This is a genomic window from Vreelandella azerica (genome assembly GCF_013112225.1).
In the GTDB taxonomy this organism is placed as follows: domain Bacteria; phylum Pseudomonadota; class Gammaproteobacteria; order Pseudomonadales; family Halomonadaceae; genus Vreelandella; species Vreelandella azerica.
Window position 1 is genome coordinate 1 of record NZ_JABFHI010000006.1, and the last position, 161748, is coordinate 161748.

136 protein-coding genes and 38 pseudogenes are annotated in these 161748 nt (G+C 56.0%); 103 read left to right on the plus strand and 71 right to left on the minus strand.

Annotation, left to right across the window (positions count from 1 at the left end; all coding sequences use genetic code 11):
- Positions 1 to 128 (minus strand): annotated as a pseudogene (locus HLB35_RS13400) (DNA polymerase III subunit beta); the annotation flags it as partial.
- Between the two features lie 23 nt (positions 129 to 151).
- A pseudogene (gene dnaA, locus HLB35_RS13405) lies at positions 152 to 1616 on the minus strand (chromosomal replication initiator protein DnaA).
- Between the two features lie 541 nt (positions 1617 to 2157).
- Between dnaA and rpmH the strand changes: the two are divergent.
- From rpmH to mnmE, 4 genes are all read left to right on the plus strand, one after another.
- Positions 2158 to 2292, plus strand: coding sequence for a 50S ribosomal protein L34 (rpmH, locus tag HLB35_RS13410; protein WP_171702973.1), 135 nt, complete (start codon positions 2158 to 2160; stop codon positions 2290 to 2292).
- Positions 2293 to 2305: 13 nt separating this feature from the next.
- The gene (rnpA, locus tag HLB35_RS13415; RefSeq protein ID WP_171702974.1) at positions 2306 to 2713 is read left to right on the plus strand and encodes a ribonuclease P protein component; all 408 of its coding nucleotides are present in this window, start codon (positions 2306 to 2308) and stop codon (positions 2711 to 2713) included.
- Between the two features lie 117 nt (positions 2714 to 2830).
- Positions 2831 to 4540, plus strand: coding sequence for a membrane protein insertase YidC (gene yidC / locus HLB35_RS13420; protein ID WP_171702975.1), 1710 nt, complete (start codon positions 2831 to 2833; stop codon positions 4538 to 4540).
- 96 nt (positions 4541 to 4636) lie between these two features.
- Complete coding sequence (mnmE, locus tag HLB35_RS13425) at positions 4637 to 6007, plus strand: tRNA uridine-5-carboxymethylaminomethyl(34) synthesis GTPase MnmE (RefSeq protein WP_171702976.1); 1371 nt, start codon at positions 4637 to 4639, stop codon at positions 6005 to 6007.
- A gap of 3 nt (positions 6008 to 6010) precedes the next feature.
- Here the strand turns inward: mnmE and HLB35_RS13430 are convergent, their stop codons facing one another.
- The 8 genes and pseudogenes from HLB35_RS13430 to HLB35_RS13465 form a co-directional block, all read right to left on the minus strand.
- Positions 6011 to 6856: a 23S rRNA (adenine(2030)-N(6))-methyltransferase RlmJ gene (locus HLB35_RS13430; RefSeq protein WP_171702977.1), complete on the minus strand. Its 846-nt coding sequence runs from the start codon at positions 6854 to 6856 to the stop codon at positions 6011 to 6013.
- Between the two features lie 129 nt (positions 6857 to 6985).
- Entirely contained in the window at positions 6986 to 7669 is a 684-nt protein-coding gene (locus HLB35_RS13435; RefSeq protein WP_171702978.1) for a YiaD family glycine zipper/OmpA-like lipoprotein, read from the minus strand.
- 43 nt (positions 7670 to 7712) lie between these two features.
- A complete protein-coding gene (gene hemW, locus HLB35_RS13440; RefSeq protein WP_171702979.1) occupies positions 7713 to 8891 on the minus strand; it encodes a radical SAM family heme chaperone HemW in 1179 nt (392 codons plus the stop codon).
- Positions 8884 to 9495 carry an RdgB/HAM1 family non-canonical purine NTP pyrophosphatase gene (gene rdgB / locus HLB35_RS13445; protein ID WP_171702980.1) on the minus strand — a complete coding sequence of 204 codons (612 nt, stop codon included), beginning with the start codon at positions 9493 to 9495 and terminating at the stop codon, positions 8884 to 8886. Before rdgB ends, hemW begins: the two co-directional genes overlap by 8 nt.
- Positions 9496 to 9579: 84 nt before the next feature.
- Entirely contained in the window at positions 9580 to 10860 is a 1281-nt protein-coding gene (gene hemL, locus HLB35_RS13450; RefSeq protein WP_171702981.1) for a glutamate-1-semialdehyde 2,1-aminomutase, read from the minus strand.
- A 116-nt stretch (positions 10861 to 10976) separates the two neighbouring features.
- The gene (thiD, locus tag HLB35_RS13455; RefSeq protein WP_171702982.1) at positions 10977 to 11789 is read right to left on the minus strand and encodes a bifunctional hydroxymethylpyrimidine kinase/phosphomethylpyrimidine kinase; all 813 of its coding nucleotides are present in this window, start codon (positions 11787 to 11789) and stop codon (positions 10977 to 10979) included.
- Positions 11789 to 12219 (minus strand): annotated as a pseudogene (gene hemJ / locus HLB35_RS13460) (protoporphyrinogen oxidase HemJ). Before hemJ ends, thiD (HLB35_RS13455) begins: the two are co-directional and overlap by 1 nt.
- A 38-nt stretch (positions 12220 to 12257) precedes the next feature.
- Positions 12258 to 14102 carry a chloride channel protein gene (locus HLB35_RS13465; RefSeq protein WP_171702983.1) on the minus strand — a complete coding sequence of 615 codons (1845 nt, stop codon included), beginning with the start codon at positions 14100 to 14102 and terminating at the stop codon, positions 12258 to 12260.
- A gap of 177 nt (positions 14103 to 14279) precedes the next feature.
- Between HLB35_RS13465 and argC the strand changes: the two are divergent.
- From argC to mgtE, 20 genes and pseudogenes are all read left to right on the plus strand, one after another.
- Positions 14280 to 15313: pseudogene (gene argC, locus HLB35_RS13470) on the plus strand (N-acetyl-gamma-glutamyl-phosphate reductase).
- 101 nt (positions 15314 to 15414) lie between these two features.
- Positions 15415 to 15768 carry an iron-sulfur cluster insertion protein ErpA gene (gene erpA / locus HLB35_RS13475; RefSeq protein WP_171702984.1) on the plus strand — a complete coding sequence of 118 codons (354 nt, stop codon included), beginning with the start codon at positions 15415 to 15417 and terminating at the stop codon, positions 15766 to 15768.
- 231 nt (positions 15769 to 15999) lie between these two features.
- The gene (locus tag HLB35_RS13480; RefSeq protein ID WP_422822464.1) at positions 16000 to 16776 is read left to right on the plus strand and encodes a transporter substrate-binding domain-containing protein; all 777 of its coding nucleotides are present in this window, start codon (positions 16000 to 16002) and stop codon (positions 16774 to 16776) included.
- Positions 16777 to 16929: 153 nt separating this feature from the next.
- Complete coding sequence (locus HLB35_RS13485; RefSeq protein WP_171702986.1) at positions 16930 to 17601, plus strand: amino acid ABC transporter permease; 672 nt, start codon at positions 16930 to 16932, stop codon at positions 17599 to 17601.
- A 10-nt stretch (positions 17602 to 17611) separates the two neighbouring features.
- Positions 17612 to 18370 carry an amino acid ABC transporter ATP-binding protein gene (locus tag HLB35_RS13490; protein WP_216601555.1) on the plus strand — a complete coding sequence of 253 codons (759 nt, stop codon included), beginning with the start codon at positions 17612 to 17614 and terminating at the stop codon, positions 18368 to 18370.
- A gap of 584 nt (positions 18371 to 18954) precedes the next feature.
- Positions 18955 to 20857, plus strand: a pseudogene (mnmG, locus tag HLB35_RS13495) (tRNA uridine-5-carboxymethylaminomethyl(34) synthesis enzyme MnmG).
- Positions 20854 to 21519 (plus strand): annotated as a pseudogene (gene rsmG / locus HLB35_RS13500) (16S rRNA (guanine(527)-N(7))-methyltransferase RsmG). Before mnmG ends, rsmG begins: the two co-directional pseudogenes overlap by 4 nt.
- Positions 21516 to 22283: a ParA family protein gene (locus tag HLB35_RS13505; protein ID WP_171702987.1), complete on the plus strand. Its 768-nt coding sequence runs from the start codon at positions 21516 to 21518 to the stop codon at positions 22281 to 22283. The pseudogene rsmG and the gene HLB35_RS13505 overlap by 4 nt, the downstream one beginning before the upstream one ends.
- A gap of 66 nt (positions 22284 to 22349) precedes the next feature.
- A complete protein-coding gene (locus HLB35_RS13510; RefSeq protein WP_171702988.1) occupies positions 22350 to 23288 on the plus strand; it encodes a ParB/RepB/Spo0J family partition protein in 939 nt (312 codons plus the stop codon).
- A gap of 91 nt (positions 23289 to 23379) precedes the next feature.
- On the plus strand, positions 23380 to 23832 hold the full coding sequence (locus tag HLB35_RS13515; RefSeq protein WP_235937223.1) for an ATP synthase subunit I: 453 nt from the start codon (positions 23380 to 23382) through the stop codon (positions 23830 to 23832).
- Between the two features lie 74 nt (positions 23833 to 23906).
- Entirely contained in the window at positions 23907 to 24734 is an 828-nt protein-coding gene (atpB, locus tag HLB35_RS13520) for a F0F1 ATP synthase subunit A (protein ID WP_171702989.1), read from the plus strand.
- Between the two features lie 67 nt (positions 24735 to 24801).
- Entirely contained in the window at positions 24802 to 25029 is a 228-nt protein-coding gene (gene atpE / locus HLB35_RS13525; RefSeq protein ID WP_089701275.1) for a F0F1 ATP synthase subunit C, read from the plus strand.
- Positions 25030 to 25107: 78 nt separating this feature from the next.
- Entirely contained in the window at positions 25108 to 25578 is a 471-nt protein-coding gene (locus tag HLB35_RS13530; protein ID WP_171702990.1) for a F0F1 ATP synthase subunit B, read from the plus strand.
- Positions 25579 to 25589: 11 nt separating this feature from the next.
- A complete protein-coding gene (locus HLB35_RS13535; RefSeq protein ID WP_171702991.1) occupies positions 25590 to 26126 on the plus strand; it encodes a F0F1 ATP synthase subunit delta in 537 nt (178 codons plus the stop codon).
- A gap of 16 nt (positions 26127 to 26142) precedes the next feature.
- A complete protein-coding gene (gene atpA / locus HLB35_RS13540; protein WP_171702992.1) occupies positions 26143 to 27687 on the plus strand; it encodes a F0F1 ATP synthase subunit alpha in 1545 nt (514 codons plus the stop codon).
- Positions 27688 to 27704: 17 nt separating this feature from the next.
- Positions 27705 to 28640 (plus strand): F0F1 ATP synthase subunit gamma, encoded by a 936-nt coding sequence (gene atpG / locus HLB35_RS13545; protein ID WP_171703080.1) that lies wholly within the window; start codon positions 27705 to 27707, stop codon positions 28638 to 28640.
- Between the two features lie 72 nt (positions 28641 to 28712).
- Positions 28713 to 28862, plus strand: a pseudogene (locus tag HLB35_RS18985) (F0F1 ATP synthase subunit beta); the annotation flags it as partial.
- A 162-nt stretch (positions 28863 to 29024) separates the two neighbouring features.
- Positions 29025 to 30091, plus strand: a pseudogene (gene atpD, locus HLB35_RS13550) (F0F1 ATP synthase subunit beta).
- 24 nt (positions 30092 to 30115) lie between these two features.
- Positions 30116 to 30544 (plus strand): F0F1 ATP synthase subunit epsilon, encoded by a 429-nt coding sequence (locus tag HLB35_RS13555; RefSeq protein ID WP_171702993.1) that lies wholly within the window; start codon positions 30116 to 30118, stop codon positions 30542 to 30544.
- A 109-nt stretch (positions 30545 to 30653) separates the two neighbouring features.
- Positions 30654 to 32042, plus strand: a pseudogene (gene mgtE, locus HLB35_RS13560) (magnesium transporter).
- Here the strand turns inward: mgtE and HLB35_RS13565 are convergent.
- A complete protein-coding gene (locus HLB35_RS13565) occupies positions 32039 to 33241 on the minus strand; it encodes a cation diffusion facilitator family transporter (protein ID WP_171703081.1) in 1203 nt (400 codons plus the stop codon). The pseudogene mgtE and the gene HLB35_RS13565 overlap by 4 nt on opposite strands.
- Positions 33242 to 33498: 257 nt before the next feature.
- Here HLB35_RS13565 and HLB35_RS13570 point away from each other — a divergent pair, with 257 nt between their 5' ends.
- The 4 genes and pseudogenes from HLB35_RS13570 (at position 33499) to HLB35_RS13585 (ending at position 37845) form a co-directional block, all read left to right on the plus strand.
- Positions 33499 to 34299 carry an undecaprenyl-diphosphate phosphatase gene (locus tag HLB35_RS13570; RefSeq protein WP_171702994.1) on the plus strand — a complete coding sequence of 267 codons (801 nt, stop codon included), beginning with the start codon at positions 33499 to 33501 and terminating at the stop codon, positions 34297 to 34299.
- 124 nt (positions 34300 to 34423) lie between these two features.
- A complete protein-coding gene (locus HLB35_RS13575; RefSeq protein WP_171703082.1) occupies positions 34424 to 35476 on the plus strand; it encodes an FAD:protein FMN transferase in 1053 nt (350 codons plus the stop codon).
- Position 35477: 1 nt separating this feature from the next.
- Positions 35478 to 36843 (plus strand): annotated as a pseudogene (glmU, locus tag HLB35_RS13580) (bifunctional UDP-N-acetylglucosamine diphosphorylase/glucosamine-1-phosphate N-acetyltransferase GlmU).
- Positions 36844 to 37041: 198 nt separating this feature from the next.
- Positions 37042 to 37845, plus strand: coding sequence for a c-type cytochrome (locus tag HLB35_RS13585; RefSeq protein WP_171702995.1), 804 nt, complete (start codon positions 37042 to 37044; stop codon positions 37843 to 37845).
- 83 nt (positions 37846 to 37928) lie between these two features.
- Here the strand turns inward: HLB35_RS13585 and rep are convergent, their stop codons facing one another.
- The gene (gene rep / locus HLB35_RS13590; RefSeq protein ID WP_171702996.1) at positions 37929 to 39986 is read right to left on the minus strand and encodes a DNA helicase Rep; all 2058 of its coding nucleotides are present in this window, start codon (positions 39984 to 39986) and stop codon (positions 37929 to 37931) included.
- A gap of 52 nt (positions 39987 to 40038) precedes the next feature.
- Between rep and HLB35_RS13595 the strand changes: the two genes are divergently transcribed.
- Entirely contained in the window at positions 40039 to 40512 is a 474-nt protein-coding gene (locus HLB35_RS13595; protein ID WP_171702997.1) for a tRNA (cytidine(34)-2'-O)-methyltransferase, read from the plus strand.
- Positions 40513 to 40516: 4 nt separating this feature from the next.
- Here the strand turns inward: HLB35_RS13595 and pyrE are convergent, their stop codons facing one another.
- The gene (pyrE, locus tag HLB35_RS13600) at positions 40517 to 41179 is read right to left on the minus strand and encodes an orotate phosphoribosyltransferase (RefSeq protein WP_171702998.1); all 663 of its coding nucleotides are present in this window, start codon (positions 41177 to 41179) and stop codon (positions 40517 to 40519) included.
- Between the two features lie 85 nt (positions 41180 to 41264).
- On the opposite strand from pyrE, the gene HLB35_RS13605 reads away from it, so the two are divergent.
- The gene (locus HLB35_RS13605) at positions 41265 to 42032 is read left to right on the plus strand and encodes an exodeoxyribonuclease III (protein ID WP_171702999.1); all 768 of its coding nucleotides are present in this window, start codon (positions 41265 to 41267) and stop codon (positions 42030 to 42032) included.
- Positions 42033 to 42161: 129 nt separating this feature from the next.
- On the opposite strand, the pseudogene rph reads toward HLB35_RS13605, so the two are convergent.
- Positions 42162 to 42898 (minus strand): annotated as a pseudogene (gene rph / locus HLB35_RS13610) (ribonuclease PH).
- A gap of 126 nt (positions 42899 to 43024) precedes the next feature.
- On the opposite strand from rph, the gene HLB35_RS13615 reads away from it, so the two are divergent.
- From HLB35_RS13615 to HLB35_RS13625, 3 genes are all read left to right on the plus strand, one after another.
- On the plus strand, positions 43025 to 43900 hold the full coding sequence (locus HLB35_RS13615; protein ID WP_171703000.1) for a YicC/YloC family endoribonuclease: 876 nt from the start codon (positions 43025 to 43027) through the stop codon (positions 43898 to 43900).
- 174 nt (positions 43901 to 44074) lie between these two features.
- On the plus strand, positions 44075 to 45520 hold the full coding sequence (locus tag HLB35_RS13620; RefSeq protein ID WP_171703001.1) for a mannose-1-phosphate guanylyltransferase/mannose-6-phosphate isomerase: 1446 nt from the start codon (positions 44075 to 44077) through the stop codon (positions 45518 to 45520).
- Positions 45521 to 45706: 186 nt separating this feature from the next.
- Positions 45707 to 45862 carry a hypothetical protein gene (locus tag HLB35_RS13625; protein WP_235937224.1) on the plus strand — a complete coding sequence of 52 codons (156 nt, stop codon included), beginning with the start codon at positions 45707 to 45709 and terminating at the stop codon, positions 45860 to 45862.
- Between the two features lie 2 nt (positions 45863 to 45864).
- On the opposite strand, the gene HLB35_RS13630 is transcribed toward HLB35_RS13625, so the two are convergent.
- Positions 45865 to 46449 (minus strand): DNA-3-methyladenine glycosylase family protein, encoded by a 585-nt coding sequence (locus tag HLB35_RS13630; RefSeq protein ID WP_171703083.1) that lies wholly within the window; start codon positions 46447 to 46449, stop codon positions 45865 to 45867.
- 178 nt (positions 46450 to 46627) lie between these two features.
- On the opposite strand from HLB35_RS13630, the gene gmk reads away from it, so the two are divergent.
- The 4 genes from gmk (at position 46628) to HLB35_RS13650 (ending at position 50206) form a co-directional block, all read left to right on the plus strand.
- Positions 46628 to 47260 (plus strand): guanylate kinase, encoded by a 633-nt coding sequence (gmk, locus tag HLB35_RS13635; protein WP_171703002.1) that lies wholly within the window; start codon positions 46628 to 46630, stop codon positions 47258 to 47260.
- Positions 47261 to 47370: 110 nt separating this feature from the next.
- Positions 47371 to 47628, plus strand: a complete 258-nt coding sequence (gene rpoZ / locus HLB35_RS13640) for a DNA-directed RNA polymerase subunit omega (RefSeq protein ID WP_171703003.1) — start codon at positions 47371 to 47373, stop codon at positions 47626 to 47628.
- Between the two features lie 21 nt (positions 47629 to 47649).
- The gene (locus tag HLB35_RS13645) at positions 47650 to 49776 is read left to right on the plus strand and encodes a RelA/SpoT family protein (protein WP_171703004.1); all 2127 of its coding nucleotides are present in this window, start codon (positions 47650 to 47652) and stop codon (positions 49774 to 49776) included.
- A gap of 40 nt (positions 49777 to 49816) precedes the next feature.
- On the plus strand, positions 49817 to 50206 hold the full coding sequence (locus tag HLB35_RS13650; protein WP_171703005.1) for a RidA family protein: 390 nt from the start codon (positions 49817 to 49819) through the stop codon (positions 50204 to 50206).
- 9 nt (positions 50207 to 50215) lie between these two features.
- Here HLB35_RS13650 and HLB35_RS13655 read toward each other — a convergent pair whose 3' ends face one another.
- On the minus strand, positions 50216 to 51103 hold the full coding sequence (locus HLB35_RS13655) for an SDR family oxidoreductase (protein ID WP_171703006.1): 888 nt from the start codon (positions 51101 to 51103) through the stop codon (positions 50216 to 50218).
- 161 nt (positions 51104 to 51264) lie between these two features.
- On the opposite strand from HLB35_RS13655, the gene HLB35_RS13660 reads away from it, so the two are divergent.
- Both HLB35_RS13660 and recG read left to right on the plus strand, forming a co-directional pair.
- Positions 51265 to 52194 carry a hydrogen peroxide-inducible genes activator gene (locus HLB35_RS13660; RefSeq protein ID WP_171703007.1) on the plus strand — a complete coding sequence of 310 codons (930 nt, stop codon included), beginning with the start codon at positions 51265 to 51267 and terminating at the stop codon, positions 52192 to 52194.
- Positions 52191 to 54267, plus strand: a pseudogene (gene recG / locus HLB35_RS13665) (ATP-dependent DNA helicase RecG). The gene HLB35_RS13660 and the pseudogene recG overlap by 4 nt, the downstream one beginning before the upstream one ends.
- A gap of 6 nt (positions 54268 to 54273) precedes the next feature.
- Here the strand turns inward: recG and yccS are convergent.
- From yccS to HLB35_RS13685, 4 genes and pseudogenes are all read right to left on the minus strand, one after another.
- Positions 54274 to 56462, minus strand: a pseudogene (gene yccS / locus HLB35_RS13670) (YccS family putative transporter).
- 197 nt (positions 56463 to 56659) lie between these two features.
- Positions 56660 to 57016: a hypothetical protein gene (locus HLB35_RS13675; protein ID WP_171703008.1), complete on the minus strand. Its 357-nt coding sequence runs from the start codon at positions 57014 to 57016 to the stop codon at positions 56660 to 56662.
- Complete coding sequence (locus HLB35_RS13680; protein WP_100820458.1) at positions 57016 to 57288, minus strand: HU family DNA-binding protein; 273 nt, start codon at positions 57286 to 57288, stop codon at positions 57016 to 57018. Before HLB35_RS13680 ends, HLB35_RS13675 begins: the two co-directional genes overlap by 1 nt.
- 118 nt (positions 57289 to 57406) lie before the next feature.
- Entirely contained in the window at positions 57407 to 58627 is a 1221-nt protein-coding gene (locus HLB35_RS13685) for an FAD-dependent oxidoreductase (RefSeq protein ID WP_171703009.1), read from the minus strand.
- Positions 58628 to 58812: 185 nt separating this feature from the next.
- Here HLB35_RS13685 and HLB35_RS13690 point away from each other — a divergent pair, with 185 nt between their 5' ends.
- From HLB35_RS13690 to phoR, 4 genes and pseudogenes are all read left to right on the plus strand, one after another.
- Positions 58813 to 59358, plus strand: a complete 546-nt coding sequence (locus tag HLB35_RS13690) for a chorismate--pyruvate lyase family protein (protein WP_171703084.1) — start codon at positions 58813 to 58815, stop codon at positions 59356 to 59358.
- 71 nt (positions 59359 to 59429) lie between these two features.
- A pseudogene (gene ubiA, locus HLB35_RS13695) lies at positions 59430 to 60318 on the plus strand (4-hydroxybenzoate octaprenyltransferase).
- 93 nt (positions 60319 to 60411) lie between these two features.
- Positions 60412 to 61098: a phosphate regulon transcriptional regulator PhoB gene (phoB, locus tag HLB35_RS13700; protein ID WP_171703011.1), complete on the plus strand. Its 687-nt coding sequence runs from the start codon at positions 60412 to 60414 to the stop codon at positions 61096 to 61098.
- 2 nt (positions 61099 to 61100) lie between these two features.
- Positions 61101 to 62395, plus strand: a pseudogene (gene phoR / locus HLB35_RS13705) (phosphate regulon sensor histidine kinase PhoR).
- Between the two features lie 32 nt (positions 62396 to 62427).
- Here phoR and cysZ read toward each other — a convergent pair.
- The 6 genes and pseudogenes from cysZ to HLB35_RS13735 all read right to left on the minus strand — a co-directional run bounded on the left by cysZ (position 62428) and on the right by HLB35_RS13735 (position 68435).
- A complete protein-coding gene (gene cysZ / locus HLB35_RS13710; RefSeq protein ID WP_171703012.1) occupies positions 62428 to 63153 on the minus strand; it encodes a sulfate transporter CysZ in 726 nt (241 codons plus the stop codon).
- A gap of 147 nt (positions 63154 to 63300) precedes the next feature.
- Positions 63301 to 64029 (minus strand): phosphate signaling complex protein PhoU, encoded by a 729-nt coding sequence (phoU, locus tag HLB35_RS13715; protein ID WP_171703013.1) that lies wholly within the window; start codon positions 64027 to 64029, stop codon positions 63301 to 63303.
- A gap of 77 nt (positions 64030 to 64106) precedes the next feature.
- A pseudogene (gene pstB, locus HLB35_RS13720) lies at positions 64107 to 64873 on the minus strand (phosphate ABC transporter ATP-binding protein PstB).
- Positions 64874 to 64896: 23 nt separating this feature from the next.
- A pseudogene (gene pstA / locus HLB35_RS13725) lies at positions 64897 to 66268 on the minus strand (phosphate ABC transporter permease PstA).
- Positions 66265 to 67419, minus strand: a complete 1155-nt coding sequence (locus HLB35_RS13730; protein WP_171703014.1) for an ABC transporter permease subunit — start codon at positions 67417 to 67419, stop codon at positions 66265 to 66267. Before HLB35_RS13730 ends, pstA begins: the two are co-directional and overlap by 4 nt.
- Before the next feature lie 128 nt (positions 67420 to 67547).
- Entirely contained in the window at positions 67548 to 68435 is an 888-nt protein-coding gene (locus tag HLB35_RS13735; RefSeq protein ID WP_328731983.1) for a PstS family phosphate ABC transporter substrate-binding protein, read from the minus strand.
- A gap of 219 nt (positions 68436 to 68654) precedes the next feature.
- Between HLB35_RS13735 and HLB35_RS13740 the strand changes: the two genes are divergently transcribed.
- Positions 68655 to 69086, plus strand: a complete 432-nt coding sequence (locus HLB35_RS13740; RefSeq protein WP_171703015.1) for an acyl-CoA thioesterase — start codon at positions 68655 to 68657, stop codon at positions 69084 to 69086.
- A gap of 73 nt (positions 69087 to 69159) precedes the next feature.
- Here the strand turns inward: HLB35_RS13740 and HLB35_RS13745 are convergent, their stop codons facing one another.
- The 3 genes from HLB35_RS13745 to HLB35_RS13755 all read right to left on the minus strand — a co-directional run bounded on the left by HLB35_RS13745 (position 69160) and on the right by HLB35_RS13755 (position 71674).
- Positions 69160 to 70248 (minus strand): TRAP transporter substrate-binding protein, encoded by a 1089-nt coding sequence (locus HLB35_RS13745; RefSeq protein ID WP_171703016.1) that lies wholly within the window; start codon positions 70246 to 70248, stop codon positions 69160 to 69162.
- Between the two features lie 239 nt (positions 70249 to 70487).
- The gene (locus HLB35_RS13750; RefSeq protein WP_171703017.1) at positions 70488 to 70961 is read right to left on the minus strand and encodes a hypothetical protein; all 474 of its coding nucleotides are present in this window, start codon (positions 70959 to 70961) and stop codon (positions 70488 to 70490) included.
- The gene (locus HLB35_RS13755; RefSeq protein WP_171703018.1) at positions 70961 to 71674 is read right to left on the minus strand and encodes a TerD family protein; all 714 of its coding nucleotides are present in this window, start codon (positions 71672 to 71674) and stop codon (positions 70961 to 70963) included. The genes HLB35_RS13750 and HLB35_RS13755 overlap by 1 nt, the downstream gene beginning before the upstream one ends.
- 132 nt (positions 71675 to 71806) lie before the next feature.
- Here HLB35_RS13755 and HLB35_RS13760 point away from each other — a divergent pair, with 132 nt between their 5' ends.
- The 11 genes and pseudogenes from HLB35_RS13760 to HLB35_RS13805 all read left to right on the plus strand — a co-directional run bounded on the left by HLB35_RS13760 (position 71807) and on the right by HLB35_RS13805 (position 80115).
- The gene (locus HLB35_RS13760) at positions 71807 to 72436 is read left to right on the plus strand and encodes a DUF1523 family protein (RefSeq protein WP_171703019.1); all 630 of its coding nucleotides are present in this window, start codon (positions 71807 to 71809) and stop codon (positions 72434 to 72436) included.
- The gene (locus HLB35_RS13765) at positions 72433 to 73635 is read left to right on the plus strand and encodes a phosphoribosyltransferase domain-containing protein (protein WP_171703020.1); all 1203 of its coding nucleotides are present in this window, start codon (positions 72433 to 72435) and stop codon (positions 73633 to 73635) included. Before HLB35_RS13760 ends, HLB35_RS13765 begins: the two co-directional genes overlap by 4 nt.
- Positions 73632 to 74402 (plus strand): HAD hydrolase family protein, encoded by a 771-nt coding sequence (locus tag HLB35_RS13770; protein WP_171703021.1) that lies wholly within the window; start codon positions 73632 to 73634, stop codon positions 74400 to 74402. Before HLB35_RS13765 ends, HLB35_RS13770 begins: the two co-directional genes overlap by 4 nt.
- A gap of 2 nt (positions 74403 to 74404) precedes the next feature.
- Positions 74405 to 75505, plus strand: coding sequence for a cysteine protease StiP domain-containing protein (locus HLB35_RS13775; RefSeq protein ID WP_171703022.1), 1101 nt, complete (start codon positions 74405 to 74407; stop codon positions 75503 to 75505).
- Position 75506: 1 nt separating this feature from the next.
- Positions 75507 to 76490, plus strand: a complete 984-nt coding sequence (locus HLB35_RS13780) for an HpcH/HpaI aldolase/citrate lyase family protein (RefSeq protein ID WP_171703023.1) — start codon at positions 75507 to 75509, stop codon at positions 76488 to 76490.
- Positions 76491 to 76672: 182 nt separating this feature from the next.
- Positions 76673 to 76729: pseudogene (locus tag HLB35_RS18565) on the plus strand (hypothetical protein); the annotation flags it as partial.
- A gap of 29 nt (positions 76730 to 76758) precedes the next feature.
- Positions 76759 to 77196 carry a TerD family protein gene (locus HLB35_RS16610; RefSeq protein ID WP_328731991.1) on the plus strand — a complete coding sequence of 146 codons (438 nt, stop codon included), beginning with the start codon at positions 76759 to 76761 and terminating at the stop codon, positions 77194 to 77196.
- A gap of 119 nt (positions 77197 to 77315) precedes the next feature.
- A complete protein-coding gene (locus HLB35_RS13790) occupies positions 77316 to 77768 on the plus strand; it encodes a tellurite resistance TerB family protein (RefSeq protein WP_216601559.1) in 453 nt (150 codons plus the stop codon).
- A gap of 58 nt (positions 77769 to 77826) precedes the next feature.
- Positions 77827 to 78804, plus strand: a complete 978-nt coding sequence (locus tag HLB35_RS13795) for a calcium/sodium antiporter (protein ID WP_171703024.1) — start codon at positions 77827 to 77829, stop codon at positions 78802 to 78804.
- Positions 78805 to 78880: 76 nt separating this feature from the next.
- Positions 78881 to 79462, plus strand: a complete 582-nt coding sequence (locus HLB35_RS13800) for a TerD family protein (RefSeq protein WP_171703025.1) — start codon at positions 78881 to 78883, stop codon at positions 79460 to 79462.
- A 77-nt stretch (positions 79463 to 79539) separates the two neighbouring features.
- Positions 79540 to 80115 carry a TerD family protein gene (locus tag HLB35_RS13805; protein ID WP_171703026.1) on the plus strand — a complete coding sequence of 192 codons (576 nt, stop codon included), beginning with the start codon at positions 79540 to 79542 and terminating at the stop codon, positions 80113 to 80115.
- Between the two features lie 82 nt (positions 80116 to 80197).
- On the opposite strand, the gene uvrD is transcribed toward HLB35_RS13805, so the two are convergent.
- Together uvrD and hexR are read right to left on the minus strand one after the other, a co-directional pair.
- Positions 80198 to 82396, minus strand: coding sequence for a DNA helicase II (uvrD, locus tag HLB35_RS13810; protein WP_171703027.1), 2199 nt, complete (start codon positions 82394 to 82396; stop codon positions 80198 to 80200).
- A gap of 48 nt (positions 82397 to 82444) precedes the next feature.
- Positions 82445 to 83297: pseudogene (hexR, locus tag HLB35_RS13815) on the minus strand (transcriptional regulator HexR).
- A 325-nt stretch (positions 83298 to 83622) separates the two neighbouring features.
- Here hexR and HLB35_RS13820 point away from each other — a divergent pair.
- Positions 83623 to 83823, plus strand: a complete 201-nt coding sequence (locus tag HLB35_RS13820) for a PA3496 family putative envelope integrity protein (RefSeq protein WP_171703028.1) — start codon at positions 83623 to 83625, stop codon at positions 83821 to 83823.
- A 117-nt stretch (positions 83824 to 83940) separates the two neighbouring features.
- Here HLB35_RS13820 and HLB35_RS13825 read toward each other — a convergent pair.
- Positions 83941 to 85285: pseudogene (locus tag HLB35_RS13825) on the minus strand (sodium-dependent transporter).
- 216 nt (positions 85286 to 85501) lie between these two features.
- Positions 85502 to 86355: pseudogene (locus HLB35_RS13830) on the minus strand (DUF72 domain-containing protein).
- A 53-nt stretch (positions 86356 to 86408) separates the two neighbouring features.
- Between HLB35_RS13830 and HLB35_RS13835 the strand changes: the two are divergent.
- Together HLB35_RS13835 and HLB35_RS13840 are read left to right on the plus strand one after the other, a co-directional pair.
- Positions 86409 to 86801 (plus strand): fluoride efflux transporter FluC, encoded by a 393-nt coding sequence (locus HLB35_RS13835; RefSeq protein WP_235937232.1) that lies wholly within the window; start codon positions 86409 to 86411, stop codon positions 86799 to 86801.
- A pseudogene (locus tag HLB35_RS13840) lies at positions 86798 to 87112 on the plus strand (fluoride efflux transporter FluC); the annotation flags it as partial. The gene HLB35_RS13835 and the pseudogene HLB35_RS13840, both read left to right, overlap by 4 nt.
- A 104-nt stretch (positions 87113 to 87216) precedes the next feature.
- Here the strand turns inward: HLB35_RS13840 and HLB35_RS13845 are convergent.
- From HLB35_RS13845 to hemC, 5 genes and pseudogenes are all read right to left on the minus strand, one after another.
- Entirely contained in the window at positions 87217 to 88494 is a 1278-nt protein-coding gene (locus HLB35_RS13845; protein ID WP_171703030.1) for a heme biosynthesis HemY N-terminal domain-containing protein, read from the minus strand.
- Positions 88491 to 89288: a uroporphyrinogen-III C-methyltransferase gene (locus tag HLB35_RS13850; RefSeq protein ID WP_235937233.1), complete on the minus strand. Its 798-nt coding sequence runs from the start codon at positions 89286 to 89288 to the stop codon at positions 88491 to 88493. The genes HLB35_RS13845 and HLB35_RS13850 overlap by 4 nt, the downstream gene beginning before the upstream one ends.
- 62 nt (positions 89289 to 89350) lie before the next feature.
- Positions 89351 to 89863, minus strand: a complete 513-nt coding sequence (locus tag HLB35_RS17495; RefSeq protein ID WP_235937225.1) for a hypothetical protein — start codon at positions 89861 to 89863, stop codon at positions 89351 to 89353.
- Between the two features lie 16 nt (positions 89864 to 89879).
- A complete protein-coding gene (locus tag HLB35_RS13855; RefSeq protein WP_171703031.1) occupies positions 89880 to 90659 on the minus strand; it encodes a uroporphyrinogen-III synthase in 780 nt (259 codons plus the stop codon).
- Positions 90656 to 91596 (minus strand): annotated as a pseudogene (gene hemC, locus HLB35_RS13860) (hydroxymethylbilane synthase). Before hemC ends, HLB35_RS13855 begins: the two are co-directional and overlap by 4 nt.
- A gap of 169 nt (positions 91597 to 91765) precedes the next feature.
- Here hemC and argH point away from each other — a divergent pair.
- From argH to HLB35_RS13895, 7 genes and pseudogenes are all read left to right on the plus strand, one after another.
- Positions 91766 to 93169, plus strand: coding sequence for an argininosuccinate lyase (gene argH / locus HLB35_RS13865; protein ID WP_171703032.1), 1404 nt, complete (start codon positions 91766 to 91768; stop codon positions 93167 to 93169).
- Positions 93170 to 93194: 25 nt separating this feature from the next.
- Positions 93195 to 93317 (plus strand): LPS translocon maturation chaperone LptM, encoded by a 123-nt coding sequence (gene lptM, locus HLB35_RS13870; RefSeq protein WP_171703088.1) that lies wholly within the window; start codon positions 93195 to 93197, stop codon positions 93315 to 93317.
- Complete coding sequence (lysA, locus tag HLB35_RS13875) at positions 93317 to 94594, plus strand: diaminopimelate decarboxylase (protein ID WP_171703033.1); 1278 nt, start codon at positions 93317 to 93319, stop codon at positions 94592 to 94594. Before lptM ends, lysA begins: the two co-directional genes overlap by 1 nt.
- Positions 94594 to 95427 (plus strand): diaminopimelate epimerase, encoded by an 834-nt coding sequence (gene dapF, locus HLB35_RS13880; RefSeq protein ID WP_171703034.1) that lies wholly within the window; start codon positions 94594 to 94596, stop codon positions 95425 to 95427. The genes lysA and dapF overlap by 1 nt, the downstream gene beginning before the upstream one ends.
- Before the next feature lie 50 nt (positions 95428 to 95477).
- Positions 95478 to 96190: pseudogene (locus HLB35_RS13885) on the plus strand (DUF484 family protein).
- 23 nt (positions 96191 to 96213) lie between these two features.
- The gene (locus HLB35_RS13890; RefSeq protein WP_422822462.1) at positions 96214 to 97131 is read left to right on the plus strand and encodes a tyrosine recombinase XerC; all 918 of its coding nucleotides are present in this window, start codon (positions 96214 to 96216) and stop codon (positions 97129 to 97131) included.
- Entirely contained in the window at positions 97128 to 97865 is a 738-nt protein-coding gene (locus tag HLB35_RS13895) for an HAD family hydrolase (RefSeq protein ID WP_171703090.1), read from the plus strand. The genes HLB35_RS13890 and HLB35_RS13895 overlap by 4 nt, the downstream gene beginning before the upstream one ends.
- A gap of 9 nt (positions 97866 to 97874) precedes the next feature.
- On the opposite strand, the pseudogene yihA reads toward HLB35_RS13895, so the two are convergent.
- Positions 97875 to 98512: pseudogene (gene yihA / locus HLB35_RS13900) on the minus strand (ribosome biogenesis GTP-binding protein YihA/YsxC).
- Positions 98513 to 98819: 307 nt separating this feature from the next.
- Between yihA and HLB35_RS13905 the strand changes: the two are divergent.
- The 10 genes and pseudogenes from HLB35_RS13905 to dtd all read left to right on the plus strand — a co-directional run bounded on the left by HLB35_RS13905 (position 98820) and on the right by dtd (position 106675).
- The gene (locus tag HLB35_RS13905) at positions 98820 to 99449 is read left to right on the plus strand and encodes a c-type cytochrome (RefSeq protein ID WP_171703036.1); all 630 of its coding nucleotides are present in this window, start codon (positions 98820 to 98822) and stop codon (positions 99447 to 99449) included.
- Positions 99450 to 99592: 143 nt separating this feature from the next.
- Positions 99593 to 100223 (plus strand): annotated as a pseudogene (locus HLB35_RS13910) (thiol:disulfide interchange protein DsbA/DsbL).
- A gap of 53 nt (positions 100224 to 100276) precedes the next feature.
- Entirely contained in the window at positions 100277 to 101095 is an 819-nt protein-coding gene (locus HLB35_RS13915) for an endonuclease/exonuclease/phosphatase family protein (RefSeq protein WP_171703037.1), read from the plus strand.
- A 128-nt stretch (positions 101096 to 101223) separates the two neighbouring features.
- Positions 101224 to 101784, plus strand: coding sequence for a TRAP transporter small permease subunit (locus HLB35_RS13920; protein ID WP_171703038.1), 561 nt, complete (start codon positions 101224 to 101226; stop codon positions 101782 to 101784).
- Positions 101784 to 103188 (plus strand): annotated as a pseudogene (locus HLB35_RS13925) (TRAP transporter large permease). Before HLB35_RS13920 ends, HLB35_RS13925 begins: the two are co-directional and overlap by 1 nt.
- Before the next feature lie 242 nt (positions 103189 to 103430).
- On the plus strand, positions 103431 to 104540 hold the full coding sequence (locus HLB35_RS13930) for a TRAP transporter substrate-binding protein (protein WP_171703039.1): 1110 nt from the start codon (positions 103431 to 103433) through the stop codon (positions 104538 to 104540).
- Positions 104541 to 104688: 148 nt separating this feature from the next.
- Entirely contained in the window at positions 104689 to 105528 is an 840-nt protein-coding gene (gene thiD / locus HLB35_RS13935) for a bifunctional hydroxymethylpyrimidine kinase/phosphomethylpyrimidine kinase (RefSeq protein WP_171703040.1), read from the plus strand.
- A 168-nt stretch (positions 105529 to 105696) separates the two neighbouring features.
- Entirely contained in the window at positions 105697 to 105867 is a 171-nt protein-coding gene (locus HLB35_RS17500; protein WP_235937227.1) for a hypothetical protein, read from the plus strand.
- A 5-nt stretch (positions 105868 to 105872) separates the two neighbouring features.
- Complete coding sequence (locus HLB35_RS17505) at positions 105873 to 106205, plus strand: chalcone isomerase family protein (RefSeq protein ID WP_328732007.1); 333 nt, start codon at positions 105873 to 105875, stop codon at positions 106203 to 106205.
- Positions 106206 to 106237: 32 nt separating this feature from the next.
- Positions 106238 to 106675 carry a D-aminoacyl-tRNA deacylase gene (dtd, locus tag HLB35_RS13945; protein ID WP_171703041.1) on the plus strand — a complete coding sequence of 146 codons (438 nt, stop codon included), beginning with the start codon at positions 106238 to 106240 and terminating at the stop codon, positions 106673 to 106675.
- Positions 106676 to 106683: 8 nt separating this feature from the next.
- Here the strand turns inward: dtd and HLB35_RS13950 are convergent, their stop codons facing one another.
- Complete coding sequence (locus HLB35_RS13950; protein WP_171703042.1) at positions 106684 to 108642, minus strand: ABC-F family ATP-binding cassette domain-containing protein; 1959 nt, start codon at positions 108640 to 108642, stop codon at positions 106684 to 106686.
- A gap of 29 nt (positions 108643 to 108671) precedes the next feature.
- Between HLB35_RS13950 and HLB35_RS13955 the strand changes: the two genes are divergently transcribed.
- The 8 genes and pseudogenes from HLB35_RS13955 (at position 108672) to HLB35_RS13985 (ending at position 114992) form a co-directional block, all read left to right on the plus strand.
- Positions 108672 to 109076: a TIGR02444 family protein gene (locus HLB35_RS13955; protein WP_235937228.1), complete on the plus strand. Its 405-nt coding sequence runs from the start codon at positions 108672 to 108674 to the stop codon at positions 109074 to 109076.
- Positions 109077 to 109454: 378 nt separating this feature from the next.
- The gene (locus HLB35_RS13960; RefSeq protein ID WP_171703043.1) at positions 109455 to 110486 is read left to right on the plus strand and encodes a TRAP transporter substrate-binding protein; all 1032 of its coding nucleotides are present in this window, start codon (positions 109455 to 109457) and stop codon (positions 110484 to 110486) included.
- Between the two features lie 115 nt (positions 110487 to 110601).
- Entirely contained in the window at positions 110602 to 111180 is a 579-nt protein-coding gene (locus HLB35_RS13965) for a TRAP transporter small permease (protein WP_171703044.1), read from the plus strand.
- 51 nt (positions 111181 to 111231) lie between these two features.
- Positions 111232 to 112513: pseudogene (locus HLB35_RS13970) on the plus strand (TRAP transporter large permease).
- A gap of 30 nt (positions 112514 to 112543) precedes the next feature.
- Positions 112544 to 112987 carry a universal stress protein gene (locus tag HLB35_RS13975; protein ID WP_171703045.1) on the plus strand — a complete coding sequence of 148 codons (444 nt, stop codon included), beginning with the start codon at positions 112544 to 112546 and terminating at the stop codon, positions 112985 to 112987.
- Between the two features lie 234 nt (positions 112988 to 113221).
- Positions 113222 to 113898, plus strand: a pseudogene (locus tag HLB35_RS13980) (FKBP-type peptidyl-prolyl cis-trans isomerase).
- A 6-nt stretch (positions 113899 to 113904) separates the two neighbouring features.
- The gene (locus tag HLB35_RS18570) at positions 113905 to 114234 is read left to right on the plus strand and encodes an alpha/beta hydrolase-fold protein (protein ID WP_328732013.1); all 330 of its coding nucleotides are present in this window, start codon (positions 113905 to 113907) and stop codon (positions 114232 to 114234) included.
- Entirely contained in the window at positions 114192 to 114992 is an 801-nt protein-coding gene (locus tag HLB35_RS13985; RefSeq protein WP_328732015.1) for a PHB depolymerase family esterase, read from the plus strand. Before HLB35_RS18570 ends, HLB35_RS13985 begins: the two co-directional genes overlap by 43 nt.
- A 1-nt stretch (position 114993) precedes the next feature.
- Here HLB35_RS13985 and HLB35_RS13990 read toward each other — a convergent pair whose 3' ends face one another.
- Both HLB35_RS13990 and HLB35_RS13995 read right to left on the minus strand, forming a co-directional pair.
- Positions 114994 to 115614 carry an SCO family protein gene (locus HLB35_RS13990; RefSeq protein ID WP_171703046.1) on the minus strand — a complete coding sequence of 207 codons (621 nt, stop codon included), beginning with the start codon at positions 115612 to 115614 and terminating at the stop codon, positions 114994 to 114996.
- A gap of 4 nt (positions 115615 to 115618) precedes the next feature.
- Positions 115619 to 116122 carry a hypothetical protein gene (locus tag HLB35_RS13995; protein WP_171703047.1) on the minus strand — a complete coding sequence of 168 codons (504 nt, stop codon included), beginning with the start codon at positions 116120 to 116122 and terminating at the stop codon, positions 115619 to 115621.
- Between the two features lie 157 nt (positions 116123 to 116279).
- On the opposite strand from HLB35_RS13995, the pseudogene HLB35_RS14000 reads away from it, so the two are divergent.
- Positions 116280 to 117202: pseudogene (locus HLB35_RS14000) on the plus strand (AEC family transporter).
- 298 nt (positions 117203 to 117500) lie between these two features.
- Here HLB35_RS14000 and trmB read toward each other — a convergent pair.
- The 3 genes from trmB to thiS form a co-directional block, all read right to left on the minus strand.
- Positions 117501 to 118253, minus strand: a complete 753-nt coding sequence (gene trmB, locus HLB35_RS14005) for a tRNA (guanosine(46)-N7)-methyltransferase TrmB (protein ID WP_171703048.1) — start codon at positions 118251 to 118253, stop codon at positions 117501 to 117503.
- Between the two features lie 22 nt (positions 118254 to 118275).
- Complete coding sequence (locus HLB35_RS14010; RefSeq protein ID WP_171703049.1) at positions 118276 to 119046, minus strand: thiazole synthase; 771 nt, start codon at positions 119044 to 119046, stop codon at positions 118276 to 118278.
- 62 nt (positions 119047 to 119108) lie between these two features.
- Entirely contained in the window at positions 119109 to 119318 is a 210-nt protein-coding gene (gene thiS / locus HLB35_RS14015; protein ID WP_422822463.1) for a sulfur carrier protein ThiS, read from the minus strand.
- A gap of 139 nt (positions 119319 to 119457) precedes the next feature.
- Between thiS and HLB35_RS14020 the strand changes: the two genes are divergently transcribed.
- Positions 119458 to 119835, plus strand: a complete 378-nt coding sequence (locus tag HLB35_RS14020; protein WP_171703050.1) for a DUF423 domain-containing protein — start codon at positions 119458 to 119460, stop codon at positions 119833 to 119835.
- On the opposite strand, the gene HLB35_RS17930 is transcribed toward HLB35_RS14020, so the two are convergent.
- The 5 genes and pseudogenes from HLB35_RS17930 to HLB35_RS14035 form a co-directional block, all read right to left on the minus strand.
- Positions 119822 to 119950, minus strand: coding sequence for a hypothetical protein (locus HLB35_RS17930; RefSeq protein WP_268895927.1), 129 nt, complete (start codon positions 119948 to 119950; stop codon positions 119822 to 119824). The two genes, HLB35_RS14020 and HLB35_RS17930, sit on opposite strands and share 14 nt — an antisense overlap.
- Positions 119941 to 120444, minus strand: a complete 504-nt coding sequence (locus HLB35_RS16615) for a serine hydrolase domain-containing protein (protein ID WP_235937229.1) — start codon at positions 120442 to 120444, stop codon at positions 119941 to 119943. The genes HLB35_RS17930 and HLB35_RS16615 overlap by 10 nt, the downstream gene beginning before the upstream one ends.
- Positions 120445 to 120464: 20 nt before the next feature.
- Positions 120465 to 120818 carry a hypothetical protein gene (locus HLB35_RS16620; protein ID WP_216601564.1) on the minus strand — a complete coding sequence of 118 codons (354 nt, stop codon included), beginning with the start codon at positions 120816 to 120818 and terminating at the stop codon, positions 120465 to 120467.
- A 31-nt stretch (positions 120819 to 120849) separates the two neighbouring features.
- Entirely contained in the window at positions 120850 to 121284 is a 435-nt protein-coding gene (locus HLB35_RS14030; protein WP_171703051.1) for a PaaI family thioesterase, read from the minus strand.
- A 151-nt stretch (positions 121285 to 121435) separates the two neighbouring features.
- Positions 121436 to 123609: pseudogene (locus HLB35_RS14035) on the minus strand (malate synthase G).
- Between the two features lie 215 nt (positions 123610 to 123824).
- Between HLB35_RS14035 and HLB35_RS14040 the strand changes: the two are divergent.
- Both HLB35_RS14040 and HLB35_RS14045 read left to right on the plus strand, forming a co-directional pair.
- A complete protein-coding gene (locus HLB35_RS14040; RefSeq protein ID WP_171703052.1) occupies positions 123825 to 124799 on the plus strand; it encodes an alpha/beta hydrolase in 975 nt (324 codons plus the stop codon).
- A gap of 99 nt (positions 124800 to 124898) precedes the next feature.
- Positions 124899 to 125468, plus strand: coding sequence for an NADPH-dependent FMN reductase (locus HLB35_RS14045; protein ID WP_235937230.1), 570 nt, complete (start codon positions 124899 to 124901; stop codon positions 125466 to 125468).
- An 89-nt stretch (positions 125469 to 125557) separates the two neighbouring features.
- On the opposite strand, the gene HLB35_RS14050 is transcribed toward HLB35_RS14045, so the two are convergent.
- From HLB35_RS14050 to HLB35_RS14060, 3 genes and pseudogenes are all read right to left on the minus strand, one after another.
- A complete protein-coding gene (locus HLB35_RS14050; protein WP_171703054.1) occupies positions 125558 to 125818 on the minus strand; it encodes a HigA family addiction module antitoxin in 261 nt (86 codons plus the stop codon).
- A 14-nt stretch (positions 125819 to 125832) separates the two neighbouring features.
- Positions 125833 to 126096, minus strand: a complete 264-nt coding sequence (locus HLB35_RS14055; RefSeq protein ID WP_171703055.1) for a type II toxin-antitoxin system RelE/ParE family toxin — start codon at positions 126094 to 126096, stop codon at positions 125833 to 125835.
- 67 nt (positions 126097 to 126163) lie between these two features.
- A pseudogene (locus HLB35_RS14060) lies at positions 126164 to 127036 on the minus strand (YifB family Mg chelatase-like AAA ATPase); the annotation flags it as partial.
- A gap of 64 nt (positions 127037 to 127100) precedes the next feature.
- Here HLB35_RS14060 and HLB35_RS14065 point away from each other — a divergent pair.
- On the plus strand, positions 127101 to 128651 hold the full coding sequence (locus tag HLB35_RS14065) for a recombinase family protein (RefSeq protein ID WP_171703056.1): 1551 nt from the start codon (positions 127101 to 127103) through the stop codon (positions 128649 to 128651).
- 1087 nt (positions 128652 to 129738) lie between these two features.
- Here HLB35_RS14065 and HLB35_RS14070 read toward each other — a convergent pair.
- Positions 129739 to 130308, minus strand: a complete 570-nt coding sequence (locus tag HLB35_RS14070) for a recombinase family protein (RefSeq protein ID WP_171703057.1) — start codon at positions 130306 to 130308, stop codon at positions 129739 to 129741.
- Between the two features lie 223 nt (positions 130309 to 130531).
- On the opposite strand from HLB35_RS14070, the gene HLB35_RS14075 reads away from it, so the two are divergent.
- Complete coding sequence (locus HLB35_RS14075; protein ID WP_171703058.1) at positions 130532 to 130777, plus strand: hypothetical protein; 246 nt, start codon at positions 130532 to 130534, stop codon at positions 130775 to 130777.
- Positions 130778 to 130835: 58 nt separating this feature from the next.
- Here HLB35_RS14075 and HLB35_RS14080 read toward each other — a convergent pair.
- Both HLB35_RS14080 and HLB35_RS14085 read right to left on the minus strand, forming a co-directional pair.
- Positions 130836 to 131491, minus strand: a pseudogene (locus tag HLB35_RS14080) (magnesium chelatase domain-containing protein); the annotation flags it as partial.
- 38 nt (positions 131492 to 131529) lie between these two features.
- Entirely contained in the window at positions 131530 to 131892 is a 363-nt protein-coding gene (locus HLB35_RS14085; protein ID WP_171703059.1) for an accessory factor UbiK family protein, read from the minus strand.
- 342 nt (positions 131893 to 132234) lie between these two features.
- Here HLB35_RS14085 and HLB35_RS14090 point away from each other — a divergent pair, with 342 nt between their 5' ends.
- From HLB35_RS14090 to glnK, 3 genes are all read left to right on the plus strand, one after another.
- Complete coding sequence (locus HLB35_RS14090) at positions 132235 to 132573, plus strand: P-II family nitrogen regulator (protein ID WP_171703060.1); 339 nt, start codon at positions 132235 to 132237, stop codon at positions 132571 to 132573.
- Between the two features lie 43 nt (positions 132574 to 132616).
- Positions 132617 to 133867, plus strand: coding sequence for an ammonium transporter (locus HLB35_RS14095; RefSeq protein WP_171703061.1), 1251 nt, complete (start codon positions 132617 to 132619; stop codon positions 133865 to 133867).
- Positions 133868 to 134093: 226 nt separating this feature from the next.
- Complete coding sequence (glnK, locus tag HLB35_RS14100) at positions 134094 to 134432, plus strand: P-II family nitrogen regulator (RefSeq protein ID WP_009098335.1); 339 nt, start codon at positions 134094 to 134096, stop codon at positions 134430 to 134432.
- Between the two features lie 161 nt (positions 134433 to 134593).
- On the opposite strand, the gene HLB35_RS14105 is transcribed toward glnK, so the two are convergent.
- A complete protein-coding gene (locus tag HLB35_RS14105) occupies positions 134594 to 135370 on the minus strand; it encodes a ferredoxin--NADP reductase (protein WP_171703062.1) in 777 nt (258 codons plus the stop codon).
- A 157-nt stretch (positions 135371 to 135527) separates the two neighbouring features.
- On the opposite strand from HLB35_RS14105, the gene HLB35_RS14110 reads away from it, so the two are divergent.
- Positions 135528 to 136454 (plus strand): LysR family transcriptional regulator, encoded by a 927-nt coding sequence (locus tag HLB35_RS14110; RefSeq protein WP_171703092.1) that lies wholly within the window; start codon positions 135528 to 135530, stop codon positions 136452 to 136454.
- A gap of 20 nt (positions 136455 to 136474) precedes the next feature.
- Here the strand turns inward: HLB35_RS14110 and HLB35_RS14115 are convergent, their stop codons facing one another.
- Positions 136475 to 136906, minus strand: a complete 432-nt coding sequence (locus tag HLB35_RS14115) for a host attachment protein (RefSeq protein WP_171703063.1) — start codon at positions 136904 to 136906, stop codon at positions 136475 to 136477.
- A gap of 131 nt (positions 136907 to 137037) precedes the next feature.
- Between HLB35_RS14115 and HLB35_RS14120 the strand changes: the two genes are divergently transcribed.
- A complete protein-coding gene (locus HLB35_RS14120) occupies positions 137038 to 137643 on the plus strand; it encodes a histidine phosphatase family protein (protein WP_328732081.1) in 606 nt (201 codons plus the stop codon).
- On the opposite strand, the gene HLB35_RS14125 is transcribed toward HLB35_RS14120, so the two are convergent.
- From HLB35_RS14125 to hemE, 6 genes are all read right to left on the minus strand, one after another.
- A complete protein-coding gene (locus HLB35_RS14125; protein ID WP_171703094.1) occupies positions 137640 to 138368 on the minus strand; it encodes an amino acid ABC transporter ATP-binding protein in 729 nt (242 codons plus the stop codon). The two genes, HLB35_RS14120 and HLB35_RS14125, sit on opposite strands and share 4 nt — an antisense overlap.
- Positions 138369 to 138476: 108 nt before the next feature.
- Complete coding sequence (locus tag HLB35_RS14130) at positions 138477 to 139577, minus strand: amino acid ABC transporter permease (protein WP_171703064.1); 1101 nt, start codon at positions 139575 to 139577, stop codon at positions 138477 to 138479.
- A gap of 19 nt (positions 139578 to 139596) precedes the next feature.
- Positions 139597 to 140787, minus strand: coding sequence for an amino acid ABC transporter permease (locus HLB35_RS14135; RefSeq protein ID WP_171703065.1), 1191 nt, complete (start codon positions 140785 to 140787; stop codon positions 139597 to 139599).
- Positions 140788 to 140860: 73 nt separating this feature from the next.
- A complete protein-coding gene (locus HLB35_RS14140; RefSeq protein ID WP_171703066.1) occupies positions 140861 to 141886 on the minus strand; it encodes an amino acid ABC transporter substrate-binding protein in 1026 nt (341 codons plus the stop codon).
- A gap of 233 nt (positions 141887 to 142119) precedes the next feature.
- Complete coding sequence (speE, locus tag HLB35_RS14145; protein WP_171703067.1) at positions 142120 to 142995, minus strand: polyamine aminopropyltransferase; 876 nt, start codon at positions 142993 to 142995, stop codon at positions 142120 to 142122.
- Positions 142992 to 144074 carry a uroporphyrinogen decarboxylase gene (gene hemE, locus HLB35_RS14150; protein WP_171703068.1) on the minus strand — a complete coding sequence of 361 codons (1083 nt, stop codon included), beginning with the start codon at positions 144072 to 144074 and terminating at the stop codon, positions 142992 to 142994. The genes speE and hemE overlap by 4 nt, the downstream gene beginning before the upstream one ends.
- Positions 144075 to 144268: 194 nt before the next feature.
- On the opposite strand from hemE, the pseudogene ribA reads away from it, so the two are divergent.
- A pseudogene (ribA, locus tag HLB35_RS14155) lies at positions 144269 to 144903 on the plus strand (GTP cyclohydrolase II).
- A 49-nt stretch (positions 144904 to 144952) separates the two neighbouring features.
- Here the strand turns inward: ribA and djlA are convergent.
- The 4 genes and pseudogenes from djlA to HLB35_RS17510 form a co-directional block, all read right to left on the minus strand.
- Positions 144953 to 145714 carry a co-chaperone DjlA gene (gene djlA, locus HLB35_RS14160; protein ID WP_171703069.1) on the minus strand — a complete coding sequence of 254 codons (762 nt, stop codon included), beginning with the start codon at positions 145712 to 145714 and terminating at the stop codon, positions 144953 to 144955.
- Between the two features lie 38 nt (positions 145715 to 145752).
- Positions 145753 to 147669 (minus strand): 1-deoxy-D-xylulose-5-phosphate synthase, encoded by a 1917-nt coding sequence (gene dxs / locus HLB35_RS14165; protein WP_171703070.1) that lies wholly within the window; start codon positions 147667 to 147669, stop codon positions 145753 to 145755.
- A gap of 84 nt (positions 147670 to 147753) precedes the next feature.
- Positions 147754 to 148614, minus strand: a complete 861-nt coding sequence (locus HLB35_RS14170) for a farnesyl diphosphate synthase (RefSeq protein ID WP_328732101.1) — start codon at positions 148612 to 148614, stop codon at positions 147754 to 147756.
- Between the two features lie 144 nt (positions 148615 to 148758).
- Positions 148759 to 148953, minus strand: a pseudogene (locus tag HLB35_RS17510) (exodeoxyribonuclease VII small subunit); the annotation flags it as partial.
- Positions 148954 to 149262: 309 nt separating this feature from the next.
- On the opposite strand from HLB35_RS17510, the gene serA reads away from it, so the two are divergent.
- From serA to ybiO, 6 genes and pseudogenes are all read left to right on the plus strand, one after another.
- The gene (gene serA, locus HLB35_RS14175) at positions 149263 to 150507 is read left to right on the plus strand and encodes a phosphoglycerate dehydrogenase (RefSeq protein ID WP_171703071.1); all 1245 of its coding nucleotides are present in this window, start codon (positions 149263 to 149265) and stop codon (positions 150505 to 150507) included.
- A gap of 183 nt (positions 150508 to 150690) precedes the next feature.
- Positions 150691 to 151664: pseudogene (trhO, locus tag HLB35_RS14180) on the plus strand (oxygen-dependent tRNA uridine(34) hydroxylase TrhO).
- Positions 151665 to 151811: 147 nt separating this feature from the next.
- Positions 151812 to 152623, plus strand: a pseudogene (locus HLB35_RS14185) (enoyl-CoA hydratase).
- Between the two features lie 157 nt (positions 152624 to 152780).
- Positions 152781 to 153608, plus strand: coding sequence for an IclR family transcriptional regulator domain-containing protein (locus HLB35_RS14190; protein ID WP_171703072.1), 828 nt, complete (start codon positions 152781 to 152783; stop codon positions 153606 to 153608).
- Between the two features lie 42 nt (positions 153609 to 153650).
- Positions 153651 to 154079, plus strand: coding sequence for a YqaA family protein (locus HLB35_RS14195; RefSeq protein ID WP_171703073.1), 429 nt, complete (start codon positions 153651 to 153653; stop codon positions 154077 to 154079).
- A 96-nt stretch (positions 154080 to 154175) separates the two neighbouring features.
- Positions 154176 to 156494: a mechanosensitive channel protein gene (ybiO, locus tag HLB35_RS14200; RefSeq protein ID WP_171703074.1), complete on the plus strand. Its 2319-nt coding sequence runs from the start codon at positions 154176 to 154178 to the stop codon at positions 156492 to 156494.
- A gap of 73 nt (positions 156495 to 156567) precedes the next feature.
- Here the strand turns inward: ybiO and HLB35_RS14205 are convergent, their stop codons facing one another.
- Positions 156568 to 157326, minus strand: coding sequence for an SDR family oxidoreductase (locus HLB35_RS14205; RefSeq protein ID WP_171703075.1), 759 nt, complete (start codon positions 157324 to 157326; stop codon positions 156568 to 156570).
- Between the two features lie 150 nt (positions 157327 to 157476).
- On the opposite strand from HLB35_RS14205, the gene folK reads away from it, so the two are divergent.
- Complete coding sequence (folK, locus tag HLB35_RS14210; protein ID WP_171703076.1) at positions 157477 to 157908, plus strand: 2-amino-4-hydroxy-6-hydroxymethyldihydropteridine diphosphokinase; 432 nt, start codon at positions 157477 to 157479, stop codon at positions 157906 to 157908.
- A gap of 53 nt (positions 157909 to 157961) precedes the next feature.
- On the opposite strand, the pseudogene HLB35_RS14215 reads toward folK, so the two are convergent.
- A pseudogene (locus tag HLB35_RS14215) lies at positions 157962 to 159519 on the minus strand (BCCT family transporter).
- Positions 159520 to 159769: 250 nt separating this feature from the next.
- Between HLB35_RS14215 and HLB35_RS14220 the strand changes: the two are divergent.
- The gene (locus HLB35_RS14220; RefSeq protein WP_171703077.1) at positions 159770 to 160732 is read left to right on the plus strand and encodes a ribonuclease Z; all 963 of its coding nucleotides are present in this window, start codon (positions 159770 to 159772) and stop codon (positions 160730 to 160732) included.
- A 10-nt stretch (positions 160733 to 160742) separates the two neighbouring features.
- Here HLB35_RS14220 and HLB35_RS14225 read toward each other — a convergent pair.
- The coding region (locus HLB35_RS14225; protein ID WP_171703078.1) for a TRAP transporter large permease at positions 160743 to 161748 on the minus strand (1006 nt) is incomplete at its 5' end.

The following is a 161748-nucleotide window of genomic DNA, read 5'->3' on the forward strand; positions in this document are numbered from 1 at the left end:
GCGACCTGGTCGCCTTCAATTTCAATCAGTACATTCGAGAGCACAGGTAGCGTTTGCCGACGTTCGACCACGCCGGCTACCAGTGTCAGTGGACGCAGCAACGCCTCTCGGGAAATGGAAAATTTCATCAACGCTCCAGATTAGTCGGTAATTAGCTGGTCAGCAGACGCAACAGATTCTTGTAGTCCTCACGAATATCCGCATTTTCTTCCTGCAGGGCTTTTACCTTGCGGCAGGCGTGCAACACAGTGGTGTGGTCACGTCCACCAAAGGCGTCGCCAATCTCTGGCAAGCTGTGATTGGTAAGCTCTTTGGCAAGTGCCATTGCCACCTGACGCGGCCTTGCAACAGAACGTGAACGCCTTTTGGAAAGCAGATCAGCGACCTTGATCTTGTAATATTCTGCCACTGTACGCTGAATATTATCCACACCCACCTGCTTATCCTGCAGGGCCAAGAGGTCTTTCAGCGACTCACGAATGAAATCCTGAGTGATGGGTTTGCCCATGAAGTGGGAGTCGGCAATCACTTTTTCAGGGCGCCTTCCAACTCGCGGACGTTGGAGCGAATTTTCTGGGCAATAAAGAACGCCGCATCATGGGGAAGATCCACTTTGGATTGATCGGCTTTCTTCATCAGAATAGCCACGCGGGTTTCAAGTTCAGGTGGTTCAATCGCCACCGTCAGCCCCCAACCAAAACGTGATTTCAAACGCTCTTCAACGCCACTGATCTCTTTCGGATAGCGGTCAGAGGTAAGGATCATCTGCTGCCCACCTTCTAGCAGGGCATTAAACGTATGGAAAAACTCTTCCTGAGAACGCTCCTTACCAGCAAAGAATTGAATATCATCAATCAACAGGGCATCAACACTACGGTAAAAACGCTTGAAATCATTGATGGCATTCAATTGCAGGGCTTTTACCATATCCGCTACAAAACGCTCTGAGTGCAAATACACCACGCGCGCATTTTCCCGTCGCTCTGCCAGCGCATTGCCCACCGCATGCATCAAGTGGGTCTTACCCAACCCCACACCACCATATAAAAACAACGGGTTATAAGCCCCACCGGGGTTTTCTGATACCTGACGTGATGCAGCCCGCGCCAATTGGTTGGATTTACCTTCAACGAAGGTTTCAAAAGTGAAGTTAGGATTAAGTCCGCTGGTGTGTTTCAGACTGCCTTCGACCTGCACCTGACGCTCACCGGAGCGTTTAGACGCAGATTCCTCACGCAGTTGATCAATTTCACGATCATCGTTCATATGAGTGCGTGAAGGTGTACTGACAGCCGGTGACGGCGACCTGTTGGCTGAGGCTGAAACGGGGTTCCCAGCTGACGTGGCTGCGGTGCAGGAGCAGCCACGCGGCGGCTACCGACTGTCAGGCTTACCTTGGGAGGCTTTGCCGGTGAGAGCTCTCTGACCAACTCACTGATTCGTTTGGCATATTTATCATTTACCCAATCACGTACAAAACGGTTAGGCGCTAAAAGACACAGCTCATTGGACTCGCCTTCTTCGGCCTGAAGAGGACGTATCCAAGTATTGAACTGCTGCGAATTCAGCTCGTCCTGCAGATAATCGAGGCATTGCTGCCAAAGCGCGAGAGACACTCAACTCACCATCGGTTGAAAACGGCCGGATATTGTAGCGCCCCAGAACCAAGTTATCCACACAAGTATCATCTCCGACACTTCTGTGGATAACCTTCTTACTGCTATGGCTTGAGCCCTTTGGATGAGCTGGGGAAAAAACCTGAAATAATGCTAAACCTTCATTTATCCACGCTTTCGTCACAGCTAAACTACCGCTTAAGCACTGCTTATCCACAGTTTTTTTATCATTTCAAATATCTGAATATAATAACTTATATGGTGTTATCCACAATTTCTATCCCCACTATTAATAACAATATTTAAAAAGATATAGATAATGGTAGATAAGGCCTGGCAATAACCCTGAGTGGCATTGAACGACCCATCACTGGACTGCCCAATGCGACATCACTGGGTTCTTCAGACAAAAAAATTGCACCTGGCGAGCTAAAGCTCTACAATTTCCGGTCTTGAATTAGCAGTACCCGAGATGGTTATTGACTAAATCGGGTTCCTGAAATCGACGTTCCGTCCTAAAACCACGTGGGAATAACGAGTTATGAAACGCACCTTTCAACCTAGCGTTCTTAAGCGCAAGCGTACGCATGGCTTCCGCGCACGCATGGCAACCAAAAGTGGCCGCGCCATTATCACGCGCCGTCGTGCCAAAGGCCGTAAGCGTCTGAGCGCCTGAATCCGGATTGCGTGTGCTCCGTCAAGGCTATCCCCGGTGTTTACGTTTGCTTAATGCTGGGGATTTCAGTCACGTTTTCGAACAAGCTGACCTGAAAGTCCACGGTAAAGGTATGATGGCACTTGCACGTTGGAACATGCTCGGTCATCCACGAATCGGGCTAGTGGTCAGTAAAAAAAATGTGAAACTTGCCGTACAGCGCAATCGTTTCAAACGTCTCGTTAGAGAATCCGTACGATTACGCCAACATCAGTTACCAATGCTTGACATTGTTGTTCTGGCTAGGCGCGGTGTACATGATCTTGACAACGATACGTTACATCGTCAGCTACATGGCATGTGGAAACGGCTGCAGCGTGAAGCGAGACAGCATGAGTGCACAAAATTGGCATCACCAGCAAGCACTCAGCATGACGCTTGACGATTATATAGCGCCGCTCGACCTCGGCCTGCCGTTTGGCAGGCTTTTGTGTGTCATAGGTCGAGTAAAAAATCACTGCACCATTAGCAGGTTCACCACCCAGCGGGCAGACCCCTCATGGACGTAAAACGACTTATCCTCGTGATTCCATTAGCCGTACTGGCTTATTTACTGGTTGTGCAATGGAATCAGGACTACGGTCAACCGATTGACAGTCCGTCCTCCAGTGACGTTGTGCAGCGAAGTGCCAATGATACGACTTCTGCTGACACACAGGACGGCGACGGCGGTTTGGCTGTACCTTCGAGTACTTCTCAGAATGCGGACATCGATGAAGGGATGTCCGCAGATGAGAGCACAACCGATAGCCGAGACTTCATAGCGGTGACCACCGATGTGCTTGATGTGCGCATCGACCCGCACGGTGGTGATATCCTCTATGCAGCCTTGCCTCAACATAAGCTGCGCCTGGATTCCGAGCGCAACTATGTACTGCTCTCAGATAACGAAACACGCAGCTATGTGGCACGCTCCGGCCTGCAGCTCAATGATCAGGCCAACCGGATCGTTTTCACCCCAGAAAGCACCGAATACCTGCTGGGTGATGACGACGATCAGGTCATCGTGAATCTGCAAGCTGACATTGACGGCATTGAAGTCACCAAACGTTTAACCTTCGAACGCGGTAACTACGCGGTTGACGTTGACTACTATGTCGCCAACAACACCGAGTCTCCGGTCAGTGCACGCTTTATTGGCCAGCTGGCTCGCGATAACAGTGAAGACCCCTCCAGTGGCGTAGCGATGGGTATGAACTCCTATCTGGGGGCCGCTTTCTCAACACCGGAAACACGTTACGAGAAAGTGGATTTCAGTGATATCCAGGAAAACAAGTTTTCCAATCAGGAAGCCGAAGGCGGCTGGGTAGCCATTATCCAGCATTATTTCGTTTCCGCCTGGGCACCGCCCCAGGATCAGCAGAATCTTTATTACGCCACCACAGATTCCCGTGGCCGCAATGTCGCAGCTTTTGCTGGCCCTACCCTGCAGGTCGCTCCTGAAAACGAAGCTAACCTGAGTGCCACTCTTTATATGGGCCCTAAGATTCAGGACTATATGGAGCAGGTAGCGCCTAACCTGAAGCTGACGGTGGATTATGGCTGGCTATGGTTTATTGCCAACCCTCTTTTCGTGGTGCTGGACACCATCCATGACATCGTTGGTAACTGGGGCTGGTCCATTGTTCTACTGACGGTACTCGTCAAGCTGGTGCTGTTCCCGCTCTCCGCCAAGGCTTATAAGTCAATGGCCCGGATGCGTAAGCTCGGCCCGGAAATGCAGCGGCTTAAAGAGATGTATGGCGATGATCGCCAGAAAATGTCTCAGGAAATGATGAAGTTCTATCAGAAAGAGAAGATCAACCCGCTTGGTGGCTGTCTTCCCATTCTGATTCAGATGCCGGTGTTCATCGCGCTTTACTGGATGTTGCTGGAGTCGGTGGAACTGCGTCACGCGCCCTTCATGTTCTGGATCCAGGATCTCTCGGTGAAAGATCCCTTCTTCATCCTGCCGATCCTGATGGGGGCGTCAATGTTTGTTCAGCAGATGCTCAACCCGACACCGCCAGACCCGATGCAGGCCAAGATAATGAAGATGCTGCCTATCATCTTCACCTTCTTCTTCCTGTGGTTCCCGGCAGGTCTGGTCATCTACTGGGTCGTCAACAACATCATTTCAGTTGCGCAGCAGTATTATATTACGCGCAAGGTCGAGAATGACCCAACCATGGCAAGGGCAAGAAAACCCGCTAAGCCTTGTTTCTTATGAATAGGGTCAACACCCTCCAGACCCCCGCCCTGTGCGGGGGTCTGGCGTTTATAGCAGGATAAATTCACAATACGCCTATCAACCAACGAGGGCGCCATGCCAGCACCACTTTATACTCCCGATACCATTGCCGCCCTGGCCACCCCACCCGGACGCGGTGGCGTCGGTATCATCCGTCTTTCCGGCCCGCATAGCGCCGCTATCGCCGTAAAAATACTCGGCTATTCACCCACTCCCAGGCAGGCCCACTACGGCCCCTTTCACGGCGAGGCAGGCATTATCGATCAAGGTATTGCCTTGTATTTTGCTGGGCCGAATTCCTTCACCGGTGAAGACGTACTGGAGTTACAGGGTCACGGCGGCCCCGTCATCATGGACATGTTACTGGAGCGCTGCCTGCAGCTGGGCGCCAGGCTGGCCCGTCCCGGCGAATTCTCAGAGCGTGCCTTCTTTAACGACAAGCTGGATCTGGCTCAGGCAGAAGCCATCGCCGATCTGATTGACGCCACTTCACGGCATGCTGCCGAAAATGCCGTGCGTTCGCTACAGGGTGAGTTTTCCAACCTCGTCCATGCCTTGGTTCAGCGCCTGATTGAACTGCGTGTTTACGTTGAGGCGGCTATCGACTTTCCTGAAGAAGAAATAGATTTTCTCGCCGATGGCCATGTTGCCCGTCATCTGCAAGGGGTGATGAGCGAACTGGAAAAAGTACGTGCAGCCGCTGGCCAGGGCGCCTTGATGCGGGAAGGCATGAATGTGGTGATTGCCGGGCGTCCCAATGCGGGCAAATCAAGCCTGCTCAATGCCCTGACCGAGCAGGACACCGCCATCGTGACCGATATTGCCGGTACCACCCGGGACGTATTACGGGAACATATCCACCTTGATGGTATGCCCTTGCATATTATTGATACCGCAGGCCTCCGCGACACGCCGGATGCAGTGGAAAAGATTGGTGTGGCCCGTGCCTGGGCAGAAATAGAGAAAGCCGATCGCGTGCTGCTGCTGGTCGATGCCTCAACCACCCAGGCAACTGACCCCTTCGATATCTGGCCAGAGTTTGTTGAGCGCCTACCGGATCGCTCGCGCTTGACCTTGATACGCAACAAGATCGATACCAGCCAGGAAACCCCTGGAATTGACTTATCCACAACCCATCCGACGCTACGCCTTTCGGCAAAAACCGGCATAGGTGTGGATAACTTGAAACAGCACCTGAAAGACATCATGGGCTACGCAGCGACAACGGAAGGCCGCTTTTCAGCCCGCCGCCGCCATCTGGATGCCCTTGATCGCGCCCGTGATGCTCTACAGGCAGGCAACTCCCAGCTTCAGGGCTACGGCGCAGGAGAACTCCTTGCTGAAGACCTGCGCGACGCCCAGCAGGCGCTTGGGGAAATTACCGGTGATTTCAGCGCAGATGATCTGCTGGGGGAAATTTTCGGCAGCTTCTGTATCGGGAAATAATAGTCACTCCCCTACCAGCCAGTCGCTGTGATACTGGCTTTGCTCACCTAACAGCGGCGTGATGTCTGCCATGGCACTGGCAAGACGCTCATCCAGCCCCCAGGGCGGGTTCACTATCAACATGCCGCTACCGTACATACCATGTTGATCCACCCCTTGAGCACGCTGCTTAAGCTCGCTACGCCATATCTTGCGTACACCGCTGGCCTTCAAGCTATTCAGCAGGATTTGGTGAGCACCGGAAGGAAGCAACGGGTACCAGATAAGCAGGACACCATGGCGCACTTTTGCCAGGGTCTGAACTACTGTTTCAGCCACTTCCTGGTACTCCTGTTTGCGCTCATAGCTGGGGTCGATCAGCACACATAATCTGGGCGTGGCGACCGGCACACGCTTGCTCAGACCGGCTAACCCATCGGCAAAAATTCGCCGGGCCTGCTCAGGAAGTGTCTGTGTGTTCAGGTGCTCATGCTCACTGGGATGAAATTCAAACAGGGTAAGTGCATCCTGCTCGCGTAACGCCTGGGATAACCACCAGGGAGAGCCAGGGTAGTGGCTTAGCTCAGCCGCATGAGGCTGGGCGCTTTCCAGCTTGTCAAGCCAGGCACCTAACAGGGAGTCTTTAAGCCCTTGGCGAGCTTGCCAAAGTGGCCAGATGCCTTGACGGTACTCTTGCAGGCGTTGAGTCTCTTGCCGGTCAAGCGGATATAGGCCTCTTCCCGCATGAGTGTCTATATATGTAATAGCTGAATTTTTACGTAATAAATAATCCACCACGGCAAACAGGGTCAGGTGCTTATGCACATCGGCAAAGTTGCCGGCGTGGTAAGCATGTTGGTAGGAAAGCATGACATATCCTTTAGTAAAATAGTGGTGGATGCAGCGTATACGGCATCAGCTGGGTTATCTCAATAAAAAAACCCGCTAAACCTGATGGATAGCGGGTTGAAGCCTTAAAAAAATAATCTTGAAGAAAGATCAGGGCTGTTGGTAGTTACGTGCACCTTCTGTCGGTGTCAGTGTGATTTCAACTCGGCGATTCTGGGCGCGGCCCTGTTCGTTATCATTGCTGGCCACTGGCTGGGTTTCCCCGTAACCGCGGATATTCAATCGGCTACCTGATACACCATTCTGGTTCAGGTAATTACTGACCGACTGCGCTCGGCGTTCAGAAAGGCGCTGATTATAGCCCGCGTCTCCAGTGCTATCAGTATGCCCCGCCACATTGACACGGGTATCCGTATAGTTACGCAGTACGTTGGATACTTCATTAAGAGAAGAACGCGCCTGTGGGGTCAGGTCGCTTGAATCAAAACCAAAGGTCACGCTGCTGGGCATATTGAGCACAATGTCATCACCGCGACGGTCAATCTCAATCCGTGAGCCTTGCAGGTTCTGGCGCAGCTGCTGTTCCTGACGATCCATATAAGCACCAATGCCTGCCCCAGCCGCAGCGCCAACGGCAGCACCAATCAAGGCACGGTCGCGGCGGCTAGTGCTGCCATCTCCGGAAAGCGCGCCGGCTGCCGCGCCAATCACCGCACCTATTCCTGTACCGGTCGCGGTAGTGGAGCGCTGGGTATTGCCGCCGTAAGGGTCGGTCGCACAACCGGCAACAAGAACGACGGCCGCTAGAGGTGTCAGTAATCGATAGAGTCGCATTCAATACTCCTGATATTCATGAGTCTACCCGATTAGGGGCAAATTATGCGTCACTGATCTCCGCCAGCAACTCATTCAAGAATAGTAGACCTTGAGGCGATGCTCTAAGCCTTTCCGACGTTTCCTCTAAAAGTCCTTTTTTGGTGGCACTTTCCAGGGGCTGTGTTAGCGCATCAAGAGGTTGCCCTGTGTGTGCCTGCCACGTCGCCATGGGGACTCCCTCGCTAAGGCGCAGGGCATTCATAGCAAATTCCAGTGGAAGCTCCTGGCGTGCTATTTCACGCTTACCAGCAAGAAAACCGCGCATATCTCCCCTACGTTGCAGATAGGCATCTGGCTGACGGGTCTTCCAGCGTCGCTCGATTGTCCATTGGCCATCATGGGCAATATGGCTGAACTTGCCATGGGCTCCCGCCCCTATGCCCATATAATCGCCGAATTGCCAGTAATTCAGGTTATGGCGGCTTGCCTTGTCAGGCCTTGAATAGGCCGATATTTCATAACGCTTGAGCCCTGCTTTTTCCAAGGCATCATGGCCAGCATCCTGAATATCCCAGAGAATTTCTTCGTGGGGCAGTACAGGCGGCGCAGAGTGAAAAGCTGTATTAGGTTCCAGGGTAAGCTGGTACCAGGAAAGATGTTCGGGCGCCAAAGCTAACGCCTGGTTGATATCTGCCATGGCACTGTCAGCTGTCTGCCCGGGCAGCCCATGCATCAGGTCAAGATTGATATTATCAAACCCGGCTGCCCGTGCCTGAGCAACAGCCTTGATGGCCTCGTCTCCGCTATGGATACGCCCAAGGGCAGCCAACTGCTCGGGCTGAAAACTCTGTACGCCCAGCGAAAGCCGATTGATACCTGCTTTACGGTAACCGTAGAAGCGACTTTGCTCGGTCGTTCCAGGGTTGGCCTCCAGAGTGATTTCAATATCGGCGGCAAACGCCAGCTGACTTGCTATTGCTGTTAACAACTTTTGGTAAAAATCAGGCGATAGCAGGCTTGGCGTGCCACCACCAATAAAAATTGCTGCCAACGGGCGCCCGGCAGCGAGCGGCAGATCCTGCCTGAAATCTTCCAACAGCGCTTCCAGATAGGCCGCTTCTGGCAGCTCATCAAGGTGAGGCTCATGAGAATTGAAATCACAGTAGGGGCACTTACGCACACACCAAGGGGTGTGGATATAGAGCGACAGTGGCGGAAGCTCACGTGCTTGTTCAGCCATGCGCCACCTGCAATGTCTCTACCAACGCCTGCAAGGCACGCCCACGATGGCTCAAGCGGTTTTTGCTTTCCGTCGACAGTTCGGCGGCTGACATTCCCTGGTCAGGCAGCCAGAAAAGTGGATCATAGCCAAACCCACCTTCTCCACGTGGAACCGTCAGTATCTCGCCTTCCCAGCTGCGTTGAACAATGATCGGAACAGGGTCTTCAGGGTGACGCAAGTAAACCAACACGCACCAGTAACGCCCGCTACGCTGCCCTTCTTCACAGCGACTTAACGCTTCAAGCAGCTTGGCATTGTTACGTGCGTCGCTTTTTGGTTCACCGCCATAGCGGGCGGAATAAATACCTGGAGCGCCGTCAAGCGCATCAACTTCCAGCCCGGAATCATCTGCCAGAGCTGGCAAACCGCTGGCCTGACTGGCAGCACGCGCCTTGATCAAGGCATTTTCTACAAAGGTCAGGCCGGTTTCCGGCACATCGTCCACGCCAAAATCCGCCTGAGGGCGCACATTCATCCCCAGAGGAGACAATAGCTGATTGAATTCTCGAAGCTTACCAGCGTTGCCGCTAGCAAGTACCAGCGTTGATGCAGGTGCTGTCATGGCGATTCTCCGTAAAAAACTGAAAAAGCCGCTCTTTGGAACGGCTTGATACGAGTCAGTTTTATGAGTGTATTTCGGCCAGCATCACATGGTAGCAAAAGCTTTCTCGGCGGCGTCCAGAGTCAGCTGGATATCTTCTGCCGTGTGGGCGCTGGACATGAAACTGGCCTCATAGGCGGAAGGCGCCAGATAAACACCGTGATCGAGCATGGCAGTGAAGAAGCTTCTGAAGGCTTCTGGATTACAGGCGGTTGCCTGGGCGAAGTTGTCCACCCTGGATTGTGAGGTAAAGAAGATCCCGAACATGCCACCGGATGATTGGGTGATCATCGGCACGCCCGCCGCGTCTGCCCGTTCCTTAAGGCCATGGCAGAGCGTATCAACGCGCTGGGTCAAGGCATCATGGAAGCCAGGTACCTGAAGCTTATTGAGCAAGGTCACCCCAGCGGCCATGGCCAGCGGGTTTCCAGAAAGTGTGCCTGCGTGGTAGATGGGCCCAAGCGGTGAAATGTTTTCCATGATTTCCCGCTTGCCGCCAAAAGCCCCTACCGGCATGCCGCCACCGACGATCTTGCCCAGGCACGTCAGATCCGGAGTGACGCCATAGCGTGCCTGAGCGCCACCCAGCGCAATACGGAAACCGGTCATGACTTCATCAAAAATCAGCACGCTGCCGTGCTCATTGCAAACCCGGCGCAGGGTTTCAAGGAAACCTGGCTGAGGTGGAATGCAGTTCATGTTGCCGGACACCGGCTCGACGATAATGCAGGCAATGCGGTCGCCGATTTCTTCAAAACAGGCTTCCACGCCATCCGGGTCATTGTAGGAAAGCGTGACGGTATGCTCCGCCAGTGCGGCGGGAACGCCAGGGGAACTCGGCTCACCGTGGGTGAGCGCTCCGGAACCGGCCTTGACCAGCAGTGAATCGGAGTGGCCGTGGTAATTGCCTTCGAACTTGACGATCTTGTCACGCCCGGTATAACCGCGTGCCAGGCGAATCGCCGACATGGTGGCTTCGGTGCCGGAGCTGGTCATGCGCACCATTTCCATGCTGGGAATGATCTCGCAGATCAGGTCAGCCATGGTGGTTTCCGCTTCGGTAGGGGTACCAAAAGACAGACCGCTATCCAGGCGCGAGCGCACCGCGGCCAGCACATCCGGGTCTGCATGGCCGGTAATCATCGGGCCCCAGGAGCCGATATAGTCAACGTAGCGGTTACCTTCGACATCAAACAGATAGGCGCCCTGGGCACGCTCCATGAAGACCGGCGGGCGGTGCATGCCCTTGAACGCTCTTACCGGTGAGTTAACACCGCCGGGAATATGACGGCTGGCTCGTTCAAACAATTCTGCAGACGTGGTCATGGCGTCTTCTTCCTTTTATCTCTGAGATCAAATCAAATCTGAATGGTACAAGAACGCTAATCCAGCGATGTCGCGTCAAAAAACAGGTTTAAAAAAACAGGTTTAAAAAAACAGGGTTAAAAAAACATAGGGTTAAAAAAACGATCTGGCAGCGCTTGGCCTTCTTTAAGGTGATAACCGTGAGACAAGCTTTGCCAGGTAAAGTGCTGCGCCTGCTCGCAGGCGGTAAGTAAACGCTCACCTACGGCCAAACGCGCGGCCAATGAGGAAGCCAAAGTGCAGCCCGACCCATGAAATTGCCCTGCCAGGCGCGGCCACTGCCATTGGCGCGTTGTGTCAGGCATATGTAGGGTATGCACCACCTTTTGCCGGTCGCTTTCTGGCAGAGGCGAATCCGTTGCGGTTACCAGTACAGCGCCACAGCCTCGCTCCATCAAGGTCACTACACGCTCAGTGTCATTGGCAGATGCCGTTACGCCCGGAGCCAGGCGAGCCAATTCTTCTCGATTGGGGGTCAGCACATCGACCAGCGGCATCAATTTGTCCACATAGACCTGACTCAAACCGGCTGTGGATAACTCGGTTCCACCACCCGCTTTCAAGACAGGATCAGCCACGACCGGGATACCGGGAAAGCGGCGCAAAACCTGTTCAACGGCCTCCAGCACTTGTATATCCGCAATCAGTCCAAGCTTGATGGCCGCTATCGGAAGAGTATCCAGAGCCGTCACCATATCGAGAACGGAACTGGCGCTTACCGACAAGACCTGTTGAACATCGTGATAATTCTGAACGGTCAATGCCGTCGGCACCGTTATCGCCCAGCCGCCGCTGGCATTAATCGCTTCACTGTCAGCAATAATGCCAGCGCCGCCGCTAGGGTCATGGCCTGCCAGTACTAACACTACAGGGGGAAGGGAGCGTGGCATCAGTATGGCTTGAGCACAGCAAGAATAATGATAATGATCAGCGCAATCACTGGCGCTTCATTAAACCAGCGGAAAAACACATGGCTTTTTTGCAGCGATCCTGAGCAAACTGTTTCAGGTAGATAAGGCAGACATGGTGATAGGCAATCAAGAGCACCACCAGGAGCAACTTGGTATGCATCCAGCCCTGGCTCAACCAGCCTGGGTTGATGTAAAGCATCAAGATACCGAAGATCAGCACGACAATCATGGAAGGCGTCATAATGCCACGGTAAAGCTTGCGCTCCATGACCTTGAAAGTTTCCATGCTGGTGGTTTCGCCTTTATCCCGCGCCATGGCGTGATAAACATATAGTCGTGGCAGATAGAACAAGGCAGCAAACCAGGTAACCATCGCTATTAGATGAATTGCTTTCGCCCATAAGTACATGGTGGCTCCTTAAAAGTCGTCTAGCAGTGGGATAGCGTTTATGGCAGTGCGTTAGCGGCTGTCATTCGCAGCAAGGGAACATGATCAAGGCTTTTTGCGTCTTGGCCGTCCGTTGATCGCGGATCAGTATAATGATAATACCGTTCAATAGCCCCTCGAGTGATGATACCTGAAATTCGCCGCTGCTTGGGGCGATAACCATGGACAACGTACAAGGCACCTAGGGCGTTATTCTGAAGCCTTATAAACGCTTCGGAAAGGGTTGCCTGCAACGCGATGGGCGCCATTTCCAAACGTTGCCCCGGAATTTCTACAAGATCTATTATTTCCTGCGGATCATTAGCAGCACCTTCACTAGCGTCGCGCTCCATCAGCCAACGCGCCAGTTCAGCCGCTCTCAGCGCCAGCACGGGTTTTTCCTGGGTCGAACGTTCAATTATTAACCAGACAGGGTTAGTTTCCAGCAGCTTGCGGGCCTCTTCAGCGGTGATCATCCGTTCAGTGCGCACGAAACTGCGCTCCATCACGGCAGGAACTGACACTCGCGACAGCGCCTGCATCAATGGCTGCTGCAGAGGGTGTAAACCATAACGCAAGCTACTGATAAAAAAACCTTCGCAGCCCGTCAAATGGCGTGATGTCAAACAGGCCACTACTACCGCTAGCATGCCTGGCAACATGATATTCGGCGTATGGGTCAGCTCCAATAAAGCCATCAAAGCCGCCAGCGGCGCCTGCAGCACAGCTCCCATCATCGCCGCCATACCCAACATCGCAAAAATGCTTGGGTCAGCAGCTTTATCCGGCCATAACCAGACACCGACAAGACCACATAAAGTGCCCATGGCCGCACCAATAACCAGCACCGGGCCAATGATGCCAATCGGTATACCACCGGCAACGGTCAGCGAAGTAAGAACTAACTTGATAGCCACTAGGGCAAGCAGCACCGATACCGTTAACTGGTTATTTAGGGCAGCGGCAACGCTGTCATAGCCAATACCCTGTACTTGTGGAAAGAACCACGCCGATAGTCCGGTCAGAAGCCCCACCGCCCCCAGGCGCAGCCACAGTGGTTGCTGCTGGATCCACTGGCTGCGTGAAATATGAATGAAGAGTCCCGCCAGAATGCCGATCATCAATCCCATCACGACTATCCAGGGCAGATTGAAAAAGGAGCCCAGAGCCACCTCGGGAATACTAAATGCTGGCGCATTGCCATATACCAGCTGTGCCACCAGAGCCCCCATGGTCGATGCCAGAATAACCGGCATGAAACTCATCAGGGTGTATTCCATCATCACCACTTCCATGGCAAAGATAACCCCGGCAATGGGCGTGTTGAACGATGCTGAAATCCCGGCGGCAGTGCCACAGGCGACCAGCACCCGCAGGCTGTTATTGGGTAGACGCAGCTTGAGCCCAAGCCCGCTGGAAGCCGCCGCCCCCAGATGAATGGCTGGGCCTTCTCGCCCGGCAGACAGGCCACCCAGCACCGATACCACTCCGACCCACCATTGGTTCAACCAGTTACGCAAGGGAAAACGCCCCTGATGATACGTCAGGCGCTCAATAACATGACCAACCCCAAGCTTACGGGCCGTGGCTTTCTGGCGATACAGGAAGACACCCACCAGCGACACCGCCAGCATGGGTAGAAGAGCGCGTAACCAGGGCGACAAGGCTTCAAAGGCTTCCGGATTGTTTTCCGGCATATACAGCGCGGCCCCCGTTTCCAGCAGTAACCGAAAGCCCACCATCAAGGCACCGGTAATCACGCCCGATACCAGGCCCAGCACGCAAAGTTGGGGCAAGGCGTCAACATTGGCCAACTGTTGGCGAAAATTTTCAAGGCTGAAACTGGACCGAGAAAAACGTGCCACGCGTCTTTTCCTTGTGGTTAATAAGGTTATCCATCAGATCATAAAGATAAGATCAAACGCCTTGAGCCTATTCTTCAGGCCTATCCTCTCTCTCCTCCATGCTCTTGTGTATCATAGTCTTTATGATGAAGACACCAATCCTTAACGTCCCAGATTCAGAGCAGCAAGGAGCAGATTGTGATTAAAGTAGGCATTGTAGGTGGAACCGGCTATACCGGCGTTGAGCTTTTAAGGCTGTTGTCGCAACACCCTGACGTTAGTGTCGACGCCATTACGTCACGTTCTGAAGCCGGCGTGAAAGTCGCGGATATGTACCCAAACCTGCGCGGATACTACGACCAGTTGACCTTTAGCGAACCCGATGCTGAACAGCTCGGCGCCATGGATGCGGTATTTTTGCCACCCCTCATGGCGTGGCCCACGCGCTAGCAGGCGAGCTCCTGGATAAAGGTACCCGGGTAATTGACCTTTCTGCAGACTTTCGGCTGCGGGATGCAAAAGAATGGAGCCAATGGTATGGCCAACCCCATGGCGCCCCAGAGCTGCTTAACGAGGCGGTTTATGGGCTGCCTGAAATGCATCGCGATACCATTCGCCAGGCACGCCTGATTGCAGTGCCCGGCTGCTACCCCACCGCTGTACAACTGGGCTATTTGCCACTTTTGGAAGCAGGCCTGATTGACCCTGAACAGCTGATTGCCGATTGCAAGTCTGGGGTAACTGGGGCAGGCCGAGGTGCCAAGGTACCCTCGCTGCTGGCTGAGGCCAGTGAGTCCATGAAAGCTTATGGTGCAGGTGGCCACCGCCATCTGCCGGAAATCCGTCAGGGGCTGAGCGATATCCATGGCCAGGCGGTTAAGCTGACTTTTGTGCCCCACCTGACACCAATGATTCGCGGTATCCACGCAACGCTCTACGGCCAGCTGAACGCTGACCCACAAGACCTTCAGGCGCTGTTTGAAGCACGCTATGCCAACGAACCCTTTGTGGATGTCATGCCTGCGGGTAGCCACCCGGAAACCCGCAGTGTCAAAGGCATCAATACCTGCCGCCTGGCGGTACATCGTCCAGGTAACGCCAACACTGTCGTCGTGCTATCGGTCATTGATAATCTAGTCAAGGGCGCCTCAGGGCAAGCTATCCAGAACCTTAACCTGATGTTTGGCCTGCCTGAAACCCGTGGCCTTGAAGCACCGGCGTTGATGCCCTGATCATAGGTCGGCAAAATCTTTCCCAGTAAAAGTTGACCCTTTTACTGGGAATTACTCATAATCAGGTTCAACTCTCGAACGTTCGCTCACGGGAGGTATCCATGAGCAGTGCAGAATCCTTTGTCCCAACCCCTTTACTTCTATCCGGCAGTGCCCGCACACGTATCAAGGCGCTGATGGCAGAAGAAGGCAAACCTGACCTCAAGCTGCGCGTCTACGTGACCGGCGGCGGCTGCTCAGGATTCCAGTATGGGTTTGATTTTGCGGAAAATATCGCAGAAGACGACACCGTCATCGAATTCGGTGATGCAACCCTGGTGGTCGATCCACTCTCCTATCAGTATCTGGTAGGTTCAACCGTGGATTTTGAAGAAGGCCTGGCAGGTGCTCGTTTCCGTATTCAGAACCCAAATGCCACGACTACTTGTGGCTGCGGTGCCTCCTTTATGGTTTAACGCCAATTGAACACTATCGGCATCTTTTTCAGTCAGGTAGATCTGCTGGCTCAGCTTGTGCGTCAAACCAGCGTTTATGTGTTTCCTTCCCCGTGACTTGACGCCATGGCGGTTTCTCGCCAAGGTAAATAGGTCAACAACCGTTTATTGCATCAATTTTTCAGGCATTTACGCTCATAGAAGTAGACTAATGGGTTCAGATGCCTAGCACGGGGAAAACACATGAATAATATGATGACCGTCAATCTATCGAAAACTCTGATGGCTAGCGCCATTGCCCTTGGGCTTGGAGGCTCAACATTAGCGATGGCACAGGATATGCCTGTTGTTAACGTGGCCACCGATCCAAGTTTTGTGCCTTTTGAGATGATGGATACCGAAACCGGTGAAATGATCGGTTTTGATATGGATATGATCAATGAGATCGCCGAGCGTGCCGGGTTTGAAGTCAACCTGACGACCATGGAGTTTTCCGGCATTATTCCTGCCGTTCAGACGGGCAGTCAGGAAATCGCCATTGCCGGTGTCACCATCACTGAAGAACGTGCTGAAATCGTCAACTTTTCTGATCCCTACTACGATTCCGGTCTGCGCATTATCGTACGCGCCAATAACGAAGATGTGGCCACTATCGATGATCTCGAAGGCATGACGATTGGTACCAAAATCGGCTCCACCAGCTACGACTTCCTCCAGGATAAATTCGGCGATGATGCTGATATCACCCCTTATCCAGGCACCTCGGATATGTATATGGCACTGCTAGGACGCAACGTGGACGCCGCCTTCTACGATGCGCCCAATGTTGCTTACTTCTCGCAGACCCGGGGCAAAGATCGCACCAAGGTCGTTGGCCCACTTTATGAAGGCCAACAATACGGCATTGTCTTTAACAAAGGCAGCGAATGGGTAGAACCTGCCAATGAAGCACTGGCGGCCATGCGTGAAGATGGCACCTACGATGAGATTTACACCAAGTGGTTTGGCGAATCTCCTGACAGTGAATAAGCAATGTCTGTAGGTGGTATAAAGCCTGCAGCTTACTGGCTATCCTGATCACAGGATTATGTCAGAAAATGCTGATCAGGGCCGGGTTCATTGACTCGGCCCTGCGTCATTTCAGGATCTCTTTTTACAGGGTTACTTTTCAGGAGATCGCGCGTGGATAGTACATTTCAGTTTGATTGGGGAGCTGCCTTCGGCTCAATTCCCCATTTGTTGCCAGGGATTCCATGGACACTACTGATTTCTTTCGGTGGCCTGGCATTCGGTTTCTTTATCGGTATCTTTTTTGGTCTCCTGCGTATCAGCCCCATCCGCTGGCTGCGCTGGCCGGCCATCCTGTATATCGAAGTATTTCGCGGCACCCCGATTCTGGTTCAGGTGCTGTTTATCTTTTACGGCCTACCACAACTGCTGGGTAGCCCCATCAACGCCCTGACAGCAGGCATAGCGGCGATTGCGGTCAACTCGGGTGCCTATATCTCAGAGATCGTGCGTGGCGGTGTTCAATCTATGGAACGCGGCCAGCGCGAGGCATCGCTCTCCCTTGGACTGTCTAGAACCCAGGCGTTTCGTTATGTCATCTGGCCGCAGGCCTTTCGGCGCATGATTCCCTCTCTAGGCAATCAGGGGATCATCAGTATCAAGGACACCTCACTGTTTTCGGTGATTGGGGTAGGCGAACTGGTCCGCCAGGGGCAAATCTACATCGCCACCACCTTCACCGCCATGGAGGTCTATCTGATGGTGGCCATGCTTTACCTGATAATCACCTGGTCGCTTTCAATCCTGCTGCGCCAACTGGAGCGCAGAGGCCTGGCAGGACAATAAGGACGCAGACATGAATGATTCGACGCAGCCTATCGTCACCATGCAGAAGTTGAATAAGCACTTTGGCAGCCTGCATGTTCTCAAAGATATCAACCTGGAAATCGTGCCAGGTGAAGTCGTCGTTGTGATCGGCGCCAGCGGTTCGGGTAAGTCCACCCTGATCCGCTGTATCAATGGCCTGGAAGAGTTTCAGTCCGGTAACCTCACCGTTGACGGTCATGACCTCATGCCCTTTGGTAAAAGCACCAAGGCGCTACAAAAGATCCGCACTGAAGTCGGCATGGTATTCCAGCAATTCAACCTCTTTCCGCACCTTAGCGTTCTCGACAACATCACCTTGGCACCCATGAAAGTACGCGGCTGGAACCGTGAAGACGCCGAGGAAACGGCCATGCGCCTGCTTGAACGGGTAGGTATTGCCGACCAGGCCAAGAAATCGCCTACCCAGCTCTCAGGCGGCCAGCAGCAGCGTGTGGCCCTGGCCCGTGCACTGGCCATGGAACCGCGTCTGATGCTGTTTGATGAGCCAACCTCAGCTCTTGACCCGGAAATGATCGGTGAAGTACTGGATGCCATGCGTGAACTGGCCAAGGAAGGCATGACCATGGTGATTGTCACCCATGAAATGGGCTTTGCCCGTGAAGTCGCTGACCGGGTTATCTACATCCATCAGGGTGAAATTACCGAGCAGGGGCCACCGCAACAATTGTTTGATAAACCTCAGCACGAACGTACCCAATCCTTCCTGGCCAGGGTACTGAAACATTGACGTTCCTATAGATGAACAAGCTGTCAGAGAGGTGTTTTAAGCACCAAAAAGGCACGTCAAAACCCGCTAATTTATTGCCTGTCCCTGTGACAGGCTTTTTTGCCTGTGGATAATTAATTTTTATAGCTGCTGGGCAACCTGCTTATACGCCTCTATGCCAGTCCCTGCAGAGTACCGCCGCTAGAATAGCCACTTGTTCACAGCTAGGCTCACAACCCATGTACGGGTCGGTGGATAAGCAGGGGTCAACTTGCCCTGTGGGTAAGTCGCTATTTCATCCACAGGTTCATGACGGTTTATACCCGCTCCCTACGCAACTCATAAACATCTTTATAAACATTATAAACATCTGAAAGTAATAGATAAATATCACTTAACCACAGTTTTTATCCACACCAGTAGTAACAGCATTTACAGAAGTTCTTTTATTTAATCTTTATATTATTACTAAAAGCAGTCAGCTCTGTCATTTCCCATGTGGAAAAACCTGACGGTTACCCACAGGAGGTTTATACTGTCCGGCCAGATCACAGCGGCAATAGGTTATTCAATTCAATGCCGCCCAAAATTCAGGATGAGATGTCATGAACTATCCCGACCGCTTTGACGTTATTGTCATCGGTGGGGGCCATGCGGGAACCGAAGCCGCACTGGCCTCTGCCCGTATGGGCTGTCAAACCCTGTTACTAACCCACAACGTTGAAACCCTGGGACAAATGTCCTGCAACCCCGCCATTGGCGGGATTGGCAAAAGCCATCTGGTCAAGGAAATTGACGCACTTGGCGGAGCAATGGGGCTGGCAACAGATCTGGGTGGCATCCAGTTCCGGGTTCTCAATGCCCGCAAGGGGCCAGCGGTGAGAGCCACCCGTGCCCAGGCAGATCGGGTTCGCTACAAGGCAGCTATCCGTGGCCTGCTGGAAAACCAGCCCAACCTGACGATTTTTCAGCAGGCTGCAGGCGATCTGATGGTTGAAAATGACACGGTCAGAGGCGTGGTCACCGAAACCGGGATACGTTTTCATGCCGAATCCGTGGTGTTATGCACAGGCACTTTTCTCGGTGGCGTCATGCATATTGGGATGGATCAAAGCCGTGGTGGCCGCGCAGGTGACCCACCGTCCAACGCGCTGGCAGAACGCCTGAGAGCCTTACCGTTACGGGTCGACCGCCTGAAAACCGGTACACCGCCACGCCTGGATGCCAAAACCGTCGATTTTACCCAGCTTGAAGAACAGCCTGGTGACACGCCCACGCCGGTGATGTCCTATCTGGGAAATCAGGCCATGCATCCACGTCAGGTGAGTTGTCATATTGCCCACACCAACCCTCAGACTCATGAGCTGATTCTGGCTAATCTTGATCGCTCGCCGATGTACTCCGGCACGATTGAAGGCATCGGGCCGCGTTACTGCCCTTCGATTGAAGACAAGGTGCATCGTTTTGCCGACAAATCCAGCCACCAGATCTTTATCGAGCCAGAGGGGCTGGACACCCATGAGCTGTATCCCAACGGCATTTCCACCTCACTGCCCTTCGATATCCAGCTGCGGGTAGTACGCTCCATCAAGGGGTTGGAGAATGCCCATATCACCCGGCCTGGCTACGCCATTGAGTATGATTTCTTTGATCCCCGTGATCTGAAACACTCATTGGAAACCAAATTTATCCACAGCCTGTTTTTGCCGGGCAGATCAACGGTACCACCGGCTATGAAGAAGCCGGTGCACAAGGGCTACTGGCCGGACTCAACGCTGCTCGCCGTGCCAAGAGGCTCGATGCCTGGTGGCCGCGCCGCGATGAAGCTTACCTGGGCGTACTGATCGATGACCTCATCACCTTGGGCACCAAAGAGCCTTACCGTATGTTTACCTCACGGGCTGAATACCGTTTGCTGCTGCGTGAAGACAACGCTGACCTGCGCCTGACGGAAATCGGCCACCAGTTGGGTCTGGTGGATGAACACCGCTGGCAGACGTTCAGCCGCAAGCGTGAAGCCATTGAGCGCGAAACCCAGCGCCTGGAATCTACATGGGTTCAACCCGGATCAGCGGCTGCCGAACAGCTGGTGGCCAAGATCGGTAACCCCTGAGCCGTGAATATCGCCTGAGCGATTTGCTTAAACGTCCGGAGCTGGTCTATTCCGATGTCGCCGAACTGCCAGGTATTGACGGTCAGGCAGTCAACGAGGCCGATGTTACTGAACAGGTGCAGATCCAGGCCAAATATCAAGGGTATATCGACCGTCAGCAGGACGAAATTGATAAACTCAAACGTCATGAAGCCACGCTGCTTCCAGCAGAAATCGACTATCAGCGGGTAGAAGGGCTCTCCAATGAAATTCGTCAGAAACTGGCGGAAACGCGTCCTCAAACCTTGGGGCAAGCCGCACGAATTTCTGGTGTCACCCCTGCAGCGGTCTCGATTCTGTTGATCCACCTGAAAAAACGTCGGCTGATCGAAAACAGTGAGGTTGCAGCGGGATGAGTGGTTTGAACACCCTGATACACTCACTTCCGGATGACGTGGCAGGAAAGTTGGATAAAGGGCTTGGGGGCTTAGTCTGACTACCACGGCACAACAGCGCGACCAGCTGCTAGGGCTTTTAGCCCTGTTAAACAAGTGGAACCGCTTATAACCTCACGGCTGTGCGGGATATCCATGACATGATTTCTCGCCACCTGCTGGACAGCGCCTCGGTCGCGCCTTTTGTGAGCGGCCCCCGTCTCCTTGACGTGGGGGCCGGGCCGGGTTTTCCTGGGCTGGTGCTGGCCATTCTTAATCCTGACCTTGCGGTGACGCTGGTCGATAGCAATGGCAAAAAGGTACGCTTCCAGCGTCAGGCGGTCATGGAGTTGGGTATCAATAATGTCACCCCTGTACAAACCCGAATAGAGCAGTTTGCAGCGGGCACTTTTGATCAAGTGATTTCCCGTGCCTTTGCCAGCCTGGGAGATTTTATTGCCTTAACCCGCACACTGCCGACTAGTGAAGGGCAATGGCTGGCAATGAAAGGGCCAGGAGTGGATGATGAGCTTGACGCCCTGCCTGAAGACATTACTCTGCAGGCCCGTCATTTATTGCAGGTGCCCTATGATGCCGCTGAGCGGCAGCTATTGATCCTGACCCAAAAGGAGTTGTGTAAGTGAGCCAGATCATTGCCCTGACCAACCAGAAAGGCGGCGTAGGTAAAACCACCTCAGCCGTTAATCTGGCCGCCAGCCTTGCCGCCCTGGATCGCCGTGTACTACTTGTTGATCTCGACCCACAGGGCCATGCCAGTATGGGTAGCGGCATTGATAAACACGCTTTGGAAGCCAGCGTGCTGGATGTGCTGGTCGGTGATGCTCAGGCAAAAGACATCATTGTTAGCAAGCTTCCCGCAGGGTTTGATGTACTGCCGGGTAACGGCGACCTGACCGCCGCTGAAGTGGAACTGCTGGACGCTGAGCATCCCCAGAGCCGGTTATCTTTTGCCCTCAAGGGCGTCGCGGCTAATTATGATGTTGTCCTGATTGACTGCCCACCGTCGCTGAACATGCTGACTGTCAACGCCCTGACCGCCGCTGACGGGGTACTGATTCCGCTGCAGTGCGAGTTCTATGCTCTTGAGGGCTTATCGGCGCTGCTTGATACGGTTGAACAGATCAAGGAAAGTGTTAACCCGCAGCTGGCTGTTTCCGGTATTCTGCGCACCATGTACGATAAGCGTACCAGCCTGACCCGCGAAGTGGACAAACAACTGCGCGATTACTTTGGTGATGCGCTGCTTAAAGCCACGATTCCGCGTAACATCAAGGTAGCAGAAGCCCCCAGTCATGGCATGCCGGTGACCAAATATGCACGTCTGTCACGCGGTAGCCAAGCGTATCGGGTATTGGCTAAAGAGCTGATCAAGCGGCTGTCATTATAACGCGAGCCTGGTTGGTAGCAGGGGTGTGGCGCATAGACTTAATTCGTTGATTAACGAGGGAAAGCAATGACGCAAAAACGTGCGTTAGGACGCGGCCTGGATGCCCTGATTGGCGCTGGTGCTCGGCGTCGTAGCAGTCTCGAACTCCCCAGTGACAATGTTCCCCTGGTTGAGCAGGAAAGTCAGGAGCTGGCGGGCGCTGATCATGCCTTCGGTGTTGACGGGGAGCGTCTGGAGCGTTTGCCCCTTGGCCAGCTGGTACGTGGTAAATATCAGCCGCGTCGGGATATTCAGCCAGAAGCGCTGGAAGAACTGGCCGACTCGATTCGCGCCCAAGGGGTTATGCAACCCATCGTTGTCCGCCCGATGGGCGACGCTCGTTATGAAATCATTGCCGGGGAACGGCGTTGGCGTGCTGCGCAGCTGGCAGAGCTGGATGTAATCCCTGCCGTTATCCGTGATGTCAGTGATGACACTGCTCTGGCACTGGCGCTGATCGAAAATATCCAGCGCGAAAATCTCAACGTCGTGGAAGAAGCCATGGCGCTCAAGCGTCTGGGTGAAGAGTTTGAGCTGACCCAGCAACAGATTGCGGATGCGGTCGGTAAATCCCGTACTCAGGTGGCTAACCTGCTGCGCTTGCTAGCGCTGGACCCAGAAGTCCAGACGCTGCTCGAGCGCGGTGACCTGGATATGGGTCACGCCCGGGCCCTGCTTTCCCTGGGTGCAGCCCAGCAGCGTCAGCTGGCCCACGAAGTGGTTAACAATGACCTGACAGTGCGTGCCACTGAAGCGCTGGTTAAAAAATATCAAACGCAGGACGAGCCTGCCCGGGCAAAAAGCCGTCAGGCCCAGTCTCCTGATGTGGCGAGTTTGGAAACTCGTTTAAGTGAGCGTCTGGGCGCACCGGTCTCGATCCAGCACGGCCAGAAAGGCAAGGGCAAGCTGACCATTCGCTACACCAGCCTGGAAGAGCTTGACGGTATTCTGGAGCATATTCAGTAAAATTAAGATTTTCGTGGGAGAAACCAAGAATGTTGACAATTCTTCCCCTTTGGTCGCAAGTTGTCCACCAAGCGGATAAAAAGCGCTTGCTTTGGTTGAAGGGGCGTTAGCGCTTCCCTATAATCGCGCAAGATTTGTGCAGATTGTGACCAAAGCGTATGTGCAGCATCAGCGCCCTGAATCATGGATCACAATCATTATGCAGCAGCGGCTACGCAAAGAAGTACAGCGACGTCAGGTCTACATCCGCCGATTAGCAATGGCACAGTCAGGTATCACCTTGCTTCTCGTGTTGCTGGCGATGATGTCTTCAGGTAAATCAGGGGTTATGTCATCCCTGCTTGGCGTCATGGTAGCGCTGATACCGCATGCTACATTTGTTGCCCGCGCTGGCGTACTCAGTCATCGGCTACGCGCTTCACAAAGCGCCAAACGTCTGCTGGGTGCAGAAATGGGTAAGTTCGGTTTGACGGTGGTTCTGTTCATTACAGTGTTTATCGTAGTGCCCCCTCAAACCCCGCTTTATTCTTTAGTGCTTATGTAGCGGTCGTCCTGACGCATTGGTTAGCCCCTTGGCTGATGCCCAAGCACCGCTCAATTGATTGAGGTAACCGTTCTATGGCAGCAGGAAACGAAGTCTCACCGACTTACTATATCCAGCACCACTTGCAGAACCTGACGTTTGGCAAGCATCCGGAAAACGGCTGGTCGCTGGCCCATTCTGCAGAAGAAGCCCGTGAGATGGGGTTCTGGGCAATCCACCTTGATACCATGGGTTGGTCTATTGCCATGGGATTGCTGTTTATCTGGGTGTTTCGTAAAGCCGGAAAAATGGCCACGACGGGTGTACCTAGTGGTTTGCAGAATGCTGTCGAAATGGTTGTCGAATTCATTGAAAACCTGACCCGCGCAACCTTTCATGGCAGAAACCCGGTGATTGCCCCCTTGGCATTGACGCTGTTCGTCTGGATCCTGCTGATGAACACTCTTAAAATTATTCCGGTTGATTATTTCCCAGAGCTGTTTATCCGCCTTGGGGTCGATTACATGAAGATCGTGCCGACCACCGATCCTAACGCTACTCTGGGTATGGCATTAGGCGTGTTCTGCCTGATTATCTACTACAGCATCAAGGTTAAGGGAGCGGGAGGCTTTGCTAAAGAGCTTTCGTTGACACCTTTCAATCACTGGGCATTAATACCGTTTAACCTTGTTCTGGAGATCATCGGCTTACTGGTCAAGCCTCTGGGTCTCGGACTTCGTTTGTTTGGTAACATGTTTGCCGGTGAAGTTATCTTCATCCTGATTGCCCTGTTGCCATTCTGGGCTATCTGGCTGTTGGATGTGCCTTGGGCTATTTTCCATATTCTAGTGGTAACACTTCAGGCCTTCATCTTTACTACCTTGTCGGTTGTTTATCTGAGCGCCGCACACGAGCATCATTAAAAACGAGCAACGCAACGCTTTCATTAACCCCTAACCTTAACTAAACCTTAAAATCAGGAGCATCATCATGGAAATGGTTTATCTCTCCGCTGCTATCATCATCGGTCTGGGCGCTCTGGCAACTGGCATTGGCTTTGCCCTGCTAGGCGGCAAACTGCTTGAATCTACCGCGCGTCAGCCTGAAATGGGCGACCAGCTGCAAACCAAAACCTTCATCATGGCCGGTCTGCTTGATGCCGTTCCGATGATTGGTGTTGGTATTGCCATGTACCTGATCTTCGTTGTTGCCGGTTAATCGATACTATCACCGAGCGGTCAGCCGCTCGGTTTTGTATGATTCCGGTCGCCACGAAACTGTCAGAGGTACATCCCTGTGAATATCAACATGACGCTTATCGGGCAGACGATCGCCTTCGCGATCTTTGTCTGGTTTTGCATAAAGTACGTGTGGCCGCCCATCAGTTCTGCGCTTCATGAGCGCCAGAAGAAAATTGCTGATGGACTGGACGCGGCAAGCCGTGCTTCTCGCGACCTCGAACTCGCGCAAGAGCAGGCAGCTCAGACCCTGCGCGAGAGCAAGGAACAGGCTTCACAGATTCTGGATCAGGCGAACAAACGCTCTGCCCAGATTGTTGAAGAAGCCCGTGAGCAAGCACGTGCTGAAGGCGAACGTTTGATAGCCGGTGCCCGTGCTGAGATCGACCAAGAAATTCAACGCGCTAAAGATGAACTGCGTGCTCAGGTTTCTCATCTCGCGGTAGCAGGTGCTGAGCGAGTGCTGGAAAACTCCGTCGATGAAAAAGCGCACCGCAAGCTGCTTGATGAGCTTGCTGCTGAACTGTAAGGAGGTGACCCATGGCGGAATTACTTACCGTCGCTCGTCCTTACGCTAAGGCGGCGTTTGAATATGCACGTGATAACAGCGCGCTGGATACATGGTCAGAAGCCCTGAGCTTTCTGGGCCAGGTCGTGGTGAACGAAGAGGTTCGCTATTTCCTAAGCAGCCCGAAGCTTGAAAACGAACAGAAGGTATCGTTGCTGGTGGGCATGTTGCCCAATAAGCCAGACGAAACCTTTGAGCGTTTTCTGACCAATCTGGCTCGCCAGCATCGGCTCGTTGCGCTGAAGGCTATTGCCGAGCAGTTCGAAAAACTGCGTGCAGAGCATGAACAGCGCATCGACGTAACCGTGACGTCAGCCTTTAAGCTCGACAGCAAGCAAGAAACCAAGCTGACAAACGCGCTTAAAAAACGTCTCAATCGCGAAATCTCCATTACTACTCAAGTGGATAAATCACTGATTGGTGGTGTCATTCTGCGTGCCGGCGATACCGTTATCGACGGTTCGGTACGTGGCCGACTTAACCGCCTTTCTGAAGCGTTGACCACTTGAGTCTGAGGGACATGGCATGCAGCAACTGAATCCTTCCGAGATCAGCGACATCATCAAGCAGCGGATTGATAAGCTTGACGTCGCATCTGAAGCCCGTAATCAGGGCACCATTGTTGGCGTTTCCGACGGTATCGTGAAAGTTCACGGCCTCGAAGACGCCATGTTTGGTGAAATGATTGAATTCCCCGGCAGTATTTTCGGCATGGTACTTAACCTGGAGCGTGACTCCGTAGGTGCCGTTGTGCTGGGTGACTACCTGCAGCTTGAAGAAGGTATGACCGCCCAGTGTACCGGTCGTATCCTTGAAGTGCCGGTAGGTCCTGAACTGATTGGTCGCGTCGTCGACGCGCTGGGTAACCCGATTGACGGCAAGGGCGACATCAACGCTAAGATGACAGATGCCGTTGAAAAAGTCGCGCCAGGCGTTATCACCCGTCAATCCGTTGATGAGCCCATCCAGACCGGTCTCAAGTCAATCGACGCCATGGTGCCGATTGGCCGTGGTCAGCGTGAGCTGATCATCGGTGACCGCCAGATCGGTAAGTCCGCCATTGCCATTGATGCCATCATCAACCAGAAAGGCAAAGGCGTGACCTGTGTTTACGTTGCCATCGGTCAGAAACAATCGACCATTGCCAACGTGGTGCGCAAGCTGGAAGAGCATGGCGCCATGGAGCACACCATCATCGTGGCAGCGGGCGCCGCTGACCCGGCTCCGATGCAGTTCCTGGCCGCCTACTCTGGCTGCACCATGGGCGAGTACTTCCGTGATCGTGGTGAAAACTCCCTGATCGTCTACGATGACCTGTCCAAGCAGGCTGTTGCTTACCGTCAGGTATCTCTGCTGTTGCGTCGTCCGCCGGGCCGTGAAGCCTATCCGGGTGATGTTTTCTACCTGCACTCGCGTCTGCTTGAGCGTGCAGCTCGTGTTAATGCTGACTACGTCGAGAAGTTCACCAACGGTGAAGTGAAAGGCAAGACCGGTTCCTTGACCGCGCTGCCGATCATCGAAACCCAGGGTGGCGACGTTTCTGCCTTCGTTCCGACCAACGTGATCTCGATCACTGACGGTCAGATCTTCCTTGAGACCAACCTGTTCAACTCCGGTATTCGTCCGGCGATTAACGCAGGTCTTTCGGTATCTCGCGTAGGTGGCTCAGCTCAAACCAAAGTCATCAAGAAGTTGGGTGGTGGTGTGCGTCTGGCACTGGCTCAGTACCGTGAGCTGGCAGCATTCTCTCAGTTCGCTTCTGACCTTGACGAAGCCACGCGCAAGCAGCTTGAACATGGTCAGCGGGTTACCGAGCTGATGAAGCAGAAACAGTACTCACCGATGTCTGTCGCCGAGATGGCATTGTCACTGTATGCCGCTAACGAAGGGTATCTGGACGACGTGGACGTCAGCAAAGTGCTCGATTTTGAGCGTGCCTTGCATGACTACATGAAGTCAGAGCATGCTGATCTGCTTGATAAGATCAACCAGTCGGGCGACTACAACGACGAGATCAAAAGCGGCTTGAAGTCGGGTCTCGAACAGTTCAAGGCGACTCAGACCTGGTAAAGCGTTTGGCTCATCCCTTGGGTGAGCCAGCCTCCTTTTCTGAGAGCCACGAACGAAGGGTAGATCGCTATGGCAGCTGCAAAGAGATACGCACCCAGATCGGGAGCATTAAAAATACGCAAAAGATCACCAGTGCCATGGAAATGGTAGCTGCGTCTAAAATGCGTAAAGCACAAGATCTGATGAAGGCTAGCCAGCCTTACGCCAAGCAGATCCGCAACGTGGTAGCCCACATTGCCGATGCCAATCCTGAGTACAAGCACGACTACATGGTCGAGCGTGACGAAGTGAAGCGCGTTGGTTACATCGTGGTCTCCACGGACCGCGGCCTCTGCGGTGGTTTGAACGTTAACCTGTTCAAATCCGTACTGAAAGATGCTGCAAAATGGCGCAACCAGGGGGCAGAAATCGAATTCTGCGCGCTGGGCAGCAAGGCCGGCAGTTTCTTTAACAAGTACGGCGGTAAGCTGGTGGCCGCCAAGAGTGGCCTGGGTGAATCGCCCACGGTCGAGGATCTGATTGGTAGCGTCACGGTCATGCTCGAAGCATACGATGAAGGGCGCCTTGACCGCTTGTATGTGGTGTATAACGAGTTTGTTAACACCATGACGCAAAAGCCGGTAACGCGTCAGCTTCTTCCGCTTTCCACCGACATCGGTGCTGATGAGCAGGACGACGAAAACGCCCGTCCCGGAAGCTGGGACTACCTGTATGAACCAGATGCAAAGGCGTTACTCGACAGCCTGTTGGTTCGTTTTATTGAATCACAGGTTTATCAGGCGGTTGTGGAAAATGGTGCCTGTGAGCAGGCGGCACGTATGATTGCCATGAAGAGCGCCACTGACAACGCGGGCGACCTGATCGACGATCTGGAAATGGTTTACAACAAGGCCCGTCAGGCCGCCATTACCCAGGAAATTTCTGAAATCGTCGGCGGCGCCGCTGCCGTATAACGCCTTGGAGGCAGCCTGGCATGGGCGCTTTCAGCAAAAGGTTTCATTTGCAGGTTTTTGAGAGGAACCAAGATGAGCGGACGTATCGTACAAATCATCGGCGCGGTGATTGACGTAGAGTTTCCGCGGGACTCAGTGCCCAAGGTCTACGACGCGCTGAACGTTTCGGGATCCGAGACGGTTTTGGAAGTCCAGCAGCAGCTGGGCGATGGTGTGGTTCGTACCATTGCGATGGGCTCTACTGAAGGGCTCAAGCGTGGTATCGACGTCACCAACACGGGTGCGGCAATTTCCGTACCTGTTGGTCAGGCAACCCTGGGCCGCATCATGAACGTGCTCGGTGAGCCGATTGATGAAGCCGGTGAGATCGGTGAAGATGAGCGTATGCCGATTCACCGCAAAGCGCCGGGCTATGCGGATCAGGCAGCGTCTGAAGAGCTGCTGGAAACCGGTATCAAGGTTATCGATCTGGTTTGCCCCTTCGCCAAGGGTGGTAAGGTTGGCCTATTTGGCGGTGCCGGTGTGGGCAAAACCGTTAACATGATGGAGCTTATCCGTAACATCGCGACTGAGCACAGTGGTTTCTCAGTATTCGCCGGTGTGGGTGAGCGTACCCGTGAGGGTAACGACTTCTATCATGAGATGACTGAATCCAACGTTATCGACAAGGTGGCGCTGGTATACGGCCAGATGAACGAGCCGCCGGGTAACCGTCTGCGCGTTGCACTGACTGGCCTGACCATTGCGGAGAAATTCCGTGATGAAGGTCGCGACGTACTGTTGTTCGTCGATAACATCTATCGTTACACACTGGCAGGTACCGAGGTATCGGCACTGCTGGGTCGTATGCCGTCAGCGGTGGTTATCAGCCGACCCTGGCAGAAGAGATGGGTGTTCTGCAGGAACGTATCACCTCGACCAAGACAGGCTCTATCACGTCTGTTCAGGCCGTTTACGTCCCTGCGGATGACTTGACTGACCCGTCTCCGGCCACCACCTTCTCGCACTTGGATGCGACCGTGGTACTGGCGCGTTCCATCGCTGAGCTGGGTATCTATCCGGCTATCGATCCGTTGGATTCCACCTCACGTCAGCTTGATCCGCTGGTGGTTGGTGAAGAGCACTACGACGTGGCACGTGGTGTCCAGGGCGTTCTGCAGCGTTACAAGGAACTCAAGGATATCATCGCGATTCTGGGTATGGACGAGCTGTCTGACGAAGACAAGCTGGCCGTTTCTCGTGCGCGTAAAATCCAGCGCTTCTTGTCGCAGCCGTTCTTCGTGGCAGAAGTATTCACTGGCTCGCCCGGCAAATACGTGTCGCTGAAGGATACGATTCGTGGCTTCCAGGGTATCTTGAACGGTGATTACGACGAGCTGCCGGAGCAGGCCTTCTACATGGTCGGCACCATCGATGAAGCCGTCGAGAAAGCCAACGAGATGCAGAAGTAATCCCGTCGACTAGGGGGATTCGCTATGGCGAATAGCTTCACTTGCAATATCGTCAGCGCCGAAGCATCCATCTTCTCAGGTTCCGTTGAGCAGGTGATTGCTTCTGGTGTGATGGGTGACCTCGGCATTTTGCCGGGGCACGCGCCACTGCTGACTGAGCTTCAGCCCGGCCCGATTCGCGTCATTTTTGACGACGGGAAAGAAGATAACTTCTTCGTGACCGGTGGCTTCATGGAAGTGCAGCCAAATGTTGTCACTATCCTGGCAGATTCTGCTGCCCGCGCTTCGGATCTTAGTGAAGCAGCAGCAGAGGAGGCGCGCCAGAATGCTCTGCGCGCTATGAACGAACAGTCTGCTGATCTTGACTATACGCGTGCTGCCGCCGAACTGGCTGAAGCGGTTGCCCAATTGCGTACTATCCAGCAACTGCGTAAAAAGGCAGGCAAAGGCTAGTCACGCTTTGCGGTGTTAGTTAACGCCCCTTAATCCCTTTACAGGGTTTAAGGGGCGTTTTTGTTTCTCTGTTATCATCATAAAAACGCAATTGCGAGGGAGCGTTAGCATGTCGTTGGATGATGAAACCCTGATGTTGTTTAAAAATGAGCTTGTCGAAGCGTTCAACCAAGACACCTTTGATAAAGCCGTTATTGCCGAACGCTTGAGTGAAATACGCTCAGCGGATATTGGTGAAATGCTTGACGTCATGATTGAAGATGATGACGCCTTGCCAGCGGCCATTGCCGTGCTTGACACCCTTTCCAGTGAACGTGCTGCCAATGTGCTGGGTTATCTGGCAGGTGATAATCAGTTGGCCATTGTCGCTGAGCTGCCGGATAGCCAGGTGCTCACTCTGCTTGAGGAAATGAGCTCGGACGAGCGTGCTGATCTGTTTAACCTGTTGGGTGAAGATCGCCGTGAGGCGCTACTTCGGCGGATGGCTCACCGTGAACGGGAAGACCTTAAACGCCTGGCAAGCTATGAGGAAGGTACAGCAGGCGCCATCATGACCTCTGACTATGTGGCCATAGCCAGTGGCATGACGGTGTCGCAAGCCTTGATGCGGGTACGCCAGACGGCCCCGGATGCAGAAACCGTCTATCAGCTTTATATCCTTTCCAGGGATGGTCAGCTGATGGGCACGATGTCGCTTCGCCAGCTGATGGTGGCTCGCCCTGGGGCGATTGTGGACGATATCATGATCAAGGAAGTCATCAGCACCCGGGTGGATGAAGAACAGGAAGACGTAGCCCGCATCGTGGCACGCTACGACCTTCTGGCGCTGCCGGTTATTGATGCAGACAACCGCATGGTCGGTATCGTTACCCATGATGATGCCATGGATGTGGCAGAGTCAGAAGCCACAGAGGATTTTCATAAGGGGATGTCGATCGGGCGCTTGAAGACGGCGTCAGCCGCGTGCCCTTATGGAGCCTGTATCGCAAACGGGTGTTCTGGCTGGTACTGCTGGTGTTTGCCAATCTTTTCTCCGGGGCAGGGATTGCCTATTTCGAGGATATTATTGCCGCTCAGGTGGCCCTGGTGTTTTTCCTGCCGCTGCTGATTGGTTCAGGGGTAACGCGGGTGCTCAGGCGGCTACTTTGATGGTGCGCGGTATGGCAACCGGTGATGTTGGCGTAAAAGATTGGGGCAAAATGCTGGGCCGTGAACTACTGGTGGCCGGGGCGCTGGGGTTGACCATGGCCCTGGCGGTTGCGCCGATCGGGTGATGCGCGGAGGTGAAGCGGTGGCCATAGTGGTGGCTCTGAGCATGGTCACCATCGTGCTGTTTGGCAGCTTGATGGGGATGTGTCTGCCCTTTGTGCTTGAGCGCTTCAAGGTAGACCCGGCTACTGCATCGGCCCCTTTGGTCACCACCCTGATTGATGCGTCTGGCGTGCTGATCTATTTCAGTATTGCCTCAGCCATTCTGACATCGGTTGCAGCGAGCTAGCCTGAACGATTGGCTGGGGCATTACTGGCCGCGCGAGTGATAAATAGGATTTCCACATTGCCCAGCCATTCGATATCGCTGGCCATGGCCTTCAGCTGGCTGGCAAGGCATTGTGGCGGCTGCTGAACAGTACCGCCCACCACTAGAGAGACGGATATCTTACCGTTCAGATAGTGCAGCTGCAGGTCGGTCAAGGTGCGCCAGACCGGGTGCTTATACCAGCGCTCATTGAGCGCAGCTTCCACTTCAGGGCGCAGAGGCAGTCCTGGCAAACGGCTGGGGTCGCCCTGGCCAGCGTCGTCTTCCGGGTCAATATGGAAGATCACATCGGTGAGTGCCGGGAACTGGTGACGCAGGCGGCGGCTGACTTCGTTGCCGATCTCATGAGCTTCAGACACGCTGACTTTTGGGCCAACCACAACGTGTAGGTCGACCATCGCCCAACCAGCGGACTGGCGAGTGCGCAAATCGTGAACGCTATCAACGCCGGGCACGTTGCAAGCCACTTCATGCATCTGTTGCTGGGCATCGGTGGGCAGAGCGGTATCCACCAGTTCACGGGCAGACTCCCACAACAGATCCCAGCCGACCTTGCCGACCAGCAAGCCGACGATGATGGCGGCTACTGCATCCAGCCAGCCCAACCCGAACTGGGCACCGATCAGCGCGACCAGTACAACCGCGGTAGAAAGCGCATCGCTGCGCGAGTGCCAGGCGTTGGCCTCAAGTAGCTTGGACTGCACCCTTTTCGCCACCTTCATGGTGTAGCGGAAAATCCACTCTTTGCTGATCAAGGCGGCAAGGGTGATGGCAATAGCAGCTAAGCCTGGCGCATTGATCTGGGTGCCACTGAACAAGCGTTCGATGCTCGACCAAGCGATACCTCCTGCCACAAAAATCAGTACGCTGCCCAGCAGCAGAGTGGTCAGGGTTTCTATTCGGCCATGGCCATAGTGATGGTCTTTGTCTGGCCCCTGACGGCCATAGTGAATGGCGGCAAACACAAAGCCATCAGTAATCAGGTCAGAAAGAGAGTGAATGCCATCGGCCACCAGGGCTGCCGAACCGACTAACAGGCCCACCATTACCTTGACCGCGCTAAGGACGGCATCGAGCCAGGCACCAATGGTCGTGACGCGCTTGGCTTCACGACTCTGGTGATCATGCTCTTGCGGTGTGATATCAGGGTTGGAAAGCATACGCCACCTTGTGGGCTGTTCGGCGATGGAGCCAACATTGTAACTCACCACTTCTAAATACTCATGTTTGAAATACTTATGTTTGAAATGCTCAGGCCCTTGAAAGTGGAAACGGACAATCTTGGTAAGGCCGTGTATCCTTGGGTGCTATGCTGACTGTTAGATGCTGATGAGGTAAATCAAACGTCGTCATGATGCAGTATCCGGCGCTTCCAACTAAACGATAATCGCGGGTTTTGATAACAGGCAAGGCTTCAATGGATTGGCTACAGATTACCGTCCTGGCAATCGTCCAGGGTTTCACCGAATTTCTCCCTATTTCAAGCTCTGCGCATCTTATCCTGGTGCCAGTGTTGACCGCCTGGCAGGATCAGGGGCTGGCCTTTGATGTCGCCCTGCATCTTGGCAGCCTGAGTGCCGTGATGATTTACTTTCGGCGCGAAATATTTTCGATGATCAACAGCAGCCTCAACGCCCTGAGTGGTAAAGGCGTTGACCGCGATGCCTGGCTTGCGCTGTGGGTCACCCTGGCAACCCTGCCGGTGTGTGCGATTGGTTTCGTGCTCCACGATGTGATCGAAGGTTACATGCGTTCGACCCTGATTATCAGCCTGAGTCTGATCGTCTTTGGCCTGCTGCTGGGTTACGCCGACTGGAAGCAGCGCGGGTCGCGCAGTGAGTACCAGTTAGGTCTGAAGGACGCCATCATCATTGGCCTTGCCCAGGCGCTGGCGTTGATTCCCGGCACTTCCCGTTCCGGTATTACGATCACCGCCGCGCTAATGGTGGGCATGAACCGCGAAGCAGCGGCACGCTTTTCTTTTCTGTTGTCCATCCCGGTGATCGTGCTGGCCGGCGGGCTTGAAACCATCAAGCTGGCAGGCCAGCCGGACGCCATGGACTGGAACGCCATGATCATGGGCACCTTGCTTTCCGGTATCAGCGCCTATCTGTGTATCCACTTCTTTCTGGCCTTTATTCGCAAAATCGGCATGCAGCCCTTTGTTATCTATCGAGTATTGCTGGGCGCCTGGTTGCTGTGGATCTTTTATTTTTGAGAGTTGGTACTTTAAAACCTGTGACGGTCACTGTCTGGCAGTCAACAGTGAAAAGGGTGAATGGCATGATGAATAGTCAAAAAAGATAGGGTGGATCAGCCTGGTGTTAACCGGTTTGCTGGGGATGGCAGGCTGCTCCTCGGAAGAGGAGCGACCGCTTGAGTCGCCGGTACGTTTTGAAGGCGCTATCTTTGGCAGCTTTTATCAGATCAGTATTGCCGACCCGCTGACCCAGGGAGAACTCAGCGATATTGAAGAAGGCTTTCTGGCTGAACTGCAAAGCGTCGATAAGGCGATGTCAACCTATCGGGATGATTCTGAGCTGGTCGCTTTCAATCAGGCGCCGGTGGGAGAATGGCAATTACTCTCGCCCGAGATCATTGAGGTGATGGCCATCAGCCAGTCAGTCTCAGAGGCCAGCCAGGGTGCTTTTGATGTGACAGTGGGCGGGTTGGTCAATCTGTGGAGCTTTGGCCCTGAAGCACAGCCTGAAGAAATCCCCGATGACCAGACGCTGGAAGCGCGCCTGGAAACGGTTGGCTTTGATGCCCTGGAGTTTGATGCTGATGCCAACCAGGCGCAGCGTACTCGGGATGTGTTTGTTGATCTTTCCGCCGTCGCCAAGGGCTATGCGGCGGATCAGGTGGCCGACTATCTCAATCAACAGGGCTTTGAGCATTATCTGGTGAACCTTGGCGGCGACCTGGTGGCGCAGGGGTATCGCGATCGCGAAGAAGAAACACCCTGGCGTATTGGCATTGAAGTCCCCGAAGACGGCCCGCAAACCGCCCAGCTTGTCCTGCCACTTAGCAATAAGACAGTCGCCACCTCAGGCGATTACCGCAATTATTTCGAGCAGGACGGCCAGCGTTTTTCGCATACCATTGACCCTCGCACTGGCCGCCCCATCACCCATGGGCTAGCCTCTGTTTCCGTGTTTGATGATTCCAACGCCAGGGCAGATGCCTGGGCGACGGCGCTACTGGTGGCCGGTGAACAGGAAGGGATGGCCATCGCGCAGGCCAATGACCTTGATGTCCTGATGCTGGTACGCGATGGCGAACAATGGAAAAGCCTCGCCAGCCCTGGCTTTGCCGCCACCTTTGGTGAAACGCTGCTGGATGAACTGACTATCGAGGTCGTGCAGGCGACACCCGACACCCCAACGGAGGAATAAGATGCTCGACGAGCTTGATGTTGTGATTCTTGCTGCCGGTAAAGGCACCCGCATGCGCTCACAAACCCCCAAGGTTTTGCACACCCTGGCGGGCAAACCCATGGTCAGCCACGTGCTGGAAACAGCTCAGGCGCTCAACCCCAGCCGTACGCATGTGGTGATTGGCCATGGCGCAGACCAGCTGCAGGCTGCCCTGGAAGGCACCGATGTGCATTTCGCTCTACAGGCTGAGCAGAAAGGCACCGGCCACGCAGTGGCGCAAACGCTGGAGCAGCTCGGCCAGGGCAAGGTACTGGTGCTGTATGGCGACGTGCCGCTGATTCGTCGTGAGACTCTGGCAGCCCTGTTGGCTAACGTGGATGAGCAACATCTTGGGTTACTCACGGTGACGCTGACAAACCCTCATGGTTACGGGCGCATCGTGCGTAATGATGCCGGTGAAGCCGTTGCCATCGTAGAGCAGAAAGACGCCAATGCTGAACAGCTGACCATTAATGAATGCAATACCGGTATAATGGCAATGACGCGCCCAGTTAAAGCGCTGGCTGCCTCAGCTGTCGGCAGAAAACGCCCAGGGCGAGTATTACCTGACGGATGTGATTGCCATGGCCGCTAACGAAGGGGTCAGTGTTACTACCGCACAGCCCGCCACCCCGGTAGAAGTGGAAGGCGTCAACAACCGCGCCCAGATGGCCCGGCTGGAACGCGCCTACCAAAGCCAGCTGGCCGAGCAGCTGATGGAGCAGGGCGTGGCGCTGGCCGACCCGGCGAGAATCGATATCCGCGGCACCCTGACATGCGGCCATGATGTGTTTATTGATATCGGCTGTGTGTTTGAAGGCGATGTTGAACTGGGGGAAGGCGTGCATATCGGCCCCTACTGCGTGATCAAAAACAGCACGATCGGCGCTGAAAGCGTGATTGACAGTCATAGCGTGATCGACAAGGTCGTCGCAGCAGGCCTGAACCAGGTCGGCCCCTTTGCACGGCTGCGCCCCGGCACACGTCTGGCGGTAAACGCCAAGGTTGGCAATTTTGTGGAAACCAAGAATGCCGATGTGGGCGAAGGCAGCAAGATCAACCATCTCAGCTATGTGGGCGATGCGCGTCTGGGGCGTGAGGTCAACGTAGGCGCAGGTACGATTACCTGCAATTATGATGGTGCCAACAAGCACCTGACGACGATTGATGACAATGCTTTCATCGGTTCCAACACTGCCCTGGTGGCGCCAGTAACGGTCGGTAAAGGCGCCACAGTAGGCGCAGGTTCCACCATTGCCAAAGACGTCGCGGATCATGCCCTGGCGGTGACCCGCAGCCGTCAGCTGGAGAAACCGGATTGGCCAAGGCCGGAGAGAAAATCGTGATTAGCGTCTGAATTTAACCCTATATACGACATAAGAGTCATAGGCGGCATTTTCCTGCACCCCAGGATGTCGGTATACTAGTTCTATTGGAACGTCTACCTATACATCCTGGCGTCTCGGCAGTGCAGGGGTTCTGACAGCACCGCCGCACACAGAGGTAACGAAATCATTCGATGAAAAACTCAAGAGGTGGTGAGAGTGAAACTTAAGCTGATCATGAGCGGGCTGGCGGCCTTTGGCGTCATGGCAGGCACATCCAGTGCTTTCGCCCAGGAAGAAGCCGCACGCAATGCTATTGCAGAACGTCTGGCACCGGTTGGCCAACTATGTTTGCAAGGCCAGGACTGTGGTACCGCTTCAGCTCCGCCTGCAGCCGCTTCGAGTGGTGGCGGTGATATCGATGGTGGTGACATCTATAGCAATGTCTGTTCGGCCTGCCATGAAACCGGTGCCGCAGGTGCCCCTATTCGTGGTGATGAAGAGGCCTGGGCCGCACGCGTTGAACAAGGATTTGCAACCCTGCTGGATCATTCGATCAACGGTATTGGTGCTATGCCTGCACGTGGCGGCAACCCCAACCTGTCTGATGAGGAAATGGAAGCGGCTACCAAATATATGGTTGAGCCAGTGATGGACGTTTCTGATATCGGCAGTACGTCCAACGATGAGGAAGCCGTTGCTGAAGAAGCGCCTGCGACAAATGCAGAAGAAGACATGGCTGCTGCCTCTGGCGAACAGCCAGCCGCTGACAGCGGTAGCAGCTTGAACGGTGAAGCACTCTACAGCAGCCTGGGCTGTGTGGCCTGCCACGCCAACGGCGTTGCCGGTGCGCCCCTGATTGGTGATGCAGAGGCTTGGGGGCCACGTATTGATCAGGGTAAAGATACGTTGTATCAGAGCGTTTTCAATGGCAAGGGAGCCATGCCGCCTCGCGGTGCCAGCCAGGGTTCTGATGAAGAAATCATGGCAGTCGTTGATTACATGGTATCCCAGGTACAGTAATCGTTGCCGCTGTTAAACGATATATCCACAGGCGGGTTGCTAAAACCTCCTGTGGATATTTTTTTGCCTTTGGCTTTGTTACTTCAGCCTAACAGCGAGCGAATGCCTGCCAAGGCGTCCTTGCCGCGTGCCTGTTTTTTCTCCGGGTCTTCTTTATCCGCACGTCCTTCCCATTCCAGGTCTTCGGCGGGCAGTTCGTCCAGAAAACGGCTGGGTTGGCAATCCATCAGCTCGCCATAGGCCTTGCGCTGGCGCGCCAGGGTAAGCGTCAGAGTGCGACGCGCGCGGGTAATGCCCACATAAGCCAGGCGGCGCTCTTCTTCTACCGTCCCCATTTCAATGGCGTTGCGGTGGGGCAGCAAATCTTCTTCCAGGCCCATCAGGTAGACGTGGGGAAACTCCAGCCCTTTTGACGCGTGCATGGTCAAAAGCTGTACGCGGTCCGAATCATCCTCTTCCGCCTGTTGTTCAAGAATGTCGCGCAGCACCAGACGGGAAATGGCGGCTTCTACGCTGTCAGTTTCCGTGGCGGTGGAATCATCGGCCTCTTCCGGGTCGCGGTTGAGCGATTTTTCCAGCTGGTCGATCAGAGTCCACACGTTTGCCATGCGCCGTTCGGCAATGGTCGGGGCGCTGGCGTTCTGGTAGAGCCAGGCTTCGTAGTCCATATCGCGCAACATGTCGCGAATGGCGGCAATAGCATCGCCCTTATCCATGCGCTGACGAACACCGTCGATAAAGTGGGTAAAGCGTGATAGCCGTTCTACAGCGCGGGTAGGCAGGGTTTGTTCCAGCCCCAGTTCATGGCAGGCGGCAAACAGCGAAATGGAGCGTTCAGTGGCGTAGTTGGCGAGTTTTTCCAGGGTCCCCGGGCCAATTTCCCGGCGGGGCACGTTCACAATACGCAGAAAGGCATTATCATCGGCAGGGTTGATCAATAGCCGCAGATAGGCCATGGCGTCCTTGATTTCATTGCGCGAGAAAAACGAGGTTCCGCCGGACAGCTTGTAGGGAATCTGGTAGTGCTGAAGTTTGAGTTCCAACAGGCGTGCCTGAAAATTACCCCGATAGAGCACTGCAAAGTCTCGCCATTCGGACTTTTCCTTGATGCGCCGGGTGAGTATTTCGCTGGCCACCCGTTCGGCTTCGGCTTCCTCATGGCGATTGACGACAACGCGGATAGCCGCACCGTCGCCCATATCTGACCACAGGGTTTTTTCATAGACGTGGGGGTTGTTGGCGATCAGCGTATTGGCGGCGCGCAGAATCGTGCCTGTGGAACGGTAGTTCTGCTCCAGCTTGATGACGTTTAAACGCGGAAAATCTTCGCCCAGGGTGATCAGGTTTTCCGGACGTGCGCCGCGCCAGGCATAAATAGACTGATCATCATCGCCCACCACGGTAAAGGTCGCTCGTTCAGCCATCAGCAGTTTTACCAGCAGGTACTGGGAAACGTTGGTGTCCTGATACTCATCCACCAGCATGTAATGAATCTTGCGCCGCCAGCGGGCCAGCGCTTCCGAGTCGCGCTGTAACAGTACTACCGGCAGCAGAATCAGGTCATCAAAATCCACCGCATTGTAGGCTTTCAGGTGGCGCACATAGGCTTCATAAACCCGGGCGGCAAAATGCTCGTCGTCATCGCCAGCCAAGGAGAGCGCGTCGCTGGGCAGCACCAGATCATTTTTCCACTGTGAAATCTTGCCCTGCACCGCGTTGATCTGTTCGGCGTCTACCTGAGCGTCCTTGTTCATCAAATCGCGTAGCAGCGCCTTGGCATCTTCCGGGTCAAACAGTGAAAAGCCCGGTTTGTAGCCCAGGGTTTTCAGCTCAGAGCGAATGATATTCAGCCCCAGAGTGTGAAAGGTCGAGACCGTCAGCCCGTGGCCTTCCTTGCCCTGGAGCATTTTTCCGACCCGCTCTTTCATTTCCCGGGCGGCTTTATTGGTAAAGGTCACGGCGGCAATTCGGCGCGCGCTCATGCCGCATTCCTGTACCAGATAGGCAATCTTGGTGGTGATTACGCTGGTTTTGCCAGACCCCGCTCCCGCCAGTACCAGGCAGGGGCCATCAATATAGCGCACCGCTTCCTGCTGGCGCGGGTTGAGGTTTCGCAAGCGTTGGGCAATGGCGGGGTTCATGGCAGAATGCATCCTTTACATGTGGAAGGCGAACCAATGTCTGGAAGAACCAATGTTTGACATCGCGCTGTTTGAGCCAAAGATGGCGCCGAATGCGGGCAATATCATGCGGCTGGTGGCCAACAATGGCTGTCGTCTCCACCTGATTGAGCCGCTAGGGTTTGATCTGGAAGAGAAAAAGCTGCGTCGCGCCGGGCTTGATTACCGCGACCTGGCCAATGTGCGCTGTCATGCCAATTTCATGGCCTTTCTGGAAGCAATGCAGGGGCGAACCCTGTGGGCGCTGACAACCCGCGGCACTCGCTATTATAGCGAGGCTTCTTTTGGCGCGGGTGATGTGTTGCTGTTTGGCTCTGAAACAGGCGGCTTATCGGAGCAGGCACATGCCTTGATAGCCGATGAAAACAAGTTACTGATCCCCATGCAGCCTAATAATCGCAGCCTTAACCTGTCCAATGCCGTGGCGCTGGTTAGCTACGAGGCGTGGCGACAGCAAGGCTTTGCTGGCGCCGCAACCTCCAGCTAGGTAATCACTCACTACCGTACTCAGCGCGATACGCCCGAATGGCGTCGGCATGCACCTGCATCTCGGGGTCCGCCTGCTCTTCCAGATAGGCCAATACCTGTGCCAGAGTAACGATACTGACGACCGGCATGCCAAAAGTGGCTTCAACTTCCTGAATGGCGCTTTGCTCGCCCTGGCCACGTTCCTGACGGTCCAGCGCGATAATGACGCCGCCCGCCCGGGCACCGCTGTGTTCGATGAGGGTCATGACTTCACGAATGGCCGTGCCGGCGGTGATCACATCGTCGATAATCAGTACATCACCCGCCAGTGGTGCGCCGACAGTATTGCCGCCTTCGCCGTGGGTCTTGGCTTCCTTACGATTAAAGGCGTAAGGCATATCAAGGTCATGGTGATCAGCCAGCGCAGCAGCGGTAACGGCGGCAAGCGGAATACCTTTATAGGCGGGGCCAAACAGTACATCGGCCTTGAGGCCGCTATCGACAATCGCCTGGGCGTAAAAGCGCCCGAGCTTGGCCAGGGCGCCGCCGGTCTGAAACAGGCCAGCATTGAAAAAATATGGGCTTACGCGACCGGATTTCAGGGTAAATTCGCCAAATTTGAGCACGCCCTGCTCAATAGCGAAAGCAATGAAGTCGCGTTGATACGATTGTAGAGAGGCAGACACGATAATCCTCGCGATTTTTTGTGGGGATTTACTCAAACGTCGAAACGTCGGGTATCATACAGCAGCGACGCTAAAGGGACGATCTATGAAAATTGCCAGCATCAATGTCAATGGTATTCGTGATGCCGTCGATCGTGGCTTCCTGGACTGGCTGGCTCAGCAGGATGCCGACGTGGTCTGCGTGCAGAACATCAAGGCGAAAAGTTTCGAATTAAGCGACCATATTCTCTATCCGGAAGGTTATGAAGGCTACTTCCTGGATGCGGAGGAGGATGGTTTTGCTGGTGTGGCACTGTATTGCCGCAAAATTCCCAAGGCGATCATGTATGGCCTCGGGTTTCCGCAGTGTGACCATGAAGGGCGTTTTCTGCAGGCGGATTACGACCGCTTCAGTATTGCCACCTTTCTGATGCCGGATGGTAACGACCAGAAAGCCAAACAGGCGTTCATGGAGCAATATCAGGAATACCTGAGTAAAATGGCCCGTAAGCGCCGGGAATATATCATCTGTGGCACCTGGCATATCGCCCACAAGACGATTGACCTGGCCAACTGGTCGGATAACCAGCTGACATCCGGTTTCCGCCCGGAAGAGCGCGCCTGGATGGATCATGTGCTTGGTCCCACTGGGTTTATCGACACCTTCCGCGAGATCAATCGCGACGCGGGTGAATATACCTGGTGGCCGAAGCTTGACCAGGAGGTGCCGCGTGGGCGCCAGGAAGGCTGGCGGATTGACTACCAGTTGGTCGGGCCCAATTTCCGCCGCCATGTGGTGGATGCCTGGATTGACTATGAGGCAAGGTTCTCAGAGTTCGCACCGCTGATTGTCGAATACGACCTGGCGCTGTAAGCACTCACTTCCCTGCATCGCCATGTATGCGTGTAATATTCAAAAGGCCAGCGAATGCTGGCCTTTTGTTTTATCTATCTTACTCTGTTCACGCCTCACGCCTCACGCCTCACGCCTCACGCCTCACGCCTATTCACAAACTCCCAGTGCTTCACGCTGATGCATACGCAGCTCATCGCCTGCTTTTTCTGCCAGGTCGAGCATGGCGTTCAGCTCAGCGCGATTGAAAGCGCCAGCTTCTGCGGTGCCCTGTACTTCAATCATCTCGCCGTTTTCAGTCATGACCACGTTCAGGTCGGTGTCGGCCTTGCTGTCTTCCGGATAATCCAGATCGAGTACCGGGACGCCTTTGTAGATACCCACAGAAATGGCACTGACCATCTGCTTGAAAGGATCACCTTTGATCTTTTTTCGCGTTGCAGGTGGCGAATGGCATCTACCAGGGCGACACAGCCACCGGTAATGGAGGCGGTACGGGTGCCGCCATCGGCCTGGATCACATCGCAATCCACGGTAATGGTGAACTCGCCCAGCTTCTTCAGGTTCACAGCAGCCCGCAGGCTGCGGCCAATCAGGCGCTGAATTTCCAGGGTGCGGCCGCCCTGCTTGCCACGGGTGGCTTCGCGGCCACTGCGTGAATGAGTAGCCCGCGGCAGCATGCCGTATTCAGCGGTGATCCAGCCCTGGTTCTTACCGCGCAGCCAGCGCGGCACGCCAGCTTCCACGCTGGCATTACACAGCACCTTGGTATCGCCAAATTCAACCAGCACCGAACCTTCCGCATGGCGCGTGTAGTCACGGGTCAGGCGGATTTCACGCAGTTGGTCGGCGGCACGGCCACTGGGGCGAACAACATCAGGACGCATAACACCTCTCATCGTCATCAATAAAAAAATAGCCAAACTCAGTTGGCCGTATTCTACACGTCTGTCAGCGTAAGGCGCGGGATATCAGGTAGACTAGACGAAAACATTATCAACAAAGGAACCCTTATGGTTATTGCCCAGGTTCATAGCATGACGGCCTTCGCCCGTGTTGAGCAGGTCGCCACCTTTGGCAGCCTGCAAGTGGAAATCCGCTCCGTTAACCAGCGTTATCTGGAACCTCACTTTCGCCTGCCAGATACCCTGCGCGCTCTGGAGCCAGTATTTCGCGAATCATTGCGCCAACGGCTGACTCGGGGCAAGGTGGAATGCAGCTTGCGTTTTGAAGCGGCTGAAGCGAGCCAGGCCCCCGCCGTTAATATGCAGCGCCTGACAGAAATAGCGGACGCCCTGGCGGCTGTTCAAAAGCAAGTGCCTGATGCCGTGCCTCCGACCACGCTTGAACTGCTCAATCAGCCAGGCGTCATGGCCACTCAACACCTGGATCCTGAAACCATTCATGCGGTTGCCACACAGCTTTTCGAACAGGCGCTGGATGAGTTGGTTGATACTCGCGCCCGCGAAGGCGCCAAGCTGGCTGAGATGATCACCACTCGTTTGGAAGCAGTGAATGAGCAGGTAGCCAAGGTGCGTAGCCTGCTACCGCATATTCTGGAACGCCAGCGTGCCCAGCTGTTAGAGCGTCTGCATACTGCCAGGACGGAACTAGACCCCCAGCGTCTGGAAGCAGAACTGGTACTGGTTGCTCAGAAAGCCGATGTGGATGAAGAGCTGGACCGCTTGAGCGCCCATGTCGATGAAGTTAGCCGTCAGCTCGGCCAGAAAGGCCCCAAGGGCCGCCGCCTGGATTTCCTGATGCAGGAACTCAACCGCGAGGCTAACACGCTATCATCCAAATCCGTGGTTGCGGAAACCACCCGCTGCGCCGTGGAACTCAAGGTTTTGATCGAGCAGATGCGCGAGCAGATTCAGAATATTGAGTAGGTACTGTGCAGGTAGGTTCCTAAGTCCATAATTTCTTCAGAAAATCAATGATATCAATATCCTAATCCTTGGGTGTGAAATATAGAGCAAGATTTTTCGTATACTCGCATGAACAAGAAATATGCTAACGAAGCTAATGTTTAAAAAACCAGCAGAAGGCGTTGAGGAGTCAGCATGATCTATCCGGTTATCCTGTCAGGCGGTTCTGGTTCACGTTTATGGCCTGTCTCCAGAGAGCAGCACCCTAAACAGTTTCTGAGCCTTCATCGGCCTGGTGTCAGCCTGCTACAGGAAACGGCGCAGCGACTCTCCAATCTGGAAGAAACAGGCACACCGCTGATTGTCTGCAATGAACAGCATCGATTCATGGTGGCTGAGCAGATGCACCAATCAGGGGTATCGGCGCAAATACTCCTCGAGCCATGTGCTCGCAACACGGCGCCTGCATTAGCGCTAGCTGCTTTGTTGGCCGTGCAGATTGATCCAGATGCTGAGCTGCTGTCGATGCCTGCTGATCATGTCATCAAGGATGAACAACGTTTTGCAACCGCCATCAAGCAGGGTCTTGGACTGGCGCAGCAAGGTAAACTGGTCACCTTTGGCATTACGCCGAGTTCAGCGCATACCGGCTATGGTTATATAAAGCGTGGTCAAGCCGATGGAGAGGGGTTTACTGTTTCGACTTTTGTAGAAAAGCCAGATCCCGAACAAGCCAGAACCTATGTAGAAAACGGAAACTATTTATGGAACAGCGGTATCTTCCTTTTCGGGGCCAATGCATACATCGATGCCCTGCGCCAGTATGCGCCTGATATCCTGGAAGCTTGCGAACACGCTTTTGCGTCGCGTCAGCAAGATCTTGATTTTTTGCGTATCAAATCTGAAATGTTTGCACGTTGTCGTAGTGAATCAATCGACTATGCAGTAATGGAGCATACAAAAGAGGCTGTGGTCGTGCCCATGGATCCAGGTTGGAGCGATATTGGCGCCTGGGATGCGCTATATGATCTGACAGCTGAAGGCGAAGATGGCAATGCTGTTCATGGCGATGTGATCACAGACAATGTCCGGAACAGTTTGATACGTAGTGAATCCAGGTTGGTTGCGGCCGTAGGTGTTGATCATCTGGTAATTGTCGAAACGGCGGATGCTGTGCTGGTTGCCGATCGTAACGATGTCCAGGCGACAAAGCATATTGTTCATCGGCTGAAAGAGGAAGGGCGTAAAGAAGCCCAGCTCCACCAGACTGTTTTTCGCCCATGGGGCTCTTATAGAACCCTCGAATTCACCAACAGTTTTCAGGTCAAGGAAATTATTGTAAATCCGGGGGCTAAGCTGTCACTCCAGATGCATCATCATCGTGCCGAACACTGGGTGGTGGTGAAAGGGACGGCAAAAGTCACTCAGGGCGATATGCATCAGGATTCCAATAATCTGAAAAGCTTTCTGCTCTCTGAAGATGAATCGACCTATATTCCTTTAGGTACTCCCCACCGTCTTGAAAATCCCGGCGTGATTCCTCTTCATCTCATTGAGGTGCAAACAGGCTCTTATCTGGGGGAAGACGACATAGTGCGCTTTGATGATGAGTATGGCCGTGTACGCGAACGCAGTTTATGATAACTGAACCGAATCCGGCTTAAAGCTGACGTTTTCATTACATGACTAACAGGATAAGCAACATTATGCGATTCTTACTCATTCTGGCCGCCTCTCTCGCGTTGTCCGGTTGTATCAATGTGCCCTTTGTTCCCCTTATCTAGGCGGAGTGCCAGGTGGAGAGGCGGGAGTTTTCAGCCGTTATTAATGAACTGGCAGGGCCCCGGCAACCTATTGTTGATCACTCATCAGGTGAATATAACCGCCCTGGTGGGCGGCGGTGTCGCTTCTGGGGATATGGTGGTGGTGCAGCCTAAAAATAGTGAACTCACGGTGATCGGGCGGCTTACAGGTGTGCGCTAATGCTATGCTGGCGCGCCGCGATAATAATGCCATAAAAACAGCGCGCCAACGCTGCGCCACGGGGTCCAATGTTCCACCAGTGCCCGTGCCTGGCCGGGCGTTGGGCGTTTCTCCAGCCCCTTGAGTCGCCCCAGAGCGACGCGCAGGGCCAGGTCATCGGCAGGAAAGATATCAGCGCGCTTGAGGGAAAACATCAGGTAAATTTCAGCGCTCCAGCGGCCAAATCCGCGCAGTGCCGTGATGGCCTGAATCGCGGTGGCGTCATCCATACTTTCCAGGGTCTGGGCGTCAAAATCGCCGTCCAGCGTTGCCGCCGCCAGCGCTTTGGCATAATCCACCTTGCGCCAGGAAAGTCCTGCATCGCGCAAGCGCTGGGCATCAATGGCCGTGACGGTCTCAGCGTTCAGTTCAGGTAACTGATCACGAAGGCGCTGGAGGATAGCGCTGGCTGCCGCCGTGGATATCTGTTGACTGACAATGGTGGCGAAAAACGCCTCAAAGCCTTTTTCCCGTTCACGCGCTGGCGGTGGGCCTACCTGGGAAGCTGCTTTGGCAATGTCTGGGTCTGCTTTGGCGAGCGCCTGCATGCCTTGGTGGATTATGGTGGGTGTCACGCAGTCTCTCCTTGCCCTGTGCTACAGTCGGGCGCATGGTTGTGCGATAATGCTGCTTTATAGTGCAATACAACCTACTTGATTTGGAGGTGTCGCCAGGGCTGATGGCACTGGTTACCTTTAAGTTCCTTAGCCAATAGGGAAGCGCTTCATGTCCCAAGGTACGCTTTTTGTTGTTTCTGCCCCATCGGGTGCCGGTAAAACTAGCCTGGTGCGTGAGTTGATTGAAAGCCTTGATGGCCTTCAGGTGTCAGTCTCGCATACCACCCGTGCGCGGCGCGAAGGTGAAGTCAACGGCGTTAACTATCACTTTACCGATGTGGCCGGTTTTGAAGCCATGATTCAACAGGGCGATTTTTTTGAATATGCCCAGGTGTTTGACCACTATTATGGCACCTCCCGTCAGGCGGTTCAGGTACTCCTGGATGCAGGCCAGGACGTGATCCTGGAAATTGACTGGCAGGGTGCGCGTCAGGTGCGTGAGCAGGTCAAGAATGCTGTCTCGATTTTTATCATGCCACCATCGCTGCATGAGCTCGAGAATCGTCTGGCCAGCCGCGGCACCGATGAGCATGCCGTTATCGCTCGGCGAATGCGCGATGCCGTCAGTGAAATGTCTCATTACGATGAGTATGATTACCTGGTCGTCAATGATGATTTCACCACGGCGCTGGAAGAGCTCAGGTCGCTGGTAATCAGTCAGCGTCTGACCTTGGCCTCAATGCGTGATCGGCATGCACCATTATTGGCTGCACTCTTGTCACAGCAGGCCAGCGTCGAGTAATCTATCAGGCTGTGGATATCTTTTTAGTCTATCGAGTTGGCCTGCGCTGATACCTTCAGGTGATTGCGCTGGCTGGCTTGCCGCCGTTATTACAGGAAGGCGCTTTATTTATGGCACGAGTTACCGTTGAAGATTGCCTGGATCATGTTGAAAACCGTTTCAAGTTGGTGATGATTTCCACCCAGCGAGCCCGCCAGTTGGCGCGCGGCTCGCGCGAAGCCCAGCTGCCCTGGGAAAACGACAAGCCCACCGTGATGGCGCTGCGCGAAATTGCCGCCGGTCTGGTTAATCATAGCGTACTGGATGAGCCTATCGAAGCGGCGCCACGACGTCCGGCAGCTGATACGACTGTTTCCACTGACGACTGATAGCTATGTGAGGCGCGATGCATGTTTACGATTGATGACCTGGCCGACCGTCTTGGGGGTTACTTGCCCGCAGATGAGATTCAGCAGGTTAAGCGCGCCTTTTACTATGCAGAACAGGCTCATGACGGTCAGCGTCGCCGCTCGGGTGAAGCTTATGTGACGCATCCGCTGGCAGTCGCCAATATCCTGGCTAACATGCACATGGATCATCAAAGCTTGATGGCCGCCATGCTGCATGATGTGATTGAAGATACCGGTGTCGACAAGCCCGCCCTGGAAGCGCAGTTCGGCACACCGGTCGCCGAACTGGTTGATGGGGTTTCCAAGCTGACCCAGATCACCTTCGAAGACAAGGCGGTTGCCCAGGCGGAAAACTTCCAGAAAATGGTACTGGCGATGTCGCGGGATATTCGCGTGATTATCGTCAAACTGGCAGACCGTCTGCATAACATGCGCACGCTGGGTGCGCTGCGCCCGGATAAAAAGCGTCGTATCGCCCGCGAAACCCTGGAAATCTACGCCCGCATTGCTGGTCGTCTAGGGATCAATACCATCCGCGTTGAGTTGGAAGACCTGTCCTTCCAGGCGATTTATCCGATGCGTGCTGAACGTATCAAGCGGGCGGTCTCCAGTGCGCGTGGCCATCGGCGCAGCGCCATGCGTGAGATCCAGGCAGCCCTGCAACAAAGCCTGGATAATGAAGGATTGAACAGTACCGTTATGGGGCGGCAGAAGCATCTGCTGTCGATTTACCGCAAGATGCGCGACCAGCGAAAACCTTTTGCGGAAATCATGGATGTGTTTGGCTTTCGCATCGTGACGGATGATGTGGCCAACTGCTATCGCATTCTGGGGGTTGTGCATAATCTTTTCAAACCTGTGCCAGGGCGCTTTAAAGATTACATTGCGATTCCCAAGGCTAACGGTTACCAAAGCCTGCACACCACACTGTTTGGCTCTCGGGGCATGCCGATTGAAGTGCAGATCCGTACTCGTGAAATGGAAGCCATGGCGAATAACGGCATCGCGGCCCACTGGCTCTATAAGGCGGGGCAAACAGCACATCCCATTGCTGAAGGCAGCCGCGCCCGTGCTCGGGCCTGGGTCAAGGGTCTGCTGGAAATGCAGCGCCATGCAGGTGATTCGCTGGAATTTATCGAACACGTCAAAAACGATCTTTTCCCCGACGATATTTACGTTTTCACCCCAAAAGGCGACATCATGGAGCTGCCCCAAGGCGCTACCGTGATTGATTTTGCCTACTTTGTGCACACTGATATCGGCAACAAATGTATTGCCTGCCGGATTGACCGCAAGCTGGCGCCTCTTTCAACCCGGCTGGAAAGCGGTCAGACGCTTGAAATCATTACGGCGCCGGCGGCGCGCCCTAACGTTGCTTGGCTTAATTTTGTCAGCACCGCCAAAGCACGCTCTGCCATTCGCCATGCCCTCAAGCACCAACAGCAGGCGGAAGCCCTTCAGCTGGGGCGGCGTTTGCTGAACAAATCGCTGGCGGCGTTTGAACTCAGCCTGGAAGAGTTAGAGGAAGGCGTCATCAAGCGCGTACTGAAAGAGCTTGGCGTAGATGATCTGGATACGTTGCTTGAATCCATCGGTTTGGGTGAACGGGTAGCCCATGCCGTTGCGCGGCGTTGTGTGGACATGGCGCAAGGCGAAGGCGCTTACGCTCATCAGGTCAATAACGGTGAACCTGTGGTGATCAGCGGAAGTGAGGGCATGGTGACAAGCTTTGCCCGCTGCTGTCACCCCTTGCCTGGGGATGCCATTGTCGGCTATCTGTCCGTGGGCAAGGGTTTGGTGGTGCATCGTGCCGAATGCAGAAATATTATCGATAAGCACGACCCGGAAAAGCTATATACCCTGGAATGGTCGGCGAGTATCGATGATGACTTCCCGGTCGCACTGCGTCTGGAAATTGAAAGCCGTCGTGGCCTGGTTGCAGAACTTGCCGGGTTGGTCACCGATGCTGGCGCCAATATCGAACGTATCGGTATTGAAGAGCGCGATGAACGCCTTTCCACCGTCAACCTGACGCTGGCCGTCAAAGGGCGAGTCCATTTGGCCCGGATTATCAAGCGTCTGCGCAATCTCCCCGACGTAGGTAAAATTACCCGCTTGGGTAAGTAAGTCTTCTTCTATTTTCCAGATCTCTCAAGGAGTGCTCAATATGAGCAATAAAGCTGTTATCAATACTGAAAAGGCACCTGCCGCGATTGGCCCTTATTCACAGGCGATCAAGGCAGGTAATACTGTCTATATGTCGGGCCAGATTCCGCTGGACCCGGCAACCATGGAAATTGTCTCAGACGACTTTGAAGCCCAGGCCCGTCAGGTATTCAGCAACCTGCAGGCCGTCTGTGAAGAAGCAGCAGGCTCACTGCAGGATATCGTCAAGCTGAACCTCTACCTAGTCGATCTGGGTAACTTTGCTATCGTCAACAAGGTGATGGAAGAGTTCTTCACCGCACCTTACCCAGCGCGGGCAGCGGTGGGTGTCAAGGCGCTGCCCAAGGATGCCCAGGTAGAAGCCGAAGCAGTGATGATCGTCGGCGACTGATCAGGCCACTCAGGGTGTTGATGGGGAGGTGTTGAGAAAGCCGCCTTCCTTCAATACCTGCTGATAGCCTTCCCGGAAGCTCGGATAGCGAAAGGTATAGCCACTGTTAAGCACACGGGAATTATCGCAGCGCTTGCTGGCTCGACGACGCAGCGGCGATTGCATGGTTTCTGTCGCTTCTACCTTGAGCTGTTGCGCAATCCAGGTCATCACGTCATGCAGGGCGGCAGGTTCACAATCGCTGCCCAGATAGATGTCTTCCAGGGCCTGGCCCTGCTGGTCGCAGTACATCAGGTGCTTGAGAATCCCTGCGCAATCATCACGATGAATACGGTTGGAATACATCACCGGCGTAACCGCCGCGACGCGCCCTTCAGCCACCTGGCGAATAAGGCGGTCGCGCCCCGGTCCGTAAATGCCGGAAAAGCGTACCACGCTGCCGGGTATCTGATGGTTGATCAATGCCTGTTCGGCCTGACACATCAATACACCCGAAAAGCCCGACGCGTCGGTCGGACTCTGCTCGTTGACGGTTTCGCCTTCCTGCTGACCATAAACGCTGGTTGATGATACAAAAAAGACCCGCTTGGGCGGTGTTTCCTGTCGTTCAAGGACGCTCAGTACACGCTTCAGGCCCTGAGGGTAGGCACTTTGATAAGCGCTTTCCTCGAAGCGGTCTGCACTGACGGTATAGATAACGTAATCAGCCTGGGGCAATGCCTTGTTATCGCCTTCATCAAGGTGCTCAAGGTCAAGCGCCAAAGGCTTGATGCCACTGCCTTCCAGCGCCTCAGCATGGCGGCGAACGCCGATGACACTATGGCCTTCATCAATCAGCTCGCGCCCAAGGGCTGTGCCGATGTCGCCACAGCCAATGATCAATACGCTGAATCCCATCTGGTTTCACTCCTGCGATAAAGTATCCCTATTAGCGTCCGCTTCCCTCCATTAGAATGCTACAAAGGTTGGCGGGCGTTGGCCGGTCGGCCAGTAATGGATGTTGTCGCGCGGGTGACGACGACACCAGTGACTGCCATGAGAGGATGCCACTGCGCTTTATGACTTTAACAGAACTGCGTTATATCGTAACCCTTGCTCAGGAACGCCATTTCGGACGTGCCGCAGAGCGTTGCCACGTCTCTCAGCCGACGCTGTCGGTGGCGGTCAAAAAACTGGAAGAAGAGCTCGATGTGGCGCTCTTTGAGCGTTCCAAGTCGAATGTTCAGGTGACCCCGCTGGGGGAAAAGATCATTGCTCAGGCGCAGCGGGTGCTGGAGCAAAGCAGCCAGATCTTTTCGATGGCCAGCGCCGGTAAAGACCAGCTTGCCAACCCCTTGCGTATTGGTGCCATCTATACGATCGGGCCTTATCTTTTCCCCCATCTGGTGCCCGCTTTGGCTGATGCCGCGCCGCAAATGCCGCTGTACATCGAAGAAGGTCTGACCGGCGCCCTGCGCGCCAAACTGCGTAGCGGTGAGCTGGATGTGATTATTGTTGCCTTGCCGTTCAATGAAACCGATGTCGTCACTCGGCCTATCTACGAAGAGCATTTTGAAGTCCTGATCCCTTCTAATCACCCCTGGGTGGAGCGGGCCACGATTTACAAGGAAGACCTGCTCAAAGAGCGGCTGCTACTCCTTGGCGAGGGCCACTGTTTTCGCGACCAGATTCTTGAAGCTTGTCCAGCGATTACTCATAAGCTCAACAGCCCCAACAACACCCTGATCGCCGAAGGGGGCTCACTGGAAACCATTCGTCATATGGTGGCGTCACGGCTAGGCATTACCGTCTTGCCCCAGTCGGCACTCGGTACGGAGAGCTACGAGAATACGCTTTTGGTCAGTCGCCCTTTTGCGCCGCCGGTCCCCACCCGAACGGTCGCGATTGCCTGGCGGGCCAGCTTTCCACGGCCCAAGGCGATTGATGCCTTGATTCAGGCCATTGCTCAATGCCGTAAACCCCTTTGCGAGACTGGCCTGCCGTCATGAGTGGCCTGGAGGCGCCCGTCACGGCACTCAAAGGCGTCGGTGAAGCCCTGGCGCTGAAGCTTGGGCGGTTGGGCATAGAGAAGATCAGCGACCTGCTGTTTCATCTTCCGCTACGCTATCAGGATCGCACCCGGCTGGCGCCGATGGGCAGCCTGCATGCCGGTCAGGAAGCGGTGATCGAAGGCGAGGTAACGGCCAGCGATGTGGTGAAAGGGCGGCGGCGCAGCCTGCTTATCCGGCTGAGTGATGGCAGTGGCATTTTGAGCCTGCGGTTCTTTCATTTTGCGCCAGCCCAACAGCAGCAATTGCGCCCTGGCGTGCGAGTACGTGCCTTTGGAGAAGCCCGGGCGGGTGCAACGGGGTTGGAGATCTATCATCCTGAATACCGTTTGATCGGTGCCGGAGCCGCTCCGGTAGAAGAGTACTTTACCCCTATCTACCCGACGACCGAAGGGCTCAATCAGGCCCGCCTGCGGGCGCTGACCCAACAGGCGCTCGCCCAGCTGGATGCTCACCCTGAAGCCCTGCCGGATGTGATTCCCGCAGCGTTATTGGCGCGCCTCAACCTGCCTGGCCTGCATGCCAGCTTGCATCTTTGCACCAGCCACCGCCGGAGATGGATCTGGAGCAGCTGGCTCAAGGTCAACATCCTGCCACCCGGCGGCTGGCGCTTGAGGAACTGCTGGCCCACCAGTTGAGCCTGCGTGAGGTGCGTCTGCGCATCCAGTCAGACGGCGCCCCCGCGCTGCCTACAGGGCGCAATCTGCAGATGCGCTTTCTGGCCCAGCTGCCCTTTGCCTTGACCGGCGCCCAAGGGCGGGTGATTGAAGAAATTGGCCTGGACCTGGCACGGTCGGCCCCATGTTGCGCCTGGTACAGGGCGATGTGGGTTCCGGCAAGACGGTGGTGGCCGCCATGGCGGCTCTGTCAGCACTTTCCGGTGGCTGTCAGGCGGCGATGATGGCACCCACTGAACTGCTTGCAGAGCAGCATTACCAGGCTTTCAAAAGCTGGTTTGAACCGCTGGGAATTGACGTCGCCTGGTTGGCTGGCAAGCTCAAGGGCAAGGCGCGGCTGGATACTAAGGCCGCCATTGCTGATGGACGCACGCGGATGGTAGTGGGAACCCACGCCCTGTTTCAGGAGGACGTGATCTTTCAGCGCCTGGGGCTGGCGATTATTGACGAACAGCACCGCTTTGGGGTTCATCAGCGCCTGGCGCTACGTGAAAAAGGCGCCGACGGTGGCCTGACGCCTCATCAGCTGATCATGACTGCCACGCCGATTCCACGCACCCTGGCGATGAGCGCCTATGCGGATCTGGATGTTTCAATCATTGACGAGCTGCCGCCAGGGCGCACGCCGGTCAAGACGGTGGTCGTTTCGGACGAACGTCGCCCGGAAGTGGTTACCCGCATTCGCACCGCCTGCGGCGATGGCCGTCAGGCCTACTGGGTATGTACCCTGATTGAGGAGTCTGAGGCGCTGCAATGCCAGGCGGCTGAAGTCACCCGTGACGAGCTGACGGAAGCCTTGCCGGAGTTGGCGATTGGCCTGGTGCATGGGCGCATGAAGGCCGCTGAAAAAGCCGAGGTGATGGCGGCCTTCAAGGCGGGCGAGCTGGATCTGCTGGTGGCCACCACCGTCATTGAAGTGGGGGTGGATGTCCCCAACGCCAGCCTGATGATCATTGAAAACCCTGAACGGCTGGGGCTTTCCCAGCTGCACCAGCTGCGCGGCCGAGTGGGGCGAGGCAGTACCGAGAGTTTCTGCGTCCTGCTTTATCATTCACCGCTATCCAAAAGCGCCCGCGAACGGCTGGGCGTAATGCGCGACACCAATGACGGCTTTCAGATTGCTGAAAAGGATTTGCAGATTCGCGGGCCAGGTGAAGTGTTGGGCACCCGCCAGACTGGCCTGGCCCAGATGAAAATCGCTGACCTGGAGCGCGACGGCGACCTGCTTGACAGAGTGAGTGCCCTGGCCCGAGAGCTGCAGGGCGAACCGCATGTGAGTGCTGTGTTGGTGCGCCGCTGGCTGGGCGAAGCCGCCGGGCGCTACGGCCAGGTATGAAGGTTTTCAGTGGCGATGGCTGGGGGAGGCGCTGCCCGTCAGCCGGTTGGCCGCATTCACAATAGGCGGCAGCTGGGTGGCAATCAGGCGCAGCTGGCTTTGCACTGGGCGATAAATACCGGCTTCCTCGCCATTCGCGGCTGGATGGTCTTCGAGATGTTCAAGCAGGCGGTCCACATCGTTATCAATGGCGCCGCATGGTTCGCCAGATGCCAGCTGCCCGGCAATATAATCCATCAGGGCGCTGATGCGTTTGGCTACAGGAATTGACTGGGCGTCATCCTCATCGTCCGCCATGCGGTGGCGGTGCGCGCCGAGAGCGGAGAGATGACTGAGCAGTATGTTCGACAGCAGCAGAAAGCGCAGCCCGCTGTCCGCATCCTGGCGGCGGTAGTGGCCCGGTTCGTGGAGCATGTTGTTTACCTGGCTGGAAAAAGCCGCGTCGCTGTTGTGGGCATTGCGCCGCGCCAGCCGGTAGTTGAGATCATCCTGCTTGCCGGTGGCATATTGCTGAATGATTTCATCCAGATAGTGGCGATGGCTGGTCATCACCCGGGCAGCGGTGCGGTAGAGTTTGCGCCCCTGCCAGTCGGGGAAGATAAAGAAGATCGCTAATGCGGCAATAAAAGCGCCAATCAGAGTATCGAACAGCCGCGGCCAGATCAGATCAAAACCGTCGCCTACCTGGTTGAACCCGCACAGCACCAAGAGAGTGATGGACGCCGTGGCTACCAGATAGTGTTTTTCGCGGGTGGCAAAAAACGCCACCCCGGCGGCAACCGCCACCATGCTTTGGATAGCCGGTTGGGGAAACAGGCTGATCAGCGCCCAGCCGACAATCAGCCCGAGCACAGTGCCAATAATGCGTTTGAACAAGAAGCGCTTGGTGGTCGCGAAATTAGGTCGGCAGACAAACAGTATGGTCAGCAGTATCCAGAAGCCCTGTTCCGGGTTCAGCCACTGCAGCAGTAAATAGCCCGCGATCAGGGCAATCGATAGCCGTATGGCATGTCGAAAAGTAGGTGAACCCAAAGTCAGATTAAGGCGGACACGCTGCCAGGCTTCCTTCAGGTTGCTCGGCGAGCGGTCGAACAGGGCGGTGTCCTGACGCGGCTGGCTGGCGGCCGGGTTGTGGGCGCTAGCAATCTGTTTTTCCAGTGTGGTCAGGTTATCCGCCAGAGCATTCAGCGGCTGCATCAAGGGGCGCCATTCGGGCTTGTCCTGGTCGCGCAGGTTGGCAATTGAAGCGCGCAGATCGGCTAGCGCCTCTTCGCTCTGGCGGTGGTCAAAGGTGCGGTTGAGTAACAGCGACTTGGCCAGGCGACGGCAGGCAAGCCCTTGCTGATCCAGCAGCCGCTGGCAGCGAAACAGCACATCATGGTGAAAAAGGTCTCGGTTAGGGCGCTGTAGGGGTAATGGGTGGAGCTGGCCCGTTCGTGAATATCCTGGGCGATGAAGTAAACCTGCAGATAACGGTTCAGCTTGCGGCTGCCGCGCTGGCCTTCCATGCGTCGTAGCAGCATTTCCTTGGCCTGATTCAAGGCTTCCACGACCACGCCATTCTGGCGCGCCAGCGCCATCCGGCGCGCTTCGATATCCACGCCGCGCACCGGCTCAAACAGTTCTGCCTTGAGCATCAGGTATTTGCCCAAGGCTTTGTACAGGCGCGCCATGCTGAGCTTGACCGGCTGACGGGAAAACAGCGCGCACCAGATCACTGAAATCAGCCCATACCAGGCAGCACCCAGCCACAGTAATAACTGGCGCAGGGTAACATCATCATCCACGCCGCCATGCTGTTCGATATTGATCATGGAGTAGATCGAGAGAATTAGGGTGGCGGAAGCGATGGTGGCGTAGCGCTGGCCAATGGCGCCGAGCATGATCAGGCCAAAGGTGGCACCCGCCAACCATAATGCCATCAGCCACGGCCAGGGGAAGATCCAGCGGATGATCCAGGAAACCAGCGCAAAGCAGGCAAGCGTAACGATCAGTGCCTGTAGCCGCCCTTGCCAGCTGTCATCGGTTTCGGCCAGGGCGCTGGCAATAATGCCCAGAAACAGCGGGATAACAAAACCGATATCGCCCCATACCGAGATCAGCGCCAGGGCACCGCTGAAGGCCACAAATACCCGCAGGCTGTAGGCAAATTTATCCAGTGTCCAAAGGCGACGTAGCGACAGGGTAATAGGCATGAGGCGGTCAGCTGAACTCCAGGGTCAGAGTGATGGCGTGTCGTGATAAGAGCTGATTGCCATCAACCAGAGAGTACAGTATAGGGGAGAAGGCTGGCTAATCGCCACGCCGCCATCGGTAAGCGGCGCGGTCGATAAGCAGCGTAGTCGGGCACTCACGATTACCGGTCATCGCCTGTGACTGCCAATGCGCGAGGTTAAAGGTGCTTAAGCAAGGACTGTAACTTGGTCATATCGGCGGAATCACCGACTACCCTGACCTTGTCTGCCATCATGCCATCGAGGAAGGCCTGCTGGGTTGGCTTCTTTAAAATCTTAAGCGCGGTGTCAGCGTCTGCAAAGCGCAGCTCCAGATCAAGATCAACTGGCAGGCCTTTGGCGGAGGTGATGCCTTCCGGCGACATCCGGTAGTAACGGCAGATACTGAGATCCTCGGTGGCCACTCCCCAGTCTAACCGGCGCATGCGCTCAAGCTTTTCGCGAAAACGCGGCTTGCGACGCAAGGCACGTTTAAGCAGTAGGCTTAATAGCCATAGCACCAGCTTGAGTTTCATCAGGAAACAGCATCCTTAAGGGCCTTGCCCGGCTTGAAGGCAACATTCTTGCTGGCCGGAATCTGCAGTGGGGCGCCTGTTTGGGGGTTTTTACCAGTGCGTGCAGCGCGCTCGCGTACCGTAAAGGTACCAAAGCCGATCAGGGCAACGTCCTCACCCTTGGCAACGCTGTTGGTAATCTCATCAAGTACCACATTCAGCACCTGGCCAGCCTTTTCCTTAGACATATCAGCATTTTGGGCAATCGCGGCCGCGAGTTCAGGTTTGCGCATTATCAATCTCCATTAAAGTGGTCAAAATAGACAGTTCAAACGGTAGTTGAATTTGACCGTAAAAAACAGCGGTCAAGTGTCATATAGTGTTTCGCTAAAATCCTATACCTGATCAGGGTTAGCCTAGCAGTGCGGGAGCCGCTCTGGAAAGGGCCACCTTCTGACGTACGCAGTGGCCTGTCAACGCAAAACCCACCAGATTGCCGCTGTTATCTTCCGCCAGTGCGGTCATGTTGTGACCGTCGGCGTCGATTTTCCAGTGCACGGGCGTCGTCTGGGGCGGGTAGGCAACCACTGGCAGTAGCGGGGTTTTGACCAGTACCGGCCAGGCGCCGAAATGAACCGGCGTGGGCGTGCCGCCCAGCGTGGTGGCAAGCGCTTGAGCGCTGGCCTGAAGCGGTTGTACATACATGGCGTTGACCCCGTCAATGCAGGCCACATCGCCCAGGGCATAGATATCTGGGTGGCTGGTTTGCAGGGTGCGGTCAACCGTAATGCCCCGTGCTGAAACGTCCAGCCCAGCGGCCTCGGCCAAGGCGCTACGTGGCGCAAGGCCGGTGGCCATCAACACAATATCAGTCTCGACGTGGGTATTGTCGTTATTGCTGCTAGAGGTGGCGGGCGCCAGCGTAAGGTGAAGCGTACCGGCGTCGCGGCAGGTAATGTCGCGCAGGGTATGCTCAAGCGCCAAACTGATTCCTGCTGTGCTGAAGGCCTCGGCCAGTGCGTCACCCAGGCGTTCCGGCAGCAGGCGTGGCAAGGGCGCGCGCTCTGGCGCAATCAGAGTAACCTGATGCCCACCGGCGTAAAGGTCGTTGGCAAACTCGCAGCCGACAAGCCCGGCGCCGATAATCGCTACCCGGGCAGGGGCGTCGCCAAGGGCCGCGTGGAAGCGGCGGTAATCGTCAAGATCATTAATGGTGAAGCAGCGTGACGCACAGGCGTCCGGCAGCTGAAACGGCACACGCGGCGCGGCACCCGTGGCCAGCACCAGAGTACGATACGTGTAACTCCGCGGCGCTGGCTGGCCGCTTGTGGTGTCATGGCCTGGCTGGATTGTTAACTGGTGAGCCTCGGGGTCAATAGCCGTGACCTGGGTGGTTGCCAGTACTCTGGCGTTGAGTTCTTCGGCCAGTGCCTCGGCATTACGCTGGGCAAGCCGGGCAGGCGGCAGGCTTTTGGCAAAGCCGGTTGACAGCAGTGGTTTGCTGTAATCATCACCGCTGTCACTGCTGATCAGGGTAATCGAGCGGGTATCCCCTGCACGGCGTAATGCTCGGGCCAGGCCAATACCTGCCATGCCCGTACCCACAATCACTAAATCGGCGTCAGTAGACATGCTGTTCCCTGTTAAAGTGGCGTTGTCAGAGCGTCATCGCGCCCCATGGCAGAACGTCTCATCATGGTACACTAGCGCCTTTATGGCGGGGTCTATCAAGGCGATTGATCGTGTTGTATAACCGACACCGCTAACCATTGATCTTAAAGAGCCAGATTTTGAACGCAACGCTTCCAAGACATGCCATGACATTGCCATCACCCGCGCTGCCACTGCCCGTTCGCTGGGTGCCTGCAGCGGCTGCGCGTCCGGCCATGTCGGCCTTCTGGTGGCATTGGGTGGCGTCGACGGATTCCTTGACGGCGCGCCTGGTGAGTGCAGGCCAGGGGCGGCGCTTTCGTGTTCGGGTACTGCGCCAGGGGGTGGGTTATCCCAGTGTGGATGAAGCCACAGCGCTGGGGCTGCCTCTCAGGCGCTATGCCTGGCTGCGCGAAGTGGCCCTGTGCCTGGATAACACGCCTTGGGTGGTGGCGCGCTCGGTGGCCCCGCTTACCCAACTTCATGGCCAGCGCCTGGAAAGGCTGGGAGAGCGCTCGCTGGGCAGCTGGCTGTTTCAGCAGGCGGATCTGCGACGCGGGCCGATCGAAGTTAGCCGTCATGCGCCGCGCTTTGTGGTGGCCAGCGGCCTGTGGGGGCGGCGGTCATGTTTTTACCACGCCGGTATGTCCCTGCTGGTACAAGAGTATTTTCTGACCTCCATGGCTGATGCACTGGAAGGCCCTTCACGCTAAGCTATCAGTGTTGGCTGCCCTGGCGTTTGAGTACCTGGGTTCCGCACGCACACTTTATTAATGGAGTCAGCATGGATCGTTCGCTTCTGCGCCCTAGTGGGCTTGCCCGCCTACCGGATTTTCTGCAGCTTACCCGGCTTGCGTCCGATTGGCACCTGGCTGTTGATGTGGCCAACCCTATGGGCTCTGTGGCTGGCGGCTGAGGGCGTGCCTGAACGCGGGTTACTGCTGATTTTTATTGGCGGTGTCTATGCCATGCGCGCAGCGGGCTGTGTGGTGAATGACTACGCTGACCGACACTTCGACGGCCATGTCAAACGAACCCGAAATCGCCCGCTGGCGAATGGGCGCATCAGCGAGCGCGAAGCTCAACTGCTGTTTGCAGGGCTGCTGGCAGTAGCCTTTGTGCTGGTGCTGTTTACCAATCTGTTTACAATTCTGCTATCGATTGGCGGTGTAGTGCTGGCGTTTATCTACCCCTTCATGAAGCGTTATACCCATTTTCCGCAGGTGGTGCTGGGAGCGGCGTTTTCCTGGGCGATCCCCATGGCCTGCGGCGCTGTGCTGGGCTATGTTCCCCTGGAAGGCTGGCTGCTGTTTTGCGCCAACCTGCTGTGGACGGTGGCCTACGACACCGAATACGCCATGGTAGATCGTGACGATGATCTTAAAATCGGTATCAAATCCACAGCGGTGCTATTTGGTCAGGCTGACCGCTTGATTATTGGCCTTCTGCAGCTGGCAACACTGGGCCTTCTGGCAACGGTTGGCTGGCGGCTGGGGCTGGGTGGGTTTTTCTGGCTGGGGCTGGCTGCCATGGCGGCGACCTTTGCACACCAACAGGTATTGATTCGTGGGCGCGAGCGTGAACGCTGCTTTCAGGCCTTTCTCAATAACCACTGGTCGGGGCTGCTGGTATTTGCCGGTATCGCGCTAAGTTTATGGCCAATGGCGGCTTAAACCCGCGGGAATAGCCCCTTTGTCATCTAAATGTCATCAAGTCATGGTGTGATCGTCATGGAAATGTCTTGTTTAACACCTTGAGGCTTTGGAATGACCGCCAAGACCGTTTTGATTGTCGATGATGAAGCGCCCATCCGTGAAATGATCGCGGTGGCGCTGGAAATGGCTGACTATCGTGTGCTTGAAGCGGACAACGCCCAGGATGCTCACGCCATGGTCGTCGACCATCAGCCTGATCTGCTCTTGCTTGACTGGATGATGCCGGGCACCAGCGGGATCGAGCTGGCACGACGGCTCAAGCGTGAGGAAACCACCGCTGAAATGCCGATCATCATGCTGACGGCCAAAGGCGAGGAAGATAACAAGATCCAGGGCTTGGAAGCCGGTGCTGACGATTACATCACCAAGCCTTTCTCACCGCGTGAACTGGTCGCCCGGCTAAAGGCCGTTTTGCGGCGTACCACACCGCGTGGCGTGGAAGACCCGATCGAAATTGAAGGCTTGCTGCTTGACCCGGTCAGCCATCGCGTCAGCGCCTATGGAAAAGCCGTGGATATGGGTCCTACCGAGTATCGTCTGCTACAGTTCTTCATGACTCATCAGGAGCGTGCCTACACCCGTAGCCAGCTGCTGGATCAGGTCTGGGGAGGCAATGTGTACGTAGAAGAGCGCACCGTGGATGTACACATTCGCCGCTTGCGCAAGGCGTTAATTGATCACCATCACCTGATTCAGACGGTGCGTGGAACCGGCTATCGTTTCTCTGCACGGGGGTGAGGGTGCGTCTGTGGAGCCGTGAAATATGGCGTGTACTCTGGTTAAGTGCCCTGGGTTGTGTGCTGGGGGCGATTGTCGGCAGCGCAGGCTTCGGGCTGGCGCTGGGCTTGGCGGCTTGCCTTGGCTACCATCTTTACCAGTTGCGTGCCCTGTACCGATGGCTGACGCTGCACCCCCATGATGAACCGCCCGCTGCCGTAGGCCTTTGGGGCGAGCTGTTTGATCGGCTGTATCGCTACCAGAAAGGCCAGCGGATCACCCAGAACCGCTTGCGCGCCACCCTGGGGCGCATTCAGGAGTCCTCAGAAGCCATGCGCGACAGCGTGGTGATGCTCGATAGCCATGGCGACCTTGAGTGGTGGAACAGCGCCGCGGCCAAGATGCTGGGCTTGAAGACCGCCCAGGACCGTGGCCAGCATATTACCAACCTGCTGCGTGATCCGCGCTTTGTGGGCTACTTTAACGCCCGTGACTATGGCGAACCGCTGACCCTGGCCTCGCCCATCGATGAGCGGCGCATCCTGCAATACCAGATTACCCTCTACGGTGACGATGAACGCCTGGTAATGGCCCGCGATATTACCCGTTTGCATCGCCTTGAGCAGATGCGCCGCGACTTTGTTGCCAACGTCTCCCACGAGCTGCGCACGCCGCTCACCGTATTGGCCGGGTATCTGGAAACCTATTCCGACCTGGCCGAGCAGCTGCCGCCACGCCTGGGCCGCAGTATTGGCCAGATGCAGGCCCAGACCACTCGGATGCAGAATCTGGTCGATGACCTTCTGCTGCTGTCGCGCCTGGAAATTGATCAGGGCGGCGACGATCACGCACCGATTGATATTGATGCCCTGCTGCATAAAGTCGCTGATGATGCGCGGGCGCTGGCCAAAGAGCAGCATGATATCCATCTGGTTCTTGGCAGTAATGCGCAGCTGATGGGCAGCGAGCAGGAGCTGCGCAGCGCGATTTCCAACCTGGCCTTCAACGCCGTGCGCTACACGCCAGAAGATAGCCAGATCACCCTGCACTGGGTCTGCGACGCCCAGGGTGCTTATATTGTGGTGGAAGACGATGGCGACGGCATTGATCCGGTACACATTCCGCGTTTGACTGAGCGCTTCTATCGCGTTGATAAGGGCCGCAGCACCGCCACTGGGGGAACGGGGCTGGGTCTGGCAATCGTCAAGCACGTGCTGCTGCGCCATGATGCTCAGCTGGAGATTGATTCACACCCGGGGAAGGGGCACGTTTTTGCTGTCACTTCCCTGTGACGAGGCTGGTGAGTGGTGAATCGTGAGTGGTGAGTGGTGAGTGGTGAGTGGTGAGTTTTTAGCGAGAGGGTGTTGGTTGGCGGTAATGGCCATCCCACATCAACACCGCGCCGGCGACGGCGCCGGGTAGCAAAAACAGGTTGGCCAGCGGCACAAGGGTCAGCAGCATCACCAGCCCCCCATAGCTCAGGCTGTGCCACCAGCGGGCCGAGAGCCGCGAGCGCATATCAGCAAAACTTACCTTGTTGTTGTCCATCGGGTAATCCAGGTAGGTAATCGCTAGCACCCAGGCTGAAAACAGCGCCCATAAAAACGGGGCCAGCAGATTGACCACGGGTATCCAGCTGATGACGAACAACACCAGCATGCGAGGCAGAATATACCCCAGTTTGAGCATTTCACGCTTGAGCGTATCGATTGCCGTGCGGGCCAGGCCACGATCGTCAATTGGCGCCTTGCCGGTGGCTCGGGTTTCAACCTTGGCGGCCAGAAAGCCATAAAAAGGCGCGGCAATCAGGTGGGTGACCACGGTAAAGGAAAAGAACACCACCGCGATCAGGCTGATCAGAAACAGCGGCCAGATCAACCAGGAGAGCCATTCCAGCCAGCCGGGCACCAGGCTCATCCAGTAGGCTAGCCAGCCGTTAAAGCGCTGCCATACAAAGCTGATCAGCCCAGCGTAAACAATGAAGTTGACCACAATCGGAAAGAAGATATAACGCCGCAGGCCGGGTTGATAGACCCAGCGGGTTCCCCGGGTGATGGCGGTTAACGCATTGATCATTCATAGTTTCCTTATCAAGGGTAACGATACAAAAACGGGCCGCATCTGGATGCAGCCCGTAGGGTTCTATGTCAGCCTGTACTTTGTCAATTTCTATGTCGCCAACCTTTACTGGCCAGCAAGTGCTAGCCGTCTAGCCTTAAAGGCTCAGGAATTGCGATCAAGCACGGTCGCTTCCAGGGTGTCCGGGTCGCTGTGACGGATATCCAGACCCTTGACCAGATAAACGACGTGTTCAGCCAGGTTGTCAGCATGGTCGCCAACCCGCTCGAGTGCGCGCAGAATCCACATGACACTCAGCACTGAGGAAATCGAACGGGCATCCTCGGCCATAAAGGTAATCAGCGAGCGCATGGCGCTGCCGTACTCGTCGTCAACCAGTTCGTCTTCGCGCACCACCTCAATGGCCAGTTCAAGGTCGAAGCGGGCAAAGGACGTTAGCGCATCGCGCAGCATCTTGCGCACGTGCTCACTGATATGACGCACTTCCACCAGCCCGCGTATAACATTGTTGCTTTCGCTTAGCGAGATGGCGTTGCGGGCAATCTTGCTGGCCTCATCGCCGATACGCTCCAGGTCAGAGGAGGCGCGAATGACGGCAAGCACCAGACGCAGATCCGAGGCCGCAGGCTGGCGGCGTGCCAGTATGCGGGTACATTCTTCGTCAATCTGCAGGTGCAGATCGTTCACTTCACGGTCATTGTCGCGTACCTTGCCGGCTAGCTTGCTGTCATTTTCCAGCAGGGCCGTAATGGCATCCTGGACCTGTTTTTCCACCAGGCCACCCATGGCCATCAAGTGGGTTTTCAGCTCCTCCAGCTCCTGGTTGAACTGACGTGAGATATGTTGGCTATGGCTTTCGCTGTTGATTTCCATAATGCGCTCCTGATGGCGGTTGCGGGGTGATGAAATACATTGTTAGTAGGTGCCGGATCGGGTCACCGACCTTCCTGTCAGTTGATGCGCCCGGTGATGTAGTTTTCAGTATGGCGCAAGCGTGGGTTGGTAAATAACTGGTCTGTCGGGCCGTATTCGATGAGTTCACCATGACTTAAAAACGCGGTGAAATCGGACACCCGAGCGGCCTGCTGCATGTTATGGGTGACCAATACCAGGGTCAGCTGTGATTTCAAGTTGCAGATCAGCTCCTCGATTTTCAGCGTTGACACCGGGTCAAGCGCTGACGCGGGTTCATCAAGCAGCAGGATCTCGGGCTGCACGGCCAAGGTACGGGCAATGACCAGGCGTTGCTGCTGCCCGCCGGACAGCTGCCAGGCCGACTGATGCAGACGACCTTTGACTTCGTCCCACAGTGCTGCCGAGGTGAGCGCCCATTCAATAATGCATCCCGTTTGCGTTTGGTCATGCGGCCCTGTAAACGCAATCCGAAGGCCACGTTTTCATAAATCGACATGGGAAAAGGGTTCGGGGTCTGAAAGACCATGCCAATTCGCCGCCGCAATTCGGACACGTCGATATCGGGTGAATGAATGTCAATGCCCTCCACCATGATATGACCTTTATGCGAGGCTTCATCGTTGAGGTCATGCAGACGGTTGATGGCCCTGAGCAATGTTGATTTGCCACACCCTGAAGGGCCGATAAAGGCGGTCACTCGGTGGCGCGGTATCTCCAGCGTCAGCTCGTGCAGCGCCTGCTTGCCCGCGTAGGCCAGGCTGAAGGCATCAATGCTCAAACAGCTTTGGCCTTGGCGAGACATGCCATTGAGGCTTTCATTGGACGCTAACATGACTGACCTCGCTGACGTCTTAGATAATGACGCAAGAATATGGCAGTTAGGTTAAGCACCAGCACAATCGTAACCAGTAACAGCGCCGTTGCGTAGACCAACGGAATGGCCGCCTGAACATCGTCGCCGTGAAAGGCAGTATCAAACAGATGATAGCCCAGATGCATGAACTTGCGTTCCAGGTGCAGATAGGGGAAGTCACCATCCAGCGGCATCTGCGGGGCCAGTTTGGCAACGCCGACCAGCATCAGGGGGCGACTTCACCTGCTGCGCGGGCTACCGCCAGAATGACCGCTGTCAGCATGGCGGGCATAGCCATGGGCAGTACGATGCGGGTCAAGGTTTCCAGCCGGGTCGCGCCCAGGGCAACGGCGCCTTCGCGCTGGCTATCGGGAATGCGTGCCAGACCTTCTTCGGTGGCGACAATCACCACGGGCAAGGTGAGTAATGCCAGGGTCAGGGATGCCCATAACAAACCGCCGGTGCCAAAGGTGGGAGACGGCAGGGTGTCCTCAAAAAACCATTGGTCCACCGAGCTGCCGATACCGTAAACAAACACCCCCAGGCCGAACACGCCGTAAACAATCGAGGGCACACCCGCCAGGTTGCGGACGCCAATCCTTACCAGCCGGGTCAGGCGGCCCTGATGGGCAATCTCGTTAAGATAAATCGCGGCCAGTACACCAAAGGGCATGACAATCACTGACATCACAATCACCATCAGCACGGTGCCAAAAATCGCTGGCCAGACGCCCCCGCCGGTATTAGCGGCTCGCGGCCCTTCACTCAGAAACTGCCAGACCCCGTGCGCCCAGTAGCGCAGCTTTTCACCAAGGTGCATGGCGTTGGGCCGCTGGGCGCGGTGAATATCCGCCAGCGCCTGGCGAATGACCTGACCGTCTGCCGTTTCCAGTACCAGGGTGGCCTGGGGGCGGGCATTGGCAGGGGCTGCCAGGGCAGTCTCCAATGCCTGCCAGGCGGCTTCGCCGTCCAGGCGTTGCTGGCCGTTTTCGTAGGCAGAAAGGTAGCCGATAAAATCCCCCAGGGGCTGCGCTGCAGGCGCAATAGCGTCGAGGGTGTTTGGCGTGAGGCTATGCTGCCTATTGCGACCCAGCGCCAGCGGGCGCCGTCGATATCCCGATTGGCGGTAAAGTAGAGCCGCTCTTTGCCGTCACCCTGGGGCAGCGCTGTTTCACGCACGGCTTCTCCGGCAATCACCTCGCCGGCATCCAGGGTGACCACCTCCAGGGTGGATGGCCAGAAGTGGCCTAAACCACGGGTCAGTAACAGGGCCAACAAGAGCCCCAACATACATAGTGAGAGCGCCACACTGGCAGCGCACAGCCATGGCCAGACGCGTTTCATGCGTTACCTCCCATGCGTTTCAGGCGGGTACGCAAGCGCAGTCGAACCGTTTCAGCCAGGGTATTGACCAGAAAGGTGAAGCCAAACAGCAGCAAGGCGGCAAAGATCAGCATATGGTAAGTGCTGCTGCCAGGCGCTGCTTCCGGCATCTCTATGGCGATGGCGGCGGCCATGGAGCGCATGCCTTCAAAGGGACTGGCGCTCAATAAAGCAGTGTTGCCGCTGGCCATCAATACAATCATGGTTTCACCTACGGCACGCCCGGCGCCGATCATCACCGCAGAAAATATCCCAGGCCCGGCAGCTGGCAGGGCGACTTTCCAGAGTGCCTGCCAGCGGTCAGCCCCCAGCGCCTGGGCGCCTTCCAGCAGGGCAGGCGGAACATCCGAAAGGGCGTCTTCCGCCAGGGCATAGACGCTGGGAATCACGGCAAAGCCCATCGCTGCGCCGACTATCATGGCGTTGCGTGTGGCATAATTAATGCCCAGCTGCAAATCAAGAAAGCGGCGTAAATCTTCGCCTAGCAGGTACTGCTCAACCAGCGGCGCTGCCCAGAGCGCGAGAATGACCATTAGCGCAAACCAGGGGATCAGCCAGATGGCGGCGCTGCTGAAAGGCAGGCGCTGGCGCCAGCGCTTATGTAAGGCATGCCACAGAATGCCCGCCAACAGGGCGCTAGCAGGCAACCAGATTAGAAGTACCAGTGTGGACGTCAGGTGCCGCTCCACCCAGGGAGCGAGTATCAGCCCGGCAATAAAACCGATCACCACGCCAGGAATGGCTTCCATCATTTCCAACAGCGGCTTGATGCGGGTGCGCTGGCGAGCGGGCATATACATGGCGGTGTAAACAGCTGCACCCAGCGCAATCGGCAGGGCAAACAGCATGGCGGCCAACGCGGCCTTTAATGTTCCCCATACCAGTGGCGAAAGCGAGTTGAACAGCGCCATATCGTCCATTACCAGCATGGGGAGGCTTTCCCATAGCAAGAAGACTCCAATGGCCAGGATGGCAGCCAGTACGGCAAAGGCACCCGCAGTAATCACCGTCGTCGCAAGGCGATCCATGCGTTGACGATGAGGACGCTGGCAGCGCGGACCTTGAGGCAGTGTCCGGAGGGCTGACGATGAAAGCCGTGGTGGCTGGGTCATGGTGATAGCATGGTGCAGACAGAGGTCGCAGAAGGTGGTTGATTAGACGCTTGTCATGGCTTAGCACATAGCGTAAGACTTTTTATGACATTTAGATGACATTTTGCCGGGCTGTCAATCAAGAGCTGTTACCAGTGGGCTTGCTGTTGACGGACAGTTTCGCTTAGCGGTACAAAGCCTGCTGAACGGGCAATCTGCTGACCTTCGGGTGAAAAAATCAAGTCTAGCAGGGCTTTTTCCGCCGTAGGCAAGGGCTGTTCAGGCGGCGCATTGACATACAGATAAAGGTAGCGCGAGAGGGGATAGTCACCGCTTTGCACGCTGTTTTCACTGAGTGCGATGGCTTGGCCTTCGGCATTGATCAAGCTGACGGCTTTAACGTTGGGCGTCAGGTGATGGTAGCCTGCATAACCGATGCTGCCTGGCGATTCACCCACCGCGGCGACCACGGCGGAAGCTCCAGGATGCTGGCTAAGCGTGGGGCGAAACTCGCCGCCGCACAGGGCTCTTTGCTGAAACAGGCCGTAAGTACCGGAGGCGCTGTTGCGCCCGTGCAAGGCAATGGCGCCAAACGGCCAATCCTGGGTGGCGGGCAGTTCCTGCCAGCGGTTAATAGCGGCGTTGGCACCGCATTCGCGGGTGGTTGAAAACAGGGCATCCACCTGCTGGCGTGTCAGCTCGGCAAGCGGGTTATGACGGTGCACAATGACCACCAGGGCATCGCGGGCAACCTTGAGTTCCAATGGTGGGTAACCATAACGCTGCGTAAAGGCTCGGCGCTCGGTGTCTGTCATCTGGCGCGACATCGGTCCTAGCCGCGTGGTGCCCGTTATCAGTGCCGAAGGGGCATTGGCCGAGCCGCTGGCCTGAAACTGGAGGTTGATGTCTGGGTGACGTTGGCTCAAGGCCTCGCCCCAGCGCAGAATAAGGCCCGCCATGGTATTTGAACCAACGGCGCTCAAGGTGCCGCTGACTGGCGATGCCAGTGTATTGGCTGAGGCTGATAGCAATAGCACCCACAGTAAGCCGGCGTACCCTGAGCGGCGGAGAAATACGAAAGATGTCGCGCAGCTGTTCAAACAAAGGCCCTCATATGGTTAACTGCTGCTATATTATTGCGATGCAACAAATAGTTGGCTGTTTGCCTGCTGATCTGAATATTGATTTGAGTAGTAAAAGTAACATGACCCCTTATACCCTGCGCGAAAACAATAACCCTAAAAAGCGACGTTTATATGACTCTTTTGGATAACCAGGTAAATAACGACGTGGATGATGCACCGGCCCCCACCGGCCAGCTTACCCTGAAACTACTGGCTTCTCGCCAGGATACCAACTTCTATGGTGATATTCCGGGAGGCTGGCTGGTCAATCAGATGGATCAGGCCGCCGAGCTTGCAGCGGGCCGAGAGGCGGGTGGCCGTACAGCCACTGTGGCGATCGAGGCCATGGACTTTCTAAGCCCGGTCCGGGTGGGCTCAATGGTGAGTGTCTTTACTCAAGTGCGAGAAATTGGCCACAGTTCTCTCAAAATAGACGTTGAGGTGTGGGTACGTCCACCTTATGGCCAGCGGCTGGATGAACGCCAGAAAGTCACTGAAGCGCGTTTTGTGATGGTAGCGCTGGACGACAACGGCCGAATCCGCTCGGTACACGATACGATCTGACTGTTTTCACTGCTATAAATAAAACGCCACCGCACTTTGCGGTGGCGTGGATAGCGGTAGCGCCAAGACGCTATTAGCCGCTGACACGTTCACGGTTTTTCAGGTAGGTAAATTCTCCGCTATCGGTGACAGGGCGCACCAGTTTCTGGAAGGCGCTGTATGAATCATAGACTTTCTTGGAGTCTGCGTCGTTTTCGGTCTGTTCGCGAATTACTTCCTGAGAGGCATCATAAAGTGCCTGCATCACGTCTTCTGGGAAGGAGCGCAGCTTGACGTCATGCTCGTTGACCAGCGTGTCCAGAGCTTCAGCGTTACGGTAGGTGAATTCGCTGATCATTGACAGGTTAGACGCGCGGGCAGCCTCCTCAACCACGGCTTTGAGGTCATCCGGCAAGGCGTTCCAGGCGTCCAGATTAACCGTGCCTTCCAACACCGCACTGGGCTCGTTCCAGGCGGAGGTGTAGTAGTAATCGGCCACCTGATGCAGGCCAAATGCCAGATCATTGTAAGGGCTTACCCAGTCGGCGGCATCCAGGGCGCCGGTCTGCATGGCAGTAAAAATCTCACCGCCGGCAATTGTTACTGTCGTCACGCCAATGCGATTCATGGCTTCACCGGCAAGCCCTGGCAGGCGCAGCTTAACGCCCTGCAAATCTTCCAGTGAGTTAATTTCTTTCTTGAACCAGCCGCCCGGTTGCGTCGTGGTGTTACCAACCGCAAACGGCTTAAGGTTATGCTTGGCGTAGATTTCGTCCCAAAGTTCCTGACCACCGCCGTAATACAGCCAGGCGTTGGTCTCCTGAGTGTTCATGCCAAACGGCACCGCTGTAAAGAACTGGGAAGCAGCGACTTTGCCACGCCAATAGTAAGAAGCGGAATGGCCCATTTCAGCCGTGCCCGCAGACACCGCATCAAACACTTCCAGCGCTGGCACCAGCTCACCCGCCCCGTGAACGCGGATACGCATCCGCCCGCCGGAAAGTGCCTCAACGCGTGCGGCAAACTCATTGGCGCCAGTCCCCAGGGCAGGGAAATTTTTCGGCCATGAGGTCACCATGTCCCAGGTGATTGTTTCCTGGGCATTGGCAGTTGAAACAAAAGGCGCAGCGGCAATACCCGCAGCGCCAAAGCCAGCGGTTTTAAGAAAGTGACGGCGTTGCATAATGAGCAGAACTCCACATCTAGGTTTTTTTATCAAGCGCCATAAGCGCAGTGTCCACAGATGAGTATGCGCCAAGCAGGTTTTGCAGGGCAAGCGGAGGACCTGGCATCGCTTTCCCAGAACCCTGTTATGGCTGGGGCCGGAAAGGCAAACAAAGCGTCTAAAGCAGGACCATAATGGCGTGGTACTGGTTCACAACGTCTTTCAAGCGCTTCCCAGAGGCAGTGGTATCTGGCTGGTTACTTGCTGCCTGCTTTCCACTGGAAGCCAAACCCGTAATGCTCGTCGGCTGGCTTATGGCTGCTGAAGTAATTGACTTCCTTGGAGATGCTCAAATCGCCATTTTTGTTTTCCAGCATGGCGATCACACAGAAATTCTCGTTCCGTCCGCTGGCATCCATCTGGATTTCAATTTCCGGTTGATCAGGCGCCTGGATTGACACGCGGCCGTTGGTTTCAGCCCAGTTGGCGACGCCCTCATAAATGAACGCAAACACCATGATGCGTTTGATATCACTCCACTGTTTGCCATTGATGTAGAGGTTCTCACCCTGGTTGATCGACCCCGTGCGGTCATCGCCATCCAGGAAAATGTAGGGTGGCTGTTCCAGGTTGCCAAAGTGTTTGCCCAAGGCCTGAACAATCCCCTTGGACCCATCCTTGAATTCAAACATGCAGCCAAGATCAAGATCGATACCGCCCTGTTTACCCATCAACGAGCCCAGCAACCCTTTTTTGGCCGTGCCTGCGGTCTGGTTCCAGTTGAGATTGATATGGATTTTGCCAAAGGAAGCGGACTTTTTCTCCAGCGAAATGGTATCGCCTTTCTTGTCCAGGGTGATTTTGCTGAGATTAACGGAGGATTTTTCCTGAGGTTTGGGGGTGGAGTAGGGGCCGCTGCTGGAGTGGGTGGTGACTGATTGGGCGACCCTTCGACTTCAACGCCAAAGTGCTCAGCCAGAGGCGCCATGCCGCCTGCAAAGCCCTGATCAACGGCTTTTACCTTCCAGTCACCATTGCGACGATACAGCTCGCAGACAATCAGGGATTTCTCGGGGCGCCCCGCACCCTGGCCACTAAAGTCAAACTGATCAGTACTCCCGGTCAGTTCAAAGCGGTAACCGTCTGATAGCGCTGACAGCCCAGGGTCAGCGGTCAGCACAAAGGCGATACGTTCAAGGTGGCCAGGGACTTTGCTGAGATCAACCGCAAAAGTAGCGCCTTCCTGTTGAATCAGTGCACCCGAGGGGTGGGTGGGCTGGTTAAAGAAAATGAAATCATCATCACTGGATACCTTCCCCGTGTTGGCCAGCAGAATGGCTGAGGCGTCGAGGCTCACGTTCTGCACATTACCGACAATCAGGCGAAAGGTGAATTGCTCATTAGCAAGTTTAGCGTTTTGCCCTGCGATCAGCGTAGTAACCATGGCGTTATCCCTTAGTTCGTCGATTGATATCTGATAGAGAAGAACGTTGATGCGAAAACTGGCATCATGGCGAGTAATATTCAAACCTTAACATGCCGCTACTTTCAGCACTGAGTTAACAGGAGATCATAGATGAAACGCTTTGGATACGCTCTGATTGGAGTGATTGTCATCGCCATCGGCGCTGCCCTGCATTATGCCTTGCCACAGGTGGACGTGGTGCGCCTGATCGGCACTGACGTCAAGCGGGTAGATACCCAGGAAAGCGGTACGGATAACGAATCTGGCAACTCCGTCAGCACCACAGACGTCTACTTCGTGCTGACGGAAACAGAGCAAGGGGAGCCGCGTAACTACCGCAATGAAGATGCCATTATTTACGGCAAGTTTGATAGCTCCAACCTGCATACCCGCGCCCGGTCGATTGCTCAGGACGAAGATAATCTGGTCGCCGTGCGCCATTACGGCTGGCGCCTGCCAATCTTTTCGATGTTCCCTAATGCGGTCAAGATCTGGCAGGTTGAACCGGGCTATCGCCACTTGCCGCTGTTCAACATCGTCTTTCTGACCCTACTGGCGGCAGGCGTTGGCTATCTGGCATGGCGGGTTCGTCGTGTTCTGTCTGCCCGCCGTGAGGCGAACGAGGCCGCTCGGGTTGAGCGCGAAGCCCAGGCGGAACGTGAGCGCATGGCGCGCCGCGATAACGACGAAAGCCAGCGCGCCCGGGATGAGTTTCTGTCTGATGATAATTCTTCATCATGACTGAGTACCTGTTGGGTACCGGCACCCTGACTCTTGAAATCGACGCTCATGAGGGAGACGGCACGGGCGAGGCCCTTTTTCGGATCGCCGAGCGCCAGAACCCCAAGCGTGCCTTTCTGTTTGTCTCGACCGTGCTGGGCCGCCATATACCGGTCAGCGCTGCCCGCCATCGCGCCGCCCTGGATCAGCTGGCCGAAAAGCTGCTGGAACCGCTGGGAAGCGGGCCGGTGCTGGTGATGAGCTATGCGGAAACAGCCGTTGGCCTCGGGCTGGGCGTCTTTGATGGCCTGTGTCGCAAACGCCCGACCCTTGCAGTGGGCTATCTGCCCACTACACGGCTGTGCCCGGAAGGCGTCAGCCCCTGGCTGAATACCCGTGAAGAGCACTCACACGCGGCTGAGCATATGGTGTTGCCGCCCCAGGCTGGTGTGCTTCCCGACACGGAAGACGTCACCCTGGTGCTGGTGGATGATGAGACGACCACTGGCAACACCTTTAAAGGGCTTGTCGAAGCGCTTCATCAAGCTGGGGTTGCTGTGTCGAAAATCGTTCTGGTCACATTGACGGACTGGTCGGATGGCGGCTGTATAGAAACCATCAAGCAAGCACTGCCTGGCGTTTCCGTCAGTGCGTTAGCGCTGCTCTCGGGGCGCTATGCCTGGTCTCCTGCTCCTGGTAGCCAGGTGCGCAGCCTTCCGCCAGCATGCGCGGCGGGTTGCCCGCCCTGGGCACCGGACCCCAGCGCTGCCTTCGGAGTGCCGCGAAGTGGGCTGAGTGCAGCTGCCATGGCGGCCGACAGGCTCGCCTGGGCCGACTATATCGACCGCCACCTGTGCCCCTTGCTCGCCCCGCAGTCGCGGGTGCTGGTGATTGGCACCGGCGAACACGTCTGGCACCCGTTTCTGGCGGCTGAACAGCTGGAGCGCCACGGCCATGCGGCAAGTTTTATTTCCACCACCCGTTCACCCGTGCTGCCAGGCCCGGTGATCCAGCAGCAGATCACGTTTCCCGACCATTACGGCATCGGCATCACCATGTATCTCAATAACGTCGACCCCGAGGAGTGGGACGAGGTGATAGTGTTCACCGAAACCGGGCTCTCCGGTATTCCCGACGCGCTGACGTCGGCCCTGGGCCGATTTTGGGTGGTGGGTGGAAATCAGCAGGTACACTTGGTCAGGGAAGGCGCTATTTCATGACACCCACCGATGCTTCGCCACCCGGGCTGCCCGAAAGTGCCCAGCGCCCTGTGCTGTTTACTGACCTTGACGATACCCTCTTCCAGACGGCGCGCAAGATGACTGAACCCGTCTGCGCATCGCGCCTCGCGGCAGAGGCCACCAATGGCCATCATTCCTACATGACGGTTTCTCAGGCCGCAATGACGGCCTGGTTACTCAAGGCCACCTGCCTGGTGCCGGTAACGGCACGCTCGACAGAAGCGCTCTCGCGCTGTCGCATCCCGTTTGATAGCTGGAAGATTGCGTCTAACGGTGCGGTGATTCTCTCGCCTGATGGCAAGATTGAACGGGACTGGTCGCACCACATCAGCCGCCTTTCAGGCGAGGCTGAAGCGGGCCTTGAGGCACTGAACGCCGAGACGGCCAAGCACAATGCCGTCGAGCGTTTTCGTCACTGGATTGTGCGTGAAGAAGGGCGCCCGATCTATTTCTGCGTCAAGTCCAATGGCGAGGAAGCCTGGCTTGATGACCTTGAAGGGTTTCTACGCACCCTGGCGGGTGAGCAGTTTGTCTACCATCGCAATGGTAATAATCTGAGCTTTACGCCCCAAGGCATTTCAAAGCGCGCCGCTGTGGCTCACCTTATCGACATACGCTCGGAAATTCGGCACGGTATCATTCTGGCCATGGGTGATAGCCTGACGGATCTGCCGTTTATGCAGTTGGCCAATATGATGATGATACCGCCAGCGTCCCAGGTTGCCAGCGCGATTGGCAAGGAGTAAGCATGCCCGAATCCCGCAAGCCTCTTCAGCACAGCTATGCGCCTGAAGATGTTACCTTATTGCTTACCCCGATCCGCATAGCGCCGACGGATATTGCCGAAAAGGAGCGCCTGATCCAGGCCGGGCAAGCACACTATTCTGAAATGATCTCTGAAGAGCGCCGCCCGGACGCCCGTTACCTGGCGATCTACGAACAGGCGCTGGAACGCCATCTGGAGCGGATTGCCGCCGATATTGCCCGAATTGCCCTGCGCATCCGCCAGGATATTGCCGACAGTGAGTTATCCCCAGCGCTGTCGTTGTGTTCCTTGGTGCGCGCGGGCATCCCCTATGGGGTGCTACTAAGACGCGCCCTGGCTCATTTGGGCGTTGATGTTGTGCATTATGCCGTCTCGATCATCCGTGACCGTGGGCTGGATGCAGCGGCGATGGGCCACGTACGCGCCGAGCGCCCCGATGCCGATATCCTGTTTGTGGATGGCTGGACCGGCAAGGGCGCGATTTCTGGCGAGCTGACCCGCGCCTGGCGGGCGCTCTCTGGCCAACCGCCGCGTCTTGTGGTGCTGGCGGACCCTTCGGGCCACGCCTGGCTGTCAGGTTCCCACGACGACTGGCTGATTCCTAGTGGCATCCTGGGGGCTAATGTGTCCGGCCTGATTAGCCGTTCAATCCTGCGCCCTGATCTAGTCGCCCCAGGCGATTTTCACGCTGCCATGACGGTAGATCACCTTGCCGATATCGACTATTCGCGTGGGTTTGTGGATAGGGTCATGGCGGTATTTGACGCTGCGCTGACCCAGGCAACCCCCGCTGAGCGCGACTCGGCGCTGCGCGGGCGTCATCAGAAGCAAGCGGCTGCGTGTGTGCAGGCCATTGCCGCGCGTCACGACGTTGATAACCTCAACCGCATCAAGCCGGGTATCGCTGAAGCCACGCGGGCGGTCTTGCGCCGCCGGCCGCGTAAGGTTTACCTGCGCGACGCCGATGACCCGGATCTGGCGGCGCTGGTTCACCTGTGCCAGCAGGATGGCATTGAAACAGAAGTGAATCCTGACCTTACCGGTCCCTTCCGGGCGATTACCCTGATCGAGAAGGTGTCCTGACATGCACCGTTTTGACGCTTACTCGCTGGGGGCCACCCTTTACATGCCGGTTTTACATCCTCGGGTTGCTGATATTCTCCACGGTCGCCTGCCACCGCCTGCCGCATCAATTGTTCTGTGCCTTGAGGATGCGCTGGCCGCCCAGGATGTTGACGATGGCCTCCGCTGCCTTGATCAGCTAATGAGTGACCTGCCCCAGCGCCTGCCGGTGCGTACCTTCTTGCGCCCTCGAAACAGGGAAATGGCGTATGCGCTGAGCGCTCGGACAGCGGGAACGGCGATTGAGGGGCTGGTTGCGCCCAAGGTTGTTCCAGAAACGTTGCCTGATTGGCTCGCGCTGACGCGAGACGCCGGGCTTGCCGTCATGCCCACGCTTGAAAGCGCCTGCTTCTTTGATCCCGGCAAGATATGCGCCTTGCGTGACATCCTGGATGATCACCCGGAGGATGCCTCTCGTCTCGCGGCCATCCGCTTGGGCGGCAATGATCTGCTCTCAACCCTGGCCCTGCGGCGTGAGCGGGGAATCACCTCCTGGGAAGGCCCGCTTGGCTGGGTTCTCTCCATGGCCAGCAGTATTCTGATTGCAGCGGGCTACCCGGTGGCGGCTCCGGTCTATGATGTGATTGATGACCTTGAAACATTGCGACGCGAAACGCTTCGCGACGTGGCGGCCGGCTTTATCTCGAAAACCGTGATTCATCCGGCCCAAACGCCGGTTATCAACCGCGCCTTTCAAGTGTTGAGAGCAGACGTTGAACATGCCCGGGCCGCTTTGGATAGTGAGGCACAGGCAGTCTTCAAGGTGGGCGGAATGATGTGTGAACCTGCGACCCATCGCGCTTGGGCAAGACGCACACTGGCGCGCCAGAAAGTGTTCGGAGTTATTGGTGAGGTTGATACAACTACCGGCGTCCATGCAACTGAAGCAGCACCGTCCGGGCAATATCACCCGTTAGCGGCGGCCTCCCACACGCCCATTAGTTGAGTCACTGAGTCAAGCCATTGTCTCTTTGAACCACACACTCAACCGATAGGCGTCCAATGAGTCGCGAAAGTGGCTTTAAAAAGCGGAACTCTACCCCCACTATCAGTACTAAGTGATTATAAATTCAATGCGCATCACCTTGTCATTGAATCCATTGAACCATCATCAGGAGCGCCATCAGCATGGCAATTTCACTCAGCAAGGGCCAGACCATTTCCCTGGCCAAGAACAACGATTCAGGCTTGAGTAAGGTCTTTATGGGCTTGGGGTGGGATCCGGTTCAGAAAAAAGCGGCGGCTTTCTGTCCTCCCTGTTCGGCGGCGGTGGCGGGGGTGACATTGACCTGGATGCCAGCGTGATTCTGCTGGATTCGGCCAAGAAGCCTGTCGATACCGTCAGCTTTGGTCAACTGGTATCCAAGGATGGCGCGATTCGTCATGGCGGCGATAACCTGACAGGTGCAGGTGAAGGCGACGATGAAGTTATCTATGTCAACCTGACCGATCTGCCCTCGAACGTCATGCACCTTGTTTTTACCGTCAACAGCTTCCGTGGCCAGACGTTCAATGAGGTTGAAAACGCCTTTTGCCGCCTCGTCGATGAAGCGAAAAATGAAGAACTATGCCGTTACACCCTGACCGATCAGGGGGCCATACCGGCGTTATCATGGCTTCCATGTCCAGAACCGCTGAGGGCTGGACGATGACGGCTCACGGCAAGCCTGGGTCAGGACGCACCGTCAATGATCTTGCCCAGGATGCTGTATCCGTTGTCTGATCACAGGCTCTGAGGCTATATAACGCATCACTTGAAAGGAGAAACAAGATGGCTATGAACTGGTTGAAAGAAAACATCACCAAGGCGCGCGAAAATCTCACCGCTGAGGTTGCGAAATTTAAAAACCGCTCCTTTATGGAAGCCGTGGTCGCAGGCTGTGCCCTGGTCGCCACCGCTGACGGTACGGTAGATGCTTCCGAGAAGCAGAAGATGACCGCTTTTCTTGAGCGCTCTGATGAAATGAAGCATTTCGATATCCGTCAGGTGATCGAAGTCTTCAACAAAACCGTCGGCGATTTCGAGTTTGATCAAGCGATTGGCAAAGCTAACGCCCTGAAAACCATTGCTAAGGTTCGTGACAAGGACGATCAGGCCAGAATGGTGGTTCGCGTCGTGTGTGCCATTGGTGCCGCCGACGGTGATTTTGATGATGACGAGAAGGCCGTCGTACGCGAAATTGCCCAGGAGCTTGGCCTCAAACCTGAAGAGTTCGATCTTTAAGCGCTTTGTTTACCCTGACTGACTCTCTTCTTATTGCTGCATTTTTTCAGGAATCAACATGCACGAACTCAGTACCTACCAGCTTTCCCTCATTGCACTTGGCGCTATAGCATTTGGCGTCTGGCTGCTAATCAAGGGAGGGGACTGGACGGTTGATAATGCAGTAACAGTGGCAGGGCGCCTGGGGCTATCCAAGCTGTTTATTGCTGCTACTGTGGTAGCCTTTGGCACTTCGGCGCCGGAGCTTTTTACCTCGATTAACGCCAACCTGTCGGGGTTTCCCGGCATCTCGGTAGGTAATGTCATCGGCTCTAACATTGCCAACGTCTTTATGGTGATTGCCGTGGCGGCGATGATTGCACCGGTCGTCTTCAGTCGTTCCGATGTAAGGCTGGATACGATTGTGATGCTGGTGGCAACTGCCGGTATGGTGGCCGCGATACTCGCCGGCATCCTGCCTCTCTGGGGTGGCCTGGTGATGCTGGCAGCGCTGGTGGGTTACGTGTTCTACCAGTACAAGGCCAGTAAGCTCGATGTGGATGAAGTTGAGGAACATGACGCCGGCGGTCGCTTTCCGGGGCTGATGCTGCTGGTGGGTATCCTGACTCTGCTGGTGGGCTCTGAGGTTCTGGTTCAGGGGGCGGTGGCAGGTGGGCTGGCCCTTAATGTTCCTGAAGCGGTTATTGGCATGACAATGATTGCCTTCGGCACTTCGCTGCCTGAATTGACCGCCTGTGTTGCGGCGGCGCGCAAAGGCCAGAACGATATGATTGTCGGTGGCATCATCGGCAGTAATATATTCAATATCTTTTCGGTCATGGCCATTTCTGCCATCGCACGGCCACTGTTGATTGATCCACGCTTTGCGTCTCTGGATCTGGTCGCCGTCGTTGCAGTGACCCTGGTCTTCGCCGCCTTTCTGCTCTTTGTGGGCAAAATCGGGCGCGTCGCAGGCGCGGTTATGGCGGTGTGCTATGTTGCCTTTATCGTGGCGCAATACACGGTGGCAGACAGTCTTGTGGTTGTTACTCCCTAATCCATGGGTCATTGTTAGGGGCGGCATCTGAATAGTTCGCACGCAAACGTCACAGCAAACGAAAGGAGACACGCATATGGCACTATCGCTTTCCAAGGGTGGCAACATCTCGCTGTCAAAGACCGACCCAGGGCTCAAGAATATCCTGATCGGGCTTGGCTGGGACGAGCGTGCCACTTCTGGCAATGATTTCGATCTGGACGCTTCGGTCTTTATGATCAACAGCGAAGGCAAAGTGCGCAGCGACGCAGATTTCATCTTCTATGGCCAGCTTAAGTCGGCCGATGGTTCCGTCGTGCATACGGGGGATAACCGCACCGGCGAAGGCGAAGGCGACGACGAGGCTATTGAAGTCAATCTTGATGGGGTGCCCGCCGATATCCAGCGTCTGGTGGTGACGGTGACCATCCATGAAGCAGACAACCGTAAGCAGAATTTTGGCATGGTGCAGAACGCCTTTATACGGGTCGTCAATAACGATACCGGTAATGAGGTGGTGCGCTACGATCTGAGCGAGGATTACTCTACTGAAACCGCCCTGGAGTTCGGCGAGGTCTATCGACACAACGGCGAGTGGAAATTCCGCGCCGTTGGCCAAGGCTATGCAGGCGGCTTGCTGGCCATGTGCCAGCGTTATGGTGTTAATGCCACAGCGTAACCCAACGCTTGGCGGCTGAAGCAGCCAGGCGTTTACGATTCAACGTGAACGATCCAATATGAACAAAGGAGCCAGATATGGCAGTTTCTCTTTCCAAAGGCGGTAACGTATCCCTTAGCAAGGAAGCCCCTGGGCTTAAGCACGTGGTCGTTGGCCTGGGCTGGGATCCGCGGGTCACCGACGGTCAGGAGTTCGACCTGGACGCCTCAGTCTTTTTGTGTGGCGAGGACGGCAAGGTGCGTAGCGACACGGACTTTGTGTTCTACAACAACAAGGTCGGTGGCGATGGCTCGGTCGAGCATCAGGGCGATAACCGGACCGGCGAAGGTGACGGCGATGATGAACAGGTCAAAATTGATCTTTCAAGCGTTCCCGCTGATGTCAAGAAGCTGGCTTTTGCGGTGACTATCCATGAAGCCGAAAGCCGCAAGCAGAACTTTGGCATGGTGTCCAATGCGTTTATGCGCGTTGTCAACGGCGAGGACGGCAAGGAGCTGGCCCGCTATGACCTTAGCGAAGACTATAGCGTAGAAACCGCGATGATCTTTGGCGAAGTCTATCGCCACGGTGATGAGTGGAAATTCAAGGCGATTGGCCAAGGTTTTGGCGGCGGTCTGCATCCGCTGGCCAGCTCTTTTGGTGTAAACGTTTAACGTATTACCGCCAAGTAATCTGAATCAGACAACGGGGCCTGCTATGCAGGCCCCGTTTTTACGCATGGATATCGATAAGGCTTTATAGCGGTGTCAGCTTGGCAAATCCGAGTACCAGCCATTTCACCCCTTCGCCTTCAAAGCTGACCTGCACCCGGGCGCGGGGGCCTTCGCCTTCGGCATTGAGGATAATGCCTTCGCCAAACACCGGGTGCTCAACCCCTTGCCCAACGTGCAGGCTAGGGATATCGCCACTGCTTTCAATGCTTTGTTGGCTGAGAGAGCTACGCGTAGCGGTCACCGGGCGCGATACCTGGCCGCGCATGCGTACCTCTTCCAGCAGGTGGGGTGGCAGCTCGCGGAGAAATCGCGATGGCCGCGGGAAGACTTCCTTGCCGTGCAGGCGGCGGGTTTCGGCATGGGTCAGGTAGAGCTTGTGCATGGCGCGGGTGACCCCGACATAGCAAAGCCTGCGCTCTTCTTCCAGCCGTCCAGGCTCTTCCAGCGACATCTTGTGGGGGAAGAGGCCTTCTTCCACTCCGGCAATGAATACCACCGGAAACTCCAGCCCCTTGGCGGAATGCAAGGTCATCAGCTGGACGCTGTCTTCAAACTCTTCCGCTTCGTGGTCACCGGCATTCAGCGCCGCTTCGGACAGAAACGCTTCCAGTGCGGCCATGCCTTCACCAGCTTCGGGGGTTTCAAAGGCATCGCCATGGGTGAAGGCCCGTGCAGCGGTGACCAGCTCTTCGAGGTTTTCCACCCGCGCCTGGCCCTTTTCACCGCGCTCGCTCTTGTGATGCTCGATCAGGCCGGTATGGGCAATCACGTGATCCATGATTTCATGCAGAACCAGTCCTGAGGCATCGTTGTCGAGCTGTTCGATCAGGTTAGTAAAGGCTTGTACGGCGTTACCAGCACGGCCCCTGAGAGTGGCGTCCTGCAGACTATCGTGAAGCGCCTGCCACAGCGAGATGCCCTGTTCCCGGGCGCGTTGGCGAATAATTTCTACCGTGCGAGTACCAATACCTCGGGTGGGCACGTTGATGACCCGCTCCAGAGAGGCATCGTCATCGCGGTTCAGCAGCAGGCGCAGGTAAGCTAACGCATTCTTGATTTCCAGCCGCTCGTAGAAGCGGTGGCCCCCGTAGATGCGATAGGGCACGCCCTGACGGATCAGAGTTTCTTCCAGCAAGCGTGACTGGGCATTGGAGCGATAAAGAATCGCCACATCACTGCGCTTGATGCCCTTATCGACCTGCTCCTTGAGGGTATCAACAATAAAACGCGCTTCTTCCAGATCGTTGAAGCCCGCGTAAATTGAAATTGGCTCGCCTTCAGCGCCTTCTGTCCACAGGTTCTTGCCCAGGCGGTCGCTGTTATGGCTGATCAGGAAGTTGGCGGCTTCCAGAATAGCGCTGGTTGAGCGGTAGTTCTGCTCCAGGCGTACGGTTTTAACCTGGGGGAATTCCTGCTCGAAACGGCGGATATTTTCGACCTTGGCGCCGCGCCAGCCGTAGATTGACTGGTCATCATCGCCAACGATGGTCATCGGGACCTGCATGCCGGTAATCAGCTTGAGCCAGGCATACTGCAGGGTGTTGGTATCCTGGAACTCATCGACCAGCACATGGCCGAAACGCTCGCGGTAATGGGCCAGCAGGGCGGGGTTATCGCGCAGAAGCTCCAGGCTTCTGAGCAGCAGTTCGCCAAAATCGACCAGGCCACCGCGTTCACAGGTCAGCTGGTAGCGCTCGTAGAGTTCGACCATCTGGCCCATGTAGGCATCACCTGCCACATCGACTTGATAGGCGCGCAACCCCTCTTCCTTGCAGCCTGAAATAAAGCCCTGCACCTGGCGAGGCGGAAAACGTTCGTCGTCAATCGAGTAATCTTTCAGCAGACGTTTAACCAAGCGCAGTTGGTCGTCGGAATCAATGATCTGGAAGTGTTGGGGCAGGCGCGCATCCTGCCAGTGGGTGCGCAGCAGGCGATGGGCGATGGAGTGAAAGGTGCCCACCCAGACGTGGCGTAGGGAAATGCCCAGCAGCGCCTCCAGGCGGGTACGCATTTCACGGGCGGCCTTGTTGGTGAAGGTGACCGCCAGCAGCGCATAGGGCGAAAGGCCTTCTGCCTGCATCAGCCAGGCGATGCGATGCACCAGCACTCGGGTCTTGCCGGAGCCAGCGCCCGCCAGTACCAGTGAATTACCTTGCGGGGCGCTGACTGCCTCGCGTTGATCGGCATTAAGCTGATCGAGAATCGCCGTCACGTCATCCATAGAAGCCATTGCACAGGTCGAAAAATGAACGAAGATTCTACCACAGGATCAGTTGTCTTCCGGAAAGCGCAACGGGTTCAGGCTCTTTTAACTGCCTTAAGCTGTTCGGCAAGCTTGGGGCCTCGGGTCTTGGCAACCCCGACCGCCAGCACATCAATCAGCACCAGATGGGCAATACGTGAACTCATCGGCGTGTAGATTTCAGTGTCTTCATGCACATCGATATACAGCGGCAGGGTGACTTCCTGAGAAAGGGGGAATCGCTTGGGCACAGGCCGATCACCGTAGCCCCGGCCTCGCGGGCTAGGCGCACGCTGGCCACCAGCGCCTTGGTACGCCCCGTCTGGGAGATCGCCACCACCACATCGCCTTCGTTGAGCGTGACGGCCGACATGTTTTGCATATGGGGATCGGCGTAGGCGGAGGTGGAGATCTGCAGACGAAAGAACTTGTGCTGGGCATCAAAGGCGACTGCCCCGGAAGCTCCAAAACCGTAGAACTCAACCCGGTTCGCCATGGCCAGCGCATTCACCGCACGCCCTAGCGAATCATTATCCAGACGGTCACGAACTGACAGCAGGGTGCCCACCGTTGAATCAAAAATGCTGTAGGAAAACTCTGCCACCGAATCGCTATCATTCATCGAAAACTGGGCAAACTGACTGCCGGTAGCCAGCATCTGGGCCAGCTGCAGCTTGAAATCCTGGAAGCCGTTGCAGCCCAAGGCCCGGCAAAAGCGCACGACCGTCGGCTCGCTGACCTTGGCTTCAGTGGCCAGATCAACAATGCGCATGTGGATGACTTCGTCAGGATTGCGTAGCACAAAGCGCGCCACTTTCTGTTCGGAGCGACGGAAGTGCTCCATACGGCGTCTCATTTCATCGAACAGGGCGCGGCTCACATTCAGCTCCTTTCATGATTAACAATTTTGTCTTCGACCCTGTCAGTTTCATCTTTGGAGTATAAGAACCATAAGGGTGTCACCAAGCCTAGTATGCCTGATTCTTTTACAAAAATGGCAGTGTTAACATCTGCTAATGTATTCGTTAGAATGTTGCTGTCTAAACAAGCGTTAGGCGTTTTTTTCCTAAAGGTTCATCATTTTGTCAACTAGGGTATAGTAATAATTGAAGTGCCGCACTGCATCATGCTGTAGGCGTCATGGATTGAAAAGGCGTGGCAGGTGCAGGTGGACGAAGGCATATTCACCTGGAGGAACGTCGATTATGCGTAACATCGAACGAGTCACCTCAGTCAAAAGCGAGCTGCTCGATATCTTCATGAGCATGCAGGTCAATGAGCATGCTGAACGTCAGCGTGTTTCTGCCCAACGCAGCCTGCGCGCTCGACGTGGTATCGAACTGCACCGCGAGTTTCAGAAGCTTACCCAGGAGATTGCGGACTTGCCTGAACCTGAGCTGCATTAATTTTCCGTCTTTTCCAAGGCCATCTGCCCGTTTCCGCTGGTGGCCCGTACGTATGAAAAACGCCCTGCCATAGGTGAACCATGACAGGGCGCCGAGACGTTTTCACGCTTTCTGGCTTTAGATAAAGCCAGCTATGAAGACGGCAACCACTCCAATCGGCGCAACATAGCGACCGATAACATTCCACACCTTGAGGCCTGTTGACGACAGACCCAGCTCTTCTTCCACGCTTTGGCGCTTGAGGCACCAGGCGACAAAGACAATGGCACCCAGGCCGGTTAACGGCAAGAGTATCTTGGCAGTAAAGGTGTCGAGCAGGTCAAAGATATTCAATCCCATGAAGAGCACCTCGGACCACAGGTTAAACGACAGCAGCGCCGCAACCCCCAGTAACCAGACGGCAAGACCACTGATGATGGTGGCCGTCAAACGCGGCAGCCGAGTGCGTTCTTCAAGCATTTCAACGGTGGGTTCCAGCAGTGAAATCGCTGAGGTCAGGGCTGCAAAGGTCAATAGCAGGAAGAACATCAGCCCCAGCACAACGCCGCCGGTCATATTGCCAAAGGCAATCGGCAGGGTGACAAAGATCAGCCCGGGGCCTTCACCAGCGCTCATGCCGTTAGCAAACACGATCGGGAAGATGGCCAGGCCCGCCAGCAGGGCAATCGACGTATCAATAATGATCACCGTGCGTGCTGTGCTCAACAGGTTAACGTCTTCACCCAGATAGGAGCCGTAGGCCATCATGATGCCCATGCCCAGCGACAGGGTGAAAAACGCCTGCCCCATGGCCGCCAGTACGACGCCGCCATCCAGCGCGGCCCAATCCGGGCTGAACATAAAGCTTAGAGCTTCACCGAAGTGGCCGGTGGTCATGCCATAACCCACCAGAATCAGCATCAAAATCACCAGTGCCGGCATCATGGAGCGCACAGCGCTTTCGATACCCTGGGTAACACCACGGGCGACAATGCCCACTACCAGCAGCATGAAGGCGGTATGCCACAGCAGCAGCGTGCCTGGGCTGGCCAGCATGCCACTGAAAATGGGCGCCGATGCTGTCAGCATCCTGACCCGTGAAGGTTCCGGTTACCGCATTCAGAGTGTAGTTCAGCGACCAGCCGCCAATCACGCTGTAGAAGGACAGGATCAGAAAGCCCGCCAGCACGCCGCTGAACCCGACCAGCGCCCAGGACTTACTGACGCCACTTTGCTTGGCTAGTGTCACCATGCTGTCGATAGGGTTTTGCTGGCCGCGCCGCCCGATCATCCACTCGGAGAGCAGAATGGGCACGCCGACCAGGGCGACACACGCCAGATAGACCAGTACAAAGGCAGCTCCACCGCTTTCACCTACCAGGTAGGAAAAGCGCCAGATATTGCCAAGACCCACCGCAGAACCTGCGGCCGCCAGCACAAAGGTCATCCGCGATGACCACTGTGCATGTGAATGTTTCGCCATACATCACCTGTTTAATAGTTGTGTTCGTTTTGATGTGTTGCTTGGATTAAAGCAGCGGCAGATGTGTTGCATCATGGATGCTTAACATTGCTCATGCTGAACAGCAGGCCGGAAAAAGTCGACAGTAGCCGTCGAATAATCACTACTTTCCAAGCATGGCGGACAATTTATCCGATCAAAGGCAGGCTTGCCAGTGATCTCATCTGAAAAAGGTGGCTAGAAAAGGGCAGCCTGCTTTTCACCCGGGAAATCACCTAAAGGGGCTAACCCGGCGTGGGCTGCGAGTTGTTGATAGAGCAGGCGCGCCATGGCGGGCGCATGGCGGTTATCAGCAGTATGCACAAATAAGAAAGGGGTTTTCCCTGACTTATCCACAGGGAGAGCTGTTTTTTCCAGGCGCTGAAATAATCTGAGTTTATTTGCTTGTCAAGATGGCCAATAAAGCGTATGACCGGCTGATTAGCCGTGGAAAGCACGTGTAACGGGAGTTTGGGTTTTTCCTGCTGGGCATGGGCAAGGCCTGGGCTACCTTCGGCTGAGGTGGAAAAAACCGGGCGGACATCAAGCATGACGCGGTTAGCTGAAAAAGTTATCAACAGTCGGTTCAACGCTTGCTCGGAAGCCCCTTTGTGGAAAAACTCAGGGTGACGCACTTCCACCGCACAGGGTAAATGGTGTGGCCAGACGTTCAATAACGCTTCCAGGCGAGGCATCTCCCGGGGGCCAAAATCACCCGGCAGTTGGATCATGGTGGGCCCAAGCTGACGATGCAGCGGTGACAATGCATCCAGAAAATCCAGCGCAGCCTGAGGGTCAGCCAGACGCTGTTCGTGGGTAACCGCCGCAGGCAACTTGAAGCAGAAGCGAAAACCTTTGGGTGCCTGGCTCGCCCAGGCGTTCAGCGTTGCAGCTGAAGGTGCTCCGCTATAAAACGTCGTGTTGCCCTCAACGCTGGAAAAAACAGCCGCATAGTCGCCGAGCAGGTTGGATTTGGCATGCTGAGGATAAAGGCTGCCGCACCAGTCCTGGTTGGCCCACATGGGTAAACCCAGATACAAAGGTAGTGTCATGGTGTGTTAAACGCCGATTAAGGATGCATAAAGACGGAGAATCATCTGTGAGTATGATAACAATGATAGGCGTCATGCTGGGCGGCGCCCTGGGTGGCATGCTGCGCTTATGGGTCGGCAACAGCGTTAGCCGCTATGTTAGCCGCTATACAAGTGGCTATTTTCCATGGGGCACCCTAACCGTCAATCTGACGGCAGCCTTGATGATGGGTGCTGCTTTTGCGGTCTGGCAAGTATCGGGAGAAGAGCCGGGAACGCTTGGCTGGGCCGTGATTGCGGCGGGCCTGTTGGGTGGTTATTCCACCGTGTCCACGCTGAGCCTACAGGTGCTGACACTCTGGCAGCACCGTCCTGTGGTGGCAGTGGCCTATCTCGTGGCCAGCCTTGGTGGGGGCTTGGCTATGGTCGCCAGTGGTCACCTGTCGATTGCGATGGTGATGGCATGATCAACAGGGTGACAACGTATCTTGCCGTCGGGGCGGGAAGCGCACTGGGGGCAGGTTTGCGCTACTGGATTTCAATGACTGCCTTGGGATTTTTCGGGCCTGGCTTTCCATGGTCGACCCTGGCAGTGAACGTGCTGGGGTCAGCGCTGATTGTCGGGTTTTCTCAGGCGCGCTGGCAGGCCTTCTGGGTAACCGGGTTTTGTGGCGGCTTTACAACGTTTTCGCTGTTCAGTCTGGAAGTATGGGAACTCTGGCAAAGGGAGCAACCCTGGTTGGCAGCGGTTTATCTTGCTGTCAGCGTGGCAGGCTGGTTAATGGCGGCTGGCTGGGTGCAGCATCGCATGATGAAAAAAACGGGTGCCGATAAAGGCACCCGAAACATAAAAACGACAGAGTTTTGCAGAGAAAGTTACTTTCAGGCTGATTTGGCGCTGTCCTCGGCTTCCACAACCTCGCCAGCGGATGAGGTCGTTCCTTCCGGTTGCTTGGGTTGTGGCAGGGATGGTAGCGACTTGGCCAGCATTTCTACGCTCTGGCGGTAGTAAAGCTGGCTCTTGTTATGTTCGCCAAGGCTTGCATACAGGCGTGCCAGTTCAGCACATACCACACCGCTGGGGCGCTGGCGCTGGCTGGCCTCAAAGTATTCCTGAGCCTTTTCCCACTTGCCGGTACGCAGCGACAGGCGACCACAGGTCAATAGCAGTTCAGGGTCATTGGGCCTTTCCTGCAGCCATTTTTCAGCCTTGACCAGCTGACGATCAGCATCCACGTTCAGCAAGCCATAGCGGGTTACCAGGCGCGCATCCCAGTGGTGGTCCAGCGAATGGTTGAGCAGCCGCTCGGCAATGGCATCTTCATCAGCCTGTATGAGAGCTTCGGCGTACAGAACGATCAGCTCGGTGTTGCCACGCAGATAATCCGGCATATCCGCCCACAGGCTGCGAATCCGTTCGATATCATCAGGATTCTTGGCCTCAAAGAGAATCATCTCGCGATAGGCGCGATATTCCAGTTGCTCGCGCTCCGTCTGGGAAATCAGCTTCTGGGCTGCCAGACGGGGAATCAGGCGACGCAGACCGTCCCAGTCATTGACGCTGAGGTGAACCTGCTTGAGCAGCTTGAGCACCTGCGGGTGGTTGGCCATCTTGCTGTCAAGACGATTCAGAATCGCCAGGGCATCTTCAGGCTGCTGACGGTCAATCAGCAGTTGGGCCTGCATCAGGCCAATGGCCGTATCGGCGCCATCGGTGGTGAGCTGAGCCTGATTCAGGTGTTGCTGTGACTTGTCGTAGTTGCCCTGGTAGTGGGCAGCAAGCGCGGCGGACAGGTAGTTAACCAGCGGCGTGCTTGAGTCATTCGCAGCACCTACCAGGGTTTTTTCAGCCTTTTTCCACCGCCCATCGGTCAACGCTACCAGGCCACGTACGGTACGTTTCATGGCACGACGATTGCGGGCCCGGCTGTTCCAGCTTCGAAACCGCCCCATCGGGCGAATAATGCCGGTCAGCAGGCGCAGCGCAAAGTGCAAGGCAATGAAGGCGCCAAGCAGCAGCACCAGGCCAAACCAGAAGGAGGTTTGCACCGAGGTGTCACCGACGCGTACCAGCCAATAGCCGGGAACCGACATCATCAGGTGACCGAAAAAGGCACCAACGGCCAGGCCGGCGATGATGAGGAGAACGAGTTTTCTCATGACTCACCTCCGCGCGATTCATAGCGGTTCTCGATGAACTCGGCCAGGGCCTGCTGTGAACGGCTGATGTCGGGCAGCTCAGGCGTCACATTGGTCTGCTTGATTTCTTCCAGACGGGAGATGACGCCCTGGGTTTCACTGCGCGAGGTGTCGTAGTAACGATTGAGCAGGTCAAGCGCCTTGTCGATGCTGGCTTCAAACAGCGCCTGCTCTTCCTTGAGTACCGCCAGCTGGGATTGCTCAAGAATCAGGCGCAGGCTCTGACGCAGGTAGGACTCCTGTTCGGGCGTGATCAGCACTTCCATGGCTTCGTCATGACCACGGACAACTACCAGATCCTTCAGCTCTTCACCAAAGCGTGCCAGTTGACGCTGGAAAGTACCAGTGGGCGGTTCTTCAATGCTGGAAGATACGGGCTGTTCTTCAACTTCCTGAGCAAGTCGCAGGGTGGCAATGCGTTCCTGCTGAGCATTGAGCGCCAGGTAGATACCGGTGCGATCGACCCGTGGAACAGCATCCAGGGCGGCCAGTTCACTGGCAATCTCGCGCCGGACAGGTGTCAGCGCCGGGTTGTCCGCGCTGTTGAGCACGCTGTCAGCCGTGCGCAGCAGAGCAGCAGCGCCTTCCACGTCACGTTCCAGCTGCAGGCGCTGATTGGCCAGGCGTAGCAGGTAGGCGGCTTCGGCATGCAGCCATTCGCGCTCATCGGCATCCTGATCCTGAGACAGTTGGGCCAGCACACGGTCAAGCGTGTTGTTGACCTCAGAACGATACTCGGAGAAGGCTTGCTGCATCGCATTGGTGGTGCTTTCCAGCGCCTGGTTACGCTCGGCTTCGCCACTTTCCAGACGCTCATTCAGATCGGCAAGGTCTGCCTGTGTGGCGCTGTTATCGGCTTTTTGAGCAAGCTCATCAAGACGTTGCTGCTGGTTCTCCAGGCGCTGCCAACCTTCCCAGGCAAGAAAGGCCAGGGCAACCGCCAGGACAACCACCAGCAAGATGGCAAAAATGCCGCTTCTGCCGCCGCCGCCACTGCCTTGCTGGGGGCTGCGGTGGGTGGGGTGCCAGCGCCGGAGGCCGCAGCTGCCGGGCTGGCAGGGGCGTTATCCTTGGCGGTGGCGCTATCTTTGGCAGCGCCATTCGTCTTGGTTGGCTCGGTATTGGCCGATTGCGTAGTGCTTTGGCTGCTCTTGCCCGAATCCTGCTGGCCGCCTGCCTTGGTAGAAGCGTTAGCGTTGCCTTTACCACGGCGCTGCTGCTGATTAGTCGCTTTTGCTGAAGACGCAGACGTTGACGATGCTGCGTCGTTACGCGAAGCCTCGGCAGACGTCTTCTGTGCGTCGTCCTGATCGTTTGTTTGTTTGCTCATCTGTCGCTAGCCCTTGTTAAGTTCCTTGATCGACATCGGCACCCGGTGGGTTGCAGGTGCGAGTCAACGCAGCCGTCAGTGCAGCCGGAGTTGCTCCCGTTGCCACCGTTGGGGCACGAAACCCCAATTCTGCCGCTAGTGTAGCTAAACGGCGACTGGAAACGATTAGCGGTTGGTTCAAGGCTGCCTGATCGCACCATTTTGCCAGATGTTGCAGCTGTTCGCCGCTGGTAACAATCAACGCCTGAAAATTTCCTGATTCAAGCCGTGCAATGCCGCTGGGGTCCGGCGGCTGGTAACGTCGCTGATATACGCTGGCGCGGGTCACACGGGCACCGCGCGCACGTAATGTATCAGCCAATAGATCACGACCGCCCTCACCTGCGACGATTAGTACCTTCTGCTGTTCAACACGCTGCAATGATGGTAACGCGAGTAAGGCTTCACTGGTATCCTCATTACGATCTGCTTCGGGTACGCGTACCCGTACGCCCAGCTGTTGATGCAATATGTCAGCGGTGCCCCGCCCAACGCAATAATAATCAATGCCTACCGGCAGCTGCGGCCAGTAACGATCCAATGCCTGCTCCAGGCAGTGGGCCGCAAACGGGCTGATCACGATAACTTTACAGAACTGATCAAAGTCCAGCCAGAGTGAGCGTAATTTAGCCTCTTCAGGCAGCGGCTCCAACCTCAGCGTATCCAGGCGCTGCACGCTGAACCCCCGCCGCCGCAGAGTTCCAGCCAGTAGCTTGCCACGTTCGCCGGGGCGTAAGATCAGCACGGGAGCCATCACTGAGCGCCGTAGACCTCGGCAAGAATATCGCCCGCACCCTGTTCCAACAACTCCTCGGCGACCCTGATGCCGAGTGCCTCAGGTTCGTGCATGGAGCCTTTACTGTCAGCGCGCAGCACTTCCGTACCTTCCGGGTTGCCGACCAGGCCGCGCAGCCACAGGGTTTCGGCGTTTTTGTCGAGCACGGCGTGGCCGCCGATAGGCACCTGGCAACCCCTTCCAGGCGGGTGTTCATGGCGCGTTCAGCGCGCACCCGGGTAGCGGTGTCCGGGTCATCCAGCGGGGCCAGCAGCGCAATCAACTCAGGGTCGTGCAATCGGCATTCGATACCCAGGGCGCCTTGGCCACAGGCAGGCAGGCAGATTTCCGGCGGCAATGCCTGGGCAATCCGTGCTTCCAGGCCCAGGCGCTTGAGCCCTGAAGTGGCGAGGATAATGGCATCAAACTCACCGTCATCCAGCTTGCCCAGACGGGTCTGAACGTTGCCGCGCAGGTTAAGGATTTCAAGATCCGGGCGGCGTTCACGCAGCTGCAGGCCACGGCGCAGGCTGGCGGTGCCGATACGCGCGCCTTCTGGTAGCTCATCGACGGTGTGATAGTGATTGGAGACAAAGGCATCGGTAGGGTCAGCGCCTTCCAGAATCACCGACAGCCCCAGGCCTTCGGGGAAATGCATCGGCACATCTTTCATGGAATGCACGGCAATATCGGCGCGCCCATCCAGCATGGCTTCTTCGAGTTCTTTGACGAACAGGCCCTTGCCGCCAATCTTGGAAAGTGGCGTGTCGATTATCTTATCGCCCTTGGTGGAGAGTGCGACCAGCTCGACTTCAAGGCCGGGGTGGAACGCTATCAGGCGGTCACGTACATGCTCAGCCTGCCACATGGCCAACTGGCTCTTACGCGTGGCGATACGCAGCTTGGTGATGGATTGCACGTTATTCTCCCTTGTCGCCATGACGGCGTATAAAAACGATAATAGCCCTAATCATAAAGCACTCGACAGCCAAGGAAAAATCCCGCTTGCAGACATGCCGCTGATCAGGGCGACTCTGGTACACTTTCCGTCAACGATTATTTCAATGTTCAAGCAGGATACTGTTGTCATGAGTCAAACCACCAATCAATCCTGGGGCGGTCGCTTCAGTGAACCTACCGATGCCTTTGTTGAGCGCTTCACCGCTTCGGTAATCTTTGATCAACGCCTGGCCCATCAGGATATTCAAGGGTCTATCGCGCATGCCACCATGCTGGCCCGCATCGGGGTATTAACCGGCGACGAGCGCGAGGCGATTGTTCAGGGGCTGACTGAGATTCGCAGCGAAATCGATAACGGTGAGTTTGAATGGTCGGTGCCGCTTGAAGATGTGCATATGAACATTGAAGCGCGGCTGACCCAGAAAATCGGCATTATCGGCAAAAAGCTGCATACCGGCCGTTCACGCAATGATCAGGTGGCGACGGATATTCGCCTGTTCATGCGCGATGCTGTTGATGTAATTGAAGGCGAACTGATCCGCCTGCGCGAAGGGCTGGTAGAACTGGCCGATCGCGAAGCCGACACCATTATGCCCGGCTTTACCCATTTGCAAACTGCGCAGCCGGTTACTTTTGGTCATCACCTGCTGGCCTGGCAGGAAATGCTGGCACGTGATCATGAGCGCCTGCTGGATTGTCGCAAACGCATCAATGTGTTGCCGCTGGGAGCTGCCGCCCTGGCCGGTACCACCTACCCGATTGATCGCCATATGACCGCTGAGCTGTTGGGTTTCACGCGGCCTGCTGAAAATTCCCTGGATGCGGTGTCGGATCGCGATTTTGCAATTGAGTTCACCAGCGTTGCCAGCCTGCTGCTGATGCACCTGTCGCGGATGAGCGAAGAGCTGGTGCTATGGACCAGCGCTCAGTTTGATTTTATCGACCTGCCAGATCGCTTCTGCACCGGTTCTTCCATCATGCCGCAGAAGAAAAATCCGGATGTACCGGAGCTGGTGCGTGGAAAGACTGGGCGGGTCTACGGCCACCTTATCAGCCTGTTGACCCTGATGAAGTCTCAGCCGCTGGCCTACAACAAGGATAACCAGGAAGACAAGGAGCCGCTGTTTGATGCGGTGGATACGGTGCGCGACTGCCTTAAAGCCTTTGCTGACATGATCCCGGCCATTGAGCCCAAAAAGGCCAACATGTTTGAGGCGGCACGCAAGGGCTTCTCAACGGCAACGGATCTGGCCGATTATCTGGTGCGCAATGGCGTGGCCTTCCGCGATGCCCATGAAATTGTTGGGCAGTCGGTCGCTTATGGCCTCAAAGAGGAAAAAGACTTGTCGGAAATGAGCCTGGAAGAGCTGCAACAGTTTTCTGGCAGCATTAACGCTGATGTCTTTGAGGTGCTGACCCTAGAGGGCTCGGTGGCGGCGCGTAACCATATTGGCGGTACCGCACCGGATCAGGTTCGCGCCGCCGCGCAGCGGGCGCGGGAAGTGCTGCATACGCTTAAGGATCAGCTGTGAAAAACGTCGCATAGCACCGCGCTTCATCGGCGTCGCCTTGGCTGGGCTTTTGGCCAGCCTGTTAATTGCCGGATGTGGCCAGAAAGGGCCACTGCATTTGCCTGAAGCGGATTCAACCGAAGCGCCCGCCGCCGAGCAGGAGGAATAATGGATCATTTTAACTATCGCGATGGCGTACTCTACGCCGAAGACGTACCGTTATCGCGGATTGCCGCTGAACACGGCACACCGTGTTATGTCTACTCCAAGGCGACGCTGGCGCGTCATTTTCGCGCCTATACCGAGGCCTTGGGCGGCCACTCTCATCTGATCTGTTATGCCGTCAAGGCCAACTCCAACCTGGCCGTGCTGGGGCTGCTGGCGCGCTTGGGGGCGGGGTTTGATATTGTCTCGATCGGCGAGCTGGAACGCGTGCTGAAAGCCGGTGGTGACCCTGCCAAGGTGGTGTTCTCAGGTGTTGCCAAGCAGGCCGACGAGATGGCGCGTGCCTTGGAAGTGGGTATCAAGTGCTTCAATGTTGAATCCCGCCCCGAGCTTGAGCGCCTGAATGCTGTGGCGGGCGAGCTGGGCAAGCGAGCGCCGGTATCCCTTCGGGTCAACCCGGATGTGGACGCGGGCACGCACCCGTATATTTCCACCGGCCTGAAAGACAACAAGTTTGGCATTCCGGTTGATGAGGCGCTGGAGGTCTATGAGCTGGCAGCCAGCCTGCCACACCTTGATGTGGTGGGCATGGATTGTCATATCGGATCGCAGCTGACCGAAACCGCCCCCTTTATGGATGCCCTGGAGCGGCTGCTGGTGCTGATGGACAGACTGCGTGAGCGTGGTATCGAGCTTGACCACCTGGATCTGGGCGGTGGCCTGGGCGTTCCCTATCGGGATGAAAAACCGCCTCAGCCGTTTGATTACGCCAGCCAGCTTCTGTCACGTCTTTCCCGCTGGGAAGGTGGCGAAAAACTCACCCTGCTGTTTGAGCCAGGCCGTTCGATTGCGGCCAACGCCGGTGTCATGCTGACCCGGGTTGAATTCCTTAAACCGGGTGAAACCAAGAACTTTGCTATTGTCGATGCGGCGATGAATGATCTGATTCGCCCGGCGCTCTACCAGGCCTGGCAGGCGATTATCCCGGTGGATACCCGGGAAGCCCGCGAAAGCGCGCTTTATGATGTAGTGGGTCCAGTCTGTGAAACCAGTGATTTTCTGGGCAAGGAGCGTGAGCTGGCAATTGCTGAGGGCGACCTGCTGGCGGTGCGTTCCGCCGGTGCCTACGGCTTTGTGATGGCCTCCAACTATAACAGCCGCCCGCGCCCTGCCGAACTGATGGTGGATGGCGACGCTTGCCACGTGGTGCGTGCCCGCGAGCGGCTGGAAAGCCTGTGGGAGGGCGAGTCGCTGCTGCCAGGCGGTATTGGAGAAGCCTGATGCTGTTACACTTTACGAAAATGCACGGCCTGGGCAATGACTTTGTCATGGTGGATCTGGTGACCCAGCGGGCACGCATCACGCCTGCCCATATCTGCCAGCTGGCAGACCGGCGCTTTGGTATCGGCTTCGATCAGTTACTGATCGTTGAACCCCCACGGGATCCAACAATGGATTTCCGCTATCGTATTTTTAATGCCGATGGCAGCGAAGTGGAAAACTGTGGGAACGGTGCACGCTGCTTTGCGCGCTTCGTACGTGATCAGCGCCTGACCCACAAGCGCGATATTCACGTCGAAACCGCTGGTGGGCCGCTGGTTCTCAAGGTACAGCATGACGGCATGGTGCGCGTTGATATGGGGCGTCCACGCTTCTCGCCCGCAGGCGTGCCCTTTGAGGCAGCAGGAGACCAGCCGCTACACACCTTGCAAGTTGGCGAGGAAACCCTGTCGATCAGCGTGGTGTCCATGGGCAACCCCCATGCGGTGCTGCAGGTCGACGATGTGGAGTCAGCGCCGGTTGAGCGCCTTGGCCCGGCAATTGAGGCGCATCCACGTTTTCCCCGTAAGGTGAATGCTGGTTTTATGCAGGTGGTCTCACCCAGCCGGATTCGCCTGCGGGTGTTCGAACGTGGCAGCGGTGAGACCCTGGCCTGCGGTACGGGCGCCTGCGCGGCGGTTGCCAGTGGTATTCGCCAGGGGTTATTGAAAAGCCCAGTGACGGTTGAGCTACCCGGCGGCGAACTGTCGATTGAATGGCCCGACCCCGAGGCTGCCTTGATCATGGTCGGGCCAGCGACTCGGGTATTTGATGGGCGTGTTGTGCTTAATTGAGCCCAGCGCTGCTGCTCTATAATTGCAATGGATAGGAATGGAGAACGGTGATGTCTCAAGCCCCTGAACCGCGCAAGACGTTTGACCCTGAACAGGTAGCGTTCTGGTTGGCCCGCCATCCCGATTTTTTGTGGGCCGAGAAGGCCTGTTGCAGCAGCTCAAGGTGCCTCACCCCAATATCAACGGGGCGGCGGTGTCGCTGTTGGAGCGTCTGGTAGTGGATCTGCGTCATCGCGCCGAATCCGCCGAAGGGCGGCTGGAGCAGCTGCTGGACACTGCTCGGCATACAGAAACCCAGTACCGCCGCCTGCGTGAAACCCTGCTGGCGCTGGTGGATGCCCAGGATCGCGACATGCTCGCCCAAGCGCTGGCGACCCAGATGAGCGAGCGCTTTGCGACACCGGCGCTGGCGCTGTGGTGCCCAGCGACGCTCAGCGATGCGGAGCCCACCCCGCCGCAGCCACCTCGCCACGTACTGGATCAACATGCTAGTACGCGGTTAGCGGCGTTGCTTGATGGCCGCACCAGCCGTTGCGCCAAGCTGGGCGTCAGCGACTGGAAGTGCCTGCTGCCGCATGTGGCCGCGCCTAAAAAGGCCGGCTCCTGCGCGGTTACTCGGCTGAGTGCGGGCGAGCCGCTTGGCTATCTGCTGCTGGCAAGCCCCGACCCGGAACAGTATCGCGCCAGTATGGACACTCTGTTCACCGAGTATCTTGGGGATATCACCGCCCGCTTACTGGTGCGCCTGGGGCCTGGCAACTGAAGCGCTTACTCACAGGAGATGATGTGACGGCATTGAACGCCCAGGTGGCCGCCTTTCTGGCATCACTGGCCCAGCATGCCAGCCCGGCGACGCTGGATGCCTACCGTCGTGATCTGGCAGCGCTAGAGGCGTTTGCCCAAGCGCAGGGCATTGATGACGCCGCGCAATTGACTATGGCCAACCTGCGCGCCTTTCTGTCCAGCGAGCGCAGCCGCGGCTTGGCTGCGCGCAGCCTGGCTCGGCGACGCGCAGCGCTATCACGTTTTGCTGAGGATTGTGTGACGCAGGGTATTCTGGCCGATAACCCGGTGACCTTGCTGCGCACTCCCAAGGCGCCCAGCCACCTGCCGCGCCCGCTGGATGTTGATGTGCTGGCTCGCTTTCTGGATACGCCCCATGATCAATCGCCGCTGGCCTATCGTGATCAGGCAATGCTGGAGTTACTGTATTCCAGCGGCTTGCGCCTGGCGGAGCTGGCCGCACTTGATCTGGATGATCTGGAAACTCAACGCGTACGGGTGATGGGTAAAGGGGCCAAGCCGCGCCAAGTGCCGGTAGGGCGGCGCGCCCAGGCGGCACTGGCCGCTTGGCAGCCGCACCGCTCCTTGCTGGCCAACGCCGATGAAACGGCTCTTTTTGTCGGTCAGCGCGGGCAGCGGTTGGGGCACAGGGCGATTCAGAAACGACTGGCGCAGTTGGCCGTCACGCGTGGCTTGCCTGAGCACCTGCATCCGCACCGGTTGCGCCATTCCTTCGCCAGCCATCTGCTCGAATCCAGTCAGGATCTGCGCGCTGTGCAGGAACTGCTCGGCCACGCCAACCTGTCCACCACCCAGGTGTACACCCGGCTGGATTGGCAGCACCTGGCCGCCAGCTATGATGCCGCGCATCCGCGTGCCCGTCGTCACACCACGCCCCCTGATACTCCTTCTGAGGCATAAGCATGTTGCAAGCAATCACCTTTGATCTGGATGACACTCTGTGGGACAACCACGGCGTCATGGCGCGCACTGAAGAAGGGCACTACCGCTGGCTGCTGGAGACCCTGGAAAACTGGCTGGCCGCGCGCCAAGCAGCACCATTGGGGTTAAACTACGCAGAAGGGTTGGCGGATTATCTGGCCCGTCGCCAGCAGCTGGTAACTGAGGTGCCAGAGCGGCGCGGTGATTTTACCTGGCTGCGCCTGCGTGCTCTGGAAGCCCAGCTGGAGGCCAGTGGGCTTGCACGCAGTACTGCCCTGATGTGGGCGGCAGCGGCAATGAACGAATTCCACCGTTTGCGGGTTCAGGTGTCCCCGCACCCGGAAGTCGCCCCCTTGCTAAGCACTCTGCGTCAGCGTTATCGGCTGGCCGCCATCACTAATGGTAATATTCATTTACAACGTCAGCCGCTGGCGGAGTACTTCCCCGTCGCCATTGCTGCCGGTGAGTTGCTGGCTCCCAAGCCTGACCCCAAGCCTTTTTTGACCGCGCTTGAGCGGCTTGGCGTAGCCCCCGAGCAGGCGCTGCATGTTGGCGATTCCTGGGAGGAGGATGTGCTGCCCGCCCAGCGGCTGGGGATGCATGCCGTCTGGGTCAGTGAAAGTGGCGATCAGGCGCTGCCAGAGCGGGTCGAGCGGATTGCTCACGTAAGAGAGTTGGCGGAGCTTTTGGCCTGGCTTGAAAAACGTCGCTGACAACAGGGTTCATACGTCTTTGGGGAGAGCCAGCCACTGATCCAGGCGCTGAGAAAGCGTTGTTATGCCGTCTTTTTCAGCGCTGAAAAAAGCTGCACAGATACCAGGTCTTCCCATTCACGCAGCTGCGAGCGAACTTTTTGCAGTGACGCATTGGCGGGGCCTTTCTTCAGCTTATCGGCTTTTGTCAGTAGAATATGTACCGGCATGTCACGTTTGTCGGCAAACCCCAGCATCATCTGGTCGAACTCGGTTAATGGATGACGGACATCCATCAAGAGAACCAGTCCGCGCAGGGTGTTACGCCCGCGTAAATAATCAGCCAGGTGGTGCTGCCATTCCAGCTTGACGGCCTCAGGTACCTTGGCGTATCCATAACCGGGTAGGTCGACCAGCCGCTGGGAAGTCCCGTTCATTAGGCCGAAGTAGTTGATCAGCTGGGTACGGCCGGGCGTCCGAGAGGTTCTGGCCAGTGCTTTTTGCTGGGTAAGTGCGTTGATTGCACTTGATTTTCCGGCATTCGACCGGCCTGCAAAAGCAACTTCAGTGCCACTGTCTTCAGGGCATTGGGCCAGGGTCGGGGCACTGGTTAAAAAGCGCGCAGTGGTATAGTTAAGAGCCGGAAAAGAAGCGGGTGATTCAGTCATCGGTGACATCCTGGCGAAAACAAAGCGCTAAAAAGCGCCATGAAGCATAACATGAGCACGAAAATTACCCCTAAAGCAGGTCAGGACTTGCATTCCCGCCGCTGGGGTGATTCGTTATAATACGGTTTGTTTATATCTGCGACCTAGGGCGCTAGTGTACCATTGCGCTCTAACCGCCAGCGACAATTCAGCCAGTGTCTTATCGCCTGATTGTCGCGGCAGACAGAGCTGACCCTGGTAGTGTGCTGAACCCGGGCAGCGCCCGGGGTGCGTACCAGTCACCAACTAACGGCATAGTGGAATAGCAATGAGAAAGTTACTGGCAGGCCTAGCAATTACCATGGGTGCCGTTGGCACCGTCCAAGCCCAATCACAGGATTTACAGGTTAACGCTGACCCGAACGCCGGCCGTGAAATGGCCGCAAGCTGTGCGGCATGTCACGGCCAGCAAGGTATCAGTATGGTAGGTGCCTTCCCTAACCAGGCGGGCCAACAAATGTCTTATCTGGCCAAGCAGATTATGGATATTCGCGATGGTCGTCGTGAAGTCGCCCAGATGGCAGGTCAGGTCGATGACTTTTCTGATCAGGATGCCTGGGATGTCGCCGCCTACTTCGCCAATATGGATCCCAACGTTGGCCAGGCTGTAGATGACGCCGAGCTGCTGGAGCGTGGCGAGAATCTTTATCGTGCAGGCGATATAGGCAAAGGCATCCCAGCATGTACGGCGTGTCACTCGCCAACGGGCCAAGGTCTTGGTACAGCCGTTTATCCGGCGCTTTCCGGCCAGCATGCCGAATACACGGTCTCGACTCTGCAGGATTTTGCGGCTGGCATCCGCCACAATGACCCGAATGCCATCATGCGTGATATCGCCTCCAAGATGAGCGACCGCGACATGGAAGCCGTGGCTAACTATGTGCTGGGTCTACACTAACGATTCTACGCAATAACGGATTAGCCAGCGCGCTCTTCAAGAATACGGGCGATCAGAAGTGAACCATAAGACTGCCGAAGCGGTCTTATGGTTCGTTGTGTTTGTAGGTTTATCGGTCATTTGCTGAGTGGAGAAAATTGATGATGCTAAAAGCGCTGATGGTAGCGGCGACGGGGCTGGTCTTTTCAACGGTGGCAGGTGCTCAGGAACTGGTGGAAGGCCAGCACTATGAGCGCCTGGAAACGCCGGTGGAAACCGTCGTGGAAGAGGGGCAGATCGAGGTCACCGAAGCCTTCTGGTTCGGCTGCCCGCATTGCTATCGCCTGCAGTCATCCGTCACCGAGTGGTATGAAACCCTTGAAGATGACGTAAGCGTGGTCAAGATGCCGGCCACCATGGGGGCGACTGGAACACGCATGCCACCGCGTTTTATGCGGCTGAACAGCTTGGCATTGAAGATGACCTGCATGCTGATTTCTTCACAGCCATCCACGAGGACGGCCAGTCCCTGAACGATACTGATGATCTGGCGGCCTTTTTGCCAACTATGGCGTCAGTGAAGAGGAAGCGCGTGACGCCCTGACCTCCTTTGGTGTACGCAGTGACGTCAGCCGCGCTCATAGCCGTATGCGTGATATGCAGCTGATGGGAGTGCCAGCGCTGATTATTGATGGCCAGTACCTGGTATCGCCGGGCAGTGCGGGTAGCCTGGATAACATGCCCCAGATTGCTTATACTTTGATTGCCCGTATTCGTGAAGAGCGCGCCGAGTGATTGAGTCTCTATGACCGAGCAAGTAAGACGTTCTTAACGGAGTACCTGCCCACATGAGCCAACTGGATGCCCGGTTACCATCGCTTGCTGATGGCCACCTGCGTCTACTGACGTTCAATCTGCAGGTGGGCATTCAGACGTCTGCCTATCATCATTATCTGACCCGTAGCTGGCAGCATCTACTTCCCCAGCGCGAGCGCAATCAACGCCTTGAGTTGATCAGCGAAGTGCTGGGGCGCTTTGATATCGTGGGCCTGCAGGAAGTGGATGGCGGCAGCTTTCGCTCTGGTCGTGTCAATCAGGTGCGCTACCTGGCAGAACGGGCGGGCTTCCCTAACCACTTTCAGCAGCTCAATCGCAATCTCGGGAAGATCGCCCAGCACAGCAACGGCCTGCTGTCGCGCCTCAAACCGACGCGTATTGAAGAACATCGTCTATCCGGTACCCTGCCGGGGCGTGGCGCCATTCATGCCCGCTTTGGAGAAGGGCCTGATGCGTTACATATCTTTGTTGCCCACCTTGCCCTTAGTCATCGGGGGCGTACTCGCCAGCTCAATTACCTGAGCGATCTGATTACCCCGCTGCGCCATGTGGTCGTCATGGGCGATCTGAACTGCACGCCGGAACAGATTCATGCCCACTCACGTTTCAGCGAATCTCTGCCGCTGCATCCAGTAAAACCGCTGCTTAGCTACCCTTCATGGCAGCCGCGCCGCGCACTGGATCACATCCTGCTTTCGCGTAGCCTGGAAGCGGCGGAGGTGCAGGTGCTGGATCATCTGTTTTCTGACCATCTGCCGTTGGCGGTGGATCTTCCTCTGCCAAGAGAATGCCTGGAAACTCTGAAAACAAGCTGCCCTGCCAGGGTATAAGGTAACGAGAGACGCCGCTGCGTTGACCATACGAACGCTGCGTGAATTGTTAACACTGCATTCTGGATACAGATGAGGTATTGTCTCAGGCGCTGATTTTCCCAGACGCTGGATACGAGACGCTTCCCATGTCCCAGACTTCACAACTCCCTCCTTTGGTGCGCGCGTTGGATAGCGCTTCAGAGTGGTTTGGCCGCACCCTGGCCTGGCTGATCATTCTGATGATGCTGATTCAGTTCGCCATTGTGCTGCTACGCTATGTATTTTCAGTCAATAGTGTCTTCATGCAAGAACTGGTCATGTACATGCACGCGGCTGTTTTTATGCTCGGTGCTGCATACACGCTTCGCCATGACGGGCATGTGCGTGTTGACATCTTCTATCGCAAGATGGCGCCCCGTCGACAGGCGCTGATCAACCTGTGCGGTATCGTTTTCCTGCTGATGCCGGTCATGATATTCATCATTGCCTCGAGTTTGGGCTACGTCAGCAATTCATGGCGAATACTTGAAAGCTCACCAGATTACGGGGGCATTCCTGCGGTGTTTTTGCTTAAGACCCTGATTCCACTATTTGCACTTTTCATGATCATACAGGGCGCCATTGAACTGGTGCGCAATGCCTATATCCTGACGGGCCGGATTGTGCCGCCATCAGCAGATACTGAGCATCTAGAGGAGCGCGTCTGATGTTGGAATTCATGCCGCTTATTCTGTTTGCTGTCATCTGCATTGTCCTGATGTTTGGCTTTCCGGTTGCCTTTTCGCTGTCGGGTACTGCCCTCGTGTTTGCAGGCCTGGGGCTGGGGCTTGAAGCCATGGGTGTAGACGCCAACTTTGACGCAGGCTATCTGGCTGCCCTGCCAAATCGGCTATACGGCATCATGACCAATACCACCCTGTTGGCTGTTCCGCTGTTTGTGCTGATGGGCGTACTGCTGGAAAAATCCAAGGTGGCGGAAACCCTGCTGGATGCCATGGCGTTACTGTTTGGTTCCCTGCGCGGCGGCCTGGGTATCTCGGTTACCCTGGTTGGCATGCTGATGGCCGCATCAACCGGCATTGTCGGTGCCACTGTGGTGACCATGGGGCTGATGTCGCTGCCGACCATGCTAAAGCGCAACTACTCCATGTCGCTGGCCACGGGCACCATTTGTGCCACAGGAACCCTTGGCCAGATTATTCCGCCATCTATTGCCCTGGTACTGCTGGGTGACGTCCTATCCTCCGCCTATCAACAAGCCCAGCTGGATATGGGGATCTTCAGTCCCAAGACTGTTTCAGTAGGCGATCTGTTTATGGGCGCCCTGGTGCCTGGCATGATTCTGGTGGTGCTGTATATGCTGTATATCGCGGCGACTGCCTGGCTGCGCCCGCATACGGCACCGCCTGCGGATCGTCAGGAACTGATGGATGAGCTTGGCCATACCTCCGGCATTGGCTGGCTGCTGCTCAAGGGGTTGGTGCCGCCTGTGGTACTGATTGTTGCCGTGTTGGGTTCCATCCTGAGCGGTTTTGCCACCCCCACAGAAGCTTCTGCGGTGGGCGCCTTTGGTGCCCTGGTGCTGGCCTTGGCCTATCGCCAGCTTGATCTTGCTACGTTGAAAGATGTTCTGCGCTCCACGACCCATGTCACCACCATGGTGTTCATGATCCTGATTGGAGCCGCGCTGTTTTCGCTGGTCTTTCGTGCCTATGGCGGCGAGCACATGGTTACCGAGCTGTTTGAAGGCATGCCGGGCGGTGTCGTCGGCGCAACTATAATCGTGATGTTGGTGATCTTCTTGCTGGGCTTTATCCTTGACTTCATTGAGATCACTTTCGTAGTGGTGCCGATTGTTGGGCCCATTCTGCTAGCCATGGGGCTTGATCCGATCTGGCTGGGCATCATGATTGCAATTAATTCAAACCTCATTTCTGACACCGCCGTTTGGCTTTGCGCTGTTTTATCTGCGTGGCGTTGCGCCGCCATCAGTGCCCACATCGGCGATCTATCGTGGCGTGATTCCTTTCATTCTGATTCAGTTAGGCATGCTGTTGATGCTGGCGCTTTACCCTGGGCTAGCGACCTGGTTGCCCAGCCAGTTTAGCTAAAGTAACGCCTTGGGTTGAATGTTAAAGCGCTCAGCAGAGAGCTTATTTGATTAAGTTGAAAGTGTAGGCTGCTATCAACGCTGCCCCGTGGCAAGCTTGGTAAGTTACAGTGTGGTGCATTTTTTTATTGTTCACACATCGGCTGCGCCTGTATGCAGCAGGTGGCAATGATCACACGCCAGATGTAGGCGGCTGTCTGGCCGCATACATGTTACCCATAACAGTCATAACAAGGGGTTTATATGCAAGTTAAAACACTGACCGCCGCCGTGGCCATGACCACCGCCATGTCCGCAGGCATGTTGGTAGTCTCCAGCCTGGATAATCAGGCTCAGGCCCAGGAAACCTTCAGCTGGAAGATGGTGACCTCGTGGCCGAAAAACTTTCCGGGTGTAGGCCAAGGGCCAGAGCGCCTGGCAGAATTGGTTGATGAAATGTCAGATGGCCGTCTGACCATCGAAGTCTTTGGGGCTGGCCAGCTGGTGCCGGGCTTTGAAGTGTTTGATGCCGTCTCCGATGGCACTGCAGAGCTGGGCCATTCCGCGTCCTACTACTGGAAAGGCAAGGCCCCTGAAGCCCAGTTCTTTGCCGCAGTGCCGTTTGGCATGAACGCCCAGGAAATGAACGCCTGGCTGCACTTCGGCGGCGGTATGGAGCTGTGGAACGAAGTCTATGAGCCCTTCGGTGTTGATGTCATGGTGGCGGGTGCCTCCGGCGTGCAGATGGGCGGCTGGTACAACAAGGAAATCAATTCCATTGACGACCTTGATGGCCTGAAAATGCGTATGCCAGGCTTGGGCGGCGAAGTCATGAGCCGTATGGGCGTGGCAATCGTTAACATGCCGGGCGGTGAGATTTTCACCTCGCTGCAATCCGGTGCCATTGATGCTACTGAGTGGATTGGCCCCTACAACGACCTGGCGTTTGGCCTCCATCAGGCGGCTGATTATTACTACTATCCGGGTTGGCACGAGCCGACCGTGATGTTTGAAACCATCGTCAACGAAGAGGCGCTGGCCGAACTGCCCAGCGACCTGCAGGCGATCCTGACCACGGCGGTGCGTGATATCAACGCCAACGTGCTGGATGAGTACACCGCACGTAACAACGATGCGTTGGAAACCCTGGTCAACGAGCATGAGGTTGAATTGCGGCGTATTCCTGATGATGTACTGGCTCAAGCACGAGAGTATTCAGACGATGTGATTGCTGAGCTGGCAGAATCCAGCGATCTGGCTACACGCATCTACGAGTCCTACAGCACCTTCCAGGATAAGGTTGTCAACTACCATGCTATTTCCGAGCAGGCGTATTACAACGCCCGCAACCCGGAAGGCGATACTACCGAGTAAATTTTTCGGCGATAATGAGGACGGCTGCCTGAGGGTGGCCGTTTTTTTATCTGGCGCTTTTATATGGCTACTTTTTATATCAGTGTATAACCTGCCGTCGGCTTGTGTAGGCGGGCCTGTCAAATGGAAGGTGAACAAGGATCTCTTTATGGCAACTCAACCGGCATCTTCAGGTGCGTCATCAATTAACAATGTCTTGACCATTGCAGGCTCTGACCCTTCCGGTGGGGCCGGCATCCAGGCGGATCTGAAAACCTTTTCGGCCCTGGGCACCTACGGTACCAGTGTGATTACCGCGCTGACGGCGCAAAATACCCAGGGCGTGCGCGGTGTCTTTCCTGTGCCTGCATCGTTTATCGCTGAACAGTTGGAGACCCTGCTGGATGACGTGACGCTGGATGCGGTGAAAATCGGTATGGTCGCCAGCCGTGAGGTGGCGGAAGTGATTGCCGACTGTATTGGGCGTCGGCGCCCGCGCTGGGTGGTACTGGACCCGGTCATGGTAGCGAAAAGCGGCGATGTGCTGGTGGATGATGCGGGCATCCAGGCGGTGCGCGACATCCTGATACCGCTGGCTGATGTGATCACCCCCAACCTGCCAGAAGCCGCGGTATTGCTAGGAAGCAGCACACCCACGTCAAACGCTGAGATGGAGACTGTCATGCCCGCGCTGCGTCGTCTGGGGGCGCCTTATGTGATGCTCAAAGGTGGCCATCTACAAGGGGCTGACTGCTCAGACCTGTTAGCGACCCCGCAGGGCACTACCTGGCTACCGGCGCCCCGTCTGGCAACCGATAATCTTCACGGTACGGGATGTTCGCTGTCGTCCGCCATTACCGCCTGCCTGGCCAGACAGCCCAGCGAAGCGCCGGTGGAAGATGCCATTCGCGCTGCCAAGCAATGGCTACATGCCGCACTGGAAGCCAGCACACGGCTTAACGTGGGCAAGGGCCGCGGCCCCGTGCATCATTTTCATGAATGGTGGTAGTTGGGGTGAATAGTGAGTCGTGAATAGTGAATCGTGCTTATGCGGAACTTATACGCTGAATGATGGTAAGTATAAGAGACTTTAATTACCGTCGGGGTAGCTTTTATGTGGATTCATAAACGTCTTACAGCTTGGTTGATAGCTGGGCTGCTTCTGGCCACAACCGCAATGGCACAGGCGGAAAGCGTCACCGAGAACGGCGAGTCTTTCAGCCATACGGTAGAAGAAAATGGCCAGCGCTATGAGCTGTTAGGCAGCGGTGTGTTCAAGTATATGATCTGGACGGCCTATGCTGGGGCCTACTATCAGGGGAAGGTGTTACAGACCCTCAGCCGCTGAGCGAGGTGCCAAGGCGCCTGGAGCTGGCGTATTTTCATGATATTGACGCCGAAGATTTTGCCGAAGCCACGCTAGAAACTATCCAAAAAAACCTGACGCTGTATGAATTCAATCAGGTCAAAGACGATATCGAAGCCCTGAACGCCCGCTATCGCAGTGTGGAAGAGGGCGACCGCTATGTACTCAGCTGGGATGGTGAGCAGCTGCGGCTGGCCTTGAACGGTGAGGTGTTATTTGAAGGCGGCGATGCGGATGCGGCCAGCGCCATGTTCGGTATCTGGTTGGGTGAAACGCCACTTGGCGAAGATTTTCGTGATGAACTGCTGGCACGCCAATAGTTTGGCTATCTAGAGGAACTCTTAGGGGTAGTATGAAAGCATTGATACAGCGAGTGACGCGGGCCAGTGTCGAAGTAGATGAAAGAACGGTCGGCCAGATTGACCAAGGGTTGCTGGTGCTGGTGGGCGTGGAAAAAGGCGATGACCAAGCCCGCGCTGACAGCTTGCTGCATAAGCTTTTGAACTACCGCGTGTTCAGCGATGCACAAGGTAAGATGAATCTCAATGTTCAGCAGGCAGGCGGTAGCTTGCTACTGGTTTCCCAATTCACCCTGGCCGCCAGCACTCGCAAAGGCCTGCGGCCGAGTTTTTCCAGCGCCGCCCCGCCGGAGGAAGGCGAGCGGCTGTTCAATTATCTGGTGGCCCAGGCGCAATCAGGAGATGTGCCGGTGGCCACCGGAGAGTTCGGCGCCAATATGCAGGTCGCCCTGGTTAACGATGGCCCCGTTACCTTTATGCTGGAAAGCTGAGTACTGCCTTAATTCTTTTCGGCTTCCAGTAAGTCCGCCTCAGCGGCTTCAAGTTCTTCCTCGGCGGCTAGCCAGCGCTGTTCGGCGTCATCCAGGCGAGCTTTGATGTCTGCCTGCTTGGCCAGCGCGTTAGTCAGCTCTACTTTGCGGTTAGTATCGGTGTAGAGCGCCGGGTCAGCCAGCTGCTCTTCCAGTGCCGTCAGAGCATTCTGTTCCTTTTCCATGGCTTTTTCGGCCTGATCGCGCACCTTTTTGATCGGCCTGAGCTTTTCGCGCATCTCGGCAGCGGCTTTACGCGCCGCCTTGCGCGCTTCGCGGCTGTCTCCACTGGCTTGTTGATCCTGACGCTCACTCTTGTCACTGCGGGCATCGCGGCGTTGTGATTCAAGGCGCTCTTTCAGCCATTGGCGGTAGTCGTCCAGGTCGCCATCAAAGGGCTCAACCCTGTGGTCGGCCACGCGCCAGAATTCATCCACGCTGGCGCGCAGCAGATGGCGGTCGTGGGAGACCAGAATAACGGTGCCCTCGAAGCTGGCCAGCGCCTCGGTCAGCGCTTCGCGCATTTCCAGGTCAAGGTGGTTGGTAGGCTCGTCAAGCAGCAGAAGATTGGGTTTCTGCCAGGCCACCAGAGCGAGTGCCAGGCGGGCCTTTTCGCCGCCGGAAAAAGTGGCTACCTCACCAAAGGCATCATCTCCGGCAAAACCGAAACCGCCGAGGAAGTTACGGATGTCCTGGTCGCTTGCGGTGGGCGACAGGCGCTGAACGTGCATAAAAGGGGTTGCGGTGATATCCAGGCTTTCCAGCTGATGCTGAGCAAAGTACCCAATCTTCAGGTGCTCGCCGGGGACGCGTTTGCCTGCCAGCAGGGGCAGTTGGCCAATCAGGCTCTTGATCAGGGTGGATTTACCCGCCCCATTTGGGCCCAGCAGGCCGATTCGGCTACCAGGTAATAGCGTGACGTTGACCTTATCCAGCTGGATGATATCACCCTCTTTACTTTGGTAACCAAGCTGGGCCTGATCCAGCACCAGTAAGGGGTGCGAGGTTTTATCGGCGGCAGGCAGGCGAAAGTGGAAAGGCGAATCCACATGGGCAATGGCAATATCACCCATGCGCTCAAGCATCTTGACCCGGCTTTGGGCCTGGCGGGCCTTGTTGGCCTGGGCCTTGAAGCGGTTGATAAACCGCTCGATCTCTTCGCGCCGCGCCTGCTGCTTGGCTGCTTCTGCGCGCTGCAAGGCGAGCTTTTCAGCCCGGGTGCGTTCAAAGCGCGAGTAGTTGCCTCGGTAGAGTTCTACGCTTTGCTGGTGCATATGCACAATATGGTCACAGACGGCATCCAGGAAGTCACGGTCGTGAGAAATCAGTAGCAGAGTACCGGGGTAGCGGGTCAGCCACTGTTCCAGCCAAAGCAAGGCATCCAGATCCAGGTGGTTGGTGGGCTCATCGAGTAATAGTAGGTCAGATGGCATGAAGAGGGTGCGGGCAAGGTTGACGCGCATGCGCCAGCCGCCGGAAAAATCCGATAGCGGGCGTTTCAGGTCGGCCTGCACAAAGCCTAGGCCAACCAATAACTGTGCGGCACGGGATTCTGCACTGTAGCCATCGAGCGTTTCGATCAGGCCATGCAGCTCTGCTTCCCGGTGGGCGGCACCTGAAGCTTGTGCGGCTGCCAGATCAGTTTCCGCTTGGCGTAAGGCAAAGTCACCATCGAGGACATAATCGATAATGGCGCGGTCAAGGGCATCGACTTCCTGGGCCATATGAGCAATGCGCTGATTGCCGCTCATTTCAATCTCACCCTGATCCACGCCCAGTTCGCCCAGCAAGAGCTTGAACAGGCTGGATTTGCCCGCGCCATTGGCGCCGATAATGCCGGCTTTAACGCCATCGTTGAGAGTAAGGTCAGCGTTATCGAGTAGCCGTTGTGTGCCGCGTTGCAGCGCGACCTGGCGCAGTGCGATCATGCGTTCTCCCGAAAAGAGGTTAGCGATTGATGGACAATTCTACCCGATTGAAAGCACTTCAGCAGGATTCCCTGTGGGCCTTTGCTCTGCGTTTTTATGCCTTGCCGGATGTCGAGCCAGCCCTTCTGCGTCTGCAGGATGAAGAGAGTGTAGACGTTTGTGAGGTGTTATTTCATAGCTGGCTATTTATTTATGGTCTGGAAGCGAATCCTCAAGCATTAGCCATTGAACGGCGTGAAAGACGCCGCTGGCAAACAGATATCACCGCCGTGTTGCGTCAGCTTCGTCAGGCGTTAAAGCAGGACGCGGTAAGGGCTGGCGCGGATTCGGGCATGGCGGAACTGCGCAACACCATAAAAAAGCAGAGTTGTTGGCTGAGCGTGAAAACCTTCAACGCTGGCAGGAATGGGGGCAATGCCATGAACAGGCAATAAAGAGTCTGTTTAGTCATCCACGATCGACGCAAGAGCTTGCAGAATGGCTGAAATTGCATGCGTTTTCGTCACATTTATATAATATTAGTAATTCATCAATTAATTCTTCATCTGTTGCCGATAATGCCTGGTCAATCATAGCGTCGCGGCTTGACCCCTTGATAAGGGCGCGCTAGCCTGAAAGTTAGTTAGTTTTGTTTGATGTTGAGAGTGAGCTGGCGCAATTCAGCGTATATTGTTGAATATTAGTAGTATTGCTTTATGACATTTAACACTGTTGCCATTTGCTTCAGGATCAAAACAGATTAATGTGAAGTGAGTCATTGCGAATCATTACTGCAACTAATCACTGCACACCATTGGAACGGGGAATAATGCATGAAGTCGAACAAGTCTGTTACTACCAAGCTACTTACCACGGCAAGCGTAAGCGCTTTATTGTTAGGCCTTTCAGCCGCTGCATCGGCTGACAACTGGCGTTATGCCCATGAAGAATATGAAGGCGACGTGCAAGACGTATTTGCCTATGCCTTCAAAGAGTATATTGAGGAAAACTCCGAGCATAGCGTTCAGGTTTATCGTTTCGGTGAGCTGGGCGAGTCTGATGACATTATGGAGCAAACCCAGAACGGTATTCTTCAGTTTGTGAACCAATCACCCGGTTTCACTGGTTCCTTGATTCCGGAAGCGCAGATCTTCTTTGTGCCCTATCTGCTGCCCACCGATGAAGAAACGGTCATCCAGTTCTTCAATGAAAGTGAAGCCATCCATGAGATGTTCCCGGAGCTTTATGCTGAGCAGGGCCTTGAGCTGCTCAAAATGTATCCGGAAGGCGAGATGGTTGTTACTACCGACGAACCTATCAGTTCGCCGGAAGACATGAACAACAAGAAAATTCGCACCATGACCAACCCCTTGCTGTCGGAAACCTACGACGCCTTTGGCGCTACGCCGACACCGCTACCTTGGGGTGAAGTTTATGGTGGTCTGCAGACAGGTATTATCGATGGCCAGGAAAACCCGATTTTCTGGATCGAGTCTGGCGGCCTGTACGAAGTATCGCCGCACCTGACCTTCACCGGCCATGGCTGGTTCACAACTGCCATGATGGCCAACCAAGACTTCTATGAAGGACTTTCCGAGGAAGATAAGCAGCTGGTGCAGGATGCCTCTGAAGCAGCCTATGATCACATCATTGATCATATTTCGGGCCTGGCCGATGAAGCGCTTGCCAAGATCCAGGAAGCCTCTGACGAAGTCACGGTAACACGTCTGTCTGAAGAGCAGATTCAGGCTTTCCGTGAACGTGCCCCTCAAGTAGAAGAAGCTTTTATTGAAATGACTGGCGAAAGCGGCAAAGAGTTGTTGGAACAGTTCAAGGCTGACCTTGAGGCTGTTTCTAACGACTGATCTCCCGTGTGACTGGAGTGATTTCGCTACTACAGTAATAAAAGGGGCAGCACTGGCTGCCCCTTTTAGTTCACGCAAACGTATTGAAAATAGCGTGATGATAAGGAGTCTGGCGATGACTGAAGAAGAAGCTGAAAAAAATTATCGCTCCGGGCTGCCGGGGTTCCTTGGGGTAATTGATACGTTAATCAGTAAGCTGGAAGCCGCCATTCTGGCAGTAGGTGTGCTTTTGATGGCACTGAACACGGTGACCAATGTTATTGCCCGCTTCGTGTTTGGCAACAGTATTATGTTTTCAGGCGAGCTGAACCGCATTCTGATTATCATGATCACCTTTGCGGGCATTGGTTATGCCGCACGCCATGGGCGTCATATCCGCATGTCGGCAATTTACGATGCGTTACCCGTTGGTGGGCGTAAGGTGCTGATGATCTTTATTGCGTTGTTTACTTCTGTGGTGATGTTTTTCCTATTTTATTATTCGCTGGTTTACATCATCGACTTATATAGCAAGGGACGTGTGCTGCCCTCTTTACAGTTGCCAATCTGGATTATCTATATTTGGGTGCCAATGGGTTTCCTAATTACCGGTATTCAGTATTTGTTGACGGCTATCAAGAACTTCACTACGCGGGATGTCTATCTTTCGACCGGTGTGGTGGATGGTTATAAAGACACGGAAACTGAGGTTTGATGCTTAGATCATATGTCTGAGCACCTGCCTTAGCGCCTAAGGGGAACTACTATGACAACGATAATGGTCGTCACCATGATAAGCCTGCTATTGCTCGGCTTTCCCATGATGATCCCACTGGTTACCGCAGCAGTCATCGGTTTTTACATGATGTTTAATGGCTTCGGTCAGATGGAAACTCTGATTCAGCAGATGATGGCGGGCATTCGCCCGGCATCGCTGATTGCGGTGCCGATGTTTATCCTGGCGGCAGATATCATGACCCGAGGCCAGTCAGCTAATCGCTTGATTGAAATGGTGATGTCGTTTATTGGCCATCAAAGGTGGCCTGGCCGTCAGTACAGCGGCTTCCTGTACCCTGTTTGGGGCCGTGTCCGGTTCTACCCAGGCGACGGTGGTGGCGGTGGGCTCACCGCTGCGGCCCAAGATGCTGAAAGCCGGTTATTCAGACCCCTTTACTCTGGCCTTGATCATCAATTCCAGTGATATTGCCTTTTTGATTCCGCCGAGTATCGGCATGATCATTTATGGGGTTATTTCCGGCACCTCTATTGGTGAGCTGTTTATCGCAGGTATCGGGCCGGGCCTGTTGATTCTGTTGATGTTCTCTGCCTATTGTGTGACCTATGCCATCATCAAGAAAGTGCCCACCGAGCCCAAATGCACCTGGCGTGACCGCGCCAAGGCAGTTCAGATGGCGCTTTGGCCTTTGGGTTTCCCCGTCATCATTGTGGGGGGTATCTACGGCGGTATTTTCAGCCCGACAGAAGCGGCCGCGGCCTGCGTGCTTTATGCCGTCTTGCTGGAATTCGTGGTGTTCCGTTCGCTCAAGATGAACGACATCTATGCGATCGCTAAATCGACTGGCCTGATTACGGCGGTCGTCTTCATTCTGGTGGCGGTCGGTAACGGCTTCTCCTGGATTATTTCCTTTGCCCAGATACCGCAGGCAATTCTTGAAGCTGTCGGGGTGAATGAAGCAGGGCCCACTGGCGTATTGATTGCCATCTGTATTGCCTTCTTTGTGGCCTGCATGTTCGTTGACCCTATCGTGGTTATTCTGGTGCTGACGCCTATTTTCACACCGGCCATTGAAGCGACCGGCCTTGATCCGGTGCTGGTGGGTATATTGATTACCTTACAGGTGGCGATAGGCTCGGCGACACCGCCCTTCGGGTGTGACATCTTTACTGCGATTGCGATTTTCAAACGGCCATACCTTGAAGTCATAAAGGGCACACCTCCGTTTATTTTCATGCTGATCCTGGCAGCGGTGCTGTTGATCATGTTCCCTCAGATTGCACTGTTCCTGCGTGATGTTGCTTTCCGCTAAGTTGTTAAACCGCCACAAGGAGACAGGTTGATGTTCAACCGTATACTCATCCCGGTAGACGGCTCCAAGGGCGCCCTGAAGGCGTTGGAAAAAGCGGTGGGTCTGCACAGGCTGACCGGTGCCGAACTGTATTTTCTGTGTGTTTTCAAGCATCACAGTCTGTTGGAGGCGTCGCTTTCCATGGTGCGCCCCAACAAGCTGGATATTCCGGATGATGCCTTGAAAGAATACGCCACAGAAATTGCTGTACATGCTAAATCTCATGCCATAGAGCTGGGCGTGGATAGCAGTCTGGTACGGGCCTTTGTCAAGGGCGGGCGCCCTTCGCGGACGATTGTGCGCTTTGCCCGCAAGCGGGAATGTGATCTGATCGTGATTGGCGCCCAAGGTACCAATGGTGAGAAGAATCTGCTGTTAGGGAGCGTTTCACAGCGGGTTGCCGGTGCGGCACATTGCCCGACTCTGGTCGTCTAGAGGCCCCAACTTTCAGCATTGATTATTGTCGTAGTGAGCACCCGTCGTTTCAGGAAGATGCACCCTGAGGCGGCGGGTGTTACGCTTTAATAACTGTTTTTAAAAGCTGTCTTAAAGACCACCTTAAAAACTATCTCAAAGGCCACCTCAAAGGCCGTCTTCAAAGACTTGCTTTAACGGTTTTCTGTAAAGATATTTGATCGACGATCTTTTACCACTGATGTAAGGAACACCATGAAAACGTTTTTTTCGACTGCCCTGCTGAGCACCTTGCTGGTGGCCCCCTTTGCTGCTGCCGCACCGGAAACCGATGAAGAGCGCCTGGCCTACAGTCTGGGGGTTACCTTGGGCGAAAGCATGCAGGCCGATATTGCTGAATTGAATGTGGATAGCCTGACGGACGGCATTCGTGATGTGTTTGAAGGTAATGAGCTGGCGTTGAGCGAAGAGGAAATGGCTCAGGCGCTGGCCAGTTTCCAGGAACAGGCAATGGCCGAACGCGAAGCGCAGGCCGGCGCCATGGCCGCTGAAAACCTGGCGGAAGGCGAAGCCTTTTGGCCGAGAATGCCGAACGCGAGGAAGTGATGGTGACAGACTCCGGCCTGCAGTATGAAGTACTGGAGTCTGGTGATGGCGTGTCACCAAGCGCAGAAGATACGGTTGAGGTGCACTACGAAGGCATGTTGCTGGATGGCACTGTGTTCGACAGCTCCTTTGAGCGTGGTGAGCCGGTCAGCTTCGGTGTTACCCAGGTGATTGAGGGCTGGCAGGAAGCGCTGCAGTTGATGAGCGTAGGTGATACCTGGATGCTCTACATTCCTGCTGACCTTGCCTATGGTGAACGTGGCCAGGGCCCAATCGGCCCGAATGCCGTGCTGACTTTCCGTGTTGAACTTCTGGATGTCGAGTAACCCTGCATGTTGAAAACCACTGGTCATCGTCACTCTGCAGCAGCACGGTTGCTGTTGGGGGCTGTACTTGTCTACGTCTTGCCTGCCGCTGCTCAGGAAGAAGAGGCTCCACCGGGCACATTGCCGTCGCTGAGTGCTGCTGAAACGGGCGCTAGCGTGGTCGGTGTGTCGTCTGGTGGTTATATGGCACTGCAGCTGGCGGTGGCCTGGCCCGAGCGGTTTGCCGGGGTAGGCATATTGGCAGCAGGGCCCTGGAGCTGTTCCCAGGGTTCGCTCAGCCTGGCGCTTAACCAGTGCATGATGACGCGCCGGGGGCGCCATCCCTTGAGGCGCTAAATACCCGTTGGGCCAATTACCGCGAACAGGATCAGGTGGGTAGCGAAACCGCCCGCAGTACTCTACGGGCTTACGTCTGGCATGGTGAAAATGATGCGGTGGTGGAACCGATGCTGGGCGATCTGCTGGCTGAGCAGCTGCAACAGTGGTTGGCCAGCGATGATCAGCTGAAGGTGGCGCGTAGCGCCCAGGCTGGGCACGGCTGGCCGGTATCCTTGGCGGGCAACACGCAGCTATCTCAACCGCTGGGTGATTGCCAAACAGGTGGTGGTAGCCACTTGCTGGCCTGTGATGAAGATATTGCCGCCGATATGCTTGACTGGCTGCATCCCGACTCGGCACCCGCTGCAACGTCTGCTGCCGAGGGTGAGTTGATCCGCTTTGACCAGAGCGATTTCGATGCCAAAGGGCTGGCAGATAACGGCTATGTCTACCAGCCGGAAGGCTGTGACGACGGGAGCTGTGAGGTCACCCTTGCCCTGCATGGCTGCCAGATGAATGCCGAGCAGATTGGCGAGACCTTTGTGCAGGGAACCGGCCTGAATGAATGGGCTGACCAGCACCGCCGGATTGTTCTCTACCCGCAGGCCGAAAGCACCCTGGCGAATCCGCAGGGCTGCTGGGACTGGTGGGGCTTTGCAGAAAGCAGCTGGCAGCTTAACCCTCTGCATGATACCCGACAGGGGACTCAGGTCAGCGCTTTGATGGCAATGCTGACCCGTCTGCAGTCATCCAGTGATGCTGATGACAATGAATGACTTAACTATCGAGCGCGGTTCTTAACGCGGTTACCAGCCCTTCCGGGCTGGATGAATACAGTACGCGCTCAAGGATGTTGCCTTCACGGTCGACCACATAAAGCGATGAGCTGTGGTCGATGGTGTAGCCCATCGCCGAATTTTCTGCTTCAACCCGCCGCCAGATCACACCATAGCGGCTGGCCAGTTCTTCAAGCTGTTGCTGTGTGCCGGTGGCGCCGATAAAACGTTCACCGAAAAAGCCAGTGTACTCCGCCAGCCGCTCCAGGCTGTCGCGCTCTGGGTCGACAGAGATCATCAGCGGTACAATACGTTCGCGCTGCTGTGGGGTCAGTTCAGCCAGAGCCTGCTTTTTGACGGCCTGGTTCATCGGGCACACATCCGGACAATAGGTGTAGCCAAAGGTAACAATGGCAACCTGATTATCGTCCAGCTGGGTCAGAGAAAAATCGCCACGGGTAGACGCCAGTTCAATGGGGCCGCCGGGTAGCCCGCTGGTCGGCTGCTGATTCTGGCTGGAAAAATAGTGGTTGAGTGCGAAGGCACCGGCAGCCGTGACAAGAAGTGCAAGCAGGCCAAGACTGACCAGAAGGGGGAAGCGGCGAGAAACAAGGGATGACATAGGATCAGCTCCGGATAACATCAAAATCGAACCAGGTGCCCAGGCGGCCATCAGGGGTATCGACAATCACTCGGGCGCGCCACGGCATGACAGATAATGTACACACACTCAATTGCCCCTGGCCGTGAAAGTGGCCAGTCCGAGTGACAGATAATGGAAAGCGGTTAATACCCATGTCCATGTTACGGCCAATAAAATCAACTTCAGCAGCGCTGACGTCCATCCCCTGAGTAGTAACGGTCAAGGGAAGAATTTCCAGTGACTCGATGCGACCGTCGGCATCTACCGCAAGCGTGAGCGAGCCCTTGTCTCCCAGTTTGGCTGAGCAGGTCTCGGTATGCAGATCGCAGGTATCGGAGGGCGGATACCAGGTAACGTCGCCATCGCTGCGTAACCAGTAAGAAAAACCGTACCAGCTGAGGGCTGCCAAGGCGATACCGGTGACCAGGATAAGCACTTGAAGCACTGGAAAACGTCCAGCACGCGCCGTTTGGGTGGAAGTGTTCATGACAGAACCATGGTGACGTAAGCCGGAAACAAGTGGTTGGCCTGCATAAATGGCACACAATGCACAGCCATCACGAAAAAGGTTGTCTTGAATAAAGATAGTAACAGCAATTGGCACGATATCACTGTGCTGGGATGTCGCAGGTTAGGAGAGAGTCATGGCAGAGGGTGGAAGTATTGTCGGGGCACTGGGCCCTTTGTTTCTTCTCATCTTGCTGGGTGCCTTGTTTGGCTACCGGCGCTGGCCAAGCGTTGACTTCTGGCCACAGCTGGAAAAGTTGATCTACTTCGTCCTGTTTCCTGCCATGCTGGTCAGCACCCTGGCCACCGCCGATGTGGCCTCTGTACCGATTGGCCGCCTGGCTCTTACCCTGCGGCACCTTGAGCGTGTTGGCGCTTCTGCTGTGGGCCATGCGCGGTTGGTTACACTTGGATGCAGCGGCATTTACCTCGGTATTTCAAGGTGCCTTGCGCTTCAACACCTATGTGGGGGTGGCGGGGGCTGCGGCCCTACATGGCAGTGCCGGTGCGACCACAGCAGCGGTGGCAGTCGCCTTGATGGTGCCGGTGATCAACGTCATGTGCGTAGCCAGCTTTGTAGCGGCAGGCACGCTGGGCAAGGCCAGCATGCGCAAGAGTATTGCTGCCCTGGCACAAAACCCTTTGATCCTGGCTTGTCTGGTAGGAATCGGGTTGAACCTTAGCGGTATCGGCCTGCCTGGCTGGAGCCAGGATACGGTGACGCTCTTGGGGCGCGCGGCCCTGCCCCTGGGCCTGGTGGCTGTCGGGGTGGCGCTGCGTCCAGCAGCATTGTTGCGCCTGGATAGAGGGGTAGTGGTCAGTACTAGCGTCAAGCTGTTGCTGCTACCGGCACTGGTGCTTGCTATGGCCTGGCTGCTTGGGCTAGATCACGTTACCCGTGATGTTGCCTTACTTTTCGCGGCACTGCCCACGGCCACGTCTGCTTATATTCTGGCGCGCCAGCTGGGGAGATGCTGAACTAATGGCAGCCATCATTACCGGGCAGACGTTACTGGCAATGCTGACGTTGCCACTATGGCTTCAGCTGTTAATGGGTTAAAGGTGCTCTGCAAAAAGTAAATAAAAAAGATTCGTATTAATGTTGACGCAGTAAATGAGAATGATTATATTATGGCTGTCAGCGTTTGATGAGTCGCTGACACCATGACATCCACTAGGTAACGTACCATCACCTTATTACCTGTCGTGGTTTCTCCCTCTCATTGCTAGTCACGGTCTTTTTGCCGCTCCTATTGGGGCGGCTTTTTTTTTATACACTATTGACGCCTTTGAAAACGATAGCAGCGAGCTGCACAGGAGGGTGATTGATCAATCCTGATGCTGGCGTTTGAACTGATTCAGCAGGTTTCATCTTCCCGGCGATAAATCAGATCCCAGACGCCGTGGCCGAGCTTTTCACCGCGGGCTTCAAACTTGGTGAGCGGGCGAAACGTTGGGCGCGGCACATAAGGCGCTGTCTCCTGGCTGGCGGTACTGGCATAGCCGGGCGCGGCCTGCATCACCTCGGCCATCCATTCGGCGTAGGCTTCCCAGTCGGTGGCCATATGAAAGGTGCCGCCGGGCTTCAGGCGGGTGCGAATCAGCTCAACAAAGGCAGGCTGCACAATCCGCCGTTTGTGGTGCTTTTTCTTTGGCCAGGGGTCGGGGAAGAACAGCTGCACCGTGGTCAGGCTGGCCTCGGGAATACACTGCTCCAGCACCGCCAGGGCATCTTCCCGATAAACGCACAGGTTGGTCAGCCCGCGTTTATCAGCTTCATCCAGCAGTTTGCCCACCCCGGGCGCGTGGACTTCTATGCCAATAAAATCGGTATCAGGATGGCGTTCGGCCTGCTCAATCAGTGAATTGCCCATGCCAAAGCCAATTTCAACCACTCTGGGAGCCTGGCGCCCGAAGAGGGCATCCAGATCTTGGCGTCCATCAGCAATCGTCAGCCCCAGGCGCGGCCAGACAACCTCGAGACCACGGGTCTGTGCCGGTGTCATGCGGCCAGCGCGAATCACATAGCTTTTGATGCCACGACGATGCAGCGGCGCATCGGCATCTTCTGGGCCTGTCGTGGTATTAGTGGGGTGTTGGGAGTCAGTCATCAGTGTCTCTTGAGTCAAGCGTTCAGCTATTGATACGCCCAGCAAAGGGGGAAGAAGGGTCGGCGTTTTGGCGACGTGGCATACGCCCTGCCAAAAAGGCATCGCGGCCTGCTTCAACGGCCAGCTTCATGGCCCGGGCCATGCGTAAAGGGTCACGGGCATGGGCAATGGCGGTATTCAGCAGCACGCCATCGCAGCCAAGCTCCATGGCCATGGCCGCATCCGACGCCGTGCCGATACCGGCATCCACCAGGACGGGAACGCTGCTTTGCTCGACAATCAGGCGCACGTTATGGGGGTTCTGGATGCCATGGCCTGAGCCAATCAGCGAGCCCAGCGGCATGATGGCGCAGCAGCCCATGGCTTCCAGCTCGCGTGCCACAATAGGATCATCGCTGGTGTACACCATGACATCAAAACCATCGGCCAACAGTGTCTCTGCGGCTTTCAGTGTCTCAACCACATTGGGGTAGAGCGTATGATCGTCACCCAGCACCTCAAGTTTGACCAGGTTATGGCCATCCAGCAGTTCGCGCGCCAGGCGGCAGGTGCGCACGGCATCCTTGGCGGTATAGCAGCCGGCGGTGTTGGGCAACAGGGTGTAGCGCTGGGGTGACACGGCATCCAGCAGGTTGGGCGCCTCTGCATCCTGCCCCAGGTTGGTGCGGCGCACGGCAAAGGTCACCACGTCCGCGCCGCTTTCGGCAATGGCGGCGCCGGTTTCATCAAAATCCTTGTATTTGCCGGTGCCCACCAGCAGGCGGGAGCTGAATTCGCGCCCGGCAACGGTCAAGGGGTGTCAGTCAATGGCGTCATAGCGGTTCCTTGTGAAAGCAAAAACGTAAGGCGGATGTGCTAGCCGCCGCCGATGGCGTGAACAACCTCTACCTGATCGCCCTCGGCCAATGGCGTCTGGGCATGCTGGCTTTTAGGGACAATTTCTTCGTTGATTTCGACGGCAATGCGTCGCCCCGTCAGGCCAAGCTGTTCAATCAATTGGACGAGGTGCGTGCCTGCTTCCAGAGGATGAGGGTCGCCATTCAGGCGGATATGGATCATTGTCATGGAGAGCCTGCTTGCCAGCTAGTGAGTATCAAGGGAAAGCCTAAGAGGGCTCATTGTAACGGTTTAGCCGATGTCAGGCAGCCTTAAAAGCGGGTATAAAACCGCCAACCCCTCACATCAGAAAACAGGAGAACGCAGTATGCAGCCAATTAATCGCTGGGCCTGGTGCGGTGTGGCGCTTTCTGGTGCGCTGATGGTCGCACTCGGCGCCTACGCCGCCCACGGCCTGAGTGCCAGGGTCAGCGCTGAGCTGGTCAGCGCCGTGGAAACCGGGGTACGCTACCAGGCCTGGCACACCCTGGCTATCATGGTTGTGCTGGTATGGCGCCATGTGCAGCCGATGGCCGGCCAGCGTTGGGTGATGGCGCTGTGGGCGCTGGGCATGCTGTGCTTCTCCGGCTCGCTGTACCTGATGGCACTGGCAGGGTTGAGCCTTGGCATCGTCACGCCGATAGGCGGTGTGCTCCTGATCAGCGGTTGGCTGACGCTGGGCGTGGTGGCGCTTACGCGAGGCTGACGATCCGCGTCACCAGCGTGCGTAAATCATCGAAAAAGCCGCCGCTGCGGGCGGGTCGTGTCGGGTCTGAGGTGATGGCGATGGAGAGCTGCTTGTCGGGAACCACTACCAGCATCTGGCCGCCATAGCCGCGGGCGTAGGCGGCCTGCTGGCCAGCAAGCGGGTGAGAAACCACCCGTAACCGTATTGATCACCTGAAAAACGTGAGCGACCCCGAGGCTGCCAGGAAGTCTCAATCCAGGTCTTGCTGACAATTTGGCGCCCCTCGACGCGGCCATGATCCAGCACCATATCACCGATATTGGCTAACCCCAGCGGGCTGAGAGCCATTTCATTGCCGCCCATGTAGTAGCCCTGAGGGTCGGCCACCCAAGGTGGAATGGAAATATCCAGCGGGCTGCCAAGCCAGTCGTTGGCCAGCTGGTGCAGGCTTTTGTCGCTGGCTCGGGTGAGGATAGCGCCTAACAGGTGCCAGCTGCCGGTAGAGTAAATGAAACGTCCGCCGGGCTCATCCACCAGCGGCCGGGTCAGCGCATAGTCAATCCAGTCTGAACTGGCTATCCAGGCGCCATAATTAGCGCCCGAGGTGCTTTCAAGGCCGGTCTGCATGCTGAGCAGATGGCCGATGGTCAGGGTGTCGCGGGCATCCCCGACCAGGGGCGGTCGAGCAGCGGCATGATCCGCTGGTCGGGGCTTTGCAGAACCCCTTTGTCGATGGCGATACCGATCAGTAGCGCAAGTAGCGTCTTGGAAACCGATTTGATATTGGCTGGCTGCGTCACGGCTGGGCCGCGAAACGCCTCAGCCAACACGGGCTCTCCCTGGCGGCGAATCACCAGGGCATGAAGCTGTTCCAGGCGCCGGGCCTGATCAGCGACCTTGCCCAGGGTGTTATCCTGCGCCCACCCTTGATTATTCAGCCAGGGCAAGGCCAGCAGGGCGGCACCGCCCCCTAGAAGTTGTCGTCGCGTCAGCTTGGCCATGTCGTCACTCCCGGTTGGATGCTGTGGTCAGTCAGACAGCTTGTTCCCGTGAAGGTTTGTCTGGCAGCGCATAGCTCGCTGTAATGTGGGCGACGGGCCGAGTGTCATCGCTGACCGAGAAAATCTGCACTTCACCGACGGCCAGGCGGCGGCCAAGCTTGATCAGACGGGCGTGGGCCACAATGTCATGTTCGCCGGAGGCTGCGCGCAGGAAGTGGCAGTTCAAATCACTGGTCACTGCCATGGGCTCAGGGCCGATCTGGGCGAGGATGGCTACGTAGAGCGCCACATCGGCAAACCCCATCATGGTCGGCCCGGATACCCGTGGGCCAGGGCGCAGATGCTGATCATCAATGGCCAGGCGCAGGGTCGCGCACATGTCACCGACGCTTTCAGTGCGCCCCATGCGCTGTGGAAACACCTCATCCAGAAACGCTTCTATCTGCTCGGCAGTCATCACGGTCATTATTGTTTTCCTTGGGTGATCAATCATCATGGGAAGGTGTTGAATCTTTAAAAGCAGTTAACGTCAACGTCATCCAAGCATAAATAAAAACGCCCCAAGGTGCGAGCCTGGGGCGTTGAGATCAGTGGCGTTTTGGCCAGGCTGTCAGGGCTTACTTGGCTTTGTGTACCTGGCGCCATTCATGCAGCAACGGCTCCGTGTAGCCAGACGGCTGGACCAGACCCTTGAAGATCAGGTCTGAGGCGGCCTTGAATGCGGTGGATTCCGCAAAGTCAGCGCTCATGGCGGTGTAGGTCGGGTCACCGGCATTCTGCTCATCCACCACCTTGGCCATGCGCTTCAGGGTTTCTTCAACCCGCGGCCCATCGACAATACCATGGTGCAGCCAGTTGGCGATGTGCTGGCTGGAAATACGCAGAGTCGCGCGGTCTTCCATCAGGCCAACGTTGTGGATATCCGGCACTTTTGAGCAGCCAACGCCATGTTCTACCCAGCGCACTACATAGCCCAGGATACCCTGGCAGTTGTTGTCCAGTTCCTGCTGGATTTCCTCGTCTGACCAGTTGGGGTTTTCGGCCACCGGTACGGTCAGCAGGTCGTCCAGGTAATCCGGCTCGCCCTGGGCTTCCAGCTCGCGCTGGATATCAGTGACGTTAACCTGATGATAATGCAGGGCATGCAGGGTGGCCGCTGTGGGGGAGGGAACCCAGGCGGTGTTGGCACCGGCCTTGGGGTGGCCGATTTTCTGCTCCAGCATGTTGTGCATCAGATCCGGCATGGCCCACATGCCCTTGCCGATCTGGGCGCGGCCACGTAGGCCGCAGGCCAAGCCGACCTGAACGTTGTTCTTCTCGTAGGCCTGAATCCAGGCGGCACCTTTCATATCACCCTTGCGCACCATGGGGCCAGCCTGCATGGCGGTGTGCATTTCGTCACCGGTACGATCGAGGAAGCCGGTGTTGATAAACACCACCCGAGACGCCGCCTGTGCAATACAGGCTTTCAGGTTAACCGTGGTACGCCGCTCTTCATCCATGATACCCATCTTGAGGGTGTCACGGCTCATGCCGAGGATGTCTTCTACGCGGCCAAACAGTTCATTGGCAAAGGCCACTTCTTCCGGGCCGTGCATCTTGGGCTTGACGATGTAGACCGAGCCGCTGCGCGAGTTGCGCGGCTGGTCAGCGCCTTTTTCAGGTCATGCAGGGCCAGCAGCGAGGTCATTACTGCATCCAGAATACCTTCCGGCAGCTCATTGCCGTCGGCATCCAGAATCGCCGGTGTGGTCATCAAATGGCCCACGTTACGCACAAACATCAGCGAACGGCCGGGCAGCGTGACGGTGTTGCCATCGGTGGTCTGCCAGCTGCGGTCGGCATGCAGATCGCGGGTAAAGGTCTTGCCACCTTTCTCGATCTTTTCCTGCAGGTCACCCTTCATCAGGCCAAGCCAGTTGGTGTAAACACCGACCTTGTCTTCAGAATCCACGGCGGCGACCGAGTCTTCGCAATCCATGATGGTGGTCAGGGCAGCTTCAACCACGACATCCTTGACATGGGCGGGGTCGGTCTTGCCGATGGGGTGCTCAGCGTCGATCTGGATTTCTACATGCAGGCCGTTGTTGGCCAGCAGGATGGCATCAGGCTTGGCAGCATCGCCGGTGAAGCCGATCAGCTTGCCTGCATCCTTGAGGCCGGTTTCGCGACCGCCTTCAAGGGTGACCACCAGATGCTCATCACGGATGGCATACTTGACGGCATCGCGGTGTGAACCGGTGGCCAGGGGAGCGGCACGGTCAAGCACGCCGCGCGCGTAGGCAATTACCTTGGCGCCACGCTTGGGATTGAAGCTGGTGCCTTTTTCGGCGCCATCGTCTTCAGAAATGACGTCGGTGCCGTAAAGAGCATCATAAAGGCTGCCCCAGCGAGCGTTGGCGGCATTCAGGGCATAGCGGGCGTTGCTGACCGGCACGACCAGCTGCGGGCCTGCCTGAACGGCAATTTCACAGTCAACATTGGCGGTCGTGGTTTTGACATTGGCTGGCGCCTGGGCCAGGTAACCGATTTTCTTCAGGAAGCTGCGGTAAGCGGGCATATCGCTCACCGGGCCTGGGTTTTCACGGTGCCAGGCATCGAGTTTTTCCTGAAGTGCATCGCGCTTTTCGAGCAATGCACGGTTTTTGGGGGTCAGATCATGGAAGAGGGCATCCACGCCTGCCCAGAAGGCATCGGCATCGACGCCCGTGCCCGGCAGGGCCTGCTCATTGATGAAACGGTCCAGGTCAGCGGCCACCTGTAAACGGTGATGCGTGATACGCTCGCTCATGGAAATTCTCCTGTCTGTCAGGTAAGCGCGGCGAGCAGAAAGCAAACGCTGGCCACGCAGGTCAATAGGATTTTGAGTAACATACTACAATTTTGGAAAATAATTCCATAAATGCGCTGTCGTGTAAACAGCATAGCCGTTAAAGCCCTGTCATGCTCGACCAAAAGATTATATTTTCATGTTAGACCCGCAGCGGCTCGGCAAGGAGAGTGAGCATGCACTTAGAGGATTTTCAACATCTTGCAGGGATTTTCTCCGGCTCACCGGATGAAGCCTCGCTCAAGCCCTTGCATCCGGGCAGTGCCTTGGCCCAGGCGCTTGAGGACTACTTCGCCCACTACGGGCTGGAAACCTTGCTGGCCGATACCAGCCTGGTTCACGCCGGTTTTATCGATGCTGGGCACTTTTCTCTCTGGTGCCAGGTGTGGAGCCCGCCCGAACCTTCGGGTACGGCCTTTGTGGTTCACGGTTATTTTGACCATCTAGGGCTTTATCGCCATCTGCTTGAACGCCTGCTGGCAAAAAACTGGCGAGTAGTGCTGTGGGATCTGCCGGGTCATGGGCTTTCCAGCGGCCCCAGGGCAGCGATTGATGACTTCAAGGAGTATCAGTATTGTCTGAGCGCCTTACAAGCTCGGCTGCAGGCAGAATCCTTGGCGCCAGTGCCCTGGCTAGGTATCGGCCAAAGCACAGGTGCGGCGATTCTGGCCACCGATGCGCTCACCCACGGCAACTCGTCGCCTTGGGCTGGCCTGGTGCTGTTGGCGCCGTTGGTAAGGCCCTGGGGATGGACGCAGTCCAGCTGGGTGCATCGTGTGGTCAGCCCCTTTATCAAGGAGATCCCGCGTAAATATCGTGCCAACTCAACCGATGAGGCCTTTGCGCTTTTCCTGCGTGAACAAGACCCGCTGCAACCTGACAAGATCAACGTTGGCTGGGTCAGCGCCATGCGCCGCTGGATGCCACAGCTGTTGGCCTATCCGCCGGTCTCGGTGCCTACGCTGATTCTGCAGGGCGAACAGGATCTCACGGTCGACTGGGAGTGGAATTTGACGGTACTGGCGGAAAAATTTCCCCAGGCGGAGATTCATCGCCACCCGGAGGCGCGCCACCATTTGGTCAATGAGGCAGAGCCGATTCGCCATGAACTGTTTGAGCGGCTGGATCGCTTTATCGATCAGTTAAGCTGAAAGGATGTTAACAGAAGTTATATTTGCTACCTTGGGTATCGTTTCCATGTATAACTTTTTTACTTTCCTCTGAACGCTGAACATCAAAAGGAGATGCACATGGCTAAAAAAATACTGGTATTTGCAGGCAGCGCACGCACAGGTTCGCTTAACAAGTGCTTTGCTCAACTGGCGGCCAAGCGCATTGAGGCATTGGGCGGTGAAGCAACCTTTATCGATCTGAAGGATTACCCTTGCCCTTTGTTTGATGAAGATATTGAAGCGCAGGGTATGCCGGAAAACGTGGTCAAACTGCGTGAGATGCTGGCTGAACACGATGGTTTGGTCATTTCTTCCCCTGAGTACAATGGCTTTATCACGCCACTGCTGAAAAACACTCTGGATTGGCTGTCGCGCCCTGATGACAACACGCCGGGGCTTGCCCTGTTTGCTGGCAAACCAGCCGGTCTGCTGGGTGCCTCACCGGGTGGCCTGGGCGGCATTCGCGCCATGGCCGGTGTTCAGCAACTGATGCATAACCTCAATTTGGTAGTTATTCCACCAGCCATGACGCTGCCCGGCGCAGGCAATGCCTTCGACGATAACGGCGCGTTCAAGGAGTCGGCACAGGCCGAACAGCTTGATGCCCTTTGCCAGCGGGTGATCGAGGCGGTCAACGCGCTGCGCTAAACCTTTACCCTCCCCTTCAATAACCTATCGACAACAAACCATCCAGCTAGCGGTCGCCAATGGCTTCAGTCAAGTGTAGCTGGGTGGGTTTAGGCCACTAGATGGCGACGAGCTTCTTCCAGATCGTAGGCATTTTGCAAGCGTAGCCAATAGCCTTCGCTAGTGCCAAGAACACGCGCCAAGCGTAAATCAGTGTCAGCGGTAATCGCGCGACGACCCAGTGTGACCTCACCGATACGCGTGGCGGGCACGCCCATTTTGCTGGCTAATGCATTTTTACTCAGCCCCATGGGCTGCATAAAATCTTCATATAAAATTTCGCCAGGATGGATGTTAGGCAGTTTGGCCATGGTCGGTCTCCTGTTCAGTGATAATCAATAATTTCGACATCATAAGCATCGCCGTTACTGAAACAAAAGCACAAACGCCATTGGTCATTGATGCGGATGCTATATTGACCTTCGCGATCGCCAGACAATGACTCCAAGCGATTGCCGGGCGGAATACGCAGATCATCAAGCTGGCGTAATTTTTTCAGCGCATTGCGTTGCATAGTATGTGGCAGCTTGCGCGATACATTCCCTTCAGCGATCAATGCTGTTTGACGATCCTTGAAGCTTTTAATCATGCCTTTTCCCTGATGGCATCACTTTGATAAGTATAACGCTTGGCGTTATATCATGCTATTTTCCATTTCATCCTCCCTTCAACAACCTATCCAACTGGCGGTAGCCGATGGCTTCGATCAGGTGCGGTTGGGTGGGTTTGGGTTCTCCTTGCAGATCCGCCAGGGTTAGTGCGACTCGCAGTACCCGATGGTAGGCGCGGGCGGAGAGCTTGAGCTTCTCCAGCACACCAGCCAGCCAGGCGCGTTCTTCATCGTTGAGGTCGCAGGCGGCTTCCAAAGCCTTACCGCTGAGCTGGCTGTTGAGCGCGCCTCTTGCCATCTGGCGTTCACGGGCGGCCATTACCCGTTGGCGCACCGCGGCGGAGGGTTCCCCTTCGGTCTGGGCAGTGAGCTGCTCCGGCGGAAGGGCGGGGACTTCTACCTGAAGGTCGATACGATCCAAAAGCGGGCCTGAAAGCCGCGCCTGATAGCGCTGGATCTGTGAGGCGGTGCACTGGCAGCGCTGGCGCGGGTCACCCAAATGCCCGCAGGGGCAAGGGTTCATGGCGGCAACCAATTGAAACTGGGCAGGATATCGGCGTTCATGGTTGGCGCGGGACAGATGTATTTCCCCAGTTTCCAGTGGCTGACGAAGTACCTCCAGCACATGGCGGGAAAACTCCGGCAGCTCATCAAGAAACAGCACGCCCTTGTGGGCGAGGGAAATTTCGCCGGGCTTGGGTTTTGAGCCACCGCCGACCAGGGCCGCCGCGCTGGCGCTATGATGCGGTTGGCGGAACGGGCGTTGCCCCCAATGTTCATCCAGCGCCATGCCGCAGACGGAGCGTACCGCCGCCACGGCCAGGGCATCGTCGTCGGAAAGCGGGGGCAGAATGCCGGGCAGGCGGCTGGCCAGCATGGTCTTGCCAGTGCCGGGTGGGCCAGCAAACAACAGGTTGTGTTATTAAAGACCCACAAGCTATGCTGGCGCTTCTAAACGGATACAGACAGTGAGAGCCAGAGACATGGAGAACCAGCAGCAAAGGCCAAAGGCGTACAGCTACCTTCGTTTCTCTACCCCTGAACAGATGCGGGGCGATAGCAACCGAAGGCAGTCACATCTAGCCCAAGAGTACGCAGAGCGGCACGGGCTGGAGCTGGATGAACACAGTTTTGAGGACTTCGGCATCTCTGCTTACCAAGGACGAAACCAAGAGACCGGATCTCTACGCTTGTTTATGAGGGCTGTAGAAGATGGAGCAATCCCATCTGGCTCTTACCTATTGGTTGAGTCTCTGGACAGGATTTCCCGGCAGTCTGCTAGGAAGGCATCTAGCCTGCTAGGCGACATCTGCGACATGGGAATAACGGTAGTCACCCTGTTCGATGGCAAGGCTTACGATGCCAACAGCCTAGACAGTGACCCTGTGGCCTTCATCATGGCTATCCTGATCTTTCAGCGTGCGCATGAAGAGTCGGCAACCAAGGCTTACCGCCTTCGTTCTGTCTGGCAAGAGAAGCGAAAGAAAATAGCATCTGGAGAGCCTGTCCGGCTGACATCTCGCGGCCCTCAATGGCTCCGGCCTGCTGGAGATGGAGTTTCCTTTGAGATCATTCCAGAAAGGGGAGAGGTAGTCCGCCGGATCTATAAGATGGCGCTAGATGGAGTAGGCAAGAAATCAATCTCTGAGACCCTGAACACAGAGGGAGTCCAAGTATTTGGGCGAGGCCAATACTGGCACACTAGCTACATAAACAAGATTCTGAATAACCCAGCGACTTATGGCACCTTAACACCCTTCACCAGCAGGCCAGAGAGGAAGACTGACAGGGAAGCCTGTGATCCTATTGAGGGCTATTACCCTGCTGTCATCGACAAGGAGACCTATGAGGATTTCCAAGCCCTGCAATCCAGCAAGGCACCAAGGAGAGGTAGGCACTCCAAGAGCCAAGTAGAGAATGTACTGGGCGGCCTGTCCGTCTGCCCACTATGTGCCAGCACCATGGCTAGGGTGACTAAGAATAAGGCGAAAGGTTGGGTTTACCTTGTCTGCCAGAGAGCAAAGCAGGGAGCAGGCTGTAAGTACAATGCTGTTCGCTATGACCGTGTTGAGCCAATGATTTACAGCAAGATAAACAGGCTAATTGATGCCTGTCCTTCTGGTGATGACTCGCTTGATGCACAGATAGAAGATGCAAAGCTGGAGCTAAAGCTGAAAGAGAAAAGCATTGATAGGATGCTGGAAGTGATAGAGCAAGGAGAGATGCCACCTAATGCCAAGGGTATACCCTTCTTGCAGGATAGGCTTGCTAAGCGTAGATCGGAGCTAGATGAACTCAAGGCGAGCATTGCTGACTTGTACCAGCAGCGGAGCATGCTAGGCACTGAGCTAGCAAGACATCGTGCAGAGAGCCTAAGAACTGTTGTGCTAAATACCCCAGAGGACAAGACGCTTATCAATACCAAGATGCGAGAATGCTTCTCCAGGGTGGTAGTTGATTTCGAGTCTACTAAGTTGGTATTCCACTGGAAGCAAGGAGGCTGGACTTCCTTGAGGTACAAGGCTAGTAAGTGACAGCAAGGGTGGGCTGGCTAGGATAGATGCCAAGGGATGCAGGCCAACTAGCAAGACCGACTAGCAATGCCCCCCTTTGCTTTCATTGAGCCTAGGGCAACGGGGAAGAGAGTACATTCAGAAAGCGAAGATACCTACACAGGATTTCTTACAGGATTTTGCACCTTGCATCTGTTCGCCTGCATCTGTTCCTGCCCTGCTGGCGCTGATAGCCTGCCCGTCTACCTCCTGTGCTGCCCTCTGCTTGGCGACCAGCCCTTGACCCGTACCGTACTGCTATGCCCTGCATCGTCTGATAGAGCCAGACAGGGCCATCTGAGAGGCATAGGGCCGAAAGGGAGTTGTTGAGAACAGCTCGCACTTATGCGCCAGCAAAGCCTAGGATAGCGCCAGCAAGCCCGCCTGTACGTGAAATCCACAGGGCTATGCCCCTGCGAGTCCTGTACTTTTCAAGGGGAGCCGCCTTCCTGGGGCACCAGACAGGGCACCTGATCCCAGGCAGGGCTATAGAAGGCCGTACAGGCTCACTGCTGAGCGATTTTGACTTTACCTGACGTACCGTACTGCTGACGCTCAGAACGCCTTAGACGGACGCATACAGCATGTACAGGACATTTCAGCATGATGGGAGTTATTCTCATCTAGGCGAAAAATAGCCCTACAGATGCAGGGCCTATAGGCTTGGCTGCGAAAGTAGGGCAGATACTTCTGGTATATTCTAATCAATGCTTTAAGTAATGCCTATTGTTGGCACGGTTCTTGCTAAAAGACCCCTGGGCATCCTGGGCATCCTGGGCATCCTAGTAGCTTTAGCACCTTTTACCTTTTCGATTTTATCGAAATGGATGCTTCGCATTCACTGGGCAGCCTTGGGTTTTCTGGACTTCCTGGGCTTCCTCTCTTTTAGTGTCAGTTATGCACTAGGAACCTGGGAATTGCCTTTTCTAATAAAGAAAAGGTAAAAAGGTGCTAAAGAGTCTGGGGTTCCCTTGGCGTAAACCTGCATCGCCTAGATCTCCAGCACAGGGCTGTTTGAGAGGAACTAGGGCTATCCCTTGCCCTAGTGCTGCAAGCCCTTGTATACCCCCTAGCTGGCCTGCTTGATTGCCTGACAGGCTCGCTTGACCGATGCCGAAGAGATACCGAAGTGCATAGCTGTCGCCTTGATGCTGGCGCTGTTCTCCTGACGCCACAGAGCTACCTCGCTGTCATTGATGATCTTCTCTCTACCGAGAGCCTTCCCCTCCGCCTTGGCTCTCTTGATGCCCTGCATCTGACGCTCCTTGATGTTGGAACGCTCTAGCTCTGCCATAGCAGACAGCATAGTTAGCATAGCCTTGCCCATTGGTGTACTCATGTCGAAGCCTTCACGGAGAGACAGGACAGCCACTCCCTTAGAACCAAGAGCCTCGACGGTCTCCAGAACGTCAATGGTGTTACGGCCTAGTCGGTCGATGGCGTACACGATGACGGTATCTCCCTCTCTGACATAGCCCAGTAGCTCACTAAGTCCCTTTCTATCCTTGGCCTTGATGGCCCCTGAGGTGGCTTCATCGCAGAACCAACGGTCTACCTTATGACGTTCCTCGATACAGACACGCTGGGTTCCAGTTGATTGTTCTTCTGTGCTAACCCTGACATAAGCAATGCTAGCCATGATTTCTTTCTCCTAGGTGGCTCGATAGACATGGCTCATAATATAAGGAGTGGCTCAAAATAAGCCAACAGTAATGATCCACTCTGAGCGCCAGCTAGTTGCATGGCTCGCAAGGTACACCTTGTGAGCCACCTTGAGTGAGGAAGCTAGGTCGACACAGCCCCTTGTTTATTGTACAAAGCATCGCGCCATAACGTTCATCTACATAAGTGGAAGAAGATAAATGTCTTTAAATAATAGCTCAATCAAGAACATCTTGGATTCAATGGCTGGTGGTGTGTTTATGGCACTGCTGATCTTTCAACTACCATTATCAATTTATGGCTTCATGTTCATGTTTGATTGGGAGTGGTGGAAAGCGGGCATCGCAGCAGTTGTAATGACTGGCATTCCATTAGTGAACATTTTTGGAACTATTGGTATGAGCCTTGTCGGTGTCTACGGCATCTTAGTAATGCTGTTTGGCTAGGAGAGCTTTAATTAACTCTATGATATAAATATGTTTTATTAATAGGTCTCCAAAACCATGATAGCAATAGGTTGTGGCCCCCAGCAGCAGCGACTTCCAGGGCGCGACGGGCCTGCTGCTGGCCACGTACATCCGCCAGATCGGCGATGGGCGCCTTGGCCATGGGCGGCTTTGCCAGGCGGTGTGGCTGGATGGGGGTTTGGCCGAGTAAGTGAGCGACCACTTCCCAGAGTGAGTCGGCGGGCAGTACCTTGAGCGATTCGCCGGCCAGGGCCGCTTCATCGGCGCAGGTGCGCGGCACAATCAGAATGTTGCCAGCAGCCTTGGTGGCCAGGGCAAAGGCAGTACGCCGGGTACGGCGCGCAGTTTGCCATCCAGCGCCAGCTCCCCGGTGCATTCCATGCCTTCCAGCGCTTCAACCGGAATCTGGCCGGAGGCCGCGAGAATGCCCAGAGCAATAGGCAGGTCAAAGCGGCCACCTTCCTTGGGCAGGTCGGCGGGCGCGAGGTTCAGGGTGATCCGCCGGGTGTTGGGAAAATCAAAGCCTGCGTTGACCAGGGCACTACGTACCCGTTCGCGGCTTTCCTTGACGGCGGCTTCCGGCAATCCCACCAATGTCAGCCCCGGCAGGCCATTGGCAAGATGAACCTCAACGTGCACCGGTGGGGCTTCCAGCCCCAGCCCGGCCCGAGTGGCGACAATCGCTAGTGTCATGGCGTTCCCTCGCTCTATGTTAGTTCATGCAGCCTATATCACTGATCATCACCTTCACGACGAGCGTTGGTTTCAGGTGCTGCATCGGAAAGCGCTTCATCAGTTTCAACCGAGGCTGATGAAGCCGTTGTATCTTCCGACGATGTGGCTTGCTCATCATTATCCAGTGCGGCTTCAAGCGCGGCGACCTGGCTTTCCAGGGCTTCGACGCGGGCACGGGTGCGTTGCAGCACATCCATCAGGATATCGAAATCTTCCCGTGACACCAGCTCCAGGCGGTCAAAGGCGCCGCGTACCACCTGCTGGACACCTTTCTGAATATCTTCCGGGGCTTGCGAGGCATTCTGCAGGCGCTCGCCGATCTGTTGTGCCAGTTGGCCGATACGGTCATGGGGCATCATGATTTTTCTCCTTTCGAGTGGACTATCCCAAGGATACGCAACACAGCGCCAACGCGCATGTGTCATAGCCCTTTTGATTAAAAAAATCCTGGCCCGCTGTATGAATTGAAATGATGCAGTGCCGTAAATTGGGCGCTCTTTTTTGGTGCATGTTCAGTATTGACGGCTGGCAGAGTGCGCCCTGATAGCACATGAAAATTTGAATCACCGTAATAACTTTCTGTATTTAAAAATAAAAATATCAAGTTGGCACGTTATACGCATTGTAGAGGGCAAGCACCTGGTTCGGGCAGCGGCTGCTGCTTGCGCCAACCTCTGTTAACGACGCAAGGGAGATCCGGGATGAAGCTCATCACCGCCATCATCAAACCGTTCAAGCTCGACGACGTGCGTGAAGCGTTGGCTGATAACGGTGTTCAAGGCATTACCGTGACTGAAGTCAAAGGCTTTGGCCGTCAGAAGGGACATACAGAGCTTTACCGTGGCGCTGAGTATGTCGTCGATTTTCTACCCAAGGTAAAAGTGGAAGTCGCCGTCGATGATTCGCGTCTGGAAAGTGTGCTGGACGCCATTTGCAGTGCCGCGAACAGCGGCAAGATCGGTGACGGCAAGGTGTTCGTAACACCGCTGGACGATGTAATCCGTATCCGTACCGGTGAGCGTGGTGGCGACGCAGTATAACCCCGCTTTCACCCCTTGATTCTAGCCTGATGGAGACTGTCCGATGAACGAGTTCGCAGAGCTGAGTTACGCGCTCGATACTTTCTACTTTCTGATATGCGGTATCCTGGTCATGTGGATGGCCGCCGGGTTCTCAATGCTGGAAGCCGGTCTTGTCCGTTCCAAGAACACCGCTGAAATCCTGACCAAAAACATTGCCCTGTTTGCGATTGCCTGCACCATGTACCTGCTGGTGGGCTACTACCTGATGTATTCAAGTGCCGAAGGCGGTTTCATCCCTAATCTGGGTTTCCTGATTGGTGATGAAAACAGCGCAGCGGCCGTGACGGCTGGCGGCGATGATGCACCCTATTATTCCATGCGCTCCGACTTCTTCTTCCAGGTGGTCTTTGTGGCGACGGCCATGTCGATTGTTTCGGGCGCCGTGGCAGAGCGTATGAAACTGTGGGCTTTCCTGGCCTTTGCCGTTGTGATGACTGCAGTGATCTACCCGGTTTCCGGTTACTGGACCTGGGGCGGTGGCTGGATCAGCGCTATCGGCTTCTCTGATTACGCGGGTTCCGGCATTGTTCACATGGCTGGTGCAGCAGCGGCACTGGCGGGTGTTCTGGTACTTGGCCCACGTAAGGGTAAGTACGGCAAGGATGGCTCCATCCGTGCGATTCCAGGCGCCAACCTGCCGCTGGCCACGCTGGGTACCTTTATCCTGTGGATGGGCTGGTTTGGTTTCAACGGCGGTTCTGAATTGAAAATGTCAGACGTCGGCTCTGCCAATGCGGTCGCACAGGTCATGGTGAATACCAATGCAGCGGCGGCTGGTGGTGTGATTGCAGCCCTGATCCTGGCCAAGCTGTGGTTCCGCAAGGCGGATTTGACCATGGCACTTAACGGTGGCCTGGCGGGTCTGGTAGCGATTACCGCAGGGCCTTCTGCCCCTACTGCGCTGGGCGCCATGCTGATCGGTGTTGTCGGTGGCCTGCTGGTAGTCGTCTCTATCGTGATGCTCGACAAGCTGAAGCTGGATGATCCCGTTGGTGCGATCTCAGTACACGGTGTGGTCGGTATCTGGGGCTGCTTGGCAGTGCCACTGACCAATGCCGATGCCACCTTCGGTGCGCAGATCATCGGTATGGCCGGTATCTTTGCCTGGGTCTTCATTGCCAGCCTGATTGTCTGGCTGATTCTCAAGGCGGTGATGGGTATTCGTGTCACCGAAGAGGAAGAATACGAAGGCGTCGATATTGCTGAATGTGGTATGGAAGCCTATCCGGAGTTCAGTGCTTCCAACAAATAAGCGATGCCATGTAAAAAGTGACGTACTCCTCTTGGCCTCCCATTACGGGAGGCTTTTTTGTTCCAATAAACGCATCTGGTTCCAATCAGCTTTTCATTATCGGGGGTGGCGGTGTATGCTAAAGGGCATCGATTGAGATCGTCTCTGCTGACCATGGCGTACGCACACACCATGAGCAGACGGCGCTAAACGTTTTCAAACCCTATTTTATTCAGAGGACGACGCCATGAAACTGATTTCTGCCATTATCAAGCCGTTCAAGCTTGATGACGTGCGCGAATCGCTCTCCGATATCGGTGTGCAAGGCATTACCGTGACAGAAGTGAAAGGTTTTGGCCGCCAGAAGGGGCACACCGAGCTGTACCGGGGTGCCGAGTATGTGGTGGATTTTCTACCCAAGGTAAAACTTGAGGTGGCCGTGGATGACGATATGGCCGAGCAGGTGATTGATGCCATTACCCAGGTGGCCAATACCGGCAAGATTGGCGATGGCAAGATTTTTGTCATGCCGCTTGAGCAGGTGATCCGCATTCGCACCGGCGAAACCGGCAAAGACGCGGTTTAGGTTTGTTAACTGTGAATGGTGAATGGTGAATGGTAAGTAAAAAGCAGTAAGTTGTTGAACTGTGGCCAGTAACCAGCAAAAAGCCCCTGTGGATTATCTCCAGCAGGGGCTTTGTATTAGTGATGCAGTGATTATAGCGACCAGAATTTTCTACTCACGACTCACTTCTCAACAAACGCCCGTTCAATTACATAGTCGCCCGGCTCACCCATACGCGGTGAGATATTCAGGCCCAGCTCATCCAGCAGAGCGCTGGTGTCATCCAGCATGGCGGGGCTGCCGCAGATCATGGCGCGGTCCTGGCGCGGGTCAATCGCCGGCAAGCCAGTGTCGTCGAACAATTTTCCAGTGCGGATATGATCGGTCAGGCGCCCCATGGTGTGGAACTCTTCACGGGTAACTGTTGGGTAATACACCAGTTTTTCAGCAATTTCTTCGCCCAGATATTCGTGGGCGGGCATGTCCTGGGTGATAAAGTCAGCGTAGGCCAGCTCAGACGTCTCGCGCACGCCGTGTACCAGTACGACCTTTTCAAAACGCTCATAGACTTCCGGGTCAAGAATCAGGCTCATAAAGGGCGCAAGGCCCGTTCCGGTTGAAAGCAGGTAAAGGTTGCGTCCAGGTAGCAAATCATCAGTGACCAGGGTGCCGGTGGGCTTACGGCTAACCATGATCTTGTCACCAACTTCCAGATGCTGCAGACGCGAGGTCAGCGGGCCATCCGGCACCTTAATGCTGAAAAACTCCAAGTGATCCTCATAGTTGGGGCTGGCAATCGAGTAAGCACGCATCAGAGGTTTGCCGTCCACTTCCAGGCCAATCATCACAAACTGGCCGTTTTTGAAGCGCAGGCTGCGCTCTCTTGTGGTGCGAAAGCTGAATAAGGTGTCGTTCCAGTGGTGAACGCTGAGAACTTCTTCGTGGGCAAACTTGCTCATGGTGTCTCCGATAAGGCGTTAAAAAAAAGCGTTTTTATTCATAAAGTGAATAAAAGATCAGTTTACTGTTGCATCTTAGTCTAAAAAAATGCCATATATCTGTTAAGTCAATAATATTGATAACGCTTATCCAGCATATAGATATAGGTCAATGTTTATGCATTTCACCTTGCGCCAGTTAGAGGTCTTTGTCGCCGTAGCCCAGCACGAGAGCGTCTCGTATGCTGCCCGGACGCTGGCTATGTCGCAATCGGCGACCAGCACCGCGCTGGCCGAGTTGGAGCGCCAGTTTGACTGCCAGCTACTGGATCGACAGGGCAAGCGCCTGAAACTCAATGCATTAGGGTTTCAGCTATTGCCCAAGGCGGTGGCGCTGCTTGATCGCGGTGAAGAAATTGAAGGCTTGCTGCGCGGCCAGAAGGGCGTCGGCACCCTGCATGTGGGTGCCACGCTGACGATCGGCAATTACCTAGCAACGCTGCTGATCAGTGATTTCATGCAGCGTTTCCCCGGTAGCCGGGCACGCCTGGCGGTGCGCAATACCCGACACATTGTTGAAGGCGTGCGTCAGCACACTCTCGATATCGGCCTGATTGAGGGGCATTGCGATGATGAAAGCATTATCAGCCAGCCCTGGGTGGATGATGAGCTGTGCGTATTCTGCTCACCGCGTCACCCTCTGGCAGGGCGTGAGCGGCTGGAGCTAGAAGAACTGCTGCGCGAGGACTGGATCATGCGTGAAGAAGGCTCAGGCACGCGGCTGACGCTTGAGCAGGCCGCCCGCCATCGCCGCAGCCGTTTTAACACTTTGTTGGAGCTTGAGCATACGGAAGGTATCAAGCGGGCGGTGGAGTCGGGGTTGGGCATTGGCTGCGTTTCCCGGCTGGCGCTACGCGATGCGTTTCGTCGCGGCAGCCTGGTGCCACTGCCGACCCCTGAACTTGATCTTAAGCGCCAGTTCACCTTTATCTGGCACCGGCACAAGTACCTGACTCCCGGCGTGCGCGAATTTCTACGCGTTTGCCGGGAAATGACCGCTGATGCTCAGCGCAGCGATGAGATTGAGTTACCGCCGGTTCTATGAAAACGACATTGATGAAAGTGTTAACGTAAATCGCTGACGGCGTTTTGGATATCGGCCAGCGACGCCTTGCTAAGGTCTTTTGAAAGCGTATGAATGACCAGCTTTTGAGTCGTGTTATCTAACTTTTCACGCAGCAAACCAAGAAATTTAGGTGGCGCAACCATGATGAGCTTTTCCATACTATTATCGACGCGGGCGCTATACAGACGCTGAGCGACTTCCTTGGCAAATAGTTCGTTTTCATGCTGCGAGGCTGCCCCTTCTTCACCAGATGAGCGTGCTGACGTTGATGCTGATTCATGGACATCAGCACCACGGCGGTCGGTGATCAGATCCCCTTCATGCAGCCTGCCCTCTGCATGTGCCAGGCTGTCGTGCTCAGTGAGATCCAACGCATCACGGGTAAAGATACGTGCACGGGCGGCGTCAGCTACCACGATATAGGTGGTCATCGTTGTACGTCCTCCTTGCCATTAGTTGCTCTTTCACCATGGCAAGTGTTCGCCGTTTGGTCAAACTCATATGAAAAACTACAGTTGCAGAGGCGCGAGTGCTGGGCACAATACGAATTTATGGATGACAGATGAATTTTACTGAACCTATGCCAAATACTTTCATTACGGCCAGTCATTGGCGTAACCGCTACCTGCTGATGCGCCACGGCCATAGCCAGGCCAATCAGGCCGGCATTATCATCAGCTCACCTGAGCAGGGGCTTAACGGCTATGGCTTATCACCCAACGGCGAGCAGCAGCTGGCTGAGGTAGTGAGTGGGTGGGCGTGGCCAGTGCCCACACGCATCGTGCATTCGGACTTTTTACGTACTACCCAGACGGCGGCGCGTGTGGCCACACACTTTGGCCTGCCGCTGATAGCCGAGCAGGGTCTGCGCGAGCGATTTTTCGGCGCTTTTGATACCCAGCCAGATACTTGCTACGCCAAGGTGTGGGCGCAGGATGCCGTATCTGCTGAGCACCGCTGGCAGGGCGTAGAAGCCGTCAGCCAGGTGGCTGCGCGGATGTGCACGGTGATTGATGGTTGGGAAGCGCGCGCGCAGGATGAAACCATCCTGCTGGTCAGCCATGGCGACCCGCTGCAAATCCTGCTGACGGCATTGTCCAAGAAGCCGCTGACCCAGCACCGCGATCAGACAGCCCTGGCACCGGCCAGCATAACGCCATGGCCCTAGTGCCCCAGAATCTGACTGAGAAACAGCTGGGTACGCTCGGATTGCGGGTCGTTGAAGAAAGGTTCTGGCGCGTTTTCCTCGATGATCTGGCCCTGATCCATAAAAATCACCCTGTCGGCCACGGTTTTGGCAAAGCCCATTTCGTGGGTGACACACAGCATGGTCATGCCTTCTTCAGCCAGCTCAACCATGACATCCAACACTTCCTTGATCATCTCTGGGTCCAGGGCTGACGTTGGTTCGTCAAACAGCATGACCTCCGGATGCATGCACAGCGAGCGGGCAATCGCCACGCGCTGCTGCTGGCCGCCAGACAGCTGACCCGGGTACTTGAGCGCTTGCTCAGCAATACGTACCCGTTCCAGGTATTGCATGGCCAGTTCTTCGGCTTCCTTGCGCGGTTTCTTTTGCACCCACATGGGCGCAATACAGCAGTTCTCCAGCACGCTCAGATGCGGGAACAGGTTAAAGTGCTGAAACACCATGCCCACGCTGCGGCGTATCTGCTCAATGCGCTTCACGTCCTGAGTCAAGGGCACGCCGCCTACCGTGATATCCCCTTGCTGGTGCTCTTCAAGGTGATTGATACAGCGGATCATGGTGGATTTGCCGGAGCCGGATGGCCCACAGATCACGATGCGCTCACCGCGTCTTACCTGCAGATTGATATCGCGCAGAACATGGAAATCGCCATACCACTTGTTGACGTTATGCATTTCGACCATCAGGTCTGCGTTGTCGATCGCTGTTTGTGCCATAGCGATATTCACCCTGTTTTATAAACTGTTATTAAATAAGCCAGTCTTTAATAGATCGTTGTTCAGTAACGGCTGCTAGTTCCGGTGGCCGGTATGCAGTTTGCGCTCAAGGTATTGGCTGTAGCGCGACATGCTGAAACAGAAAATCCAGAACATGAAGGCGGCAAACACATAGCCTTCCAGCGAGAAGCCCAGCCAGCGTGAATCCGACAGGGCTGCCTGGACGATACCCAGTAGATCAAACAGCCCGATGATCATCACCAGGGTGGTGTCCTTGAACAGCGAGATAAAGGTATTGACGATACCGGGAATCATCATCTTCAGCGCCTGGGGCAGTACAATCAGGCCCATGCGTTTCCAGTAGGTCATCCCCAAGGCGGCGGCAGCCTCTTCCTGGCCCTTGGGGATGGCCTGAAGCCCCCCGCGAATAACCTCCGCCATATAGGCACTCTGGAACAGGGTAATGCCGATCAGCGCCCGTACCAGGCGATCAATGTTTATATCCCCGGGCAAAAACAACGGCAGCATGACCGAGGCCATGAACAGAATGGTAATCAGAGGCACGCCGCGCCAGAACTCGATAAATACCACGCAAAAGCTTTTTACAATCGGCATTTCCGAGCGCCGCCCAAGCGCCAGCATGATGCCAATTGGCAATGCCGCTATCATACCGACCGTGGCCAGCAGCAGGGTCAGCATCAGGCCGCCCCACTGGCTGGTGGGTACAACGGTCAGGTTGAAATAGCCACCATGCAGCAATACGAACGCGATAACGGGAAATGCCAGCAGGGCAAAGGCGGCAACCCAACGTTTTAAGGGCAAGCGGGGAATCGCTAGCCAGGCAATCAGCGTAAAGAAGCCGGCAAATATAATATTGGGCCGCCAGGTTTCCTCACTGGGGTAGAGCCCGTAGATAAACTGACTGAAACGGGCGTTCACAAACACCCAGCAGGCGCCTTCGCGGGAGCAATCGTCGCGGCTGGTGCCGATCCAGTCAGCGTTGATAAAAGCCCACTGTATGGCGGGCACAAATAACAGGTAAACCAGATAAAGCCCGATCAAGGTAAACAGCGAATTGATCGGGCCGTTGAACAGGTTGGCGCGTAGCCAGGCCAACGGGCCAATCACACTCTTGGGGGCTGGCCTTTCAGGGATCATGTCACGATTATGAATCATCTTGTTATCCTCATCAGGCCTAGCGTTCAACCAGTGCCACGCGGGCGTTGAACCAGTTCATGAACATCGACACCAACAGGCTGATAGTGAGATATACCGCCATGGTCATGGCAATTACCTCTATCGCTTGCCCCGTCTGGTTGAGCGTTGTGCCAGCAAACACCGAGACCAGATCGGGATAGCCAATCGCCGTGGCCAGCGATGAGTTCTTGATCAGGTTGAGATACTGACTGGTCAACGGCGGAATAATCACCCGCATGGCCTGAGGAATGACAATCAGCTTAAGAATCAGATTGCGCGGCAGGCTCAATGCCTGGGCCGCTTCCGTCTGGCCGTGGGAAATCGCCTGGATACCTGAGCGGACAATTTCGGCGATAAACGACGCCGTGTAGATTGAGAGGGCCAGCCACAGGGCGAGAAATTCAGGGATCACGGTAATGCCGCCGCGGAAGTTGAAGCCGCGCAGTTCAGGCATTTCCCAGGTTACCGGCACACCGGTAGCGATCAGCACCACAAGCGGCAGACCAAAGATCAGCACCAATGATAACCAGCCAGCGGGGATGCGTTTACCGGTCGCTTCATGACGGCGTTTGTTCCAGATCATCAGCGCAATACTGGCGGCAATGGCCACCAGGAAGGTGGCGGGAATCAACCCAAAGCCGGATTCGAACAGCGGCTGAGGCAGGTACAGCCCGCGCACATTTAGAAAAATGGCTTCTCCAAAGGCCATGCTTTCCCGAGCGCTAGGCAGGGTGCGTAAGACGGCGAAGTACCAGAAAAAAATCTGTAGTAACAAAGGGATATTACGGAAGGTTTCGATATAGACATTGGCAAGACGCGCAATCAGCCAATTAGGTGACAGCCGAGCGATGCCAACGGTAAAACCAATAATCGTCGCTGCCAACACGCCCAGGCCGCCGACCAGCAGGGTATTGAGCAGGCCAACAACAAAGGTGCGTCCGTAAGTGCTTTGCGACGAGTAATCGATCAGGCTTTGAACTATGCCAAAGCCGGCAGTATTACTCAGGAAACCAAACCCGGTGGTGATGCCACGTTCGGATAAGTTGTCCTGAGTATTACCGACAATATAGAGAAGAAAGGCAGCAACGGCGGTAATCAGCAACAGCTGAAAGATAAGCGCTCGCTTGGCCCTGTCTCGCCAGAACGGGGGCTTTTGGCCTGCCGGGCGAGGAGTGGATTTTACAGACATGGGTGGCGTCTCCGTGGCACAAAAACACGATCAAGAAGCCCGCCTTGCGGCGGGCCTGGATTACACGGGACGCTTAACGGATGGGCGGTGCGTACTGCAGGCCGCCATCGGTCCAGAGTGCGTTGACACCGCGCTCAATCTGCAGCGGTGACTCCATGCCAACGTTGCGGTCATAGATTTCTGAGTAGTTGCCGACTTGGCTGATGATGTTGTAAGCCCAGTCAGCTTCCAGCCCCATGCCTTCACCGTAGTTGCCATCCTGGCCAAGCAGACGCACGATATTGGGATTCTCGGATTCAAGCATCTCGTCAACGTTTTCACTGCTGATGCCAAGTTCTTCTGCATTCAGCAGGGCAAACAGCGACCATTTGACGATATTGAACCATTCGTCATCGCCCTGGCGTACGGAAGGCCCAAGCGGTTCTTTGGAGATAACGTCGCTGAGGATCACGGAAGCATCCGGGTCATCCAACTGGATACGCAGTGCCGCCAGCTGGGAAGTATCAGAGGTCAGGACATCACAGCGGCCGGCCTGGTAGCCGCCAACGGTCTGCTCCGAAGTATCAAACACGATGGGGTCAAATTCCATGTCGTTGGCACGGAAATAGTCTGCCAGGTTAAGCTCGGTAGTCGTACCTGCCTGAATACAGATGGCGGCACCGCCGAGCTCAGAGGCGCTAGAGATACCCAGGTCACGGCTGATCATAAAGCCCTGGCCATCGTAGAAGCTGACACCTGCAAAGTTGATTCCCAGGGTGGTATCGCGGGTGGTTGTCCAGGTGGTGTTACGCGACAGCACATCCACTTCGCCGGATTGCAGCGCAGTGAAGCGCTCGACGGCATTGAGGGATACATAGTCAACGGCATCGGCATCACCCAGCACAGCAGCGGCGACCGCACGGCAGACATCCACGTCCAGGCCTTGCCAGTTGCCATCGTCGTCGGGTGCTGAAAAGCCGGGCAGACCATCGCTGACGCCGCAGCGCACGGCGCCACGCTCCATTGTATCTTCTAGAGTAGAAGCATGGGCACTGGAAATACTGGCCAGGGCCAGTGCACTCGTGGACACTGCGAGAACCAGGTTCTTCTTGTTTAGCATGGGAATTCACCTTACGTGGTTAAGTGTCGTTACGTCTTTTGATAAACGCATGCCAAGGCATGTCACTGAAACCTAGCAAGGAAAGTGCCATCAAGGGTATGGTTCTGAATTCAGCGCTTTTCAACGCAAATTATTCTCTGCTAAAGACACACCTGCGAAACATTGCTGCTCACAAGTGTGCCATTTAGACGTTTGTCGTCACCAAAAAGGTGCAAGGTTTAGCTAGGCAAGGTTCAGCTGACAGGTGTTTCATCCAATGCCTGGCGCATGAAAGGCGGGAGTGTCAGGGCGCCGCGGTGGGCCGCCAGCGTATAGTACTGAAGCGGCATTGTGTGTTCGGCAACTGCCTCTTCACGAAAGCTCTCAACCGAACATTGCTTGCCTGCCAGGGTGACGCTCCACCAGCCAGAGGGATAAACCGGCTGGGGGAACGGCAGGGTGGCGACGCTGGAAAAACCGGCTTCACGCATATCCCGGCGTAGTTCCCGAATGATGGAACCGCTGTGGTAAAGCGGTGATTCACTCTGCTGCACCATCACGCCGCCCGGCTTGAGGATGCGGTGGCAACGGGTCAGGAACTCGGTCTTGAACAGCCCTTCAGCAGGACCAACCGGGTCGGTGGAGTCAATAATCAGCACATCAATGCTCTCATCCTCCGCCTCATCGACCCACTTGACGCCGTCAGCAAACAGCAGCTCAGCGCGGGGGTCGTCATTGGCGTCCACCAAGGCTGGGAAGAAGCGCTCGGCTGCCTTGGTGACTTCTTCATCAATGTCGATCTGAGTGACGTGCTGAACACTCGGATGGCGCAACACTTCTTTCAGCGTGCCGCAGTCGCCGCCACCAATAATCACCACCCGCTCAGGCTGCTGATGGGTGAACAGGGCCGGATGGGCAATCATCTCGTGGTAAAGAAAGTTGTCGCGATCGGTCAGCATCACACAGCCATCCAGCACCATCAGGTTACCAAATGTCTCAGTGGCGTAGACTTCCAGGTGCTGATAGGCGCTTTGTACATCCAGCAGCTTTTCGCTGACTTTTAACGAAAAGGCACTGCCGTGGCGATCAAAAACTTCGGTAAACCACTGGTTGTCAGCAAGCGGGCTCATTGAACGCTGATCTCCCTGTGATATTGAGGGCTGAGTTCGTGGAGCGCTTCCATGAAGGCGGTCACGTTGTCCGGGTTGGTGAACTGGCTGATGCCGTGGCCCAGGTTGAACACATGCCCCGGGCCGTGGCCATAGCTTTCCAGTACCCGCGCGACTTCAGCACGAATGGCTGACGGGCGGGCAAACAGGACGTTGGGATCAAGATTGCCCTGCAAGGCCACCTTATGCCCGACCCGAGCGCGGGCATCAGACAGCTCGGTTGACCAGTCCAGCCCCAGGGCATCGGCGCCAGCGCAGGCGATATCTTCCAGCCATTGGCCGCCGTTCTTGGTGAACAGGATCACCGGCACGCGGCGGCCATCGTGATCGCGAATCAGGCCGGAAACAATCTGCTCCATATAGCGCAGTGAAAACTCACGGTAGGCCGGGGTCGACAGGGTGCCGCCCCAGGTATCAAAAATCTGTACCGCCTGAGCGCCGGCGCGAATCTGGGCGTTGAGGTAGTCCGTCACCGCATGAGCCAGCTTGTCGAGCAGCTGGTGCATGGCATCCGGCGTATCGTACAGCATGGTTTTGACGTGGCGGAAATCCTTGCTGGAGCTGCCTTCTACCATGTAAGTGGCTAGCGTCCAGGGGCTGCCGGAGAAACCTATCAGTGGCACGCTGCCGTTAAGCTCACGGCGAATGGTGGAGACGGCATTCATCACGTAATCAAGGTCGCGCTCGGCGTCAGGTACTTTCAGTGCCTCTACCTCGGCAGGGGTGCGCACGGTTTTCTTGAATTTAGGGCCTTCGCCAGTGACGAAATACAGGCCCAGATCCATGGCATCCGGTATGGTCAGAATATCGGAAAACAGGATGGCAGCGTCTAACGGGTAACGCTCCAGCGGCTGCATGGTGACCTCGCAGGCCAGATCCTGATTGCGACACAGATCCATGAAGCTGCCGGCATCGGCGCGGCTGGCGCGGTATTCCGGCAGGTAACGCCCGGCCTGGCGCATCATCCAGACGGGGGTGCGGTCGACTGGCTGGCGGGCCAGGGCGCGCAGGAAACGGTCATTTTTTAACACTGACGTCATAAGTAAGGCCCTTGAAAAAGTAAGTAAGGCGTTTGGAAAGTAAACAGTGGCGCAATTATAGGGCAGCAGGGGCGCCGGATGATATGGCCAGGCGCAGGGGAATGCGCGGCAAAGACGTCAACTTCCTGATAACATGCATGGCAACTTTAGACACCGCCAGACCTGAAACGGGTGTGCTGACACCGAGGTAACCTGTGACGATTCGTTTTATTGCTGCTTCCCGGCTGCCCACTCCCTGGGCCACATTTACCATGCATGGCTTCGAAGATGAAGCAACCGGCAAGGATCACATTGCGCTGACGTTGGGCGATGTAACCGGCGACCCCCGGTGCTGGGGCGTGTTCACTCTGAATGCCTGACCGGCGATGCGCTGTTTTCGATGCGCTGTGACTGCGGCTATCAGTTGCAGGAAGCGCTCAAGCGCATTGCTGAGGAGGGGCGAGGAGTGCTGTTCTATCTGCGCCAGGAAGGCCGAGGGATTGGCTTGCTCAACAAGATCCGCGCTTATCATCTGCAGGATGAAGGGGCGGATACCGTAGAAGCTAACGAGCGGTTGGGCTTTGGTGCCGATATGCGCCGCTATGATCTGTGCGTGCCGATGCTCGATCATCTGGGCATCACGGCGCTCAAGCTGATGACCAATAATCCCCGCAAGGTGGATGCGCTGACCCGTGACGGGGTGAACGTAGTTGAGCGGTTGCCGATCACTACCGGCCTGAACCCCCACAACGAGCACTACCTGACCACCAAGGCGGGCAAGCTTGGCCATATGATGGCGCTGGAAGATTTCAAACACGCCAGCGATGTGGATATCGAACGCAAGGGTTAGCCGTTCGAGTCACAGAAGAAGCTCCGCTTCAAGAGGTGCTTGACGGTGGTCACGTGCCTCTTGCCTCGCGAATCCGCTCATAGGCGTTGCCGATTTCGCTGGTGCGAGCCTGGGCTACTTCGCGCATGCTTTCGGGTAGGCCTTTGCCGGCCAGTTTGTCCGGGTGGTTCTGGCTCATCAGGCGGCGATAGGCTTTTTTGATCTCGGCGTCGCTGGCCTGTTCAGAAACGCCCAGTACCCGGTAGGCATCCTCAAGGGCTTCCTTACTGGTACCCTTTGAATTGGCGGCTGCGCCGTGGAGCATGGCTTCAATCTGCTGCACTTCGGCTTCGCTGCAGCCAATCCCTCGCGCGACCCGCAAAATCATCTCATGCTCGGCGGGGTGAAGTTCGCCATCTGCCGCAATGGCGGTGAGCTGCACCTGCAGGAATACCTGACGTAAAGTCGGCTGGCGTTGGGTAAGGCGGTTAACCTTGGCTAATTCCGCCTCCAGGTCGAAGCTGTCAGCGCGGCCGCGTTCAAACGCCGCCTTGGCTTTAGCTCGGGCTTCTCCCTGCAGGTGCATCTGGTCGAACAGCTTTTCCGCAACGCTCAGCTCATCGTCGGTGACCTTGCCATCGGCCTGGCATAGACAGCCCATCACCGAGAAGATCGATTCCAGAAAGCCCTCCTGGATCTGGCGGCGAGCGGCGTTCAGACGGCGGCCAATATATCGGCCCAGGCCCCAGCCAAGCCCCGCGCCGATCAGCAGGCCAATAAAACCCCCAAAGGCCAGGCCGATCAGGCCAAACACAATGATCAGAAATACCATGACATTCTCAGCTATCTAAAAAGTTAAAAGTTGAATGCTTAGGCCAGTCGCGCGCGAATGGCGCGCTCAATGCCGTCAGCATCCAGGCCGCAATCGTGGAGCAGTTCAGCAGGTGTGCCGTGTTCTACAAAGGCATCCGGCAGGCCCAGATTGAGAACTTCCACCTGGACACCTTCAGCGGCAAGCAGTTCATTGACGGCGCTGCCAGCCCCTCCGGCAACCACGTTTTCTTCCAGCGTCACCAGGAGCTCGTGTTCATCCGCGGCGTGCAGCACAGCCTTGCGGTCCAGCGGCTTGACCGAGCGCATATTCAGATGGGTGGCATCCATACGCTCGGCGACTTCGGCAGCAGCGGTGTTGAGGCTGCCGAATGCCAGTAAGGCAATACGCATGCCGTCTGCCTGGCTGGTGCGTTGCAGCTGGGCTTCCCCCAGGGGGATGGGGTCGAGGTGCGCTGGGATCTCACTGCCAGGCCCTGTTCCCCGTGGGTAACGCACGGCGGCAGGCCCAGGGTGGTAGTAGGCGGCGCTGAGCATGGCGCGGCATTCGGCTTCATCCGCCGGGGTCAGCACCACCATGCCGGGGATGCAGCGCAGGTAGGAAATGTCCAGGCTGCCGTGGTGAGTGGGGCCATCCTCGCCGACCAGGCCGGCACGGTCGATGGCAAAGGTGACATCCAGATTCTGTACGGCGACGTCATGAATCAGCTGATCATAGCCGCGCTGCAGAAAGGTGGAGTAGATGGCCACCACCGGTTTCATGTCTTCGCAGGCCATGCCTGCTGCCAGGGTGACCGCATGCTGTTCAGCAATTGCTACATCAAAATAGCGCTGCGGGTATTCCTGGGAAAAGCGTATCAGGTCGGAGCCTTCGCGCATGGCCGGGGTAATGCCCATCAGGCGGCTATCTTTTGCCGCCATATCGCACAGCCAGTCACCAAAAACGTTGCAGTATTTGCGTGGCACTGGCTGGGCAGGCGAGGGCTTGGAGGCCTGACGCTTGGCTTTGCTAGCATCCGGGCGTTCCAGCTTGGTAATGGCGTGATAGCCAATGGGGTCGGCCTCGGCCGGTAGAAACCCTTTGCCCTTGCAGGTCTTGATATGCAGGAACTGGGGGCCGTCCAGGTCACGCAGGTTCTCAATCACCTGGGTCAGGGTATCGAGGTCGTGGCCGTCAATCGGGCCAACATAATTAAAGCCCATTTCTTCAAACAGGGTCGCGGGGCTGACCATACCTTTCATGTGTTCTTCGGTGCGCTTTGCCAGCTCCAGCGCGCCGGGCAGATGCGAGAGTACCTTCTTGCTTTCTTCGCGCATCTTCAGGTAAGGCTTACTCGCCAGCATCCGGGCGAGATAGGTAGCGATACCGCCGACATTCTCGGAGATCGACATCTCGTTATCGTTGAGAATCACCAGCAGGTTGGCGTCCACATGGCCGGCGTGGGCCAGGGCTTCAAAGGCCATACCAGCGGTCAGGGCGCCATCACCGATAATCGCGCACACCCGCCGAGGCTGTTGCTGGGCCTTGGCAGCCAGCGCCATACCCAAAGCAGCAGAAATTGAGGTGCTGGAATGCCCGACGCCAAAGGTATCGTATTCGGATTCGGCGCGGCGTGGGAAAGCTGCCAGCCCGCCGTGCTGGCGAATGCTGGTCATGGCTTCGCGGCGCCCGGTCAGGATCTTGTGGGGATAGGCCTGATGGCCGACGTCCCACACCAGACGGTCTTCAGGGGTATGGTAGGCGTGATGCAGGGCAACACTCAGTTCTACCACGCCCAGGCCAGCACCAAAATGGCCGCCGGAAACACCTACGCTATAAAGCAGATAGGCGCGTAGCTCATCGGCCAGCTGATCCAGCTGGTGAAGGTTCATGGCCCGCAAGGCAGCGGGATGATCAAAGGAGTCGAGCAGCGGCGTGGCCGGGCGCTCGCGGGGAATCTCATCGAACAGCTTCATGGGCACTCTTTTGTAAGGACCGTTTTTAGGAACCGCTTTCAAAGACCTTTGGTAACGATGTCGTGTTGCTAACGGTGGTCATTTTCAATGGTCGCGCTCGATCATGTAATGGGCCAGTTCGGCCAGCGGAGCGGCGGTCTCGCCGAGGGGTGCCAGTGCAGCCAGCGCTTCTTCAGTCAGCAGGCGGGCCTTTTGCTGCGCGCCGTCAAGCCCGAGTAGCCCCGGATAGGTGGGCTTGGCACGGGCGGCATCAGCGCCGGATACCTTGCCGAGAGTCGCTGTGTCACCGGTGACGTCCAGAATGTCATCGTGGATCTGGAATGCAAGACCAATACGCTGAGCATACAGGTTCAGGGCGTTAAGGCGCGGGTCGTCTGCCTCAACGGCCACCAACCCACCCAGGCGCACTGCCGCTTCAATCAGCGCGCCGGTCTTGTGGGCATGCATATAGGCAAGCGCCTCCACATCCGGGTGGCCACCCACGGCTTCAAGATCCAACGCCTGGCCAGCCACCATGCCATCCCGCCCAGATGCCTGGGCCAGGGTATAAACCATAGGGCCTAGCCGAGGATGCGACTGGCGGGCGAGCACTTCAAACGCCAGGGCCTGTAAGGCGTCACCGGCCAGAATGGCCGTCGCGTTGTCATAGGCTTTGTGTACCGTGGGTTGGCCACGGCGTAAATCGTCGTCATCCATGTCCGGCAGGTCATCATGAATCAGCGAGTAGGCATGAATCAACTCGATGGCGGCCGCTGGGGCATCCAATGCTGAGTCGTCAGCGCCCAGCGCCCGGCCTGAAAGGTAGACGAGCAGCGGGCGCAGGCGTTTGCCGCCCACCAGCAGGCCGTGACGCATGGCCGCATCCAGGCGCGGCGCGGCAGGGTTACGCGCCTTAAACAGCCCGTTCAGGGTGGCGTCAACGCGCGTCTGGGCATTCAGGCGCAGAGCAGCAAGGGGGAGGTAGCGGCTACCATGGGGGTGATCCTTGTGGCCGGTGTCGCTGTCAGGCGAAGATGCGCTGTCGCTGGCCTGATCAGAGCGTTCGAGAGGGTCAAAGGGTTCCATTGCCGGGCGGCCCTGGCTGTCCTCGCTGAGTGCGCGCACCTTGAGTTCAGCTTCATCCAGGCGCTGCTGGGCTTCGCGGGTCAGGCGAATGCCTTGCTCAAAGGCGGTCAGGGAATCCTCCAGCGACAGGGCGCCGGATTCCAGCCGCTCAACGAGGCTTTCCAGCTGCTCGACCGTGGCGGCAAAATCTTGTGGGGAAGAAGTGTTGTGGTCATTCATGGCCAGCCTACCGTGTCTGCCTGAATCCTGTTAGCACCTGAGTGGGTACTTGAGCGAGTACTTGAGTTAGTACTTGAGTTAGTACTTGAGTGAGTACCTGAGAAAGTACCAACTTACGTTGGCCACAGTATACACCGAGGAACCCATGTCGCGTCTGCCCACCTTGGCATCAATATGCGCGGTTTTCATACCTGCAGCGCAGACTTTTCATCCCTTGGCCGCTATTTGCCCGCTGTGGGTGTGCTAATATATTGGCCCTTCGTGAACCTAACCACGGCGCGAGCCGCTGACCAAGAGGTTGATTCAGCCATGGCCAAAACGTCCCTGGAAAAAGGCAAGATCAAGATCCTGCTGCTTGAGGGCGTCCACCAGACTGCGGTGGACAATTTTCATAACGCGGGTTATCACAACATCGAACATCTGCCGACATCGCTGGATGAAGAGGCGTTGATCGAGAAAATCCGTGATGTGCACTTTATCGGTATCCGTTCCCGCACCCAACTCAACGAGCGGGTGTTTGCGGCAGCGGAAAAGCTGGTCGGGGTGGGTTGCTTTTGTATCGGCACGAACCAGGTTGATCTTCAGGCAGCGCTCAAGCGCGGTATAGCGGTGTTTAACGCCCCGTACTCGAATACCCGCTCGGTGGCTGAACTGGTACTGGCTGAGGCTATCATGCTGCTGCGTGGCATCCCCGAGAAAAGCGCCCGCGCTCACCAGGGTGGCTGGCTGAAATCGGCCAAGAATTCCCATGAAGCCCGCGGCAAGACCCTGGGTATTGTTGGTTATGGCAACATCGGTGCCCAGCTTTCGGTGCTGGCAGAATCCATGGGCTTCAACGTCATCTACTATGATGTGGTGACCAAGCTGGGTATGGGTAACGCCAATCAGGTCGGTTCGCTGGAAGAACTGCTCGGGCGCTCCGATGTGATCAGTCTGCACGTGCCGGATCTGTCGTCCACCCGCTGGCTGATCGGCGAGAAAGAGATCGCCGCCATGAAACCTGGCGCTGTCTTTATCAACGCCTCGCGTGGCAGCGTGGTAGTGATCGACGCCCTGGCGGAAGCCATCAAGGCGGGCAAGCTTAACGGTGCGGCTATCGATGTGTTCCCGGTGGAACCCAAAGGTAACGACGAAGAGTTCGAAAGCCCGCTGCGTGGCCTGGAAAACGTCATTCTGACGCCGCATATCGGTGGCTCCACCCTGGAAGCCCAGGAAAACATCGGTATCGAAGTCTCCGAGAAGCTGATTACCTACTCGGATAACGGCACCACCGTGACGTCGGTCAACTTCCCGGAAGTCGCCTTGCCAGCCCACCCCGACAAGCATCGCCTGCTGCATATTCACGACAACGTGCCGGGCGTGCTGTCGCAGATCAACCGCGTGCTGTCAGAAAATGACATCAATATCTCCGGCCAGTACCTGCAGACCAACGACAAGGTTGGCTATGTGGTGATTGACGTTGACAAGGCCTATGGCCCGCCAGCGCTGGAAGCCCTCAAGCAGGTGGATCACACCCTGAAACTGCGTGCGCTGTATTCCTCGCAGAATAGCTGATACTCAATACGTGATCTAAGATACAAAACCAGCGAGTATCTACTCGTTTACAAGGCCCCATCTGCGGTTACACGGCAGCTGGGGCCTTGCTGTTTTCTGGGGGTGCGAGAGCAGTCTGTTGCGCGTAGAATGCGCGTTTTTATCCGGTCCGCCCTTTACGCGGGCGACCACCTGGAGCTTTTGATGACCCCTAAGACGCCAACGCCGCCGATTGTGGTGGCGGCTCTGTATAAATTCGTCACCCTGGACAACACCGCTGAGCTGCGCGAGCCGCTCTATCAGGTGATGCTGGATAATCACATAAAAGGCACCTTGCTACTGGCCAAGGAAGGTATCAACGGCACGGTAGCGGGCCACCGTGAGAATATTGACGCTCTGATAGACTGGCTGAGCCGGGACCCGCGCCTGGCGGATATTGCTCACAATCCGGCCTTCTATAAAGAGTCCTTCTGCGATGAGCCGCCGTTCTATCGCACCAAGGTCAAGCTGAAAAAGAGATCGTCACGCTGGGCGTGCCGGGCATCGACCCCAACGACACCGTGGGCACCTACGTTGAGCCAGAAGACTGGAACGCAGTGATCAGCGACCCTGAAGTGCTGGTGATTGATACCCGCAACGATTACGAAGTCGGCATCGGTAGCTTTGAAGGGGCCATTGACCCACAAACAGCGTCTTTCCGCGAGTTTCCCGACTACGTGCGGGAACACTACGATCCTGAGAAGCACAAGAAAGTCGCTATGTTCTGCACCGGCGGCATTCGCTGTGAAAAAGCGTCGAGCTTTATGCTCAAGGAAGGCTTTGAAAACGTCTACCATCTCAAGGGAGGCGTGCTCAGCTATCTGGAGAAAGTGCCGGAAGAACAATCACTGTGGCGCGGCGACTGCTTTGTGTTTGATAACCGGGTCAGCGTGCGCCATGACCTCAGTGAAGGGGATCACACCCTGTGTCATGCCTGCCGCCAGCCGCTGTCGGCGGATGACCGTGCCAGCGCGGCGTTTGAGCTGGGCATCAGCTGCCCCCACTGCATTGATACGCTGCCCGAAAAGACTCGCGCAGCGGCGCGTGCCCGCCAGCGCCAGATTGATCTAGCCAAGGCGCGGGGCGAGCCGCACCCGATTGGGCGGGATCTGAGCAAGAGCGTCCGCCGCACGTCTTGAAAGCCGCTGCCAAAGGCATCCACTTAACGTTTTAAGGCACCTGTTCGCCTTTCGTCGTAGGTGGCCCGCAGAGCTGGCTCAAAGGGCTAGACTAGCAGCTCAATCCGCTATCCGTTGATGGAGTAACGCCTGATGACAACAACGACAATGACATCCTCGACTACTGCGGCCAGCGATGAAGCCTCGGCTGCATTGCTGCTGCGTGAAGACAGCAACGGCGTGACCACGCTGACCATGAACGCGCCGAAAAGCTTCAATGCGCTGTCTGAAGATATGTTGGCAGCCCTGCACGCAGCGCTGAGTGATATTGCCGAAGATGATAGCGTGCGCTGCGTGGTGCTGGCCGCCGAAGGTAAGGCCTTTTGCGCTGGCCACGATCTTAAGCAGATGCGCGCGAACCCGGAAAAAGCCTATTATCAGACGCTGTTTGCGCGTTGCAGCGAGGTGATGCAGGCAATCGTCAACCTGCCAGTGCCGGTGATTGCCCGGGTGCAGGGCATTGCCACGGCGGCAGGTTGCCAGCTGGTGGCCAGCTGCGATCTGGCGGTGGCAGCAAAAAGCACGCGCTTTGCTGTTTCGGGCATTAACGTTGGCCTGTTCTGTTCCACCCCGGCGGTGGCGCTCTCCGCAATGTGGCACGCAAACGCGCCATGGAAATGCTGCTGACCGGCGACTTCATCAGTGCTGAAACAGCTCTTGACTGGGGCCTGGTCAACCGAGTGGCTGAGGATGCTGAGCTTGATGTAGCCGTGGCGGCACTGACCGACAAGATCTGCGCCAAGAGTGCGGTGGCGGTACGTACCGGCAAAGCCATGTTTAGTCGTCAGCTGGCCATGCCGCTGGAAGAAGCCTATGCCTTTGCAGGTGAGACCATGGCCTGCAACATGCTGGCAGAAGACGTAGCAGAAGGCATTGATGCCTTTATTGCCAAACGTCACCCCGAGTGGAAGCACCGTTAGGCATTCGGCGGTTGGGCTGCCTCGAATGGAAAACATTTCCGCAAACGCGACAGCCTGAGGGTTGTCGCGTTATCCTGTGTTCATTTCGTTGCCTGCACAGGGGTTGATACCCCAATAAACAGCAACGTCAAGGGAACATCATAAAGGAGACAGCGGAGTGAATGAGGTAAAGCGCAGAACCGCCGGGCGACCTTCTGGCAGCAGCAAGGTCAGCGGTGGCCATAGTCAGTCATTGGTGCGTGGCCTGACCCTGCTTGAATACCTGTCGTTAAGCCCGCGTGGGCTGGCGCTTTCTGAGCTGGCAGAAATGGCTGAGCTGGCGCCTTCCACTACCCACCGGCTGCTGCAGGCGTTGCAAAGTCAGGGGTTTGTCAGCCAGGAAAACGAACAGGGCCTATGGCGGATCGACGTCAAGACATTCCGTATCGGCAACAGTTTTCTGGAAGCACGCGACTTTGTTGCCACCAGTCGCCCTTATCTGCGCCGCCTGACCCGCGACAGCGGAGAAACTGCTAACCTCGGCATTCGTGATGGTACTGCGGCCGTGTTTCTCGCCCAGCATGAATCCCCGCAGATGATGCGCATGATTACCCGCCTCGGCTCGCGGGCACCTTTACATGCCTCTGGGGTGGGCAAGGCCTTGCTGGCCTGGATGGCTGATGATGAGCGCAATCAGCTACTGGAGCGCCATGAACTGACCCCCGTCACTGCCAATACCTTGGCTACCCCCAGGGCTCTGGAGCAGGAAATGGCACTCATCCGGCGTGAAGGGTTTGCCTGTGACCGTGAAGAACATGCCATTGGCCTGCACTGTGTGGCGGCATGCATTCACAATGAGCATGGCCATCCGCTGGCGGCCATTTCGGTGTCCGGGCCAGTGGCGCGGATTCCGGATACCCGCCTGGCTGAGCTTGGCCAACTGGTACGCTCAACGGCTGCTGAGGTGACGGCTCAGCTGGGCGGCCAGCTTCCTGCGTCCTGGTAGAAACAATATGCATGATGATACCTCCACACTGAGAACGCTGGCGTGCTAAGCCTGTTTCTGGTGGCCCTGGCAAGTGCCACCCTGCTGCCGGGTGGGTCGGAAATCTGGCTGGCGCGGTTGTGGTGTCTGGGAGAGCCGGTTGTCTGGCTGTGGGGTGTGGCGACACTGGGGAATACCCTGGGCAGCCTGACGAATGTCTGGCTGGGCCGCTATGCAAGACGCTTTCAGCATCGGCGCTGGTTTCCTGCCACTCCCCAGGGCCTTGCCAGGGCAGAGCGCTGGTATCATCGGCTGGGTGAGGTCAGTCTGCTGCTTTCCTGGCTGCCAGTCGTCGGTGACCCTTTGACGGTACTGGCCGGTGTTTTTCGCCTGCCCTGGTGGCGAGCGGTCTTGTGGATACTGGTCGCCAAGGGGGGCCGCTATGCCCTGGTGCTGCTATTGGCACATCATTGGCTAGCCCCGCTTTGTTGAGCGTTTTGCCCGTATAGTATGCAAACGCAACATAAGAGCGTGTTAGGCTGAATAGTAAAATTCAATCACCCATTTCACCACTCATGAGGTAGCTCAGTGATGCCACTAAGACTTTTGCCCTGGCTAGGCATCTGGCTGTTGATGACGCTCGTTTTTATAGCAACACCCGTGCTGGCGCAAACGGCAGGCAATGCCGCTGAGAACGGCCAAGCTTCTTACACTACGCTGGCGGATATGCTCGAAAATGAACAGTCCCGTCAGGAGTTGATTAACTTACTGCGTAATCAGGCATCGGCCGTGTCGGAAGATGTGCAGGCATCGGCTGCGCAAGGCAGCAATATGGATGCCGAGGATGTGTCCATTCCGCGCCAGATTGCTGAAATGACCAGTGGGGTTGTCGGTGATGTCGGCGAACAGCTGGAGCAGACGCTTTATATCGTCACCGACCTGTTTACAGGAGAGGGCGCTGGGGCCTTTGATTCGTCTGCTTTTATTAGCGCCAGTATCAATCTGGGACTGGTGGTGCTGGCGACCTTTATCCTGTTTGTCGTTTTTCGTCAGGTGAGTCGTCCACTCTTCACCAAACTCAGCCTATGGTCACGGGATGGCTATGGGCTGACACCGGTGCTGCGTCTGATTCTCTGCGTGGCCGTAGCCGCCTTGATTGATGTGTTGATCGTGGCCTTTGCTTATGTGGGCGGCAACCTGCTTGCCACCTTTGCGATTGGCGAAACGGGGGATCTTTCCACTCGGGCATCACTCTTTCTGAATGCCTTTCTGGTGATTGAACTGATCAAGGCCGCTGTACGGATGCTGTTCTCCTCCCGCTATGAAGGGCTGCGTTTGCTACCCATTTCAGCCAATGAAGCCTCCTACTGGAACCGCTGGCTGGCACGCCTAGTGGGGATGGTCGGCTACGGACTGATGGTCGCGGTGCCACTGGTCAATTTTTACCTGGCACCCGCACTGGGGCAGGCGCTGGGTACGCTCATCATGGTGTTTGCTTTTATTTATGCCGTGGTAGTGATACTCAAAAATCGTACACGTCTGCGTGACAACATCAATGTCCTTGCGCGCAAGTCCAGTTTTACCGCCAGCCGTGTCACGCTGCAGCTGTTTGCCCGTACTTGGCACCTCTTTGCCTTGCTTTATTTCCTGATGGTTTTTGTATTGACCCTGACACGCCCAGCCGATGCCTTGCCCTACGTGCTCTTTGCCACCCTGCAAACCCTGGCAGCCGTAGTCGCAGGCATTCTGGTGTCGTCTTTCCTGACCCAGACCATCGGGCGGCGTATCACCCTTTCCAGCGAGCTGCGCCAGAAACTGCCGCTGCTGGAAAAGCGCCTGAACAGCTATGTGCCCAATGCGCTGCGCATATTGCGCACCATAATCGCAATTCTGGTAATCATGGTGGTGCTGGACGCCTGGGGCGCCTTTGATCTACCTACCTGGTATGCATCAGAAGGTGGTACTCAACTGATCAACAAGCTGATTAATGTTGCCTTTATCCTGATCCTGTCGATTGGTACCTGGTTAGGGCTTGCCAGCCTGATCGAGCATAAGCTGAACCCGGATACCGGCAGCGGTGAGCCATCGGCGCGGGCCAAGACACTGCTTAGCCTGTTCCGTAACGCCCTGGCAATTGCCGTAGTCACCATGACCAGCATGATAGTGCTGTCGGAAATCGGCATTAATATTGGCCCCCTGATCGCTGGTGCCGGGGTTCTGGGCCTGGCGATTGGTTTTGGTGCTCAAAAGCTTGTGCAGGATGTGATTACCGGCATCTTCATCCAGGTGGAAAATGCCATGAATGCCGGCGATGTGGTCACCGTTGGTGGCGTGACAGGAACGGCAGAAAAACTCAGCATTCGCTCGGTGGGTATCCGTGACCTTTCCGGCACCTATCATATTGTGCCGTTTTCCAGCGTGGATACCGTCTCCAACTACATGCGCGAATACGGCAACCATATCGGCGAGTACGGCATTGCCTACCGTGAAAGCATTGATGAAGCGGTTGAGCAGTTGCATCTGGCCTTTGAAGACCTTAAAGCTAGCGAGGAGCATGGCTTTAAACTGCTGGCGCCTCTGGATGTACCCGGCGTGGTGGCTCTGGCCGACAGCTCGGTCAATATCCGCGTTGTTATCAAGACCACACCCGGCGATCAATGGTCGGTAGGGCGGGCCTATAACCGTCTGGTCAAGCTGCGCTTTGATCAGGCTGGCATTGAGATTCCCTTCCCGCATACCACCATGTATTTTGGAGAGGATAAGGCTGGCAAGTCTCCAGCCGCCAATATCCGCGTGCTGGACGCCATGCCGGATAAGAAAGTTGAAGTGCGTCACGATGATCCGAAACAGAGTCTGCAAAGCTACTCCGACTCATCAAACGCCAACCCCACAGGAGATGAGCTCTAGTTTTTAGCGGTTATCTACCTGCTGAACCAACAAGGCCGCCCGATTGGGCGGCCTTGTTGGTTGGTGAGTTTCATCAGCCTGGGTAATTTTCCGAGTGGCGGCCTTCGAGGTTGATGGATTCGCCACCATCCACAAACAGGATTTGGCCGACTACAAAGGCGTTATCCAGCAGGTAATGCAGGGCTTGCACCAGATGATCCGGGTGACCCTGGCGGTCAGCGGGAATCCCCTCGATGCGCCACTGGATATAATCGCTAGTGCGCTGGGAGGCTGGCAACACCACGCCAGGGGCGATGCCATTGACGCGCAGGCGTGGGGAAAACTCCAGCGCGGCCATGCGGGTCATGTCGGCCAGGCTCTTCTTTGACAGCAGATAGGCCGCGTACGGATACTGGTGATAGGCCACCTTGTTATCGATGATGTTGACCACACGGCCCTCATTAACCGCGTCAGCAAAGTGGCGGGTCAATAGCAGTGGGGTAAACATATTGACGCGAAACTGGGTTTCCAGCATGGCCAGCTCTGTCTCGGCGATGGGGGCTGGTTCATAGGCGGACGCGCTGTTGACCAGCACGTTCAAGTGCGGGAAACGTGCTTTGACGCGCTGAACAAGCCCGCCCAGATCGTCTTCAGCGGCGTTACTGAGAAAGTTGCAGCTAAACACCTCGCAATCGCGGCCGGATGCGCGGATGCCCTCTGCCACCTCGTCTGCCTCCTGGCGAGAGCTGTTGACGTGCAGGGCGATATCGTAGCCAGCCGATGCCAATGCCTCTGCAAAGTGGCGACCAAGGCGGGTGGCGCCGCCGGTAATTAGTGCTGCCTGAGCGCTCATGACGGTTTCCTCATCGGGTAAGAAGGTGCATTCAAAAGTGAGCCATACTTTCAGCGTGAGGCAAGCGTTTGTCAATAAGTTGTACAGCACTTGCACAAAAAGCAGGAATCGTTAGGCTAATATTCTTTTCAATCTTCGAGGATGTTGATCATGTCGCAAGCGCCCGCACAGGCCCACCCGGAACGGCACGAATGCGTCATCTCGATCGGGTCGAATATTGACCCCGACTACCATTTTGCACAGGTGATCGAGATTCTGGAGACGGAATGCGACCTGCTGGCGCGGACACAGCCGATTCGCACCACACCGGTAGGGTTCCAGGCCCAGCCTGACTTCCTCAACAGCGCCGTGCTTGTCGCGACCTCGCTTGAGCGGCCCGACTTCAAGGCGTATCTGAAAGAAGTTGAAGATCGCTTGGGGAGGGTGCGTGGCCCGATCAAATCCGGCCCGCGGACCATGGATCTGGATATTGTGGCCTGGGACGGCAAGGTAGTGGATGACGGCTACCATCAGCATGACTACGTGCGCGAGCCCGTGGATGATCTGCTGGCACAAACAGGCCGTGAAGTGCTTGATTCATGAAGGAAGGGTTGCCCACCCCACAGCGCCTGCAGGATGGGCGGGTAGTACGCTGATCAGTCGATAATGCCCTGTTCACGCGCCATGGCGTAGGCCGCCTGAGGGCCTTTCCACAGCGACGGCAGAATGATCAGCGACACCGGAATGGCGGTGATCACGATAAACTGCTGCAGCACGCCAATCTGGCCCGCGCCCATGTAGAGCAGGATGGCTGCCATCAGCGCCATGGCAATTCCCCAGAAAGCCCGCAGAACCGAGTTGGGCTGGTCGTGGCCAGCGCTGACCATGGCAATCGCATAGCTCATGGAATCCCCGGTGGTGGCCACGAAGATGGTGGTCAACAGCAGAATTGCCAGTGCCATTAGGGTACCACCGGGTAGCGCTTGGGCGACGGTCAGGGTCGCGACATCAAACTGGAAGTTGTTGAGCGCTTCCGTCAGGTCAATCACTCCGGTCAGCTGATAATAGATACCTGAGCCGCCCAGTAGTGTGAACCAAACCGTGGTCGCAATTGGCGCCATGATTGCTACCGCCAGAATCATTTCGCGCACTGAGCGGCCACGGGAAATGCGTGCCACAAAGATAGCCATCAAGGGCGCATAGCCGATAAACCAGGCAAAGAAGAATACCGTCCACCACTGCATCCACCAGGCGGGCGCAGTATCTGCCGTCATGGTGGCCATGCTGAAAAATTCACTGATGTAAGCGCCCATGCTGGCGGCGTAGGTATTGACCAGGAACAGCGTCGGGCCAAAGATGAAAATCACCGCGCCAATCGCCAGGGCCAGAAACACATTAAAGCGGCTAAGCATCTGAATGCCTTTGTGTACGCCACTCAGTGACGACGCCACATAGACGCTGGCTAGAAGTGCAAGGATAATCAGCTGGCCGATATAGCCTTCCGGAAGCCCAAACAGCTCATGCAGGCCGAAGCTGACCTGGGTGGCCAGAAAGCCAATCGGCCCGACGGTGCCGGCCACCAGGGCAATTACACAGCAGGCATCAACAACACCGCCCAGCGGGCCCTGCATCAAACGCTTGCCCAGAACCGGGTATAACAGGGTGCGCGGCTGCAGCGGCTGGCCCTTTACATAGTGGGCATGAGCCAGGACCACGGCGGTCAGCGAGCCCAGCACCGCCCAGGCCAGAAAGCCCCAGTGCATGAAGGATTGAGCCAGAGCACCGCTGACCGCTTCCGCCGTACCGGCTTCGGTATCAAAGGCGGGCGGCGTGACGACGAAATGATACACCGGCTCACCCGCAGCAAAAAAAGACGCCGCCGCCGGCCAGCAGGGTACACAGGATGATAGAGAGCCACTTGAAAGTGCTCATTTCTGGCGTATCAAGATTGCCGATCTTGGCCTTGGCAGCGGGCGTGAGCGCCAGACCGATGGCAATAAAGAAGGTCGCGATCAGCAATAGCTGGAAATAGGTGCCCAGGGTCAGCGCTGTCCAGGCAAAGCCTGAACTGATGCTGTCGGCCACCAGGTCGATATCAAACAGCGACATCAGCAGAAAGGCGACAATAAAGCCAACGCTGAGTATCAGGACAACAGGATCACCCAAGGCGCGTAGGCCACCAGGTTGAGGAGGTTCGTTTGGGGAATGAGGCATCAAGGCCACCCTTTAGGTTGGTTTGTTTAAAGCAGGGGATTTGTAAGCAACAAGGCTTCAGGCGGGTCTTGAAAAAGACCAAAGAGCGGATAACGGTCTTGCTGGCGCGATTCAACCGTTAAAAAACGTCGGCAGAAAAGACGTGTAAAAAAAAGCGCCATTCATTGAATGGCGCGGATTTCGGGCATAATGATAACAAGCTGTTAGACGTAAGTCGAGCCATACAGCCGCAACGTCAGGGGAGCAGACAATGAATCTGGTATTTCTGGGTACCTCGGCAGGGGTACCCACTAAGGTAAGAAACGTGTCCGGGCTTGCCCTGCGGGAAAGCAAGGGCAAGGGATGGTACTTGGTGGACTGTGGTGAGGGCACCCAACATCAGATCCTGCGTACCAGACTGTCGCTCACCTCATTAAAAGCCATTTTTATCAGCCATATACACGGCGACCACTGCTATGGGCTGCCCGGCCTGCTGGCTAGTGCCGCTATGCACAGTCGGCAGGCGCCGCTGACAATTGTGGCCCCTGCGGGTGTCAGGGCGTGGCTGGAAGCCACCTTTGAACACACACAGCTAGGGCTACCCTTTGCGCTGGAATTCATCTGTTCTGATCAGTTGCCCGCCGTTGAATTCGAAAACATCGCCGTGACCACCACCCGGCTGTCACACCGGGTGCCTTGCTACGCCTACACTTTCACGGAAAAACACCCTGATGCGGTGTTGAATATCGAAAAACTGCGCCAGAAGGGGGTGCCAAGAGGCCCTTTATGGGGCCAGCTAAAGCAGGGGATGGATATTGAGGTGGCCGGTGAACGCCTGACAAGCGATGCGTTTCTGACGTTTAGTCATCCGCCAAGGAAAATCGTGATTGCGGGAGACAATGATCAACCGGTATTACTGCGTGAAGCCTGCCAGGGGGCCCAGGTGCTGGTGCATGAAGCCACCTACAGCCAGGCCCTGGCCCAGAAAGCCAGTGACGTAGGGCACAGCGATGCCCAACGCGTGGCGGCTTTTGCTGAATCCGTGCAGCTGCCACATCTGGTGCTGACCCATTTCAGCCCACGCTACCAGCCGGGCAGCCAGGGGTCACCTTCTATCGAGGATCTCCGCCAGGAAGCCGCCAGCGTCTATTCAGGGGCGCTGCATCTGGCCCGAGATCTGGCGGAATACCGCCTGGACAAGACAGGCCACCTGGCCGAAATGACTGGCGAATAGGCGCTCAGCATTAGCTGCCTGACCAGCCCATCAGCATGGGCACGTACAACACCAGCAACAGCACGCCGATCAGCCCGAGAAGATAGGGAATGATGGCGCGGGTGATCTGCTCCAGCGGCAGCCGGGTAACCGATGAGGCGACATACAGATTGATCGCCACCGGCGGGGTAATCATGCCGATGGCCAGCCCCATGACGATAATCAGCCCGAAATGAATCGGGTCGATACCCAGTTGCAGGATCAGCGGCAGCAGTACCGGGGTGAGAATAATCAGGGCACTGGCGGTCTCGATAAACACCCCTGTCAGCAGGATCACACCAACAATCAGCAGCATGATGACGTAAGGGTTCTCCGACAGTGACAGCACCGCCTGAGCAATCGCACCGGGCACCTGCCAGCTGGAAAGCGTCCAGCTCAGCACCGCCGACATGGCAATCACCAGCATGATGACCGACGTAGTGATCGCCGAGCGGATCAGCACATAGTAGATCGCCTTCGGGGTCAGGTCGCGGTAGACAAACAGCGAGACCAGCAGGGCATAGTTGACCGCCACAACGGCCGCCTCTGACGGCGTAAAAATCCCCGAGAAGATACCCCCGAGGATAATCACCGGCGTCATCAGCCCCCAACTGGCATCCTTGAAGGTGTACCAGATCGTTGCCAATGACAGCGCCGTGCCATGGGGGTATTGGCGTTTGTAAGCCTGCACAATGGCAATTGCCATCAGCCCCAGGCCCATGGCTACACCGGGAATAAAACCGTTCAGAAACAGCTTGGATACTGACTGCTGGGCAATCACGGCGTAGATGATCATTGGCACTGAAGGCGGAATGACGACACCAATCGTGCCGCTGGCGGCAATCAGGCTGGCCGCTGAGGCAGGGTCATAACCCTTGCGCCTGAGCTCCGGTACCAGGCTTGAGCCAACCGCTGCTGTGGTAGCGGCGCCAGAGCCTGAAATAGCGGCGAAGAACATCCCCGCCATCACCGAGACAATCGACAGCCCGCCGCGCATA

Excerpts from the sequence above, each read along its gene's own strand:
- rpmH (WP_171702973.1), top strand. The coding sequence starts at position 2,158 with ATGAAACGCACCTTTCAACCTAGCGTTCTTAAGCGCAAGCGTACGCAT.
- yidC (WP_171702975.1), top strand. The coding sequence starts at position 2,831 with ATGGACGTAAAACGACTTATCCTCGTGATTCCATTAGCCGTACTGGCT.
- mnmE (WP_171702976.1), top strand. The coding sequence starts at position 4,637 with ATGCCAGCACCACTTTATACTCCCGATACCATTGCCGCCCTGGCCACC.
- HLB35_RS13430 (WP_171702977.1), bottom strand. The coding sequence starts at position 6,856 with ATGCTTTCCTACCAACATGCTTACCACGCCGGCAACTTTGCCGATGTG.
- HLB35_RS13435 (WP_171702978.1), bottom strand. The coding sequence starts at position 7,669 with ATGCGACTCTATCGATTACTGACACCTCTAGCGGCCGTCGTTCTTGTT.
- hemW (WP_171702979.1), bottom strand. The coding sequence starts at position 8,891 with ATGGCTGAACAAGCACGTGAGCTTCCGCCACTGTCGCTCTATATCCAC.
- rdgB (WP_171702980.1), bottom strand. The coding sequence starts at position 9,495 with ATGACAGCACCTGCATCAACGCTGGTACTTGCTAGCGGCAACGCTGGT.
- hemL (WP_171702981.1), bottom strand. The coding sequence starts at position 10,860 with ATGACCACGTCTGCAGAATTGTTTGAACGAGCCAGCCGTCATATTCCC.
- thiD (WP_171702982.1), bottom strand. The coding sequence starts at position 11,789 with ATGCCACGCTCCCTTCCCCCTGTAGTGTTAGTACTGGCAGGCCATGAC.
- erpA (WP_171702984.1), top strand. The coding sequence starts at position 15,415 with ATGAGCAGTGCAGAATCCTTTGTCCCAACCCCTTTACTTCTATCCGGC.
- HLB35_RS13480 (WP_422822464.1), top strand. The coding sequence starts at position 16,000 with ATGATGACCGTCAATCTATCGAAAACTCTGATGGCTAGCGCCATTGCC.
- HLB35_RS13490 (WP_216601555.1), top strand. The coding sequence starts at position 17,612 with ATGAATGATTCGACGCAGCCTATCGTCACCATGCAGAAGTTGAATAAG.
- HLB35_RS13510 (WP_171702988.1), top strand. The coding sequence starts at position 22,350 with ATGACGCAAAAACGTGCGTTAGGACGCGGCCTGGATGCCCTGATTGGC.
- atpB (WP_171702989.1), top strand. The coding sequence starts at position 23,907 with ATGGCAGCAGGAAACGAAGTCTCACCGACTTACTATATCCAGCACCAC.
- atpE (WP_089701275.1), top strand. The coding sequence starts at position 24,802 with ATGGAAATGGTTTATCTCTCCGCTGCTATCATCATCGGTCTGGGCGCT.
- HLB35_RS13535 (WP_171702991.1), top strand. The coding sequence starts at position 25,590 with ATGGCGGAATTACTTACCGTCGCTCGTCCTTACGCTAAGGCGGCGTTT.
- atpA (WP_171702992.1), top strand. The coding sequence starts at position 26,143 with ATGCAGCAACTGAATCCTTCCGAGATCAGCGACATCATCAAGCAGCGG.
- HLB35_RS13555 (WP_171702993.1), top strand. The coding sequence starts at position 30,116 with ATGGCGAATAGCTTCACTTGCAATATCGTCAGCGCCGAAGCATCCATC.
- HLB35_RS13565 (WP_171703081.1), bottom strand. The coding sequence starts at position 33,241 with ATGCTTTCCAACCCTGATATCACACCGCAAGAGCATGATCACCAGAGT.
- HLB35_RS13570 (WP_171702994.1), top strand. The coding sequence starts at position 33,499 with ATGGATTGGCTACAGATTACCGTCCTGGCAATCGTCCAGGGTTTCACC.
- HLB35_RS13575 (WP_171703082.1), top strand. The coding sequence starts at position 34,424 with ATGGCAGGCTGCTCCTCGGAAGAGGAGCGACCGCTTGAGTCGCCGGTA.
- rep (WP_171702996.1), bottom strand. The coding sequence starts at position 39,986 with ATGAACCCCGCCATTGCCCAACGCTTGCGAAACCTCAACCCGCGCCAG.
- HLB35_RS13595 (WP_171702997.1), top strand. The coding sequence starts at position 40,039 with ATGTTTGACATCGCGCTGTTTGAGCCAAAGATGGCGCCGAATGCGGGC.
- HLB35_RS13605 (WP_171702999.1), top strand. The coding sequence starts at position 41,265 with ATGAAAATTGCCAGCATCAATGTCAATGGTATTCGTGATGCCGTCGAT.
- HLB35_RS13615 (WP_171703000.1), top strand. The coding sequence starts at position 43,025 with ATGGTTATTGCCCAGGTTCATAGCATGACGGCCTTCGCCCGTGTTGAG.
- HLB35_RS13620 (WP_171703001.1), top strand. The coding sequence starts at position 44,075 with ATGATCTATCCGGTTATCCTGTCAGGCGGTTCTGGTTCACGTTTATGG.
- HLB35_RS13625 (WP_235937224.1), top strand. The coding sequence starts at position 45,707 with ATGAACTGGCAGGGCCCCGGCAACCTATTGTTGATCACTCATCAGGTG.
- HLB35_RS13630 (WP_171703083.1), bottom strand. The coding sequence starts at position 46,449 with ATGCAGGCGCTCGCCAAAGCAGACCCAGACATTGCCAAAGCAGCTTCC.
- gmk (WP_171703002.1), top strand. The coding sequence starts at position 46,628 with ATGTCCCAAGGTACGCTTTTTGTTGTTTCTGCCCCATCGGGTGCCGGT.
- rpoZ (WP_171703003.1), top strand. The coding sequence starts at position 47,371 with ATGGCACGAGTTACCGTTGAAGATTGCCTGGATCATGTTGAAAACCGT.
- HLB35_RS13645 (WP_171703004.1), top strand. The coding sequence starts at position 47,650 with ATGTTTACGATTGATGACCTGGCCGACCGTCTTGGGGGTTACTTGCCC.
- HLB35_RS13650 (WP_171703005.1), top strand. The coding sequence starts at position 49,817 with ATGAGCAATAAAGCTGTTATCAATACTGAAAAGGCACCTGCCGCGATT.
- HLB35_RS13655 (WP_171703006.1), bottom strand. The coding sequence starts at position 51,103 with ATGGGATTCAGCGTATTGATCATTGGCTGTGGCGACATCGGCACAGCC.
- HLB35_RS13660 (WP_171703007.1), top strand. The coding sequence starts at position 51,265 with ATGACTTTAACAGAACTGCGTTATATCGTAACCCTTGCTCAGGAACGC.
- HLB35_RS13675 (WP_171703008.1), bottom strand. The coding sequence starts at position 57,016 with ATGAAACTCAAGCTGGTGCTATGGCTATTAAGCCTACTGCTTAAACGT.
- HLB35_RS13680 (WP_100820458.1), bottom strand. The coding sequence starts at position 57,288 with ATGCGCAAACCTGAACTCGCGGCCGCGATTGCCCAAAATGCTGATATG.
- HLB35_RS13685 (WP_171703009.1), bottom strand. The coding sequence starts at position 58,627 with ATGTCTACTGACGCCGATTTAGTGATTGTGGGTACGGGCATGGCAGGT.
- HLB35_RS13690 (WP_171703084.1), top strand. The coding sequence starts at position 58,813 with ATGACATTGCCATCACCCGCGCTGCCACTGCCCGTTCGCTGGGTGCCT.
- phoB (WP_171703011.1), top strand. The coding sequence starts at position 60,412 with ATGACCGCCAAGACCGTTTTGATTGTCGATGATGAAGCGCCCATCCGT.
- cysZ (WP_171703012.1), bottom strand. The coding sequence starts at position 63,153 with ATGATCAATGCGTTAACCGCCATCACCCGGGGAACCCGCTGGGTCTAT.
- phoU (WP_171703013.1), bottom strand. The coding sequence starts at position 64,029 with ATGGAAATCAACAGCGAAAGCCATAGCCAACATATCTCACGTCAGTTC.
- HLB35_RS13730 (WP_171703014.1), bottom strand. The coding sequence starts at position 67,419 with ATGACCCAGCCACCACGGCTTTCATCGTCAGCCCTCCGGACACTGCCT.
- HLB35_RS13740 (WP_171703015.1), top strand. The coding sequence starts at position 68,655 with ATGACTCTTTTGGATAACCAGGTAAATAACGACGTGGATGATGCACCG.
- HLB35_RS13745 (WP_171703016.1), bottom strand. The coding sequence starts at position 70,248 with ATGCAACGCCGTCACTTTCTTAAAACCGCTGGCTTTGGCGCTGCGGGT.
- HLB35_RS13750 (WP_171703017.1), bottom strand. The coding sequence starts at position 70,961 with ATGGGTAAACAGGGCGGTATCGATCTTGATCTTGGCTGCATGTTTGAA.
- HLB35_RS13755 (WP_171703018.1), bottom strand. The coding sequence starts at position 71,674 with ATGGTTACTACGCTGATCGCAGGGCAAAACGCTAAACTTGCTAATGAG.
- HLB35_RS13760 (WP_171703019.1), top strand. The coding sequence starts at position 71,807 with ATGAAACGCTTTGGATACGCTCTGATTGGAGTGATTGTCATCGCCATC.
- HLB35_RS13765 (WP_171703020.1), top strand. The coding sequence starts at position 72,433 with ATGACTGAGTACCTGTTGGGTACCGGCACCCTGACTCTTGAAATCGAC.
- HLB35_RS13770 (WP_171703021.1), top strand. The coding sequence starts at position 73,632 with ATGACACCCACCGATGCTTCGCCACCCGGGCTGCCCGAAAGTGCCCAG.
- HLB35_RS13775 (WP_171703022.1), top strand. The coding sequence starts at position 74,405 with ATGCCCGAATCCCGCAAGCCTCTTCAGCACAGCTATGCGCCTGAAGAT.
- HLB35_RS13780 (WP_171703023.1), top strand. The coding sequence starts at position 75,507 with ATGCACCGTTTTGACGCTTACTCGCTGGGGGCCACCCTTTACATGCCG.
- HLB35_RS13790 (WP_216601559.1), top strand. The coding sequence starts at position 77,316 with ATGGCTATGAACTGGTTGAAAGAAAACATCACCAAGGCGCGCGAAAAT.
- HLB35_RS13795 (WP_171703024.1), top strand. The coding sequence starts at position 77,827 with ATGCACGAACTCAGTACCTACCAGCTTTCCCTCATTGCACTTGGCGCT.
- HLB35_RS13800 (WP_171703025.1), top strand. The coding sequence starts at position 78,881 with ATGGCACTATCGCTTTCCAAGGGTGGCAACATCTCGCTGTCAAAGACC.
- HLB35_RS13805 (WP_171703026.1), top strand. The coding sequence starts at position 79,540 with ATGGCAGTTTCTCTTTCCAAAGGCGGTAACGTATCCCTTAGCAAGGAA.
- uvrD (WP_171703027.1), bottom strand. The coding sequence starts at position 82,396 with ATGGATGACGTGACGGCGATTCTCGATCAGCTTAATGCCGATCAACGC.
- HLB35_RS13820 (WP_171703028.1), top strand. The coding sequence starts at position 83,623 with ATGCGTAACATCGAACGAGTCACCTCAGTCAAAAGCGAGCTGCTCGAT.
- HLB35_RS13835 (WP_235937232.1), top strand. The coding sequence starts at position 86,409 with ATGATAACAATGATAGGCGTCATGCTGGGCGGCGCCCTGGGTGGCATG.
- HLB35_RS13845 (WP_171703030.1), bottom strand. The coding sequence starts at position 88,494 with ATGAGAAAACTCGTTCTCCTCATCATCGCCGGCCTGGCCGTTGGTGCC.
- HLB35_RS13850 (WP_235937233.1), bottom strand. The coding sequence starts at position 89,288 with ATGCAGCAAGCCTTCTCCGAGTATCGTTCTGAGGTCAACAACACGCTT.
- HLB35_RS17495 (WP_235937225.1), bottom strand. The coding sequence starts at position 89,863 with ATGAGCAAACAAACAAACGATCAGGACGACGCACAGAAGACGTCTGCC.
- argH (WP_171703032.1), top strand. The coding sequence starts at position 91,766 with ATGAGTCAAACCACCAATCAATCCTGGGGCGGTCGCTTCAGTGAACCT.
- lysA (WP_171703033.1), top strand. The coding sequence starts at position 93,317 with ATGGATCATTTTAACTATCGCGATGGCGTACTCTACGCCGAAGACGTA.
- dapF (WP_171703034.1), top strand. The coding sequence starts at position 94,594 with ATGCTGTTACACTTTACGAAAATGCACGGCCTGGGCAATGACTTTGTC.
- HLB35_RS13905 (WP_171703036.1), top strand. The coding sequence starts at position 98,820 with ATGAGAAAGTTACTGGCAGGCCTAGCAATTACCATGGGTGCCGTTGGC.
- HLB35_RS13915 (WP_171703037.1), top strand. The coding sequence starts at position 100,277 with ATGAGCCAACTGGATGCCCGGTTACCATCGCTTGCTGATGGCCACCTG.
- HLB35_RS13920 (WP_171703038.1), top strand. The coding sequence starts at position 101,224 with ATGTCCCAGACTTCACAACTCCCTCCTTTGGTGCGCGCGTTGGATAGC.
- HLB35_RS13930 (WP_171703039.1), top strand. The coding sequence starts at position 103,431 with ATGCAAGTTAAAACACTGACCGCCGCCGTGGCCATGACCACCGCCATG.
- thiD (WP_171703040.1), top strand. The coding sequence starts at position 104,689 with ATGGCAACTCAACCGGCATCTTCAGGTGCGTCATCAATTAACAATGTC.
- HLB35_RS17500 (WP_235937227.1), top strand. The coding sequence starts at position 105,697 with ATGGCACAGGCGGAAAGCGTCACCGAGAACGGCGAGTCTTTCAGCCAT.
- dtd (WP_171703041.1), top strand. The coding sequence starts at position 106,238 with ATGAAAGCATTGATACAGCGAGTGACGCGGGCCAGTGTCGAAGTAGAT.
- HLB35_RS13950 (WP_171703042.1), bottom strand. The coding sequence starts at position 108,642 with ATGATCGCACTGCGCCAGGTCGCGCTGCAACGCGGCACACAACGGCTA.
- HLB35_RS13955 (WP_235937228.1), top strand. The coding sequence starts at position 108,672 with ATGGACAATTCTACCCGATTGAAAGCACTTCAGCAGGATTCCCTGTGG.
- HLB35_RS13960 (WP_171703043.1), top strand. The coding sequence starts at position 109,455 with ATGAAGTCGAACAAGTCTGTTACTACCAAGCTACTTACCACGGCAAGC.
- HLB35_RS13965 (WP_171703044.1), top strand. The coding sequence starts at position 110,602 with ATGACTGAAGAAGAAGCTGAAAAAAATTATCGCTCCGGGCTGCCGGGG.
- HLB35_RS13975 (WP_171703045.1), top strand. The coding sequence starts at position 112,544 with ATGTTCAACCGTATACTCATCCCGGTAGACGGCTCCAAGGGCGCCCTG.
- HLB35_RS18570 (WP_328732013.1), top strand. The coding sequence starts at position 113,905 with ATGTTGAAAACCACTGGTCATCGTCACTCTGCAGCAGCACGGTTGCTG.
- HLB35_RS13990 (WP_171703046.1), bottom strand. The coding sequence starts at position 115,614 with ATGTCATCCCTTGTTTCTCGCCGCTTCCCCCTTCTGGTCAGTCTTGGC.
- HLB35_RS13995 (WP_171703047.1), bottom strand. The coding sequence starts at position 116,122 with ATGAACACTTCCACCCAAACGGCGCGTGCTGGACGTTTTCCAGTGCTT.
- trmB (WP_171703048.1), bottom strand. The coding sequence starts at position 118,253 with ATGACTGACTCCCAACACCCCACTAATACCACGACAGGCCCAGAAGAT.
- thiS (WP_422822463.1), bottom strand. The coding sequence starts at position 119,318 with ATGACAATGATCCATATCCGCCTGAATGGCGACCCTCATCCTCTGGAA.
- HLB35_RS14020 (WP_171703050.1), top strand. The coding sequence starts at position 119,458 with ATGCAGCCAATTAATCGCTGGGCCTGGTGCGGTGTGGCGCTTTCTGGT.
- HLB35_RS17930 (WP_268895927.1), bottom strand. The coding sequence starts at position 119,950 with ATGCTGGTAGTGGTTCCCGACAAGCAGCTCTCCATCGCCATCACCTCA.
- HLB35_RS16615 (WP_235937229.1), bottom strand. The coding sequence starts at position 120,444 with ATGCAGACCGGCCTTGAAAGCACCTCGGGCGCTAATTATGGCGCCTGG.
- HLB35_RS16620 (WP_216601564.1), bottom strand. The coding sequence starts at position 120,818 with ATGGCCAAGCTGACGCGACGACAACTTCTAGGGGGCGGTGCCGCCCTG.
- HLB35_RS14030 (WP_171703051.1), bottom strand. The coding sequence starts at position 121,284 with ATGACCGTGATGACTGCCGAGCAGATAGAAGCGTTTCTGGATGAGGTG.
- HLB35_RS14040 (WP_171703052.1), top strand. The coding sequence starts at position 123,825 with ATGCACTTAGAGGATTTTCAACATCTTGCAGGGATTTTCTCCGGCTCA.
- HLB35_RS14045 (WP_235937230.1), top strand. The coding sequence starts at position 124,899 with ATGGCTAAAAAAATACTGGTATTTGCAGGCAGCGCACGCACAGGTTCG.
- HLB35_RS14050 (WP_171703054.1), bottom strand. The coding sequence starts at position 125,818 with ATGGCCAAACTGCCTAACATCCATCCTGGCGAAATTTTATATGAAGAT.
- HLB35_RS14055 (WP_171703055.1), bottom strand. The coding sequence starts at position 126,096 with ATGATTAAAAGCTTCAAGGATCGTCAAACAGCATTGATCGCTGAAGGG.
- HLB35_RS14065 (WP_171703056.1), top strand. The coding sequence starts at position 127,101 with ATGGAGAACCAGCAGCAAAGGCCAAAGGCGTACAGCTACCTTCGTTTC.
- HLB35_RS14070 (WP_171703057.1), bottom strand. The coding sequence starts at position 130,308 with ATGGCTAGCATTGCTTATGTCAGGGTTAGCACAGAAGAACAATCAACT.
- HLB35_RS14075 (WP_171703058.1), top strand. The coding sequence starts at position 130,532 with ATGTCTTTAAATAATAGCTCAATCAAGAACATCTTGGATTCAATGGCT.
- HLB35_RS14085 (WP_171703059.1), bottom strand. The coding sequence starts at position 131,892 with ATGATGCCCCATGACCGTATCGGCCAACTGGCACAACAGATCGGCGAG.
- HLB35_RS14090 (WP_171703060.1), top strand. The coding sequence starts at position 132,235 with ATGAAGCTCATCACCGCCATCATCAAACCGTTCAAGCTCGACGACGTG.
- HLB35_RS14095 (WP_171703061.1), top strand. The coding sequence starts at position 132,617 with ATGAACGAGTTCGCAGAGCTGAGTTACGCGCTCGATACTTTCTACTTT.
- glnK (WP_009098335.1), top strand. The coding sequence starts at position 134,094 with ATGAAACTGATTTCTGCCATTATCAAGCCGTTCAAGCTTGATGACGTG.
- HLB35_RS14105 (WP_171703062.1), bottom strand. The coding sequence starts at position 135,370 with ATGAGCAAGTTTGCCCACGAAGAAGTTCTCAGCGTTCACCACTGGAAC.
- HLB35_RS14110 (WP_171703092.1), top strand. The coding sequence starts at position 135,528 with ATGCATTTCACCTTGCGCCAGTTAGAGGTCTTTGTCGCCGTAGCCCAG.
- HLB35_RS14115 (WP_171703063.1), bottom strand. The coding sequence starts at position 136,906 with ATGACCACCTATATCGTGGTAGCTGACGCCGCCCGTGCACGTATCTTT.
- HLB35_RS14120 (WP_328732081.1), top strand. The coding sequence starts at position 137,038 with ATGAATTTTACTGAACCTATGCCAAATACTTTCATTACGGCCAGTCAT.
- HLB35_RS14125 (WP_171703094.1), bottom strand. The coding sequence starts at position 138,368 with ATGGTCGAAATGCATAACGTCAACAAGTGGTATGGCGATTTCCATGTT.
- HLB35_RS14130 (WP_171703064.1), bottom strand. The coding sequence starts at position 139,577 with ATGATTCATAATCGTGACATGATCCCTGAAAGGCCAGCCCCCAAGAGT.
- HLB35_RS14135 (WP_171703065.1), bottom strand. The coding sequence starts at position 140,787 with ATGTCTGTAAAATCCACTCCTCGCCCGGCAGGCCAAAAGCCCCCGTTC.
- HLB35_RS14140 (WP_171703066.1), bottom strand. The coding sequence starts at position 141,886 with ATGCTAAACAAGAAGAACCTGGTTCTCGCAGTGTCCACGAGTGCACTG.
- speE (WP_171703067.1), bottom strand. The coding sequence starts at position 142,995 with ATGAGCCCGCTTGCTGACAACCAGTGGTTTACCGAAGTTTTTGATCGC.
- hemE (WP_171703068.1), bottom strand. The coding sequence starts at position 144,074 with ATGACGTCAGTGTTAAAAAATGACCGTTTCCTGCGCGCCCTGGCCCGC.
- djlA (WP_171703069.1), bottom strand. The coding sequence starts at position 145,714 with ATGGTATTTCTGATCATTGTGTTTGGCCTGATCGGCCTGGCCTTTGGG.
- dxs (WP_171703070.1), bottom strand. The coding sequence starts at position 147,669 with ATGAAGCTGTTCGATGAGATTCCCCGCGAGCGCCCGGCCACGCCGCTG.
- serA (WP_171703071.1), top strand. The coding sequence starts at position 149,263 with ATGGCCAAAACGTCCCTGGAAAAAGGCAAGATCAAGATCCTGCTGCTT.
- HLB35_RS14205 (WP_171703075.1), bottom strand. The coding sequence starts at position 157,326 with ATGAGCGCTCAGGCAGCACTAATTACCGGCGGCGCCACCCGCCTTGGT.
- folK (WP_171703076.1), top strand. The coding sequence starts at position 157,477 with ATGTCGCAAGCGCCCGCACAGGCCCACCCGGAACGGCACGAATGCGTC.
- HLB35_RS14220 (WP_171703077.1), top strand. The coding sequence starts at position 159,770 with ATGAATCTGGTATTTCTGGGTACCTCGGCAGGGGTACCCACTAAGGTA.